We start from the raw sequence: 230,686 nt of genomic DNA on the forward strand, positions 1-230,686 counted from the left end.
AAATACTTTATTTGCTAGTTGATTAATAAAATATCGATCATGGGAAACAAATAAAATTGTACCTTCAAAATCTTTTAACGCTTGTTCTAACATTTCTTTAGAATCTATATCAAGATGGTTAGTAGGTTCATCGAGTATCAAAACGTTATCACGTTGTAACATAAGTAAAGCTAATTGCAAACGTGCTTTTTCGCCCCCTGATAAATCATTAATAACTTTTTTGACGTCATCTTGAACGAATAAAAATCGTCCTAAAATAGCGCGGACATCTTTTTCATTCATCATAGGATATTGATCCCAAACATAATCTAATATTGTTTTATTAGATTTGAATTCTGCTTGTTTTTGATCATAATATCCTATGTTTAAGTTAGCACCATAAGTAATTTCTCCACCTAATGCTTTTTGACGATTTGCAATTGTTTTGATAAGTGTAGTCTTTCCAACTCCATTAGGTCCAATAATAGCAATATGGTCTCCTTTTGTAACTTCAATATTAATAGGAGCAGTGATAGGGGATTGATAACCTACTTCTAGATTACGGATATGCATCACATCATTGCCAGTATTTCTATCAAATCCAAACTGGATATTAGCACTTTTAGCATCCATCATTGGCTTATCGATACGTTCCATTTTTTCTAATGTTTTTCGACGACTTTTAGCCATACCGCTTGTTGAAGCTCGAGTAATATTTTTTTCCACGAAAGTTTCAAGGCGTTTAATTTCTTCTTGTTGTTTTTCATATTCTTGCATTCTTAATTCATAGTATTTATCACGTTGAGTAATAAATTGCTCATAATTACCTACATAACGCTTCACATCTCCTAAAGCAACGTCATATATTTGAGTTACAATTTTATCTAAGAAGTATCTGTCATGACTAATAATAATGATGGCACCTTTAAAATATTTTAAATAATCTTCTAACCACTTAGTTGTTTCCAAGTCAAGATGGTTTGTAGGTTCATCTAATAGTAATAAATCGGGTTCACTTAAAAGCATCTGTGCTAAAGATAAACGTGTTTTTTGTCCGCCACTAAAATCATTAATGGGTTTATCAAATTCTTCTTCAGTAAAGTTTAAACCATGCAATACTGTTTTAATTTTACTTTCATATTGATAACCTTCAAGTTGTTCAAATTGATTAGATAATGATTCATAACGCTCCATATGTTGTTTATAATCTTCTGAATCATAACTATCAACGTGAGCGGCTAACCAATCAGTTTCATCATTAATAAGCGTTTCCATATGCTTAATATGTTCAAATGGTTTTGACATTTCTTCAATTACAGTCAGAGAAGAATCAAGTGTCATTTGTTGAGTTAAATAACCAATGCGTAAATTCTTGATTTTTGAAATATGGCCACTATCATAATCTTCAACACCTGCAATAATCTTCATTAACGTTGATTTTCCAGCGCCATTTCTTCCTACTACGCCAATACGTTCTCCAGTTTTAACTTCAAAATTAACATGATTAAATATATCTTCACCATCAAACGATTTTGAAATATCATTTAATTGTAAAAGTATCATTCAAGTTTCACCTTTCTATCTATGTAACAATCACATTTATTTAACTTTAAATTTGACATTATTATATCATTTTACAATATAAGGTATGCTTAGGAAACTAAGATATTTATTTTTGAAATAGGTTACGGTATAATATTGCAGTATCCATAATAGGCATTATATATATTTCACTAAAATAACTAATTGCACTCTAGTTAGTTTGAATATATAGATTAAAAAGTTCAAACAAAAGGGGGACATTGCATATGCCTCAAAATCAATCAAAAATACCTCGCGCTACATTAAAACGTTTACCTTTATATTATCGATTTGTTAATTCATTGAAAATCAAAGGTATTGATCGTGTGAGTTCTAAAACAATTAGTGAGGCTTTAGATATTGAATCAGCTACGATAAGAAGAGATTTTTCTTATTTTGGTGAGTTAGGTAAGAAAGGATATGGCTATAACGTTGAGAGTCTTTTAGAATTCTTTAAAACGGAGATTAGCGATAGTAATAATATTCATATTGCTATTGTTGGCGTAGGGAATTTAGGACGTGCATTACTTACTTACAATTTTTCAATACATGATGAAATGACAATTACAGCTGCATTTGATATTGATAAAGATATTGTTGGTACAAAAGTTGGAAAAGTGACAGTAAAGCATATTGATGATATTTCATCTGAACTTCAAAAACAAAATATTAATGTAGTGATTCTTACTACACCAGGAAGTGTGGCACAATCTGTTTCAGATCGACTTATTAAGGCTGATGTAAAAGGTATCTTAAACTTTACTCCTGCTAGAATTGATGTGCCAAATGATGTTCAAGTTCATCATATCGATTTAGGTATCGAATTACAATCACTATTATTCTTTATGAAAAACTCTTCAAATTAATATTAAATTATTTTTTAAAGCTAAAATGCATTTGCATTATAGCTTTTTTTATAAATATATTAATTCAATGGAAAATATTGAAATAGGTTAGTTAATCAATTATAATACCTTAGTAAATCAATCGGGAAAGGGTGTTTTATTTGATTTGGATGATTATTAGTGGATTAATCGTTGGCCTATTATTAGGTTTTGTTATGCAACGTACACGTTTTTGTCTTACTGGCGGATTTAGAGATATGTATGTCCAAAAAAATAATAAAATGTTTTATGCTTTGTTAGTGGCAATTACAGTACAAAGTATAGGCTTACTAGTTTTAACTGGTTTTGATGTATTAACAGTTTCTTATCAAACATTTCCGGTAATAGGTACGATTATTGGTTCATTTGTGTTTGGTATTGGTATAGTATTAGCTGGCGGATGTGCAACTGGCACATGGTATCGAGCTGGGGAAGGATTAATTGGTAGTTGGGTTGCTTTAATTATGTATGCTTTATCAGCAACAATTACCAAAGCTGGAATTCTATTACCTTTAATGAATAAAATTAATAAACCAACGAATGTAAATGCTAGTATGTCACAAACGACAGGCATACCAAGTTGGATATTAGTTATTATATTAACAGCAGTAACATTATTCTTAGTTATCCGTACATTACGTAAACCAAAACCCAAAATTGCTGTGCCCAAATTAAAGCAAAGATATTCAGGAATACGACATTATTTATTTGAAAAGCGCTATCATCCATTTGTAGCTGGAATTATTGTAGGATTGATTGCTTTATTAGCATGGCCTATGAGTTATTCTACTGGACGTGAAGATGGATTAGGTATCACTACTCCATCAGCACATATTGTTCAATTCTTAATGAGTGGAGATTTAAAATTTATCGATTGGGGCGTTTTTTTAGTATTAGGTATATTTATTGGATCATATATTGCTGCTAGAGGAGCAAAAGAATTTAAATGGCGTTTACCAGATAAAATTACTATTAGAAATAGTGCTATTGGTGGTATATGCATGGGATTTGGTGCTTCAGTTGCTGGCGGTTGTTCCATTGGTAATGGATTAGTGGCGACTGCAACACTAAGTTGGCAAGGTTGGATTGCTTTAGCATCGATGATATTAGGTACATGGTTTATGAGTTACTTTATTTTCGTAAGACCAATGAAACAAATTCAAAAACAAACAGCTCAATCTACTCAAATATCTAAACAAACTCAAACAACTTAATTATTGGAGGACTGAATATGTTATACGAATTAGGAACTGTTGGAATGGTATGTCCATTTCCACTTATTGAAGCACAAAAGAAAATGGAAACATTAAAAAATGGTGACGAATTAAAAATAGACTTTGATTGCACTCAAGCAACTGAAGCCATTCCAAACTGGGCAGCTGAACAAGGGTATCCTGTAACAAACTATGAACAACTTGATGATGCTTCATGGACAATCACAGTTCAAAAAGCTTAAGTTTTTCTTTATAAATGTAATGTAATATGACAAATTGTGTCATTTAATCTTACGTGTTTTTGCTATTCTTAAAAACTATTAATATGATGTTTTTAAGGAAGTGGTAAAAATGAAGATGGATGACACAATTTTTTTATTTCTATGTATTTTATTAGTTTGGTTAATGACACCAGGATTGAGTTTATTTTATGGAGGCTTAGTTCAATCTAAAAATGTTTTAAATACTGTGATGCAAAGTATGGCTGCTATAATTATTGTTACGTTTACATGGGTGGTCATTGGATTTTCTTTGAGTTTTGGTCATGGAAATGATTGGATAGGTAATTTTGATTTTATTGGTTTGCAACATGTAGGATTTAATACGAATGTTCAATTTAGTCCACATATTCCGTTTGCCTTATTTATGTTATTTCAGATGATGTTTTGTACTATTGCGGTTTCCATTTTATCAGGTTCAATTGCTGAGCGAATGAGATTTATTCCTTTTACTATTTTTATATTTATATGGGTAATTATGATTTACAGTCCTGTAGCTCATTGGGTATGGGGCGGTGGTTGGATTCAACAACTTGATGCTTTAGATTATGCTGGAGGTACCGTAGTACATATTACATCGGGAGTATCAGGATTAGTATTAGCAATAATGATAGGTCACGGAAAAAAAGTAGAGAAACTACAGCCGAATAATTTACTTATTACACTTATAGGTGGTATTTTTGTTTGGATAGGATGGTACGGTTTTAATACAGGAAGTGCGTTTACTTTAAATGATATAGCAGTGATATCGTTTGTAAATACTATCATTGCTGCGAGTGGAGGAGCATTTAGTTGGTTGATTCTTGAATACTTTTCTAATAAAAAGTTAAGCTTACTTGGTTTATTATCAGGTGTACTGTCAGGACTCGTAACCATTACACCAGCAGCTGGATTTGTAAACTACTTAAGTGCATACATTATCTCTATGATTGGTGGTATAGCATGTTATTTTGTGGTCAATTCTATAAAAGAAAAATTAAGATATAATGATACACTTGATGCCTTTGGTATTCATGGTGTTGGAGGTGTGATTGGTGCAATATTGACTGGTGTATTTCAATCACATAAAGTTAATAAAGATATATTAGATGGATTAATCTATACTGGTCATTTACATACTATATGGATACAATGTATTGCAGTTATAGTAGTAGTACTTTACTCGATTATTATAACTTTTATTATTGGAAAGACATTATCAATTTTTATGTCCCTTGCTACGACTGTTGAAGAAGATAAGACAGGTTTAGATCAACTTGTGCATGGTGAAAAGGCATATTTTTATGGAGAATTAAATAAATTACATAAAAGGTATTGATATATATTTAAAATGTTGAAGTTTCATTAGTAAAACAGTACTTGAAGATAATCACGATATGATAAAATTAATATTATGTTGATATTAATTTAGATGATTAGTCTATTAAAAAAATATATCAGATATTGCAAAGTTTGCGGGAGTATTGTAAATACAATTTCCCGCTTTTTAAATCATGGATTGTAAAGTCTTAAGACTAATTACCGTTACGATATTAAATGATAAAATTAATACTAATGATTTAGGAGGCCTAATATGACTGAGTGGTCAAGAGAACAACGCTATCGTCGTATTGAAGATGTGAACAAAGATGAATTAGAAGCGTTAAAGCATCGAATAGAACAATCAAGCTATCGTCAACACTTTCATATTCAACCTGAAACAGGTTTATTAAACGATCCTAATGGATTAATGTTTTATAACGGAACATACTATGTATCTCACCAGTGGTTTCCATTGGGTGCCGTGCATGGACTGAAATATTGGTTTAATTATACTAGTAAAGATTTAGTGACATTTGAACCAAATGGTCCCATATTAAAACCTGATACGATTTATGATAGTCATGGGGTATACAGTGGAAGTGCTTTTGAATTTGAAGGAAACTTATATTATATGTATACAGGTAATCATCGAGATGAAGAATGGAAAAGATATGCGAGTCAAATGATTGCAAAAGTAAAACAAGATGGTTCAATCGAAAAATTAAATAAGCCTGTGATTGCTCATCAACCTGAAGGATATACAAGTCATTTTAGAGATCCAAAAGTATTTAAACATCATGAAGAATATTATGCAATATTAGGTGTCCAAACCCAACAAGAATTAGGACGTTTACTTTTGTACAAAATGATACATCGACAGATTGATCAATGGGAATATATTGGAGAAATTACAACCGAACTAGAAGATTTTGGCTATATGTGGGAATGTCCAGACTATTTTAGTTTAAATGGACAAGATGTAATTATTTTTAGTCCTCAAGGTATTGAAGCAAAAGATGAAAAATATAGAAATATTTATCAATCTGGATATCTAATCGGTCATTTAAATTTCGATACATTAGAATTCAAACATGATACATTTATGGAACTTGATAATGGTTTTGATTTTTATGCGCCACAAACATTTATAGATGAATATGGTAAGCGTATTTTAATTGGGTGGATGGGATTACCAGATACTCAATATCCTACAGATGAAGAAGGTTGGGCACATTGTTTAACGATACCTAGAGAGTTAACAATCGAAGAAGGACGGTTACGCCAACGTCCTTTGAAAGCGTTAGAGACGTTACGTCAAAATAAAGAAACAGCATTAGGTTATGCTAACAAATATAATACAACACTTCATCCTTATGAAGGTACGCAATATGAGCTTATTATTGATATTTTAGAAAATGAAGCAACAGAAATATATTTTGAATTAAGAGCATCTAAGTTAAATTCAACATTAATTTCTTATAATACTAGGGAGCAAAAGATTACATTAGATCGATCAGAAAGTGGTGCATTACCTAGTAATGTTGAAGGTGTGACAAGATCTACATATTTAGATTCGCCATTAAAGCAATTACACATTTTTGTGGATACTTCAAGTATTGAAATTTTTTGTAATGATGGAGAGCGTGTCTTGACGTCAAGAATTTTTCCTGATGAAAATGCTACAGCAATTCGCACATCTACAGAAACAGGTCAAGTTTATTTGAAATTTACTAAATATGACTTAGGGAGAGATAAATAAATGAGAAAGTTATACGCTATTGGTGAAGCATTAATCGATTTTATTCCAAATAGAACAAATATTGAACTTAAAGATGTAACGCAATTTAGTCGACAAGTTGGCGGGGCACCTGCTAATGTGGCAAGTGTGGCTAAAAAATTAGGTAGTAGTACAGAAATGGTTACACAACTAGGTAATGACGCTTTTGGAGATATTATTGTAGAGACGTTAGAAAAAATAGGCGTTGGTACAACATATATTAAACGAACAAATACAGCTAATACTGCACTCGCTTTCGTTAGTTTAAAAGAAAATGGAGAACGAGATTTTTCTTTTTATCGTAAACCATCAGCTGACATGCTTTATCATGCTTCGAATTTAGATGAAATCAATGTTTCTAATCAAGATGTTCTACATTTTTGTTCTGTCGATTTAATTGAATGTGATATGAAAAATGCACATCTTGCTATGATTGAAAAATTTGAAGCGGCTCATGGGATGATAGTATTTGATCCAAATGTTAGATTACCACTATGGGATAGCGCAGAAGCATGTAAAGTGACTATTCAATCATTTCTTCCCAAAGCAAATATTATTAAAATTTCAGATGAAGAAATTGAATTTGTTACTGGAATAAGTGATGAACATAAAGCGATTCAATCTTTATTTAAAGGAAATGTTGAAGTAGTTATCTATACACAAGGAGACAAAGGAGCAACAGCTTATTTAAAAGATGGGACAATTATTCATCATCAAGGGTATAAAGTTGAAGCTGTTGACACTACTGGTGCTGGAGACGCGTTTATTGGTGCAGTCATTAATAGAATTTTAAATACAGAATTAACAGACATTACTTCTCTATTTAAAGGAAAAGGAGAAGAAATTTTAAAATTTAGTAATTTAGTAGCTGCAAAAGTAACTACTAAGTATGGCGCTATCGAAAGTATTCCAAGTTTAGAAGAAGTTATTGAAGAACTTTAAAAAAGAGATTAAGAAACCCCTTCAGATATTAAAATGAAGGGGTTTTAATATTATATCTTTTTAACATTACGTACAGAGGCATAGCAATGCTCACCGTTTCTGAAAGTTACAATTCGTTCTTTAGAATCGACTGAATCGATATTATGGCGATTTACAACAAAACTATTGTGACATCTGAAAAAACGATCATCGAGTTGTGCTAATTCTTTAAGATTTCCGTAGAATTCAATCTGACGGTTATCAAGATGCGCAATTAAACGATGGGATTTTGTAGACGATTCAAAGAACATGACATCATCATATTGTACATATATTGAATTGCTACCACGCTTTAATTCAATTGTCTCAACATTACTTTCTTTTGAAAGTAATTTTAAACGTGTATGAGCAGTTTCAATACAATCTATTATTCGCGTTTTCAGTTGATTAGGATCATCTTTAAAAATAAAATCCATTGCAGATACCTTATAGACAAATGTTAGGTAAGTGAGTTCACTATGACTTGTAACAAAGATGATATTCCCAATAGGATCATACTTTCGAATTTCACTTCCAAGTTTAATACCGTTAATATCAGCTTCCAATTGTATATCTAAAAAATAACATCCAACATCATTCATTTCTTTTGACTGTTCAATAATTTCATAAGGATCATCTGTCGCTAACGCTATTTCCATCGGTTTTTCTTCAATCATTATATAGTTGTTAATAATTGAAACCATATTTTCACGTTGTTTCACATCGTCTTCACAAATGAATATTTTCATTTTCTCACATCCTTATGGCATATTATTTATAATTTCTACTTTTTGAACGAAGTAGCCATTTTCTATAGTCGTATCAAGTAACACGTTTTCAGTAGTATCAGTAATTTCTTTTAAAGTCGTTAGACCAAGTCCTCTGTTATCTCCTTTAGTTGAAAAGGAGTCTTGAAATAATTCATGGATTTTCGGCATATCTTCTTTACATTTATTCATAACAATAAACATGACTGACGTTTCGACATTGATAAATGCAATTCTAATTAAGGCATCTTCTAATTCTTCTGAAGCCTCAATAGCGTTATCAATGATAATCCCAATGATACGACTTAAATCAACCGTATTCATCTCAATATGATCAATTAACTCTGGCACCTCAATACTAATAGGTATATTTTTTTCTTGAGCTTGTAAAATTTTAGTTGTTATCAATCCTTTAATAGCACGCACTTTTAAATTATCCGTACCATTAATTTTGATTGAGTTCATTTGAAGGTTATCTTTCATAGGAACAATATTATCATTAAAATATGTCTTTAAACCATCCATATCATTTTCTCTTATGTATTCTGACATTGTAGTAAGAATATTGACATAATCATGTCTAAACTTACGCATTTCATTATTAATCGATTCTATTTGTAGTGTGTATTCATAATACGTTTCAATTTCTTCCATATTACGTCTGTATCGAAGTTCACGTAATGTATATCTAGAAATTATAATGATTAAGGTGATGAAAAATATAATTATTCCAATAAAAATTAGCCCATAAATTTTTAAAGAAGCATTATTAACTTTAGGTACTTGAGAATAAATATATAAAATTATAAATGAAAGAATTAAAACAATTGAAATAATAGTTAAGTAAGTTTTATTAATAGATAAATAAGACATTTTTAATTTTTTAAGTAGAGATTTAAATGTAAAAGATATAAGTATAGAAACTAAAGTAAATATACTTATATACGATAAATCTAAATAGGTATTATTATTAATAAATTTTTGAAAAATTATTACAAGTATAAAAGCAATGAAATTACTTAAAAACATTAAAATAGCACTACTTAAAACTGTAATAATCGAGTACCACTTAACTTTACAATATAGGAAAATTCCACAACCAATTAATAAATATAAAACAGAAATACTTCCTAAATAATAATAAAAAAAAGCAGAAGGGATTATAATCGTTAAAATGATTAAATAATCCCTTAAAGTATATTTAATATCTAAAATTATTTTTGAAATTAAAAATAATAAAAATCCTTGAAAAAGTGCTAAAGGTACATTTGATAATAAATCCATACGTCACACACTTTCTAAATTTTATCTATTAAGATCAGTTAATTCTTTAGGAACTTCAGGTTCATCGAAATAACCACCACATACATTATATGAAGCAAGTGTACCAACAGTTTCTAAGATTAATGAGAATAGTTTAATGAATAAATCTGTAATAAATGTCATAATTAATAATCCTCCTTAGGAAAAAAGAATGGTAATAGTGTTGTACTTTCAAGTATCATACCTAATAAAATTAATTGTTTATATGGCTCTGGTACTATAATAGAAATAATGATTAAAACCACTACTAAAATAATAGACTTTATTTTTTTGCGAGGTTTTAGTCGTTCGGGTATGGGTTGTTTCTTAGTGGCAGCTGGTGCATAAATAATAATCAGTAATAATGCAAGGCCACTAACACTATACATGATACCCATATTAATATGATAGTAAGCAATGAGCCATGGTAAACCAACAAATAAGATTAAATTTTGAATATGGCATAGCAAAGTAGACTTTGCATGCGCCCCGTGTGCATTGTGTCGAATTAAAAAATAACTAATGTGTGTGATTAAAGTATACAAAAATGTATGGAATATGAGCGCAGCACCATATGTCACAATTGTTTTAGCAATATTACTAACAACCACTTGCATGCCTAATCGTACTTTTAAGAATTGGATATGATCAAGGTTGTTTTTCTTCTGTAAATAAGATGCAAAGTGCTCAATTTTATCATCAATTGCTTTCAATATTGTGCCACTCTCCTTGACTATATTATACAATTTTGTGCAATTAGTCTGTAAAATAATGCTTAACTGTTAAAATTTAATACTTAACTGTTAAAGTAATTCGATAACTCATATTTTACCATATAAAAATAAACAGTTTAGTAGAAAAAGTTGCAAGTTAAGAAATTTTTAATTACTTAAATGAATGTTATGTTTTAATATACTCATATCACATTAAAGTGATATCAACTTAATAATCTTAGTCTTTAAATTGTTAGTCTTTGTTTTATTCGAATAAATCTTTTTTTGATTTTGTTAGTAGTTGCGAAATTAAAAGTTGATTTATCGATGAGTTGTAAGGAATGTTTGTGTAATTTGACTATGTATTTGTGATGATCGAGACCAATGGGTTATTCGATAATATCGATTTTCATAGTAAAATATTTCATTTATTTATTTCTTCGTGTAGTTCCATTCATTAATAAGCTATCCCAACTTATTGATGAGAAATGCATAAGACTCGCTGAAGTGTTAACTCAGTAGAAAATAATTAACTTAGCTATTCTGAATAGAAGGTAATTATTTTCAATATGCAAGCTATCATAACATTGTTATGCAATGTAATTTTTCATAATTAATAACATCCCCAAAAGATTGAAAAATAACTGTAAAACATTCCCTTAATTAAAAGTCGTGAGTCTCTCCCAAGCTCACGACTTTTTTTATTTATATAAATGAGGTTTTAAATTTCTAAAGATTGGAATAGCATCTCTTTGACGTGATACTTCTTGAATGTTGATATCAACTGAAATAGTATCTTCTTCTCTGTTTAACTCAACAAGAATATCTCCATTAGGATTGATAACCATTGAATGTCCAGCGTATTCAGTATTTCCATCATGACCTGTGCCATTACATGCGACGATAAAAATATCATTTTCTATAGCTCTAGCTTGAAGTAAGTTTCTCCAATGATTAAGTCGAGATGTTGGCCATTCAGCGACATAAAATGCGATTTGAGCACCTTCTCTAGATGGATATCTTAGCAATTCAGGGAATCTTAAGTCATAGCATATAATTTGAGTGGCGAGAGCACCTGATGATAAAGCAAATGGTTCTGGAACTGTTTTTCCATCCTCTAAAAATTCTGGTTCATTTAGCATTGGAACTAAATGAACTTTATCATATTTGTTAATACGACGACCTTTTTTAGAGACAGTAAAAGCAGTATTATAAACTTTATTATTTTGTTTATTTGAAACAGATCCTGCGACGATGTCAACTTGATATGTTTGAGCAAGATTCGAAATAAAAGGAAAACTACGTGATAATGCTTGATCTGCTTTTTCATTTAATTCTTCTAAAGCATAGCCATTGTTCCACATTTCTGGTAACACAACAACTTCAGTATCATCATCTAATTGAGTATTAAACCATTCTGAAATTTTTTGTTCATTTTTCTCAACATTTCCATATTCGACATGAAATTGGAATATTTGTATTTTCACTTTAACCACTCCTCAACCTGCTTAATAATTTCAATTTACTAAATTTGGCTAGGAAAAGCAAAATGAAGCACATTACAATTAAAGTAAAATAACTTAATTGTAATGTACTTCATTGATAAGTTTAAATTTATTATTTTTTAATAATAAATCGTTGATCAGTAGGGTGAATTTCTTTTTCACCAGCTTGTTCTTCAATATCACCAAATGGCATTTGTGCTACAAGTTTCCATGATGCTGGAATATCAAATGTTTGTGTTGTAACTTGATCAACTAGTGGATTATAGTGTTGTAACGATGCACCGATACCTTTTGAACTTAGTGCAGTCCAAATTGCGTATTGATGCATAGCATTTGTTTGAACAGCCCAGTTAGCAAAATTATCAGCATATGATGGCATTTGTTCTTGTAATGATTTTATAACATCTTCATCTTCAAAATATAAAATAGTTCCGTAGGCATGCTCGAAACCATTAATTCTTTGATTTGTAGGTTCAAAGTCACGATCTGGTCCCATTACATCTTTAAGTACAGTTTTAGCATTTTCCCAGAATTTAATATGTTGATCATTAAGTAACAAAACAACACGTGTTGATTGTGAATTAAAAGCTGAAGGCATGTATTTTACAATATGTTCAATCATTTCCTCTAATTCTTTATCACTAATAGAAATAGATGTTTTAGTTTTATAAATTGTACGTCTATTTTCAATTTCAGTTAGAAATGGTTTTGTGTTTTCTTTATCAAATAATTCCATCTTATAATCTCCTTTTTTTAATATATTTCTTGTATAAAATTTATACTAGAATAAGTAAATTATTATATAACAAAAATTTCATAAATATTAATGTTTTTTATCAATTTGTTTATATACATGCATGATATTTTTTATTTCTTTATACTAAAATTGTTAAAAATAAGAGGAGGTCTCAGAATGATAAAACAAAAAGTTATTCGAACAAGTCTTATTTTTGCTATAAGTGCAACTATATTCAGTCACTATAGTTATGCTGAAACCTCTTCTAATATAGAGAGTGAAGGCGTAGATCAGAAAGTAAACTCACAAATAAATTCTGATACTCAGCAATCTAAAATTAAACTAAGTAAGGAAAACATAAAAAAATTTAATTATACTAGTGATGAAACTAGCAACACAGAAGAACCAAAAATAGAAAATATACATCAAGAAAGCGACGAGACTAACAGTAAAGAAAAATCAGCAGTAGAAGAGTCCCAACAAGAAAGTGACGAGACTAACAGTAAAGAAAAATCAGCAGTAGAAGAGTCCCAACAAGAAAGTGACGAGACTAACAGTAAAGAAAAATCAGCAGCAGAAGAGTCCCAACAAGAAAGTGACGAGACTAACAGTAAAGAAAAATCAACAGTAGAAGAGTCACAACAAGAAAGCAACGAGACTAACAGTAAAGAAAAATCAGCAGTAGAAGAATCACAACAAGAAAGTGACGAGACTAACAGTAAAGAAAAATCAACAGTAGAAGAGTCACGAAAAGAAAGCGACGAGACTAATAGCACAGAAAAATCAGCAGCAGAAGAGTCCCAACAAGAAAGTGACGAGACTAACAGTAAAGAAAAATCAACAGTAGAAGAGTCCCAACAAGAAAGCGACGAGACTAATAGCACAGAAAAATCAACAGCAGAAGAATCACGAAAAGAAAGCGACGAAACTAATAGCCTTGAAGAACTAAAAAAAGAAAAAGTTAATGATAAGAATCAACAAAAGAGTGGAATAGAACATATTCATAAAAATAACACGTCATCTTCTGAAGAAAAAAATCATAATAAATATAAAACAGCACAAAAAAGTAAAAATTATAAAAATGAGGATTCAACTATTTTTAAGCAAGAAGAACATCAAAATGTAATGTCTAAATCAATGAAGTCGAAACAAAATCAAATCATACAACCATATAACGATAATACTTCATCCAATGTTTACTCAAACACTAATTATCAAAAGGGTAAGTCTCAAAATAATGTTTCAAAAACAATGTTTAACCAATTATTTTCACGACAACTAGTTGAAAACAATCATAATAACTTTGAACCAACACATTTAAAGCAAAATAATCTATATTTTCAAAGTGATAGAAGAAAAGAATCCACTTATTCAAATATATATCAAATAGAGTCAAGATTTTCAGAAAATATCTTAAATAGGTTTAATCAATATGCAAAAGGTGCTTATAAGTACAACCCTTATATTATTAATAAGGTTAATCATTTAGATGATAATGGTGAAAAAATAACAAATAAAGATTTTAATCGTTTAATTACGAAACAAAAATTTGATAATCAAAATCTAAATATATTACAAGAGGATTCTCAATACTTTAGATTTCAATATTTTAATCCACTTAATGCTAAAGAATATTATAAAAATTTAGATGAGCAAGTTTTATCATTAATTACAAGTGACATTGGCTCTATGCCTGATTTAAAAAAGCCAAAAACAATTCATAAGTATGAAGTAGAAGAACATACAAAAGTCATTACTTCTCCTCATAAAAAAACAGAATCAAAATCATATATAAAAACTTTGAATATGATACTGATTCCTACTTTAATTTTAATATCTTCCACTGTAATGATAATTTATGTATATCAAAAGTTAAAAACGAAAAAAAAGTAAAAGCATCAAATGTCTAGAGCATTCGATGCTTTTATTTATTAAGATAAATTATGTGCTAATTACACAAGTGAATAATAAATTGAGTTTGTTGGTTTAAATGATTTAATGAATCGCTAAGGAAAAATTGCATTACTACAACGAAGCCATTTTGAAACATATGAATAAGTATCGGAACAGAAATTCGTTTTGTTAAAGTATAAGCTAATGAAAGTATCATCCCCATACCAAAATAAATAAGAATAAATTTAATATCATTATGCGCTAATGCAAAAAGTAAAGAACTTACGGTAGAAGCAATTAAGAAGGCAATGATTCTATTTCCTTTAATTCGATCATATAGTTCACCAAAGAACACTTTTCTAAATACATATTCTTCTAAAATAGGGCCTATAACAGAAATTAATATAATAAAAACAGGAAGTTGTTTTGCTAGAGCCATTATTCGTTGAGTATTTGGACTTTGTTGTGGTTGACCGAAAATCCATATGTTAATCACACCTACAATAACTTGATATAACATAACTATGAAAAAGCCAAGTACAGCCCATGGGATAATATAACGTTTTGATTCTTTATGTTCTTGCTCTAAGTTTGTAGGATTCTTAATTTTGAAATGAAGAAAGATGATTAAAATTGCTGCAAGTATAAATAAGATAACTTGAGTATACACCCCAGCCCTAGCTAAAGCCATACCTGATAAACGACTAAATATAGGCGTCTGTGCTAGAACTAAGGGTAAAAATTGTGCTAAAGCGTATATAAATAATGTTAGTATTGCCACCCAAATTCTTGCCATTTGAAACCTCCAGATTAAATATCAATAATTCTTATTTTATCGTAAAAAACTCAGATGTACAAAAGTAAGAGAATGTTTTTACTTGAAATATTGACCAAATTTGATTATTATAAAAATTAGGTTAGCACTCATTATATTAAAGTGCTAAATAGACCCTGCTAAGGAGGAACAATCATGCTTAAACCATTAGGAAACCGTGTGATTATCGAAAGAAAAGAACAAGAAGAAACAACTAAAAGTGGAATCGTTTTAACTGATAGCGCAAAAGAAAAATCTAACGAAGGTGTTGTAGTTGCGGTAGGCAGCGGACGTCTTCTTGATAATGGTGAGACAGTTGCTCCCGAAGTAAAAGAAGGTGATTCAGTAGTATTTCAAGAATATGCTGGATCAGAGATTAAACGTGGAGAAGAAACTTATTTAATTTTAAATGTAGAAGATATATTAGCAATTATAGAAAAGTAAAAATAACTATATAAAAATTGTCAAAAAAATGATTAATATTAATGGAGGTCGTATAGATGGCTAAAGATCTTAAATTTTCAGAAGATGCTCGACAAGCGATGTTACGTGGTGTGGATAAACTAGCAAACGCTGTTAAAGTAACAATTGGTCCTAAAGGTCGAAATGTTGTATTAGATAAAGAATATGTTGCACCTTTAATTACAAACGATGGTGTAACAATTGCCAAAGAAATTGAATTAGAAGATCCATATGAAAATATGGGTGCTAAATTAGTTCAAGAAGTAGCAAATAAAACAAATGAAATTGCTGGTGATGGTACTACAACTGCTACAGTATTAGCACAAGCAATGATTCAAGAAGGTTTGAAAAACGTAACAAGTGGTGCAAATCCAGTTGGTTTACGTGAAGGCATTGATAAAGCAGTCAGAGTAGCAGTTGAAGCATTACATGATATTTCTCAAAAAGTTGAAAATAAAAATGAAATCGCACAAGTAGGTGCAATTTCTGCTGCTGATGAAGAAATTGGTAAATATATTTCTGAAGCAATGGACAAAGTAGGTAATGATGGTGTTATTACAATTGAAGAATCTAATGGACTTGATACGGAACTAGAAGTTGTAGAAGGTATGCAATTTGATAGAGGTTATCAATCTCCATATATGGTAACAGATTCTGATAAAATGATTGCGGAATTAGAAAGACCATATATTTTAGTTACAGATAAGAAAATTTCATCATTCCAAGATATACTACCTTTATTAGAACAAGTTGTTCAATCAAGTCGACCAATCTTAATTGTGGCAGATGAAGTCGAAGGTGATGCATTAACAAATATTGTATTAAACCGCATGAGAGGAACATTCACTGCTGTAGCTGTTAAAGCACCTGGCTTTGGTGATCGTCGTAAAGCAATGTTAGAAGATTTAGCAATATTGACTGGCGCAACAGTGATTACAGATGATTTAGGATTAGAATTAAAAGATGCTTCTATTGATATGTTAGGTACTGCAAATAAAGTAGAAGTAACAAAAGATAATACAACTGTTGTTGATGGTGATGGAGACGATAACAGTATTGATGCACGTGTAAGTCAAATCAAAGCACAAATTGAAGAAACTGATTCAGACTTTGATAGAGAAAAATTACAAGAACGTCTTGCTAAATTAGCTGGTGGCGTAGCAGTGATAAAAGTAGGAGCTGCTTCTGAAACAGAATTAAAAGAACGTAAATTACGTATTGAAGATGCATTAAATTCTACACGCGCTGCAGTTGAAGAAGGTATTGTTGCAGGTGGCGGTACAGCATTAGTTAATATCTATAATAAAGTTGAAAAAATAGAAGCGGAAGGCGATGTTGCGACAGGTGTTAATATTGTACTTAAAGCTTTATCAGCACCAGTACGTCAAATTGCTGAAAATGCTGGATTAGAAGGTTCAGTTATTGTTGAAAGACTTAAACATGCTGATGCAGGTGTCGGATTCAATGCTGCTACAAACGAGTGGGTGAATATGCTTGAAGAAGGTATTGTAGATCCTACTAAGGTAACACGTTCAGCTTTACAACACGCTGCAAGTGTTGCTGCAATGTTCTTAACTACTGAAGCGGTAGTTGCAAATATCCCAGAGCCTGAAAGTAATGATAATGCTGCAATGGGCGGTATGCCAGGTATGATGTAAAAACGCCTATAAATGTTGATATATCAATGTTTTGTGTTTTTACTGGTCATAATTTAGTTATAGAAATTTAGGAAATATAATAAAAAGACTGATAAGTTCATTTTGAAGTGTGCTTTGTCAAATAGACAAGTAAATAATTAAAAGATATGGTTGGTTTTGTTTTATGCAAAATCAGCCATTTTTAATGTTAGTTTTTTATATTAAAAAAATGGACATATTCTTTAATTATTTGTTTAGCTTCACTGATATCTTTAAATATAATTTAAATATTTTTTACATAAAACTTGTCGAAATTTTACATCTTTTGATTTTCAACAATTTTATTTAATATACAAATTGAAAAAAAGAAAAAGATAATAAATAAAAATGCTAAATTTAATAATCAAAATAATAATATAGATTAATATAGTGATAAAAGAATTCTTGCTTTTTATATTTATGTTGTTATTTAATTTTCTGACGGTTTTGATTATAGAGTGAATCTGTACTGAAATATTGATTAGTTAATTCAAAATGATCCAGTTAAAGGTGATGTGTGGGCTAAATAGTATGCAAATTTATTAAATGTTAATCCTAATATGAATATTGAACTAGCGTCTTCATTTGAACGTGGTGCTAGTAATGAAAAATTCAAAAAACAAGGTGGAACACTGATTTATACTACATGGAAAGATGGAATGAACCCTATTAAATACTATAGTGACTTAATAGGAAATAGAAAAGTATGAGTTTTATATTGGAGTCTATGGCAAAAAATGATTGTCTTAGATTCTTTATATATATTGGATTGCTTATAAAAGTTTTTAAATATAAAAATTATATAATTTTTATGATATTTATTTTAAGTGTTTCGAAGTATAATGATATCAAAGATATAAATAAACATTGACTTTTAAAGGAGAATCAACAATGAGGATTAATATTTTACAACATACCCCTAATGAAGGTCCTGGAGTTATCAGAGATTGGGCTACCGAGCATCACCATGAATTATATATTTATCATCCTTATTTTAATGGCGGTATCATTCCCAATGTTAAAGAAACAGATTTACTTATTATTTTAGGAGGACCCATGAGTCCTAATAATGAGGATAAATGGATTTTTGAAGAAAGAGAATTAATTCGCAATTTAATACAGCAAAATAAGCCAATATTTGGTATATGTTTTGGAGCTCAACAAATTACTAAAGCACTAGGATATACTGTAGGAAAATCTCCAGTAAAAGAAGTCGGTTGGGATAAAGTTTATCTTGAGTCACCGATCATTCCTAATATTCCAAAAGTATTGATGGCATTACATTGGCATGAAGAAACATTTTATATACCTAAAAATGCACAATTATTATTTTCAAGTCAATATTTAAAAAATCAAGGATTTATTTTGAATAATAATATTATTGGACTACAATTTCATTTTGAACCAGATGCTCATGATATAAAAGAGATTGTCATGAATGATGCTTCATACGCGGTTGATTCCGTATTAAATCAAACGTCAGAACAGATTCTTAACCAAGAAGTACCAAAAGAGAATAAAGAAGTAATGTTTAAATTATTAGATTTTATTACAAGTCATTAAAAAATAGCGAGAGCCTTCCTGGTTAGGTCTCTCGCTATTATACTTTTATGTTATTTTAAGTCATCAATTGCTTTAGCAATAGAATCAAAAACATGTGGAATATCGTTTTTTTCAACACAACTAAAAGCAATACGAATATCTGTATCATTAAGTGCAATAATACCAATTGAGTATTTATCGATTAAATGAACACGAAGTTCTTCAGGGTTAACACCGATTACTTTAAGTGCCATAAAATATCCAGAGTTAAAATCATATGCTTGCCAATGTTGTTTATATTTTTCATCATAAACTACTACTTTTGTTACTTCATAACGCTCTTGTAGTGTTTTTACATTAGCTTGTATTTCTTTATCAAATTGTTCATGGTTCTCTAGTATATATTTAATTGCACTTTGAGAAGGCATTGCTCCACTTGAAATATTACTTCTAATTAATCCTTTAACTTTAGCCTCTAATACGTCTTTAGCTTTTTGATTATTTAATCCAAATGTAAGGAAGCCAACACGTAAACCCCAAGCAAAAAATTCTTTAGTTGCACCGTCAAGGCGTATCGGTAGAATGTTTTTTGAATCTAATTGAGTAATTGCAGTAAAAATAGATTGTGTATAGACATCTTCATAAAATAAACCATAGTATGCATCATCTACGACTGTAATCACCTTAGTTCCTTTTTCTGCTAAGCGTTCAATTGCTGAGACAATTGTATGAACTTCTTCTTGAGTAGGTGTATAGCCTGTTGGATTATTAGGATAATTTAAGATAATAATTGCTTTATCTTGTTTAAAATTATCTAAAGTAGATACAAGTGAATTTGTTGTATAATGTCCATCTTGATCGAAAATAGCATAAGTTTCAATATTTGCATTATGTCTTGTATTAAAAATAAGTTTATAGTTTCCCCAGTTATGTGTTGGTAATAAAATTGTATCTTCATCATTTACAAATAAGTCAGCAACTAAAGATAAACCATGGGTTAATGCATTCGTCACGATCGGACGGCTTATAGATGAAGCTTTTAAACTAGGATTTTCTTTTAACATTTTTTGTTGCCATAAATCTCTTAAAGTTTCAATTCCTTGTGGCGGAGCATATGGGAAAATCTCATCAGGCGAAAGATGATTGTAGACATCAAATAATGTGTCTGCATACATTTTTCCTTTATCATTAGTTGCCATACCAATTGTTGCATTGTATTTTGTTGATTTAGCTTCTGCAGACTGAGACAGAATACCTTTGGGATAAAACATAGATTGACCTAATGTCGATAACATGCTTAATATTTCAGGACGGTCATCGCCTAGTTGATCGTTTAAATGTTGTGCTAAAGGATTCATTTTCATAACCTCGCTTTAAATTGTTATTCACATTATATATTATCTTGAATTAAACAAAATATAAAGTTTTCTAATAAAAATAAAGCAGAGAAGTGTTTTTATTAGAAAACGGAACGTATGTTCTGTTTGTGTGTTAAAATATATATAGGTCATCATGAGATATGACACTTTACTTTGTGGAGGTGTAGTGTAATGTCGTGGTTATTAGAAGGTTTAGTCACACTTATAACAGGGAGTATGCTAATTATATTTCGAGTTTGGTTAGAAACTAAGTGGAAAAATAAATAAGATGACCTTACACAAAAACCCCTTAACTTGATGTGGCAAGTTAGGGGGTGTAATGCAATTTGTGGATATAACACTATCTTAACATAGAACATATACAATTCAATTTTAATTAAATAAATGATTAATGCATATAAAATAAAAAATTTGATATAATTATTATAATGAGGTGACTAAAAATGATGAAACACCTAACAAAAATTTTTGTAGGTTTAGCTATTGTTTTGTTTGTAATTGGATATTATCTACAAGCCACTGGACATGAAAGTCAAGGTATAAAGTTATTATTGGCTGCCATTATGTTTATGATATGTGCATTTATTAATCGTAGCAATGACAGACGTAAAAATAAAAAGTAACATATGAAAACTATGATGCAATTACCACTGTAATACTGTATCATAGTTTTTTTGTTTAACTATGTTTATAGTGTATATACAACTTATGTCTTAAGAATACTGATTTTATCTTATTTTTATTATTTCACTTTACAAATCTGTATATACTGTATATATTATTTATATACAGTTGTAAAGGGGGACATAAATGAAAGTTATTCTAAAAAACACCAGTGAACAGCCCATTTATGAACAAATTAAACAACAAATTAAAGAAAATATATTAAAAGGTTACGTTGAAGCTGGAAGTCACTTACCATCTATGAGGGAACTGGCGAAAGATTTGCAAGTCAGTTTAATTACAACAAAGCGTGCCTATGAAGATTTGGAAAAAGAAGGGTTTGTCACAACAATAAGAGGTAAAGGAACATTCGTAAAAGAACAAGACAGTTCAATTTTAAAAGAAAAACAATTTTTTGTAATTGAACATCTTGCACGTTCCATGGTAAAAGAAGCAAAAACAATTGGTATGCCTCTAAAAGAATTAAATGAAGTTTTATCTTTAATTTACGAGGAGGAAGATGAATGAAAGCGATTGAAGTTAAACACGTAAGTTATAACACTAAAACTTTCCAAATCAAAGATCTTTCATTCAGTATTCCTCAAGGGTTTGTTACGGGCTTTATTGGGAGTAATGGTGCTGGCAAGACAACAATGATTCGATTAATGATGGATTTACTTGAACCTAATACTGGAGAAATTAAAATCTTAGGACGACAAATGAAAGAATCAGCAAAATGGATTAAAAATAAAATTGGTTTTGTTTACTCAGAAATGTATTTCAACCAACAATGGAATATAAAAAAACTAGAAAATATGATTTCTCCTTTTTATTCTAAGTGGGATAGTCATATATTCCATCAGTATTTAGAGCGATTCAATATACCAAGTCATCTTAAAATTAAGCATTTCTCTAGTGGAATGAAAATGAAGTTATCTTTAGCCATTGCTTTAAGTCATCACGCTGAGTTATTTATATTAGATGAACCAACAGCAGGTTTAGATCCAATTGTAAGAAATGAAGTTCTAGAAATATTGCAACAAGAATTAATAGATGAAAATAAAACGGTTTTTATTTCGACTCATATTATTTCAGACTTAGAAAAAATAGCAGATTATCTTGTATATATAAAAACAGGCAATCTTGTACTTGAAGGCTATTGTGATGATATAAAAGAGAAATATTTTATCGTAAAAGGTGATAACAAAGATTTAGATGATGAATTAAATCAACTCCTTTTATATAAAGAAGAAAAGCAGACAGGTTATGTTGGTTTTACAAAACATGGTCAAACATTTAAGGAACTATTTGGAAAACAAGTTGAAATAAAACATCCAACGATTGAAGAATTAATGATTTACCTTGAGAAAATGAAAGAAACTAATGATGTTGAAACTCAAAATAGAAACGGGTTGATGACATGAAGCAACTAATAATAAGAAATTTTAAGTTAAGACGTTGGACACTTATCATTTATTTAGTGCTTATTGTTATTAATCCTATTTATACACTATTTTTTTCAAAAACAAGCTATGGTTTCGTTGTATATATTCCACTTGCCATTACATTAATGATTATAAGCATTTTAGATTCAGGACAATTATTTAGAGTACATAGACGGTTAGGTGGAAAAGAGTCGTATCTTTTTTATGAAAGTTTACCAATAACTAAGAAAGAATTGCTTAATGCAAATTATCTGACATGTATTATATTAACGATTTTAGGAACATTGATTATTGGATTATATAATTTTCAATCAACAAATATTCAGGTAAATGAGTTGCGTTATTCAACAGCACTTTCATTTTTAAGTGTAAATTTATTTAGCATTCCTATTGCCTTTAGTAAAAGTACAGAAAGAAAAAGAGAATATATTTCTTACACTGTTTATATTATTTTAATGGTACTTGCTATACCGATGGCAATTGCATTTATCTTTTTGACTATTAATTTATTTATCTTTCATAATGCACTTGATCCAAATGTATTTAATAAATATTTAAGTATTGGATTAGTTATTATAAGTGTGATTTGGCTAGTTATAAATTATTTTATTCAAATAGCACGTATTAATCGTCGCTAGAAAAAAGGAGGACTTTTATGAAATTAGAAAATATTACTAAAACATACGGTAATCATAATGTTTTAGACAATATAGATTTTGATTTTGGAGATAGCAAAATTGTAGGACTCATTGGTAAAAACGGTGTAGGTAAAACTACACTGATGAAAGTGATGAATGGAAATATTATTAATTACAAAGGTAAAGTTAATTTAAAAGATGATGAAAATATTGGCTATCTCATTGAACATCCAAAACTTTATGATAATAAAACGGGGCTTTATAATTTAAGACTCTTTGCTCAGGTGCTTGGTCAAGGATTTGATAAAGCCTATTCAGATAAAATTATAGATGCTTTTGGTATGCGTCCTTATATTAAGAAAAAAGTTAAAAAATATTCAATGGGTATGAAACAAAAATTAGCGATTGCCGTATCATTAATGAACAAACCAAAATATCTTATTTTGGATGAACCTACGAATGGTATGGATCCAGATGGCTCAATCGATGTTCTAGAAACGATACAATCTTTAGTAAATGAATTAAATATGAAAATTCTTATTTCAAGTCATAAATTAGAAGACATCGAATTGATTTGTGATAGAGCTGTCTTTTTAAGAGATGGACATTTCGTTCAAGATGTCAATATGAAAGATGGTAGTGCAGAAGAAAGTACCTCTATTACGTTGGACAATGATGATTTTGATCAAGCGCTAAATTATTTACAAGAACATTTTAATGTTATTCATTCTTATAAACAAAATGGAGAAATTCTTATTAAAGCAGAACGAGATTATCGAACATTGCTTAAAGCGCTCGCACATATTAATGTGTATCCTAAATATATTGAAACACGTAAAAATTCGCTTCGAGATACGTACTTTAATATTAATCAAAGAGGTGACCATTAGATGAAGAGTTTACAATTAGTTAAATATGATATATTAAGTTTTTTTAAAAGTTATTTAACATATATCGCGCTTATATGTATCTGGGGTATCATCACAGCAATGACTGTACTATTAGCAAAAAATAATGATAAAGTCGATTATTCAATGATATTACCAATGGCAAATTGGATGTTTCTATTCTTTGGTTTACTCGTTGTTATTAAAACAATTACACGTGACTACTCTCAAGGAACGATTCAACTTTATATGAATAAAGTGAAAAATAGAGTAGGTTATGTGATAGCGAAAACGATTTCGATTATTATTTTTTCGTTCATATTTACACTTATCACGTATGTTACACTTTTAGTTATTCAGACTTTTACAGATGGTAAAAATTTAAATGGAGATAAATTCCTAACGAATATTTGGTTCTATCTTATCTTCTTACTATTTTTTGGACTATTATTATTCTTAATTACTTTAATTGTCCAAAAACCAGCAGTCATTTTTACATTAGGTATCTTTTTAGTGTTTATCGTACCATTTTTACAACCATTTTTAGGTTTAATCCCTGAATGGGGCGATAATATTCAAAAATCACTCAAATATATACCTTTTAGTTACTTAACAGAAAAATCATCATCAGGTAGTATTAAATTTACGAATTGGCAATGGTTCATTTCTATTGCATCTATTGTTATTTTATTTATCGCTGATGTACTTTATGCTGCTAAACGAGACATTTAAATTAATAACTTTTTAATAAAACTGGCGACGATACGTTCAATTTTTGTCGCCAGTTTTATTTGCATTGAAAGGTACTTTAATATTTTTTGAATATAATCATAGTTATGATATATTAAAAAAAATAAGTATATAAGTGGTGGTCCTATTGCATATTCAAAATAGATGGGTTATCTCAATTTTATTTATTGTCATTTCTTTATTAGTTGTACTAGGATTGACAATTTATAAAAATGAAAAAACGGTTGATTTAAGTGATGTAGAAATTAATCATTTAAAGCTTAATGAAACGTTTGATAACTCAGAATATAGTTTAAATAAGCATGTGAAATTAGATAGGTATGTTTTTTATAATCATAATAAATATAAAAATTTAACAATAAAAGTCAAGAAAAAACATCACAAAATTAAAGGAATTATCTTAGTTAAAGATACTTTTGTTAACACAAATTTTGATGTTCATATAGGTGACCAAATCGATGCTGTTATAGATAATCTAGGTTATAACTATGACAAAGATAAGGTAGGTAAAGGTTATGATGCTTTAGTGTATCTTGATAAAGATCATCACATGAAATTATCAATTTTATATAAAGATAATATTGTTAAGCGAATTGAATTCTTTAGTCGTTGATAGTTAATAAAAATAAATTTATGTTTTAAGAAAGTATGTGAAAGAGAAATGGATAAAATTACTTTTTTGAATGAACTGGAAACGGAACTTGATGATTTACCACGTAAAGAAAAAGATAAAGTTATGAATGAATATGAAGATATCTTTTATAATCAAGAAACAAAAGGCAAGACAGATGCTCAAATATTAGATGATTTGAAAAATCCTTATACTATTGGAAAAGAAATAAAAGCTAAAGAAGCAATTTCACATGCTAAAGTTACACCTAACTTTCGTAATATTGTAAAAGCTATTATGGCATCATTAAGTTTGGGTGTTATTTCTTTTTTCTTAATTGTTATCCCAATGATAATATTCTTAATATTTCTAGCCTTTGTTTTCGTCATTTCAATTGTGCTTATTTGTTTACCTATCTTATTAATTATTATTAGTATCCTTAAAAGCACTCCTGACTCTTTTAGTAATTTTCTTTATAGTATTTCTTATGCTGGAATAGGTATATTAGCGTTCGTTGCAATAATAAAAATTGTTCAGAATTTATATAAACTTGTTTTAAAATATTTATCATGGTATATAAAAATAATTAAAGGAAGAATCCAGTGATGAAAAAATTAACAATAAGTGGATTAGTTATATTTGTTGTTTTTTTTCTAGCAGCCACGTTAGTATGGTTTGTTCATGATAAAGATATCTATAAACGACTGAAATATAATGAAACGTTTCATCAATCATCTATCTCTAAATTGAATATAGATAGTTATAGTTCTGATATCACTATTACTCAAGGTTCTTCATTTAGAGTGAAATATTATGGGGACAATAGTATAAAAGTGAACACTCAAAAAGACAGCTTAAATGTAAAAGAATCACGTTCTTCTAAAAGAGGATATAGCTTTAATTTAAACCCTTTTAAAAGAAGCAAGTTCAACATACATATAACCATTCCACCTGATAAATTAAAACAATTAAATATTGATGCTAAATTAGGAAAATTAAATATTAATAACATAGATATCAAAAAAGCTAGAATTAGAAAAGACGGAGAAAATTTAAATATCAAAGAAGCTAAACTTGATCGTATTGATTATTATAGTGATCATGGCACAATTAATATAAAAAATAGTGATATAAAAAATAGTCAATTTAAAGTAATAAATTCTAATATTGTGGTTAATCATTGTACCTTGAAAAATGGATTGTTCATTACAAATGAAGGAAAGCTTGACTTTAAAAACATGCCAAGTCAAATTGATATGAAGAGCTCAAGTAAAAAAGGTGATATAAACATTGATTATAAAACCAAGCCTAAAGACACCTTGTTAAAACTACATCCAGGAATGGGTGACAATAACATTAAGAATCCTTATTTTAAAGATAGCAAAGTAGGTAATAGTTATAATATTATAGAGTGTTATAACGTTAAAGGTGATATAAATATTAAATAGGATGAAAAAGATTAGACAAAACGTTGATTAATTAAATTTTAAAACGTTTATCTAATCTTTTTTTATTAATACGTAGCAAATGTTAAATCAGTATCTAGCTTTCCAGTAAATTCTATTAAATCAAGTTCATGACCCTCTAACCATGATTGAAAGTCGATAGATAGAGGGGGTCTATTCTCACCTAATGTCATCCAAGCTTTTAAATGCTTAGGTTCATACATTGATGTATGAATCGTTCCTGACCAACTTTTAAATAACTTACTATAAATATTATATTTAGGATCATTAAAAAGTTTAAACGCAGTATATTTATCTATATCTTCTGAAGTTTGACTAATTGTGCGAGCAAGACGTTCTTTAGATTCTTTGGTATAGTTACGATTTTCATGTGTTAATATTTCAAAGTGATTAGTACAAACTTTATCATATCTAACATCAAATGAGCGTGGCGTAATTTCAACAATTGCATGATTTAAATGCTTATCCATTAAAATATAACTAAATGAACTTCTATGGGGTAACTCTTTTAGAAATTGAATTGCTTCTTTTACATCTTTACAATATTCTAAGACAAGTCGTCCTACCATATAACATACAAATCCATTTGCAGGATGCTTACGGTGCATAAAATTATATCCCATCACAAGACCTGCTTCATTCATACCATCCATACGACCAGTTACTCTAGAGGTTGGTCCTATTTGCGCGAGTCCACCATCATTTGGTTGATAAAGAAGATATCTGCCATCATATGTAGCAGGATGATAGTCATAATTACGAACCATATAATCTTTACCTTGAAAAACTGTACATCCACTTTCATTTAAATCAGTAAAACGATAGTGACCGAAATTTAAAATCATTTGTTTAGTCGGTAAATTTAATATCTCTTGCATTCCTAATAATTCTTCCCAGATTTCTGGTGCATACGTTTGGAAAATGCTATATGTTTCATTAACATCAATGTCAAAACGAGGTATACGCTTCTTCCATTCACGTTCTCTATTGTCTAGTAAGGGCGTCTGTTTTAACCACTGAGCAGTTTTGATACCTAAATCAAAATGTGATCCGCGAAAGGTCATAATATCTGACTTAACTTCTTGCATGAAAAATCCTCCTATCATTTGTTTTATTATTTATATTGAACAATAATTTATATTAAATTTAAAGTCTTATAATGTTTATTTATATATGATAGTAATTCACTGTGTAAATAAGACAAATGTCATTCATTATAAATAAAGAAAAAATATTTGATTTTTTAAAAATCTTTAATTTTAGGTTTGAAATAATATATAAAAAGGTATGTATTTAATCATAACGTTAACTATGTTAAAATGATTTAATGTAAACGTATTTATTTTAAGTACAGGGGTGAAATATAAATGTGGGATTTCATTAAAGGTTTATTTAAATTCTTATTAAGCTTTACAGCTATTACAACACTAGTTGTTGGTGTAGTAGTAGTAGTATTTGGCTTTATTTTCAAAAAAGACTTTGAAGATATCGAAAGAAAAACAAAAGAAATCGTATCTGATATTGAAAGCAATAATGCTTAATGCAACGATGTACCATATACCAGTAATTTCATTTGAAGTTACTGGTTTTTTTTATTACTCTTAAATAAATACAATTGGCTAGTATAAATGTTAATAATATTGAATATAATGGAGGTATTAAAATGACAACCAAAGGTTATGTGGGGTCTTATACAAAAAAAGAAGGTAAGGGTATTTATATATTCGAACTTAATGAAGATAATGGAGAAATACAATCAGTAGATACAGGATATGATATCGAAGCATCGACTTATCTTGCTCAAACTGAACAATTTTTGTATGCAATTACTAAAGAGAATGAAGCATGTGGTGTGGCTGCATTTAAAAAAGACGAGAATGGACAGCTTACACTCATTAATCAATGTTTAGCTTCAGAGAATGGAACAGGGTGTTATATTTCTGTTTCTAGTGATCATAACTTCTTATTCGAAGCGGTTTATACTGCTGGAATAGCACGTATATATCAACTTAATCCAGAGACAGGCGAAGTGGTAAAATTAATTGAAGAGTTAGAACATAGTTATCCAACTGGAACACATGAGCGTCAAGATTATAATCATATTCATTTTATTAGAGAAACCCCTGACCATAAATATGTAGCTGTGACTGATTTAGGTGCAGATAAAATTGTAACATATACATTCGGAGTTGAAGGGTTTAAAGAACATGCAGTATCAAAATTCCATGCTGAAGATGGACCGCGTCATATTGAATTCCATAATAATGGGACATACGCGTATGTTGTTCATGAGTTATCTAATAGAGTAAGCGTTGTACAATATCATGATGGAAAATTTGAAGAAATTGAACGTCATTTAACGATTCCTGAAGATTTCACTGGAGAAACTAAATTAGCAGCTGTGAGACTATCTCATGATCAACAAAATCTATATATTAGTAATCGCGGACATGATAGTATAGCGATATTTACAGTAGTTGATGATGGAAAAGGAATTAACCCGGTTGAAATAGTAAAAAGCGGGGGAGAATTTCCAAGAGATTTTAATATTACTGAGTCAGATGAATACCTTGTATGTGCACATCAAGAAGGAAATTACGCGCTAACAGTATTTAGACGTGATACAAATAGTGGTATGTTGATTGCTACTGACAATCAGTATACCGCACCTGAAGGTGTATTTGTTGATTTCTTGAATTCATCGTTATAGATAAAAAATACCCTATAATGTAAACACTTGTAAAGTGAGCCATTATAGGGATTTTTTTATAAGTTTTTGAAAAATGTTCTAATATATTTGAATTTACCTTTATAAGGGGGATAGATAATACTCGAATCTAGTCGAGTAGATTTAAAAATATATGATTTCATATGACTAAATGTATCAAATGAATATTTGCCATGATATTCGCCAATTCCTGAAGCACCTACGCCACCAAAGGGTAAATTTGGGTTAGCTAAATGCATTAAAGTGTCATTGATTGCACCGCCACCAAATGACAATTCTTCTAGCACACAGTTCGTTGTATTTTCATCTTCACTAAATAAATATAAGCTTAGAGGTTTAGATTTACTTTGAATAATATCTATCGCTTCATTAAAATCATCGTAGACGATGATGGGTAATAATGGACCAAAAATTTCTTCTTCCATAATTTTAGATTGTGGAGTAATACCGTCTAAAATTGTAGGTTCGATATATTGTTCATTTTCATCAGTATGCCCACCAAAAATCACTTCATTACGATGTATTGCTAATAATTCAGAAAGTCGATTGAAATGTTTTGTATTAACAATACGTCCAAAATCAGGGCTATTTTGAATATTTTTGCCATAGAATTCTTCAATAGATTGTTTAAATGCTTGAATTAATTCATTTTTAACTTTTCTATTCACTAAAATATAATCTGGTGCTACACAAGTTTGACCAGCATTGGTGAATTTACCGAAGCTAATGCGATCACTTGCTACTTTAATATTAGCAGTTTCATCTACAATCACTGGTGATTTACCACCAAGTTCAAGTGTGACAGGAACTAAATTTTTACTTGCTGCTTCGTAAACAATTCGACCTACATTTTCACTACCAGTAAAGAATATATAATCAAATGGAAGATTGATTAATGTTTGAGTTTCTTCAACGCCACCTTCAACGACAGCTACAAAATCGCTTGTAAATACATCCTCAATCACTTTTCGCACTACTTGTGCAACATGAGGAGTAAGTTCAGAAGGTTTAATGATGGCGTTATTACCAGCTGCTATAGCACCAATAAGAGGTTCGAATAAAAGTTGTACGGGATAATTAAAGGGACCGATAATTAATATTGTTCCATAGGGCTCAGGCTTAATATAACTCTTTGATGGAAACATAAATAGGGGTGTATCTACTTGCTTAGTTTTAGCCCAGTTTTTTAATTCTTTACGAGCTGTTTTTATACTTTTTAAAAGTATACCAATTTCAGTAGCATACGCTTCTACTGAACCTTTCCCTAAGTCTATTTTTAACGACTCTAATAATTCTGTTTCATGGTCTTTAATACTTTTACTTAATAGTTTTAATTGTTGTTTACGAAATTTGATATCTTTAGTTTGATGTGTTTTAAAAAACTGTTTACTTTCTTGAAATTGTTTTTCTATTAAATTCAATTGTAGTACCTCCTGTACAGTCAATCCCAATACCGTTATAGGTGTGATTGACTATATGATTTTAGTTAAATGTATCCAAGGTTAAAACATTTGAATGAATGATTAAAATAAATTAAAAAAAGGCTGAGAGTTAAGTAACCTACTATCTCAGCCTTATTATATATGAATTAAAATATGAATTATTTAGTTAAAATTTCAGTGATTTGAGGTACAACTTGTTTTTTACGAGAAACTACACCTGATAAGAAAGCCATACCATCATCTAATTGAACATTGAAGGCTTGACCAACTTTATCCTTTTCAGCCCCGACAACTAAAATTTTAGAATCACTGTTAATAATATCAGTGACAACTAATACAAATAAATCATATTTTTCGTTTGCACTTGTTTCTAACATTGCTTTTTCCAATTCATCTTTACGATTTAAGACTTCATCAATATCTACAGTATTGACTTGAGCAATACGAGTAACATAATCTCCCATATTAAATGATTTAGCATCCATATTTAATAACTCTTCAGCAGATTTATCAGTTGTTGAAGCACCTGCTTTCAACATTTCTAAACCATATTCATCTAAATCGACATTAGCAATGTCTTTTAATGCTTTAGCAGCATTTACATCTTCTTCAGTACATGTTGGAGATTTAAATAATAAACTATCTGAAATAATAGCTGAAATCATTAATCCAGCAATTTCAGGTTTAATCTTAAAGTTACGTTCTTTATACATTTTATAAAGAATTGTAGCAGTACAACCTACAGGTTCTGCACGATAGTATAAAGGACCTGCTGTTTCAAAGTTCGCAATTCTATGATGATCTACGACATTCACAATATTCGCTTTAGCAATAGTTTCAGCACTTTGTTGGAATTCATTGTGGTCAACTAAGATAACGTCTTGACCTTCTAAATCATCATTTAATAAAGTTGGTGCATCAACTTTAAAATGATCTAATGCATATTTTGTTTCAGCACTCACTTCACCTAAGCGATAAGGAGTTGCTTCAGAATTTCCAGTTTGTTGTTCAAAATCAGCCATGATAATAGCTGAAGATATTGCATCTGTATCCGGATTTTGATGTCCAAAAATATAAGTTTTTGCCATTGATTTATTCACCCTTAATTTTTAAATTTATCCTTATTTTAGCATGTTTTAATTGATAACTTCTACCTTTGCACCTAATGAGTTTTTAAAATGAGCTAAAGCGAACTGATGACCCTCTTCATTAAATGAGGCAACACCTTGTTCAGGGATAATAATATGATAGCCTAAATTATAAGCAGAAATTGCTGTATGGAGTACACATATATCAGTACATACACCTACAATTTCAACAGTATCAATATGTCTTTCTCTTAATAAACTATCTAAAGCAGTACCATAAAAAGAATCATAACGTCGCTTATCTAAATAATGTACAGTATCTTCATTTTTATATTTATCAAAAAATGATTTTACCTTACCATATAATTGACGACCTGAAGTGCCTTCAATGTTATGTGGTGGGAATAATTTAGTTTCAGGATGATACGGGTCTTCTTCAAAATGTAAATCCATCATGAAAAAGATATTATCATGTTGATGTTGATATTGATTGAGTCTTTCTACAATAAACTGTTCAATATCTTGGCCTGGTTTACCACAAGTTAATCGGCCGTCATCAGCGATAAAATCATAAGAATAATCTACAACAATCAATGCTTTGTTAGTCATAATAAACATCCCTTTCTTAATAAATGTTTGAATACCTTAAAAAATGTATAATATTAAATTATAAATATAGTATAGCTATACACCATTATGGTTACAAATATATTTAATAACAACATAAGATAGGGGATAAAAAATATTGATCAATGCACAGGATTTTGGTTTAAAAGGAAAACATAAACGAAGAGATACTAAAGCTATACAAAAAGCACTTAATGCCGCAAGATATGGAGAACATACAGTTTATATACCATCTGGGACTTATTATATTAGTAAAGCATTAGTGATATATGATCATACCACTTTAATATTAGAAGATGATACCATCTTGCAGCGTCACTCGAGAGATGCATTGTTAAAAAATGGTAAAAAATTTGGTTTCTATCATGGATATCAAGGAAATGGGCATATTAAAATAAAAGGTGGTATATTTGATATGAACGGTTCAAAGTACCCCTACAATAATACCGCAATGTCTATAGGTCATGCTGAAGATATCGAGTTAATAGATATTACAGTACTTGATGTTGTAGGTGGACATGCACTAGATGCTTGTGGAATCAATGGTTTATATATTAAGAACTGTAAGTTTAAAGGCTTTTTTGATGTAAATGGTGATCGCTCATTTTCTGAAGCAATTCAATTAGACATTCAAGTGCCTGGGTCATTTCCTAAATTTGGTACGACTGATGGCACGATTACCAAAAATGTTGTCATTGAAGATTGCTATTTTGGAAATTCAAACCAACCTAAAATGCAAGCTTGGAATAGAGCGATAGGCTCTCATGCCAGTCGTTATAATCGCTTTTACGAAAATATTCATATAAGGAATAATGTGTTTAACGGAATGAATGAATATGCATTAACTCCGTTAAAATCAAAGACAATGTTTATCTCAAATAATACCTTTATAAATTGTAATGGTGGTATTCGTTTTCTTGGAGTTAAAGATGGAAAAAATGCGGCTGATGTTTCTACAGGACAAGTTCAAAAGACTCAAGCTGGAGATAATTTGACTGTAACCGGTAATCATTTCGAAGGAGAAATGAAAAGAGATGCTATACACGTGAGAAGTTATAATAATGTAAAACATACTAATGTTTTTATTGCAGGTAATTCGTTTAATCATTCGACACAAAGATTACATTTAGAAGATATTTCTAATTTGACATTTAATCAAAATGATAAAGTTAAAGTTAAAAAAATTAATATTGATTAGTATTTAATTTAAAAAGGTATAATTATAGATGAAAAATAAATGATACGCGCTTTATTATGATATATAATAAAGCGTTTTCTTTTATGTTATAATATCATTATATATTTTCAAAAAAGTCAGATTTCTATGAGGCTTGTTTGCAATATAATAGGTATCAAATCAACTTTGTTGAGATGATGCCATATTTCTAAAAATAGAATATATTAAGTTAAGTTTCTAATTTTAAAGGGGGAGAATTAGATGACTAAGCAATCAGGTTTTCGAAGAAATGCACAATACTTAACATTTTTTTCTAAAAAAGATCATACAAATCAATCTTATTCTATGGGGCAATTATTGGGGCTCATTTTAGGACCGTTATTGTTTGTTCTTATCTTATCATTCTTTCATCCAGTAGAACTTCCTTTCAAAGGGGTATATGTTTTAGGAATTACGGTGTGGATAGCTATTTGGTGGATTACAGAAGCGATACCAATTGCTGCAACGAGTTTTTTACCACTCATACTTTTGCCTTTAGGACATGTACTTTCGCCTGAACAAGTCTCTTCTGAATATGGTAATGATATTATCTTTTTATTTTTAGGTGGTTTTATTCTTGCAATTGCTATGGAAAGGTGGAATTTACATACACGTGTAGCTTTAACTATTATTAGATATATTGGGGCAAGCACGAGTAAAATATTATTAGGATTCATGATTGCTACAGGATTCCTATCAATGTTTGTATCAAATACAGCGGCTGTTATGATAATGATACCTATTGGTTTAGCAATTATTAAAGAAGCGAATGAGTTGAAAGATGATGACGTTAAATCAGATAGTATTTCGAAATTTGAAAAATCACTTGTTTTAGCAATTGGTTATTCTGGGACCATCGGAGGATTAGGTACACTTATTGGAACACCGCCACTCATTATACTAAAAGGACAATTTGAACAACATTTTGGACAAGAAATTAGCTTTGCTAAATGGATGATTGTTGGTATTCCTACAGTCATTATTTTAATAGCACTAGCATGGGCTTATTTAAGATTTATCGCATTTAGACATGATCTGAAGTATTTACCGGGTGGTCAAACATTGATTGAAGATAAACTCAATCGTCTTGGTAAAATGTCTTATGAAGAAAAAGTAGTTCAAGCTATTTTTATTCTTGCCAGCTTACTATGGATAACAAGAGAATTTATTTTAAAAAATTTTTCAATAACATCTGAAGTTGCAGACGGTACAATTGCAATATTTATTTCTATTTTACTTTTTATATTTCCGGCTAAAAGTAAAGAAAAGCATAAGCGAATTATTGATTGGGAAGTGGCAAAAGAATTACCATGGGGTGTACTTATATTATTTGGTGGAGGCTTAGCTTTAGCAAAAGGAATTTCAGAAAGTGGTTTAGCAAAATGGCTAGGTGAGCAACTGAAAATGTTAGATGGGGTGCATCCACTAGTAATCGTTATTGTCATTACAATATTTGTGTTATTTTTAACAGAAGTGACTTCGAATACAGCAACTGCTACAATGATTTTACCTATTCTTGCTGCGCTATCTGTAGCAGTAGGTGTACATCCATTGTTATTAATGGTACCTGCAGCTATGGCAGCAAACTGTGCTTACATGTTACCAGTAGGAACACCCCCAAATGCTATTATATTTGGATCAGGTAAGTTGAGTATTAAAGAAATGGCTAAAGTAGGAGTTTGGGTTAATTTAATTTCTGCAGTGATTATTATAGTAGTTGTTTATTTCTTAATGCCACATATTTTAGGATTTGATATTTCTGACACATTAAATTTAAAATAAAATTAAATATCTTGAAATCATATATTCATTATGTATGTTTTATCTTAATACTTTAAATAAATACATAAAAAGAGCCTGGGACATCATGAGTTCATGAGTGATCCTAGGCATTTTTAATATGATGCGGTTAGATTTTCAGAATGAGAGGATAACTTCAACACAAATATTGTCCACTCTATTTTATTGACGATGAAAAGCGCCAATAATTTTTACTGAAAAATCTAATGTTTCTAATATCGAGATAACTTTATTCAAATTATCTGATAGACCGGTATCTGCTTGTACAAAGAAACGATACATACCCAGTTGAGTTTTCAGTGGTCTTGATTCAATCCATGATAAATTAATATCAAATAATGCAAATGTAGTCAGTATACTTGCCAGTAATCCAGCTTTGTCATACTTAGGGGTAATTAATAGCATTGTGTTATTCGTTTTAGACTCAAAGTTATTATCATTTTTTATGACTAAAAAACGTGTAACATTATGCGGATAATCTTGAATATTACTCTCTATAGCAGTATATCCGTACATTTCACCACTACCCACAGGAACAATGGCAGCTACATCTGAGGAAATTTTTTCTAATCCTTGAATCGTACTGTCAACATAATCGTAAGAAAATTGATGTTTTTGAATGTATTGGCTTGTTTGACTGATGGCTGGTGCGATAGAGTATACCTTTTTTATATTTTCTACCTTTGAATCACTTGTCGCATATAAACCAAAATTAATATCTAAATGTATTTCCCCATGTGCAAAAACATGTTGTTGAGCCAGTGCATCTGCCACAATGTTTATAGTTCCTTCAATTGAATTTTCTATTGGTACAATTGCTACAGATTGAGCGTCACTATTTACTGCCTTAATGACTTCGTATAAATTAGACTTTGGTATGAAATTAAAGTTATCTTTTGAAAAATATTTTTTAGCAGCTAAATATGAAAATGTACCTTCGGGACCTAAATAATATAAATGCATGATGAATTGTCACCTCATGAATCTTGTACACTAGTGGAATGGACATTTCATCGGTATCGCTTTTTTATAATGGAAATTAGGATCTTTAATAATATTTTTGTATCCATGATGATAATTAGCAGTTAACGTTGGCGATAACGGTGGGGCTAACCATGACCATTTTCCAGTAACATCACGATGATGCTGTTCCTCTTTTTCTTCAAATAATTCAAATTGTTTAGCAGCAGTTAAGTGGTCAACAATAGAAACACCCTGTGATTTAAAAGAGTGATAAACTGCATAATTTAATTCTACTAATGTACGATCTTTATTAAATGAATTATTTTTAAGTGTACCAAATTCAAATGTTTCTGCAACTTTTTCAAGCAAATTATAGCGGTAAGTATCAGTAAAATTACGAACTGCAATTTCAGTGACCATGTACCAACCATTAAAAGGAGCAGTTGGATATGTAATTCCACCTATTTTCAAATCCATATTAGAAATAATAGGAACACCATACCATTTTAAATGTAAATCTTTCAGCTTTGGAAATTGATCATGTTCTATATCAACTTCTTTAATCAATGAAGCTGGAAATTCATGATATTTTATAGGTGAATTTGGTAATTGATAAATAAGAGGAAGCACGTCAAAGTCTGAACCTTTGCCTTTCCATCCCAAATGATTAGCTAATTGCGTTATCTCGCGTTCTGATGGATCGCCTTTATCTTCATATCCTGCGTAACGTATTAATTGATTGTTATATATTTTAGGTGCATCAGTTGAAGAAAATATAGTGATATATGGTTTGATTTTACCGCCATTTGTTGCTTTGCTTAAATGATTATGAAGCGCATCTAAGAAATGTTGTTCTGTATAAATATCTCGTGCATCCACAACGTTTAATGATTCCCAAAATAAGCGGCCGACACATCGATTGGAATTACGCCATGCCATTTTAGCACCATAATTTAGTTCTTCATAAGTATGTGTATAAGTACCTGTTTGATTGATTTCTTTCTCTATCTCAGTGATACGTTTAGAAATAATATGATTTGAGTAATTTAATTCACCATACATAGTTTGGATAAAATTTTTAGCTTCTTCTAATAGCATATAATCACCTCAATAGTATTATAAGCGAGTAACTGATATAACACATACAATAAATACTTATGTCATGAATTTGTCGAATTAAAAAAATTTAATTTTTAAATTAAAGACTATTATCGAAAATACTCACTATTACTGAATTGTGATAAAATATACAAAAAGGTTGTTAGGAGAGATGAGGGTGTATCGTTACGAAGATGATAGTTTAATGTTACATAATGACTTATATCAAATAAATATGGCAGAAAGTTACTGGAATGACGGTATTCATGAAAGAAATGCAGTGTTTGATTTGTATTTTAGAAATATGCCATTTGGAAGTGGATATGCTGTTTTTAATGGGTTAAAAAGGATGATTCAATTTATAGAAAACTTCCATTTTAGTGATTCTGATATCGAATATTTACAATCAATAGGATATAAAAATGATTTTTTAAAATATCTTAAAAATTTGAAATTTACAGGGAATATTCGCGCTATGCAAGAAGGGGAATTGTGTTTTGGGAATGAACCATTATTACGAGTAGAAGCGCCATTAATTCAAGCTCAACTTATTGAAACGATTTTACTTAATATTGTAAATTTTCATACGCTTATTACAACGAAAGCTAGTAGAATTCGTCAAGTTGCACCACAAGATACGTTAATGGAATTTGGTACACGACGTGCACAAGAAATTGATGCCGCAGTTTGGGGAGCACGTGCAGCATATATTGGTGGGTTTGATTCAACAAGTAATGTCCGAGCAGGCAAATTATTTGGTATTCCAGTTTCCGGAACTCATGCTCATGCACTAGTTCAAACATATGGTGATGAGTATAAAGCATTTAAGATTTATGCAGAACGACATAAAAATTGTGTGTTTTTAGTAGATACGTTCCACACTTTAAAATCAGGGGTACCAACTGCAATTAAAGTTGCAAAAGAATTAGGAGATTCCATTAATTTTATAGGTATAAGATTAGATTCTGGTGACATTGCATATTTATCGAAAAAAGCTCGTCGTATGCTTGATGATGCAGGCTTTAAAGACGCAAAAATCATTGCTTCAAATGATTTAGATGAGCAAACAATTACCAGTTTAAAGGCACAGGGTGCAAAAGTAGATTCTTGGGGTGTAGGGACTAAATTGATCACGGGTTATGATCAACCAGCCTTAGGAGCAGTTTATAAGCTTGTCGCTGTTGAAAATAATGAAGGTGAATATGTAGATCGTATCAAGCTATCAAATAATGCGGAAAAAGTTACTACGCCTGGTAAGAAAAAAGTATATCGTATTATTAATACTAAAACTGGCAAGGCTGAAGGTGACTATATCACGCTTGAACATGAAAATCCTAATAAAGAAAAACCATTAAAGATGTTCCATCCAGTTCATACTTATAAAATGAAACATGTTAAGCATTTTGAAGCAATTGATTTACATCATTCAATTTTCGAAAATGGTAAGTTAGTTTATGACTTACCAAGTGAAAAAGAAACTCAAGATTATTTAAAACAATCATTATCACAATTGTGGGAAGAAAATAAACGTTATTTAAATCCACAAGAATATCCAGTAGATTTAAGCACAAGTTGTTGGAATAATAAACAAAAGCGCATTCTTGAAGTGACAGAACATGTTAAGGAAATGGAGGAAGACAATGACTAATTTACAAGATATCGTAGTAAAAGAAATGAAAGTAAAGAAACATATTGATAGTCAACAAGAAATTCGTGAGATTATCCAATTCATTAAAAATTATGTTCAATCACATACATTTATTAAGTCATTAGTACTTGGCATATCTGGTGGTCAAGATTCTACACTCACTGGTAAATTAGTGCAATTAGCAGTTGAAGAACTCCGTAAAGAAGGAAGAGAATGCCAATTTATAGCAGTTAAACTTCCTTATGGTAAACAAAAGGATGCTGATGAAGTAGAAGATGCACTTCATTTTATTCAACCTGATGAAGTGATTACAGTTAATATTAAACCGGCAGTAGATCAAAGTGTAGCATCATTGAAAGAAGCGGGTATTGAACTTACAGATTTCCAAAGAGGAAATGAAAAAGCAAGAGAGCGCATGAAAGTACAATTTTCTATTGCTTCAAATCGTAGTGGTATTGTTATAGGAACGGACCATTCAGCTGAAAATATCACAGGTTTTTATACTAAATATGGTGATGGTGCTGCTGACATTGCACCTATCTTTGGACTAGATAAACGCCAAGGTAGACAGCTTTTAGAATATTTAGAAGCGCCAACACATTTATATGAAAAAGTGCCTACTGCTGATTTAGAAGATGATAAACCTCAATTACCTGATGAGGAAGCATTAGGGGTAACTTATAATCAAATTGATGACTACTTAGAGGGCAAAGAAGTACCAAGTGATGCAAAAACAACGATAGAGAATCATTATGTTAAAAATGCACATAAAAGAGAATTGGCATATACTCGCTATACTTGGCCTAAACATTCACATACAAAAGAATAAATGAATACTCTAATAATTAAATGATTTAATTACTATTAGTTTTTAGTGACAAAATTATTTGTGACTGATAAAATTATTTCGAATTTTAGTTAAATGAAATGAGGAATAATATGTCAGTAATTACGTCAAATCCATGGATAATGGTATTAGCGATATTCATCATTAACGTTTTTTATGTTACATTTCTTACAATGCGTACGATTTTAACGTTAAAAGGATATCGTTATATGGCAGCAGTAGTAAGTTTTCTTGAAGTTTTAATATATGTTGTTGGATTAGGGCTAGTGATGTCTAGTTTAGATCAAATTCAAAATATTATTGCATATGCCTTTGGATTCTCAATAGGTATCATTGTTGGAATGAAAATTGAAGAAAAGCTTGCATTAGGCTATACAGTTGTAAACGTAACATCTGCAGAATACGAGCTTGATTTACCTAAAGAGTTACGAAATTTAGGTTATGGTGTTACTCACTATGAAGCACATGGTAGAGATGGAAGTCGAATGGTAATGCAAATTTTAACACCTAGACGTTATGAACGAAAATTAATGGAAACTGTTCGTAGTTTAGATGAAAAAGCATTTATCATTGCGTATGAACCTAGAGCCATTCACGGTGGATTCTGGACTAAAGGTGTTCGAACTAAGAAAGTAAAAGCATATGAAGTAGAAGAAATAGAAAGTGTTGTGGAACATAGTGAAGTTCAAGGTAAATGAAAATGAAACTATTTCAGATTGTATTGCACGTATGAGAAAAGAAGGATACATGCCAGTCAGACGTATTGAAAAACCTGTGTACTTTGAAGATAAACAAGGAAATATAAAGATATTACGACAAGATATTCAATTTGTTGGTAAGAAAATCGAAAACGACATTTAATAACTGCTCATATATAGGTCTTTGACAATTTAGAAGTCAGAGACCTTTTAATATTTTTATAAAGTTCGTAAACCTATATTCAATTAGAATAAAAAATCTTTATACTTTTAGTATAGAATCTGTTAAACTATAAATATAGAGTTAAATACGAACTATTTTACTTAAAATCGATTTAATGTACAGCTTTTTATAAAAATAATTACATAAGATAGGAGTTTAATAATGATTGAACGTTATTCAAGAGAAGAAATGTCTAGTATTTGGACAGACCAAAATAGATATGAAGCATGGTTAGAAGTTGAGATTCTTGCTTGTGAAGCCTGGAGCGAATTAGGGTATATTCCTAAGGACGACGTAAAAAAAATTCGTGAAAATGCTAAAGTTGATGTCAATCGTGCAAAAGAAATTGAACAAGAAACACGTCATGATGTAGTAGCATTTACAAGACAAGTATCTGAAACACTTGGAGAAGAACGTAAATGGGTTCATTATGGATTAACTTCTACAGATGTTGTAGATACTGCATTAAGTTATGTAATTAAACAAGCTAATGAAATTATTGAAAAAGATATTGAACGCTTTATTAAAGTACTTGAAGAAAAAGCTAAAAAATACAAATATACATTAATGATGGGTCGTACACACGGTGTTCATGCTGAGCCAACTACTTTTGGCGTAAAAATGGCATTATGGTATACAGAAATGAAACGTAATTTAAAACGTTTTAAAGAGGTACGTAAAGAAATTGAAGTTGGGAAAATGAGTGGTGCAGTAGGAACATTTGCCAATATCCCTCCTGAAATTGAAAGTTACGTTTGTAAACATCTCGGAATTGACACAGCCCCTGTATCAACTCAAACACTTCAACGTGATCGTCATGCTTATTACATTGCAACTTTAGCGTTAATTGCGACATCATTAGAAAAATTTGCTGTAGAAGTTCGTAATTTACAAAAAACTGAAACGAGAGAAGTTGAAGAAGCATTTGCAAAAGGTCAAAAAGGATCATCAGCAATGCCGCATAAACGTAATCCAATCGGTTCAGAAAATATTACAGGTATTTCAAGAGTGATTCGTGGTTATATTACGACTGCTTATGAAAATGTCCCATTATGGCATGAACGAGACATTTCTCATTCTTCTGCAGAGCGAATTATGTTACCAGATGTAACAATTGCTTTAGACTATGCTTTAAACAGATTTACTAATATTATCGACCGTTTAACAGTATTTGAAGATAATATGAGAAATAATATCAATAAAACATTTGGTCTTATTTTCTCACAACGCGTTTTACTTGCATTGATTAATAAAGGTATGGTTCGTGAAGAAGCATACGATAGAGTACAACCTAAAGCAATGAAATCTTGGGAAACTAAAACACCTTTCCGTGAACTTATAGAACAAGATTCAACCATTACAAATGTTTTATCTAAAGAAGAATTAGACGAGTGTTTTGATCCAAAACATCATTTGAACCAAGTTGATACCATTTTTAAACGTGCTAATTTAGAATAGTTTACTAATATAGTTTTAGTATTTTCAATTGAAATAACTACACTTTAATTAATTAATGCGTTAAAATATAGTTATATTTAATTTGAAAATAGGGGTTGCTTGAGATGCAAATTGAAAAATTAAGAGGAGAAGCATTGGATGAATTATTTGATGCTATCTTAACACTTAAAGATAGAGAAGAATGTTATCAATTCTTTGATGATTTATGTACAGTCAATGAAATTCAATCTTTATCTCAAAGACTTCAAGTTGCTAAAATGATAAAGCAAGGTTTTACTTATGCAACTATAGAAAAGAAATCTGGTGCATCAACAGCTACGATATCTAGAGTTAAACGCTCACTGCAATGGGGTAATGATGCGTATACAATGATTTTAGATAGATTAAATGTTGAAACAAAAGAATAAATAAAGAGAGACAATTGCTTAGCTAAAAATAGCAATTGTCTCTTTTTTGTGAATATAATTTTTACAATTTATACTAGTATAAACTTAGTGTATTGATTTAGAATTGCAAAGGTAAAAATGCTATAATTTAGTGTATGTTAAAAGAAGGAGTTATGGATAATGTATGACATTAGAAAGTGGCAGCATGTATTTAAACTTGATCCTGCCAAAGAGATTAGCGACGAAAATTTAGAAGCCTTATGTATGTCAGATACTGATGCCATCATGATTGGTGGGACAGACGATGTAACTGAAGATAATGTCATTCATCTTATGAGTAGAGTTAGAAGATATCCATTACCTTTAGTACTAGAGGTTTCAAATTTAGATAGCGTAATGCCTGGCTTTGACTTTTATTTTATACCTTCAATATTAAATAGTAATGATGTGACGTATCATAATGGTTTGCTTCATAAAGCATTAAAACAATATGGTCATATGATTAATTTTGAAGAAGTGATGCTTGAAGGGTATGTCGTTCTTAATCCAGATAGTAAAGTAGCCAAACTGACACAATCAAATACTCAGTTAGATGTTGAAGATATTGAAGCTTATGCTCAACTCGTTGAAGAAATGTATAAGTTGCCAATTTTGTATTTAGAATATAGTGGTACATATGGAGATAAAGATATTGTAAAAGCCGCTTCCCAAATGTTAACCCATACACAATTATTTTATGGTGGCGGTATTAGTTCTTTAACTGAAGCTAAAGAAATGAAAAACTATGCCGATACAATTATTGTAGGTAATATTATATACTCAGATATTAAAAAAGCTTTAAAAACTGTAAAAATAAAGAAGGAGTCGAAATAATGAATGCTCTAGTAAGTAATATGAATAAAGAACAAAGTGAAGCAGTTAGAACGACAGAAGGTCCTCTGCTTATCATGGCTGGCGCAGGTTCAGGTAAAACAAGGGTGTTAACACATCGCATAGCCTACTTATTAGATGAAAAAGATGTGTCTCCGTATAACATTTTAGCTATTACCTTTACTAATAAAGCTGCAAAAGAAATGAAAGAGCGTGTGGAACACTTGGTTGGTGAAGAAGCTCAAGTGATTTGGATGTCAACGTTCCATTCAATGTGTGTAAAGATTTTAAGAAGAGATGCAGATCGTATTGGAATTGAACGCAACTTTACCATTATTGATCCAACTGATCAAAAATCTGTAATTAAAGATGTACTTAAAAATGAAAATATTGATAGTAAACGTTTTGAACCGAGAATGTTTATTGGTGCCATCAGTAATTTAAAAAATGAATTGAAAACGCCCGAAGATGCGATGAAAGAAGCAAATGATTTTCATTCACAAATGGTTGCAACAGTATATAGTGGATATCAACGTCAACTGTCTAGAAATGAAGCATTGGATTTTGATGATTTAATCATGAAAACGATTCGTTTATTTGAACGTGTACCAGATGCATTAGAATACTATCAAAATAAATTTCAATACATCCATGTAGATGAGTATCAAGATACAAATAAAGCACAATATACACTTGTTAAATTACTTGCAAGTAAATTTAAAAATTTATGTGTTGTAGGTGATTCTGATCAATCAATATATGGATGGCGTGGTGCAGATATTCAAAATATATTATCTTTCGAGGAAGACTATCCTGAAGCAAAGACCATTTTCCTAGAACAAAATTATCGATCAACAAAAACCATTTTAACAGCTGCAAATGAAGTGATTAAACATAATACTGAACGGAAGCCTAAAGGGTTATGGACTGCAAATAATGGTGGAGAAAAGATTAAATATTATGAAGCGATGACTGAACGTGACGAAGCAGAATATGTAGTTCGTGAAATTATTAAACATCGTAAGTCTGGAAAAGACTATAATGATATGGCAATTTTGTATCGAACAAATGCACAATCACGTGTGTTAGAAGAAACATTTATGAAATCAAATATTCCTTATACGATGGTTGGAGGCCAAAAGTTCTATGATCGTAAAGAAATCAAAGATCTATTAAGTTATTTAAGAATAGTAGCAAATAGTAATGATGATATTAGTCTTCAAAGAATTATTAATGTTCCTAAAAGAGGGATAGGACCATCATCAGTTGATAAAATTCAACGATATGCACTAGATAACAATATTAGTATGTTTGATGCATTAGGAGAAGTGGATTTTATAGGGCTCTCTAAAAAAGTAACTCAAGAATGTATACAATTTTATGAAATGGTTCAAAACTTAATTAAAGAACAAGAATTTTTAGAAATTAGTGAGATTGTTGAGGAAATACTTGAAAAATCAGGATATCGTCAAATGTTAGAACATGAACAAACAATTGAATCACGTAGTCGTCTTGAAAATATTGATGAATTTATGTCTGTACCTAAAGACTATGAAAAAGATACACCTTTAGAAGAACAATCATTGATTAACTTTTTAACTGATTTATCACTTGTCGCAGATATTGATGAAGCACAAATTGATAGTGGTGTAACGTTAATGACCATGCATTCTGCAAAGGGATTAGAGTTCCCAATTGTATTCTTAATGGGTATGGAAGAATCACTTTTCCCTCATATTAGAGCAATTAAAAGTGATGACGAACATGAGATGGAAGAAGAAAGACGAATTTGTTATGTAGCCATCACACGTGCAGAAGAAGTGTTATATATTACACATGCAACTTCTCGTATGTTATTTGGACGTTCACAAGCAAATCTACCATCACGCTTCTTAAAAGAAATTCCTGAAGAATTATTAGAAACACCAGCAAAATCAAAACGACAAACAATCACTTCTAAGTCAACTACATCGTCAAAACGTGGTTTTAGTAAACGTACGACTTCTACTAAAAAACAAGTATCTGCTTCAGATTGGAAGGTAGGAGATAAAGTGACACATAAATCATGGGGCGAAGGTATGGTGAGTAATGTAAGTGAAAAAAATGGCTCTGTTGAATTAGATATTATATTTAAATCTGAAGGTCCTAAGCGTTTATTAGCTCAATTTGCGCCTATCGAAAAAAAGGAGGATTAGTAAATGGATAACATTCAAAATCGTGTCAATGAACTGCATGATTTATTAAATCAATATAGTTACGAATATTATATAAAAGATAATCCTTCTGTACCTGATAGTGAATATGACAAATTATTACGTGAATTAATTGACATTGAAAATGCACATCCTGAACTAAAAACTGACGATTCTCCAACAGTTAGGGTTGGTGGAGAAGCTCAATCATCATTTGAAAAAGTAAATCACGAAACACCTATGCTTAGTTTAGGTAATGCTTTTAATGAAGAAGAACTAAGACGTTTTGATGAACGTATTCGAGAACATATTGGTAAAGTGGAATATATGTGTGAGCTAAAAATTGATGGTTTAGCAGTTTCTTTAAAGTATGAAGATGGACGATTTGTGCAGGGATTAACGCGAGGAGATGGTACCACAGGAGAAGATATTACAGAAAATCTACGTACTATTCATGCGATTCCTCTTAAAATTAAAGAACCTTTAAATGTCGAAGTTCGTGGAGAAGCATATATGCCACGTCGTTCCTTTATGAGATTGAATGATGAGAGAGAAAAAAATGAAGAACAACCATTTGCTAATCCACGTAATGCAGCAGCAGGTTCTTTAAGACAATTAGATCCTAAATTAGCTGCTAAACGTAAACTAAGTGTCTTTTTATATAGTGTAAATGATTTTACAGATTTTAACGCTACTACTCAAAGTGATGCATTAGATGAATTAGATCGTTTAGGTTTTAAAACTAATCATGAACGTGCACGCGTAGAAGATATAGAGGGTGTACTAGAATATATTAAAAAGTGGACTAAACAACGTGAACAGTTATCTTATGATATTGATGGAATTGTTATTAAAGTGAATGATCTTGATCAACAAGACGAAATGGGATTTACTCAAAAATCTCCACGTTGGGCAATAGCTTATAAGTTTCCAGCCGAAGAAGTTGTCACAGAACTTAAAGATATTGAATTAAGTATAGGACGTACTGGCGTCGTTACACCGACAGCCATTTTAGAACCTATTCGTGTTGCGGGTACTACAGTTTCAAGAGCATCGCTTCATAATGAAGATTTAATTAAAGAACGTGATATTAGAATCGGTGATAGCGTTATAGTGAAAAAAGCTGGAGATATTATTCCTGAAGTCGTAAGAAGTATTATTGACCGTCGTCCAAATGATGCAAAACCATACCGTATGCCAACGCATTGTCCAAGTTGTGGTCATGAATTAGTGCGTATTGAAGGAGAGGTTGCGCTTAGATGTATCAATCCAAAATGCCAAGCTCAACTTGTGGAAGGATTGATTCATTTTGTTTCTCGACAAGCGATGAATATAGACGGACTAGGAAATAAAATTATTCAGCAACTGTATCATCATCAACTTATTAAAGATGTAGGTGATATTTTCTATTTAACTAAAGAAGATTTATTGCCTTTAGAACGAATGGGTACAAAAAAAGTAGAAAACTTATTAAGCGCTATTGAACATGCAAAACAAAATTCTTTAGAACATTTATTATTTGGTTTAGGTATACGACATCTTGGCGCCAAAGCAAGTCAAATTTTAGCAGAGAAATTTGAAACCATGGATCGTTTACTTAAAGTAACAGAAGAAGAACTGATAGCGATTCATGATATTGGAGATAAATTAGCACAATCTGTAGTAACGTATCTAGATAATGAGGATATTAAAGCACTTATTGAAAAATTAAAAGATAAAAATGTCAACATGACATATAAAGGTGTTAAATCCTCTGAAATTGAAGGACATCCAGAATTTCAAAATAAGACTATTGTTCTTACTGGAAAATTACAACAAATGACACGTAAAGAAGCAACAACATGGTTAGAAATGCAAGGTGCTAAAGTAACAAGTAGTGTAACTAAAAGTACAGATTTAGTAATAGCTGGTGAAGATGCTGGCTCAAAATTGTCTAAAGCTGAACAATTTGGTACAGAAATATGGTCCGAATCACAATTTATTGAAAAACAAAATGAAATATCAGAATAGAGGAGAACGTAATGAAGCGGTTATTATTATTAGTTATAACGTCGCTTATGATATTGACAGCGTGTGGCAATGGGAATGATAAAAATAGTCAGTCAAATAATAAGCAACAAGAACAAAATTCAAATAATGTAAAAACAGTTGCCACTGATCAAGAAGTTCAAGGAGATAATTATCGTACAATCTTACCATTTAAAGAAAACCAAGCTCGTGGAGTATTACAAGATAATATGGCTAATAGCTATAACGGTGAAGATTTCGAAAATGGTTTATTACATCTAAGTAAGTCTGTATTTCCAACTGATAATTTTTTATATCAAGATGGGCAGTATTTAGACAAAAATACAGTTAACGCATATTTAAATCCCAAGTATTCTAAAGACGAAATTGATAATATGAGTGAAAGTGAAAAGGAATCAAAAAAAGCTACTGAAAATTTAGGTCTTAATCCATCACATGATGGAGAAACTAAACCAGAAAAAATAGCAGAAAGTTCTCCTGCTTATTTATCTAATATCTTAGAACAAGATTTTTATGATACAAATGATACAAAAGGAAAAACAATTAAAGGCATAACAATTGGTCTTGCTATGAATAGTGTCTATTATTATCAAAAAGAAAAAGATGGAGAAACATATAGCAAATCGCTAGATAATAAAGAAATTGAAAAACAAGGTAAAGCAATGGCTCAAGAGTTACTTACACGCCTTAGAGCAAATAAAGATTTGAAAAATATTCCAATTCACTTTGCAATATATGTTCAATCGAGTCAAGATGCAATTACGCCAGGACACTTTATTGCTAATACTACTGTTGATGACAAACAAACTAAAATTAATAAATGGAATAAAATTGATGAGATTTCAGCACTTTTACCTTCAACAGAAGCAGAAAAATATGACAAAAATCTAAATAATAATTTTAAGCAATTTAATGATGATCTTCAATCTTATTTCTCTAATTTTACTCAAGCAATTGGAAAAGTGAAATTTGTAGATAAGAAACCTAATAAACTAGTGATTGATTTGCCAATCGATTACTATGGTCAAGCTGAAACAATAGGAATTACACAATATGTAACAGAACAAGCTAAGAAATATTTTGATAATATAGATAGTTACGAAATTCGTATAAAAGATGGTAACAATTCAAGAGCACTTATTAGTAAAACAAAAGATGACAAAGACCCACAAGTCCATATTTATAGTAATTAATCAAAAAGAGGTTGTGACACGTCGTGTCACAGCCTCTTTTTGATATTCAATAAATTAATTTATTTTTCGCGAACAATGGTTTTAACTTGATTTAACTGTTGTTCAATAGAATAGTTTGATTTATAGGTGAAGATGCTAACAAGGTATGTAACGATTACACTACTAATAAAACCAGGTATAATTTCATACATACCAAATAGTTCATTAATATTAGCAAGTGGTTTAACCCAGACAATCCAAATAATGACTACGAGAGCTCCAGCAATCATACCACTTATCGCACCCGCACGTGTTAGTTTTTTCCAATATAAAGAAAAAAGAACAAGTGGACTAAACGCTGCACCAAAACCAGCCCAAGCATTTCCGACTAGGTTTAATATAGTGTCATTAGGAGACCAAGCAATAGCAAGAGCTACAATGGCCACAGCTAACACAGATAATCTGCCTACAAGTACAAATTCTTTTTGATGTGACTGAGCATGTTCTTCACCGCGAATGAGCTTATAGAAATCTTCTGTAAGTGAGCTTGAAGTCACTAATAATTGTGAAGAAATTGTACTCATAATAGCAGCTAGAATGGCAGCAAGTAAGAATCCACCTACTAAAGGATGGAAAAGAACTTGGCTCATTATAATAAATAATGTTTCTGGATCGTCCATTTTAATATGATTTTTCGAAATAAAAGCAATTCCAGTTAACCCTACACCCACAGCTCCAAGTAAACCTACAATCATCCAACTTATTCCTAAGCGTCGTGCTTTAGGTAAAAGTTTGTGAGATTTAATAGACATAAATCGTACAATAATATGAGGCTGACCAAAATAACCTAATCCCCATGCAAATAATGAAATCATACCTAAAAAAGTAGTGCCTCTAAATAAATCCATATTAGTTGGTTTCATTTCAGCTACTTGATGGAATGTATCCCATCCACTAAGTTGTATCAAAGCAACTATTGGTACCATTACCATTGCGATAAGCATGATAACCCCTTGGAAAAAGTCAGTAATAGAAACAGCTAAATATCCTCCGAAAAAGGTATATAAAATGACAATAATTGCGACTGAAATAAGTCCCCAATGATAATTTAATCCAAATGCGCTTTCGAATAATTTACCTCCAGAAACGAAGCCAGAGTGCGTATATAAAGTGAAAAAAATAACAATAATAAGACCAGAAATAATTTTAATGATATTATGTTTATCATTAAGACGATTTTTGAAAAAATCAGGGAGCGTAATTGCATCTCCAGCAACTTCTGTATATACTCTAAGCCTTGGTGCAACAACTAGATAGTTAACATAGGCACCAATAGTTAAACCAATCGTAATCCATATTGCCGATAAACCTGTGCTATAAACTGACCCTGGAAGTCCCATAATCATCCAACCACTCATATCTGAAGCACCGGCTGATAAAGCAGTAATATATGGGCCTATATTTCTCCCACCTAACATATACTCACTTAAATTGCCGGTTGCCTGTTTATAACCATAGTAACCAATCACTAGCAGAATAATAAAATAGATTGCAATCATAATATAAGTCTGCCAGCTTGTGTTAGCATGAGTACCTAAATTTGCACCTAATACAAACATTGTAATTACCCCCTTTAAAACTTTTAAATTTATATTTTTCAACAACATTGTACTGAAAAAAGAAATGACGATTTTTAAATTAGTTACATGTAATATTATACAATGATATTTATAGATTAGAGAAGTAAAATTTTATCTATAAATAACAGTTTATTTCAATATAATGATAAGCGTTAACAAGAATTATAGTATAGATAAAAAATAATTCATTTTATTATATAACGTTAATATTAATAAATTATTAATAGAAATTAATGTATATTTATAGATAACTATATAAATGAGTTACATAAGAAAGTTATTTTAATACTTAACTTTGCTAAGAATAGTTAATACACTGAGTATAATAAATATTTAGATTTTTAACTGAAAATTTGATACAATTTTATGATGAATGAGTAATAAGGAGGCTTTTTTAATAATGACTAAAGTTACACGCGAAGAAGTTGAACATATAGCACATTTAGCAAGACTTCAAATTTCTCCTGAAGAAACTGAAGAAATGGCTAATACACTTGAAAGTATCTTAGATTTTGCAAAGCAAAATGATTCAGCAGATACTGAAGGTGTGGAACCAACATATCATGTCTTAGATTTACAAAATGTGTTACGTGATGATAAAGCAATCGAGGGTATTCCTCAAGAACTTGCATTAAAAAATGCGAAAGAAACAGAAGACGGTCAATTTAAAGTACCAGCTATCATGAATGAGGAGGACGCTTAAGATGAGTATTCGTTATGAATCTGTTGAAACACTTTCAGAAATGATTAAGAGTAAAAAAATTAAACCTTCTGAAGTAGTTAAAGATATTTATGATGCTATTGAAGAAACAGATCCAACAATTAAATCATTTTTAGCTTTGGATAAAGAAAATGCAATTAAAAAAGCTAAAGAATTAGATGAGTTACAAGCTAAAGATCAATTTGAAGGTAAATTATTTGGAATCCCAATGGGAATTAAAGATAATATTATCACTAAAGATGTCGAAACAACTTGTGCAAGTAAAATGTTAGAAGGTTTTGTACCGATTTATGAATCAACAGTGATGAATAAATTACATCAAGAAAATGCAGTGTTAATCGGCAAATTAAATATGGATGAATTTGCAATGGGTGGTTCTACAGAAACATCTTATTTCAAAAAAACTGTCAATCCATTTGATCATCAAGCAGTTCCAGGAGGATCTTCTGGAGGTTCAGCTGCAGCAGTAGCAGCAGGACTAGTACCATTTAGTTTAGGGTCTGATACTGGTGGATCAATCAGACAACCAGCTGCATATTGTGGTGTAGTAGGTATGAAACCTACATATGGCCGTGTATCACGTTTTGGTTTAGTTGCTTTTGCATCTTCATTAGATCAAATTGGGCCAATCACTCGTAATGTTAAAGATAATGCGATGGTATTAGAAGCAATTGCAGGTGCAGACAAAAATGACTCTACAAGTGCACCGGTTGAAGACGTTGATTTTACTTCAGAAATTGGTAAAGATATCAAAGGTCTTAAAATTGCACTTCCTAAAGAATACTTAGGAGAAGGTGTTAGTGAGGAAGTAAAAATCTCTGTAAAACAAGCAGTAGAAACATTAAAGTCACTTGGTGCAGAAGTTGATGAAGTATCATTACCAAACACTAAATATGGTATTCCTTCTTATTATGTAATTGCATCATCTGAAGCATCTGCAAACTTAGCACGTTTCGATGGTATTCGTTATGGCTACCATTCAAAAGAAGCGCAAACATTAGAAGAATTATACAAAATGTCTCGTTCTGAAGGCTTTGGAGACGAAGTTAAACGTCGTATCTTCTTAGGTACATTCGCATTAAGTTCTGGTTATTATGATGCATTTTATAATAAATCTCAAAAAGTTAGAACATTAATTAAAAATGACTTCGATAAAGTATTCGAAAATTATGATGTTGTTGTAGGACCTACAGCTCCAACAACAGCGTTTAATTTAGGCGAAGAAATTGATGATCCTTTAACAATGTATGCAAATGACTTATTAACTACGCCTGTTAACTTAGCTGGTTTACCTGGCATTTCTGTGCCATGTGGCCAATCAAACGGACGTCCAATCGGTTTACAATTTATTGGTAAACCATTTGATGAGAAAACATTATATCGTGTGGCATATCAATATGAAACACAATTTAACTTACACGACGCATACGAAAAATTATAAGGAGTGGAAATAATGCATTTTGAAACAGTTATCGGACTTGAAGTTCACGTTGAATTAAAAACAGACTCAAAAATGTTCTCTCCATCACCAGCGCATTTTGGGGCTGAACCTAACTCAAACACTAATGTTATTGATTTAGCTTATCCGGGTGTCTTACCTGTTGTAAATAGAAGAGCAGTAGATTGGGCGATGCGTGCGTCAATGGCTCTAAACATGGACATTGCTACAAATTCTAAATTTGATCGCAAAAACTATTTTTATCCAGATAATCCGAAAGCATATCAAATTTCTCAATTTGATCAACCAATCGGTGAAAATGGATATATTGATATTGAAGTTGATGGTGAAACGAAACGTATTGGTATTACTCGTCTTCATATGGAAGAAGATGCTGGTAAATCAACTCATAAAGATGGTTACTCTTTAGTAGACTTAAACCGTCAAGGTACACCATTAATAGAGATTGTATCTGAACCAGATATTCGTTCTCCTAAAGAAGCATATGCTTATTTAGAAAAATTACGTTCAATTATCCAATATACTGGTGTATCTGATTGTAAAATGGAAGAAGGTTCACTACGTTGTGACGCTAATATTTCATTACGTCCTTACGGTCAAAAAGAATTCGGTACTAAAACTGAATTGAAAAATCTAAACTCATTTAACTATGTTAGAAAAGGTTTAGAATACGAAGAAAAACGTCAAGAAGAAGAATTATTAAACGGTGGTACGATTGGTCAAGAAACACGTCGTTTTGATGAATCTACTGGTAAAACTATTTTAATGCGAGTTAAAGAAGGTTCTGATGATTATCGTTACTTCCCAGAACCAGATATTGTACCTTTATATGTCGATGATGAGTGGAAAGAACGTGTGCGACAAACCATTCCAGAATTGCCTGACGAACGTAAAGCTAAATATGTTAATGAACTAGGCTTACCTGAATATGATGCACATGTATTAACCCTTACTAAAGAAATGTCTGATTTCTTTGAAGGTGCGATTGAACATGGCGCAGATGTTAAACTAACATCTAACTGGTTGATGGGTGGCGTTAATGAATATCTTAATAAAAATCAAGTAGATTTAGAAGATACAAAATTAACTCCTGAAAATCTTGCTGGAATGATTAAGCTTATTGAAGATGGAACAATGAGTAGTAAAATTGCCAAAAAAGTATTCCCAGAATTAGCTGAAAATGGTGGAGATGCTAAACAAATTATGGAAGATAAAGGTTTAGTTCAAATCTCAGATGAAGCTACACTATTAAAATTTGTTAATGAAGCTTTAGATAATAATCCACAATCTGTTGAAGATTATAAAAATGGTAAAGGCAAAGCTATGGGCTTCTTAGTGGGTCAAATTATGAAAGCTTCAAAAGGTCAAGCTAATCCTCAAAAAGTCAATCAATTATTAAAACAAGAATTGGATAAAAGATAATAGCTCATCTCATATGAGGTATTAAATATAAGTTTAAGATAAACTGTTCACAAAGTGTTTGAGATTGTGAACAGTTTTTTATTCATATTTCTAAAGAAAAGGATATTGGATTTCAATAGGATAGATAAGCAAAGTATTTAGTTTGTTCCTAGTGTCAAAAGAATGAGATATTCTTTACTTCGGTTAGTTTATTACAACAATTGTACAACAAAATGATACCTACAAAAATTTAAAAGAATGGGTATAAATACTTTTAACTCATTCATAAATCATTTAATATAGTGTTATGTAATAAAAAGTAGAGGGATAACTTATGAGAAAACGAGCAAGAATCATTTATAATCCAACTTCTGGAAAGGAGCTATTTAAACGCACTTTACCAGATGTTTTAATAAAATTAGAACGTGCAGGTTATGAAACAAGTGCTTATGCAACTGAACGAGAAGGAGATGCTACACTTGAAGCGGAACGTGCACTTGAACAAAACTATGATATTATTATAGCCGCTGGCGGTGATGGCACTTTAAATGAAGTTGTAAATGGAATTGCTGAACAACCCAATAGACCTAAATTAGGTATTATACCTATGGGTACAGTGAATGATTTTGGACGAGCTTTACATTTACCAAATGATATTATGGGTGCAGTAGATGTTATTATTAAAGGTCATACGACAAAAGTAGATATTGGAAAAATGAATAACCGATATTTTATAAATTTAGCTGCTGGAGGTAAGCTCACGCAAGTATCCTATGAAACACCTAGTCGCTTAAAATCTATTGTTGGACCTTTTGCATATTATATAAAAGGTTTCGAAATGTTGCCGCAAATGAAGGCAGTCGATTTGAGAATTGAATATGATAATGAGGTATTCCAAGGGGAAGCACTATTATTCTTACTAGGGCTTACCAATTCAATGGCAGGCTTTGAAAAACTTGTACCTGATGCTAAGTTAGATGATGGGTATTATACTTTAATTATCGTTGAGAAAGCAAACTTAGCTGAATTAGGCCATATCATGACATTAGCTTCTAGAGGTGAACATACCAAACATCCTAAAGTAATATATAAAAAAGCAAAATCAATTAATATTTCATCATTTACAGATATGCAATTAAATGTAGATGGAGAATATGGTGGTAAATTACCTGCAAACTTTTTAAATTTAAAACAGCATATTGAAGTTTGTACTCCTAAAGATATTTATAATGATGAGATATCTGAAAATCATTAAAGTATTTAAGAATTAAACGAATTAGGGAAAATGAAATAAGAAGTTAAAAAGAGGTTATCTATAATTTCTAGTTTGAAAAGGTAAGAAGTTATACGTACCTCTTTTTCATATGGAGTGAAAAATAATAGTGATGATTAATAAAAATGATGTAATAAAAGGAAAAGTGATAGATTTAACGCATGAAGGACATGGTGTGATTAAATTAGATCGTTATCCTATTTTTGTTCCTAATGTGTTAATTGATGAAGAAGTAGAGTTTAAGGTAATTAAAGTAAAGAAAAACTTTGCTATTGGTAAACTATTAAAAGTACTAAAACAAAGTGAGCAAAGAGTAACACCTCCTTGTATATATTATGAGAAATGTGGAGGATGCCAGTTACAACATATGTCTTATGAATCTCAGCTAAAAATGAAAAAACAACAAGTTGTTAATTTATTTCATAAAAAGGCGAAATTAGAGGAAACAGTGATTCACGATACTATTGGTATGAATCATCCATGGCGGTATAGAAATAAATCCCAGCTTCCTGTAGGTAAAGATAAAAATAATAAAACGATAATGGGATATTATCGTCAAAGAAGTCATGACATCATTGATATGGATAGTTGCTTAATTCAAGATGAAAAACAACAAGAACTAATGAATGATATAAAACAGTGGTTAAATGAATTGAATGTAAGCATTTATAATGAAAAAAATAAAAAAGGGTTATTACGTCATGTAGTCATTCGAACAAGTCATTATACAAATGAAGTTATGATTATATTTGTAACAAATGGTTCTAAATTTAAAGAAGCTGAAACGCTAGTACATAGACTAACAGAGGTATATCCTGACATAACAAGTATTAAACAAAATATTAATAATTCACATTCAAATGTCATAATGGGTAAGCAATCGATGACTTTATATGGAAAAGATAAAATTACAGATAAGTTAAGTGAAACTATTTTTGAAATTAGTGATCAATCGTTTTATCAAATTAATTCTGTTCAAACAGAAAAATTATATCAGAAAGCTATTGACTATGCTCAATTAAGTGGAAATGAAATTGTTTTAGATACATATTGTGGTATAGGAACGATTGGGCTTTACATGGCATCAGTGGCTAAACATGTATATGGTGTCGAAATTGTGCCATCAGCTATTGAAGATGCCAAGCAAAATGCTTTAATTAATCATTTTGATAATACAACGTTCGAATGTGGTAAAGCAGAAGAAGTGATAATTGAATGGAAACAAAAAGGAATAGAACCTGATGTTATCATGGTCGATCCTCCACGAAAAGGATGCGATCAAGTCTTTATAGAAACATTATTAGAGTTAGCCCCTAAGCGCATTATCTATATTTCATGTAATCCTTCAACACAACAAAGAGATGCTCAACTTTTAGCTAATCTATATCATTTAAAAGAAATAACACCAGTCGATATGTTTCCACATACAACACATATTGAAACTGTGGCCTTATTCGAAAGAAAAACAGTGTAATTAAATTAAAGTAAATGAGGAGAAGTTTATTAAAATAAGATTACAAAGGGTTTAAGTTATTTATAATCGCTTTCATTCTAACACTTCTACATGTATACTATGAAAGAGTTTTAGTGAAATGAGTGGAGGTTGACAGATGCACAAAATTGATTTATCACACAATCGAATCAAAATATCAAAATTACTTACCATTCAAGTTGTTATGATGTTATTTGCAATTTTATTTACATATAAGTGGGCAGTTAATTATGTTGATATTATTGAACAACGTTTTTTGACAAATGTCATTTATGGAATACTTGGTTTTATTGGAGTATTAATTATTCACGAATTAATACATAAATGTTTATTTTTTATTTTTTCTAAAGGACAGAAACCACAATTTAAATATAAAAATGGAATTTTGCTCATTTATTTGTCATCTAAATACTTTAATAAATGGCAATTTTGTGCAGTCATGCTTGCACCATTAGTAATCATTACAATAGGGTTAATGATTTCATTTTACCACTTTGCTTACTCTTCTATTATATTTATATCAAGCATACACATCGGATATTGTTTGATTGATATATATCTAGCAGGTATAACAATTATTAACAAATTTAAATATATTCGTTCTACTGATGAAGGTATCTTTATGTATCATCATTTGCCTATATCTATAAATAATGATTATGAATAAACATCTGCATAAGTCTTAATATTATTATAAATGCATTTATAAAGTGTTTTCTTTTAGGGTGCAGTATAATAGTATTGAGGCTTATTTTATTTAAAAAGGAGTGAGACAATGACAGAAAGGAGAATCGTTCATATTGATATGGATTGTTTCTACGCTCAGGTAGAAATGAGAGATAATCCTAAATTACAAGGAAAACCTGTCATTGTAGGTGGAAAAGCAAGTCATCGAGGAGTCGTTTCAACCGCTTCATATGAAGCACGTAAATATGGTGTTCATTCAGCAATGCCTATGTCGCAAGCACATAAACTATGTCCAAATGGGTACTATGTTAGAGCAAGATTTGATGTATATCGTGAAGTTTCAAGTAAGATAATGGAAATTTTTAAACAGTATACTGAAATTGTAGAACCTTTAGCACTAGATGAAGCGTATTTAGATATTACTCATTTAGTTAAACCTCATCGATCAGCATCAAAAATTGCTTCAAACATACGTAAAGATATCTTCAATAAAACAGGTTTAACGTCTTCTGCTGGTGTTTCTTATAATAAATATTTAGCTAAATTAGCTAGTGGAATGAATAAGCCTAATGGAATGATGGTTATTCATTATCAGAATGTGCATGACATACTAATGAACTTAGATATAGGTGATTTTCCAGGCGTTGGAAAAGCTTCTAAAAAAATCATGCATGAACATGATATTTATACTGGTAAAGATTTATATAGCAAATCGGAATTTGAATTGATTCGCTGGTTTGGAAAAAAAGGACGAGGACTTTATCAAAAAGCAAGAGGCATTGATGATAGTGAAGTAAAAGCAAGTAGGATTCGTAAGTCAGTAGGAACCGAACGTACTTTTTCAACAGATATTAATGATGATAAAGAGATTCTACAAAAAATATGGGAACTTTCTCGTAAAACATCTGAACGATTAACTCAATTGCAAAAGTCTGGCACAACAGTTACTGTCAAAATTAAAACGCATCGCTTTGAAACTTATTCTAAACAAAGAAGTTTGAGAGAAGCGGTAAGTAAAGACATTGATATTTATAATATAGCTTATGATTTATATCATGAATTAAAAGACCCTGATGTACCTATCAGATTAATTGGTGTTACAGTAGGTCATCTAGAGCAATCAACATATCAAAATATGACCATTTATGATTTCATTTAAAGATAGAAATAGATAAGATGTTTTAAATTATCTATTTCTATCTTTTAAATTTTTACCATGAAATTGAAGCACACTTTGTAAGCTATCATAGTGTTTTAATAATCTATAAGTAATCATTGCGCAAGCTTTTGCGTCATTCAGGGCATCATGATGGCCATGAAAATTTAAGTTGTAATGGTTCATTAGATGTTTTAATCCATATCGATAAGCTTTGATCGTACGTCTAGCAAGTTGATATGAGCAGAAATAGGTAAGTGAGGGAACAGCTATGTTTAAATGTTTTAAGCTTTGATGTAATACACCCATATCAAAAGCAGCATTATGTGCCACTACGGGTAATTGATTTATAAATTGCAACATATATGGAAAGACTTCTTTAAAATCTGGCGCACCTTTAACATCCTCAGGATGAATACCATGAACATGAATATTTGTTTCCGAAAAATAGTCATGAGGATTAACAAGCGTGTAAAACGTTTCGACTATTTCGTTATCTACTACTTTTACCATGCCAACAGAACAAATACTTGTTCTTTTTTTATTTGCAGTTTCAAAATCCAAAGCTATAAATGAATTTTTAAGCATTCTATATTCCTTTCTAAATATTTAAAATGAATTATTCACAGTTTAACAGAAAGTACGATTTAAATATAAATAATTGCTTTTTTCATAATCTATAGATAACAGAGTAAAAAATAGATACGGAATTTAAAGGGAAAAAGTTATAATTAGAAGTGTATTTTGTTACTTTTAATTGAGAATATTTTTTGTTACTTTAGATACATGATATAATTACTCGAGTGAATTATGCGAGGAGGAAAGACATGAGACAATGGACAGCAACACACTTGGCTAAACTAGCACGCAAGATAAGTATCGCAGCAGGAAAAAAAGGAACTGATTTACCAGGTCAAATTGCTCGCAAAGTAGATCAAAATATTTTACGAAAGTTAGCTTCACAAGTTGATGATATTGTTTTTATCAGTGGAACAAATGGTAAAACAACAACTTCCAATTTGATTGGGCACACTTTAAAAGCAAATAATATTGAAATTATACATAATAATGAAGGTGCTAACATGGCTGCTGGAATTACTTCGGCATTCATCATGAAAAATGTAAAAGATATTAAAGTAGCGGTCATTGAAATTGATGAGGGTTCAATTCCAAAAGTATTAAAAGAAGTTACACCTTCAATGATGGTATTTACTAATTTCTTTCGTGACCAAATGGATCGATTTGGTGAAATTGATATTATGGTTAATAATATTGCAAAATCAATTAGTAATAAAGGGATTAAATTAATTTTAAATGCCGATGATCCATTTGTAAGTCGTTTGAAAATAGCGAGTGATACAATTGTATATTACGGAATGAAAGCCCATGCACATGAATTTGAACAAAGTACTATGAATGAAAGTAAATATTGTCCGAATTGTGGTAGATTATTAACTTATGATTATACCCATTATAATCAATTAGGACATTATCATTGTGAATGTGGATTTAAGCGTGAAACACCTAAATATGAAGTTTCACAATTTGAGGTGCAACCATTTATTGATATGGATGTGAACGATGCGCACTTTGAAATGAAAATTGCTGGTGATTTTAATGCTTTTAATGCACTTGCTGCATATTCAGTATTAAAAGAGTTAGGCTTAAATAATGATGCAATTCGTAAAGGATTTAAAACATACACTTCAAATAATGGTCGAATGCAATACTTTAAGCGTGGTCAAAAAGAAGCAATGATTAATTTAGCTAAAAATCCTGCTGGCATGAATGTGAGTCTATCAGTCGGAGATCAACTTAAAGAAAAAAAAGTATATGTTATCAGTCTGAATGATAATGCTGCTGATGGCAGAGATACATCTTGGATTTACGATGCGGATTTTGAAAAGTTACGTAATCAAAATATAGAAAAAATTATTGTAACGGGTACAAGAGCAGAAGAATTACAACTTAGACTGAAATTAGCTGAAGTAGATGTTCCAATTATTTTAGAGAAAGATATTTATAAAGCTACAGCTTTAACTATGAATTATGCAGGCTTTACAGTAGCGATTCCAAATTATACATCACTTTCACCTATGTTAGAACAACTTAATCGCTCATTTGCAGGAGGACGTCAGATATGTACGAATTAACAGTTTTTCATTTTATGTCGGACAAATTAAATTTATATAGTGATATAGGAAATATTATTGCTTTAAAACAGAGAGCAAAAAAACGCAATATTAATTTAAAAGTTATCGAAATTAATGAAACTGAGGGAGTTACATTAGAAAATTGCGATATTTTCTTTATTGGTGGGGGTAGTGATAGAGAACAAAGTATCGCTACTAAAGAGTTAAGTAAAATTAAAACTATATTAAAAGATGCAATAGAAGATGGAATGCCAGGTTTAACCATTTGTGGTGGATATCAATTTTTAGGTACTAAATATATTACTCCTGATGGTACAGAGTTAGAAGGACTTGGAATTTTAGACTTTTATACAAAGTCAAAAACAGATCGTTTAACAGGAGATATCGTAATTAAAAGTGATACATTTGGAACAATAGTAGGTTTTGAAAATCACGGTGGTCGTACATATCATAACTTTGATACATTAGGTCATGTAGTAACCGGGTATGGTAATAATGATGATGATAAAAAAGAAGGTATACATTATAAAAACTTATTAGGAACTTACCTACATGGGCCTATATTACCGAAAAATCATGAACTTACTGATTATTTATTAGAGAAGGCATGTGAACGTAAAGGAATTCCATTTACACCAAAACAATTAGATAACACTGAAGAAGAAGCGGCGAAATATGTTATTATTGAACGTTCAGAAAAAGAATAAAAACGTTGGATGACTTGAATTATTTCAATTCATCCAACGTTTTTTTATGCTTTAACAAATCGATTATCTAGTAAATTGTAGATAAGTAAAATTTCATAAATAACGTGACTCTTAATTTGATTCTTATCGAATTCTTCTAGTATTTTGACTGAAGATTTTAAAGTAGATATAGATTTAGATTCTCTTTTAAAAACTCCATCTAAAGGGATATTGTTGATACTATTACTAATTTTTATAATTGCCATTTTTTCCTCAGTAGTAAAACAAATATTTACGTTTTTTGGTAAATAAATAATATTTGATAAATGTGTAGCAAGAAGTCTATCAATATATGCTCTATTTGACATATCTTTTAATTGTTTCCATTTATCTTCGTTATTTTTATGATAGCGTAATTCATCTCGTTGATAATTCATTAAAGTATCTGTTTTTTTATTCATATCAGATAAGGTTGCTAATGATGTATTACTATTATCTGAATCAAATTTTCCTAATAATAATTCATGACATCTAGAAGCGAATAGTTCATACAAATTATTTTCTGAATGAATTAAGTTCTCTTCGATTTGATGATAATATTTAGGCGGTAATACGAAAAAATTTACTAATCCAGCAGTTACTAGACCAATTAAAGCTGTTAAGAGTCTTGAGAAAAAATTAAAAAGATAGGCTTCATGAATACCAGGTATCATAGCAACTGAAGTTAATACTGCAACAGTTGTACCAACTTGGAGATTTAATTTTGTACACGCTAAAATAGTAAAAATAGCACTAAAGGTGTAAGTAAATGGAGATTGATCGCCGAAGATATAAGTAAAAATAACTGCAAACAATGCACCTATGACGGTAGCAGGAAGTCGACGATAACCTTTTCGTAAAGAAGCTTTAGCAGTTGGTTCAATCGAAACAATTGCTGTTAAAATAGCAAATATAGGAGTTAAGTTTAATAGTAAACAAAATAAAGTTGTTAGAAAAGTAGCTAGACCCGTTTTTATTGTTCTAGCGCCTATAATATGTTTATACCATTGATTCATATTGTTAAATCCTCTCAAAGAACGAACGTGATGATTATAATGTTAGAATAAGTTTAATATCAAGTTTGATGTAGTGAGACATCAAGTCAGTAGATATTACATTTCTTATTTAGTATATCAAAAAATTTTTGGTATAATAAGGTGGAATATTTTTTAAAAAGGAACGGGATAATATGATTGTAAAAACAGATGAAGAATTACAAGCGTTAAAAGAAATAGGATATATATGTGCAAAAGTGCGAGATACAATGCAAGAAGCAACTAAACCTGGTATTACTACAAAAGAATTAGACAATATCGCTAAAGAATTATTTGAAGAACATGGTGCAATCTCAGCACCTATTCATGATGAAAAATTCCCAGGTCAAACTTGTATTAGTGTTAATGAAGAAGTCGCTCATGGAATACCTGGTAAACGTGTTATTCGTGAAGGGGACTTAGTTAATATAGATGTTTCAGCATTAAAAAATGGATATTATGCAGATACTGGCATTTCTTTTGTAGTAGGAGAAGCGGATAACCCTTTAAAACAAAAAGTATGTGATGTAGCACTTGAAGCATTTGATGCAGCAATGGCTAAAGTAAAACCAGGTACAAAACTAAGTAATATTGGTAAAGCGGTACATGCTACAGCACGTAAAAATGATTTAACTGTTATTAAAAATTTAACAGGTCATGGTGTAGGACAATCTTTACATGAAGCGCCAAGTCATGTTATGAATTATTATGATCCTAAAGATAAGACGCTTTTAAAAGAAGGCGTAGTCATTGCAGTAGAACCTTTTATTTCATCTAAAGCAACATTTGTTACTGAAGGCAAAAATGACTGGGCATTTGAAACTAAAGATAAAAGCTTTGTGGCCCAAATTGAGCATACTGTCATTGTTACGAAAGATGGTCCGATGTTAACAACAAAAATTGATTAAGAAAAATGAAGTTGAAAAGAAGTCATTTTGATGTCGTCGTCCCATACTGATAATGATTCCACAACATAGAGATGTTCCATAAAGAACGTCTCTATGTTGGGATTCAGCGTCTCTGATGATGTTGAAAAAACTTGTGATAAAATGTATTTTCAAGAATTATTAGTATATTAAAAAGAGTCCGGAACATAAAGTTTCTGGATAAGTGAAAAAAGACAATTTCTATGCCTAAGACAACAATGATGTCTTAGGCTTTTTTATGACCAACGTTGTTCTACTTTGCCAAATTTCCAAATAAGAGTGGACATAAAACATGTAATCAAAAATAAAGCTACCAAAAAATAGCTTAATTAGTCAAAGCGAATCGACTGAACAATATTACAAAATACACATTTTACTGAAACACCTAAAAGAATAGACTTTAAAAACACAACACCAAATAATAAATAGTTAGTATCAGCGATAAATGAAAAACTAAATTTGAACATGTGAAGTAAAAAATGTTTAAGATATATGGATACCACCTTAAATCACTCTTTTCAATAGTATTCAACTCATATCCTTATTTTTAAATTAAAATTAATCGTACTTAAGTATGAGAAGAAAATGGTTCCTAGGACTATATTAAGTAAGATTCCACTCATTTATAATAAAGTTTAGTAAACAACGAGGTGGTTCTATGAATTATTTAGATTTATATTTACAACACTTTTTAAAAATAATTATAAAAAATAATATTAATGATTATCGTTCATTATTAGATGATAAGCTTCAGAGTATGGAACGATATATAAAATATTTAAAAAATAAAAAAGAAAAAATCAATACTTTAATTGACAGTTTATCTGCTACACTAGAGAATAAGTATATTGATATGATAAATATGTACAATATAAAGAATGCTCAGGAAGTTCATAATAATGAAATAGATTTATTAAAACAACGATTAGATAAATTTGAAGCATATTATGCCAAAATTGAAGCTAGTATTCATCGTTGTACGAAAGAACGTATTGCTGCAGAAGAACAATATGCAATAATTGAACAAATGAGTTATGTAGCTTAATTAAAATCAGGAGGCGACACATTGACACGTAAATATATATCTACTGAATTATTAATTATTTTTACAGCGCTAATGATTATCGCTAACTTTTATTACATCTTTTTTGAAAAAATTGGATATTTATTTATTTTATTATTAGGATGTATATTAATTTATGTAGGGTACCTTTACTTTCATAAAGTAAGAGGGTTATTGGCGTTTTGGATAGGAGCACTACTCATAGCGTTTACCTTGTTATCCAACAAATATACGATTATTATTTTATTTATATTTTTAGTAATAATCATTATTAGATACTTAGTTTTTAAATTTAAACCTTTGAAGATTGTGGCCTCGGAAGAAGAAGTGACCTCTCCTCAATTTATTAAACAACGTTGGCTAGGTGAACAACGTACTCCAGTATATGTATATAAATGGGAAGATGTGCAAATTCAACATGGGGTTGGAGATATTCATATTGATATGACAAAAGCAGCAAACATCAAAGAAAATAATACGATTGTAGTTAGACATATTTTAGGTAAAGTACAACTGATTGTTCCAGTTAATTATAATATTAATCTTCACATGGCATCATTTTATGGTACCGCTTATATAAATGGAGAAGCATATAAAGTAGAAAATAATCATGTCCAAGTAGAAGAAAAACCGAAAGAAGAAAATTATAGTGTAAATATATATGTATCAACATTTATTGGTGATGTTGAGGTGATTTATCGATGAATCACTATTTAAGAGCAATAGGATCCATGCTTATTTTAGTGTATAGCATGCTAACTGCGTTTTTATTTATAGATAAAGTTTTTGTAAATATTATATATTTTCAAGGAATGTTCTATACTCAAATATTTGGTATACCTGTGTTTCTATTTCTTAATTTAGTGATTATTTTACTTTGTATTATCGTTGGCTCTGTATTAGCTTATAAAATAAATCAGCAAAATGATTGGATAAAGAATCAAATTGAACACGCCATTGAAGGTGAAACGGTAGGTATTAATGATAAAAACATAGAACTATATAATGAAACAATTGATATTTATCAAATGTTAGTGCCTTTAAATCAAGAATTACAGCGATTAAGAATCAAAACTCAAAATTTAACAAATGAAAACTACAATATGAATGACATTAAAGTAAAAAAAATTATAGAAGATGAGCGTCAGCGTTTAGCAAGGGAATTACACGATTCAGTAAGTCAACAACTTTTCGCAGCAAGTATGATGTTATCAGCGATAAAAGAAACAGAACTAGAACCACCCCTTAACCAACAAATTCCAGTACTTGAGAAAATGATACAAGAATCTCAATTAGAGATGCGAGCGCTGTTACTACATTTGCGACCTTTAGGACTCAAGGATAAATCATTAGGGGAAGGTATTAAAGATTTAGTCATTGATTTACAAAAGAAAGTACCTATGAAAGTCATTTATGATATACAAGATTTTAAAGTGCCTAAAGGAATTGAAGATCATCTATTTCGAATTACACAAGAGGCAATTTCAAATACATTAAGACATTCTGATGGAACTAAAGTGACAGTCGAATTATTTAATCATCAAGATTATTTATTATTAAGAATTCAAGATAATGGTAAAGGCTTTAACGTAGATGAAAAAGTAGAACAAAGTTATGGATTGAAAAATATGAGAGAACGTGCATTAGAAATAGGTGCAACGTTTCATATCGTATCTCTACCAGATTCAGGAACTAGAATAGAGGTAAAAGCACCTTTAACGAAAGAGGAGGGTTAATATGACGATTAAAGTATTATTTGTAGACGATCATGAAATGGTTAGAATTGGTATTTCAAGTTATTTATCTACTCAATCTGATATTGAAGTAGTAGGAGAAGGATCATCAGGAAAAGAGGCAATTGAAAAAGCACATACGTTAAATCCTGATTTAATTTTAATGGATTTGTTAATGAATGATATGGACGGTGTAGAAGCGACGACACAAATAAAAAAAGATTTGCCTCATATCAAAGTAGTCATGTTAACAAGTTTTATAGAAGATAAAGAAGTATATAGAGCACTTGATGCAGGGGTTGATAGTTATATATTAAAAACGACAAGTGCCAGTGATATTGCAGAAGCAGTTAGAAAAACATATCGTGGAGAATCTGTATTCGAGCCAGAAGTTTTAGTAAAAATGAGAAATAGAATGAAGAAGAAAGCAGAATTATATGAAATGCTCACTGAACGTGAAATGGAAATATTGTTATTAATTGCTAAAGGCTATTCTAATCAAGAAATTGCCAGTGCTTCACATATTACAATTAAAACAGTAAAAACACATGTGAGTAATATTTTAAGTAAACTAGAGGTACAAGATAGAACACAAGCGGTTATTTATGCATTCCAACATAATTTAATTCAATAATAAAAAGCTCCTTATAAAGAAGTCAAAAAATGACTATCTCATAAGGAGGTTTTTCGTTAAAAGTTTTCTTTTCTATAGCTATTTATCTTTATCAAATTTATCTTTAATTTTATCAACAAAAGAGTCTTGTTCACTATGTTTATCATTGGGTGTAGGATCCACATCATAATTTTTTTCATATTTAGATGATGCTGTAGAATCGTATTCATATTTTGTATTCTCATTGTAATGATTTTCATTATTATCATCATGTTTTAAGGCAGCTTCTTCAGGTGTAGAACCTTTAATGACATGTCTTTGATGAATAATTGCATTAATTTCAGCACCAATAATGATAATGAAACATGTAATGTAAATCCATAGTAATAAAATGATGATTCCAGCAAGACTACCATATGTTTTAGAATAGTTGCCAAAGTTAGATAAATACCAACCAAATGCAAATGATCCTAATAACCATACAATAGAAGTAAAGATTGCACCAGGATATACAGATTTAAACTTAGTTTTAACGTTAGGTGCTACTGAATATAATGTTAAGAATAAAATAATAATAACAATAAGTGGTAACAATATACGCACTAAATCAAATATCCAAGCGACTTGTTGATCTAAACCTAACGGACCAAATAGATGATCTTTAATAAAATTACCAAATGTAGGTAATGTTAGAGCTATAGCTAATACAATAGCCATAACAATTGTAAACAAAATGCTTAATAATTTAAGAACAATAGGATTACGAGCATCTTCAACATCATAAGCAACATTAAATGAATTCATAATTGCTGTCATACCATTTGATGCTGACCAAATAGCTAAAATCAAACCAACTGATAATAAGCTACCACTAGAGTTACTTGTAATATCTTTAAAAATTTTAGTAACAACGTCAGCAGTCTCAGCAGGAGCATTTTGACTAACTAAGTCTTTAATTTGCTGAGGATCAATTTGGAATAATGGTAATAAAGTTAATAAAAAGATTAACATTGGGAATAAAGCTAATACAAAGTGATACGTCATTTGAGCCGCTAAACCTGAAGCATCATCTTTACCAATACGATAAACAAGATAAGATAAAAAATTAGAATTTTTAGTATATTTTGCAGGTTTATTTAATCTAGAAACGAAAAAAACTTGTTTATCTTTTTTAGGCTTTTTTGATTGAAATTCCTGAGGTTCTACGTATGTACGATCAACCTTTATTTTCTCTTTATTTTCTGTCTCTTTTTCCTTAATAGAGTTAAGGTACTTAGAGTTTGATTGATTTTTTTTTGACATAGGCGTCTCCTTAAAAATTAATTCTAAAATAAAGGCAAAACTACCTAAGTAAAAAGGAATTTTGCCTTTATTTTCTGTCAATTATATTTGATTAGCTAAGACGATTGTTTTTACGATTTACAAATGTATCTTTAGCATCTTTAATTGATTTTTCTAATTCTGGATTATTACGACGAATTTCTTCGATCGTATCTTTCCAATACAATACTTCATTTTTAATTGAAGTAATTTTAGAAGGTTTACGAGAACGATTACCTTCTTTAATGTCTTTGAATGATTGTACTAATGCATTACGTGTTGATTTATCTGCTAAAGTAGCAGCTCCACCAACGATAGCACCAATAATAATACCTGGAACAAATTTGTTTTCCATTTTAGTTACCCCTCTTTCAAATTAGTATCTTTAACGATGAAATCTATTAAATTGTCACAAGATGATTGTACCATGTCATATACACCTTCAAAATTATTTGTGTAATAAGGATCAGGCACATCAGTCTCTTCCATGTTACTAAATTCTAGCAATTTGAACAATTGACCTTTAAGATTGGGATTAATTGATTTAATATTATCCACATTACTTTGGTCCATAGCGATAATATAATCAAAATCATCATCAGGTTCAAATAATTCACTAACAATACCATCAAAAGGTATATGGTGTTGTTTCAGAATTTTTTGAGTACCTTGATGAGGAGGTTCACCTAAATTCCAACGTCCAGTACCCCTAGAATGTACAATAACATCAGAAATACCGCGTTCTTTTAATCGTTGACGCATGATTGCTTCAGCCATTGTAGAACGACAAATATTTCCAAGACATACAAAAGCTACATCTACCATCTTGTACTCCTCCAAACTTTAATATATAAACTATTTTATAGTTATTTTTAACATTTATAAAGCCATAATTTTACTAATTTCTATAAAAGTTTAATAAATTTTTATACTTTGATAAAATATGATAATAAAGAGGTGAAACAAATGGCACAGAATAATGAACAAATGATTAAAAATATTCGAAAAAAATTAAATATTGTAAATCAATCTTTAATTAATCCAGAAAAATTTAAAGATACAGATACAAAGGATATTAAAGACATTCATGATTTTGTTATGTCTAAAGATTCATTTTCACCAAGTGAAATTACAGCAATTGCTGATGAATTAGGTAATTTACGTCACGAGTAAGGAGAATTTAAATGGCCAATCAAGATTATCAAGACAAATTAAAACAATATGCAGAATTATTAGTAAAGGTAGGTATGAACGTTCAACAAAATCAACCTGTGTTTATAAGAACTTCTGTAGAAACTATAGAATTAACGCGCTTAATTGTCGAAGTAGCCTATAAAGAAGGCGCTTCAGATGTAAGAGTGGTATATACAGATCCTATTTTAGAACGCTTAAAATATGAAAATGAAGCTGTTGATTATTTTGAAAATCATGCTGTTAAAGCTTATGATGTTGAAGAGCGTATGGATTATGCTCGTAGAGGAGCAGCGAATTTAGCACTTATTTCCGGTGATCCAGATTTATTAAATGGCATTGATGCAGAAAAATTAAAAGCGTCTCAGTTTAATTATGGACAAGCATTCAAAGGGTATATGGAAGGTAGCCAAAAAAATGCATTTCCATGGGTAGTAGCTGCATTTCCATCTAAAGCATGGGCAAAACGTGTATATCCTAATTTGCCTGAAGAAGAAGCATACAGTCAATTTATCGATGAAGTATTCGAAATTGTACGTGTGGATGGAAATGACCCAATAACAAATTGGGAGCAACATGTGAAATCTCTAAGTGTACATGCAAATAAACTTCAAGAAAAAAATTATAAGGCATTACATTATATGTCTGAAGGCACTGATTTAACAGTAGGACTACCAAAAGGACATATTTGGGAAGATGCAACAAGCTATGTAAATGGAAATCAACAACCATTTATTGCTAACATCCCAACGGAAGAAGTATTTACTGCACCAGATAGAAATCATGTAGATGGCTATGTAACTAATAAATTACCATTAAGTTATAATGGTAATATTATTGATGGATTCACTTTAACATTTAAAAATGGTGAAATTATCGATGTTAAAGCAGAAAAAGGTGAAGAAGTTTTAAAAGATTTAATTAGCACAGATGAAGGCTCTAAGCGATTAGGAGAAGTTGCTCTAGTTCCAGATGATTCGCCAATTTCAAATCGTAATACTATCTTTTATAATACTCTATTTGATGAAAATGCATCTTGTCATCTTGCTATTGGTTCAGCCTACGGGTTTAATATTAAAGGTGGCACAGAAATGTCTACTGAAGAAAAAATAGCAAGTGGGTTAAATGATTCTAATGTTCATGTGGATTTTATGATTGGAAGTTCAGATCTAACGATATATGGTATTTTACAAGACGGCTCTAAAGAATTAGTTTTCGAAAATGGGAATTGGGCACAATAACTCATTTAAATTAGGAATAGGAGAAATAAAGTATGTCAAATTCTCAAGTTAATAAAAAATCTATGTCTGAATCAAAAAGTATTAAAACACGACAAGTATTTCCTCAAGATACCAATCATCACCATACAATGTTTGGTGGATCATTGATGGCTAATATTGATGAAATAGCTGCAATTACAGCTATGAAACATGCGAATGCACAAGTGGTTACTGCTTCTACTGACTCGGTGGATTTTTTAAGACCTATAAAAACAGGGGATATTACGTCTTATGAAGCAATGGTAAGTTACGCAGGATCAAGTTCAATGGAAATTTGTGTGCAAATTATTATTGAAGATGTGCTAAATAAGGAAAGACATTTAGCAGCATTGAGCTTTTTAACATTTGTTGCCCTAGATGAAAATGGAAAACCAACACGTATTCCTAAAGTGTACCCTGAAACTAAAATAGAAAAGTGGTTCTATGAAGGAGCACCAAAACGTGTTCAACGAAGAAAAGAACGACGTGAAGAAAGTAAAAAAACCATTGAATTTTTATCTGAAGCACAGCACATAGAAGATATTTAAGATTTATAATAAAAGTCAATACATATGATATAAATTATATGTATTGACTTTAAATTATACGAAAGGGTTTTAGGGCCTTGTTTTTTAAAAATAATTCAATGTAAAATTACATATAAATACAAAGTGTTTTGGTGAGACTCTTGAGGCAATAGGATATGCTAAAGACTACAGGCTGAAGTTGTGCCCTAAGAAAGCGAGTCAACAATACGCAGTATTGTAAATAAAATAGCCAGTAAATGAGTTTACAATAAACTCATTTACTGGCTATTTTGCTAGGAATTATGTCCCAGTTTCTTTTAATTTTATTGAAAACTATGTTCAGTGTGCATTGTGATTTCATTTTCTCTAAAGTTTGTATTTGGATAATACATATTTTTAACTAATACATTTGGTCCTAAACATTGGAAAGCTTCACAATGACAATTTAAAGATTTTGCTAAATCTGTTGATAACCAAGCATCAAATACATCTGTGAGCTTATCATTTTTAATATTAGAAATTGTTCCGTTTTCATCACCAAAATCTGTTACAATAACGTCCCCACTAAATACATTTACATTTAAGCGACTACGGCCATCTGGGTCATTTCGAACAGTAACATTTTTTTCATTTCTTAATCGTTCAAGTAAAAGTTGGTCATTTTCATCGTTTATGCAAGGATAGATTGGGAGAGTACCAAATAACATCCAAGTATTTTTATCACGAATGTCTAATAAATGATGAATAGCTTGCTTCATGTCTTTTAATGATAATACATTGAGTTGACTTGCAAAATCTGCTGGATACATAGGATGAACTTCATGACGACTACACTTCATATCATTAACAATTTCTTTATGTATGTTTTCTAAATGTGGTAGGGTATTTTGATTTAACATTGTTTCTGCTGAAACAAACATCCCTTGGTCAGATAATGTACTAGCATTATCTAGCATTTGTTCATATAATTTTAACTTTGCTTTTAAAGGAGGTTGTTTTTTCATTGCGCCAAAGCCCACCTCTGCAAATTCTTGGATGGTACCCCAATTATGAGAAATGTGCATGACATCAATATACTCAGCAATTTCTAGATATCGATCTTGAGGTAACGTTAAATTAGAATTCATTTGCACATATATGCCTCTTTGATGCGCATATTTTAATAATGGTTTAACAACATTATTTATAGATTTCTTTGAAAACATAGGTTCTCCACCTGTAATCGACATAGTACGTAAATTGGGAATTTCATCTAAACGTTGATAAATAAGATTCATAGGTAATGGATCAGGATCTTTTGTTTGTAATGTATAACCAACTGCACAGTGACTACATCTCATATTACATAAATTTGTTGTGGTAAATTCTACATTACTCAAAGTGAGTTGATCGAATTGTTTAATATCATTATAAGCTTCCCACGGATCATTATAAATTGAGATTGCTTGTTTAATTTTTGATGTTGTCATTATAAAAACTCCTAAACTTTTAAAACATTCTTCTTTATAAAATTACAATAAATATTATTAGAATTATATCTCTTTTTGTCAAATTTTGTTAGGATAGTTATGAATAAAAGCTAAAAATATTATATATAAGGAGTTAAATTCCGATGGATGAAAAACAAACTATTGAACAAATTAAAACAAGATTGTCTAAATTTTTAGAAGATATTGACCACGTTAATCCTGATGAAGTAAGTGTAAAAGATATTGATGAATGGATTGGATTATTAGATCAATTAGAAGAAAAAGTTAAGTTAGTTTCTAAGTAATTGTGGAGTATGAAAAAGTTTTTAACTAAATTTAATATTTATGTTTAAACCATCTTAAATTTGTCTATAATTAAATATAATAAAACGAAAGAAAAGGTGATTTTGGTTATGACTAAAAAAGTAGCAATTATTTTAGCTGATGAATTTGAAGATATAGAATTAACAAGTCCTAAAGAAGCATTAGAAGAAGCAGGATTTGAAACTGAAGTTATTGGAGATACTGCGAACGCTGAAGTTGTTGGGAAACATGGCGAAAAAGTTACAGTAAATGTAAGTATTGCTGATGCTAAACCAGAAAATTATGATGCAATATTAATTCCTGGTGGTTTCTCTCCAGATAATTTACGTGGAGATGCAGAAGGACGTTATGGAACATTTGCAAAATACTTTACTAAAAATGATGTTCCAACATTTGCTATTTGTCACGGACCTCAAGTTTTAATTGATACTGATGATTTAAATGGTCGCACTTTAACTGCAGTATTAAATGTTCGTAAAGATTTATCAAATGCAGGTGCCAATGTTGTTGATGAATCAGTAGTAGTTGATAATAATATTGTAACAAGTCGTGTACCTGATGATTTAGATGATTTCAATAGAGAAATCGTTAAAAAATTAAATGATTAATTTAAAATAACTTTTTGAAAGTTATATTTGAGCCTGAGACATGTGTAATTGTCTCAGGCATTTTTAATGTGTTGATAGTCGATGATTGAATTACAATGTAACTGTATTCTGGATAGGCTCCAATGAAACTGAGAATGTATCATTACAAGTCGTGTCAATTCATAAGCGTCTGATTGATTTGTTTTCCTTGTTTTCTAGAAATGGAGAAAATACGTTTTAAATGTTACTTTTAAAAATTCATATATTTATGAACTTAATATCGTTTTTTAAATCCGCTTATCCATCTTTAAAAAATCCTTCTCTATCTTCTTCAAAGTAACTTGAAAATTTGAGCGATATAAAAACCAATGATACACCTTGAGACTGATTTTTGATTGTTTATATAGATAAAAATAATACTTACTGTTAAACTCTCAATTATAGAGTGACCTTTAAGTAAAGGAGCAATCCCATGAAAAGAAGACAAAGAGATAACTATCCAAAAGAGAAAACAACTTATTATCAAAATGAGCCTTATTATAATACCTATTATCAACCTGTGGGTTCACCACCGAAAAAGAAGAAAAGTAAACGGCTCTTTCTAAGAATGTTTATTATATTTCTGATTATATTTGCTTTGTTTACTGGATTAATGTATTTTTTATCATCTAGAGCGAATGTCGATGATTTACAAACGATTGAAAATAAGAGTAATTTTGTATCATCAGACAATATGCCGAATTATGTTAAGGGCGCATTTATATCTATGGAAGATGAACGTTTTTCTAAACATCATGGATTCGATATCAAAGGGACAACACGTGCATTATTTTCAACGATTGGTGAACGTGAGGTACAAGGCGGGAGCACCATTACTCAACAAACTGTAAAAAATTATTATTACAATAATGAACGTTCATTTACACGTAAACTAAAAGAATTATTTGTCGCGCATAAAGTTGAACAGCAATACAGTAAAAATCAGATATTAAGTTTTTATTTGAATAATATTTACTATGGTAATAATCAATATGATATTGAAAGTGCAGCAAATTACTATTTTGGTGCAACTACAAATCAAAATAATAGTAGTTATCCGATTATTACTGTATTACAAAGTGCAATGCTAGCAAGTAAAGTTAATGCCCCAAGTGTATATGATATTAATAACGTATCAAATAATTTCAAGAATCGAATTAAAGTGAATTTAGAAAAAATGAGACAACAGAATTATATTTCTGACAGTCAATATCAAGAAGCCTTATCGCAACTTAATAATTATTAATATAGTAATATAACAATTTAATTAAATATAAACTAAGAGTGAGAATGAGAATAAATAAACTTCCATTTCGCTCTTTTTTAATATCAAATACTATATGTGTTAGATTTTCTGTTATAAAATAAATATATTATTAAAATACAATTTTTAATTAGTATGAGGAGAATAATGATGCCGAAAATTACTAAAATAGAAGTTCAAAAAAATAATAAAGAACGATTTAATCTCTTTCTTGACGAAGCATTTGAAATGGGAATTGATATAGATACACTCGTTAAATTCAATTTGAAAAAGAATCAAATGATAGATGCTGCAGAAATGGAAAAAATTCAAAAATACGAACACTATCGTCTAGGAGTTAATATGGCAATACAATATTTATCATATAAAAAACGAACTGAAAAAGAAGTTAGTGATTATTTGAAAAAGAATGATATTAATGAAATGGCAGTAGAAAAAGTGATTGAATATTGTTATAAAGAGCAATATATTAATCATGAAGATTATGCTGAAAGTTTAAAAAATACAATGATCAACACAACAGATAAAGGACCTGAAGTATTTAAACAAAAACTATACCAAGTTGGAGTAGAACCTAATATTATAGATAGATATGTTAAACGATATGAAGAAGAGCAACCTATAGAATCTATCATTCATGTTGCTAAAAAAATAATGAAAACTAAAAAAGGTCCTGTTGTTAAAGTAAAGCAAAAAGTAATGCATAGCTTAATCCAAAAAGGATATACAATAGAAACTGCACAATATGTACTTAATGAGTTAGACTTTGCTCAAGACGAAGAAGTGCTAGATGACTTATTACAAAAGGATTTAGAAAAAGTTTATAATAAACAATGTCGTAAATATGATGGTAATACATTAAAAATGAAAACAATAGAAGCACTTATGAGAAAAGGATATAATTATGATAAAATAAAAATTAAATTAGCAGAAAGTGGTATTTTAGATGAGTGACAAAAGATTAAGTGAAATGTCTGAACAGGAATTGAGACATGAAATACAATTATGTAAAGAAAAAATGCGTAAAGCTGAAATGAATGGCATAATGAATGAATATGATGTTTATGAAAGTAAAGTCATTGTAGCTGAGAGTTATTTAGTCGATCGTTCTAAAATTAATATAGGCAGAATGTATAAATTAAATGATGGTAGTGAACAATACTTTAAAGTTGAACGTTTAAAAGGGGTTTTTGCTTGGGGTTATAGAATAAATAGTACGAATCCTGAAGAGGGTTTACCCATTGCATTATTAAAAATTTAGAAGGATGTAACACAAATGGGAAGTTCAATCGTTTTAAAATTATTAAATGTTACACAATACTATAGAAACCAAAAGAATAGAAAGTGGTATTTGCCGTTTGGATATGGCGCGGAAGACATAGAATTAAATAAAATAACTTTACACATTTATCAAGGAGAAGCTCTTGCACTCATAGGAGAACCTGGTTCATCCAAAACATTGATTGGAAGAATTATGGCACAAGATATTGCACCTGATAGAGGGAAAGTTGTACAATCAGCAAGTATTTATTATGGAGATATAAAAAACAAACATTTATTAAATATGTCTGTTAAAAGTTATATTGAAGAAACACAATGCTTATTTAATTACGAGACGTCTTCACATATTGTCGATCAAATTATTAAATATGCGCATTTAGATGATAAATCTTCGATTCAAGTGAATAAACTTAGTCACTCTGAGTATGCGCAATTGATTTTAAGTGTTGCAAGAGTTTGTAAAACAGAAATTATTATTTTAAGTCATATTCTCGAATATCTTGATGAAGCTTTTTTAAATAAGGCGAAACAACTTTCAAAAGACTATGTGTCTAATGACTTATCAATTATATTTGTAGACGATGATATTTCTAAAATATCTCAAGTAAGTAACTATGTTACATGGATTTCTCACGGACAAGTGCGTATGGAAGGGTCTTTAAATGACGTTTTACCAGTATTTAATGATCATGAAAGAGATAGATTAAGTATCGAAGATGAAGAAACACTTAAGAATTTTGATTTGGATTGGAAGAAAAGTAGAAGTAGATTGCCGGAAATGAGTTATAACTTTAAAAGAGTCGAACGATACAAACATGTTAAAGTTCCGGATTTTATAGTTAAATTTTGGACGCTTTTAGTTTCAACGTTAATCGTCTTAGTGTTACTTGGCGCACTGGTAGTGAATAATATAGGGAAAATTGAAATTCCTATCAACGAATCTCAGAAGAAAGTTCAAAATCAAGACACGGATTCTTTTGAAAATAAATTGTCTTATGGAATTGTTCTACATGATGAAGTGACATTATCAAATCATCAAGATATTGAAATGCCAAAATATTCTTTTGTGACGATTACTGGAGAAAGTGCTTCAAAATACCGCTTAATTGTCGATGATGATACATATGAAGTAGGTAAGAACAAAATTTATTATTTTAATCCTGCTGCATTATATGAAACGCATAAATTTAGTACTTTAGCGCCTTATATGAAGTCAAACTACAGTAAGTATGTTGATTATTTTAATACTCAATTACATAAACCACATAAGCAAGTGAAAAAGACGCTTGTTCCTGAAAAAGATCAACGATTTGTGGTGCCTATTACACAACAACCTATTAAAATGTTATTTAATGATGAGGATAAGTTAACTGGTTTTGTATTTCCTATAGTAGATAAATCAAAATTAGAGCGTAAATTTAATATTAAAAGTAATGTATGGATTTCAAAATTAAATAATGGATATTTAATTGCAGATATGAAAAATAGTAAATGGATTTATATCGAATTGTAGGTGTAAACATGATAGATAAGTTAATATTATATTTTAAACATTTTCCATCTCTTTTACATTTGGCTAAAGCAAAAGTAAAAGAGACTTGGAAATATGATGTGATTTTATTTTTAATACAATTAATTATCATTAGTATCATAATTGGAGTGATGTATTTATTTAATACAGAAGAAATTGAAAAGGCCCAATGGATATATCGAATGATTGCGTTCTATACTTTTGTAACCATTGCTTATATTATATATAAATCATTCAAATTATATAAGTATGATTATCTTATTGCTAAATCATTTCAACTCACACCTATTATTACGCCCATCCTTAATGCACTGATAGGGGCTATCATCATCTGTGTTTTATCATTGATTACATCAATCTTTAAGCCAGTAAACCTTGAAACATCGGTGATATCTTTTGTTTATTTTATACTAATGTCGATTATATTTATTGTTTTTATATCAATAACATTAAGTTTATTGACTTTAATAAGTAAAAAAGTATTTAAATTTTATGTGGTAGCAACAATTGTGTTATTCTTTTTAGTACCTATCATTTTTATACCTAACAATAAGGCAAATATGATTGATCAAATATTAAAAATTAATCCATTATATTATTTGATTGACGGATTATCATCTTCAATTGTTTTTGGAGCTGTAAATATGTACAATATTGTGTATCATATTTATTTTATTGCTTTTTTAGTATTAATTGGAGTTATCAATTTTATTTTAACTCGACTTGTTGCCCATAAGAAATATGAATATATTTAATATATGAGTGAATCGTTATAAATAACATATATTTTTTATAATTTTATAATAATAACCCCTAAATGACTGTCAATAAGTCATCTAGGGGTTGTTTAAATTATAGTTAAAGTTAATAGATTAATGAGAGTACAATTTTTTTTGAAGTTTTTCTTCTGTAAATACCCATCCAATATAGGAATGGTCAATTTTTTGATCTTGAGTAAGATGTGCAATTGCTGCAAAAGAATAATGTCCTTTATTTAGATAACGTAAATCTATCAATCTTATCTCAGTTGTTTGATCATCAAGTTTACGTATTTGCCAACGATAGATAGAAGAGAATTTTAAAAACGTTCTTATTTCAGGATTACTTTTTATTTGCCATAAAAGTGTATCAGATGAGAATTGTTGACGTTTTACTTTATCACTAAACGTTATATTACGACCATAAGCTCTACCTACATAATCATAGCTTTCAGTTTGAATAGCTACACGCCATTCCATAAATTTCATAGTAGGTGCAACAAAAATTTTCACAGGATGATGTTCATCATGAATGAGTTTCAACGCTTGAGATTTGATTATTGATTGCATTTTAAATCTAACGATATAATAAATAATTAAAACGCCAATAATTGGAAAGAACACTAGATATGGATGAATGCCTAATAACCATAGCGTGATTCCAATACATAATATTAAAAAAATAATTGGATCGAATGTATTGATTACACCGAGTTGTATCCACTTATTTGATATAGGTCTAAGTGCTTGTGTACCATATGAATTAAAGATATCTACAAAAACATGTAAAAAGACCGCTAACTGAGCCCACATCCATATATGAGTCACATCTACATGTGGAAAGATAACGTATATTATAAAAGCAAGTAATATTGGCCATAAAATCGTAAAGGGTATGGAATGTGTAATACCACGATGATGTGAAATATAAGTTGCATTATTTTTTAATTTTAAAACCGTATCGCCATCAGGTATTAAAGAACCCGCAATTAAAGTTGTTGCAGTAGCTGTCATAGAATGTGACATTGCTGGGTCTTGTGTAGCTAAAGCAGTTAGTCCAATGCCGATAGCAATATGAGTGGCTGTATCCATAAAAGTTCACTCTTTTCATCTTGATTTAATATATATTATAATCTAAAAATTAGAATAACAAAATTAAGATACTTATCAAATATTAGAAAGTATTATAACTTATAAATTTTTTTATGTAAGAGAAAGGATAATTTAATGTTAAATGAAACGACATTTAAAAATAATATTGTGACATGGTTTGAGAAAAATCAACGAGAAATGCCTTGGAGAGAAACAACTAATCCATATTATATATGGCTAAGTGAAGTTATGCTTCAACAAACACAAGTTAAAACGGTCATTGATTATTACAATAAATTTATTCATCGATTTCCTACAGTTAAAGCGTTAAGTGAAGCAGAAGAAGATGAAGTATTAAAGTATTGGGAAGGTCTTGGATATTATAGCCGTGCCCGCAATTTTCATACAGCAATTAAAGAAGTACATCATAATTATAATGGTGAAGTGCCATCATCCCCTAAAGTTTTTGGTGAATTAAAGGGAGTAGGTCCATATACTCAAGCAGCTGTAATGAGTATTGCTTTTAATCGCCCTTTAGCTACTGTAGATGGAAATGTGTTTAGAGTATGGACTCGACTTAATAATGACTATCGTGATATCAAATTACAATCTACTAGAAAATCATTTGAAAAAGAGCTTCAACCTTTTGTACAAGAAGAAGCGGGTACGTTTAATCAATCAATGATGGAATTAGGTGCAACAATATGTACACCTAAGAATCCGTTATGCCTATTTTGTCCAGTGCAGGAAAATTGTGAAGCATTTCGAAAAGGAACTACGTTAGAGTTACCTATCAAGACTAAAAAGCAAGCTAAGAAAATAATTAATCAGGAGGTTTTTTTAGTCAGAAATCAGAAAGGTCAATATCTGATTGAAAAACGTCAAGAAAAGCTACTTAATGGTATGTGGCAATTTCCGATGTTTGAAAGTCCTAATGGGATTCAAAAACTAGAATATAAGTTAAACCAGTCATTAACTTTAGCTGAGAACGCAATATTTCAATTAAAGCATCAATTTACACATAAAACTTGGAATTTAAATGTTTATAGTGTGATTGAAGATATAAATATTGACTCAGCACAATTACCAGACTTTATGGAATGGTTTGATTTAGAAAATCGAGACGATTATTCTTTCCCAGTATCAATGAGTAAAATATATGAGTTTATTGTTGGTAAATAGAAAAACATATTATCTCTCTATATCTCTTTAAAGAAGTTTAAAAAAATATGGTATAATTCGAATTGTAAAAACTTTAAAAGGTGGTGTGGAGTATGGTTAAAGAATCCATACCTAAAGAAGGCGAAAATATAAAAATCCAAAGCTATAAACATGATGGAAATATTCATAGAGTATGGTCTGAAACAACGATTTTAAAAGGAACAGATCACGTCATCATTGGTGGGAATGATCATACCTTAGTAACTGAAAGTGATGGACGTACATGGATTACTAGAGAGCCTGCAATCGTGTACTTTCATTCTGAGTATTGGTTTAATGTAATTTGCATGTTTAGAGAAGATGGTATTTACTATTACTGTAATTTATCTTCGCCTTTTGTATGTGATGAAGAAGCTTTAAAATATATTGATTATGATTTAGATATTAAAGTTTATCCAAATGGTAAATATCATTTATTAGATGAGGATGAATATGAACAACATATGAAACAAATGAATTATCCTCATGAAATAGACGTAATACTCAGAAGAAATGTAGACATTTTACAACAATGGATAGAACAGAAAAAAGGTCCTTTCGCTCCTGACTTTATAAAAGTTTGGAAACAAAGATATAAAAAAATTCGTAATTACTAAGCATAATTGAGGCAAATAGTAATTAATTAGTTTATAGTACTTGAGTAATAAATAAGAGGTTGAAACTACTTGCCTATTCTTAAATAAATGAGTTTATGAATAGAGGGTTCAACCTCTATTCATTTTTTGATAATAAAATTAAGGAGGAGTCAGTGTGATTCGACGATATTTAGAATTTGTTAAACCATATAAATATCGTATTTTCGCAACGATTATTATTGGAATTATAAAATTTGGTATTCCAATGTTAATTCCATTATTAATTAAATATGCGATTGATGGTGTCATTAATAATGGTACATTAACTACCAATGAAAAATTCCATCATCTTGCTATAGCGATAGGTATTACTCTATTTATATTTTTAATTGTGCGCCCGCCAATTGAATACCTTCGACAATATTTAGCACAATGGACGAGTAATAAAATTTTATATGATATTCGTAAGCAATTGTATGACCATTTACAAGCTTTAAGTGCTCGATTTTATGCAAATAATCAAGTGGGACAAGTTATATCGAGAGTAATTAATGACGTAGAACAAACGAAAGACTTTATTTTAACTGGGTTAATGAATATTTGGTTAGACTGTGTAACGATTATTATTGCGCTTTCTATTATGTTCTTCTTAGATATTAAATTAACACTTGCAGCAATTATTATTTTTCCTTTTTATATCTTTACAGTATATTTTTTCTTTGGACGTTTAAGAAAATTAACACGTAAACGTTCACAAGCATTAGCGGAAGTACAAGGATTTTTACATGAACGTGTTCAAGGTATGTCTGTAATAAAAAGCTTTGCAATTGAAGATAATGAAGCGAAAAACTTTGATAAAAAAAATAAAAACTTTTTAAGTAGAGCGTTTCAACATACTTCATGGAATGCCTATTCATTTGCAGCTATTAATACAGTCACAGATTTAGGTCCTATCATTGTTATTGGAGTAGGGTCATATTTAGCAATCACTGGTTCAATTACAGTAGGTACCTTAGCAGCTTTTGTAGGATATTTAGAACAATTATTCGGACCATTAAGACGTTTAGTTTCTTCATTCACAACTTTAACGCAAAGTTTCGCCTCTATGGATCGTATTTTTCAATTAATGGATGAAGACTATGACATTAAAAATAAAAAAGGTGCACAACCTATTGAAATAAAAGAAGGACATATTGAATTAAAAAATGTAAGCTTTAAATATAATGAAGATGAATCTTTAGTTTTAAAAAATATAAATTTAAATATAAACAAAGGTGAAACAGTAGCATTCGTCGGTATGAGCGGGGGAGGTAAATCTACGCTTATTAATCTTATTCCACGTTTTTATGATGTAAGTGAAGGTGAAATTTTGATCGATAGTCATAATATTAAAGATTATTTAACAGGAAGCTTGAAAAATCAAATTGGACTTGTTCAACAAGACAATATTTTATTTTCTGATACTGTAAGAGAGAATATTTTATTAGGACGTCCTGATGCTACTGAAGAAGAAATAATCGAAGCAGCTAAAATGGCAAATGCGCACGACTTTATTATGAATTTACCGAATGGCTATGATACTGAAGTTGGAGAACGTGGCGTAAAATTATCTGGTGGCCAAAAGCAACGTTTATCTATTGCGCGTATTTTCTTAAATAATCCACCTATATTAATTTTAGATGAAGCGACAAGTGCACTTGATTTAGAAAGTGAAGCAATTATTCAAGACGCATTAGATGTTTTAAGTAAAGATAGAACTACACTTATTGTAGCTCATAGATTATCAACAATCACACACGCAGATAAAATTATTGTTATGCAGCATGGCCAAATCGTTGAAACGGGTACACATAAAGAGCTGATTGCTAAAAAAGGTGAATATGAACATTTGTATAGCATTCAAGATTTATAACTAAATAATGAATACTAAAAAAGACAAACTCAACTTTGATAGTTAAGTTTGTCTTTTTTAGTATTGATATTTAATTTTTATAAATCAAAGTCTTCATCTTGAATTTCAATATCCGTGTCATTACGATGATACGTAAAGAAACTTAATCTTAGTCTATCTAAATGCTCTAAATAATATCGATATTCTTCAATAGCTGCGATAATTTGCATGATATTCGAATATGAATATTCTACTTGATATGGATTTTGAATTAATTGATATTGAAAAGCATCCATAAGATTTTTCTTTTGAGGATTTAAAATTTGATTATCAAAATCATCTACATTATAACGCGCCTTTTTTGATAAACTTTTTAAAATTTGTTCATGATACGCTGTTAATGAATCTAACTCTAATTTAATTTGAAATAATAAATTATGATTCGTATTATGCAAATCATTTTGATATCTAGCCATACGATTTAATACTTCGTAAGCTTGTCGAGTTGTTCCAACGACCTCTTTAAATAATATCTTTTTACGATTTTGTTGGAAAGCAGCTTTTCTTGTAAACGTACGTTCTTCGTGATAATAGTTATAGATTTGTTCTAATTTTATGATGCGAGATTCTAACTGTTCACCATCTTCTTTTATCTGATGATATTCAGAAGTATCATTAATCACAAGTTTAAACCATATAAATATGTCGGAAGAAATATTAACCGCATTATGATAAATTTTAGTTTCGAATTTTGGAGGTAAGAATACTAGGTTTACAAGTGAAGCACTTAAAACTCCAATCATTACTAAAATAAATCTAAATGTAGCTGCAAGATAAAACGATCCTGTATGTTGCCCCATAATGATTAACGCAGTGACACCTGCTAATGTTGCTACATGCGCCAAGTTTAATTTGTATAAAATGGCGATTAATAGAATGACTGTGATACCCATAATCACAATGTTTTTACCAAAAATGGTTACCATAATCACTGCTAATATAGCACCGATTAAATTACCTGTAGCTTGTTCAGATATCGTTTTCATTGAACGATATATATTAGGTTGCATTGCAAAAATAGCACTTATTCCTGCTACAGATTTCAAACCAACATTATCAGGTAAAAAAGAAGCGATAAAAAGGGCGAGAATGATAGCAATTCCAGTTTTAAGTATACGTGCGCCTAATTTCAAATACAACGCTCCTTTAAATAACAAGTTTATAGTTTAATGTATTTTTAAATTAGTATACACTCAACAAATAAAACTATACAAGTATACGCATATATAAAAACCCAAGAATGTATATTTACGATATGACATTCTTAGGTCCGTTAAATTTTAAATATTATTTCATTTGACTGAAGGCATAGTCAGCCGCTTCTAATGTTCGATCAATATCTTCTTCAGTGTGTTCAGTAGTTAAGAACCATGCTTCAAATTTAGAAGGTGCTAAATTAATACCTTGGTTAAGCATAAGTTTAAAGAATTTTGCAAATGCCTCACCATCAGAATTTTCTACTTGTTCGTAGTGTGTTACTTTTTCATCTGTAAAATAGAGTGTTAGCGATCCATAAATACGATTAATTGTTGCAGTAATATGATGTTTTTCGATAAGTTTATTTAAACCATCTTCTAAACGTTTACCCAAATTATCTAATTTCTCATATACACCATCTTGCTCTAAAACTTCAAGTAATGCAATACCTGCTCTCATTGAAAGTGGGTTACCTGCCATTGTTCCTGCTTGGTATGCTGGGCCTAATGGAGCAACATGTTCCATGATATCTTGACGGCCACCGTAGCCACCGATTGGTAATCCACCACCAACAATTTTACCAAATGCTGTTAAATCTGGATAAACATTTAATAAATCTTGTGCAGCGCCATAATGGAAGCGGAAAGCAGTGATGACTTCATCGTAAATCACTAAAGCCCCATGTTCATGAGTGATGTTGTTAACTTCTTCTAAAAAGCCTGGTTGAGGTTTTACCATACCAAAATTACCTACAATAGGTTCTACTAATACAGCTGCTACTTCATCTCCCCAATGTGACATGGCTTCTTTATAAGATTCAATGTCATTGAAAGGTACAGTAATGACTTCTCTAGCGACACTTTCAGGTACACCAGCTGAATCTGGAGAACCTAATTGAGAAGGTCCGCTTCCTGCAGCAACTAATACTAAATCAGAATGGCCATGATAAGACCCCGCAAATTTAATAATCTTATTTCTTTTAGTATAAGCTCTAGCAACTCGAATTGTAGTCATTACTGCTTCTGTTCCAGAATTAACAAAACGAATTTTTTCTAATGAAGGAATAGCTGCTCGTAATTTTTTACTAAAATCAATTTCAAGTTCAGTCGGTGTACCATATAACACACCTTTAGCCGCTTGATCTTGGATAGCTTCAGTAATATGAGGATGAGCATGACCAGTGATTATAGGACCATATGCTTGTAAATAATCAATGTACTTATTTCCATCGACATCGTAAAGATAAGCGCCATGACCTTCACGCATAACTACGGGAGCACCTCCGCCAACAGCTTTATAAGAGCGTGAAGGAGAATTAACTCCACCTAAAATATATTCATTTGATAACTTTTGAAGACGTTCACTTTCAGTGAAATTCATAGAGTATCAACCTTTCTTATTTAATAATATTCATTACTATCGTAACATAATAATTATAATATGAAGAAATGAGTGATACGATGTTAAAAATAGGAGATCTTTTTCCAAAATTTGAATTAGAGAATCAAAATGGTGAATTAATTACTAATGAAAAAATTATGGGAGAAAAAACAATATTATATTTCTACCCACGAGATAACACACCAACGTGTACAACAGAAGCATGTGACTTTAGAGATAATATACAATACTTTAATGATATGAAAGTTAAAGTTTATGGTATTAGCGGGGATTCTAGAAAAAAACACGAAAACTTTATTAATAAGCATCATTTGAATTTTGATTTGTTAGTTGATGATGAATTTAAGTTATCGAAGGCAGTAGGAATATATCGTTTGAAGAAAAGTTTTGGAAAAGAAAATATGGGAATAGTGAGAACAACGTTTGTAATAGATGAAGCGGGATATATTACAAATATCATTGAAAAAGTAAAAGTTAAAACACAAATAGATGAATTAAAACAAATGCTGGAGTGAGATAAATGAAAATCGTAAGCTTGAAACGTTTAGGTAATATAGAAAATGAATTAATAGAAAAGTATCCTGATATTTCATTTTTGTTTTATGATAAAGCAGATAATATTCCAGATAATGAAAAAAAAGAACTCGAGGTATTGATAGGGTATGACGGGGAGATTAATGAAAGATTTATAAAGTCTTGCCCGAATTTAAAGTGGATTGCATGGTATGCAACAGGCGTAAACAATCTACCATTAGAGTATATTAAGAATAAAGGAATTATTTTAACCAATACTAGAGGAATACAATCAAAGCAACTTTCAGAATATATACTAACTTTTATATTAGATGATCATAAAAAAATGAAAACATCATTTATTAATCAACAAAAGCATATTTATGATAGTACTTTGACAGGTAAACGTTTAAAGGATGAAACAATTTTATTTTTAGGTACTGGAGCTATTGCTCAAGATACTGTAAAGTTATTGACACCTTTCGAATTGAAAATAATAGGTGTAAGTAAAACAGGAAAACAAAAAGAAGGATTTAATCAAACATATGAGATAAATGAATTAGACGAACTATTAGGAGAAGCGGATATAATAATTAATACGTTACCAGAAACCAAAGAAACATATCATTTATTAAACAAACATCACTTCCAATTAATGAAGGAAGATACCTTATTTATTAATGTAGGAAGAGGAACTATAGTAGAAGAAGACGATTTAATTGAAATACTTAAAGAAAAATTAATACGTCATGCTTACTTGGATGTATTCGAAAATGAACCACTAGAATCAGAACATCCACTTTATGATTTAGATAACGTGACAATTACTGCACATATAACTGGTAATGATAAAGAAAATAAAAAGGAAGCAACGAAAATATTTGAAAGAAATCTATCTCATTTTCTCAATAAAGAAGAAATAAGTGAGAACGTAGTAGACTTAAAAGATGGCTATTAATATAAAACTTATGGAATAATTGACAATGCCGTATGAAAGTAGTTATATTATTAATAAGATAATAATAATTATAAAGTAGAAAGATGGTGAAAATGATGAGTGCAGAAATAGAATCAATTGAACATGAGCTTGAACAAGCTATAATAGCATTAAGAAAGTCAGGCGTTCGTATCACGCCTCAAAGACAAGCTATTGTTAGATTTTTAATTAGCTCACATACACATCCTACAGCGGATGAAATTTATCAAGCACTTTCACCTGATTTTCCTAATATAAGTGTTGCGACAATTTACAACAATTTAAGAGTATTTAAGAAGATAGGTATTGTAAAAGAATTGACTTATGGAGATGCATCAAGTAGGTTCGACTTTAATACTCATAATCATTATCATGTTATTTGTGAACGATGCGGTAAAATAGTAGATTTCCATTATCCTCAATTGGATGAAATTGAACAATTAGCTCAACACGTTACAAACTTTGACGTAACACATCATCGAATGGAAATTTATGGATTGTGTGAAGAATGTAAAAATAAAGAATAAAGTTAGGCAATGACTTTAATGTCATTGCTTTTTTGTTTATAAGTAATCAAAGAATTTAAAAGATAAATATTAAATAAAAAAATACCATAGAGTTTTAGTATAAAAAACACTCATTAAAGATAATGAATACATTTAGTGTGAAATATTAAACGATTTTATATTATAAAATTCATTGACGTTCAATAATAAACTTGCTATTATATAAAAGTCGTCAAAAACAAAAGATATTGTTTGAAAACGCAAAGTAAATTAGTTTAAAACAATGTTAAGAAAGTGTAATTTTGACTATTGATTATAAAAACAATTTATTATAAGATATTATTTGTTGAAATATTAATTAACTTTAAAATATTAATTAACTTCAAGAAAAGAAAAATTAAAAAAGTTCTTGACAAAAATAATTAGTATTTGATATAATTAATAAATGTAATTGTTAAAACGAACATTGAAAACTGAATGACAATATGTCAACGTTAATTCCAATAAAGTAACTTAAATGTTACAAACACTATTTAGTATTATGAGCTAATCAAACATCATAAATTTTTATGGAGAGTTTGATCCTGGCTCAGGATGAACGCTGGCGGCGTGCCTAATACATGCAAGTCGAGCGAACAGACGAGGAGCTTGCTCCTTTGATGTTAGCGGCGGACGGGTGAGTAACACGTAGGTAACCTACCTATAAGACTGGGATAACTTCGGGAAACCGGAGCTAATACCGGATAATATTTCGAACCGCATGGTTCGATAGTGAAAGATGGCTTTGCTATCACTTATAGATGGACCTGCGCCGTATTAGCTAGTTGGTAAGGTAACGGCTTACCAAGGCAACGATACGTAGCCGACCTGAGAGGGTGATCGGCCACACTGGAACTGAGACACGGTCCAGACTCCTACGGGAGGCAGCAGTAGGGAATCTTCCGCAATGGGCGAAAGCCTGACGGAGCAACGCCGCGTGAGTGATGAAGGTCTTCGGATCGTAAAACTCTGTTATTAGGGAAGAACAAACGTGTAAGTAACTGTGCACGTCTTGACGGTACCTAATCAGAAAGCCACGGCTAACTACGTGCCAGCAGCCGCGGTAATACGTAGGTGGCAAGCGTTATCCGGAATTATTGGGCGTAAAGCGCGCGTAGGCGGTTTTTTAAGTCTGATGTGAAAGCCCACGGCTCAACCGTGGAGGGTCATTGGAAACTGGAAAACTTGAGTGCAGAAGAGGAAAGTGGAATTCCATGTGTAGCGGTGAAATGCGCAGAGATATGGAGGAACACCAGTGGCGAAGGCGACTTTCTGGTCTGTAACTGACGCTGATGTGCGAAAGCGTGGGGATCAAACAGGATTAGATACCCTGGTAGTCCACGCCGTAAACGATGAGTGCTAAGTGTTAGGGGGTTTCCGCCCCTTAGTGCTGCAGCTAACGCATTAAGCACTCCGCCTGGGGAGTACGACCGCAAGGTTGAAACTCAAAGGAATTGACGGGGACCCGCACAAGCGGTGGAGCATGTGGTTTAATTCGAAGCAACGCGAAGAACCTTACCAAATCTTGACATCCTTTGACCCTTCTAGAGATAGAAGTTTCCCCTTCGGGGGACAAAGTGACAGGTGGTGCATGGTTGTCGTCAGCTCGTGTCGTGAGATGTTGGGTTAAGTCCCGCAACGAGCGCAACCCTTAAGCTTAGTTGCCATCATTAAGTTGGGCACTCTAAGTTGACTGCCGGTGACAAACCGGAGGAAGGTGGGGATGACGTCAAATCATCATGCCCCTTATGATTTGGGCTACACACGTGCTACAATGGACAATACAAAGGGCAGCGAAACCGCGAGGTCAAGCAAATCCCATAAAGTTGTTCTCAGTTCGGATTGTAGTCTGCAACTCGACTACATGAAGCTGGAATCGCTAGTAATCGTAGATCAGCATGCTACGGTGAATACGTTCCCGGGTCTTGTACACACCGCCCGTCACACCACGAGAGTTTGTAACACCCGAAGCCGGTGGAGTAACCATTTGGAGCTAGCCGTCGAAGGTGGGACAAATGATTGGGGTGAAGTCGTAACAAGGTAGCCGTATCGGAAGGTGCGGCTGGATCACCTCCTTTCTAAGGATATATTCGGAACATCTCGTAGAGATGATATGGAATAACGTGACATATTGTATTCAGTTTTGAATGTTTATTTTAAACATTTAAATATTTAATGGGCCTGTAGCTCAGCTGGTTAGAGCGCACGCCTGATAAGCGTGAGGTCGGTGGTTCGAGTCCACTCAGGCCCACCATTAAGTATTAATAATTTGGGGGCTTAGCTCAGCTGGGAGAGCGCCTGCTTTGCACGCAGGAGGTCAGCGGTTCGATCCCGCTAGTCTCCACCATTAAATTTGTACATTGAAAACTAGATAAGTAAGTAAATAGATTTTACCAAGCAAAACCGAGTGAATAGAGTTTTAAAAAAGCTTGAATTCATAAAAAATAATCGCTAGTGTTCGAAAGAACACTCACAGATTAATAACTATATTAGATTAAGTTATTAAGGGCGCACGGTGGATGCCTTGGCACTAGAAGCCGATGAAGGACGTTACTAACGACGATATGCTTTGGGTAGCTGTAAGTAAGCGTTGATCCAGAGATTTCCGAATGGGGGAACCCAGCACAAGTTATGTTGTGTTATCGACAAGTGAATTCATAGCTTGTCAGAAGGCAGACCCGGAGAACTGAAACATCTTAGTACCCGGAGGAAGAGAAAGAAAATTCGATTCCCTGAGTAGCGGCGAGCGAAACGGGAAGAGCCCAAACCAATAAGCTTGCTTATTGGGGTTGTAGGACACTCTATACGGAGTTACAAAGGAATATATTAAACGAATCATCTGGAAAGTTGAATCAAAGAAGGTAATAATCCTGTAGTTGAAAATATATTCTCTCTTGAGTGGATCCTGAGTACGACGGAGCACGTGAAATTCCGTCGGAATCTGGGAGGACCATCTCCTAAGGCTAAATACTCTCTAGTGACCGATAGTGAACCAGTACCGTGAGGGAAAGGTGAAAAGTACCCCGGAAGGGGAGTGAAAGAGAACTTGAAACCGTGTGCTTACAAGTAGTCAGAGCCCGTTAATGGGTGATGGCGTGCCTTTTGTAGAATGAACCGGCGAGTTACGATCTGATGCAAGGTTAAGCAGAAAATGTGGAGCCGTAGCGAAAGCGAGTCTGAATAGGGCGTATAGTATTTGGTCGTAGACCCGAAACCAGGTGATCTACCCATGGTCAGGTTGAAGTTCAGGTAACACTGAATGGAGGACCGAACCGACTTACGTTGAAAAGTGAGCGGATGAACTGTGGGTAGCGGAGAAATTCCAATCGAACTTGGAGATAGCTGGTTCTCTCCGAAATAGCTTTAGGGCTAGCCTCAAGTGATGATTATTGGAGGTAGAGCACTGTTTGGACGAGGGGCCCCTCTCGGGTTACCGAATTCAGACAAACTCCGAATGCCAATTAATTTAACTTGGGAGTCAGAACATGGGTGATAAGGTCCGTGTTCGAAAGGGAAACAGCCCAGACCACCAGCTAAGGTCCCAAAATATATGTTAAGTGGAAAAGGATGTGGCGTTGCCCAGACAACTAGGATGTTGGCTTAGAAGCAGCCATCATTTAAAGAGTGCGTAATAGCTCACTAGTCGAGTGACACTGCGCCGAAAATGTACCGGGGCTAAACATATTACCGAAGCTGTGGATTGTCCTTTGGACAATGGTAGGAGAGCGTTCTAAGGGCGTTGAAGCATGATCGCAAGGACATGTGGAGCGCTTAGAAGTGAGAATGCCGGTGTGAGTAGCGAAAGACGGGTGAGAATCCCGTCCACCGATTGACTAAGGTTTCCAGAGGAAGGCTCGTCCGCTCTGGGTTAGTCGGGTCCTAAGCTGAGGCCGACAGGCGTAGGCGATGGATAACAGGTTGATATTCCTGTACCACCTATAATCGTTTTAATCGATGGGGGGACGCAGTAGGATAGGCGAAGCGTACGATTGGATTGTACGTCTAAGCAGTGAGATTGAGTGTTAGGCAAATCCGGCACTCTTAAGATTGAGCTGTGATGGGGAGAGGAAATTGTTTCCTCGAGTCGTTGATTTCACACTGCCGAGAAAAGCCTCTAGATAGAGATTAGGTGCCCGTACCGCAAACCGACACAGGTAGTCAAGATGAGAATTCTAAGGTGAGCGAGCGAACTCTCGTTAAGGAACTCGGCAAAATGACCCCGTAACTTCGGGAGAAGGGGTGCTCTTTAGGGTGCAAGCCCAGAAGAGCCGCAGTGAATAGGCCCAAGCGACTGTTTATCAAAAACACAGGTCTCTGCTAAACCGTAAGGTGATGTATAGGGGCTGACGCCTGCCCGGTGCTGGAAGGTTAAGAGGAGTGGTTAGCTTCTGCGAAGCTACGAATCGAAGCCCCAGTAAACGGCGGCCGTAACTATAACGGTCCTAAGGTAGCGAAATTCCTTGTCGGGTAAGTTCCGACCCGCACGAAAGGCGTAACGATTTGGGCACTGTCTCAACGAGAGACTCGGTGAAATCATAGTACCTGTGAAGATGCAGGTTACCCGCGACAGGACGGAAAGACCCCGTGGAGCTTTACTGTAGCCTGATATTGAAATTCGGCACAGCTTGTACAGGATAGGTAGGAGCCTTTGAAACGTGAGCGCTAGCTTACGTGGAGGCGTTGGTGGGATACTACCCTAGCTGTGTTGGCTTTCTAACCCGCACCACTTATCGTGGTGGGAGACAGTGTCAGGCGGGCAGTTTGACTGGGGCGGTCGCCTCCTAAAAGGTAACGGAGGCGCTCAAAGGTTCCCTCAGAATGGTTGGAAATCATTCATAGAGTGTAAAGGCATAAGGGAGCTTGACTGCGAGACCTACAAGTCGAGCAGGGTCGAAAGACGGACTTAGTGATCCGGTGGTTCCGCATGGAAGGGCCATCGCTCAACGGATAAAAGCTACCCCGGGGATAACAGGCTTATCTCCCCCAAGAGTTCACATCGACGGGGAGGTTTGGCACCTCGATGTCGGCTCATCGCATCCTGGGGCTGTAGTCGGTCCCAAGGGTTGGGCTGTTCGCCCATTAAAGCGGTACGCGAGCTGGGTTCAGAACGTCGTGAGACAGTTCGGTCCCTATCCGTCGTGGGCGTAGGAAATTTGAGAGGAGCTGTCCTTAGTACGAGAGGACCGGGATGGACATACCTCTGGTGTACCAGTTGTCGTGCCAACGGCATAGCTGGGTAGCTATGTATGGACGGGATAAGTGCTGAAAGCATCTAAGCATGAAGCCCCCCTCAAGATGAGATTTCCCAACTTCGGTTATAAGATCCCTCAGAGATGATGAGGTTAATAGGTTCGAGGTGGAAGCGTGGTGACACGTGGAGCTGACGAATACTAATCGATCGAAGACTTAATCAATTTTTTCAAGTTTTGCGACGCAAATCTTTACTTACTATCTAGTTTTGAATGTATAATCATTCATTTGTCTGGTGACAATGGCAAGGAGGTCACACCTGTTCCCATGCCGAACACAGAAGTTAAGCTCCTTAGCGCCGATGGTAGTTGGACTGACGTTCCGCTAGAGTAGGACGTTGCCAGACATATATATTGGAGAATTAGCTCAGCTGGGAGAGCATCTGCCTTACAAGCAGAGGGTCGGCGGTTCGATCCCGTCATTCTCCACCATTCAATTTAATAGCCGGCCTAGCTCAATTGGTAGAGCAACTGACTTGTAATCAGTAGGTTGGGGGTTCAAGTCCTCTGGCCGGCACCATCTAAGAGCCATTAGCTCAGTTGGTAGAGCATCTGACTTTTAATCAGAGGGTCAGAGGTTCGAATCCTCTATGGCTCACATGTATACGCGGGTGTGGCGGAATTGGCAGACGCACTAGACTTAGGATCTAGCGCCTTACGGCGTGGGGGTTCGACTCCCTTCACCCGCATATGCGGAAGTAGTTCAGTGGTAGAACACCACCTTGCCAAGGTGGGGGTCGCGGGTTCGAATCCCGTCTTCCGCTCCATTATTTTGCCGGGGTGGCGGAACTGGCAGACGCACAGGACTTAAAATCCTGCGGTGAGAGATCACCGTACCGGTTCGATTCCGGTCCTCGGCATTATTATTTTGCGCCCGTAGCTCAATTGGATAGAGCGTTTGACTACGGATCAAAAGGTTATGGGTTCGACTCCTATCGGGCGCGTTCTCTTACGGGAAGTAGCTCAGCTTGGTAGAGCACTTGGTTTGGGACCAAGGGGTCGCAGGTTCGAATCCTGTCTTCCCGATAGGAAATTTAAAATTTATTATGGGGGCTTAGCTCAGCTGGGAGAGCGCCTGCTTTGCACGCAGGAGGTCAGCGGTTCGATCCCGCTAGTCTCCACCATTTAAATCATTTACAAACTATATAACGGCGGTGTAGCTCAGCTGGCTAGAGCGTACGGTTCATACCCGTGAGGTCGGGGGTTCGATCCCCTCCACCGCCACTAATTATTAGTTGTAGAATTAAAATTTGGACCTTTAGCTCAGTTGGTTAGAGCTAACGGCTCATAACCGTTCGGTCGCAGGTTCGAGTCCTGCAAGGTCCATATAATTTTGGAGGAATACCCAAGTCCGGCTGAAGGGATCGGTCTTGAAAACCGACAGGAGCTTAACGGCTCGCGGGGGTTCGAATCCCTCTTCCTCCGTATTTGGTCTCGTAGTGTAGCGGTTAACACGCCTGCCTGTCACGCAGGAGATCGCGGGTTCGATTCCCGTCGAGACCGCCATCTAATAATTTAATAGCAATTTACCTATAAAATGTGGAGGAATACCCAAGTCCGGCTGAAGGGATCGGTCTTGAAAACCGACAGGGCCTTAACGGGCCGCGGGGGTTCGAATCCCTCTTCCTCCGCCATTTTTATTATCGCGGGATGGAGCAGTTCGGTAGCTCGTCGGGCTCATAACCCGAAGGTCGGTGGTTCAAATCCGCCTCCCGCAATTTGTTTTGGTCTCGTAGTGTAGCGGTTAACACGCCTGCCTGTCACGCAGGAGATCGCGGGTTCGATTCCCGTCGAGACCGCCATTTAATCATTTTAATATATATGGTTCAGTAGCTCAGTTGGTAGAGCAATGGATTGAAGCTCCATGTGTCGGCAGTTCGACTCTGTCCTGAACCATTTCTTGCCGGCCTAGCTCAATTGGTAGAGCAACTGACTTGTAATCAGTAGGTTGGGGGTTCAAGTCCTCTGGCCGGCACCATCTTAACGGAGGGGTAGCGAAGTGGCTAAACGCGGCGGACTGTAAATCCGCTCCTTCGGGTTCGGCAGTTCGAATCTGCCCCCCTCCACCATCATAAATAGGGACATAGTTCAACGGTAGAATAGAGGTCTCCAAAACCTTTGATGTGGGTTCGATTCCTACTGTCCCTGCCATGGCGGTTGTGGCGAAGTGGTTAACGCATCGGATTGTGGTTCCGACACTCGTGGGTTCGATTCCCATCAACCGCCCTTTATTATTAATGGGCTATAGCCAAGCGGTAAGGCAACGGACTTTGACTCCGTCACGCGCTGGTTCGAATCCAGCTAGCCCAGTTTTTTTTGGCGGCATAGCCAAGTGGTAAGGCAGAGGTCTGCAAAACCTTTATCACCGGTTCAAATCCGGTTGCCGCCTCCATGTGCTATGCGGGAGTAGTTCAATTTTAGAACACATTCCTTCCCGGAATGAGATATAGGTGTAAGTCCTATCTTCCGCTCCATAATTTGATACAATGCGGGAGTATTTCAACTTTTAGAATATGTTCCTTCCCGGAACAAGGTATAGGTGCAAGTCCTATCTTCCGCTCCATAATTTGATATAATGCGGGAGTATTTCAATTTTTAGAATATGTTCCTTCCCGGAACAAGATATAGGTGCAAGTCCTATCTTCCGCTCCATAATTGCTTCCATAGGGAAGTTTTTTATTTATATATATTAAGCCGGCGTGGCGGAATTGGCAGACGCGCGGGACTCAAAATCCCGTTCCTTTATTGGAGTGTCGGTTCGACCCCGACCGCCGGTATGTAATGGATTTAAAAGGATTAAGTAGAACACTCTACTTAATCCTTTTTTATTTGATATTTTTTTAACTACTTATTTTATATTGTATAAAATGAGATAATATAATATTATATAGCTAATATTTAAAAATGGAGGCTATTATGAGTAGAACTAGAATAAACTTAAAATATTTTTTTAGTAATATTCTTAATGCAGTTGGTGCAGGAGTAGTTATTGCATTACTTCCAAATGCACTTTTAGGAGAACTACTAAAATTATTTAAAGATCAACATCCAATATTAGAGCTTGTTTTTCAATTAGTGACAATTATTCAATCATTTATGGCATTTATTATTGGAATACTGGCAGCACATCAATTCAAATTTAGTGGTGCGGGTGCTAGTATGATAGGTATATCAGCAATGTTGGGCTCTGGAGCTATACAAATGAATGCCAATGGTATTGCATTAAAAGGAATTGGCGATATTATAAACGTAATTTTAGTTATTATTATCGCATGTGCTTTATATTTATTATTACAAGGAAAATTTGGTTCTTTAGAAATGATTATTTTACCTGTATTTATTCCAGTAGTCAGCGGATTAATTGGATTAACGACTTTGCCATATATACAAATTATCACAAAAAGTTTAGGACATGTGATTAATTCATTTACTGAATTTAATCCTTTAATCATGTCTATCTTAATAAGTGTGACATTTTCACTACTAATGGTTACGCCAATTTCTCTAGTTGCTATTGCTACAGCTATTAGTTTAAATGGGTTAGGTAGTGGTGCTGCTAACATGGGAATTGTTGCTGCATGCGTTACTTTTTTCTTTGGTTCTTTACGTGTCAATTCAGTTGGTGTCAATTTAGTTTTGTTTATTGGCGCTGCGAAGATGATGATTCCTGTTTATTTAAAACATTTAATCATTGCAATACCATTAACCATTAATGGTATTATTTCCGGTTTGTTAACATACTTCATTGGAATAAAAGGAACACCATTATCAGCTGGATTTGGTTATACAGGATTAGTTGGTCCAATTAATGCGTTTAATAGAATGCCGGGTGATTCAACATTTAATATTCTTCTATTAGCATTAGGTTATTTTATTGTTCCATTCATTAGTGCTTTTATTATTCATGAATTATGCAAAAAGTTTATACCATCATATAATGATAATATTTATAGATTTGAAATCACTCACCAATAATATTATTTTAAAGGTATTTAAGCATCTATAGTAATGTAGATGCTTTTTTTATTCGAATTTTTTATTGCATATTAATACTTTATTGTGTATAATAATTAAAAAGTTATAGGAGGTTGCTATATGAAATATATTTTTAAAACAATGATCATAGCAATCTTAATTGGTTTGACCTTTATAAATATAGAACCTATGGCTCACGCTGATCAAGATGCAAAATGGGAAAAAATTAAGGAAAGTGGAGAATTAAGGGTAGGATTATCAGCTGATTATGCACCATTTGAATTTGAAAAGACTGTAAAAGGTAAGAGTGAATACGCAGGTATAGATATCGATTTAGCTAAAAAAATTGCTAAAGATAATCACTTAAAATTAAAAATTGTGAATATGCAATTTGATAGTTTACTCGGTGCATTAAAAACGGGAAAAATTGATGTTATTATTTCTGGTATGACTTCAACACCAGAAAGAAAGAAAGAAGTTGATTTCTCAGATTCTTATACTAAAACGGGCAATGTAATGCTTATTAGAAAAAGCGATAAAAATAAATTTCATACATTAAAAGACTTTTCTAATAAAAAAGTTGCAGCACAAAAAGGGACTGAACAAGAAAAAATTGCGCAACAAGAAATAGAGAATGCAGACATTAGTTCATTAAATCGTCTACCAGATGCTATTCTTGCAGTTAAAAGTAATAAGGTAGAAGGGTTGGTAATAGAAAAACCTGTTGCTGAAGCATATGTAAAACAAAATAACAGCTTAATGATAGCTAATGTGAATTTTAATGAAGAAAAGAAAGATAATGTCATAGCTGTGCCAAAAAATTCACCTATTCTTTTAGCGAATGTTAATAAATCTATTAAGGAAGTCAATGACCAACATTTAATTAGCAAATACATGGACAAAGCTTCTAAAGATATGCAAGACGATAGTAGTTTTTTTGATAAGTATGGTGCATTTTTTATCAAAGGACTTAAAAATACAATTTTAATATCAATGATTGGTGTAGTATTAGGAGCAGTATTAGGAGCTTTAATTGCTTTAGCTAAATTGAGTAAGTTTAAATTGCTTTCATGGATTGCCTCTATTTACATAGAATTTTTAAGAGGAACACCGATGTTAGTTCAAGTATTTTTAGTTTTCTTTGGAACGACAGCTGTTCTAGGTTTAGACGTTTCAGCATTAGTATGTGGTACTATCGCACTAGTTATTAATTCTTCTGCTTATATTGCAGAAATATTTAGAGCTGGAATTAATGCTGTTGATAAAGGGCAAACAGAGGCAGCGCAATGTTTAGGATTAAATTATTCTAAAACAATGAGATATATCATTTTACCCCAAGCAATTAAAAATATTTTACCAGCGTTAGGTAATGAATTTGTAACACTAATTAAAGAATCATCTATTGTTTCTACTATAGGAGTAGGAGAAATTATGTTTAACGCTCAGGTTGTACAAGGTATTTCATTTGATCCTTTTACACCGTTAATTATCGCTGCGATAATGTACTTTGTTTTAACATTTACATTATCTAGAGGTATGAGTTTAATCGAAGGGAGAATGAAAGCCAGTGATTAAAGTTCAAAATTTAAATAAGTCATTTAATAAAAATGAAGTACTCAAAGATATAAATTTAGAAATTAATAAAGGAGAAGTTGTAGCAATTATAGGACCATCAGGAAGTGGTAAAAGTACATTATTAAGATGTATGAATTTATTAGAAACACCATCAAATGGAAAAGTGATTTTTGAAGGAAAAGAATTAACACATAAAAATATAAATTTAAGTGAATTACGTCAAAAAATGGGAATGGTATTTCAAAATTTCAATTTATTTCCTCACAAAACAGTATTAGAAAATGTCATTTTAGCACCTAAGTTGTTAAAAAAAGTTGATTTAAAAAAACTAGAAATTGAAGGTAAAGCACTTCTAAAAAAAGTAGGACTTGAAGAGAAAGCTAACGCATATCCTTCTCAACTCTCTGGCGGACAAAAACAAAGGGTAGCAATAGCAAGAGCTTTAGCTATGCATCCTGATGTCATATTATTTGATGAGCCAACATCAGCACTTGATCCTGAAGTTGTTTATGAAGTACTTAAAGTTATGAAAGATTTAGCTAAAGAGGGTATGACAATGGTGGTTGTAACTCATGAAATGGGTTTTGCTAAAGATGTTGGTGATAAAGTAATATTTATGGCAGATGGATATGTCGTTGAAAGTGAAACACCTGATCAATTATTTAATCATCCCAAACATGAAAGAACTAAAAACTTTTTGGCGAAAGTATTATAGCATGTTGTATATGAAGACTGATAAAACATTTATAAGGTTTTATATCTAAAAAGTAATAAAAGTTAATTAAGAAAAGAAGATAGAATTTATTCTGAATTATAAATATAGACTTTCTTTATAACATTCTCAAAGTTAAAGAATCTGAGATACTTTAAAGTATATCTCAGATTCTTTTTTATTTATAAAAATATTTAATATCATAAAAAATTAAGATTATGTTAAAATGTTCTATGGACTTTTTTATAGGAGGCAAGAGTGTTGATGAACCATCAACTTAAACAGGAAATCATTGACTATGCGTATTCCATTGGTATAGATAGTATTGGTTTTACTACTGCTGATCCTTTCGATGAACTGAAACAAAAGTTAGTAGATTATCATGAAAAAGGTTATGCATCAGGTTTTGAAGAATCAGATATTGCGTTACGAACAGAACCTAAATTATCTTTACCCACAGCGCGTTCTATTATAGCTATTGCTGTTGGTTATCCAAATAAGCTAAAGGGAGCGCCAAAAAGTGTAAAAGGCGATAGAAGAGGAATGTTTGCGAGAGCCTCTTGGGGTCAAGATTATCATTCAATTATGAAAAAAAGATTAGACAAATTAAGTGAATTTATTCAATCTAAGGTTCCTGATGTCGAAATAAAAAGCATGGTTGACACTGGAGTACTTTCAGATCGCGCTGTAGCTGAAAGAGCAGGATTAGGATTCGTTGGTAGAAATGGATTTGTTATTAATCCAAAACTAGGAACTTGGACATATTTAGGAGAAATGTTAGTTAGTATTCCTTTTGAACCGGATGATCCTATATTAGACAGTTGTGGAGATTGTACAATTTGTGTAGATAGATGTCCAACGGGTGCTTTAGTAGGGAATGGTCAACTGAATTCTCAAAAATGTATCAGCTTTTTAACTCAAACTAAAGGATATTTAAAAGATGAGTATCGATATAAAATTGGTAATCGTCTTTATGGTTGTGATACTTGTCAACAAGTTTGTCCGAAAAATAGAGGCATTAATACAACTCACGAAGATATTATTTTAGAACCAGAAATATTAAAGCCACGTTTAGTTCCATTGTTACAAATGAGTAATAAAGAATTTAAAAATACTTATGGTCATTTGGCAGGAGCATGGAGAGGTAAGAAACCTATACAGCGGAATGCAATTATTGCACTTGCACATTTTGGTGAAGAAGCGGCTATTCCTGAATTAAAGGAAGTGGCATTGAATGATCCAAGACCCATGATAAGAGGAACAGCATATTGGGCTATTGGCCAAATACTAGGCGATGATGCAAGAACATTTATTTATGAGCATTTTGATAATGAGATTGAAGAAGTTCAAGTTGAAATGAGAAAAGGACTAGAAATGAGGAAATAAAAATGACAAACCATATTGTGTTATTCCAACCAGAAATACCTGCAAACACTGGGAATATTGCACGTACATGCGCAGGTACCAATACACACTTGCATTTAATTAAACCATTAGGCTTTAGTACAGATGACAAGATGCTAAAACGAGCTGGATTAGATTATTGGGAACATGTTAATATCACTTATCATGAAAACATTGAATCATTTTTCGAAGTGACAAATGGTAAATATTATTTACTTACTAAATTTGGTAAACAAACTTATAGTGATTTTGATTTTTCAAATACTGAAGTAGAAAATTATTTTATCTTTGGTAGAGAAACTACAGGTTTACCAGATTGGGTAAAAGAGAAATATGCAGATACTGCTTTAAGAATTCCTATGAGTGATCATATTCGTTCTTTAAATTTATCTAATACTGCTGCTTTATTGATTTATGAAGCATTACGACAACAAAACTTCCCAGGATTAAAGTAGAATTTAAAATTAATTACTATAATAGAATAAAAAATGTTATATTTATTAATGAATTATTATAAAAATTTTAAAATAGTTTGATATCCCCTTAAATAGGGTAATTTAGTAAATAAATGAATTATTTTAGTTGAACTTTACATTTAGAGGAGTGTAATTATTATGGCAATGAATTTTAAAGTATTCGAAGATAAACAACATGCAGCAGACTATGCTGGAGATATTATTAGAAAACAATTTAACAATAACCCAACTACCATTGCTGGTTTCCATTTAAACAAGGATTCTGCACCTGTATTAGATGAATTAAAAAAATCAGTTGATCGTAACGCTGTAGATTTTAGTCAAATTAATATTCTTGACTATGACGATAATCATTCGTTCTATGAAGCTTTAGGTGTACCTTCTGAGCAAGTATATTCTATTAGTCTTGATGATGATGCTGAATCATTAATCAATGATAGAATTAAAACAAAAGAAAATAAAGGAAAACTTACTTTACAAGTTGTTTCAATTGATAACTCTGGACATTTAGATGTTAATATTCGTCAAGGTTTGATGAAGGCACGCGAAATTATCTTAGTTGTAACTGGTGCTGAAAAAAGTGAAGTTATCAAACGATTATATGAAGAAAATGGTAAATCAAACTTTTTACCTGCTGATTTAAAAGTACATCGTATGGTAACAGTTGTTTTAGACAGAGCTGCTGCTGATGGATTACCAGAAGACGTTAAAGAATACTTCACAGCGAGATTTGCATAATATTTAATTTTATTGTGAGGTTATTTTTATGAGTAAAGATAGTAAACGTAATTATCATGAAGACGAAAATGCAATGGTTCAAAATATGGATGATTTAGAAGCATTAGGAAAAGAAATGGAACAGATTTCTGAAGAAAATGATGAAGATAAATATAATCAAACACATGATTCAGAAGCGCGTTCAGATTTAAATTAATATATTTTAGCATTTTAATTAATTGTTTCGATAGATTAATTAAAATGCTTTTTTTATGAAATACAACTTATGATACAATATATTTTAATGAAAATGAAGGAGATAAAAATATGTTACATAAGTATTGGCTACCTTTAACAATTATTACAATCATTGTTAGTTTAATTTCTATTAAAGGTTTTCCCATTGCTCTAGGAGCACTCTATCTACCAGTGTTATTTAAAGTGATTCAATTACAATTGAATTTATCAAAGGATTTAATAGATAATGCAACTGCTCATCCATTCATTAAGAGTAATCAAAAAGGAATTATGATTAGTGTTATATGTATATTAATTGTAACAGGAATCTTGGCATATACACTTAATGATTTTTATCGAAGTTTAGGTGGGGTTTTAGGTATGTTAGTAAAGATAAGTCCTGTTACGCTTGTCATAAGCGCTATTTTGTATATAATAAGTGCTATTTCAGTTGTAAAAGCAGTAAAATATAAATATGAATAAGATTTATTCTTAAACACGTGAAGTAATACAACTTCATGTGTTTTATTTTTTATAAATGAAACCGCTTTATATTCGAATTGCTACATTAATTTTATTAATGATATACTATTACTAAATCATAAATAAGGGGGATTATTGAATGTCTGTAAGAATTGAACATGATACGTTTGGTGAAATTGAAGTACCATCTGATAAATATTGGGGCGCACAAACTGAAAGAAGTAAGCGTAACTTTCCAGTAGGTAAAGAACATATGCCTATTGAGGTGATTTATGGTTTTGCTCAGTTAAAAAGAGGTGCCGCGCTTGCTAATCATGAATTAGGAAAATTAAGTGATACTAAGAAAGATGCTATCATTTATGCTTGTGATTTAATTTTAAAAGGAGAACTTGATGGTCATTTTCCTTTAGTTGTATGGCAAACGGGAAGCGGTACTCAAAGTAATATGAATGTGAATGAAGTCGTAAGTTATGTAGCTAATGAGTACTTAAAAGAACATAATAGCGATGAATCGATTCATCCCAATGATGATGTTAATAAATCTCAAAGTTCGAATGATACATTCCCTACAGCTATGCATGTTGCTTTATACCATGAAATTGAAACGAAATTAGAACCTGCTTTAAAACATTTACGAGACACATTTAAAGAAAAAGAAAACCAATATCAATCAATTATTAAAATTGGTAGAACTCACTTACAAGATGCTACTCCAATTCGATTAGGACAAGAAATTAGTGGATGGCGTTATATGCTAGATAAATGTGAACAATTATTAGCTGAATCTAAACAACATATTTTAAATTTAGCTATTGGTGGAACAGCAGTTGGAACAGGAATTAATGCACATCCAGAATTTGGAGATAAAGTAGCTAAATATATCTCAGAACATACAGGCTATGCATTTGTTTCATCTGAAAATAAATTTCATGCTTTAACCTCACATGATGAAGTGGTGCAACTTCATGGAACACTAAAAGCATTGGCAGCAGACTTAATGAAAATAGCAAATGATATAAGATGGCTTGCTTCAGGACCTAGAGCCGGACTTGCGGAAATCTCAATTCCAGAAAATGAACCAGGTTCATCAATTATGCCAGGTAAAGTTAATCCAACACAATGTGAAATGCTAACAATGGTTGCAGTACAAGTGATAGGAAATGATACGACAGTAGGTATAGCGAGTTCTCAAGGTAATTTTGAACTTAATGTATTTAAACCTGTGATTCTTCATAATACATTGCAATCTATTTACTTATTAGCTGATGGAATGGAAACATTTAACAAAAATTGTGCTATAGGTATTGAACCAATTGAAGAAAATATCAATCATTATTTAAATCAATCATTAATGCTTGTAACTGCACTAAATCCTCATATTGGATATGAAAAAGCAGCTCAAATAGCTAAAAAAGCTCATAATGAAGGTTTAACACTTAAAGAATCAGCAATTAATTCTGGCTACGTTACAGAAGAACAATTCGAGGAATGGATTAAACCAGAAGATATGGTCGATCCTCATTAAAATAACATTATCAATTGAAATGCTCCTTTTAAAGATAATGCTTTGATCTGCGTTATCTAAAAGGAGCATTTTAAAAATTTATTCATCATCTAAACTTACAGAAATCAATTCTTGAGTAAGTGGGTGAGTGAATTCAATCTTATAACTATTCAATTCTAATTGACGTAAGGTAGCATCTCCATATAATGGATCACCTATGACAGGATGACCAATTTCTGCTAAATGTACACGTATTTGATGGGTACGTCCTGTATCTAATTTTATTTCCAATTGACAAATGCCTTCTTTAATCATTTTTGATGTTAAGATATGAGTGATAGCTCGTTGTCCGGTATTAGAAATACGACGCTTATTGGGATGAAATTTATCTTTACCGATTGGCATATCAATTGTTTGTGGTTTTAGAGGTAGTAATGCTTTTACATTGGCACGATAAATACGTGTAATTTGATTCTCTTCAAGCATTCTATCTAGTATTTTTTTCATTAAAGGATTTTTAGCAACAATTAATAATCCCACAGTTTCTTGGTCTAGACGATGAATCGGTTCAACGTAGTCGCTATCCATAGTATAGATAACATGGTTCATTAGTGTATTGCTTTCTTTTAAATCATTTGGATGAGTTTTAACCCCTTTAGGTTTCATTACAATAGCTAAATCGTTATCTTCATATGTAATCTGTGCGTAACGATAACTTGGTAAATAATTACTTTTTTCTTCAGGGATAGGAATATAAACAACATCATTTGTGACAACTTTATCTGTCAATTTACTAGGTTGTTGATTAATCGTGATATCTTTAGACATATTTAATTGGTGTAAGTCTTTTTTTGGTAGTTTTAACTTTTGAAAAATTTCACGTAACGTATAATTATTGAAAGTTTCAGGTACATTGAATTTCATAATATCCTCCTATAATATTCTGTTTAATCATATCATAATTTACAATGATAATTATAATTGTTTTCATTAGTCTATTTTTAAATTTTAAAAATAAACGATATAATAATAAACGCAAAATAACAAAATGGGGCGAAAATATGGAAAAACCGACACGTTTAGCATTATTAAAAGAAATTGCAGAATATCTTAATGAAGAAACTGAATTATATAATATGATGAATAAAGTATTAGATTATTTAATCAATGGTAGCAGTTTTACAACAGGTTGGATTTTTTTAATCAATAAAAAAGGTGAACAAGAACTTGTAGCTAGCACTGATTTACCTCATTCATTAAAAAATAATAATTGTAAGTATTTAAATAATGGTACGTGTTGGTGTGTCAATGCTTATCATCATAAAAATTTAACAAAAGCATCTAATATTATAAATTGTTCAAGAATCAATTTAGCTAATCAAGAAAGTGAAAAAGATGATTATCTTATTACGCATCATGCGACAGTACCACTTAGATCAGGAGATGAACAGTATGGATTATTAAATGTCGCGACACCTCATACTGTAGTATATAGTCAAGACGATTTAGAGTTACTAGAATCAGTAGCTTTACAAATAGGTTCTGCAATTAAACGTATATACTTAACAGACCAAGAAAAAGAAGCAGCACGAATAAGTGAACGAAATCGACTAGCGCGTGATTTACATGATTCAGTTAACCAAATGCTTTTTTCATTAAAACTAACAGCTCATGCTGCACATGATATCACAGAGGATAAAACAGCTAAAAAAGCATTTAAGATGATTGAAGATACAAGTCAAAACGCAGTAAATGAAATGCGTGCGTTAATTTGGCAACTTAAGCCAATTGGTTTAGAACATGGGTTAGTGAATGCGATTCAACATTATGCGAATATGTTAGATTTAAAATTAAACATCGAAGTAAGAGGATTGATTAAATTATCCAATTTAGTTGAAGAAAATGTGTACCGAATGCTTCAAGAAGCTTTAAATAATACGAAGAAACATGCACAAACGAATCAAGTATCTATTAACATGCAACAAAATGAACATCAATTATATATTAAAATTTATGATGATGGAAAAGGATTTAATGTGAGTGATGACTTAAATCAAACGACGCATGGTCTAAAAAATATCAAGCAACGTATTCATAGTTTAGACGGAGAATTTAACATACAATCAGATAAACAAATGGGGACAACTATTTATCTTAATATTCCAATTTAAAGTAGGTGATAAATTTGGCAAGTATCGTTTTAATCGATGATCATCACATTGTTAGACAAGGACTAGAATTTCTAATTTCAACAGTTGAGGGTTTAGATATACAAGCAAGTTTTTCTGATGGTGACGCATTTATTAAATATTTAAATGAGAATAATATGCCTGATTTAGTATTATTAGATTTAGTTATGCCTAAAATGAATGGTATCGAAGTGACGCATTATATAAAAAAATATTACCCATACATAAAAGTGTTAGTGCTTACAAGTTATGTGGATGATGAATATGTTATGTCTGCCATTAATGAAGGTGCTGATGGTTATGAAATTAAAGATGTTGAACCACAAAAGCTGATTGCTACTATTACTAAAGTATTAAATAATGAGAAAATAATACATCCAAAAGCTAAAAATGTAATTGATGCAATGCATGAAAAACCACACTTTAATAATAAATTATCTAAAAGAGAGATGGAAGTATTAAAAGAGATGGTGAAAGGTAAGACAAATAAAGACATTGCAAAAAGTTTATTTGTATCTGAGAAAACAGTTAAAACACATGTCAGTCATATATTTAATAAATTACAAGTTTCAGATCGAACACAAGCTGCTATATATGCTATTGAAAATAAATTAATATAAATTGAATAGATCTATTAAAAATAAAAACGGTAATTTTAAAATATGATAATGATAGACAAATGACTTGTTTTATTAGTTTAATTATTTTGATAATTTTGCCATTTATAAAATTATACGTAAAAACAAAAATTTCTCTTTTCATTTTATTGAAAATATATTAAGATGTAATTTGTGTTTCAAGAAATGTGTATTATTGCAATTTCTTGCGTCCGGATAAAATAACTCCTATTAGAAAGGTAGAGAAGAGTAATGGATAGACAGAGTTTTACAGATTTAATTCAAACAAAATTTAAAATGGTGCGTATTGAAGCAGGATACACACAAGATACTATGGCACAAACAATAGGTCTTTCTAAAAAAACACTTGTTCAAATCGAAAAAGAACGTGTATTACCAAATTGGACAACTTGTGTATCAATTTGTGCTTTATTTAGAGATTCAGATGTTTTAAATAACACATTTGGTTGCGATCCATTAGAAATTGTACAAACAATTTCAAGAAACCATTGTGCATATCCTAATCATTCTACAACAAGTGATATTTATTGGAATACAATGGAAACGCGTAATGGATTTATTTTACAAAGTAATAAAGTAAGTAATATCTACAGAGTGCTTAATCCTGAAAAACAACCTATTTTTGGAACATCTAAATTAAGAGAAGCAGAAACTTACTTTAATAGAAATGCTAAAGAAGAATTAATGCACGTTTAATTTTAATATAAATAAGATATAGTGATAGAAGAGTTGACCTTCAACTGAATCACTATTTTCAATTAATAATGAATTCACTGTAATTTTGCGATGAATTCATTATTTTTTTATTTCAAAAATTTGTAAATATAAATGTACGTTGAACTATTAAGTTATGCAGTTTACATTTGTCATGGTATAATTTTGCTATTGCTTATATAAAAATTAAGGAGTTATTTAAATGCAAGCAGTATTAGTAGTCATCTTTATGATAGTAATAGGAGCAATCATTGGTGGTGTCACGAATGTTATAGCTATTAGAATGTTGTTTCATCCCTATAAAGCTCATTATATATTTAATATGCGAATTCCATTTACACCTGGTTTAATACCTAAAAGAAGAGATGAAATAGCTACAAAGATAGGGCAAGTGATTGAAGAACATCTCATTACAGAAACTTTGATTCACAACAAACTAAATGAAACGAAAACTAAAGAAACAATTAATGAATTAGTTAAGGAGCAAATAGCGAAATTAAAAAGTGATCAAGCTACAATTCGTTACTTTGCTGAGAAGTTTGATGTTAAAATAGATTACTTAGTCAATGAGAAATTAGAAGATACAATTTCACAAAAGCTATTAGCTTTTTATAATGAACATCGAAATGAAGAAGTGATTAAGTTACTACCAAAAGAAACTAAGCGAATGATTGATAAGAAAGTCGAGCCATTAGGAGATTTATTATGCGAAAGAGCTCGTGTTTATCTGTCATCTGATAAAGGCGCTCGTGATATTTATGACATGCTCGATACATTTTTTAATGAAAAAGGTAAAATCGTTGGATTACTACAAATGTTTATGACAAAAGAAAGTATTGCAGATAGAATCCAACATGAATTGATTCGTTTAACCAATCATCCTAAAGCAAAACGTATTGTAAACCAAGTGATTGATAATGAATATGAGACGCTGAAACGACAATCACTTAAGAAAATCATTGATGAGGCTCAATTTTCAAAACTATCAGACTCAGTTACATTACTTATTACTTCATATTTAAATTTAAATGAAAAAATAGATAAACCACTTAATCAACTATCACCAAGATTAATGCAATATTTAGAGACAACGTTATCAGATAAAGTTACACAACTTATTATTAGTCAAGCATCCAAACATCTCTCAACGATAATGCAAAAAATTAATCTACGTAAACTAGTAGAAGATCAAATCAATACATTTGATTTAGATTACATTGAAAAGTTGATTATTGAAATTGCTAATAAAGAATTAAAATTAATTACCTTATTAGGATTTATTTTAGGTGGTATGATTGGTCTTTTCCAAGGTTTAATCGCAATTTTTGTATAACTAATCATAATATGTTATGGTATTAAAGAGTTGTCAAAATATCATTATTACACGAAGGAGTGCAATTTAAAATGGCAGTAAATTTATATGATTATGCAAATCAACTAGAACAAGCATTAAGAGATAGTGATGAATACAAAGCTATTAAAGATGCTTTTGCTAAAGTTAAAGAAAATGAAGAATCTAAAAAATTATTCGATGAGTTCCGTGAAACTCAAATGAATTTCCAACAAAAACAAATGCAAGGTCAAGAAATTCCTGAAGAAGAATTAGCTAAAGCTCAAGAACAAGCTCAAGCTATTGAAAAAGATGAAAATATTTCACAATTAATGCAAGCAGAACAAAAAATGAGTCAAGTTTTCCAAGAAATTAATCAAATTATTGTAAAACCTTTAGACGAAATTTACGTTGACTAATTAATAATTTAAGTAATGGACACTACGCGATTTTTTCATAAAATCGCGTAGTTTTTTTATGTCAAAGTTCATCGACCCATATTCATAAGATATGGTAAAATATAGTAATACATAAAGATACCTTATCAAACAATTAAGGAGCTTAAATTAATGGTTAAATTTATTCACTGTGCAGATTTGCATCTTGATAGCCCTTTTAAATCTAAACAACAATTATCGACAAGTATTTTCAAAGATGTACAAAAAAGTGCCTATGAGAGCTTTAAAAAAATTGTAGATGTAGCATTAAAAGAAGATGTTGATTTTATGTTGATTGTAGGAGATTTATTTGATAGTGAAAATCGCACATTACGTGCTGAAATTTTTTTAAAAGAGCAATTTAAACGTCTAGAAAAAGAACAAATATTTGTATACATATGTCATGGGAATCATGATCCTTTAACAACTAGAATTACAGATAATTGGCCTAATAATGTATCAGTATTTTCAAATCGTGTTGAAACCTATCAAGCGATTACCAAAGCTGGAGAACAAATTTATATTCATGGTTTTAGTTATCAAAACAATACAAGTTATGAAAATAAAATTGATGAATATCCATCTAGTCAAGGAAGTAATGGTATACATATAGGAATGCTTCATGGAACTTATAGTAAATCTAACATAAAACAGCGTTATACTGAATTTATGTTAGAAGATCTTAATCATAAACTGTATCATTATTGGGCACTCGGTCACATTCATCAACGTCAAGAACTAAGTGATATGCCGCCTATTCACTATTCAGGTAACATTCAAGGTCGTCACTTTGGTGAATTAGGAACTAAAGGTTGTTTGCTTGTAGAAGGGGATCATCTACATCTTGAAACAACTTTTATCCCAACTCAGTTTATACGTTTTGAAGAAGCTACAATTAAGACTGATAAAATTTCAAAACAAGGTATCTATGAGGAAATTCAAAAGTTTAAGAAACAAGTTCGTGAACAAGGTAAAGCATTTTATAGATTGACGATTAATATAGATAATGACAAAATTTTATCAACACAAGATATTCTTCAAATAAGAGAAATGATTAGTGAATATGAAGAAAATGAACATGATTTTATTGTCATTGAAGATATGATTCTTAATTATATACAGAATGAAGAAACACCTCTTATAAATGAATTTTCTAATGAACTCATAAACGATGACAAAGTGTTTGAAGAGGCAATGACAGATTTATATTTAAATCCAAGAGCTTCAAAATATTTAGAAGACTACACCACTTTCAATAAGGCAAAACTCATTCATCGAGCTGAGAAAATATTGAAAGCAGATATGAGAGGTGAAGAAATTGATTATTAAATCACTTGAAATATACGGTTATGGTCAATTCGTACAACGTAAGATTGAATTAAATCAGACTTTTACCGAAATTTATGGGGAAAATGAAGCAGGTAAATCAACCATACAATCATTTATTCATTCAATTTTATTTGGTTTTCCCACAAAGAAAGAAAAAGAACCGCGTTTAGAACCTAGATTGGGAAATCAGTATGGGGGCAAGCTAACGCTTATTTTAGATGACAAATCAGAAATTGAAGTTGAGCGTGTAAAAGGTAGTGCTCAAGGTGACGTAAAAGTTTATTTAGAAAATGGATTGATAAGAGATGAAGCATGGCTTAAGAAGAAATTAAACTATATTTCAAAAAAGACATATCAAGGAATATTTTCATTTAATGTACTTGGTTTACAAGATATACATCGAAATTTAGATGAACAACAATTACAAAGCTATTTATTAGAAGCTGGTGCTTTAGGATCTTCTGAATTTACATCTATGGGGCAAATTGTTAATCAGAAAAAAACTACGCTTTATAAAAAAGCTGGAAAGAACCCAATTCTAAATCAACAAATTGAAGAACTAAAACAATTAGAAGCACAAATAAGAGATGAAGAAACCAAATTAGACGAATATCAACGTCTTATAGATGAAAAAGATAAATCAGAACGCCATCTTTCTCATTTAAAAGAAAATCTTAAGCAATTATCAAAAATGCATGAAAATAAGCAAAAGCAGTTAGGACTTCATGCTCATGCGCAAGAATGGAAATCGCTTGAGCATCATTTAAATATCGAACCGTTGAAATTCCCAGAGCAAGGTATTGAACGATATGAAACTGCATTAAAATATAAACAATCACTTGATCGAGATATAGGATTAAGGGATGAGAAGATAAGACAACTAGAAAATGAATTTAATTTAATTCAGATGCCTGATGATAGAACTGTGAGTGATATGTATCATCTTTATCAACAAGAGAGTGATATCAAGCAATCTGAATTAAAAGCTAAGGCTTTAAAAAAGGAAATAGAAACTTTCGAACGTTCTCAGCAAACATTAAAAGATGATATCGGTTGGAATGAAGTTTATCATGAAGCGGATACTTCTGAAACAATGAAAGATTATATAAGTGAAAAAATTAAAAATCATAATCACCAATTAAATCAAAAGCAACAAGTTGAACGTATGATTGGTGAGCATAATATTGAAAAAAAGGAAATTGAAAAGGAAATTAAGTTATTAGAAAGTGAACTAGTTTCTGAAACAGCACTTGAAAAGAAAAAAGAATATAATCAGCAAAAAATAGAATTACATGAAAAAGAAAGTTTATACTCAAAATTAAAAGCTTCCTTTGAATCAGAAAAAGAAAGAAAACAAAAGCAATATCAATGGTTGAAAATCAGCTTTATCATTTTGGCTTTGATGAGTGCTGGTTTGACTATTTTTGCATTTATTACAACTAGTATCACTTTTAGTATTATTTTTGCAATTCTCACTGTGATATTTTTAGTAGGTTTATTCTTTAGTAAAAATAAAGATATTGATTATAGTGAAACAATTAGTGAGGAAATTAGTGATTTAGAACAACAACTTAAAGCACTCGAAGATAAATACGATTTAGATTTTAATCTAGATGATCAGTACCAATTGCGTGAACGTTGGAATAATGCTAATAATACTAAATCAGTACTTTCTAATAAACTTAATCATCAACATTCGATTTTATCAGATATTCAGTCTTCAATTGATGCATTAGCACAGGATATTTCTGAAATCAAACAAGACATTAAAGTATCTGATAAAATGTCAGATGAACGTTTAGTAGATAGTTTGAAAACAATGAATCAACTTAAAGTTAATGATAAACAACTTAATAAATTATTATTAGAGAACATAGAGTTAAATCAAAATTTAATTAACTTCTATGAGCATGCTCAAGATGTTACTAAAGATAGTTTCGACGAGTTTAATAAAATTTCATTATTTAATGATTTGAAAGGTTGGATTTCTCAGTATGAAAGTAAAAAAGAAAAGAAATCTCAATTGCAAAATCAATTAACCCTATTAAGTAAAGAATTAAAACAGTTAGAAAGTCGTTTGGATGAAAATAAAACGACTATAAACGAGTTGTTTAAATATATTGAAGTTCAAAATGAAGAGCAGTATTATCAACATTACGAAGCTTATCAACGTTATCAACAACAACTATCACGATTCAATGATTTATCTACTTATTTGAGTAATCACGAATTCTCTTATGAAGATAGTTCTGTTTTAAGTGAAAAAACAACTGCTCAATTAGAAGAAGAAGATCAAATGTTAGCTCAACAAGTTGATGATTATAATGATAAATATTTGGAGAAACAAACTGAAGTGAGTGAACTTTCTGCACGTATTAATCAAATGGAAACAGATAAAACACTATCTCAATTGCGTCATCAATATTATAATTTAAAAAATAGAATGAATGATATTGCTAAAGATTGGGCGAGCTTAAGTTATCTTGAGACACTAATTAATGAGCACATTAAACAAATTAAAGATAAACGACTACCATATGTGATAGATGAAGCCATTAATATTTTCAAAACATTAACTGATGGTAAATATAATCTAATTACTTATGAAAATGATTCAATTAAAGTTAAACATCGAAATGGACAAATGTATCATCCACTTGAATTAAGTCAATCAACGAAAGAGTTGCTATATATTTCATTGAGACTTAGTTTAATTAAGGTGTTGAAACCATATTATCCATTCCCAATTATCATTGATGATGCATTCGTACATTTTGATAAACAAAGAAAATCAATGATGTTAAACTATTTAAGAGAATTATCTCAAGAACATCAAGTATTGTACTTTACTTGTACAAAAGATACTACGATTCCTTCTCGAGAAATGCTGATATTAAATAAAAAAGAGGAAGGCGGGAAACGATGAGAAACGTAGAAAAATTAAATCCTGGTGATTCGGTGGAGAATTTTTTCTTAATCCACAGAGCGACACAAGGTGTAACAGCACAAGGTAAAGACTATATGACATTATATCTTCAAGATAAAAGTGGAGATATTGAAGCTAAACTATGGACTGTCACAAAAGATGATATGAAAATCCTTAAACCAGAAATAATTGTATGGGTAAAAGGGGATGTTATTAACTATCGTGGCCGTAAACAAATGAAAGTCAATCAATTTCGATTAGCAACAGCAGAAGATGGAGTGAAAACTCAAGACTTTGTAGATGGTGCGCCACTTTCACCTAACGAAATTCAAGATGAGTTATCACATTTTATCTTAGAAATTGAAAATGCACATTTACAACGTATTACACGTCATTTATTAAAAAAATATCAAGATAAATTCTTTACTTATCCTGCAGCAAGTTCTCATCATCATAACTTTGCAGGAGGATTAAGCTATCATGTATTAACGATGTTAAAAATTGCAAAATCATTGTGTGATATCTACCCATTATTAAATAGAAGTTTGTTATATAGCGCGATTATTTTACACGATATTGGTAAAGTAAGAGAATTAAGTGGACCAGTTGCAACAACGTATACGGTAGAAGGTAATTTGCTTGGACATATTTCAATAGCAAGTGATGAAGTTGCTGAGGCGGCAAAAGAACTTGGTATTGATAGTGAAGAAGTCATGTTATTGCGACATATGATTTTAGCACACCATGGAAAAATGGAGTTTGGTTCTCCTAAATTGCCACATCTAAAAGAAGCAGAAATTTTATTCTTTATTGACAATATTGATGCAAAAATGAATATGTTCGATAAAGCATTTAAGAAAACTGAAAAAGGACAATTTACTGAAAGAATCTTTGGTATGGATAACCGTCAATTTTATAATCCAGAGAAATTAGATTAATATTAATAGACGAAAAAAGGTCGGAACATATTGTTCCGACCTTTTTGATTTATGAAAATTATGAAGATAATCCTGATGAAGCACTACTACTTTGTTGTTCTTTTAATTTTTCTGGATTAAGTATAGTATCTTCTACAGATTTTTTAATATCGCTATCTTTATAATCTACGTTGTATTCTTTCAATAAGTCTTTATAAGCATTTGTCAATAGTTTTGGATTTTTTTGAACTTTTTGTTCAATAATTTTTGTTTTTAATTGAGATTTTTGTTTATTAAAGTCATCTTCTTTATCAGCTTTGATAATGTGATAGCCGTATTCTGTTTTAACAATGTCAGAAATTTGACCTTCTTTTAGTTTAAATAAAGCTTTATCAAATTTATCGACCATTTGTCCTTTAATAACATAACCTAATGACCCGCCTTTTTTAGCTGAAGCAGAATCCATTGATTCTTTTTTGGCAATGTCATCAAATTTATTTGGATTTTTTTCAACTTCTTTTTGAATTTTTTCAGCTTTTGCTTTTGCTTTTTTATCTGATAAACCTTCTTTATCACTATCAGATTTAACTTTAATTAAAATGTGTGATGCTTTCTTAGTATCATCTTTTATTTCTTTGTCAGACACTTTAACTTTATCATTAAGTAATTGTTTTTGGTAAGCAGATAGTCTTTTCTGTTCTTTGTAATCATCAAGGGTCATACCCTGTTGTTTTAGCATACTTTCAAATTGATCTTTACCACCATATTGTTTTTCTTCTTTTTTAATATCATCATCGATACGCTTAGTATCTACTTTGTCTTTATATTTATCAGCTAATATTTTATTTAACTCAATACTAAATGATGTGCTAGCAATTTGATCTTTACCAATTTTATCCATAACATCTTTAACGGTTACATTACCAGCTTTTGAAGAAATTAATGTATTATCTTTAGAATCTGTAGAATCAGAACTACATCCTCCAAGTAATAAAACACCTGCTGTAACAGGGACAATGAGTTTATTCATAATTTTCATAGTTGATAGCTCCTTTTTGTATGTTAACAAAGTTACTATAACATAATATAATTATTCCACCAATTAATAAAAGGTGATTTACAACTAAAGTATTAGATGAAAAATAATTTAAAAAAAGTCTACGATATCATTCAATATCATAGACTTTTTAATATATTCAAAATAACCAGTAGACTGTATTTTAATTTTGAGTGAATACGTTTATAATTACCCTTCTTTATATATTAGAACTTTGAATGGAATGGCACTTTTGTCAGTAAATTAATGCCTGTTTGGTGTTCTTCAACAAATTGTCCTTCTTTTGAAAAAAGAATAATTTTTAAATATAAAAAATCCATAACTGATAAACCAAGATTTAAGGCAAATAAGAACATAAAATAATGTCCATAACTTGGAAAATGATAAGTTAGGAAAATTAAAATGCTTGTAATTATTAAAAATGGCAAAATAAGATTAATGCAAAAATAAAACTTGCGGACAGGCGTATTCACATACGTATTAAAATAAGGAAGCCATTTTTTCTTATTTAACTTGTGCCATCTAAACGCATGAATATAAGGTAAAAAGAAGAATAAATGTATTGTTTTGTGAATAGGGTACATAAGAATGATAAATAATATTAGAAGTAAAAAGTATTTATCTGATAAAGGCGTTTTTACAAAATAATACATAATCTCATAACTAACTAAAAACGCAATAATAGTTGTTACAATACTTAAAAACGCAATTCTTGGAACACCAAATCGCGCATGGATATCTATATGACGTTTACATAAAAACATAACTCCACCTCGAAAATAGGTCGTTTAATATACGATAGGTATTATCTAACTAACTTGAGTTATCGTCAAGACAATTTTTAATAGCTATTGTAATATAGAGCAATGTTTTTATATTAGATTGTATATTTATAAAAAAAGCCATAAAGAAATCTATTAATATAAATTTCTTCATAGCCAAATTGAGCTCAATGTTAGAGTTCTATTTGTTATTATTCTTATCTTCTGAAAATGTATTACTAATTTCTTCGCCACGATTTTGAAGATTTTCAATATGAGATTTTAATTTTTCAATATTAGGATTGATATCAGATTTAAAATCTCCGATTAAAGTCTTAAATTCGTTAGCAATGTCGCTACCTTGTTGTACACCGTCATTTTTCACTTGCTTACTATAATCAATAATATTATAGAAACTACGTTTAATTGTTTCGATTTCTCGTTCTAATTCTGAGCGAGCACCAGTAGGAACTTTTTGTCCAGAGGCATTAGCATTATATCTTTGTTGATCACGATTCATCCATGATACAGCAATACCAGAAGCAAGTCCCACACCGATACCAAATAATACACGTGTAACTTTCATTTTTTATTCTCCTCACTATTATGTCGATTATAGAATAAATCATATCATTTTATGAAGTAAGTAACGATTGACTTAAGCTACTTACTATAATTATTACATTGACATATTGATTTCATTTTATATTACCCATAAATGATATTCAATATGCAGAATTATTCAAATTGAGCTTTAATTTGTTCAGCAATATCTTTTTTCTGTTCATCGCTAATTTCATTTTCATGAGTTTCCCATTGATAACCAAAACCATCGATATCATTTTTATATCGAGGTAGGAAATGGAAATGCAAATGAAATACTGACTGATCAGCATATTCACCATTATTTTGAATAATGTTTAATCCATCAGGTTGAAATGCTTTTTTAATGGCATTTGCTACTTTTGGAATAGCAGCTCCAATGTGTTTCATTGTTTCTTCATCAGTTTCAAAAATATTAGGAGAAGCTTTCTTCGGAATTAAAAGTGTGTGTCCTTTAGTAACTTGAGAAATATCTAAAAATGCATAAACATAATCGTTCTCATAAACCTTATAGCTTGGAATTTCACCAGTAAGAATTTTACCAAAAACAGTTTCTGACATAATTAAATGCACTCCTTTAACCTATTTTTACTCATTATTATAACATTGTTATTTTAAAAATTCGCTAATGAGTTATAGCAAACCTTAGTAGTTATATAATGATTTTGGTACAATATAACTCATGGAGGTGCCTTATGACAGTTAAAGTTGAACATTTAACAGGAGGATATGGTAAACGTCCTGTTATTGAAAATATAAATTTTGAATTAAAAAAAGGTGAAATAGTAGGATTAATTGGTCTCAATGGCGCTGGAAAAAGTACGACCATTAAGCACATGCTTGGATTATTAACGCCAATGGAAGGAACACTTTCTATTTCAGATACCAATATTAATGATGATATCGAAATCTACCGTCGTAAACTATCATATATTCCTGAATCACCAGTCATTTATGAAGAATTAACATTAGAAGAACATATAGTCATGACTGCTATGGCTTATCAAATAAGTAAGGAAGAAGCAATGAAACGTGCGCGTCCTCTACTAAAAACATTTAGACTTGAAAATGAACTTAATGTTTTTCCTAGCCATTTTTCAAAAGGAATGAAACAAAAAGTAATGATTATATGCGCATTTATTGTCGATCCTGAACTTTATATTATTGATGAACCATTTCTTGGTTTGGATCCATTAGGTATACAATCCATGCTTGATTTGATGGTTGAAAAGAAAAATGAAGGGCGTACAGTACTAATGAGTACCCATATTCTTGCAACTGCTGAAAGATATTGTGATCGATTCATTATTTTAGATAAAGGAAAAGTGGTTGCTTTTGGAAATTTAGAGGAACTACGAGAACAAACGGGTCTTAAAGATCAAACTCTTGATGATATTTATATCCATGTTACGCAAGGTGGTCAAACGACATGAATAATGAAGCCATAGCATTATTTAAACAACGTTATGACGCAATAAAAAAAGAAAAACATTATTATAATAAATTTATTTTTAATGGTCACTTTACTGTATTCTTAGTTATTTTATTAGGAGCCTTCATATTAGGTTATGGTCAATGGTTACAACATATTCCTAAAAATATAGATTATGCATTCTTAGCAAGTATTGTAATTGCTTTAACTTCAATCTTTCCATTTCGAACATTTTTAAAAGATGCTGACAAGTTATTTTTGCTTCCTTTTGAGAAGAATATGGAAGATTATATAAAATTAGGCCTAAGATATAGTTATTTTAACCGTATAATATTACAAATAGTGTTATTAATTGTATTATTTCCATTGTTTTATAAGCTTAATCAACAATTAGTTGTATCTTATATCGTGATGAGTGTTTTAGCGCTTATTCATCCTATTTTAGGACTACGCTTAAAATGGCAATGGTATCGTGCGAGATTGTCTCAATGGATATTAAATGTCTTAATATTTTCACTTAATTTTATAACGTATTATCTAATTTTAGGGAAACAATTATATTTTGCCATTTTATTAACAATAATTTTCTTTGGCATGGCGTACCTTATACCTAAATTTAAGAGTCTTACGTTATTTCCATGGGAACAGTTGATTTCAGTAGAAGAAAGACATCATACAAATTATTATAAATTTGTAAATATGTTTACAGATGTTAAGCATTTAAAAGAAAATGCAGCAAGACGCAAATATTTAGATTTTCTTTTACCCACACCCAAAGGACGTCGTTTTAATTCGCACAATATGTATCTTTATTTATTTGTGAGAAGTTTTGTAAGAGGAAAAGATGCATTAAGTATTATTCTTCGACTTGTTGTCATTGCACTTGTACTTATGATTTGGCTGTCTCATCCACTTGTTTCTATTATTATTGGTAGTTTATTTATGTATATTATTTTATTGCAAATGTCTCAGTTTTATACGCAGCAAGCGTATGGACTATGGCCTCAGGTTTGGCCTGTATCAGATAGTGAAGTGATCAAAGGATATGAAAAATTCTTATATCGCCTTATGATTATGATAGGTATTATTTTCGCAATCATTTTTATCATCTTTTATATAAAATACTTCTTTTTTGCAATTGTATTCTTTATTGTAGGATGGTTAACGATTAGAAGTACGATTAAAAAATTGCAATATCAGGAAACTTTATTAAGAGATTAAAAAAAGAGGGAACTTAAGATGTATTAAACACATACTTAAGCTTCCTCTTTTTATGTTAATCATTAATAGGATATAAATATCTTTCAAAATAACTTGAATGTTGACTGCTTGAGCCAAAATAATGTCTTAATGCTTCTTTAGAAAAATAATCATTAAACATATCAGATGATTTAAAATCTTCGTATGTTTGACGATTAGCGAAGCCAAAGTAAATTTTATAAGTAGTACCTTCTTCAGGTCGTAAGAAACGATAGCTTTTAAAACCAGCAAATTGACTGAAATCTAAATTCAAATTCGAAAGACGTTTTTCTAGTTGATTGACATGATCTTCTGAACTTGGAATGAAGATAGCTGAATAGAAATGTTGATGATTAAGCTCATTGATTTCATTAACAACTTCATAAGTAGTAGGGTGTTTAAGTATAGATTTATCTTCGGATTCTTCAATAATGACTGAAGAATCATTAGTTGAATAAATAAACAGATGATTTTCAGGATGATTTAAACGAATTTGATTTAAATAGTCATAAGTTCCATAAGTTGTATATATTTTCATAAGCCATACCTCCTTTATTTATGTATATTATACGATTAAATGATAAGACTAGCTATTATAAATAATTTAAATAAGAAAATAAATTGTGAATAATTTATTTAAATCAATTCACTTATAATTACAAATTTAAAATTAAAGAATAGATAGACGTGCTTTGTCATTTTTATGACATTTAATATTTAAGAAACGCGAAATCTTTTATGTTGTGATATTATGAATAAGAATGATTTTAATTTAGGAGGATAAAATGGTGCATAAAAAAAATAATACAATTTTACAAACAATTAAAGGGGAATCAACCTCACACACACCTGTGTGGTTTATGCGCCAAGCTGGCAGATCACAACCAGAATATCGCAAATTAAAAGAAAAGTATTCACTTTTTGATATTACACATCAACCAGAACTTTGTGCATATGTAACACATCTACCTGTTGATAATTACAATACTGATGCAGCTGTGTTATATAAAGATATTATGACACCACTTAAACCTATCGGAGTAGATGTTGAAATTCAATCTGGTATAGGTCCTGTAATCCACAATCCCATTAAATCTATGAAAGATGTGGAAAAATTAACTCAAATTGATCCTAAAAGAGATGTGCCTTATGTGTTAGAAACAATTAAAATTCTAACTGAAGAAAAGTTAAATGTACCTTTAATTGGATTTACGGGTGCTCCCTTTACATTAGCATCTTATATGATTGAAGGTGGACCTTCTAAAAACTACACATTTACTAAGGCAATGATGTATGGCGATGAAGAGACTTGGTTTGCTTTAATGAATCATCTTGTAGACGTTTCAATTAAATATGTAACAGCTCAAGTTGAAGCAGGTGCAGAATTGATTCAAATTTTTGATTCATGGGTAGGCGCACTTAATGTACAGGATTATCGATATTATATAAAACCATCTATGGATCGTTTAGTCCGTGGAATTAAAGAACATCATAATATTCCTGTTATATTATTTGGTGTAGGGGCTAGTCATCTCATTAATGAATGGAATGATTTGCCAATTGATGTTTTAGGTTTAGACTGGCGTACATCTATTTTGAAAGCGGATCAATTAGGTGTAAATAAAGCATTACAAGGTAATTTAGATCCTTCATTACTACTAGCACCATGGGATGTATTAGAAAAAAGAGTTAAAGCAATACTTGATGAAGGAATGCAAAGAGGTAAACATATATTTAACTTAGGTCATGGCGTTTTCCCAGAAGTTCAACCAGATACACTTAAAAAAGTAACACAACTGGTTCATGACTATACGCAAAAATAAAATTAGAATCATAAAAATTTATTTTTAAAAGGGAAGGTTTTAAGAATGACTAAAACAGTAGGTTTATTAGTAATGGCATATGGTACGCCATATAAAGAAAGTGATATTGAACCATATTACACAGATATACGACATGGTAAAAGACCAACAGAAGAAGAACTTCAAGATTTAAAAAATCGTTATGAATTTATAGGTGGTCTTTCTCCACTTGCAGGAACGACAGATCGTCAAGCTAAAGCACTTACAGATGCACTTAATAAAACATATGATGATGTAGAATTTAAATTATATTTAGGATTGAAACATATTTCTCCTTATATTGAAGAAGCAGTTGAAAAAATGCATAATGATGGTATTACAGAGGCTGTTACAGTCGTATTAGCTCCCCATTATTCAAGTTTTTCAATAGGTTCATATAATAAACGTGCTAAAGAAGAAGCGGATAAATATGGTATACAACTACATCATGTTGAACGTTATTATCAACAACCTAAATTTATTGAATACTGGACAAATAAAGTAAATGAAACATTAGCTGAAATTCCAGAAGAAGAACATGATGAAACAATTTTAATCGTGTCTGCGCACAGTTTACCTAAAGGATTAATAGAACGTAATAATGATCCTTATCCTAATGAAATTAAAGATACTATGGATCGTTTAGAAGCTTCTACAAATATTAAACATGTAGCGCAAGGTTGGCAGTCAGAGGGTAATACAGGTACGCCTTGGTTAGGACCTGATGTACAAGATTTAACAAGAGAATTATACAATGAACATCATTATAAAAACTTTATTTATACACCAGTTGGATTTGTTTGTGAACATCTTGAAGTACTTTACGATAATGATTATGAGTGTAAAGTTGTTTGCGATGACATTGGTGCTAATTACTATCGACCAGAAATGCCTAATACAAATCCATTATTTATAGGTGCGATTGTCGACGAAATTAAAACAGTTTTTTAAAAAGGAAGGGACATGTTGTGAGTAAAAAAGTTGCAATTATAGGTGCTGGCATTACAGGTCTAGCCAGTGCATATTATTTTAAACATTACAATGAAGACATAGATGTAACTATTTTTGAAGCAACTTCAAGACCTGGAGGTAAAATTCAAACTTATCGACGCGATGGTTATACTATTGAACTTGGTCCAGAATCCTACTTAGGTCGAAAAACGATCATGACAAATTTAGCAAAAGATATAGGTCTTGAAGATGATTTAATTACGAATCAAACAGGACAATCCTATATTTTTGCTAAGAACCAATTGTATCCTATTCCAGGCGGATCAATTATGGGAATTCCAACAGATATTAAACCTTTCTTAAAAACACGTTTAATTTCCCCTTTAGGAAAATTAAGAGCAGGATTAGATTTAGTTATTCCGCCTATTAAAATAGAAAATGATATTTCGGTTGGTGAATTCTTCAGAAAACGTTTAGGAAACGAAATGCTGGAAAATTTGATTGAGCCCCTTATGGGAGGAATTTATGGAACAGATATTGATCAATTAAGTTTGATGAGTACATTTCCTAATTTCAAGTATAAAGAAGAATCATATGGTAGTTTAATTAAAGGAATGAAAGATGAAAAACGCGAACGTACAAGAAAACGTCAGCTTTATCCAGGTGCTCCTAAAGGACAATTCAAACAATTTAGACATGGGCTAAGTTCATTTATTGAAGCACTAGCTAAAAATGTTGAACAAAAAGGTGTACACTTCAAATATAATACACCAGTAGAAGATATTCATATTCATAATGATAATTATGAGATTGTTACACATAATAGTCGAAAGACGTTTGATGGTTTACTTGTTACGACACCGCATCAAACGTTTATGAAATGGTTTAATCATGATTCAGCATTTAAATACTTTAATACTATGGATTCTACTACAGTTGCAACGGTTGTATTTGCATTTGATGAGAAAAATATCGAAAATACCTATAATGGTACTGGATTTGTCATTGCAAGAACCAGTCATACTGATATTACTGCATGTACTTGGACGACTAAAAAGTGGCCGTTTACTACACCAAAAGGTAAAGTATTATTACGTGCGTATGTAGGAAAACCTGGCGATACGGTTGTAGATGACCATACTGATGAAGAAATTGTAAATATCGCACGTCGAGATTTAAGTAAAATGATGACGTTTAAAGGTGATCCAGATTTTACCATAGTGAATCGATTACCAAAAAGTATGCCACAGTATCATATCGGTCATATGACTCAAATTCGCAATATACAAAATCATGTAAAACGTCAATATAACGGGTTACGCATTACCGGTGCACCTTTTGAAGCGGTAGGTTTACCTGATTGTATTCAACAAGGCAAAAATGCTGTTGAAGAATTAATAGACGAGTTATAAATAAAGCATAGTAAATAGGCACTTTTTAGAGGTTACATTTGTCTCTTTAAAGTGCTTTATTTTAAAATAAATAGTCATTATTAAGAAGAAAAGGGGAATAAAAAATGACAGATGTAATTATTGTTCATTCACAAATAGGAAATGCACAAAATCATTGGTATCAATGGTTAAAACATAACTTAGCACTCGAAGGATATAATGTACAATTGTTTAATTTAGATAAAGCGGATAACAAAAAATTAGATATGTGGCTAAAGGCTATGAAACAACAAATTAAAATCAATCATCCCGATACGTATGTTGTAACACATGGCTATGGTTCAATCGCTGCTTTGAAATTTATTGAACAATTAGATTTAAAACGTCCAATAGAAGGCTTTTTTAGTATTGCTGGATTTAAAGAAGATGCTCAAGACATCGATGAATCTGTTAATTTAGATCATATTACCATTGATTATGATGAAGTTAAGAAAAAGGTGAAACACTTTCACGGTCTCGCTTCAAAAGATGATGAACATGTATCTTATAAAGAAACTGAAAAGTTATTACAAGCTTTAGGAGGATCAATTCGAATTGTTGAAGAAGGAGGGCACTTCCTAGAAGAAGAAGGCTTTGTTTCTTTCAGTGAATTACAAGAAAAAATGCAAAAATATATGACACAATAATGTTAGAGCGGGAAAGTATCAAATAGTAATATAAAGAGTAATAATAATTATGAGATTTTATACCCAAATTATCCCATAAAATAAAATTTTTTAAGTGTAGCGTTTTTTTACACAAATTAATTTATAATTTTTATTGACTATATAGGTGTTAATATATATACTAATAAAGTATTGAAAAAAGCACTAATTAAAAAATAATTATCTCATAATTATTTAAATTTATAATTAACGTATTGTAAAAATTATTTTAAAAAAGTGTTGACATTACAGTGGCTTAAATGATATATTAATTAAGTACTCATTTGAAGTGCTAATAATATTGGCGCGGGATGGAGCAGTTCGGTAGCTCGTCGGGCTCATAACCCGAAGGTCGGTGGTTCAAATCCGCCTCCCGCAATACATAATTTTATAGGTCTCGTAGTGTAGCGGTTAACACGCCTGCCTGTCACGCAGGAGATCGCGGGTTCGATTCCCGTCGAGACCGCCATTACTTTTGACTTATGATTAAGGTTCAGTAGCTCAGTTGGTAGAGCAATGGATTGAAGCTCCATGTGTCGGCAGTTCGACTCTGTCCTGAACCATTTACACTTTGGCGGTTGTGGCGAAGTGGTTAACGCATCGGATTGTGGTTCCGACACTCGTGGGTTCGATTCCCATCAACCGCCCCATAATCGTTATTAAGCGGGTGTAGTTTAATGGCAAAACCTCAGCCTTCCAAGCTGATGTTGTGGGTTCGATTCCCATCACCCGCTCCATAATTTAATTATTCCGCAGTAGCTCAGTGGTAGAGCTATCGGCTGTTAACCGATCGGTCGTAGGTTCGAATCCTACCTGCGGAGCCATGGCTCCTTGGTCAAGCGGTTAAGACACCGCCCTTTCACGGCGGTAACACGGGTTCGAGTCCCGTAGGAGTCATATAAACAGAAGTGAAACATCGCTTCTGTTTTTTTATTTAATTGAATAGAGGAGAGTTGTCCGAGTCTGGCTGAAGGAGCACGCCTGGAAAGTGTGTAGGCGCTTTATCGCGTCTCAAGGGTTCGAATCCCTTACTCTCCGTACAGTAGCTCAGAATGGTTATTTTCCATTCTGAGTTTTTTATAGATATGATATATCAAGTATTCAACTATATTTATCTTAAAATGGATAATATCTTTTTAAAAATAAAACAATCACAAAATAAATTCAAACATGAGTCCTGTTAAGTCATTTAAAAATCGTTATAATATAGAGTGTATAACTATTGGAGGAATGAATTTTGGAATTTTGGTTAAAAGAGCAAAGTATAAAAAACAAAAACAAAATCGCGGTTATAGATGGTCAGTATACATTAACATATAATCAATTATATTCTACAGCGTATCAGCTTTCAAAAAAATTATTATCTTTAAATGAAAGTAGGGTAGGACTATATATTGGAAACGACATTGATTCTGTTATTTTAGTGCACGCATGTTGGTTAGCGCAAATTGAAATTGCAATGATCAATACACGATTAACAACAACTGAAATGACTAATCAAATGAACTCAGTGAATGTTCAACTTATTTTAACTACAAAAGAGTTCGATTTATCTTCACATCAAGTTCTCTCATTTAATCAACTCAATGATTATCCTGATACGCCTAATCATAAACAATTTGATATTCATCGTATTGCATCTATTATGTTTACATCAGGGACGACAGGACCCCAAAAAGCAGTACCTCAAACATTTAAAAATCACTATGCAAGTGCATTAGGTTGTAAAGAAAGTCTAGGATTTGATCAACAAACGACATGGTTATCGGTTCTTCCAATTTATCATATTTCAGGACTTAGCGTGATTTTACGTGCTGTGATTGAAGGATTTACTGTACGTTTATTAAATAAATATAATACTGAAGATATGTTGACTATTATTAAAAACGAATATCCTACACATGTGTCACTTGTGCCACAAACGTTAAAGTGGCTAATGGATGCTGGTTTAAATAAACCATACTCAATTGAAAAAATATTACTTGGGGGTGCTAAATTATCATCCACGCTCATACAACAGGCATTGAGTTATCAATTACCTATTTATAATTCTTTTGGAATGACAGAAACATGTTCGCAGTTCCTAACCGCTTCGCCAGATATGTTAGCTAAACGATATGATACAGTAGGTAAACCAAGTGATAATGTTGAAGTATGTATTAAACAACCTAATGAAGAGGGACATGGTGAATTACTTATCAAAGGCGACAGTGTAATGAACGGATATTTGTATCCTAAAGATTTGGATAACACATTTGAAGATGGTTTCTTTAAAACAGGAGATATTGCAGAAATAGACAGTGATGGTTTTGTAATGGTTTATGATCGACGTAAAGACCTTATTATTAGTGGTGGAGAAAATATCTATCCTTATGAAATTGAAACAGTAGCTAAAACATTCAATGGAATTATAGATGCAGTATGTGTACCTAAAGAAGATGAGACTTGGGGTCAGATTCCAGCGCTTTACTATGTCGCAAGTGAAACAATTGAGGTTAATGATCTTATAAATTTTTTACAAGAACATTTAGCAAAATATAAAGTTCCTAAGATATATCAACACGTCAATGCATTACCTTATACTTCTACTGGAAAATTACAACGTAATAAAGTTGGAACTGAGGATCATTAAATGAAAATTATTGATATACAATTTTATTACTATAAAGCGCCGTTTCATTCTCCGATTACGACGCCTAAAGTCGAAATGACACATCGTAAAGCACTCATAGTACGATTTATTTCTGATGAAGGGAAAAATTATTTTGGTGAATGTAATGCATTTGAAACGGATTGGTATGATACTGAAACAATTGAGACAGTAAAAATACGAATACAACAATGGTCAAAAAAGATTTTAAATCAATCATTCAATACATTTAGTGACTGGTTACCTTATCTTGATGTATTAGATAGTTATCCAGCTACTAGATGTACTGTTGTGATGGCGGTTTATCAGATGTTTTATTCGCAACCGTGCTTTAACGTTGAATATGGGGCAACAGTAAGTGGTTTATCTTCTTCACAATTACAAACACTTAAAGACACAAAGCCAGCACGTATTAAATTAAAATGGAGTTCTCATCTCATTAACGATATAAAAAAGCTACGCAATGAACTTCCATTTGAATTTAGTCTTGCACTCGATGCAAATGAATCACTGGATATGTCACAATTTCAATTATTAAAAGAGATTGATCAACACAACCTTCTATACGTTGAAGAACCATTTAAAGATTTAAATGATTTAAGCTATATAGATGTTACGCATTATCCTGCTATTGCTATTGATGAAAAAGCAACGGATGTACAATCAATTTTGAAAATTATTCATCAATATCCTATAACTGCGGTTGTGGTTAAACCATTTAGACTGGGAGGAATAGATAGAGCGCTAGAACTCATTCACTTATTAAAAGAGAAAGATATTAAAGTGATCGTTGGTGGGATGTATGAATATGGACTTAGTCGATATTTTACTGCTTTATTAGCAAAAGAAGGGTCTTATCCAGGAGATATTACTCCAGATAGATATTATTTTGAAACAGACTTTACACAAGGCATAGGCAAATTAAAAGAAGGATTGATATATTTCAATCCCCCTAAAGTTAATATAAATGCATTATCTGTTTATGAATGATGATGTGTATGTTTGTCTTTTTTTAAAGGTACGGGATCAAATCCACCTTCATGAAATGGATGGCATTTTAAAATACGTTTTACTCCCATATAGCCACCTTTAAATGCGCCATATACTTCTATAGCTTCTTTAGTATATTCAGAACAAGTAGGATAGAATCGACATGTTGGTGGTGTCATAGGGGAGATGAAACGCTGATAAATACGAATGATGCTTAGAAATAATTTTTTAAGCATAAATAAACCTCCTATAGACATTTGATTATTAAATAATTTTATCATATTTAAGAGGGGGATGAGTGATATGGAGTTTATCGATCAAGATGATAGACGAGTCACGATGCAATATAAAACTGATAACGATATACCGAATGGAAACCACGTTTTAGCTATTCCGATATTTCAAAATCAATTATTATTCACTAAACACTCTAAAAGAGGTATCGAGTTCCCTGGAGGTAAAGTTGAAATTAATGAAACTAGTCAACAAGCGATTGCTAGAGAACTTTATGAAGAAACAGGTGGAAAGGTAGAAGCCTTATATTATATCGCGCAATATCAAGTTCATACCTTTGATAAGTCACTTTTTAAAAAAGATGTGTACGTGATTAAAGTGAAATCAATTGAACATAAACATGATTATTTGGAAACAGAAGGTCCTATATTATTTCATCTAGTTAATGAGATTCCTGAGCACCAAAAAAGTTATTTAATTAAAGATGAAGCAATTTTAAAATGTTTAGAAAGGGTGAAAGATCTTGGGTATTACAAATATTAGAACAATGCCTGTTGAATCCAACACTCATCGATTTGAGGAAATAACTTATACAGTAGACGAATTAAATGTAAAAGCGTTACAGATGATCCCAACGTATCATAATGTTAAACGAATTGTAGTGTATTTACGTGGTGGAAAAGGGCAAGTTGGTAGAGTAAGAGCTTCAAGACTCATGCAATTTTCTGATCCGTATACATTAGTTATAGGTCCCTATTATAGAGGAAGTAATGGTAGTGAAGGAAAAGATGAATTTTGTAATGCTGATTTACATGATGTAACAGTACTTATTCGATTATTAAAAAATAAGTATCCCCAAGCTTTCGTCCATATGATTGGATTTTCAAGAGGTGGAATTCAAGGTTTATTATCATTTCAGGATGATCCAGTTGATAGTTATATTATTTGGGGTGGCGTTTCAGATGTTCATTTAATGTATGAAGAACGTGTGGATTTAAGGGGAATGCTAAGACGTATGGTAGGTCATCCGAAAAAAGATAAAGAGGCATATGAACAAAGAAATGCGATACGTACGTTGAATCAAAACAGTCCACCTATTTTAATTGTACATGGTGGTAAAGATTGGCAAGTGGGTATACATCAAGCGTATTTTCTTCAAGAACAACTAGAACGTAAAGGGGTCAAACATGATACATTTTATCAACTTGACGAAGGCCATGTCCCAAGACCGAAAGCATTGAAAGAAGTTTTAGATTATATACATCAATGGATGAATAATATAGAACAAGACTTACAAAGATGACTATAACAGTTATCATGTAAGTCTTTTGTTTAGATATATTATTAATGACTAAATCCACCATCTTTAGCAATATCTTTTACTTCATCTCCAAATGTTTTGAAGTTTTCTTCAAAACGTTGTTTTAAGTCATTAGCTTGATGACGATAAGCCTCAGGATCATTCCAAGCATGGATTGGATTTAAAATAGTCTTAGGCACATCTTCCATTTCAGTTGGTATACTTAAACCAAATATTTCATCTTTAGTAAATGTAGCTTGTTTTAGCTTGCCAGAAATAGCTTGATCTACCATATAACGTGTATAATGTAAGCTGATACGACGTCCAACACCATATTTTCCACCAGTCCATCCTGTATTTACTAGATATACATCAACATCATGGTCATCAATTAACTTACCAAGTAAATTCGCATATTTAGTAGGATGCAAAGGTAAAAATGGAGCGCCAAAGCATGTTGAAAATGATGGTTCAGGTTCTGTCACGCCACGTTCTGTGCCAGCTAATTTTGACGTAAAACCACTTAAGAAATGATACATTGCCTGAGATTTAGATAATTTAGAAATAGGTGGAAGTACACCAAATGCATCTGCAGTTAAGAAGATAATTGTATTAGGGTGTGCAGCTTTAGAAGGTAATACGATATTATCGATATGATGAATTGGATAAGCAGCACGTGTGTTTTCTGTGTTCGTATTATCATCAAAATCAACATGGCCACGTTCATTAACAATTGTATTTTCAAGAATAGTACCATATTGAATGGCATTATAAATTTGAGGTTCTTTTTCTTTAGATAAGTGGATAGCTTTTGCATAGCAACCACCTTCAATGTTAAAAATACCATTTTTATTCCAGCCATGTTCATCATCGCCAATTAATTTGCGAGTTGGCGTCGCTGATAATGTTGTTTTTCCTGTACCAGATAATCCAAAGAATAGAGCAACATCACCTTTTTCTCCAACATTGGCAGAACAATGCATACTCATAATATCTTGCATAGGTAATAAGTAGTTCATCACTGAAAAGATACCTTTTTTCATTTCTCCAGCGTATTCAGTACCACCAATTAAAATCACTTTATGTTTAAATGAAACAATAATAAATGTTTCAGAATGAGTACCGTCAACATCTGGATTGGCTTTAAAATGAGGGGCAGAAACGATAGTGAAATTTGGCTTAATATGACTTGCTTCCTCAATAGATTCAGGTCGGATAAACATGTTTTGTGCAAATAAATTATGCCATGCAAGCTCATTGATAATTTTTAATTTTAATTGTGAGTCTTTATCACTTCCGGCATAACCGTTAAAAACGTATAATTCATCTTTTTGATCTAAATAATCTAATACTTTGTTGTATAATTTTAAAAACACGTCTTCATCTATAGGTTGATTAATGTCTCCCCAATCAATATTGTCTCGATATGAAGGTTCGTTAACGATAAATTTATCTTTTGGTGAACGACCAGTATATTTACCTGTACTCATATTAATTGCGCCAAGTTCAGTAAGTTCACCTTCATTATTATTTAAAATCTTGTAATAAAGCTGAGTAGTAGAAAGTTGAAATAAAGTCGTTTCCTTCTCTAATAAGTGTTTGATTTTAGGTGTTTCACTGTATGTATCTATTGACATACAACATCCCTCCAAATATCTATTCATTTATATATGTAAGCCCTTACATTAAAAATTATAACATAATAATTTAATTATTCCATTGTAAATAAAAGAACATTTAAAAATCAAAATTGACAATTTTAAAGTATTTATGTAGTATAGGTCTTAACGGATTCTCTTATCCTGAGTGGTGGAGGGACATGGACCCAATGAAACCCAGCAACCTCTTTTTTTAAAAGAAAGGTGCCAAACCGTTTGCAGACGCAATATTTGTCTGAACGATAAGAGCGAATGGACGTTTAAGAGCCTTCTCTCTATCTAGATAGTTGAGAAGGCTCTTTTATTTTAAGCTCATTGTCAAAAGAGAATTTTCGTAAATATAGTTAAAAAAAGGAGCAAATCATGACTTATAATAAACGTTTATTTACATCAGAGTCAGTGACAGAAGGGCATCCAGATAAAATCGCCGATCAAGTATCTGATGCGATTTTAGATGAAATTTTAAAAGATGATCCTAATGCACGTGTCGCTTGTGAAACAACAGTAACAACAGGTATGGCTTTAATTTCTGGTGAAATTTCAACGTCTACATATGTAGATATTCCTAAAGTAGTACGAGAAACAATCAAAAATATTGGTTATACAAGAGCTAAATATGGTTACGATTATCAAACAATGGCTGTTTTAACAGCTATTGATGAACAATCACCTGATATTGCCCAAGGTGTAGATAAAGCACTTGAGTATCGCAATGATATATCTGAAGAAGAAATTGAAGCAACAGGTGCCGGAGACCAAGGATTAATGTTTGGTTATGCAACAAATGAAACCGAAACATATATGCCGCTTCCAATCTTTTTATCACATCAACTAGCGAAACGCTTATCAGATGTGCGTAAAGACGGTACCTTAGGTTATTTACGTCCAGATGGTAAAGTTCAAGTAACAGTAGAATACGATGAAAATGATAAACCTAAACGTATTGACACGATTGTGGTATCTTCTCAACATGCTGAAGACATTGAATTAGAACAAATCCAAAAAGATATTAAAGAGCATGTCATTTATCCGACTGTGCCTGAAGGTTTAATTGATGATGAAACTAAATTCTTTATTAATCCAACTGGTCGATTTGTTATTGGGGGTCCTCAAGGAGATGCTGGTTTAACTGGAAGAAAAATTATTGTAGATACATATGGTGGTTATGCTCGTCATGGAGGTGGCTGTTTCAGTGGTAAAGATCCTACAAAAGTAGATCGCTCTGCGGCATATGCAGCGAGATATGTTGCAAAAAATATTGTAGCAGCTGGATTAGCTGAGCAATGTGAAGTGCAATTAGCTTATGCAATTGGTGTAGCAGAACCTGTATCTATTGCTATTGATACATTTAAAACAGGTAAAGTTTCTGAAGGACAATTAGTTGAAGCGGTAAGAAAACATTTTGATTTAAGACCAGCAGGTATCATTAAAATGCTTGACTTAAAACATCCTATTTACAAACAAACAGCTGCATACGGACATTTTGGTCGTACTGATGTATTGTTACCATGGGAAAAATTAGATAAAGTGAATGTCCTAAAAGATGCCGTTCAAAAATAACATAGGATATATAGCAGTTAATTAGGTTAAACCTCGAAATTATCGTCTATTTCTATTATAATAGATAGATATTGACAGTTTAAAAGGAGCGTTATCTAATGAATTCATTTGGACCGGTTGAGATTGGTTTAATTGCAGCGATAATCATAGCGATTATATGTTTTATTCTATTTTTAGTTGCTTTGAAAAGTAAAAATAATATGAAACACAAAGCGAATGAAGAGTACAATCTCAAGGAGCAACAACTCAAATCTTCACATGAGGAAGCACTTGAAAAAGAACGTATTGAAAATAAAAAACAAGTAACGAAACAAAAAGAAGAATTTGAAGTTACAGTTAATGGAAAAGAACGTGAAATTGATGCTTTGAAATTATTTTCTAAAAATAAAAGTGAATACGTGACTGATATGAGACTCATTGGTATTAGAGACCGTTTAGTTAAAGAAAAACGTATTAGACGTGAAGATATGCATATAATGGCTAATATTTTTTTACCAAGTAATGAGTTTAATAATATTCAACGTATTAGCCATCTTGTGCTTACTAGAACTGGTTTATATATCATTGATTCACAATTATTAAAAGGTCATGTTTATAATGGAATTAGTGGCGCACAATTTCAAGAATTACCAATGCTGAAGCAAGTATTTGATACACTTGATTTAAATACACAAGCGCCTCAAACGTTAGTTCTTGATCAACATGAAGATAATCATTCGAAACTATCATTTATTAATTATTCTGATCAACTTTCTGCAATTGAGAAGTTGGCTACAGATTTACAAACAGAATTAGGACTTAAATATACGCCAACATCAATTTTATATTTTAATCCTAAACATGATAAAGACGTAACGATTTCAAACTATGCACAAAGTTCAAGTGTTAAGGTTTTAGTTGGTCCTGAACAACTTGACGAATTCTTTAACAAATTTGTATTCCATGGACGTATTCAATATAATGTCGATGAATTACAAAATATTATGGATAAAATTGAATCATTTAACTAAGAGAGGCTACCATCAAAATTTTAAATTTTGATGGTACTTTTTTTTTATAAGCGATGTTCATAAATATACTTTTAGGGTATATACAGAATAGTTATTTTTAAAGGAGGAAGTAAGATGGACTATATTGAATTCTATAATGGAAATCAAATGCCAATGTTAGGACTTGGAACATTTCGAGTAGAAAATGACGATACTTGTAAAGAAGCAGTTAAACATGCTATTGAATCTGGGTATCGTAGCATAGATACTGCTAAAGTATATGGAAATGAAGAACAAGTAGGCCAAGGTATCAAAGAAGGATTAGAATCAACAGGTTTAAATAGAGAAGATATTTTCGTAACATCAAAATTATTTTTCGAAGATTTCGGACGTAAAAATGTGGCTCAAGCCTACGAAACTAGTATCCAAAAACTTGGGTTAGATTATTTAGATTTATACTTAGTACATTGGCCAGGAACAAATGAAGCTATAATGATTGATACATGGAAAGGTATGGAAGATTTATATAAAGATAATAAAGTTAAAAACATTGGAGTTAGTAATTTTAATCCAGATCATTTTGAAGCATTATTAGCACAAGTGTCAATTAAACCAGTCATTAACCAAGTAGAATTTCATCCATACTTTACTCAAGAAAAACTTAGAAAATATTTAGAAGCTCAAAATATTTATATGGAATCTTGGTCACCATTTATGAATGCTCAAATTTTAAACGATGAAACGTTAAATGAAATTGGTAAAGAAGTTAATAAATCAGCAGCACAAGTTATTATTAAATGGAATATGCAACATAACGTCGTCGTTATTCCCAAATCAGTTACATCAAGCAGAATTGAAGAAAATATAGATGTATTTGATTTTGAATTATCAGCAGAGCAAATGAAACGAATTGATGATTTAAATAAAGATCAACGTATAGGACCTGATCCAGATACATTTGAAGGTCAATAAATTTAATTAAAAAAGAGTGAACTTGTAGGTTAATTTACTACACAGTTCACTCTTTTGTTATATTATAAAACCAATCCAACAAGCAATAAATCCTATAACAAATTGCAATAGAGAATACATCATAAATTTAAAAAGTTTAAAAGACGGTGTTAGACATTGCGCAAGCTCATAAGACATGGTTGAAAATGTCGTTAAACCTCCTAAAAATCCAGTAATAAAAAACATATGTATCCAGTTTAAGTGAATAGAGAGGCCAGTTGTTAAACCAATGAGAAAACTTCCAATCCAGTTGACGATTAAAGTAGCAATAGGTATTGAAGTAGACCATTTGGATTTAGTGACATCAGTTAGCCATGCTCTAACGACAGCGCCTAAACCACCGCCAATCATAATTAAAAGAGCTTGTATCAAGATGTAAGACCTCCTAATGTCATACCTATCCAGCACAAGATAACACCAAAGCAATAACTTATAAATGCATAAACCAAAGCTAAGATAATATGATGGCTGTAAAGTAATGTGACTAACTCAAATTGAAATGTTGAAAATGTTGTTAAAGCGCCTAAAAAACCAGTTGTAATACCTTTTTTAATTTTAGGGTGATCTTTAAATAATTTAATCATTACTACAGAAAGATAACCCATAAGAAAAGCACCTGACAGGTTAGCTATCAATGTGCCAATTGGAAAGATGCTACTCTGATTCATAAAGGAAAACAAAAATCTTAATAAAGCGCCCAACATACCACCTATAAACACGGTTATATATTGCATAACATACTCACCTTTATATATCATTTTATGCGTATTTGATTATGAAAAAATGCCAAACGTTGTAATAGAAGCAAAAATATGGAACAAAATTACTACCAATATGAGATAAGGTAATATGTTAGAAGCGGTCTTAATCCAATCTTTATTTTTATAATTTAAATGTTTAATTGCTTTATCAGAAAATATAATTGAAGCCATAAGGATGACAACATTTACAATACTACATGCAATTAATAAATTTTTTATTGATTTAAATTGAATGCTTAATAAAGGATTAAATGTATTAAAATAAAAGCTAATAATTAAAAGAATAACTGATATATAAAAATATTTTTTTGATTTAGACATAATATACCTCCGATTTATACCATTAAATAATATTACCATATTTAATTTCATTTTTAATAGTACCTTTATCATATGGTTTTAATTTTCAGAAAATTAAAAGCAAAACATTCGCATACACAAAAAAAGCATGATATAAATAACATAACGAAATAGTAAAACATCCTGTACATAAAAAAATAATCATACATATGGTGTCTTTTCATAAAGCAAGCTATATTCGTAATATAAATGAGAAGGGAAGATTTTATGACTCAATTAAATGTAGACGTATTTGCTGATGGTGCAGATATCGAACAAATGAAAGCTGCATACAAAAATAAAGAAGTAGATGGTTTTACAACAAATCCTAGCTTAATGGCAAAAGCAGGTGTAACAGATTATAAAGCTTTTGCAGAAGAAGCAGTACGTGAAATTCCTGATGCTTCTATATCATTTGAAGTATTCTCAGATGATTTAGACACAATGGAGAAAGAAGCAGAAATTTTAAAGCAATATGGAGACAATGTGTTTGTTAAAATTCCAATTGTGAACTCAAAAGGTGAGTCTACAATCGAATTAATTAAAAAGTTATCAGCTGATCATGTTCGTTTAAATGTAACTGCTGTTTATACAATTGAACAAGTTAAAGCTATTACAGAAGCAGTGACTGAAGGTGTACCTACATATATCTCTGTCTTTGCGGGACGTATTGCTGATACGGGTGTAGATCCACTTCCTTTAATGAAAGAATCTGTAAAAGTCGCACATAGTAAAAATGGTGTTAAATTATTATGGGCAAGTTGCCGTGAAGTGTTCAATGTTATCCAAGCTAATGAAATTGGCGCCGATATTATCACTTGTCCAGCAGATGTTGTCAAGAAAGTTAACAATAATCTTGGACGCGATATTAATGAATTGCCAGTGGATACAGTTCAAGGATTTGCAAAAGATATTAAAAGTTCTGGATTATCAATATTATAAAATCACTATATCTAATTATGATCAACCGAGTCTAAGACTACAAACATGTCTTAGACTCGGTTTTAGTGTTATATGAATATCAAAGAGAAGGAGTAATAAAGTATCTTGAGTTGTATCTTTCTTTTTTATTGAGTTTGTTTTAAAATCGGTGTTCAGTTAAAATTTATAAATATAATTAAATAGAAAGGAATTAAGTTATGGAAGAAACTGCTTTTAGAGAAAAAGTAAGAAAACAATTGTGGTTTTTAAATAAAAAAGAAAAGCAATTATTAGAACATACTTTTGAACAAAATAATGCTTCATTTAATAATGCAGAACAGAAATTTATGAAACCTACTCGTTTTGCTAATCAATTTTTACAGGTTCATATTTTTCGAAATAAACATTTTTCAAATGGATATTTTTTCTTATTAATTATATTATTTGTTCTCACCTACATCCTATTACTAGGATGGTTTTTAGCTGGATTTATCGCAAGTTTAGCAGTAGTCAATCAGTTTATAAATCCTAAAGCAGAATTAAGTCTAATCTATCTTGTATTAATCTTAGTTTTTGCCATTATTAGTTTGGTTGTCAGTTTGTATCTCATAAGATTTGTGACTGCTTTGTTTACTAAAAGATTACTTGAATATAAGTTTAATGAAAAGAAGTCGTCTTATTAATTAAATAGGCTAATAGAATACTTTCTTGCCATTTTTTATAAACTAAAATGTAAGGCTCATCCACTACGCATTGAGCTGAATTATCAAAGGTAATAATGGTTTTATTTTGAGAAGACGTTAATCCAATAATACGTTGCGCATTAAAATATATTTGTATGGGTGCACGTTGATGTTTGATTGGAAATAAAATGACGTCTTTAGAAATATAAATAGGAACTAGTTTATTGATAGATAATAAGCGTTTAGCTAATTTAAGTTGTTGTGTATATGATTTATTAAATTGTTCTAGATAGTATATGACAATCTTTTTAATATGAAAGGGTAGAATCATATCATATGTTTTAAAACAACATTTAGTCTGAATTGTGGAACCTTCTAAAGTTTGAATGTATAACAAATCGAAAGTATTATGAGGTAACATGCCAATCACCTTCTAAATAATATTGCTGAAGTTTGATACGGGCAGAAGATTTATATTTTTTAATTGTAGTGTCTGAGACATTCATCTTTTTAGCGATTTCATATTGTTTGTATCCACGAAGATAATATATCAGCCATTGATATTCATTTGAATTTAAAATATATTTGAAATCATTAAAAAAAGATTCATCTTTCAATGTATAAGTTAAAGAATGATTTAACGCTGTAATATCTAAGCAGTCAATCTTCAATTGCTCCTTTCTAAAAAGATCAATAAGATAAAACTTTAATCGCTGATAAATAAAAGAGGATAAAGATACAGAGGAAGATGGGTTATAAATTTTGGAGATTTCCCACAATTTTATTAATAATAATTGATAAAATTCATCATAATTATAAGTGATACGGTATTGTCTTAACAAATGATGAATCATTTTATGATATTTTATGTGTAATGAACTAAAATCTGAAATAGTTATTCTTTCTCCTTAGTTATGTACATAAACAATATTTCCGGATGTATAAATTCTACATGAGGTATCGTGAATTTTCATTTGCTTAATTTAATAAATAGGTGTTAAATAGTAAACATAGAATCGTTGGATTGGATGATATATGGCTTTAACAAGTTTGTAAGATTAATATTCGACATTTGTACAATAAAATATAGGAGGTATGAAGTTGGATTACGCACATTTAAATCTTGAGCACTTTTTTGCAAGACATGATGATTTAGACGTCATTAGAGATCGTTCTGAATTTGTAATGATAAATAATTTTACAAATGAAATGATGTATCGTGATGGTGATATTGAAGGGACAATTGATTTAAATCAATATTATTATAAGAATAGATCGCAAGCTGTCAGTTTTATTATGATGGATTATAAAAGAAATAACGAATAATTAAATATGTTAACCTTACTACAAATAACTATATTTATTTAATAGATAAAAATCATTGAGTAATGAAATGTTGAGTATTTCATTACTTTTTATTTTTTATTAAATTTCAATTTTGTTACTTTTATTTTATGAATATGTAACATTATAATTATAAAATTGTTTATGAGAATTAAAAATGTTAGAATTTATTATCATAGAAGACTTTTCTATAAATGAAATTACAACATTAACCTAAGAGGTGTGAATATGACAAAGCACAGAAAAGGTTCTATTATAGGCCTAATAGGGTTACTTATTATTTTAGTAGCAGCTGGCTTCATTTTTTTCTCAATGATTTCTGATCAGATATTTTTCAAAAAAGTAAATGAAGTAGAGAAAGTTCAACATGTGAACGTCACGCTTGATAAAGCTGCTGCAAAACAAATAGATAACTATACAAGTCAACAAGTATCGAATAAAAACAATAATGCATGGAGAGATGCATCAGCAAGTGAAATTAAAGGTGCAATGGATAGTAGTAAATTTATCGATGATGATAAACAAAAATATCAATTTTTAGATTTATCTAAATATCAAGGGATTGATAAAAATCGTATCAAACGTATGTTGTTCGATCGACCTACATTATTGAAACATACTGATGCTTTTGTAAATGCTGCAAAAGAAAAACATGTTAATGAAGTCTATTTAATTTCTCATGCATTATTAGAAACAGGTTCAGTAAAAAGTGAACTTGCGAATGGTGTAAATATTGATGGTAAAAAATATTATAATTTTTATGGCGTTGGAGCTTTAGATGAAGATCCAATCAAAACAGGTGCTGAATATGCGAAAAAACATGGTTGGGATACACCAGAGAAAGCAATTAAAGGTGGCGCAGACTTTATTCATAAACACTTCCTATCTCACGATGATCAAAATACATTATATAGCATGAGATGGAATCCTATGAATCCTGGTGAACATCAATATGCGACTGATATTAAATGGGCTGAAAGTAATGCGGAAATTATTGCTGATTTCTATAAAGAAATGAAAACAGAAGGTAAATACTTCAAGCTATATGTTTATAAAGATGATCAAAAACATCAATAATCAAAATAAAAACCAACATTATCTTTAATTAGATGATGTTGGTTTTTTTATTTATTCAGCTTTGTTTTTTCTTGAAGCCCAAGTAAATCCAATGATAAAAACAATTAATGTTTTTAATAAAAATTTCATTGTTTAGTCACCTCAATATCTAAATTTTAACATAGTTACACATGATTATTTATGTTTTGAAATGGATCATCGTGTTAATAGTGAAACATTTTGAAGTCGAGAATCGTATTGGTATAATATGATAATATTCAACATAATACAAATATATAAAAGGATGATGTTAAATATGCGAGTAGCAATTATAGGCATGGGTACAGCAGGTGTAAGTGTACTTAGACAACTCGTTAAACATAAAGACTTTAAGCAATTAAAAGTCGATGTCTACGATAATGAATTTAATATGGGACAGGGTGTTCCTTTTCAAAATGATAGTAGTCAATTATTAATTAACTTACCCACTAAAAAGATGAGTTTAAATTTAGATGATGATGAAGAGTTTTGGAAATGGTATCAAACACAATCTGATTTTACGTTTAAAAATCCAAAGTATTTACCAAGATTTGTTTTTGGCCATTATATGAAATCATACTTATCAAATTATGAGACATTATATGATAACCTTACAGTCATTAAACAACCAGTACAAGAAGTCTTCATTAATTCAAATGTAGATGAAACCACATTGAAATATTATGTCTGTACGTCTAAAGATATGAAGCATTGTCAAGTATATGATTACATATTTTTAACTATAGGTACTTTATCATATCACGATCCTTATCATTTAAAAGGTATAAAAGGTTATATTCAAACTCCTTACCCTACATATAATACTTTAGATGATGTACAAGAATCTGATGATATTGCTATTATTGGAACAGGATTAGCTAGTTTAGATGTAGTGCGTTATGTAGCGTTTCATCATCCTAAACTACCTATCACAATGACGAGTCGTTCTGCTCAATTGCCTAGCGTAAGAGGAAACATGAAAAAAATTGAGTTTCAATGTTTAACAAAATCTAAATTTAATGATATTAAAGATAAGTACTTTGGAAATGTGCCATTAGAGAAAGCATTCGATTTATTTAAAGAAGAGTGTGATTTAAATGGTATTGATTTACAGAAATTGGTTCACCGCCGAACAGGAGATACGATTAAAGATTTAAATTATGATTTAGAACATCCAGATGAGATAGGTATATTCCAAACATTAATAGAGAATGTCAAAGAAAATTTAAATTGGATTTGGAATAGTTTTAGTCGTCAAGATCAAATTGAATTCGATAAACGTTTCACTAAAATTATTCAACTTAACTCAAACCCTATGCCTCCAAGAACTGCAAAACTCATCAAGCAATTAATAAAAGATGGTTCATTAGTGATTAGAAAGGATTTAGAAAATGTGGTACATAAAAATGGACTATTTAATTTAAAATTTAAAAATGATGAACAATGGTATCCACATCATATTATTATTAATGCAACAGGTTCTAAAACACATTTAAAAGATTTAGATGAAGATGATCAATTTATCTTAAATCTTCAAAATCGACAAATTGTTCAAGCCCATCCTATGGGTGGAATACAAATTATCCCAGAAACAAATCAGGTGATTAGTCCAAGATATGGTACTTTAAATAATATGATTGCTATTGGACAAATCACTAATGGAGTAAATAAATTGCGGAATGGAGTAAAAATGATTGTTAATCAAGCGGTAAGTGCAGTGGATTATTTATATGAAATTCGAAAAGAATTTGATCATACAGTATAATGCTTTACACAATAATGAATAAATATCTCTTTAAGAGTTAAATTTAAAAATCAAATTGAAATTCTTTATTTGTAATTTTCCAAAAATAAATGTAAGATGATATATGTAGTACTAAACTACGATGACTCAAATTTAATCACAATTTCATACGTATTCTTTCGGGGCAGGGTGTAATTCCCAACCGGCAGTAATTAAGCCTGCGACCCACTTAATCTTAATTTATTAAGTGGCTGATCTAGTGAGACTCTAGAGCCGACAGTAAAAGTCTGGATGGGAGAAAGAATCAATCACATCATTACTGAATGATGTATAAGCATGCACAATATAAAAATTGTAGTACGCTTATTTAAGTATATACATGCCCTATGCCTGTGAAACAGGTATGGGGTTTTTTTAGAGGTGATAAATTGAGTGAATTTATGAAATATGCAATTCAATTAGCACAAATGGTGAAGGGACAAACTGGAGTTAATCCTCCTGTTGGCTCAGTTGTTGTGAAGGATGGGCGTATTGTGGGACTAGGTGCACATTTAAAGCAAGGAGAGAAACATGCGGAAGTTCAGGCTTTAGATATGGCACAAGATAAAGCAAAAGGCGGCACCATTTATATTTCTCTTGAACCCTGTACACATTATGGGTCAACACCACCTTGTGTGAATAAAATTATTGAACATGGGCTTAGTAAAGTGATTTATGCTGTAAAAGATACGACGTTATCTTCTGAGGGAGATATCATTCTTGAAAAGGCAGGTATTGAAGTTGAATATCAATATTCAGAAGAAGCTTTTGCTTTGTATGAAGATTTCTTCAAAGCAAAACAACATAAAATCCCTGAAATTACAGTAAAAGTCTCGACTTCGTTAGATGGGAAACAAGCGACTGATAGTGGACAAAGTCAATGGATTACGAATAAAGCTGTAAAACAAGATGTATATCGTTTAAGACATACTCATGATGCCGTATTAACTGGTAATGGAACGCTTGAAGCGGATAATCCACAATATACAACACGTATTCAAGATGGTAAACATCCAATAAGAATCATACTATCTAAGCGAGGTCAAATTGATTATTCAAAACAGATATTTCACGATCAATTAAGTGAAATTTGGATTTATACTGAAAATCATGAACTAAAAAGTCCAAGTCATCATATAAAAATAATATATTTAGAAACATGTAATTTAAAATCTATTTTATCTGATATATATCAAAGAGGTGTTGGCAGATTATTAGTAGAAGCTGGGCCTCATATAACTTCAGAATTTCTCCAATCTAATTATTTAGACCATCTTATTATTTATTATGCCCCGAAAATAATAGGCGGTATTGGAAAAAATCAATTTTATCAAACTGATAATGTCATTGATTTAGCTAACGCGCCACAATTTGAAGTGATTTCTACCGAGTCTATTCAACAAAATATTAAAATGACATTGCGAAAGAAGTGAAGATAAATGTTTACAGGTATCGTTGAAGAAATAGGTACTGTAAAGCGTATTCGCACTCAACAATCCGTAAGGACATTAGATATTTCATGTCAAAAAATTATAGAAGATATGCATATTGGTGATTCTATAAGCGTAAATGGTGCGTGTTTAACAGTCATTGATTTTAAACAAAATCAATTTTCTGTCCAAGTGATTAAAGGTACTGAAAATAAAACCTATTTAGCTAATATTAAAGAAAATGATGAAGTCAATCTTGAACGTGCAATGTCAGGTAGTGGACGTTTCGGAGGACATTTTGTATTAGGTCATGTAGATGCAAAAGGAACAATTATAAATATCAGAGAAACGCCTAATTCACGCATTGTATCTATTAAGGCATCGGACTCGGTCATCAAACAAATGGTTAAGCAAGGTTCTATTACTGTTGATGGCGTAAGTTTAACAATTTTTGACTTGCATCAACATAGTTTTGATATCCATCTTATTCCTGAAACAAGACGTTCAACGATTCTTTCTAATAAAAAAATGGGCGATGAAGTTCATCTTGAAACAGATGTATTATTTAAATATGTTGAAAGTATAGTTGGTAAAAATAAATCTGATTTATCAGTTGATAAATTAAAAGCATATGGTTTTTAGGAGGGGCTTAAATGAAATTCGATAGCATTGAAGAAGCGTTAGAAGCATTAAGAAATGGCGATAGTATTATTGTAGTAGATGATGAAGATCGTGAAAATGAAGGTGACTTAATTGCAGTCACTCAATGGATGAAAGATGATACCATTAATTATATGGCCAAAGAAGCGCGTGGATTAATTTGTGCTCCTATAAGTTCACAGATTGCTGAACGTCTAAATCTTAAAACTATGGTTGATGGTAATACAGATGAATACGGTACAAATTTCACTGTAAGTATCGATCATATCTCTACTACTACAGGAATTAGTGCATTTGATCGTACAGCAACAGCGAAAGCGTTAATTAATCCTGATTCTAAACCAGAAAGTTTCCATAAACCAGGACATTTATTTCCTTTAGTGTCTAAAGAAAAAGGTGTATTAGTTAGACCAGGACATACGGAGGCTGCTGTAGATTTAGCTAAATTAACTGGTGCTGCACCTGCTGGAGTTATATGTGAGATAATGAATGAAGATGGTACGATGGCAAAAGGTAATGAATTACAACAATTTAAAGAGCGTCATCAATTAAAAATGATTACAATTGAAAGTTTAATTAATTATCGTCGCAAACAAGAAAGCGAAGGTATTGAACTTAAAGCAACTGTAAAAATGCCAACGGATATTGGTGATTTTAAAATGTATGGTTTTCAATCTCAATATACACATGAAGATATTGTTGTACTTGGCAAAGGAGAACCACGTACAACTGAAAATGTAAGACTACATTCTGCTTGTTTAACAGGTGATATTTTCCACAGTCAACGATGTGATTGTGGCGCTCAATTAGAAGCATCAATGAAATATATAAATGATCATGGTGGATTAATTATTTATTTACCACAAGAGGGTAGAGGCATTGGTTTAATGAATAAACTAAAAGCTTATGAATTAATTGAGCAAGGACATGATACGGTTACTGCAAACTTAGCATTAGGTTTTGATGAAGACTTAAGAGATTATCATATAGCTGCTCAAATTCTTAAATATTTTAATGTTCAACAAGTTAATTTATTAAGTAATAATCCTAAGAAATTTGAAGGCTTGGAAGATTATGGTATAAAAGTTGCAGATCGTACAGAAATTATTGTGCCAGAAACGGAACATAATCATCATTATATGGAAACAAAAAAATTGAAAATGGGACATCTTATTTAGGAGGAATTTAGAATGAATTTTGAAGGTAAATTAGTCGGTACAAATTTAAAAGTTGCAATAGTAGTGAGTAGATTTAATGATTTTATTACCAACCGTTTATTAGATGGAGCGAAAGATACATTAGTAAGACATGGTGTAGATGAAGATAACATTGATGTTGCATATGTACCAGGTGCATTTGAAATTCCACTTGTTGCTAAAAAATTAGCGCAAAAAAATGATTATGATGCAGTGATTACTTTAGGCTGTGTCATTAGAGGTGCAACATCTCATTATGACTATGTTTGTAATGAAGTTGCTAAAGGCGTATCAAAAGCAAATGATGTTACAGATACACCAGTTATTTTCGGTGTTTTAACAACTGAAAGTATTGAACAAGCAGTTGAAAGAGCGGGTACGAAAGCAGGTAATAAAGGTGCAGAAGCGGCAGTAAGTGCAATTGAAATGGCAAACTTACTTAAACAGTTTTAATTAATGTAGAGCGTCTCGATAATTTTAAGGATTATCGAGACGCTCTGTATTTCAACGTTTTAGTAATTTCACAATACTAGATACTAATGTAAGTGTTCCTAAAGCTAGTCCACTAACTAAGCCAATTTTTTTTAGTGCTTCTGTTGAAATAAATTCTTGATAGGCAAGGGAAAGATTTTGAGGTCTCTCAGCCAGGCGACGCATGAAATAAGCAAACCAGTCATTGCCATATGGAACATAAACGGTAAAGTGATATCCTTGTCTAGCAATCTCTTCTGCTAATTCATTACGAAAACCATACAACATTTGAAATTCAAAAGTGCTTTTTTCAATATGATGATCTTTGACAAATTGTTTAACATGGTTAATGATTTTATCATCATGTGTTGCAATTGACGTAAAGTTTTTGGCATTAAGTAAACGTTTTTCAATAATATTTATATAATTTTTATCTATATCTTTTTTACTTTGATAAGCAATCGTATCCTTTTCTTTATAAGCGCCTTTGACCAGTCTTAATCGTAATTCTGGGTACTTATCAATTAATTTCTCTGCATCATAAAGGTATCCTTGAATAACTGTACCGACATTTCTAAATTCTCCTTTTAACCTGTCTAAAATCTGTAATGTTTGTGATAAGCTATTATATTTTTCCATATCAATATTAATATGCATATTATCATAGGTATTAGCCTTTAATAAAATGTCTCTTAAATTTTGGTAGGCTAACTCAGTATCAAATTCACCGCCTAATGAACTCACTTTCACCGACATATGTGCACTCACTTGATATTTATTAATAGCTTCCATTATCTCAAGAATTTCATTTTTAGCTTGAGTCGCTGCTGCTTTAGTATTAACAAATTCTCCAAGATTATCTACAGTAACATCAATATGTTTAGCGTTTAAACGTTCAATCGTATCAATGAGTTGTTCTATAGTATTACCCGCAACAACTCTATTAGCCCCCATGGTAGGTCCGATTTTTTTAGCCATTTCATTTAAATATGTAATATTTGATAATGTTATGAAAAAATCTCTGAATAAAGACATATCTATTCCTCCATCCCACTCGTATCTATCTCTATAACAAGTTTAGCATGAATACATCGTTTAAGAAAGCGTTTACATTTAGGAGGTAAAATACGTTTAAATTCATTAGTCATAAATTAAGAGAATCTATATACTGTTTAACAACAATTAAAGGTATAATTTGATATAATACATTTGATAAACATTCAATTAGAGAGGATTCAAAAATATGTGGAAGTGGGAAACAGAACATGACGCTAAAGGCGTAATCATCATAGTACATAATATGTTAGAACATACTGGTAGATATGCGTATGTGATTACGATGTTGAGACGTAATGGTTATCACGTAATTATGGGTGATTTACCTGGACAAGGTCAAACTTCACGAGCTAACAGAGGTCAACTACAACGTTTTGAAATTTACCATGAACAGTTAGTTGAATGGATAAAAATTGCAAACGAATATAAATTACCAACATTTGTTATGGGTGTTGGATTAGGTGGTTTAATTATTCTCAATTTACTTGAAAAGACTGAACTACCTATTGAGGGCATATTACTACTCTCTCCAATGCTTGAATTTAAGAAAAATTATAAAACACGAAAAAATATGTTTATATCTAATATTGGAAAGAGCTCAAAAGGTACACAATTTAAATTAGGAATAGATTATGAAGATTTAACTCGTAATTCAGAAGTGATTAATGAGACAAATCATGACGGATTGATGTTAAAGAAAGTATCTTACAAATGGTTTAACATTATTAATGAAACGATGAAAGACACATCACAACATATTAAAGATATCAAACCGTTACCCACTTTATTAATGTATGGTACCGAAGATAAAATTTTAGAAACATCTTCAATAGATATTTTAAAACAACAATTTCTTGCAGATGAATTTTATTTTAAAGCGTGGAAAGGGTTTTATCATGAGATTCACAATGAACCTGAACGAGATCAAGTCATGAGATATATATTAACTTTCTTGAATAATAGCGTAAATACAATGGGATTTATTGTACAAGAAGAAGATATTGAGGAAGTATAAGATAATCTTTAAAAATCTATAAAGAATAGCTCGTAGAAGACAGATATCTACGAGCCTATTCTATATCAAAATTATGGTTATAATATTATAAATGAGCTAAAATTACAATATAAGTAGAATTATAACTATCAATTACTTTTTATAAATTGTATGAATTTAGTATTAGAATTATAATATAAATATTGATTTAAAAAATATAGTTGATATATTATTAAAAAATACCAAATCGTATAAACTTAATAATAAATTGAATTATAGTTATTATACATAATATGAGAGATCAAGGGGAATGAATTATGAAATTACAAAAAAAAGAAACGGTATCTATGGTATTGAAATTAGAGAAATTATTGAAGGATATAGATTCTATATTTAGAATTATTTATGAGAAGTATCATTTAAATAAAGAAGAAGTACTTATTTTATTAACGTTATGGGAAAAGGGGCCTATGACATTAAAAGAGATGGATCAATACGTTAATATCAAGTCATATAAACGAACAAGAACGTATAATAATTTAGTTCAATCTGATTGGGTTTACAAAGAGCGTCCAATTGACGACGAACGTACGGTTATTATCCATTTTAATGAAGAAAAAAATAAATATAGAAATGAATTATTAGATTTTATTACTACTATTATTAAAAGAAAATATGAATCTTTAGAAAATAGTTTGAATTCATTGATGAGCGTTTAATATAAAAAAACCCGTAAATTAAAACTACGATTTGATGTTTTAATTTATGGGTTTTAAAATTTAACGTTTTTCAATCGCACATATAAAAGGTGCATGATTAACTTGATTGATAAATTGATATTTTAATATGTGTGCTTTACTTTGATCAAAGTTTTCGAGATATTTTAATAATTCATCTCTTTCGATTTGTCCTTCCTCATGTCCATGATAAATCACTAGTACAATAATACCTTCTGTACTTAATAGTTTAAAAATACTTTCAATAGCTTGAATAGTGGTTTCAGGTTTAGTAACAATGGATTTATCACCTTTAGGCAGATATCCCAAATTGAAAATAGCTGCATCCACGTTTCCGATGATATCACTTGGTATATCATTTAAGATATTTTCATGTCCATCATGTATCAATGTAACATGTTTAAAAGGTGCTATTTTTTCTTTTGTATGTTCAATAGCTTCTTTTTGTATATCGAAACCAAACACTTTGCCATTTGGAACCTGTTTAGCTAAAAATAGGGTATCATGGCCGTTACCACAGGTAGCATCAATAACAATACTATCTTCTTGAATATGTTGCTTAATAAGTGTTTTAGCAAAAGGAAGAATGCGTTCTAATTTCATGAATTCACCTTAGTATTAGATGTGTAAAACTTACCTTGATAAGATTCACGACGTGCTAATTCATCATCTATTTCATTGAGAACTTCCCACTTGTTAACACTCCACATTGGTCCTACCATTAAATCAATCGGTCCATCTCCAGTAATACGATGAATAATCATGTCTGGCGGAAGGATTTCAAGTTGATCACACACTAAGTTTGTATAATCTTCTTGCGTCATAAATTCAAGCATACCTTTTTCGTATTGTTTAACCATTGGTGTACCTTTAAGTAAATGTAATAAATGGATTTTAATACCTTGAACATCCATTTGTGCCACTTCTCGTGCTGTTTCCATCATCATATGATAATCTTCACCTGGTAAGCCATTAATGATGTGTGTACATACGTTAATATTATGTTTACGCAATTTAGCTACACCTTCGTAATACGTTTGCATATCGTGAGCACGATTAATTAAATCAGAGGTCTTTTGATGAACTGTTTGAAGACCAAGTTCCACCCATAAATAAGTACGTTGATTTAGTTCAGCTAAGTATTCAACCACATCATCTGGCAGACAATCTGGACGTGTAGCGATAGATAAACCAATAACTCCTTCTTCTTTTAACACAGGTTCATATTTTTCTTTTAAAACTTCTACAGGTGCATGGGTATTAGTAAATGCTTGGAAGTAAGCAATATATTTACCTTCACTCCATTTTTCATGCATTCGTTCTTTAATTTGTTGGAATTGTACTTCAATTGGATCGGCTCTATTTCCTGCAAAGTCACCACTACCAGCTGCTGAACAAAATGTACAACCGCCATGTGCGACAGTACCATCTCTATTTGGACAGTCAAATCCGCCATCTAGAGCAACTTTAAAAATTTTCTGTCCGAATTTATTTTTTAAATGGTAATTCCATGTATGATATCGTTTATTTTCAAAGGCATACGGGAAATACTTACCCATAACACATTATCCTTTCTATCTAACTTAGTTCTAAGTAAAGATTTTAACATATTTTAATGTTATAGTGTTTATTATAGTTCGATAAAAATATAAAGAGAGGACTTAAAAATTATGAATATACCTAGATCAGTATGGTGGCTAGTTATAGGAATGGCATTAAATATAACTGGCTCTAGCTTTTTATGGCCTTTAAATACGATTTATATGAAAGAAGAATTAGGAAAAAGCTTGACAGTTTCTGGGATTGTTCTAATGATTAATTCTTTTGGAATGGTAGTTGGTAACTTACTAGGTGGAACGTTGTTCGATAAGTTAGGTGGTTATAGAACAATCATGATAGGTACTATTACTTGTTTGCTTAGTACAACATTACTTAATTTCTTTCATGGATGGCCGTGGTATGCAGTTTGGTTAGTGCTACTTGGTTTTGGTGGGGGAATGATTGTTCCAGCAATCTATGCAATGGCTGGTGCCGTTTGGCCTAATGGTGGCAGAACAACTTTTAATGCTATTTACTTAGCTCAAAACATAGGTGTTGCTGCCGGAGCTGCAATGGGAGGATTCGTTGCTGAATTTAGCTTTAATTTTATCTTCTTAGCTAATTTAATCATGTACGTATTATTTGGAATTGTAGCCTTTACGCAATTTAATTTAGAATACCATGCTAAAGTGAAATCACCAGATAGTCTAGATATCCAAAGTAAAGAAAATAAAAAACGTTTTATAGCTTTAATACTATTATGTGCCATGTTTAGTATTTGTTGGATTGGATACATTCAATGGGAAACAACAATAGCTTCATTTACGCAACAAATTAATATTTCAATGTCTCAATATAGTGTATTATGGACAGTAAATGGAATTATGATTTTAGTTGCACAACCATTAATTAGACCAGTCATTCGTTTGTTAAAAGGAAACTTAAAATATCAAATGTTTGTTGGTATTTTAATTTTTATGTTGTCATTCTTTGTTACAAGTTTTGCAGAACAATTTACTGTTTTCTTAATAGGAATGATTATTCTTACTTTTGGTGAAATGTTTGTATGGCCTGCAGTACCAACGATTGCCAATTATTTAGCACCGCAAGGTAAGCAAGGTCAATATCAGGGTGTAGTAAATTCTGCATCAACTGTAGGGAAAGCATTTGGTCCTCTAATCGGGGGTATATTGGTAGATACATTCAATATGAGTGCAATGTTCATAGGAATGATCATTCTTTTATTAATAGGAATGTTTTTCTTATCTATTTTTGATAAGGGTCTACCAAAACATTCACAACATGAAAATCGTTGAAAGACAACTTGAAATTAAATATATAAAATGTGCTGAACCACTTGCAATTAGGTTACGAATCTCATAATATTAAACTGTATTGGAGTAGTAACTTAAATACTTTTCTAAAGAGAGCTAGTGGTGGTGCAAACTAGCGTTAAGAATTAAGTGAACTTACCGTTAATTAATTGAATTTAAAACATCTCTTACTATTATAAAGTGCACATGTAAAATGTGAATGAGGGTGGTACCGCGGCTAAAGAAAGTCGTCCCTGTCAAAAGTAATAGTTTGAGGTGTTTTATTTTTATTAGGAGGAAAATACTTTGGGTTATAATCACAAAGAGATTGAAAAGAAATGGCAAAATTATTGGGCTGAGAATAAAACATTCAAAGCAAACGATAATTTAGGTCAAAAAAAATTCTATGCATTAGATATGTTTCCATATCCATCTGGTGCGGGATTACACGTAGGACATCCAGAAGGATATACTGCAACGGATATTATTTCTCGTTATAAACGTATGCAAGGATATAATGTATTACATCCAATGGGTTGGGATGCCTTTGGATTACCCGCTGAGCAGTACGCGTTAGATACAGGGAATGATCCTAGAGAATTTACTAAAAAGAATGTTCAAACATTTAAACGTCAAATTCAAGAACTAGGTTTTAGTTATGATTGGGATCGAGAAGTTAATACTACAGATCCTGAATATTATAAATGGACGCAATGGATTTTTATTCAGCTTTATAATAAAGGACTCGCATATGTAGATGAGGTTGCAGTAAACTGGTGTCCAGCACTTGGTACAGTGTTATCAAATGAAGAGGTTGTAGATGGTGTATCAGAACGTGGAGGTCATCCTGTATATAGACGTCCGATGAAACAATGGGTATTAAAAATTACAGAATATGCCGATCGTTTATTAGAAGATTTAGATGAATTAGATTGGCCTGAATCAATTAAAGATATGCAAAGAAACTGGATTGGTCGTTCTGAAGGTGCACGTGTGTCATTTAATGTTGAAAATACTAATGACACTATTGATGTGTTTACAACACGTCCAGATACTATCTACGGTACAACATTCTTAGTACTTAGTCCTGAACATGCGTTAGTGAATGAAATGACTACTGATGACAAAAAAGAAGTGGTTAAACAGTATCAAGAAGAAGCATCAAAAAAATCAGACTTAGAGCGTACTGATTTAGCAAAAGATAAATCAGGTGTGTTTACTGGGGCGTATGCTATTAACCCATTATCAGGTAAGAAACTTCCAATTTGGATTGCTGATTATGTATTATCGACTTATGGTACGGGTGCAGTTATGGCAGTACCAGGACATGATGAGCGCGACCATGAATTTGCTAAGAAATTTGATTTACCTATCATTGAAGTCATCGAGGGCGGAAATGTTCAAGAAGAAGCATATACTGGAGAAGGAGCACATATCAATTCTGGCGAACTAGATGGGCTAGATAATAAAGAAGCAATTTCTAAAGCAATTACTTTACTCGAAGCCAAAGGTGCTGGCGAGAAAAAAGTGAATTACAAATTACGTGACTGGTTATTTAGTAGACAACGTTATTGGGGAGAACCAATTCCAGTGATTCATTGGGAAGATGGTACGATGACAACTGTGCCTGAAGAAGAACTTCCATTATTACTTCCTGAAACTGACCAAATCAAACCATCTGGTACGGGTGAATCACCATTAGCCAATATTGATGACTTTGTAAATGTTGTTGATGAAAAAACAGGCATGAAAGGTCGTCGCGAAACAAATACTATGCCACAATGGGCTGGTAGTTGTTGGTATTATTTACGATATATTGATCCACATAATGAGAATATGTTAGCAGATCCAGAGAAATTAAAACATTGGTTGCCGGTAGACTTATATATTGGTGGAGTAGAACATGCTGTCCTTCACTTACTGTATTCAAGATTCTGGCATAAAGTATTATATGATTTAGGTGTAGTTCCTACGAAAGAACCATTCCAAAAATTATTCAACCAAGGTATGATTCTCGGTGAAGGCAACGAAAAAATGAGTAAATCTAAGGGTAACGTTGTTAATCCTGATGATATCGTAGCATCACATGGCGCAGATACATTACGCCTATATGAAATGTTTATGGGACCATTAGATGCAGCTATAGCATGGAGTGAAAATGGATTAGATGGCTCTAGACGTTTCTTAGATCGTGTATGGAGATTATTCATTAATGAAGATGGGTCATTATCTAATAAAATTGTTGAAAATAACGATAATTCATTAGATAAAGTTTATAATCAAACGGTTAAAAAAGTGACTGAAGACTTTGATACTCTTAACTTTAATACGGCAATTAGTCAATTAATGGTATTTATCAATGATTGTTATAAAGCGAATCACATTTACAAACCTTATGTAGAAGGATTTGTTAAAATGTTAGCACCAATTGCCCCTCACATTAGTGAAGAGTTATGGCAACGTTTAGGCAATCAAGAAACTATTACGTATCAACCTTGGCCTACGTATAATGAATCATTACTTGTAGATGATGAGATTGAAATTGTAGTGCAAGTTAATGGTAAAGTAAGAGCGAAAATCAATATTCCTAAAGACTTATCTAAAGAAGATATGCAAGAGTTAGCATTACAAAATGAAAATGTTAAACTATCTATAGAAGGTAAAGAGATTAAAAAAGTTATCGCTGTACCTCAAAAATTAGTGAATATCGTTGCAAAATAATGGAAGAGGAGTTTTAAAATGGAAACAATTACAGTAGATCAATTAAAAGAGAAAATACTAGGATCTAATCCAGTAAATATTATCGATGTGCGAACAGATGAAGAAACTGCAATGGGGACAATTCCTGGTGCTAAAACTATTCCAATGGATCAAATTGCTGATAACTTAAATCAATTTAATAAAAATGAAACGTACTACATCGTTTGTGCTGCAGGTGTTCGTAGTGAAAAAGTAGCGAACTACCTTGAAAATGAAGGTATTCATGCAGTTAATGTTGAAGGTGGCATGCAAGCATGGGGTGATGAAGGTATTGAAATAGACAGTATATAATGATTTATAGATATTTAAACAATAATACAGAAAAACAGCGAAGTTATGATTCTTCGCTGTTTTTTATAATTTAACTTATTTTTAATATTTTTATATTATTTAGTTGTAGTACTTTTAATTTTATTATGATATTATATTTAAGTGTGAATATAATATTATGTAAGTGATAGTAACAACTATAGCATACATAAAACATTTTCATTATAACAATTGACATCAAGAGAGAACATCAAGGAGGAAACATAATGAATCTTTTTAAAAAACAGAAATTTAGTATTCGTAAATTTAGTGTGGGGACATTTTCAACGCTAATTGCTACATTAGTGTTTTTATCACATCCTGGTCATGCAGCAACTCATGATGCAGAAACAAATACAAGTGCGCCACAAACGAATGAAAGTGCGACGATTAATAAACAAAATACTAATATTGAACAACCACATAATGAAACAACGTCAGCAAATACATCTAATTCAAATGAAAATAATCGAAATAATGAAAGTAATACTTCAAGTGATTATTCAATTAACCGTGAACGTGAAGAAGGTACAGTGAATAATGTAATTAATAGCACTGAAAATAATACAAATCATAATGAGAAAGTAACAACTAATGACGTAGTTAGTAATGAAAATAATCATGAAACTACAAACGTTAATCAACCACATAGAAGAGGGAAACGTTCAGTAGATAACACTCCTAGTACTACAAATACAGATCCGATGGCTGTAAATGAACAAAATACTGGTCAAATCATTAATGGGACATTTACAGATAATTCACAGGGTGCGACGATACCGACTAAGAATTTAGAGTCTGCAATGAATGAAGCAAATACTGTACCGGGTTGGCATGTAAATAGTAATGATCAAACCATCATTCCATTAATTTGGGGTCCTAAATCGTTGCCCGCATACAATCCTTATATATTCGATAAAACCAATAATAAAATTGGTGTAGTACTATCAAAATATAATGGTAACTTTAATCAAGTTCCAGGTATAGCTGATCCTACAGTAGGATCAATTTACCAAGATGTTGATGTTACTCCTGGATCAGAAATCCAATTACATTATATTTCTAGTAGTATGAATAATATATGGGGGGTTAATGGTGCAAGAGTGTATATTTACGATGCGAATAATCCTTCTACACTTTTATATAAAGGAACTCCGGATATATTACAGAACCCAATTGGTAACTTTGTAGGTGTATTTCAAGTGCCAGAAACAGTCTCACGATTAAGATTAAGATTTGAATCGGCATTAAATCGTAGTACTGATTCTACTAATGGACATAGACTCCTTACTGGTCCTAATAACTTTGGAGGCGGAGTGTTAGCTGATGTTACCATTAATAGTGGCGCATATTTAACTGCGACAGTAAATAATACACACTACTTTGCACAATCTGGATCCATAAATGCTGATCGAGTTTATCAAGAAATAGGGTTTAGAATTGAAAATAGAGGACATTCTAGTTCAAATAAAACAGAATATACGATTGTTTTACCAGAAGATGTGACATATGTATCTACAAAAAATGCTACTGGAAAATTTAATGCAGCAACTAAAGAGTTAACAGTTAAAATAGATCGACTTGAAGCAGGAGCAAGTAAAAATATTTCTATAGGATTATCCTTACCAACTGATCGACCAATTGAAAAAGAATTCTTAGGACATTTGACTTATGTTACAGATGGTATAAATATGAATAGGTTAAGTGATTCTAAAGATTTTGGACGTAATAATGGCGATCATTATACAAGATACGGTGTGCATAATGAATTTGTAAGTGTTGATTCTGCTATGCGACAAGGAGATATTGTATTAGATAAACAAACTATTACAGTTAAAATGTATAAGCAACATTTGAGAGACAAAGTAACAGAAATTGAGGATGATTTAGCCAATCTTGATCAAAACGATAATTCACCAGAAGTATGGGAAGCAATGCAAGTGGTACTTAGAAAAGCTAAAGAAGTATTAGCTGAAACAGATGAGATGCCTATAAGTGAATTGAAAGATCAAGCAACGATTAATAGTATCGATTTAAATTTAGATAAAGCACATGCTAAATTATCATTAGACAAAGTTGCAAGAACTAAAAGAGCGCTCTTTATGGGTAACGATACAGCTACAATTGAAGAAAAAAATGCTGTGATTGAGCAAGTGAATCAAGCACTACAATCTAGTTATACAACTGTTGATCAATCAATGACTTCAAATGATGTAGCAACAAATAAAGACACTGGAATTAATGAAATTACAATGATTGATCTTACTCCAACAGTAAAGCAAGCAGCAATTGATGAATTAACTGAAAGAGCAAATGCTAAAAAAGTAGAGTTTGATAATAATCCTGATGCAACAGTAGAAGAAAAAGAAGCTGCAAAAGCAACGATTGATAATTTAGTGTCAGAGGCTACAACAAATATTATGAATGAAACTACAAATAATGGTGTAGCGCAACAAAAAACAAGTAGCATAGATAGTGTGAATGCTGCTACTATAACTCCAACTGTTCGAAGTAACGCTAGAACTGCAATAGATAATATAGCATCTGCAAGAAAAGTTGAAATAGATAAGGATAATAATGCAACTTTAGAAGAAAAAAATGCAGCTAAAACTGAGATAGATAATTTGGTAGCTAGAGCAAAAGCAGATATTAATAGTCTAAATCACAATAATGAAATTGAAATATTAAAAGAAAACAAAGTAAACGAAATATCACAAGTAGTAGCGCATCCAGTAAAGAAAAATGCTGCTGCACAAGCAATTGATCAAGCCGCTATAGCTAAAAAACAAGAAATTGATTTAATAGAAGATGCGACTATAGAAGAAAAAGAAGTCGCAAAGGTAAAAGTAGATAAAATAGTAACCGAAGCTAAAAATAATATTAATCAAGCAACTACTAATTCAAGTGTAGATGATGCACAAAATGAAGGAATAACTGCAATTAATGCAGTTATTCCAGAAGTGGTTAAAAAATCAGATGCAAGAGATACAATCGATGAGGTAGCCCGAATTAAAAAAGCAGCAATTGATCAAACACCTGATGCAACAGTAGAAGAAAAAGAGGCAGCAATAGCGAAAATAGATCAAGAGGTTACTAAGGCTAAGGAACAAATTCATCAAGCACTAAAAAATGAAAATGTAGATACTGCTAAAACAAATGGTACGAATTTTATTAATGCAATCCAACCAGAAATTACGAAAAAAATAAAAGCAAGAGAGGCAATTGATGAAGTAGCTAGAGCTAAGAAAGAGGCAATTGATCGAAGCCAGGATGCGACAACAGAAGAAAAAGAAGCTGCAAAAGCGAAAGTAGACCAAGCGGTAACGGAAGCCAAAGGCCATATCAATGAAGCAATAAATAATTCAGGTGTCGATGAAGCAAAAACAAATGGTACAACTACAATCAATGCAATCCAACCAGAAGTAATCAAAAAATCAGAAGCAAGACAAGCAATTGATGATGCTGCAAGAGCTAAAAAAGAAGCGATTGATCAAACACCGGGTGCAACAACAGAAGAAAAAGAGGCAGCCAAAGCGAAGGTAGACCAAGCAGTAACGGAAGCCAAAGGCCATATCAATGAAGCAATAAATAATTCAGGTGTGGATGAAGCAAAAACAAATGGTACAACTACAATCAATGCAATCCAACCAGAAGTAATCAAAAAATCAGAAGCAAGACAAGCAATCGATGATGCTGCAAGAGCCAAGAAAGAAGCAATTGATCAAACACCAGATGCGACAACAGAAGAAAAAGAAGCAGCTAAAGCGAAAGTAGACCAAGCAGTAACGGAAGCCAAAGCTCATATCAATGAAGCAATAAATAATTCAGGTGTGGATGAAGCAAAAACAAATGGTACGAATACAATCAATGCAATCCAACCAGATGTGCTTAAAAAATCAGAAGCAAGACAAGCAATTGATAATGAAGTTATTAATAAGAAGACAGAGATCGACAATAATGTTGATGCAACTATAGAAGAAAAAGAAGCCGCAAAATCAAAAGTAGACGAAGCTGCAGTAGAAGCAAAAAATAATATTAATCATACAGAAATAAATCAAGCTGTTGACAAAGCAAAAGAAGATGGTGTTACAACAGTTAGTCATATTCAACCAAATATAGTTAAGAAAATAGCAGCAAAGACTGCAATCGATGAAGTAGCTAGAATTAAAAAAGAAGCGATTGATCAAACACCGGGTGCAACAACAGAAGAAAAAGAAGCAGCGAAATCAAAAGTAGACGAAGCTGCGACAGAAGCAAGAAATAATATTAATCGTGCTTTGTCTAACAATGATGTAGATCAAGTAGTACATAATAGTACGGCATCAATAAATAATATCCAACCAGATATAGTTAAAAAAGAACAAGCAAAACGAGGTATAGATACTCAAGCAAAAATCAAAAAAGCCATCATTGATCAAACATCTGATGCAACGACAGAAGAAAAAGAAGCAGCGAAATCAAAAGTTGATGAAGAGGTAACAAAAGCAAAACATAGTATTGATCAAGCAGTAACAAATAGTGATGTAGATCAAGCAAAAGATAGAGGAACTGTTGCTATAAATAACATTCAGCCAGAAGTTGTAAAAAAAGAGACAGCTAAGACTTCTATTGATCAAATTGCATTAACTAGAAAAAACATCATTGATCAAACACCTGATGCAACAACAGAAGAAAAAGAAGCAGCGAAATCAAAAGTTGATGAAGAGGTAACAAAAGCAAAACGTAACATTAATCAAGCAGTTACAAATAATGATGTGAATCAAGTTGAGCATAATAGCACAATAGCAATTAATAATATTCAACCCAATATTATAAAAAAAATTGCAGCTAAAACGTTAATTGATCAAGTAGCAAGAGCTAAAAAAAATAATATTGATCAAACATCAAATGCGACAATAGAAGAAAAAGAAGCAGCAAAACAAAAAGTTGACGAAGAAGTTACAAAAGCAAAACATAGTATTGATCAAGCAATAACAAATAGTGATGTAGATCAAGCAAAAGATAGAGGAACTGTTGCTATAAATAACATTCAGCCAGAAGTTGTAAAAAAAGAGACAGCTAAGAATGCTATTGATCAAATTGCATTAACTAGGAAAGCCATCATTGATCAAACACCTGATGCAACTGAAGAAGAAAAAGAAGCAGCGAAATCAAAAGTTGACGAAGAAGTCATAAAAGCAAAACATGGAATTGATCAAGCAAGAACAAATAATGACGTAGATCAAGTTGAACAAAATAGCACTACAGTGATAAATAATATTCAGCCGACAGTAGTTAAAAAATCAGAAGCAAGACAAGCAATTGATGATTTAGCTAAACTTAAAAAAGCAACTATTGATTTAACGCAAGAAGCAACTGAAGAAGAAAAAGAAGCAGCGAAAAGTAAAGTGGATCAAGCGTTAACAGAAGCTAAAACTCATATCAACGAAGCAGAAAATGATGATGGAGTTGATAACGCGAAAACAAAAGGGATAAATGTTATTAATACAATCCAACTTGAAATTATAAAAAAAGTAGAGGCAAAACATGAAATTGACCAATCTGCAATTGCTAAGAAAAAAATTATAGATCAAACACCAGATGCAACTGAAGAAGAAAAAGAAGTAGCAAAACAAAAAGTAGATGAAGAAGCTACAAAAGCAAAAGATAATATTGCTCAATCTACGACTAATTCTGATGTTGAAATAGCCAAAGAAAGTGGTAAACATGCTATTGATGAAATTCAACCAGAAATAGTTAAAAAATCTGTAGCTAAACAAACTATCGACGAATTAGCTAAACAAAAGAAAGCAGAAATTGATCAAACACCAAACGCAACAAAAGAAGAAAAGGATGCAGCAAAACAAAAAGTAGAAGAGGCAGTAATGAGAGCTAAAAAACTGCTCGAAGGTGCCAATACTAACTCAGATGTCGATCAGACTACAGAGCAAGGTAAACAATCAATTAATAGTATTCAAGTTGAAGTTATTAAAAAAGCAGATGCTTTATCTAAATTAGAAGTGGAATTACAAAAATTAAAAGATAAAGTATCATCTGATCAAACATTTACAATAGATGAAAAACTATTCATAAAACAAAAACTTGATGAATCATATAAAAAAGCAGAAGAAAAAGTAAACCAAGCTCAAACTAATAAACAAGTTGATAATATAAAAATACATTATCTTCAAGAATTTAATAAAATAGTTCTAATCGACAAAGTAAAATTGAAAGCTAAATCTCAAATCTTTGATGTAGCAAATAAACGTAAAGCGTATATTAAAGGATTAACAAATATATCAGAATATAATAGAAATAAAGCTTATAAACAAATTGATGTTTATGTTATGAAAGCCTTAAATAAATTAGCTGAAAATGTGACTACTAATGATATTAATGAATTAACGAGAGTGACTATTAATGAGATTGAACATGTGAATGTTAAGCAATTTGAAAATAACTTTGGATTGGTTAATGACAACAAAGTTACATTTAATAATTTTAATAATAAATTTAATGTGAATAATAATCATTCAAAATTAAATACTCTACCTTATACAGGTGAAAATGAAAACTCATTATTATCTTTAGCTGAGTTCACATTATTAAGTGGTCTGCTATTATTATTAAAACGAAGAAAAAAAGAAGATAAATAATAAAAAATAAATTCAGTTATCTTCGTATTCAAAATATGAAATAAAAAACACTCCAAAAGTTATAATTTTACTTAACTTTTGGAGTGTTTTTTATTTTTAAGTATATATAAATTGTCTAGCTTCGCTTCCAGCGACGTGGCCGGTAACTAAAGCACTTGTAATATTGTAGCCGCCTGTATACCCATGAATGTCTAATACTTCTCCACATAAAAATAAACCAGGTTGAATTTTTGACATCATTGTTTTAGGCCATATTTCTTTAAGAGAAACGCCACCACCCGTAACAAATGCTCTTTCAATTGAAAGGGTACCATTAACAGTGAAAATGAATTGTTTGAAATGTTCTGCGAGGTGAGTCAACTGTTGATTTGAAAGATGATGAAATGTTGTATTTTCATTAATATTAGCCTGTTCTAGCATAAACAATAAATATCTTTCTTCTATTAAACCACGCAGTGCATTTTTTATATATTTGTCTGGTTCTTCGCTTAAGATTTTCTTTATTTTATTTTCTAAATCTTGTAAAGAAATCTCTGGAAATACATCTAATTGTAATTGTATGTCTTGTTTTTTCTGATTTTTTTGTTCTTTATAAACGAATTGGCTACAACGTAATGCAGCTGGTCCACTTACACCAAAGTGTGTAAAAATCATATCCATTTGATGACTAATACGTTTTTTACCATTTTTCTTTAAAACTGATAATTCTACATTTTTTAAACTTAAGCCTTTAAGTGTTTTATTTTTAATAAAAGATTCACTAGATGTAATAGGAACTTCAGTAGGGAATAATTCAGTAATAGTGTGGCCTAGATTTTTAGCAAATCTGTAGCCATCACCTGTGGATCCAGTTTGGGGGACGCTTGTTCCACCAGTCGCAATAATAACTGTTTTTGATTCAAATTCGCCATCTTGTGTTTTTACTATAAAAGATTGATCATTTTTAGAAATGTCATTAACAACAGTTTCTTCTTTAATTTCAACGTTGTTATTCTTAATTGTATTAACTAAAGTATCAACAATATCTTGTGATTTGTTTGAAACTGGAAACATTCTTCCATGATCTTCTTCTTTTAATTTTATACCACGACTTTCAAAAAATTCTATTATGGATTCGTTATCAAATTTTGAAAATGGACTATATAAAAATTTACCGTTTCCGGGTATATTTTTGATGATTTCTTCATAAGGTAGACGATTAGTCACATTACATCTACCACCACCAGAAATTTTTAATTTTCTTCCAAGACCTTTTTTCTTTTCGATTAATAGAACCTTACTACTATTTTCACTCGCAGCAACTGCTGCCATTAATCCGCTTGGTCCACCGCCAATGATTATTGTTTGATACATATATTAACCTCCGTTATCATACATTTATATTCTACATAAATACTTATTATTTTGCGAACCGAAGTAGAATTTTGCGTTAAAAAGTGTATTAAATACATAAATAAAAAACTTACAATATTTTTATTTAATAATAGTGAGAATAATTGACAAAAAAACTTAAAAAGAAACGAGAAACAATAAGTATTTTGTGATATATTTTATAGTAATGCAAGTCCTTAGTTTAGACAGATGTATAACGACATAGTTTGATTAAATTAAAGATAGGAAGATTGAATATGAGTGAAAATAAGGAAATGGTGCGCGGAACCTTTTTAATAACATTTAGTATTTTAATTACTAAAATTCTAGGTGTTTTATTTGTAATTCCTTTTTATGCGATTATGGGTGCAAATGCGGAGGAAAAGTTAGCGCCATTTAACTATGCTTATGTTCCTTATAATATTGCTATTGCTGTCGCGACAGCTGGAGTGCCTTTAGCAGCTTCAAAATTTGTAGCAAAGTATAATGCAATAGGAGCATATAGAGTTGGACAAAAACTCTATAAATCGAGTTTTATCGTAATGTCGATATCAGGTATTATAGGATTTTTAATATTGTTTTATTTAGCACCTGATATTGCAGTGATTACTTTAGGTCAAAAAGAAGGAAAAGGTGGATGGACAGTACCAGAGATTACTTGGATTATTCGTATCATCAGTATAGTAGTGGTTTTTATCCCACTATTAGCAACATGGAGAGGGGTATTCCAAGGTTATCAATCGATGGGTCCAACTGCTGTATCTGAAGTTACTGAACAATTAGCCAGAATTATATTTATATTAATAGGTAGTTATTTAGTTTTAAATGTTTTTCATGGTACATATCTACAAGCTAATGGTGTAGCTACATTCGCAGCCGCTGTGGGAGCAATTGCAGGTTTATTTACTCTTTGGTATTACTGGAAAAAACGTAAACCTCACATTCAAAAAATGGTAGAGTCTGATCGTACAGGATTAGACATTTCTTATGGAAGAATGTATAAAGAAATTATTGCATACAGTATTCCGTTTGTAATTGTTAGTTTAAACTTTCCATTATTTAACCTTGTTGATCAATTTACACATAACAATGCACTAGATGCAGCAGGATTCCATGCAAATAAAGATTATTTCTTTACGATATTAAACTTTACAACCAATAAAATTGTAATGATTCCAACATCACTTGCAGCAGGTTTTGCGGTAAGTTTAATACCATATATTACTAAAACATATGCAGAAGGTCGTTTAACTGAAATGCATCGTCAAATTAAAACATCAATCGGTGTATTAATGTATATTACAGTTCCAGCAAGTTTAGGGATAATGGCACTGGCTGCACCTTTATATACAGTTTTCTATCAATATAATCCAGATGGAAACAAAATGTTATTTATCTATGCCCCTGTAGCAATATTAATTTCTTTACTTAGTGTTACTGCTTCGATGTTACAAGGTATAGACAAACAAAAATTGACAGTGTTTGTCATTTTAGGAGCCGTTGTATTAAAGTTAGCACTTAATATTCCATTAATTATGACTTTCCATACTGCAGGAGCAATTTTAAGTACTGCTATTGCATTGAGTTTTGCGATTACAGCAAATTTCTTTATTTTAAAAATATATGCGAAATATGAATTTACAGAAACATTTGTGCAAGTAGCGAAAATTTTTATTTATAGTTTAATCATGATGATTAGTGTAGAAATTGTTTACTTAATTTTAGGTCATTTTGTCCCTGTAGAACGTAAATTTGGAGCAATGATTATATTATTTGTTGGGGTTATTATCGGTGCATTAGTGTATGGCGGTATCACAATTAAAAATCGATTAGCTGATCAATTTCTTGGTGAATTACCAGCAAAGATTAGACGTAAAGTTGGATTCTTAAGATGAGGTTAGATAAATTTTTATCGAATATGGGAGTTGGCACGCGTACTGAGGTAAAGCAGCTTTTAAAGAAAAATAGTGTCAAAGTTAATGATAAAGTGGAAAAATCGCCTAAATCCCAAGTGAATCCTGAGCAAGATGAAATTACTGTAGATGGCAAAATAATAGAGTATATTAATCATGTTTATATTATGTTAAATAAGCCCAAAGGATATGTTTCTGCTACTTATGATGATATAAATCAAACAGTGATAGATCTTATTGCTGATTACCGCCATCTTGATATATTTCCAGTAGGCAGACTAGATAAAGATACTGAAGGTTTATTACTTATTACTAATGATGGACAATTTAACCATAATTTAATGAGTCCATCTAAACATGTGTCTAAAACGTATAAAGTAACCTCTAAATATCCTATTAAAAACGAAGATATTATTGCTTTTAAAAATGGAATTGAACTATCAGATGGCAAAGTAAAACCAGCACAACTTGAAAAACTAGATCATAAATTATCTTTAGTTACTATTTATGAAGGAAAGTATCATCAAGTGAAAAGAATGTTTCATTCAATTGATAATGAGGTATTAGAATTAAAACGTCTTAAAATTTCTAATTTGACGTTAGATGAAAACTTAAAATCTGGAGAGTATCGTTTACTAACTTCAGAAGAATTAAAACTTTTATAGTAATAAAAGAGAAAAGGGGTAATATGATGGCTAAAAGTGCAGGTTTATTAAGAATTGTGGCAGGAATTGGTGCTGCAGCGGCTGCAGTAGCATTATCACGTGAAAGTAGCAGAAATAAATTAAAAGCTGAGTATAATAAATATAAAGAAAATCCAGAAGGCTATAAACAAAATGCGAAAGGGCTAGTTAATGATATTAGCTCAAAAGCAAATGAAACAATTCAAAACGTAAAGAATGACCCACAAGGTTATGCAAATCGTTTAAAAAATGATCCTAAATCTTTATTACAAGATGAAAAATCTAAATTCACTAATGTGAATACTAAAAAAAATGATACACATGAATTAGCAGAAGGTAAATTTGATGATGAAGGTGGCGCAACTGTTAATAATAATTTAAGAGTAGTCACTGAAGAAGATTTGAAAAACAATCATAATGCCTTAGACGATAGACATTAAACTTAAATTTTAAAGAAGTGAGAAAATTTTTTCTCACTTCTTTTTTTATATGTACTATGAAATTTTCTGACATCTTGTTGTCATTTAATACTAGATTTATGTAAAATAATAGATATATCTATTGAAAAGGAAGTTGATCTCTAATGTGGAAAGAAAAAGTACAAGAATATGAAAGTCAAATTATTGAAGATTTAAATGGATTACTTTCAATCAAGAGTGTGAGAGATGATAGTCAAGCTTCAGAGGAAGCACCAGTTGGTCCTGGACCTCGTGAAGCTCTTGATTATATGTATAAAATCGCTCAAAGAGATGGTTTTTCTACCCATGATGTTGATCATATTGCTGGAAGAATTGAAGCAGGTCAAGGTGAAGATGTATTGGGAATTTTATGTCATGTAGATGTCGTTCCTGCTGGAGACGGTTGGGATTCTGATCCATTTAAACCTGTTGTAACAGATGATGCTATTGTGGCAAGAGGTACACTTGATGATAAAGGTCCAACTATCGCAGCTTACTATGCAGTTAAAATTTTAAATGAAATGAATGTAGATTGGAAAAAACGTATTCATATTATTATTGGTACAGATGAAGAATCTGACTGGAAATGTACAGAAAGATATTTCAAAACAGAAGAAATGCCTGCTTTAGGTTTTGCACCAGATGCTGAATTCCCTGCTATTCATGGTGAAAAAGGAATTACAACATTTGATTTAGTCCAAAATGTAAGCTCACATCATACTGATCATTCAGAAGCAAAACTTCTTTCATTTGAATCTGGTCAACGCTATAACATGGTTCCTGATCATGCTAAAGCACATATTTTGGTTGAAAAAAATATGACAGACGTAGTTCAACATTTCGAACATTATCTAGACCAACGTCAACTAGAAGGTGAAGCGGTTGTAGATAATGGTGAATTGATATTAACTGTTGAAGGGAAAGCCGTCCATGGTATGGATCCTTCACTTGGTGTGAATGCTGGTTTATATCTTATTGACTTCCTATCAACTTTGAATCTTAATCAAGCTGCAAAAGAATTCGCTGAATTTAGTAATCGTTATTTACATGAATCTCATTTTGGTGAAAAAATGGGTATGAAGTTCCATACTGATGTTATGGGAGACGTGACAACAAACGTAGGTATCATTACGTATGATAAAGAAAAAGGTGGCAAATTTGGTATCAATTTACGTTATCCTAAAGGCTTCGAATTTGAAACTGCTTTAGAACGTTTTAAAAATGAAATCAAATCTCAAGGGTTTGAAATAGAATTAGGTAAAGTTCAACAACCTCATTTCGTAGATAAAAATGATCCATTTGTACAAAAACTTGTCACTGCTTTTAGAAATCAAACAGGTGATATGACAGAACCTTATACAATTGGTGGAGGCACTTATGCACGTAATTTAGACAAAGGTGTTGCATTTGGAGCTATGTTTGAAGATTCAGAGGATTTAATGCATCAAAAGAATGAATATATTACTAAAAAACAATTATTCAACGCAACAAGTATCTATTTAGAAGCAATTTATTCACTATGTGTGGAGGGATAAATAATGACAAAAGTATTTATTAACGGAGAATTTTTAAATCAAGAAGACGCAAAAGTGTCTTATGAAGACCGAGGTTATGTATTTGGAGATGGTATATATGAATATATTCGTGCATACAACGGTAAATTATTTACAGTAACTGAACACTTTGAAAGGTTCCTTAGAAGTGCGAGTGAAATTCAAATCGATTTAGGCTATACTGTCGAGGAGCTAACAGATATTGTAAGACAACTTTTAAAAATCAATGACATTCAAAATGGTGGAATTTATATTCAAGCGACAAGAGGTGTAGCACCAAGAAACCATTCTTTCCCAACTCCAGAAGTTAAACCTGCTATTATGGCATTTGCTAAAAGTTATGATCGTCCATATGACGACTTTGAAAATGGCATTAATGCTGTAACAGTTGAAGATATTAGATGGTTACGTTGTGACATTAAAAGTTTAAATTTATTAGGAAATGTTCTTGCTAAAGAATATGCAGTTAAATATAATGCAACAGAAGCCATTCAACATAGAGATGAAACTGTTACTGAAGGTGCGTCAAGTAATGTGTATGCGATTAAAGATGGCGAAATCTATACACATCCCGTTAATAATTACATTTTAAATGGTATTACTCGAAAAGTAATTAAATGGGTTGCTGAAGATGACAACATACCATTTAATGAAGAAACATTTACAGTTGATTTCTTAAAAAATGCAGATGAAGTCATTGTGTCTAGTACTTCTGCTGAAGTAACACCTGTCGTTAAGATTGATGGCGAAATTGTAAATGATGGTAAAGTAGGTCCAATTACTAAAAAATTACAAGAAGGATTCGAAAAGTATATTGAATCAAAAAGTATCAATTAACTTTAAATTTCTTCAACGATGATGTATATGATATGTTATAATATTTATAAAGCATTCGGGATTTTAGCTTTTTCATACTAGTAAAATGTATCATTTTGTTTCTCATTTTCAGTTGAAAAATTAAGCTAAAAATTATAAAATCATCATTGAGTGATTAAAGAGATAACGTAAAAAATTTAAATGATTTGAAGACATTTAAATAATAATTTTATCAATATAACAAAAACAAAGTTAGAAATATAATCGTTAGATAAAAAGCGATGATTAAATTAGATATATGGCTCTTGAAAAACTATATTTCTCGAGCCATTTTCTAGTTGAAAGTGAGGTGAACGAGTTGGAGCAGTTTTATCAATTAGGGTGGACGCTTGATTCTGCAGGTGGAGCATCTGGAGAGGCGTATATGGCTGAACAAGATGGACAAAAATTATTTCTTAAGCGTAACTCAAATCCATTTATTGCAGCATTATCTGCAGAAGGTATTGTGCCTAAGTTAGTTTGGACAAAACGTATTGAAACAGGCGAAGTTGTAACAGCACAACATTGGAAAAATGGTAGAGAACTTACATCATCAGAAATGTCTCAAAGAAGAGTTGCTGAACTTCTCAAAAAAATACATGGTTCAAAACCACTACTTAATATGTTAAAACGTATGGAAATGGAACCTATTACCCCAAATATTATGTTAAAGAAAATTAATGCTTCTTTATCTAGAGACGTATTAACCCATCATATTATTCGAAAAGCATTAACTTACTTGGAAGATCATATTCCTAATTTAGATTCACGTTTCTTTACAGTAGTTCATGGTGATGTTAATCATAATAACTGGTTACTTTCTGATCGTGATGAGCTATTTTTAGTAGATTGGGAAGGTGCCATGATTGCTGATCCAGCCATCGATATTGGTATGCTGCTATACAACTACGTTCCAAAACAACAATGGTCTAACTGGTTTAATACTTATGGTGTTAAAGAAAGTATGGACTTAAATAAACGTATGAAATGGTATACTGTGATTCAATCAATCGGCATGATTCAATGGTATGAAGAACAAAAAAGATTTAAAGATATGAACACATGGATCAAATTTTTAAATGAGGTAATGAATAGTAATTTATTTATTTATTTAAGGAGATTTAATACATGAGAGTCCGTTATAAACCATGGGCAGAAGATTATTTGAAAGAACATCCTGACCTAGTAGACATGGATGGTTCACATGCTGGCAAAATGAGTGATTGGTTTGATAAGAAACAGCCAATCTATATTGAAATCGGTTCAGGAATGGGACAATTTATAACTACACTTGCAGAGCAACATCCTGAAATTAATTTTGTTTCTTTAGAACGTGAAAAAAGCGTTATGTATAAAGTGCTTGATAAAGTAAAAGATAAAGGACTTACAAATTTAAAAATGATTTGCAATGATGCAATTGAACTAAATGAGTACTTTAAAGAGAATGAAGTATCTAGAATTTATTTAAATTTCTCGGATCCTTGGCCTAAAAAAAGACATGCAAAACGTCGTTTAACGTATCGAACTTTTTTAGCTTTATATGAACAAATTCTTAAAGAAGATGGAGAAATACATTTTAAAACAGATAATAGAGGTTTATTTGCTTATAGTCTTGAAAGCATGTCACAATATGGAATGTATTTTACAAAGTTAAATTTAAATCTTCATGATGAAGATGATGAAGATAATATATTAACTGAATATGAGAAAAAATTTTCTGATAAAGGTTCCCGTATTTATAGAATGGAAGCCAAATTTCATAAAAATTAATAAATAATATATTAAATCCAACACACGAGCGTAAGAAGAAAATACATTCTTACGCTCGTGTGTTGTTTTATCATTTATTGCTCTTTATGATACATATAAGTACATATGTGCTAAATACATTGTTATTTAAATTTATGGATAAGTACATATGATAAACATCCAATGCAATATGTAAGAAAAAAAGAAAAAATTTAGTCCATATTTCATCTAAAAGGATTATTGATTTTTGTATTATCATAGTAATCGTTACTTTACTGTTAAGTTCGAAAATGATAAAAAATTAATAAAAACATCAAACAAATATAATTTAAAATATGAATATGAAGTAAAAAAAGTATTAAAATGTTTTTTAAATATCAAAAAAGTAATATTAATTTTCTTCAATAGTAAGTATTTCACCTGTGTGTGCATCAGCATAGAAGGTATACTCTATATCACGGTTGTTTTTATTTTGAGTAATACCACCTTGATAAACAAAACGATTTAAATATTGCTCTTTATTTTGCAAAGGTTCATGAAGAATGTAAGAACCTTTAATATCCATAAAATATGATTTTACTTCCTCTAATATTCTATCCGGATTTTTTACTTTTTTGTTTTTCAATGTATGATAGAGTATAAAAGCCGTAGATGCTCCTATAGTTATTACGATGGGAATGGAGATATATTTTATAGTTTGACGAGTCATAATTATCGAATCTAACCTTTCTATTAATAGTTCTTATTATTAGTTTACCATAATCAAAATGATATAATAAATTTAAGGAGTGTGTTTATGTAATGGAAAACGATAAAACTTTACTTCGTATAAAAACATTAACAGAATTACATGGAGCACCAGGCTTTGAAGAAGAAGTACGTGACTACATGAAAAAAGAAATGACCCCATTTGTAGATGAAGTGATAACAACTCATTTGGGAAGTGTTTTTGGTATAAAAAAATCAAAAAAACAAAATGCAAAGCGTGTGATGGTAGCGGCTCATATGGATGAAATTGGCTTTATGATTACGAACATCACTCAAAATGGCATGTTACAGTTTACTAACTTAGGCGGTGTATCTAATGATATATGGCAAGGACAACGACTGCAGGTTAAAAATAGAAATGGTGAAAAAATTGTAGGCGTAGTTTCGAATATACCAAAACATTTTAGAACAGGTAATGAAGCGGTTCCTGAGATTAAAGATTTAATGTTAGATATAGGAGCAGAAAGTGATAAAGAAGTTCGATCACGTGGAATAGAAATAGGGGACACAATTGTTCCTTTTACACCATTCACTCAATTATCTGAACATCGATATAGTGCTAAGGCATGGGATAATCGTTACGGTTGTGTCTTAGCAATTGAAATATTAGAATTACTCAAAGATGTAGAATTAGATGTAGATTTATATGTGGGTGCAAATGTTCAAGAAGAAGTTGGATTAAGAGGTGCAAAAGCATCAACTGAATTAATACAGCCAGACATAGCATTCGTTGTAGATTGTTCTCCTGCAAATGATATTAAAGGTAAACAGCAATTATCTGGTCAATTAGGTGAAGGAACATTAATTCGAATTAAAGATGGTACAATGATTCTCTCTCCACGTTTCAGAGACTATCTACTGGAGTTAGTTGATACATTTGATATTCGTTCACAATACTATATTTCACCAGGTGGTACAGATGGGGGAGAAATCCATAAAGCAAATAAAGGTGTATCTACAGCAGTTATAGGCGTATGTGCAAGATATATTCATAGTACAGATGCGGTATTTGATATTAGAGACTATTATGCCGCGCGTGAATTATTAAAACAAGCTGTGAGTCACTTAACAAATGAAAACATTTTAACATTACAATTTCAAAGCGAGGAGAAATAATATGATTACGTTAGAAACTGAAAAACAATTTGAAGAATTGAAAAATGAACAAACGGTATTTGAATTTACAGCTGGATGGTGTCCAGATTGTAAAGTGATTGAACCAGATTTACCGAAATTAGAAAAAAAATACTCTAATTTTAAATTTGTATCAGTAGATCGAGATAAATTTATAGATTTAGCAATTGAAAATGATATCATGGGTATTCCAAGTTTTCTCGTATATAAAAATGGTGAATTAATGGGAAGTTATATTGGAAAAGAACGAAAATCAATCGAACAAATAGATTCATTTTTAAGTCAATATGTGTAAATGAGTAATTAGGACTTAAACTTCTTATTTATATGAAAGAATAGCCTAATTTTTCTGTAACTGGAGCTCTTTTTATTGTAAAATATTGTAAGGTGCGAAAATAGGAGTGTTTTAATATGAACGTCTTTCAAATGAGAGATACATTAAAACAACGTTTAAAACATTTAGACGTTGATTTTAAGTTTGATCGTGAAGAAGAAACATTACGTATATATAGACGAGATAATTTTAAAGGCGTAACTATCAAACTTAATGCAATTGTAGCGAAGTATGAAGAACAAAAAGAGAAAATCATTGATGAAATTATCTATTATGTTGAAGAGGCAATTGCACAAATGGATGATAATGGTCTATCTAAAATGAAAGATATTCAAGTTATGCCTGTAATAAGATCAACTAGTTTTGATAAAAAAACTAAAGAAGGTCATCAATTTGTTATTGAAGAACATACTGCAGAAACTAATATTTATTATGCACTTGATTTAGGAAAATCGTACCGATTAATTGATGAAAGTATGTTAAAAACACTAGGTTTAACTTCACAACAAATTAAAGAAATGTCGTTGTTTAATATACGTAAACTTGAGAATAAATATAAAACAGATGAAGTAAAAGGAAATATTTTTTATTTTATCAATTCAAATGACGGATATGATGCGAGTCGTATTTTAAATACAAAGTTTTTAAATGACATTGAAGCTCAATGTGAAGGTGAAATGTTAGTCGCTGTTCCTCATCAAGATGTATTAATTATTGCTGATATACGCAATAAAACAGGCTATGATGTTATGGCACACTTGACGATGGAATTTTTTACTAAGGGACTTGTACCTATAACGTCACTTTCATTTGGTTATAAAAAAGAACATTTAGAGCCGATTTTTATTTTAGGAAAAAATAATAAACAAAAAAGAGATCCAAACGTTATTCAACGTTTAGAAGCGAATCGTAAAAAATTTAATAAAAAATAACTAATAATACGTAAAAAGGAGAATTTAAATGAATTTATTTTATAATAAAGAAGGCGTAGGGGACGTTGCATTTTTACAAATTGAACCAACAGATGGGCCTTTTGAATATGAAATAAAAAATAATGTGGTTGCTATTAAACATGAAAATCAAATTGTTGGATTTAATATTTTCGATTTTTCAAAAGTATATTCAGTTAATAGTAAGGGTCATATTAAATTAAATGAAACGCTTGTAGAAGCTATACAACAATCAATTACAAATGCAGGTTTTGATTATCAACTTGAAGCGGATTTATCACCTAAATTTGTTGTAGGCTATGTAGAAACTAAAGAAAAGCATCCTGATGCAGATAAATTAAGTATTTTGAAAGTTGATGTTGGTAGTGAAAAACTACAAATCGTGTGCGGTGCGCCAAATGTAGAAGCAGGTCAAAAAGTTGTCGTAGCTAAAGTCGGTGCAGTTATGCCAAGTGGAATGGTAATTAAAGATGCTGAATTACGTGGTGTTGCATCAAGTGGTATGATTTGTTCAATGAGAGAATTGAACTTGCCTAATGCACCTCAAGAAAAAGGAATCATGGTATTGTCTGATGATTATAAAGTAGGCAATGCATTTTTTGATTAAAAAAACTAGGAAGGATGTGGAAGTATGAGTTGGTTTGATGAATTATTTGACAATGATAAACATTCTGATGAAGAATTACTAAGACGAAAAAATAAACGTCGACATAACTCAGAAACACAAAAGAATGGTGAGCATACCTTACTTCCTGAAAATGATGATATCTATGATCGTCCGCGTGGAAAATTTCGTTTTCCTATTGATTTAGGGCAAGATGCTGAAACATATGATGAAGCGGTTTACAGAGAAGTTGATGAAGATGAATATATGTCGCAGAAATCACCTAAAGTTGATAAAGAATTTGGTTATGGCGCTTACAGTTATGATGAAATAGATAATAATAATGACTATCCTCAAACTTATGACAGTGCAACAGATACTCGAAGACGCAGAAGAAGACAGTATACAAATCATGATGATACTGGAGTGCCTTCAATTAAAGAAAGACCTTCTAATAAACGTAATAAGTCGTTGAATAGTACACAATTAAATGATAAAAATAATAGAAAAACGACTTCTCAATATCATAAGCATACAAATAATCATTCTCATGTGAAATTACAATCGGAGCGTTTTAAAGCAAACTATAAAACGACATCGAATTCTACATATCACCATTCAAGTTTTAGAACTTCAGAAGTACCGTCTGCAGTATTTGGTACAAAAAAACGCCGACCAATTGAAAACGGTGTTATCCCTCCACTAAAAGAGAATGAGAATGACGATAATCATAATGACGAGAAACATAATTCAAAACAAGATCAAACAGCACAACGAGTATCTGATAATGATGTAAAAACAAATATAAGCAAGTCTAAAAATGAACCGTTGAGTCAAACTAAGTATGAAGATACTGATGTTTCAATTATTAATGATCAAAATTCTAATATTTATGAAACTACATCTTCAAAAAGTAACGTTCCTAATTTTTCTCAAAAAGATAATACGGTGAATATTGAGAATATTTATGCGTCACAAATAGTAGAAGAAATTAGACGTGAAAGAGAAAAAAAAGCACAACAAAAACGTAAGTTTAAAGAAGCTTTACAGAATAAGCGTCAACAATCAGCGGATAATGATAACGAAATCCAAAAAGTCATTGATGAAATGTATGCAAATCAAGCTAAGCAGTACACTGGAGAGAGTTCTCTAGATCATGAAGAAAATAATGATGAAGAGAGAACGACATATACAGAAGATAGTACTGATAAAATGGAAGACTCAAATGAGAATACGATGAATAATCATGTGATTGATGAAGGGACTCAAACTGATTCAAATACATCTAATTATGATGACGATGATGAGCAGTATCAATATGAAGAAATTGATTTGAAATCTGTCCCAAATATTCAAACTGTTAATGATAAAGATGTAGAAGTACGAGAAGTTAATGATACGACATCTACAGACGAACATAATGATGAGCCATTGTCAGACGATAATCTTAACGTATCACCTATACATTCAACTAAAGACAAACAGCATCATCTTAATAAAAATGAAGATGCTCATTTAAGTAAAGTTAATGAATTGCAAGACAATAATTATACTTCAAAAGAAGAAGTAGAGGAAGCAAAGTATCATGAGATGAACGCTTCTTCGAATGAAGAGGTAACTAAACAATCAAATCATAACGATGATGACATTGACCATTCAATTGATAATGCAATTGAGACAGATACTGAGTATGCTTCTGAACAAATTGAACATAACAATGATTCAGTTCATGACTCATCATCTAACACTGAAGATGAAAAATTAGAAGATGATAACAAACAAATCGTTGAAAATGAGGATGTTTCATCATCTATTAAATCCTCAATCATTCCGGGTAGTAAACCTTTTAACGTTGTAATGACGCCATCTGACAAAAAACGTTTGATGGATGCTAAAAAATTCAAAAAAACTAATAAAGTTAGCGTTCCAGAATTAAAACCAGAGACAAAATTGGAAAATAAATCAGTTAGTACACCAAGTTCAAGTCCATCAGTAAAAGCGACTAATAATCATGAAGAGCATATTAAAAAGAATATTAATGAACAATCACTTCAAGATAATCAAGAAGATGAAACGAGTGAACTTTCAAATGTACAAAATGAAAATACACAAGCCATATCTATGACATTAAATACTCAGAATGAAGATCAAGATGAAAACGAGCAACACGAAAGTAAAGCTGCGATTAGAAAAGGTCCTAATATTAAATTACCAAGTCTTGAATTATTAGAAGATCCGGAAATTCATCAAATTGATAACTCATGGATTGAAGAGAAAAAACAAGAATTAAATGATGCGTTTTATTACTTTAATGTTCCTGCAGAAGTTCAAAATGTGACTGTAGGTCCAAGTGTAACACGATTTGAGTTAGCTGTTGAAAAAGGTGTGAAAGTTTCGAGAATTACTGCTTTGCAAGATGATTTAAAGATGGCACTGGCCGCTAAAGATATAAGAATTGAAGCACCTATTCCAGGTACAAGCTTGGTAGGTATTGAAGTACCAAACCAAAATTCTTCAAAAGTAAGTTTAAAATCAATCTTAGAATCATCTAAGTTTAAAAATACGGAATCTAAATTAACAGTAGCTATGGGTAATCGGATTAATAATGAGCCATTATTAATGGATATTGCTAAAACGCCTCATGCTTTAATAGCTGGAGCGACAGGTTCAGGTAAATCTGTATGTATTAACAGTATATTAATGTCATTATTATATAAAAATCATCCAGAAGAGTTGAGATTATTATTGATTGATCCAAAAATGGTTGAATTAGCGCCATATAATGACTTACCACATCTTGTTTCACCAGTTATTACAGATGTTAAAGCAGCTACTCAAAGTTTAAAGTGGGCTGTTGAAGAGATGGAAAGACGTTATAAACTGTTTGCAAAATATCACGTACGCAATATTACTGCTTTCAATAAAAAAGCGTCTTACGAACAACGTATGCCTAAGATAGTCATTGTTATTGATGAATTAGCAGATTTAATGATGATGGCTCCACAAGAAGTAGAACAATCTATTGCTAGAATTGCTCAAAAAGCGAGAGCTTGTGGAATTCATATGTTAGTAGCGACACAAAGACCTTCAGTTAATGTTATTACTGGACTTATTAAAGCTAATATACCAACCCGTATTGCATTTATGGTGTCTTCAAGCGTGGACTCTAGAACTATTATTGATAGTGGAGGCGCTGAAAGACTATTAGGGTATGGTGATATGCTATATTTAGGTAGTGGTATGAATAAACCTATACGTGTACAAGGTACATTTGTATCTGATGAAGAAATTGATGATGTCGTTGATTTCATCAAAGCACAAAGAGAACCAGAATATTTATTTGAAGAAAAAGAATTGTTGAAAAAGACTCAAACTCAAGCACGAGATGAATTATTTGATGATGTTTGTAGTTTTATGGTCAAAGAAGGACATATATCTACTTCATTAATCCAACGACATTTCCAAATTGGTTATAATCGTGCAGCAAGAATCGTCGATCAATTAGAACAACTAGATTATATATCTGGAGCAAACGGCTCTAAACCAAGAGATGTATTTATTACTGAGGCAGATTTAAAGAATGATTAATTTTAAAGGAGTTTTATGGATATGACGCATTATCATTTTGTCGGAATTAAAGGTGCAGGAATGAGTTCATTAGCACAAATTATGCACGATTTAGGACATGAAGTTCAAGGTTCAGATATTGAAAAATATGTATTTACAGAAGGAGCACTTAAAAATAAAGGGATTAAAATTTTACCATTTAGTGTAGATAATATACATGAAGGAATGGTAGTTATTCAAGGTAATGCATTTCCTGATACACATGAAGAAATTGTTAAAGCACATGAATTAAAGTTGGACGTGATTAGATATCATGATTTTCTTGGTCAAGTCATTAATCAATATACATCGGTAGCAGTTACAGGTGCTCATGGTAAAACGTCTACAACTGGTTTATTATCTCACGTTATGAATGGAGACAAGAAAACATCATTCTTAATTGGCGATGGTACAGGAATGGGATTACCAGGTAGTGATTATTTTGCATTTGAAGCGTGTGAATATAGACGTCACTTTTTAAGCTATCACCCAGATTATGCAATTATGACAAATATTGATTATGACCATCCTGATTATTTTAAAAATATCGACGATGTTGCTAGTGCTTTCCAAGAAATGGCAAATAATGTAAAAAAAGCTATTATTGCTTGGGGAGATGATGAACATTTAAGAAATTTAAAAGCAGATGTACCTATTTATTATTATGGTCTTAGTAAAAACGATGATGTATATGCAGATAATATACAAATAACTGAAAATGGTACTCAGTTTGATGTGTATATTAATGGAGAATACTATGATCAATTTTTAACACCACAATATGGTAATCATAATATTCAAAATGCCTTAGCAGTCATTACAATTAGTTATCTTGAAAAAATGGATGTTAATAATATTAAAGAAGCTTTAGAAACATTTGGTGGTGTAAAACGTCGCTTTAATGAAACTTTTGTTTCAAAACAAGTATTAGTAGACGATTATGCTCACCATCCAAGAGAAATTAGTGCTACAATTGAAACAGCACGAAAAAAATATCCAAATAAAGATGTCGTTGCAGTATTCCAACCTCATACGTTTTCAAGAACTCAAGCTTTCTTAGATGAATTTGCTGATGCATTAAGTAAAGCAGACCACGTATTTTTATGTGAAATTTTTGGTTCAATACGTGAAAATACTGGAGAATTAACTATCCAAGATTTAATAAATCGTATTGACGGATCTGCGTTAATCGATGAAAATAGTATTGATGTATTAGAAAAATTTGATAATGCTGTTATTCTATTTATGGGTGCCGGAGATATTCAAAAAATTCAACGTGCTTATGAAGAAAAAATTGGTATGTCAAAAGAATTCTAATATGTTTATATATAATTATTATGGGTATTTATAATTAATGACTTTTATTTTAAAAGAATATTTAGGAGGCGTTTTTTATGCATTGGATTTTACCAATTGCTGGAATTATTGCTGCAATCGCATTCTTAATTTTATGTATTGGAATTGTCGTAGTTTTAATTTCAGTTAAGAAAAATTTAGATCATGTGGCTAAAACACTTGATGGTGTTGAAGGTCAAGTTCAAGGTATTACTCGTGAAACTACTGATTTACTTCATAAAGCTAATCGCTTAACTGAAGACATTCAAGGTAAAGTTGAACGTTTAAACTCTGTTGTTGATGGCGTTAAAGGTATTGGCGACTCAGTTCAAACTTTAAATAGCTCAGTTGATCGTGTGACTAACTCAATCACACATAATATTTCTCAAAATGAAGATAAAATTTCTCAAGTAGTTCAATGGTCAAATGTTGCAATGGAAATTGCTGACAAATGGCAAAATAGACACTACCGTAGAGGAAGTGCAAACTACAGAGCTAACTCTGTAGCTAATGATGCAAATCAAAATTACACTACAAATGTTGAGAAAAACTTTTAATATGATTCAATCAAATGCACTTAAATGAGGTTTTTACTTGTTTAAGTGCATTTCTTATAGGAGGAATAAACATGAGTAAAAAATATAATCGTGACTCATTTGAAACGAATAACACTGGCAATGACTTACATGGTCGTGGCGCAAATCAATCTAATGATGACGTGAATACAAATGCGACGAAACACTATGATAGAGATGCATTTGAAACAAATAACTCAGGTAATGACTTACATGGTCGTGGCGCAAATCAACCTAATGGTGATTTGAATACAAATGCGACAAAACATTACGATAGAGATGCATTTGAAACAAATAACTCAGGTAATGACTTACATGGTCGTGGCGCAAATCAATTAGACCAAAACAACTTTGTTAATACACCACATTATAATCGTGATGACTATGAGAGTTATAATCATCCAAAGTTCTCAAATCAAGCTACTCGTGATACTAATCAAGAGATTGATTATAAAACTTATTATAATGATCCGAGATTTAAGTCTCGTAAACGTTTTATTGTTAGCTTTATTACTGGTGCAATTATTGGCTCAACTATTGGACTTTTAACTAAAAATAAAGCAAACCAAAAAATTGATGATTTAAAAGCAAAAGAACAAGAAGTTAAAGATAATTATTATAGTATTAAACAACAAACAGAAGAAACAATTGATAATGTAAGACATAAAATTGAAGACTTAAAAAATAGAAAACATACAGGTATTTCTTCCGATGAGCTTGCAGCACAACGTCGTGCAATTCAATCAGAAACATCAAGTAACTTGGCAGATGAATCACCACAAGCGCAAGAAATACAAGAAGCCAAGGCTGAAACTATAGTAAAAGAAAATAATTATTTTAATAATGAACATAATAGTGCGGAAGAAATTGTAGCACAACAAAATGCTATTAAAGCTGAGTTGTCAAATAACTTAGCAGATGAATCACCACAAGCGCAAGAAATACAAGAAGCCAAAAAAGAAGCAGTTGCTAAAGATGAAAAACAAGAAGAAACAGATGCACTTGCAGCACAACGTCGAGCAATTCAATCAGAAACATCAAGTAATTTAGCAGACGAATCGCCACAAGCGCAAGAAGTACAAGAAGCCAAAAAAGAAGCAATTGCTAAAGATGAAAAACAAAAAGAAACAGATGCACTTGCAGCACAACGTCGAGCAATTCAATCAGAAACATCAAGTAATTTAGCAGACGAATCACCACAAGCGCAAGAAATACAAGAAGCCAAAGAAGAAGCAATTGCTAAAGATGAAAAACAAGAAGAAACAGATGCACTTGCAGCACAACGTCGAGCAATTCAATCAGAAACATCAAGTAATTTAGCAGACGAATCACCACAAGCGCAAGAAATACAAGAAGCCAAAAAAGAAGCAATCGCTAAAGATGAAAAACAAGAAGAAACAGATGCACTTGCAGCACAACATCGTGCAATTCAAAATGAATCAGCAATAAATCAATTATCTAATCCAGCAAGAAGTCATCAAACTCAAAACAGCGAAAATGAGTCACAAGCTTCTAAAATTGCATCGGCAGCTAGAACTAAGCAAACTAAGTTAAAAGATAATAAAGATGTAGCAAGTAATACTCGAAAATTATTTGAGGAGGCACCAATAACATCCTCTAAATATGATAAAGTGCCTAATTTGATAACTAAAAATCATAAGTCATTTAATAAAGATGAAGAAATAACAAAAAATAAACAAACTCACCATGATGCTAAATTTGAAAAAGGAGTTATTACTCACCAACATCAACCATCTCAATCAAATTCAACTCAAAAAAATAAAAACCATAATCAAAAACGTAAAAATCAGAATCGCAAAAATCAGAATCGCAAAAATCAAAATAAAAACAAAACGCCAAAGCAACAACAAAGAGCTGAAAAAGCAAATAGTAAAATAGAAAAACGTACATTTAATGATTAATCTTTTTAAAAGAGCAGTGTAATATTTTACATTGCTCTTTTAATTCTTTATATAGTATTATTAATTGTATTAATTTTAATAATTCAGAAATATCAGAAAATTTATTTGATTTATAGTTGAATATTTTTAATGTAATTGTTAGAATACTATCTAAATACAATTATTTTACCGCTTTAAAGTAATATAATTCAGTATAGTAAAATTTATTGAGGTGAGTATGAATGTCTACAAAGTTAGAACAATACAGGGAAGAGATAATTTCAATTAATAATCAAATTCTAGACTTATTATCAAAAAGAGGGGAATTAGCTCAAAAAATAGGAGAAGAAAAAATTAAGCAAGGTACTAAAGTTTATGACCCTCAACGAGAAAAAGAAATGATTAATGAATTAATGGATCGTAATAACGGACCATTTAATGATAATGTAATTAAACAATTGTTTAAAGAAATCTTTAAAGCGTCTACTGATTTACAAAAATCAGAAAATGAAAAGCACTTATATGTTTCAAGAAAATTAAAACCGGAAGATACAATTGTAAAATTTGATAATGGTGGAGTTATTGGTGATGGAAATAAATCATTTGTATTTGGTCCATGTTCTGTTGAATCTCAAGAACAAGTTGATGCAGTAGCTCGTGATTTACAAGCCAAAGGTGAGAAATTTATTAGAGGCGGTGCATTTAAACCAAGAACATCACCATACGATTTCCAAGGATTAGGAATTGAAGGGCTTAAAATATTGAAAAATGTTAAAGATAAATTCAATCTTAATATTGTTAGTGAAATTGTAAATCCAGCTGATTTCGAAATTGCTGATGAATACTTAGATGTCTTCCAAATTGGTGCAAGAAATATGCAAAATTTTGAATTACTTAAAGAAGCTGGACGTACAAATAAGCCAATCTTATTAAAACGTGGTTTATCAGCTACTATTGAGGAATTTACATTTGCAGCTGAATACATTGCTTCTCAAGGTAATAAAAATATTATTCTATGTGAACGTGGTATTCGTACTTATGAAAAAGCTACTCGTAATACACTTGATATTTCTGCCGTACCTATCTTAAAACAAGGTACTCACTTACCAGTAATGGTAGATGTTACACATAGTACAGGACGTAAGGATATTATGTTACCGACTGCAAAAGCAGCACTTGCAGTGGGTGCAGACGGAGTAATGGCAGAAGTACATCCAAATCCATCAGTAGCTTTAAGTGATAGTGGTCAACAAATGGATTTAAATGAGTTTGATAAATTTTATAATGAATTAAAGCCATTAGCTGACATGTACAATTCTAAACAACTTAAATAAAACATCATACTTTAATTTACTAGCTATTCATTTTACTAAAATATAGGGCAATATAGAAAGTTTTATATTTAACTTCTATATTGTTCTTTTTTAGTTAAAACGAATAGTTTTATTTTGATTTTATTAAATCTATTAACTAAAATTTGACACAATTGTGAATATAAGTCTTATATATTTGACACATAACCAATTTATGATAAACTTTGAAAATGAAATGAAAACACGTTATAATAATAAATGAAACGCTTACAAGGAGGAAATTATGACGGTAACTATATATGATGTAGCTAGAGAAGCTCGTGTATCTATGGCAACTGTATCACGAGTAGTTAATGGCAATCAAAACGTAAAACCAGAAACACGTAAAAAAGTAAATGATGTTATTCAAAGATTAAATTATAGACCAAATGCTGTTGCAAGAGGACTAGCTAGTAAACGTACAACTACAGTAGGCGTTATTATACCAGATATCTCTAATATTTATTATTCTCAACTTGCTAGAGGTATTGAAGATATTGCAACAATGTATAAGTATCACTCTATCATTTCTAATTCAGATAATGATTCAGAAAAAGAAAAAGAAATTTTTAATAATTTGTTAAGTAAACAAGTAGATGGCATTATCTTTTTAGGTGGTACAATTTCTGATGAAATCAAAGATTTAATTAATCATTCTTCAGTTCCAGTTGTAGTATCTGGCACAAATGGTAAAGATGACAATATCGCATCTGTTAATATCGATTTTGCTAAAGCTGCCAGAGAAGTTACAGAACAACTTATTAAAACAGGCGCAAAAGATTTTGTACTTGTAAGTGGAGATTATTCTAAAAAGGCTCAAGAAGATGTACTAAGTGGTTTGAAAGATGCTTTAAACAAACATCAATTAAAGTTAAATAACACTATAGAATTATCAGGTTCAGAAAGCTATAAAGACGGAGTGAATGTTTTTGAAAAATTAAAAAATAATTTACCTGATGCTATATTATCTATTAGTGATGAACAAGCAATTGGTATTTTGCATAGTGCTCTTGATGCTGGAATAAAAGTTCCAGAAGAACTACAAATCGTTAGTTTTAATAATACGCGTTTGGTAGAAATGGTTAGACCTAAACTATCTAGTGTCATTCAACCATTGTATGACATCGGAGCAGTAGGTATGCGTCTTCTTACTAAATTTATGAATGAAGAAGACATTGCAGAACCTAATGTAGTTTTGCCACATAGAATTGAATATCGAAATACTACTAAATAAAGTAATGTAGAAAAAAGGATAAAATGAATAATTTTATCCTTTTTTAATATATAAGTTACTATAATATAATTATGTAAACCTTTTAATATTACTAAATTTATTTTTAAGGAAATTAAATATTTTTGTAAACGCTATCAAGTATTCGACATATATTTGTTTGTTAGTTATTATAAAGTAGTAAGATGATTTGGTAGTTATTTCTAAATATCTTATTACATAAAATTTATTTTAAACAAGGGGTTGAAATAATTTGGCACATTTATCAGATTTAGATATTGCTAATCAATCAGAATTAAAACCAATTGGAGACATTGCAAAAAAAGCAGGAATACCTGAACATGCTTTAGAGCAATATGGACACTACAAAGCTAAAATTGATATTAATCAAGTTCAATCAAAAGAAGAAAAAGGTAAAGTTGTCTTAGTAACTGCAATGAGCCCTACACCAGCTGGTGAAGGTAAATCAACTGTAACAGTAGGCTTAGCTGATGCTTTTAATGAGTTAAATAAAAATGTAATGGTTGCTTTACGTGAACCTGCTTTAGGGCCAACTTTCGGAATTAAAGGTGGCGCCACTGGTGGGGGATATGCGCAGGTTTTACCTATGGAAGATATTAATTTACACTTTAACGGCGATTTCCATGCAATTACAACAGCGAATAATGCATTATCAGCATTTATAGACAATCACATTCATCAAGGTAATGATTTAGCAATTGATGTACGTCGTGTTGAATGGAAACGTGTACTTGATATGAATGATCGTGCATTACGTAATGTCATTGTTGGGTTAGGTGGACCAACTAACGGTGTTCCACGTGAAGATGGTTTCAATATCACTGTAGCATCTGAAATAATGGCGATTTTATGTTTAGCTCGTAATATTAATGATTTAAAAGAAAAAATCAGTCGTATTACAGTTGGTTATACTCGTGAGCGTAAACCAATTACTGTTGCAGACTTAAAAGTTGAAGGCGCTCTTGCAATGATACTTAAAGATGCAATTAAACCTAATTTAGTACAAACTATTGAAGGAACACCAGCACTTGTACATGGTGGACCATTTGCTAATATAGCTCATGGTTGTAACTCGATTTTAGCAACTGAAACTGCACGTGATTTAGCAGATATTGTTGTTACAGAAGCAGGATTTGGTTCAGATTTAGGCGCTGAAAAATTTATAGACATCAAAGCACGTGAAGCGGGCTTTGAACCTTCTGCAGTTGTCCTAGTAGCTACTGTTCGTGCATTAAAAATGCATGGAGGCGTTGGTAAAGATAATCTAAAAGAAGAAAATGTTGAAGCAGTTAAAGCTGGTATTGTTAATTTAGAGCGTCATGTTAATAATATTAGAAAATTTGGAGTAGAACCTGTGGTTGCTTTAAATGCGTTTGTACATGATACTGAAGACGAAACTGAGGCAGTTAAAGCTTGGGCTAAAGAAAATAATGTACGAATTGCCTTAATAGAAGTATGGGAAAAAGGCGGTAAAGGTGGCGTTGATCTTGCTAATCAAGTTCTTGAAGTCATCGATCAACCACAAGAATTTAAATTCTTGTATGATTTAGATCAATCATTAGAAGAAAAAATTGAAACAATTGTAAAAGAAATCTATGGTGGTTCTTCAGTAACGTTCAGTAAAAAAGCAAAAAAACAATTAAAAGAATTTACCGACAATGGATGGGGCAAATATCCAATCTGTATGGCTAAAACACAATACTCATTTAGTGATGATGCAACCGCTTTAGGTGCACCAACTGATTTTGATATAACTATCAGAGAATTAGAAGCTAAAACAGGCGCTGGATTTATTGTTGCATTAACAGGGGCAATTATGACAATGCCGGGATTACCTAAAAAACCAGCGGCATTAAACATGGATGTCACTGATGAAGGTCATGCAGTAGGATTATTCTAATTTAGATTAAAGAAAAAGCGTTTGAGACATTTACTGTCTCAGACGTTTTTTTGTTTTACCAACAAATTTCATCATTTTGTTGGTAAAACTGCATGTGAAAAAACAAGCGATTTAGCGACAAAACCAAGTAAAAAACGAATTTCAGGTAATTTAAATCATATATCGATATTTTGTGTTATTACTATCATATATTTATTTTAAAAGGTTCTTAAATTCAATACTCATAAATCATTTAAATTAATATATGTGCGATATAAGATATTGATTGATTCATTGAGGCTTAGTTAATAAATGATCATAAATAGTATATTGTTTTGCCTGTTGATATGTCTTTTTACTGATTACCCCTTCCACTAGCATTCGTTTTAATACATAATACTGACGGTCAATACTAATTTTAACTTCGTTATAAGACTTCAAATCACCATTATCTTCATACGGTGTATACGTATAAGGGCTTTGCAATAAGCCAACAAGATAAGCAGATTGTGCAACATTTAACTTGGAGGGGGGAACGTTAAATAAACTATAGGAAGCAGACGCAATTCCACTTATATTTGCACCATTATAATCGCGTCCAAACGGTACAATATTTAAATATGTATAAATAATTTCATTTTTAGATAATATTTTTTCAAGACGCATCGCTAATATAATTTCATTTGCCTTACGACTATATGTTTTTTCATTTGTTAAGACTTGATTCTTTATTAATTGTTGTGTAATTGTACTTCCGCCAGAACGAGAATTTAAACTTAAAACATCTTGGATCATTGCTCTTATTAACGCTTTTGGTAAAATTCCATCATGTTTAAAAAATAATGTGTCTTCAGAAGATATTAATGCTTTAATTACGTTTGAATTTACATGTTTTGGACCTACGATGAGAGAGTTTTGAGAATGATCATACTCAGTTAAAATATTTTTATCGTGATTCAAAATCTCATCACCTGAAAAGTGTAGTACGCGGTGTTTCAATTCAGTATCACTTATATTTGAAGCTTCTTGAGTAAGATGATGAAAATAAGTAGCAGTACCAAGAACAATAAGTATAGAACCTAAAACTATAATACTCAAAAGACCTACCATAATATGTTTTATAAACTTATAATTTTTTTCAAACGTTTTAAATTGAGCATCTTTAAATAATAATTTCATGGTAGTCCTCCTCAAATTAAATACAGTATATCATATCTAGCATATTTGACTTTTAGAAGAGGTTTTTTTATAATTATTATCAATTCAATATGTATTGAATAAGAGGAGAAGTAATATATAAATTAACTTAACAGAGAGTTAGTGGATGCTGTGAACTAACATGTGTTTATATATGAATACACCTCATACTTATTTATTCAACGTTTATTAATGAGCGTATCATTAATAGAGTAAACAATTCTATTTGAATTGTTAAGTATGGTGGTAACGTGCATAAGCGCCCTTACATTGTTGTGAGGGTGCTTTTTTATTTAATAAAAATAAATTTTATAGGAGGATATAACTATGTCAAATGCATTACTAGAAGAATTACAATGGAGAGGTTTAATTTATCAACAAACTGATGAACAAGGTATTGAAGATTTATTAAATAAAGAACAAGTAACGTTGTATTGTGGTGCAGATCCAACTGCTGATAGTTTACATATTGGTCATCTTTTACCATTTATGACATTACGTCGATTCCAAGAACATGGTCATCGTCCAATAGTACTTATTGGTGGAGGCACTGGTATGATTGGAGACCCATCTGGTAAATCTGAAGAACGTGTATTACAAACTGAAGATCAAGTAGCAAAAAATGTTGAAGGCTTAAGCGCTCAAATGCATAAACTATTTGAATTTGGCACAGATAAAGGAGCCGTACTCGTTAATAATAGAGACTGGTTAAGTCAAATTTCACTAATAAGTTTCCTACGTGATTATGGTAAACATGTAGGTGTCAATTATATGCTAGGTAAAGATTCAATTCAATCACGATTAGAAAATGGAATTTCATATACAGAATTTACCTATACTATTTTACAAGCAATTGACTTTGGCCACTTAAATCGTGAACTTAATTGTAAAATTCAAGTTGGTGGTTCTGATCAATGGGGTAATATTACAAGTGGTATTGAGTTAATGCGACGTATGTATGGTCAAACAGAAGCTTATGGTTTAACTATTCCATTAGTGACAAAGTCTGATGGTAAAAAGTTTGGGAAATCAGAATCTGGAGCTGTTTGGTTAGATGCTGAAAAAACAACACCGTATGAATTTTATCAATTCTGGATTAATCAATCGGATGAAGATGTTATTAAATTCTTAAAATACTTTACATTCTTAAGTAAAGAAGATATTAATCGCCTTGAACAATCTAGAGATGAAGCACCACATTTACGAGAAGCTCAAAAAGCACTTGCTGAAAATGTAACAGAATTTATTCATGGTAAAGAAGCACTTGATGATGCAATTAGAATTTCAGAAGCATTATTTAAAGGTGATTTAAAATCTTTATCAATTAAAGATATCAAAGCAGGGTTTAAAGAAGTACCTCAAGTTGAAGTTTCTAAAGCAACAACTAACATTATTGATGTTTTAATTGAATCTGGAATTGCTTCCTCAAAACGACAAGCAAGAGAAGATGTAAACAATGGAGCAATTTATATTAATGGTGAAAGAGAACAGTCTGTTGATTACAACTTAACTGATGAAGATAAATTTGATAATGAATTTACAATTATTCGCCGTGGTAAGAAAAAATACTTCATGGTAAATTATAAATAATCTTATCTGAGAAGAATATATTGAAAACGAGGTTAATCCATTATTTTGGATTAACCTCGTTATTTATTATCGAATAAATTGACTATTATTATCTTCAGAATTATATGATTGCGAAGATATTGATTTTTGATTTTTAAGAGTGACTGATACGTCTTTAGTTTTACCATCACGTATAACAGTCAACTTCACGGTTTCACCTGGCTTTTTATTTTGATATAAGTACGTTCTTAGATCGGTATCATCATCTACTTTTTTACTATCTACTTTAGTAATGATATCGCCAACTTTTAATTCACTAGAGTGGCTAACTTTTGCTACATACACACCAGTATCACGATCAGTTTTTAATTCTTTTTTATAAGAATCTGGAATATCACTTAAGTTAAGTAACCCTATTCCAATTGAAGGACGTTCTACTTTACCATGTTTAACGAGTTGTTCAATTGTAACTCTTACTTCATTACTTGGGATTGCAAAACCAATACCTTCAACTTGGTCAGCAGCAATTTTCATTGAATTAATACCTACTAAATTACCATTAACATCTACTAATGCACCTCCAGAGTTACCAGGATTAATTGCTGCATCTGTTTGTAGCACATTCACTTTAGTTCCACCAGAAGTGGTATTAGATTCAATTGTACGTTCATTTGCAGAAATAATACCTGATGTTACTGAGTTAGCAAATTCTAAGCCAAGTGGGTTACCCATTGCGAAAACACTATCGCCAGTTTGAACTTTAGAAGAATTTGCGAATTTCATTGCTTTAATTCCTTTTTGAGAATCAATTTTTAAAACTGCAATATCTGAAACTGCATCTGTACCTACAAGCTTTGCTTCTACTTGTTTACCATTATGTAATTGTACTTTAATTTGTGATGCACCATCAATAACATGATTATTAGTGACGATGTAAGAAGAATTGTTGTTAATTTGATAAATAACACCAGAACCGATACCAGCTTCTTGTGCTTTAGTTGATTTACCTTGTAATAAATCGTCAAAACTTGTTACCTTTTGCATATTGATGACACCTACAATAGCAGGAGAGACATCTTTGATCATGGCATTAACCGATTTATATTTATCACTTTTACCGTCTAACACATTGCCACCTTTATCATTCGTAGCCTGTTGGACTTGAGATCCACCACTATTTGAATCATCTCCATTCATAAGTCGATTAACTCCTAAAACAATTAATGCTCCTATGATACCAGCGATTAGAGCAATAATAATAATTCTAAACCATGGAAACTTCGGTTTAGGTGGACGTGAATGCTGATAATCGCTGGATTGAAAATATTGATTATATTCTGTCATATTAAACCTCCGTATATATTTTAACCATTATCTCAATTATGAAGAAAATATTTAAATATTTCTAGTAAATAGCTATCAGTCTTAAGATGTATCTTTTAAAATCTTGTTCACGTGATAAGTTAATGATAAAATCGACTAAGTGTAGAAACTTAGAAGTAGGTGACAAAATGTATAAATTTATTAGTAAATTTTTAGAATTAATAATCGTAAAAATGGCACGTTCATTACACATTGTAGGTAAAGAGAACATTCCTAAAGATAGTAAATATGTTGTGACTTGTACCCATGAAAGTTATAATGAAGTGATTTTATTAGGATTAGCTTTAATTCCAAATGAAATTCATTATATGGCTAAAAAAGAATTATTTAGTAATAAATGGGGTGGCAAATTTTTAAGATCTTTAAATGCTTTTCCAGTAGATCGAGAAAATCCGGGACCTAGTACGTTAAAACAACCTGTTAAATTATTGAAAGATCATAAAACAGTAGGTATCTTCCCAACAGGTCATAGAACTTCAGTTGAAGGCGCGCCTTTAAAACGTGGAGCTGCAACGATTGCTATGTTAGGTAAAGCACCAATCTTACCAGCTGCTTATGTTGGACCAACGAAGTTACATGGTTTAGTCACTGGTCAAGCGATGATTAAATTTGGTAAACCTATTTATCAATCTGACATACCTAAAGATTTAAAGCGTAACGAAAAAATTGATTTTCTAACTAAAGAAATAGAAAGACGTACAGCACAGTTACAACATGAACTTCATCTTATTCAAGAACGTCTTTAATAGATATTGATAGCATTATTCATCAGAAGATTTTCTAAATAGAGAATCTTCTTTTTTTATAAATAATTGATAAATGGATGATAGGAGTACCATGAGTGAAAATGACAGATTTTAAGAAATCTATTTTCCGTTAGTACCATATATTACCTAACGTATTGTTCTTGTTATTTTGTCTTTAATCATTTTTATTTAGTCAATGCGGAAAGATTATTTAATAAAAAAATAGATTTGAAGTAAAATACCAGTTAATTATCTCAATCAATAATAAAAATCATTTATAATATCTTATTAAATATATATACGTTTTAATCTTTATTGGTTAAAGCGTATCTTTTTTATTTTGTCATCACATTGTCTATTTATATAAAATAAACATATAGCGTAACCGCTTACAAATATGGTAGATTATATATTGGACTAAATACATAAAAAATATAATTTTTAATAAATAAAGGAGGATAAAAGATGTTTAAATTCTTTCAAAATCTCGGAAGATCGTTAATGCTCCCTGTAGCTGTTTTACCAGCAGGAGCAATCATAACCGGGATAGGTAACTTACTAAACGCACTTCATGTTCTTCCCACAGTAGCCATGTTCTTTTCAATTGTAGGAACAGCTATTTTAGGACAATTAGGATTAATTTTTGCTATCGGTGTAGCTATTGGTATGGCTAAAAAGAACGATGGGGCGGTTGCTTTGGCAGGTGCGTTAGGATATGCTATGGTAACGAAAGTATTAAATCCAGAAAATGTGGCTACGTTATTTAATATAAAAGAAAAAGCAGTTAACTTAGGCTTTACAAAAATGGATAATTCTAATGTATTTCTTGGTATTATTATCGGGTTAATTGCAGCATATTCTTTTAATAAATTTAGTGAAGTTGAATTACCTATGGCCTTGTCATTTTTTAGTGGTAAACGATTAGTACCTATTATGACTGTATTTTTTAGTACCATATTAGCAGTTATACTATTATTTATTTGGCCTATGGTCTTTTCAGGCATTGTTGCATTTGGAGAATGGTTAGTAGGTTTTGGTTCATTCGGGGCATTTTTATATGGTGTCTTTAATCGATTACTTATTCCTACTGGTTTACATCATGCATTGAATGCAGTATTTTGGTTCGATACAGCAGGAATTAATGATATTGGTAAATTCCAAACAGGTGTAGATGCAGTAAAAGGTATAACAGGACGTTATCAAGCAGGTTTCTTCCCAATTATGATGTTTGGTATACCAGCAGCAGCACTTGCAATGTATCACAGTGCTGAGACAAAGCAACAAAAGCAAGTATGGGGATGGTTTTTAGCAAGTGCTATTTCAGCATTTGTAGTAGGCGTTACAGAGCCAATTGAATTTGCATTTATGTTTGTTGCACCTGTACTTTTTATCATACATGCCTTATTAACAGGACTTTCATTACTTATTGCATCTCTATTTCATTGGACCGCGGGATTCTCATTTAGTGCAGGATTAATTGATTATGTTTTATCGCTAATTAATCCAATCGCTAATCACCCTTTAATGCTATTAGTTCAAGGTATTGTATTCTTTATTTTATATTATGTTATTTTTAGAATTATGATTAAAGTATTGAATTTAAATACAATAGGACGTGGTGATAACTTACTAGCTGATCCGGTAGTAGAAGAAACGACGACTACAGATAAATCAAAAAGTGGAAAATATCATCAACCAGCTACACAAATATTAGAAGGTTTAGGTGGAAAATCTAATATTGATAGTTTAACAAATTGTGCTACACGACTTCGCTTAGAACTAAAAGATAATACGATTATTGATGAACAAAAAATTAGAAATGCTGGAGCTGTTGGGGTGACGAAAAATGGCCACCATTCAACACAAGTAATTATTGGTACACATGTTCAACAAGTAGCAGATGAAATTGAAAAACAGATGAAATAATTCAACAGAAACAATAAAAGCGACATTATATGTCCAAATCATTTGTTACACTATAGTCCTATTGATAAATATTATTTATATAAAAGAGCTAATGCTAGATTTTAAGCATTGGCTCTTATTTTTATTACATTGACTTTATATAAATGTTCGTTATGATTATAAGTATCAGAATAGTCAAAAAATGGAGAGATGTCGATGAAATCAATTTTATTTGATGTAGATGGTGTGTTTTTAAGTGAAGAACGTTGCTTTGATGTATCTGCCTTAACAGTTGAAGAACTATTAAAGAGTGATGATTTTTTAGGTTTAGATAGCGCTCAAAATTTTAATCATATGAATGATGAATTAATTGAAGATATAAGAACACAAGTATTTTTAAACGATCAAATTTTAAATCAATTAAAATCTTTAGGCCTTAATTCTAACTGGGATATGTTATTTGTTGTATTTAGTATTCATTTCATCCATCTCTTGAAACAGTTGGATTCAGAAACAATTAGACAAGTGACTCATGTTGAAACGTTTTCAGTTGAGACTCTACGTGAATTACAATCTTATAATTATCAATTTAAAGTTAATTATGCAGTACCGTTAAAATTTATTCAAAATAGTCAAAGTGGTAAAGAGAATATTTATCTTGAATTAGAAGATTACGCAAAAGATCAATTAAATATTGAAAATGCTAAATTATTTAATTTAAAAAGTCCACTTTGGAATTTAGCTAGAGCAATATATCAAGAATGGTATTTAGGAACAACTTTATATGAAAAAGTAGAAAAGCTTACTCCTTTGTCTATTCCTAAGTCTGGTTTTATTTATGAAGAAAAGATCTTACGTCCTGTGGAAGAAATTAAAACATTATTAAATGATATAAAACAAGCAGGTTTTAACATTGCCATTGCAACTGGTAGACCAAGAACAGAAACAATTGTTCCATTTGAGTCCTTTGGTCTTAAATCTTTTTTTAATGAAAATCATATTGTCACAGCGAGTGAAGTATTGAAAGCTGAGTCAGTATTTCCAAAAGAAGGGCCACTAGGTAAACCTAATCCATTTAGTTATATTGCAACTCTTTATGGAAACAATGAGGGAGATTATTTGCACTATATTCAAAATCAAAAACATATTGTTAATGAGAATGATGTATTTATTGTTGGTGATTCATTAGCGGATTTATTATGTGCTAAAAAGATTGGGGCAACATTTATAGGTACTTTAACTGGTTTAAGTGGGAAAGAAGCAAAAGAAGACCTAGAGCAACACGGTGCTGACTATATTGTTAATCATATTTGTGACATTAGACATATTCTACTTAATAAATAATAAAAAGAAAGGAACGCCGAATATTATCGTCGTTCCTTTCTTATTTATTATATTGATAAAGTTGTACCGTAGATGTTATCAAAATCACCAATCTCATATAATTCTTTAATAACTTGTTGAGTAATAGGTTGATCTATTGACAGAATCATCATTGCTTGTCCACCTTCAGAACTTCTTCCTAAAGACATTGAAGCAATATTGATATCATGTTTACCGAGTAGTTGACCTGTTAAACCTACCATTCCTGGTAAGTCTTTATGATAAGAAATAAATTGATAAGTATTGGGTTTAAAATCTACTGAATAATCATTAATTCTTACAATACGTGCACCAAATCCATCTATTACAGTTGCACCAATTTTTACTTCTTCATGTTCACTTATCAAATTAATTTGAATATAATTGCTGAATGTTCCTTGTGAAGCACGATTTTCAATATGATGAGTGATACCTTGTTCGTTTAATAATGCAATAGCATTAATTAAGTTCACGCGTTCACCTAAATTTTGTTTTAAAATTGACGTGACGATTGAGCGAGTAATTAAATCAGCTTCTTTTTTAGCATGTTCTCCGTTAAAAGTCACTTTAATCTCTCTAGGCGCATCATCTAATAATTGAATTGCCAATTCACCTGAAAGCTGGCTAATACGAAGCCATTGTTGTGTTTTCTCATCAATATGGTTTAAGTTTAACTTAGGTGCATTGACTGCATTTGTAACATTACCATTTTCTAAAATATCAATGATTTCTTCAGCAACGGATACAGCTACTTTTTCTTGTGCTTCAATCGTAGATGCACCTAAATGAGGAGTTACAATAATATTTTTATGATCGAGAAGCGGTGAATCTAGGGGAGGTTCATTTTCAAATACGTCTAATGCTGCTCTAGCAATTTGATGTTGATTTAAAGCATTAAGCAAGTCGTTTTCATTAATAATTCCGCCTCTAGCTACATTAATAATTTGTAACGTTGGTTTAGCTTGATTAAAGAAATGAGCATCGATAATACCTTTTGTTTTAGGTGTTAATGGTGTGTGAACGGTAACAAAATCTGAACGTTGAGCAATTTCATCAATTGTTGCTAGTTCAATTCCAAGTTGCTCTGCTTTTTCTTTAGTCAAAAAAGGGTCATAAGCTAAAATAGTCATACCAAAACTTTTTAATCTTTTTGCTACACCTAAACCAATACGTCCTGCTCCAATGACGCCTAATACTTTTTGATATAATTCAACTCCTTTAAATGCTTTACGATTCCATTCTTTATTCTTTAGTGATGTGTAAGCTTGCGGTATATTTCGTGCCATTGCTAGAATCATAGCAACTGAGTGCTCAGTAGCAGAAATCGTATTTCCATCGGGAGCATTTACAACGAGTATACCATTTAGAGTTGCTGATTTTATATCAATATTATCCACACCTACACCGGCTCTAGCAATAACTTTTAAGTTTGAAGCATGGTTAATAATAGATTCTGTGACTTGAGTTTGACTACGTACGATTAACCCTTGATAGTTAGGAATAATATCGACAAGTTCTTTTTCAGTTAAACCAGATTTAAAATCAACCTTAAAATCAGGATGATGGATTAAACTTTGTAAACCTTCTTCTGAAATTGGATCTGAAACTAAAATATTATGCGTCATGTTGAATTACCTCCGTAAATTTTAGCGTAGCTTTGCCAATATAATTGACTTTACGATAATCTGTAAGAATGATTTCTAAAGCTGAAACAACAGATAAAATATCAAAAGGTGACACTTTTCCCATGTGACCAATTCTCAAAATGGTTCCTTTTAGTTTGCCTTGACCACCAGCAATAGTAATATTAAATCTTGATTTTAGTGTTGATTTAATATATGTTAATTCGTCTTTATCGTGAGGGATAAAAGAAGTAACAGTAGGAGAGGCATATGAGTCTTTAGTAACTAATAATTTTAAATCTAATGCTTTTAAACTTTCTCTTAAACCATCTCTAATCAAGTAATGTCTGTGAATGGTATTGTTAAATCCTTCTTTTTTAATAAGTGCAGCATAAGCGTTAACCGCTCTAAATAATCCAACATTTGGTGTGAATGGAGTAGAATTTTGTTCAATAGAATCAAAGTACTTATTTAAATTTAAATAAAAACGTGGTGTTTTAACTGCTTTAAATCGCTCTTGTGCACGATGATTATAAGCAACAAAAGATAGGCCAGGCGGTAACATTAAAGCTTTCTGGCTACCTGACACGAGTACATCAATATTGTCTCTTTCTAAATCGACATCAACGGCACCAATACAACTTACGCCATCGACAACGAAGTAAATGTCTTGATTGAATGCTTTAATCACTTTTCCTAATTTGTGTATAGGGTGAAGTACAGCAGTAGAAGTCTCGCAAAATTGGGTGAATACAGCAGTAATATCATGTTTAAGTGAATGTAAATATGTTTCAAATGCTTCAATGTCGACCGCTTTTCCCCATTCAACATCATAAACATGTACATTCTTATAATATGTTTCAGCAATTTGTTTAAAACGATTGCCAAATGCACCTGATACAATGACTACAAAATGATCCTCGGGATTGACTATATTTAACATACTAGCTTCTAAGACGCTAGTACCACTTGAAGTAAGAATCATTACTTTATTTTTAGTTCCAAAAATAGGTTTTAAATGATTAAATGCTTCTTCTGCGATAGCTTCAAAATCTGAAGAACGATGGCCTACCATTGATAAATTAAGTGCATGTGTGATTTCATCAGGTACAGGGGTTGGTCCAGGTGTTAATAATAAGGGTTCATAATAATACATCGTAAATCTTCCTCCTGATATAAGATTTTTTAATTTTACCAAATATTCTGAAAATTTAAAAGTCTAAAATAAAAAGCGGCAGTTAAATCGACCGCTTTTAGTTCTAATCTTGAATGGTTGCTTGAATTTCTATTTTAACGTTGTTTCGAATTGAGTTAGATATCATACAATGATGATCAGCAATATCTAATAGTTTAGGAAGTCGTTTATTAAGATGCGTTTTTTCTTCTTCTGTAAGAGATATTGTTGGATAATGAGTGATTTTTTCCATTTTAAATTTTCCATTTTCAAACACTGCGCTTCCAATTGACTTAATTTCTAAATGAATATTAGTAAATTTAGCTCTTTCAAGTGTAGCAGCTAAAGAGATAATATAACATGATGAGGCTGCTGCAACTAACATTTCATCGGGATTTGTCCCAGTTCCATTACCACCAAGTGAAGAGGGAATAGAAATTTGCTCAGAAATTACATCGCCATTAACTTTACCGATTTCTTCACGACCTCCACGCCATGACGTATGAACTACAAAATCGTGTTTAACCATTATTATTGACCTCCTATATCATTATGGTAATTTAAGTGTAGTTGAACATATAATTAATTTAAAGGATGGTATTTAAAAATGAAAATACAAAAGCCTAATACATCATTTCAAATCGTTGCACACCGTGGATTATCGCAGAAATATCCTGAAAATACGGTAGAAGGTTTTAAAGCAGCCCTTATGCAACATATTGATATGTTAGAAATTGATGTACATTTTACAAAAGATAAACAATTAGTAGTCATTCATGACGATTCCATTGACCGCACATCGAATCAAAAGGGTAAAGTAAAAGATTTTACTTTAGAAGAATTAAAACAATTTGATTTTGGAATCAGACATGGTGAAACTTTTAAAAATACTCGTATTTCTACTTTTAGCGAAGTACTTTCTTTATTTAAAAATTACTCTAAAACATTACTTATTGAAATAAAAAAACCAGAACAGTATCCTGGCATTGAAAAAGCGTTACTTGAGGAACTCGATAAATTTCAAATTCCCTCTCATAGAGTCATTATTCAGTCATTTGATGTGGAAAGTGTTAAAAGAATGTCTGAATACACAAAGAAATATGCACTGGGTGTTTTAATAAGTAAAAAGCAATACTGGTACAAACAACCTGATTTTGAAAATATAGCTTCTTTTGCACAATTTATAAATCCTAACTATAAATTAATAAATAAAAAATTTATCAAGCGTGCTCATGAACATCATCTTAAAGTAATACCTTATACAGTAAATAACATGAAAGATGTGAAAAAATTGATTCATTTAGGAGTAGATGGAATTATCTCAGATATACCAGATGATATATTTAAATTATAAATAAAAAACCACCCTGACCAAAATGGAAAGGGTGGTAGAATATTAATCAACTTATCTTGAGTAGTACTCAACGATTAATTGTTCATTAATTTCAGCTGGTAATTCACTACGTTCTGGTAAGCGAACGAAAGTACCTTTTAAGCTGTCAGCATCGAAATCTAAATATTCTGGTACGAAATTGTTGATTTCAACAGATTCTTTAATGATATCTAAGTTTTGTGATTTTTCACGAACTGAGATAACTTGACCAGGTTTTAAAGTGTATGATGGGATGTCAACACGTTTACCATCAACTTCAATGTGACCATGGCCAACTAATTGACGAGCTTGACGACGTGTACGTGCTAAACCTAATGAGTAAACTACTGCATCTAAACGGCTAGCTAATAAAATCATGAAGTTTTCACCGTGTACACCGTGTTGTTTACCAGCAATATCAAATGTGTTACGGAATTGTCTTTCAGTCATTCCATATAAATAACGTAATTTTTGTTTTTCACGTAATTGTAAACCATATTCTGATAATTTTTTACGTTGGTTTGGACCATGTTGTCCTGGTGCGTAAGGACGTTTTTCTAATTCTTTACCAGTACCACTTAATGAGATACCTAAACGACGAGATTTTTTCCAGTTAGAACCTCTGAAACGAGCCATAATAAGACTCCTCCTTTTTCTTTTTTGTTGGAATGAATAAACAAAAAAGAGTGTTGTATGCTCATTAAGATATATTGTTTTATGTGTCTTCACCTTATAGCTACAGTTACATGACACGTCCACATCGGGAACAACATAGAGCTTAATAATATACAACTGCTATTTTCGTTAATTCACACAAAATTCATTGTACCATTATTTTTTAAAGTGTCAAGGAATCATTTAAATTTATTATTTTGATAATTGGTGTTCTAAGATAGAAACTATCTCTTCAAGTCCTTGTTGATCGCCTTTACTAAATCGTTGTGTAATAGGCGCATCTATATCTAACACGCCGATTATTTCATTATCAACATGAATTGGAACGACAATTTCAGATTTACTATTAGCATCGCAAGCGATGTGACCAGGAAATGTATTTACATCATCGACAAGTTGTGTTTGGTTATTTGCAACAGCAGTTCCACATACACCTTTTCCTATAGAGATATGCACGCAAGCAGGATGCCCTTGGAAAGGACCTAAAATAAGTTCATTATTTTCAATTAAATAAAATCCTACCCAATTGATTTGATCTAAGTTGTCATTGAGTAAAGCTGAAGTATTACTTAAAATTGCAATTAGATTTGTTTCATCTTCAATAAGACTTGCAAGTTGTTTACCTAATAAGTTGTAATTTGTTTCTTTAGTTGTCGTCATATAAAAACCTCTCTATGTAATATTTTGATTATTAGTATAAATGTAAAAATTTTTTCAATCAATTCTTTGAATTTTATTTTAATGACGGGATAAGATACGTTATAATAATGATAATATAGGAGGAGAATGAGATGGTTTTATACATTATATTAGCAATTATTATTATTATATTGATTGCTGTCGGTATTATGTTTTATTTACGTTCTAACAAACGTAAAATGGTTGAGCAAGCAGAAGAACGTAAATTAAAAGTTCAACAGTTACCTTTTGAAGATAATTTAGAAAAGTTATCAGCTTTAAACCTTAAAGGTGAAACGAGAACAAAATACGACGCGTTAAAACAAGATACATTAGATCACACTAATAACTATTTAGCACCAGTAGAAGAAAAAATTCATGACGCTGAGCTTCAACTTGATAAATTCCAATTTGCAGGAGCTCAAACTGAAATTGATGACGCTCATGAATTAATGGATAGATATGAAGCTGGTTATCAGTCACAAGTAGATGAAGTAAATGAAATTCTTTCTCTACATAAAGATAACGAAGCAATCTATGAAAAATGTAAAATAGATTATCGTGAAATGAAAAGAGATGTTTTAGCAAATAGACATCAATTTGGAGAAGCGGCAGCTCCTCTTGAAAAACGTATTGAGGCTTTTGAACCAGAACTTGATCAGTATGACATGCTGAAAGAAGAAGGTAACTATGTACAAGCTCATAATCATATTAATGGATTAAATGACTCTATTAATGAAACAAAAGGATATATGGATGAAATTCCAGATTTAATTAGAGAAACTCAAAAAGAGTTACCAGGACAATTCCAAGATTTAAAATATGGTTGTAGAGATTTAAAAGTAAATGGTTATGACTTGGATCATGTAAAAATTGATGGAACATTACAAAGCTTAAAAACTGAATTAAATTTTGTAGAACCTATGATTAGTCGTCTTGAATTACAGGAAGCTAATGATAAATTGCAACAAATTAATGATAAGCTTGATGAAATGTATGATTTAATTGAGCATGAAGTAAAAGCTAAAAATGAAGTTGAAGAAACAAAAGAAGATATTACAAATGAATTATTCAAAGCGAGAGAAATGAACTATACGCTTAGAACAGAAATCGACTATATACGAGAAAACTATTTCATTAATGAAAGTGATGTTCATAGTATTAGACAACATGAAAATGAAATTCAAAATCTAGTTGTAGTATATGATGATATTCTAAAAGAAATGTCTAAATCTGCTGTGAGATACAGTGAAGTAAAAGATAATTTAGAATACTTAGATGAACATGTAAAAGTGATTAATGAAGAACAAGAAAAATTACAAAATCATCTGATTCAACTTAGAGAAGATGAAGCTGAGGCTGAAGATAATCTATTAAAAATTCAATCGAAAAAAGAAGAGATTTATCGTCGACTTCTTGCTTCAAACCTAACAAGTGTTCCAGAGCGATTTGTTATTATGAAAAATGAAATCGACCATGAAGTAAGAGCGGTCAGCGAACAATTTAACGAACGTCCGCTTCATGTTAAACAACTTAAAGATAAAGTTTCAAAAATTGTAATTCAAATGAATACTTTTGAAGATGAAGCGAATGATATATTAGTCAATGCAGTCTATGCAGAACGATTAATTCAATATGGAAACAGATATCGTAAAGATCATCATAGTGTAGATAAAAGTTTAAACGAAGCAGAACGTTTATTTAAAAATAACCGTTATAAGCGCTCAATTGAAGTATCAGAGCAAGCACTTGAAAGTGTAGAACCTGGTATAACAAAACATATTGAAAATGAAGTGATTAAAGGATAATACATTTTTATAGTTAGAGAATGACCTAGACATCCACATATTTCTAGGTTGTTCTCTTTTATTTTTTTAAAAAAATAGTATAATGCTTGAGTGTCTATTTTTAAGTCGAGAAATCTAAAATATGTTTTAGATATGTTATTGATGAAAGTGAGTGTTCTATATATGATTTATTTAGATAATGCTGCCACAACAAAACCGAACCAAGCGGTTTTAGATTCATTTCTAAAAGTAAGTGAGAAAGCTTATTATAATGCTAATAGTCCTCATCAAATGGGTTTACAATCAGAAAAAATATTATTACAGGCTAAGTCGCGTGTAAAAGAGATGTTAAACCTCAATAATAATACTGATGTCATTTTCACAAGTGGTGCCACTGAGTCTAATAATATTGCACTCAAAGGTATTGCATTAAGAAAAAAACAGTTTGCGAATGTAATCATTACCTCAGTATTAGAGCATCCATCAGTATTAGAAGTGATGCGTTATTTAGAAACACAAGGATTTATATTGAAATATGTGAATGTGACTCCAAATGGTCAAATAGATATTAATCATTTAGAACAATTAATGACGGATAATGTGGGCTTAGTAACATGTATGTATGTCAATAATGTTATGGGACAAATACAACCGATAAAAGAAATTGACTCATTATTAAAACAATATCCTAAGGCACATTTTCACGTAGATGGCGTTCAGGCTTTAGGGAAAATTCCAATGCAATTAGAGAATGTAAATAGTGTAAGTTTTAGTGGTCATAAATTTAATGGTTTAAAAGGTCAAGGCATATTAATTATCGATAATAAGGAAAAAATTGAACCGACAGTATTTGGCGGTGGTCAAGAATATGGAATTAGAAGTGGTACTGTAAATTTAGCAATGAATGTTTCACTTGTGAAAGCAATGGAAATTGCAATTCAAAATTTAAATGAGCTTAATCATCGTCTATCACGTTATAATAAAGTAATTAGAGAAAGTTTAAGTCAATATAAAGGAGTGTATATTAATTCTCCAGAAAATAGTGCTCCGCATATTTTAAATATTGCTTTTCCAGGAGTAAAAGGAGAAGTGCTTGTTAATGCGTTCTCAAAATTGGATATTATGGTGTCGACTACAAGTGCATGTTCGTCTAAAAGAGAAAAATTAAATGAAGTTTTGTTAGCAATGGACATCGAGGACAACAGAATAGAGGGAAGCGTTCGCTTATCCATGGGTGAAACTACAACAGAAAAAGATATCGAACAATTTAAAGATAAATTTAAATTAATCTATGCTCAAATAAAGGAGTTGTTGAAATAAATGAAATATGATCATATTTTGGTAAGATATGGAGAACTTACGTTAAAAGGAACAAATAGAAAAAGATTCACAAATGTATTAAAAGAAAATGTGATTCAGTCATTACGTTCATTAGAAGGTACACGAGTTAAATGCGAGAGAGATCGCATGTTTATCTCGCTTTTTGAGGAAGCAAATGTAAATGAAGTCATGAATCGTTTAACAAAGATATTTGGCATAAAATCTATTAGTCCAGTATTTAAAACAACACAAAATCTTGAAGATATAAAACAACTTTGTGTTTCGTTAGCTAAAGACTTTGCACATGGAGATACTTTTAAAATTGATGTAAAACGTGTAGATAAATCATTTTCATTAGATACGTATCAACTACAAAGAGAACTAGGTGGTGTCATTTTAAAATCAGTTGATCATTTAAAAGTAGATGTTAAACGTCCGACACATAATATTAAAGTGGAAGTACGTAAAGAAGGCGTATATATCTATACTAAAGTTATCGATGGTGCTGGCGGATTACCTACAGGTACAGGTGGTAAAACACTTCTTCAGTTATCAGGTGGGATTGATTCACCAGTAGCTGGTATGGAAATGATGAAACGTGGCGTAAAAATAGAAGCTATTCATTTTCACAGTCCACCATTTACAAGTGAAAAAGCGAAAGATAAAGTGATTGAATTGACACGCATACTATCTGAACGTGTAGGACCCATTAAATTACATATTGTTCCTTTCACAGCACTTCAAAAACAAATCAATAAGTCTGTGCATCCACGATATACCATGACTACTACTAGACGCATGATGTTACGAGTGACAGATATTATCTTAGAACGTATTGGAGCGAACGCTATCGTAAATGGTGAAAATTTAGGTCAAGTAGCTAGTCAAACATTAAAGAGCATGTACGCAATCAATGATGTTACATCTACTCCTATTTTAAGACCACTTATTTCTTTAGATAAAGAAGATATTATTAAAAAAGCAAAAGAAATAGGAACATTTGAAGTTTCAATACAGCCTTATGAGGATTGCTGTACGATTTTTACCCCTAAAAACCCTGTAACTGAACCAGATTTTGATAAAGTTGTTAAATATGAAAGTGTGTTTAACTTTGATGATCTTGTTCAAGAAGCAGCAGACAATGTAGAAACAATAGAGATTAATAAAGATTATAAAACTGAAAAAGATAAAAGTACTGATGCACTCATTGATGAATTATTTTAATATGAAAGTATTAAAGTAATTTAATAAGGGGTGGGCGTTATAGAACTAAGTTTTCATATTATTTTCATTATTATTAGTTTTGGTTTCTTGGCAGCATTTATAGATGCTGTTGTAGGTGGCGGTGGCTTAATATCAATTCCTGCACTCTTAGCTATAGGAATGCCGCCATCATTAGCATTAGGTACAAACAAATTAGCAAGTGCGTTTGGCTCCTTAACGAGTGCAATCAAATTTTTAAAATCTGGAAATGTTGATAAAAAAATAGTATTTAGACTATTTCCGTTTGTATTTATATTTGCAGTTGGTGGAGCAAGTTTAGCTACTTTCTTACCATCAGAGGTTTTGAAACCACTCGTTATAGTCATATTGACACTTGTTTTAATTTACACCATTTTTAAGAAAGAATGGGGTAATGTCAGAACGTTCTCTAAATTTACTATTAGTAAAGCGATTGCCTTTATATCACTCCTGCTTTTAATTGGATTTTATGACGGATTCTTAGGCGGTGGTACTGGATCATTTATGTTATTTGTATTATTAATGTTTGGATTTGATTTTTTAAGTGCAGCTGGAAATGCAAAAGTATTAAACTTTGCTTCAAACGTTGGTGCATTAACATTATTTATTATTCTTGGTCAAGTAAATATAGCATATGGATTAATTATGGCAGTCAGTATGGTGATTGGGTCGTATACTGGTGCACATTTTGCAATCAAAAAAGGTGTAGGATATGTCAAAATTTTATTTATAATAGTTACCATTTTACTCATTTTAAAAAATACCTTTGATTATATCATGCAAATCATTTCAAATTAAAATAGTAGTTAGTGTTTTAAATGATTGAAATAAGTTTAAATACTATCGTATCATTAAACTATAATTTAAATAACTAATGGGAGGTCATATAATATGACAGAAATTACTTTTAAAAATAACCCTATACATTTAGAAGGAACTGAGGTTTCAAAAGGAGATGTGGCTCCTAATTTTAAAGTTTTGGATAATAGTTTAAATGAAGTTACTTTAGATAATTTTAAAGGGCAAAAGAAATTGATTAGTGTTGTTCCTTCTATTGATACTGGCGTATGTGATCAACAAACTCGCAAATTTAATGAAGAAGCTTCTCAAGAAAATGGTGTAGTACTTACAATTTCAGCGGATTTACCTTTCGCTCAAAAAAGATGGTGTGCATCAAATGGTCTAGAAAATGTAATTACGTTAAGTGACCATAAAGATTTATCATTTGGTGAGCATTATGGTGTTGTTATGAAAGAAATGAGATTATTAGCGCGTTCTGTTTTCGTATTAGATGAAAACAATCATGTAGTTTATAAAGAGTTAGTTCAAGAAGGTACTGATTTTCCAAATTTCGAGGCTGCTTTAGAAGCTTATCGTAATATTTAAGTCACTATTAAATGATTAAATTAAAGATATAATACTAATATTGTCCATATGTATTTTAAAATGAATGATTTCGTTTTAAGACATTTGCATTATGGACATTTTTTTATTGGAAAGGAATTGAATATGGCAGAAGAACAAACTATTATGGAAAGATTATTCCGAACTTTAGATGATAAAGCTAAGTCGTTAAATGAAGAAAATGGTCAAAGCTTTATAGAAAATTTAGGTTTAGCAATGGAAGATGTATATCGTAATCAACGTACTCTATTAGAACAAGCAACGCTTCAAGATCGTCGAAAAGCATTTCAATTTGCTTACTTAAGCTTATTACAAGAAGAAAATATTCAGGCAAATCATCAAATTACACCAGATTCTATTGGCTTAATTTTAGGTTTTTTAGTACAAAAATTTATAGAAAATAATAAAGAATTACAGATTGTTGATATTGCAAGTGGAGCTGGTCATTTAAGCGCTACAGTGAATGAAGTATTAAAAGATAGCGAAGTTATGCATCACTTAATTGAAGTAGATCCTGTTTTATCGAGAGTTAGTGTGCATCTAGCGAATTTTTTAGAAATACCGTTTGATGTGTATCCTCAAGATGCGATTATGCCATTACCATTGGAGGAAGCTGATGTGGTTGTTGGAGATTTTCCTATTGGATATTATCCTTTAGATGAACGTAGTAAAGAAATGAAACTTGGATTTGAAGAAGGCCATAGTTATTCACACTTTTTACTCATCGAACAAGCCGTCTATGCTTTAAAACAAAGTGGCTATGCTTTTTTAGTAGTACCTAGTAATATTTTTGAAGATGAACATGTGAAACAGTTACAAAATTTTATTACTACAGAAACTGAAATGCAAGCATTTTTAAACCTTCCTAAAACATTGTTTAAAAATGAAAATGCACGTAAATCAATTTTAATACTACAAAAGAAAAAAGCAAATGAAACTAAGCCTGTAGAAGTGTTATTAGCTAATATTCCGGATTTTAAAAATCCTAATCAATTCCATGGTTTTATTAACGAATTAAATGAGTGGATGGACGCAAATCATTCACAAAAATAAACTGTGATATTCTTGAATTACTTCTGTATTAGTGGTTAAATAGATATGGATATTTAATATATAAATTGGAGGACAATGAATCATGTCTAAATTAGTTTTAGCGATTAATGCGGGAAGTTCTTCTTTAAAGTTCCAACTTATCAGAATGCCTGAAGAAGAATTAGTTACAAAGGGCTTAATTGAGCGTATTGGTATTAAAGATTCAATATTTACTATTGAAGTAAATGGTGAAAAAGTAAAAAGAGTTAAAGATATTAAAGATCATGAAGAGGCAATTAATATCATGTTAGATAGCTTCAAAAAACATGGTATTATTAATGATATTAATGATATTGCTGGTACAGGGCATCGTGTTGTTCATGGTGGAGAATTATTCCCTAAATCTGCTTTAGTCACTGATGAAGTAGAAGAAAAAATTGAGTCATTAAGTGAATTAGCGCCATTACATAATCCTGCAAACTTAATGGGAGTTCGTGCCTTTAGAAAGTTATTACCTAATATTCCACATGTTGTAGTTTTTGATACTTCATTCCATCAAACTATGCCAGAAAGTTCTTATTTGTATAGTTTACCATATAACTATTACGAAGATTTTGGTATTCGTAAATACGGTTTCCATGGTACAAGCCATAAATATGTATCACGTCGTGCGGCTGATATTTTAGAAAAACCTATTGAAGAATTACGTATTATTTCTTGTCATATTGGTAATGGTGCGTCAATTGCTGCAATTGATGGTGGGAAATCTATCGATACATCAATGGGCTTCACTCCATTAGCAGGTGTAACAATGGGTACACGTTCAGGAGATATTGATCCAGCTTTAATTCCATTTATTATGGAAAAAACAGGTAAAACTGCTGATGAAGTTTTAACAGTTTTAAACAAAGAATCTGGATTATTAGGTATCTCTGGTACTTCAAGTGATTTACGTGATTTATTAGGTGAAGCTGCCAATGGCGATGAACGAGCTGAACTTGCTTTAGATATTTTTGCTTCTAGAATTCACAAATACATTGGTTCTTATGCTGCTAGAATGCATGGCGTTGATGTTATTGTCTTCACAGCAGGTGTCGGTGAAAATTCATCACCAATACGTGCTAAAATTTTAGAAGGCTTAGAGTTTATGGGTGTTTATTGGGATCCTAAGAAAAATGAATCTACTCACGGTGAAGAAGCTTTCATAAATTACCCACACTCTCCAGTTAAAGTAATTGTTGTTCCAACTAATGAAGAAGTCATGATTGCAAGAGACACAGTAAAATTCGGTGAATTATAAGATATATTAAAAAAACGATGAGATTAAACTTATCTCATCGTTTTTTAGAATATAACAGGGGAATAGAACAAAAGTCATGTTGAATTTGTTGTCCCACTCTAATGTTGTATCTCTAACATATTAAAGAGGTCTGAGACATAAGGAATTGTCTCAGACCTCTTTATTTACATACATTACTTTATTAAGAAAATTGTTTTCTAAATTCAGGAGTTGCAACTTCAGGTTGGAAATCTTCTGGAATTTCTTCAGTACGCACGACAAGTACATCACATGGTGCATGACGAACGATTGCTTCTGAAACAGAACCAACGATAAATCGTTCTACTGCATTTAATCCTGAAGTACCACACATTATTAAATCGACACCTAATTCATTTGCTAACTTTTTAGGTATAATCGCTTTAGGTGATCCAAATTCTAAACGAGTTTCTACATTTGTAACACCTGCACGTGAAGCAACTTCCTTATAGCCTTTTAAAAGTTCATCAGAAAAACCTTTAGATTTTTCCGTGAATTGAGCATCGTACACTTCATAAGAAGAGTAAGTTCTTGAATCGATAATATTAACAATAGTTAATTGAGCATCATTACGTTTAGCAACGTCTACAGCTTTGTTGAAAGCCCATTCTGCTTCATGTGAACCATCAACTGCGATTAAAATGTTTTTATAAGTTAACATCTTAAGTCCCCCTTAACTTTTCTTAATTCAATTTTAACATAAATTTCTGAATATTTAATATTTATAATTCAACAATTATGTGGACATTGTGTATCTTTGGTGATTGCGCTTTCATTACTTTAGCGTTACCATAAGAAGTGGAGGTGGATGGAATGAAAATCGGTATTCCAAAAGAAATAAAAAATAATGAGAATAGAGTAGGTTTATCACCAAGTGGTATACATGCATTAGTTGAACAAGGACATACAGTACTTGTTGAAACAAACGCAGGTTCTGGTTCATATTTTGAAGACGAAGATTATAAACAGGCTGGTGCAGAAATAGTTAATGATGCAAAAACAACTTGGGATGTAGACATGGTGATTAAAGTAAAAGAACCATTAGAAGAAGAATATAAATATTTCAGAGAAGGTCTTATCTTATTCACATACTTACATCTTGCTAATGAAGAAAAACTTACTCAAGCATTAGTTGATAATAAAGTAGTAAGTATTGCCTACGAAACAGTTCAATTACCAGATCGTTCTTTACCTTTATTAACACCAATGAGTGAAGTTGCAGGACGTATGTCAGCTCAAATTGGTGCAGAATTCTTACAAAAAATTAACGGTGGAATGGGTATTTTACTTGGTGGCGTGCCAGGTGTACCAAAAGGCAAAGTTACGATTATTGGTGGCGGTCAAGCAGGTACAAATGCTGCTAAAATTGCTTTAGGATTAGGTGCAGATGTAACTATTTTAGATGTAAATCCTAAACGTTTAGCGGAATTAGAAGATTTGTTTGACGGTCGTGTTAATACAATAATGTCTAATCCACTTAATATTGAAAATGCAGTTAAAGAAAGTGACTTAGTTATTGGTGCAGTATTAATTCCTGGAGCGAAAGCACCAAGTTTAGTTACTGAAGATATGATTAAACAAATGAAAGACGGTTCAGTAGTAGTCGACATTGCTATTGACCAAGGTGGGATCTTTGAAACTACTGATAAAATCACGACACATGATGATCCAACTTATGTTAAACATGGTGTTGTACATTATGCAGTAGCGAATATGCCTGGTGCAGTTCCACGTACGTCTACTATTGCTCTTAATAATGCTACTTTACCTTATGCACAGTTACTTGCTAATAAAGGTTATAAAGAGGCATTTAAAGCAAATCAACCTCTGTCATTAGGTTTAAATACGTATAAAGGTTATGTAACTAATAAAGGTGTTGCAGAAGCTTTTGATTTAACTTATACATCTATTGAAGATGCATTAAAAGAATAATCTAAATTAATTCAATAAAAAGCGGAATAGCATTCGTTATGAGTGCCTATTCCGCTTTTTTGATATAAAAGAGAGATTTAATTTTAAATTATTTATTATAATGTGTAAGTACTTCAAACCCAGTATCAGTGACTAAAATATCATCTTCAATTCTGACGCCAGCGACATCAGGCACATAAATGCCAGGTTCAATTGTAATCACCATACCTGCTTCAAGTAAATTTGTATTTGTACTTGATACATCTTGATATTCATGTTCTTCTAAACCGAGTCCATGTCCTAATCGATGAGGGAAGAAATCACCGTAACCCGCTTCTGAAATAATGTCTCTAGCAATTTTATCAATATTTTGTAAAGGGACACCTGGTTTAATTGCTTCAATAGCACTTTGTTCAGCTTTTAATACAATATCATAAATCGTTCTTGCTTCTTTACTTGGTTCACCAAATTTTACAGTTCTTGTCATATCACTACAATAATGATTATAGACTACACCTAAATCAAATAATACATATTCATTCTTAACTAATGTTCGATCTCCAGGTGTACCATGTGGAGATGCAGCATGGTCACCAAATAGTACCATTGTATCGAAACTCATTTCACTGACGCCATATTTTTTAATTTCATTTTCAATATGATTTACAACTTCTCTTTCAGTTACGCCTTCAGATAAAAATGAAACACCAATATCTATACATTTATCTGCAAGTTCAGCAGCTTTTTTTATATTTTTAACTTCATTTTCATCTTTAATATTTCTTAGCTTTTTAATAGTTAAATCGATATCTTCATACACTTTAATGTTAAAGTTATTCGTAAGTTCTCGTTGACGTTTAACAGTGAGATGTTCACTTTCAATTAATAATTTATCAAATGTATGGGGTGCTAAATCGAAAGGACTCTCAGTATCTAAATAGCCAACAATATTTCCATTAAAAGGTGAATGCTTAACTTCTTCAACTTCCATTTTAGGACAATATAATGTGCATTCACCATTTGAAGTTATAAGTAACGCAAACAATCTTTCATGAGGTTCACTTCTATAACCTGTGAAGTAGAATATATTAAGTGGAGTAGTAATCCATGCTGCATCAGCATTTTTATCTTTTAATGTTGCAATAATTTCGTCTGTTTTAATCATAATACGTATCCTCCTATAGTTTAATCAATTTAATTTTACGTCTAAATAGAAATGAATTCAAAGTGTTTCAAGTTATAAATATAATTATCAGGGTATAATAATAATATTAAAATATAGGAGGTTCTATATATGAAACTTTCATTTCATGGACAGTCAACGATTTATTTTGAAAGTAATGACAAAAAAGTAATTGTTGATCCATTTATTTCTGGTAATGATAAAAGTGATTTAGATGAGCAGACATTAGATGTGGATTATATTATTTTAACGCATGGACATGGTGATCATTTTGGTGATGTAGTTGAATTAGCTAATCGCAATCATGCTACAGTGATTGGTTCTGCAGAAGTACAAGGCTATTTAACAACGTATCATGGAATTGAACACGCACATGGTATGAATATTGGCGGTAAATATCAATTTGATTTCGGTACAGTAAAATTTGTTCAAGCCTTCCACAGTTCAAGTTATACTAATGAAGATGGAATACCTGTTTATTTGGGTATGCCAATGGGCGTTATCATTGAAGCAGAAGGTAAAACAATTTACCATGCAGGAGATACTGGTTTATTTAGCGATATGAAATTAATTGCTGAACGTCATCCAGTAGATGTATGTTTTATTCCTATTGGTGATAATTTTACTATGGGTATTGAAGATGCAAGTTATGCAATAAATGAATTCATTAAACCTAAAATTTCAGTGCCTATTCATTACAATACATTCCCATTAATTGAACAAGATCCACAGAAATTTAAAGAAGCAGTATCTCAAGGAGAAGTACAAATTTTACAACCTGGTGATGAAGTGACATTTTAATGATATATAGAAAAGACGGTAAATATAGCATTTACCGTCTTTTTTTATAAGATTAAAATTATTTAACTATTAAAACAGGGATAGTAGCACGTTTAGCAACTTTATGACTAACACTACCTAAAACAAATTTCTTTTGTTGTTCAGCTTTACGGTTACTTAATACGACAATGTCATATTTACCACTATTTGCATGTTTCACCAATTCATCTTTTGGATTTCCACGAACGATAATTTGATCATAATTAATACCATAATCATCTAAAGTATGACGTGTGTGTTCAAGTCCTTGATCACGACGATGTGTCAATTTTTCGATGTGAGTCCCTCCTTTAATAGAGGCTTGGATGTCTTGTTCACCAATCGCATTCATGATTGTAACAACGGTACCTGGGCCAGCTAATTTTGAAATTTCTTTCAATGCTTTGTCATTTTTTAATTGAGTATCTACACCTAGTAATATGTTTTTATACATAGGTCATCCCTCCTTATATTTAATTATATAATTAGTGATTTAATATTTCCATCAAATTTATATTTTTATTATTTAAATTAACTTCATTTTTATACATTAAAAACAAAATGATACCGATATGTTAGTTTTTGATACTTTTGTCACATTCAAATCGATTTTTATAAATAAAAAAGTTATAATATATTAGACATTGTCTAAAAATGAAGAGGGTTGAAAATGACTAAACATGAACAAATTGTATCTTATATAGAATCATTAAATATAGGACAAAAAATTTCAGTTAGAAAAATAGCCAAAGTAATGAATGTTTCTGAAGGGACTGCTTATAGAGCAATTAAAGATGCTAGTCAACTTGGCTTTGTAACCACCATCGATAGAGTGGGTACAGTTCGGATAGATAAAAAGAGTCGCGAACAAATTGAACATCTTACTTTTCAAGAAATTGTGAATATTATTGAAGGTGACATCATAAGTGGGAAAAATGGTTTAAATAAAACTGTTAGTAAATTTGCAATTGGAGCTATGGAACTAAAAGATGTAGTAAAGTATATTGGAAATCAAACGTTATTGATTGTAGGTAACCGTCCTGAAGTTCAGATGGAAGCATTAAAAAGAGGAAGCGGTATACTTATTACCGGTGGATTTAGTACAGCTCAAAATATTATTGATTATGCAAATAAACAAGAGTTACCTATTATTTCTTCAAATTATGATACATTTTTAGTAGCTAATATCATTAATAGAGCCATGTATAATCAAATGATAAGAAAAGAGATACTTATTGTTGAAGATATCGTAAAACCTATCAATGATATGACGGTAGTGTTTGATGAAATGGGTTTAGAAGACTATATTTCTCGTGCAAAAGTCACAGGACATTCTCGTTTTCCAGTAGTAAATAAAGATTGGAAACTTGTGGGAATTGTAACGAGTAAAGAAATTATTCATATGAACGAAGATGATAAGATTAATAAAGTCATGACAAGACGACCTATCAATGTTGAATTAACAACTACAGTAGCGAGTTGTGCTCATATAATGATTTGGGATGGAATTGAAATTTTACCTGTCACAACAAGAAATAAAAAAGCAATAGGTGTTATTACACGAAATGATGTGTTAAAAGCAATGCAATTAATTGGAAGACAACCTCAAATTGGAGAAACCATTATCGATCAAATTGCCAAACATATCTCAATAAATCATAATGAGACTTCAGTTAAAATTTCACCAGTTTTAACCAACCAATATGGTACGTTGAGTAAAGCAATATGTGTCGCAATTATTGAAGAAACAATTAAACATGAATTGCGTAAGTATAAAAAAGTAGATGTTATGATTGAAAGCTTGAATATCATTTATATTAAAAATGTCGCAATTGAAAGTACGCTTGATGTAAAGTATAACATGTTAGATGTAGGAAGAAATTTTGCTAAATTAGAGGTCACTATGACTTGCAAAAATGAGAAAGTTGCAAATGCAATGATTATATGTCAAATGTTTGAAGGTGTTTAAAATAGTTTTTGAAATTAAAGGAGAAAAGAAATGGTAGAAATTTTTAATAAAATAATGAATGAAATTGATAAATATGAAACTGTTATTATTCATAGACACGTTCGTCCTGATCCAGATGCATATGGTTCACAGTTAGGCTTAAAATATTATTTGCAACGTAAATTTCCAGAAAAGTCTATTTATGCAGTTGGGCAACCAGAATCTTCTTTAGCATTTATAGGGGATTTAGACAGAGTTAGAGATGATATGTATCAAAACGCTCTAGTGATTGTTTGTGACACAGCAAATGCACCTCGTATCGATGATCAAAGATTTAATCAAGGCAAAGATTTAATTAAAATTGATCACCATCCTGCTACTGATCAATATGGCAGAATAAATTATGTAGATACTAATGCAAGTTCAACAAGCGAAATCATTTTTGATTTTATTACACATTTTAATGATATTAATATTATCGATGAATCTGTCGCACGTGTTCTATATTTAGGAATTGTCGGAGACACAGGTCGTTTTTTATTTAGTAATACCACACCACATACTATGAAGGTTGCTAGTCGTTTGCTAGAATTTCCATTTAATCATAATGAGATATTAAATCAATTGGGTGAGAAAGATCCAAAACTTATGCCATTCCAAGGATATATTTTACAAAATTTCCAATTAAGTGAAGATCATCAATATTGCCAAATAAAGATTACTAAAGACGTCCTAAACCAATTTCAAATTGCACCTAACGAAGCATCTCAGTTTGTTAATACCGTAGCGGATATCAAAGGTCTAAAAATATGGATGTTTGGTGTTGATGAAGGTGATCAAATTAGATGTCGATTACGTTCTAAAGGAATTACTATTAATGATATAGCTAATCAATTTGGCGGTGGAGGACATCCAAATGCATCTGGAGTCTCTGTTGAAAATTGGGAACAATTTGAGACTTTAGGTGAAGCCTTACGCCAAAAACTATAAATTACGAAAGGAAGTCATATATGTTTGTACATTTGAATATTCATTCAACATATGATTTATTATATTCAAGTTTAAAAATTAACGATGTTGTATCAAAGGCAAAAGAAAATAGATATCAAGCACTTGCAATTACTGATACGAACGTATTATATGGCTTCCCTAAGTTTTATGACGCATGTGTTAAAGAGGGAATTAAGCCAATATTTGGAATGACTGTAATGGTTTCTGATGAAATTAGCACAATTGAAACAGTATTATTCGCAAAGAATAATGAAGGTCTCCATGCTCTGTATCAACTTTCTTCTGCAATAAATATGAAACAAAAGACTACGATACCCCTAAAATGGCTACAAAAATATAGTTATCATCTTGCTATTGTTTTTAAAGATGCTCATGCGTCTCATCAATCGTTAATTCAAACACTAAAGAATAATGAGTCAGTATTCATAAATCACACAAGTCAATTAGATTTTTCAGACGATAAAATTGTCTTTCTTAATAATGCAAGATATTTAAATCCTGAAGATGCAGATACAATACCTGCATTAAAAGCAATAAAAAACAATACAAAATTGGATTTAGTAAATGATATTAAGGATGCTCATGAATATTTTCCAACTAGTGAAAATATTAAAGCATTTCAATTGTCTGAAAAAATAATAGCTAATACAAAGGCTTTAGCTGATGAGTGTAACGCAGAAATTCAATATCATCAAAATCTATTGCCTAACTTTAAAACCCCTAATCAACAAAGTACTAAATCCTATCTTTTAGAAAAGTTAAAATATAGTCTTAAAGAATTTAAATTAGATAAAGATCAGCGATATATTGACCGATTACATCATGAATATTCAATAATAACGAATATGGGATTCGAAGATTATTTTTTGATAGTGAGCGATTTAATACATTTTGCTAAAACGCATGACGTGATGGTTGGACCTGGACGTGGTTCATCTGCAGGATCTTTAGTCAGTTACTTATTAGGTATCACAACTATTGATCCAATTAAATTTGATTTATTATTCGAGCGCTTTTTAAACCCAGAACGTGTCACTATGCCAGACATTGATATCGATTTTGAGGATACAAGAAGAGAAAAAGTGATTCAGTACGTACAAGAAAAGTATGGTCAATATCACGTATCAGGTATCGTCACTTTTGGTCACCTATTAGCAAGAGCTGTAGCGAGAGATGTAGGCCGTATTATTGGTTTTGACGAAAAAACGTTAAATGAAATATCGAATTTAATCCCACATCAATTAGGTATTACACTAGAAGAAGCCTATCAAAATGAAAAATTTAAAGCATTTGTTCATAAAAGTTATCGTCATGAAAAATGGTTTGAAATTAGTAAAAAACTAGAGGGCTTACCACGTCATACATCTACCCATGCTGCTGGAATAATTATTAATGATAAACCATTGTATGATTTTGCTCCTTTAACAATGGGAGATACAGGTATATTGACTCAATGGACAATGACTGAAGCAGAACGATTAGGTTTATTAAAAATTGACTTTCTTGGTCTTAGAAATTTATCAATTATTCATCAAATTATCACTCAAGTAAAAAAAGATTTAAATCTTGATATCGATATAGAACAAATCCCTTTTAATGATCAAAAAGTATTTAAATTATTATCTCTAGGAAACACTACAGGTATATTTCAATTAGAATCAGAAGGTGTTAGAAGAGTATTGATGGAATTACAGCCTGAACACTTTGAAGACATCGTTGCTGTAACATCATTGTATAGACCTGGTCCAATGCAAGAAATTCCTACATACATATCAAGAAGACATCGTCAAAGTGACATTAAATACTTACATCCTGATTTAGAGCCTATTTTAAAGAAGACGTATGGCGTCATTATTTATCAAGAACAAATCATGCAAATTGCTAGTCAATTCGCTAATTTTAGTTATGGTCAAGCAGATATATTGAGACGTGCAATGAGTAAAAAAAATAGAGCTATTCTAGAAAGTGAACGTCAACACTTTATTGAAGGGGCTGTAAGTAATAATTATGATGCATCAATTAGTGAACGTATTTTCGAACTAATATTAAAGTTTGCGGATTATGGTTTTCCTAGAGCTCATGCAGTGAGTTATTCTAAAATTGCATATATCATGGCTTATTTAAAAGTGCATTATCCTAATTATTTCTACGCGAATATTCTCAGTAATGTTATAGGTAATGAAACCAAAACGGCAATAATAATAGAAGAAGCTAAAACTCAAAGTTTAAATATTTTACCTCCAGATATTAATAAAAGTCACTGGTTTTACAAAGCGACAGAAAAAAATATTTATTTATCGTTGGGTGCAATAAAAGGTGTGGGATATCAAAGCGTCAAATCTATAGTAGACGAACGATCTGAAAATGGATTGTATAAAGACTTTTTTGATTTCACCAGAAGAATTCCTAAGAAAATTAAAACTAGAAAATTATTAGAAGCATTAATATGTGTGGGCGCATTTGATTCATTTGGTAAAACTAGATCAACACTATTATCTACAATTGATGAAGTTATTGATCAAGTTTCGAATGTTGAACAAGATGAATTTTTATTTAATATGTTAACACCGAAGCAAGCCTATGAAGATAAAGAGGAATTCAGTGATCAAATAATTAGTGCTTATGAAAAAGAATACTTAGGATTTTATATTTCTAACCATCCAGTTGAAAAATTATTTTATATCAAACAATATTTAGGTATATTTACGATTAAGAATAGCTTAGATTATCAACCTATACTTGTTCAGGTTAATCAATTTAAGCAAATAAGAACAAAAACTGGACAACATATGGCTTTCTTGGTTCTAGATGATGGTAGAACCACTATTGATGGTGTTTTGTTTCCAGATAAGTACAAACAATATGAGACAATGAGTCAACAACAAAATGATATTCTAGTCGTTCATGGCAAATTTGAAGAACGAAATCAAAAGAGACAAATTATCATTCAAAGTATGGATACAATTAACGACTTTGAAAATAACAAATTATCTCAAGCCAAACAAATAATGGTTAGAAACGTCAATCAATTAGAAGATATTAAATCATTTTTAATAGATAAAACGACACATAACGATTTAGAAGTAGTTTTATTTAATGAAATGCAACAACAAACTCAATCTTTAGGATTTTTACAAAAAGAAATGGAACAAGTCGAAAGGTTTATAAAGATGTTCAAGCCAAGTGACATCAGAATTATATAACTTTTATATGCAAAAAAATTATGATATAGTTAATTGATGGTTATAAAGAAAAATTAATAATTTTATTGATTTTTTTATCTCTTGATTTAATAACATGTAGCATATAAAAATGGTTTTTAAAATTGAACTTAATTGTTACAAAAATCCTTCTTTTCAAAAGTAATTTAATTATAAATCAATTAGAGATTGATTAAATGTCTTTAAGAGACGATGCATTACAAATGCATAAAGAGAATCAAGGTAAATTAAAAACTACACCTTATGTTAAAGTAACCAATATAGAAGAGCTAAGTTTAGCATACTCTATAGAGGCAGTAGAATCGTGTAAAGAAAGCTATGAAGAATCAAGGAAGTAGTGCTAAAGTAGTAGGAACGAGACGACCTTATTTTCGAAATCAAATTAATAAGATATTAGCTTATCTAGGTGTTTTTAGAGTTGTTTTAGATATTGAATCTACTCCTTTCGATTAAAGAGTGACACCATCAGCGACACAAGATTTAACACAATCTGCTATGGAATTAGGTGTTGCATGTATTGAAGTAGATTTCCATGACGTATATGATAAAACAATGAAGTTAACAGATTTAAAATAAAGTAAGCGAATTTAAAAGTAACTATTTAAAATAACGAAATTATTGAGTGAGTTATGCGGAGGTTTACGCATGTTTAAAGATTTTTTTAATAGAAGTAGTAAAAAAAAGAAATATTTAACGGTACCGGATTCTAAACAAAATGACGTACCAGCGGGTATCATGACTAAATGTCCTAATTGTAAAAAAATAATGTATACAAAAGAACTAACTGAAAATTTAAATGTATGCTTTAATTGTGATCATCATATCGCACTTCCTGCATACAAAAGAATAGAAGCTATTTCAGATGAAAATTCGTTCAAAGAATTCGATAAAGAAATGACATCTTCTAATCCTTTAGATTTTCCTGGTTATCAAGAAAAGGTGGAAAAAGATCAAAAGAAAACGGGTTTAAATGAAGCCATCGTAACTGGTACAGCAGAATTAGATAGCGTGAAATATGGCATTGCAGTTATGGACTCACGATTTAGAATGGGAAGTATGGGTTCAGTCGTAGGGGAAAAAATCTGTAGAATCGTTGATTATTGTACTGAACATCGGTTACCATTTGTATTATTTTCTGCAAGTGGTGGTGCCAGAATGCAAGAAGGTATTATTTCATTAATGCAAATGGGAAAAACAAGTGTATCATTAAAACGACATTCTGATGCTGGATTATTATATGTTTCTTATTTAACACATCCTACTACTGGTGGTGTATCAGCTAGTTTTGCTTCTGTGGGTGATATTAACCTAAGCGAACCTAAGGCTTTAATCGGTTTTGCTGGACGTAGAGTGATAGAACAAACAATTAACGAAAAATTGCCGGAAGATTTTCAAACTGCTGAGTTTTTATTAGAACATGGTCAATTAGATAAAGTTGTGCATAGAAAAGACATGAAAGCAACACTTTCTGAAATTTTAAAACTACATCAAGAGGTGAAGACGAATGCTTGATTTCGAGAAATCTTTATATGAGATTAAAGAAAAGATTAATTCATTGAAGGAATCTCAAGAAAAAAATGACGTCGACTTACAAGATGAAATTGATTTGTTAGAAGCCTCTTTGGAAAGAGAAAGAAAAAAAATATACACCAATTTAAAACCTTGGGATCGAGTACAAATTGCAAGACTTCAAGAAAGACCTACAACACTTGATTATATTCCATATATCTTTGATTCATTCATTGAATTACATGGAGATCGTAATTTTAGAGATGATCCTGCGATGATTGGTGGAATAGGATATCTCAACAATCAACCGGTAACTATCATAGGTCAGCAACGAGGGAAAGATACTAAAGATAATATTTATCGTAATTTTGGAATGGCTCATCCTGAAGGTTACCGTAAAGCTTTACGCTTAATGAAACAAGCTGAAAAATTTAATCGTCCTATTTTTACGTTTATTGATACAAAAGGTGCATATCCGGGAAAAGCAGCTGAAGAACGAGGGCAAAGTGAATCAATTGCGAAAAATTTAATTGAGATGGCTTCTCTTAAAGTACCTGTGATTGGTGTTGTCATCGGTGAAGGTGGAAGCGGTGGTGCGCTTGGTATTGGTATAACTAATAAATTATTAATGCTTGAAAATAGTACTTATTCTGTTATTTCTCCAGAAGGGGCGGCAGCATTACTTTGGAAAGATAGCTCTTTAGCAAAAATGGCTGCTGAAACGATGAAAATTACTGCAAAAGATTTACTGGAACTAAACGTGGTAGATGAAGTTATTAATGAACCACAAGGCGGCGCTCACAGAGACGTCGTTTTTCAAGCAAAACAAATTAAACAATCTTTTATTCATCAGCTTAATGAATTAAATAAATTAGATGGACAAGCTTTAGCGAATCATCGATTTAATAAATTTAGAAATATTGGTACCTTTATTAATTAACACAGAATGACTAGAAATTTAATTAAAATTTCTAGTCATTTTTTTATATAAATTAAATTAAAAATTTAAAACGTTTACATATATATAATCTATCAATATTAATGGAATAGATAATAAAATTATGGTAATTTATACATGAAGATTATTATAGTTAGGAAAGGGTATGTCGCTATGAAGAGAATTGCGGTATTAACAAGTGGTGGAGATTCACCAGGCATGAATGCTGCTGTTAGAGCAGTCGTACGAAAAGCAATTTATAATAATATCGAAGTTTTTGGTGTTTATCAGGGTTATCAAGGTTTACTTGATGATAATATCCACAAACTTGAATTAGGAAGTGTTGGAGATACGATTCAACGAGGAGGAACTTTTCTATATTCTGCTAGATGTCCTCAGTTTAAAGATGAGAGTGTAAGACAAAAAGGGATTGAGAACTTACACAAGCATGGTATTGAAGGACTTGTAGTAGTCGGTGGAGATGGCAGTTATAGAGGTGCTCAACGTATTAGCGAAGAAACAACCGATATAAAAACAATTGGTATCCCTGGAACAATTGATAATGATATTAATGGTACTGATTTCACTATTGGTTTCGATACAGCATTAAATACGATTATTGACTGTGTCGATAAAATCAGAGATACTGCTTCAAGTCATGCGAGAACTTTTGTTGTAGAAGTAATGGGACGTGATTGTGGTGATTTAGCACTGTGGGCTGGATTGTCAGTAGGTGCTGAAACAATCTTAGTTCCAGAAGAGCACACAGATATTAAAGATGTTGCTGAAAAAATTGAAAGTGGTATTAAACGTGGAAAAAAACATTCTATCGTTATGGTAGCAGAAGGTTGTATGAGTGGCCATGAATGTGCAGAACAATTAACTAAATATATCAATGTTGATGCACGTGTATCTGTTCTTGGTCACATCCAACGTGGTGGTAGTCCATCTGGTGTAGATCGAGTACTTGCTTCAAGATTAGGCGGTTATGCTGTAGAATTGTTAATGCAAGGTCAAACAGGATTCGGTGTAGGTATACAAAATAACCAACTTACAGCAACACCATTTGATGAAATTTTCAATAATGAAAGCCATAAATTCAACACTCGTATTTATGACTTAGCAAAAGAATTATCTATATAATTTAGGAGGCTTTTATAATGAGAAAGACTAAAATTGTATGTACTATAGGACCTGCTTCAGAGTCTGAGGAAATGTTAGAAAAATTAATGAATGCTGGAATGAACGTTGCACGTTTAAATTTCTCTCATGGTAGTCATGAAGAACATAAAACACGTATTGATTCAATTCGTAAAGTATCTAAAAAATTAGGTAAAACTATTGGTATTTTATTAGATACTAAAGGACCTGAAATTCGTACACATGATATGAAAGACGGCTTGATTGTACTTGAAAAAGGTAAAGAAGTTATTGTGAGTATGTCTCAAGTTGAAGGTACACCTGAAAAATTCTCAGTCACATATGAAGATTTAATTAATGATGTTCAAATTGGATCATACATTTTATTAGATGATGGTTTAGTAGAATTACAAGTTAAAGATATTGATAAAGATAAAGGCGAAGTTAAATGTGATATCTTAAATACTGGTGAATTAAAAAATAAAAAAGGTGTAAACTTACCTGGTGTTAAAGTAAACTTACCTGGTATCACTGATAAAGATGCTGCAGATATTAAATTTGGTATTAAAGAAGATATTGATTACATTGCAGCAAGCTTTGTACGTCGTCCTAGTGATGTATTAGATATTCGCGAAATTTTAGAACAAGAAAATAATGATAATATTACGATCTTCCCTAAAATTGAAAACCAAGAAGGTATTGACAATATCGAAGAGATTTTAGAAGTATCTGATGGTTTAATGGTTGCGCGTGGTGACATGGGTGTTGAAATTCCACCTGAATCTGTGCCAATCGTTCAAAAAGATTTAATTAGAAAATGTAATAAATTAGGAAAACCTGTCATTACTGCAACTCAAATGCTTGATTCAATGCAACGTAATCCACGTGCAACAAGAGCTGAAGCAAGTGACGTTGCTAATGCAATCTATGATGGTACAGATGCAGTTATGTTATCTGGTGAAACAGCTGCAGGACAATATCCTGAAGAAGCAGTTAAAACAATGAGAAATATCGCAATTTCAGCTGAAGCTGCTCAAGATTACAAAAAATTATTATCTGATCGTACTAAATTAGTAGAAACATCATTAGTAAATGCGATTGGTGTATCTGTAGCACATACTGCTCTAAACTTAAATGTTAAAGCAATTGTAGCTGCAACTGAAAGTGGTTCAACAGCGATTACAATTTCTAAATATCGTCCACATTCAGATATTATTGCAGTAACACCTAGTGAACATACTGCAAGACAATTAGCACTAGTATGGGGTGCATATCCAGTTGTTAAAAAAGGACGTAAAACAACAGATGATTTATTAAATAATGCAGTAGCAACAGCTGTTGCTACTGAAAAAGTTGGTAATGGTGATTTAATTATCATTACTGCTGGCGTTCCAACTGGTGAAAAAGGTACGACTAATATGATGAAATTACATTTAGTAGGTGATGAAATTGCTAAAGGTCAAGGTGTTGGTCGTGGATCAACAACTGGTAAAACAGTGATTTCTAAAACTGCTAGTGATTTAGAAGGAAAAGACCTAAGTGAATCAATTATTGTGACTAATTCAGTAGACGAAAGTTATGTTCCATATGTTGAAAAAGCTGCAGGTTTAATTACTGAAGAAAACGGTATAACATCACCAAGTGCAATCGTTGGACTTGAACAAGGTATCCCAACTATTATTGGTGTTGAAAATGCAACTAAAGAATTGAAAAATGACTTATTAATTACTGTTGATGCAAATCAAGGTAGAATTTTTGAAGGGTATGCGAATGTCCTTTAATTAAACAACTGTATAAGTATGTTTAATTAAAATGCTAGAAGAGCGAGAATAACCACATTAGTGGATAAAATTCTCGCTCTTTTTTATATTATTTAAACATATTAAAAAAGTGGAATAGAGCCGTATTCGTCGTCCCACCTTGCGTTGAACGTAGATTTTCATTAAGAAAATCTCTATGTTGGGGATAGTAGTGTTTAAAAATGCTTATTACAAGAGTATTTCAATTCAGACATCGACTGCATTAACATAAAAATGACTGGAATATTATCAATTGTTCCAGTCATTTTTTATATTGATATTTTAATGTTAATTTGCTACTTTTTTATATCTTAAATACATAATACCTAAAATAATAAACCAAATGGGTGTTAAGAAAATAGCGTTTCTTGTTGTTGCATTTACAAATAGTAAACAAAACACAAATATGAAGAATGCTAAAATAATATAGGCCATATATTTTCCACCAGGAAGTTTGAATTTTGCTTTTTTATGTAATTCAGGATTTTTTCTATGATAATTAATATAAGCCCAAATAATTAAAGCCCACACGATAATAAATAATACTGTTGAAATTGTTGTAACATATGTAAATACTAGCGTTGCATTTGGAAAAATATAGTTTAATAATGCTGTCACCAATAATAACGCAGATGATACTATAATTGCGATATGTGGTACACCTTGTTTGTTAGTACTTTTAAATATAGAAGGCGCTTGTTTTTGTTCAGATAATCCAAATAACATACGACTATTTGAGAAGATACCACTATTACAAGATGAAGCAGCAGCAGTTAAAACTACAAAGTTAATTAATCCAGCTGCAAACGGAATACCAATTAATGAGAACAATCTAACAAATGGGCTCTCATTTGGATCCACTTTGTCCCAAGGAATAATAGACATAATGACTGCTAAAGCACCTACATAGAAAATTAAAATTCTAATTGGTACTGCATCTATAGCTTTAGGTATTGTTTTTTCTGGATCTTTAGTTTCACCAGCGGTTACCCCAATCATTTCAATACCAACAAATGAGAATAAAGCCATTTGGAATGACATAAAGAAACCAGAGGTTCCATTGGTAAAAATACCATGTTTATAAAGATTAGTTAAACTTGCATGTCCAAATTGAGTTTTATAAGCAAATAAAATCATTATTGCACCAATGACGATTAAAGCTATAATAGTTATAATTTTAATAATAGCAAACCAGAATTCTAATTCTCCAAATAATTTTGCACTTAATAAGTTAAAAATCATTAATATTAATACGCAAAACAGAGCAGTAATCCAGTTTGGTATAGTTGGAAACCAGAAACTAACATATTTAGCAACTGCAGTTACTTCTGCCATTCCCGTTATAATCCAGCATAACCAATATGTCCATCCAGTAACGAATCCTGCAAACGGTCCAATATACTCGTTTGTTACATCAGCAAATGATTTAAAACGAGTATTTTGAATGATGATTTCTCCAAGACCTCTCATAAACATAAATAGCATGAATCCAATAATGATATAGGTTAATAGAATAGAAGGTCCAGTCATAGCTATAGTTTGACCTGCACCTAAGAATAATCCAGTTCCGATAGCGCCACCAAGAGCAATCAATTGTACATGACGATTACTTAATCCTCTTTGTAATTTTTCTTCTGCCATAAGACAACTCCCTTACATTTAATTAATATTAATTATGCACTTATATATTAAATTCGACAATTATTTTTCTAAATTTTTTCTAAAAATTTTATTAACATTGAGTTAATAAAAAATAATCATTGTTGATAAATAATTAAAATATTCATTATTTTCATATAAGTCAACCTTGTCTTACTATTCATAAATAGCTTTATAACGATTTTTACTATCATTATAATTAAAATTAATATATAAATAATTTACCAATGAAAATTTAAACCACATATATAATTATTCACAAAACTTATAATTTTAGATATACTATTTTATGAAAGCCATTACATTATGTAAAAGAAAAGGGGAATTACTTATGGCAGAATTACAAAAAGGTTTAGAAGGGGTTATCGCAGCAGAAACTAAAATTAGTTCAATTATTGACAGTCAATTAACTTATTCAGGATATGATATTGATGATTTAGCTGAAAATGCTCAATTTGAAGAAATCATGTTCTTATTATGGAATTATAGATTACCAACACAAGAAGAACTTGAAGAATTAAAAGAGAAACTTAAACAATATATGACATTAAATCCAAGGGTATATAAGCATTTTGAAGAATATGCTACGGATGATGTACATCCAATGACTGCATTACGTACCTCTGTTTCTTATATTGCACACTTTGATCCAGATGCTGAAGAGGAAACAGATGAAAGTCGAAAAAATCGAGCTATTCGTATCCAAGCAAAGATTGCATCATTAGTTACAGCGTTTTCACGCGTGCGAAAAGGAAAGGAACCTGTTAAGCCCAATTCTGATTTAAGCTATGCAGCAAACTTCTTGTATATGTTAAAAGGGGAATTGCCATCTGATACTGAAGTTGAAGCTTTTAATAAAGCTTTAATATTACATGCTGATCATGAACTTAATGCTTCAGCATTTACAGCAAGATGCGCAGTATCATCTTTATCTGATATGTATTCAGGTATTGTAGCAGCAATTGGTTCATTAAAAGGCCCTTTACATGGTGGAGCAAATGAACAAGTTATGAAAATGCTATCAGAAGTTAAATCACTTGATGAAGTAGATAATTATTTAGATAAGAAACTCGCTAACAAAGAAAAAATCATGGGATTCGGTCATCGTGTATATAAAGAGGGAGATCCACGTGCCAAGTACTTAAAAGAAATGAGTCGAAAAATAACTTCTGAAACTGGACATAACGAATTATATGAAATTTCTCTTGCAATTGAAAAGCGTATGCATGATGAAAAAGGTTTAATTCCAAATGTAGACTTCTTTAGTGCAACTGTTTATCATAGCATGGAAATTCCACACGATATTTTTACACCTATCTTTGCTGTAAGTCGTACTGCAGGATGGACCGCGCATATTTTAGAACAATATCGTGATAATCGAATTATTCGTCCGCGTGCAAAATATGTTGGAGAAACAAATCGTAAATATGTAGCAGTAGAAGAAAGATAAAATATTTCAAAATTTAATTTATGGAGGCTTTTATAATGGCAGCTGAAAAAATTACTAGAGCAAATGATGAATTATTAAATGTACCTAATGAACCAATTATTCCATTTATTATTGGGGATGGTATCGGTCCTGATATTTGGAAAGCAGCTAGTCGTGTTGTTGATGCGGCGGTTGAAAAAGCATATAACGGTGAAAAGCGTATTGAGTGGAAAGAGGTATTAGCTGGTCAAAAAGCGTACGATGAAACTGGTGAATGGTTACCACAAGAAACTTTAGATACCATCAAAGAATACTTAATCGCAATTAAAGGGCCATTAACTACACCAATTGGCGGAGGCATTCGTTCTTTAAATGTAGCATTAAGACAAGAATTGGATTTGTTTACTTGTCTTCGTCCAGTACGTTGGTTTAAAGGTGTACCTTCACCAGTAAAACGTCCTCAAGATGTTGATATGGTTATCTTCCGTGAAAATACTGAGGATATTTATGCTGGAATTGAATTTAAAGAAGGAACAGAAGAAGTTAAAAAAGTTATTGACTTCTTACAAAATGAAATGGGTGCTACAAATATTCGTTTTCCCGAAACTTCTGGTATTGGTATTAAACCAGTTTCTAAAGAAGGAACCGAACGTTTAGTAAGATCAGCTATTCAATATGCAATTGATAATAACCGTAAATCAGTAACATTAGTTCACAAAGGTAATATTATGAAGTTTACAGAAGGATCATTTAAACAATGGGGTTATGATTTAGCTCATAACGAATTTTCTGATAAAGTATTTACTTGGCAACAATATGATGACATTGCTGAAAAAGATGGTAAAGATGCTGCAAATGACGCACAACAACAAGCTGAAAAAGACGGTAAAATTATTATTAAAGATTCAATAGCAGATATTTTCTTACAACAAATTTTAACACGTCCAGCAGAACATGATGTAGTAGCTACAATGAACTTAAATGGCGACTATATCTCAGATGCACTTGCTGCACAAGTAGGAGGAATCGGTATTGCTCCTGGTGCTAATATTAACTATGAGACAGGGCATGCTATTTTTGAAGCAACACATGGTACAGCACCAAAGTATGCTAACTTAAATAAAGTGAATCCATCATCTGAATTATTAAGTTCTGTATTAATGTTAGAACATTTAGGATGGCAAGAAGCGGCTGATAAAATTACTGATGCTATTGAAGCTACAATTGCTTCTAAAATTGTGACATATGATTTTGCTCGCTTAATGGACAGAGCTACTGAAGTATCAACTTCAGAATTTGCCGATGAATTGATTAAAAACTTAAAATAATATTTATTTTGATAAAACAGTCTAAGATGGATTTTGATGTCTTAGACTGTTTTTGTTCATTATTAATAAATATCAAAACAAGATTAACGAAAAATATTCTTAACAAATTGAAAATAATAAGTAAATGTTAAGTTTATGTAAATTCAATATGTTGTATGTTATTTTTATTTAAATTTCAGTTATAATAAAATTGAAATTGTTAATTCTATTTAGGGAGGCAAATCATGTCACAAAAAGTATTAGTGGTTGATGACGAGCAATCAATAGTAACGTTACTAAAATATAACTTAGAAACAGCAGGTTATATTGTAGATGTAGCGTATGATGGTGAAGAAGCACTCAAAAAAGTTAAAGAGGTTAAACCTGAACTGATTGTATTAGATGTCATGTTACCTAAAAAAGATGGAATAGAAGTATGTAAAACGATTCGATCTGATAAAAATCTTGTACCTATTTTAATGTTAACGGCTAAAGATGATGAGTTTGATCGTGTTTTAGGCTTAGAATTAGGTGCTGATGATTACATGACTAAACCTTTCTCTCCAAGAGAAGTTGTAGCAAGAGTAAAAGCTATTTTAAGACGCTCTCAAATTGCTAATGAAGTCGTAAAAGATGACGTGGAGGATGAAGATATTGTAATTGATAATATTAGAATTCGTCCTGAATTCTTTGAAGTCTATAGAGATGATACCTTGCTTGAACTTACTCCTAAAGAATTTGAGTTATTACTTTATCTTATTGAACGTCAAGGACGCGTAATTACTAGAGAACATATGTTAAATTCAGTGTGGAATTACGAGTTTGCAGGAGATTCAAGAATTGTAGATGTTCATATTAGTCATTTAAGAGATAAATTAGAAGAAAATCCTAAACAACCTAAGTTGATAAAAACAGTTCGTGGATTGGGTTATAAATTAGAAAGACCTAAAGCTTAATGATTAAATTTCATCATAGATTATTACTTCTACTATGTACAATCACAATTATTAGTTTTATAGGCTTAGGTGCAATTCTTCATCATACGATTTATCAGATATTATCAGATACTCAAACTAGAGAATTAAATCATTTATCAGAAAATATCGTAAATTTAAATAAGCGAAATAAACAAGCAGACATTCAGCGTATAGCACAAAATCAAAATTTGGTTGTTAAAATTTCTGAAAATGGACATGTGTTATATCAAACTGGCAATCAACATCAAATTAATCATACTATTGATAATGCAGCTAATCCTTCGAATATTATATATCATAAAAATAAGGATAAGGTGGATTACACATTTAAAAATACTGTAAGTAATCAAACAATATACATAAGTGGTATTAATACTGAAATTTTAGATTTACAAAAAAATATGTGGAAGTACTTATCATTAATTGGAATCATTGTGTTATTTGCTATTTATTTAGCTGTAAGAAGCATTAATCGCACCTATATACGACCAATCAACGAAGTTACTTATGCGACATCTTTAATTGCAGATGGATATTATCATGTTAGAGTACCTGAAAGTAATGTGAAAGAAACAAAAGCATTATTTGTTACTACCAATGATTTAGCAAGACGATTGCAAAAATTAAATAATAAACAAAAAATGCAATCTAATCGCCTTAAAACAACATTAGAAAATATTCCTAGTTCGGTATTAATGATAGATAAACAAGGTGAAATTGTTATTGCAAACCATGCTTATTACGAGGTGTTCAAACCAGATAGTAAAGTCGAAAATAAAGATTATACTGTACATTTAGATAAAGAAATTCAACATCTTATTATTGAAAGCTTTAAAACTGAAAAACCGTTGCATGAACAAATTGAGTTATACATTAATGATGTTCATCAAAAATATTTTGATGTTTCTTGTATTCCCATTTTAAGTAAATCAAAAAAGAAACTTCAAGGTATGGTTGTAGTATTACATGATATCACTAATCTAAAAAAATTAGAGAATTTGAGACGTGAGTTTGTTGCAAATGTTTCACATGAACTTAAAACTCCAATCACTTCAATTAAAGGATTTGCAGAAACCTTAATTGAAGGTGCAAAGAATGATGAACAATCCCTTGATATGTTTTTAAATATTATTTTAAAAGAATCAAATCGTATAGAATCACTTGTCATGGATTTATTGGATTTATCTCATATTGAACAACAAACTGAGATTGAGACTACTTATGTTAATCTTTCAGATTTAGCACATAATACAATCCATAATCTACAAACTCAAGCTAAGTATAAAAATATCGCTATTAAATCTGAAATAGAAAATGATGTTATTATTAAAGCGCATGAAGGAAAATTGTCTCAAGTTATCACGAATTTACTTTCAAATGCCATTAACTATTCATATGAAAATAATAAAGTTATTGTTAGAGTTTACAGAGAAGATATAAAAGTTAATCTAGAAATCCAAGATTATGGCATTGGGATAGACAAAAAAGATCAAAAGCATATTTTTGAGAGATTTTATAGAGTAGATAAAGCAAGAAGTCGTGACTCTGGTGGAACAGGTTTAGGATTATCGATTACAAAACATATTGTAGAAGCACTTCACGGTACCATTATGGTCGAAAGTGAACTGAATAAAGGATCGCTATTTAGAGTCTCATTTATAGATAAAATCGAATAACTATTTTGTCCTATAAGTTTAGGTCATCCACACTTTAAAATACTTTTTTATGTTTTTAGGATTTTAAAGGGACCTAAACTTGTAGGATT

Annotated in this window: 207 protein-coding genes, 37 tRNA genes, 3 rRNA genes, 2 pseudogenes, 2 riboswitches and 1 other annotated feature (1 of these 252 cut by a window edge); of the genes and pseudogenes, 194 read left to right on the forward strand and 55 right to left on the reverse strand. The window is 31.1% G+C overall.

The window, feature by feature from the left end; all coding sequences use genetic code 11:
* Positions 1 to 1,542, reverse strand: partial view of an ABC-F family ATP-binding cassette domain-containing protein gene (locus tag NSU06_RS04310; RefSeq protein WP_017175285.1) — the 5' portion only. It extends 396 nt beyond the left edge of the window; only the first 1,542 of its 1,938 coding nucleotides appear in the window; it begins with the start codon at positions 1,540 to 1,542; its stop codon lies beyond the left edge, outside the window.
* Between the two features lie 245 nt (positions 1,543 to 1,787).
* Here NSU06_RS04310 and NSU06_RS04315 point away from each other — a divergent pair, with 245 nt between their 5' ends.
* From NSU06_RS04315 to NSU06_RS04340, 6 genes are all read left to right on the forward strand, one after another.
* Positions 1,788 to 2,426 (forward strand): redox-sensing transcriptional repressor Rex, encoded by a 639-nt coding sequence (locus NSU06_RS04315; protein WP_017175284.1) that lies wholly within the window; start codon positions 1,788 to 1,790, stop codon positions 2,424 to 2,426.
* Positions 2,427 to 2,569: 143 nt separating this feature from the next.
* Entirely contained in the window at positions 2,570 to 3,658 is a 1,089-nt protein-coding gene (locus tag NSU06_RS04320; protein ID WP_172952305.1) for a YeeE/YedE family protein, read from the forward strand.
* 17 nt (positions 3,659 to 3,675) lie between these two features.
* Positions 3,676 to 3,900 carry a sulfurtransferase TusA family protein gene (locus NSU06_RS04325; RefSeq protein WP_002448268.1) on the forward strand — a complete coding sequence of 75 codons (225 nt, stop codon included), beginning with the start codon at positions 3,676 to 3,678 and terminating at the stop codon, positions 3,898 to 3,900.
* A gap of 109 nt (positions 3,901 to 4,009) precedes the next feature.
* Positions 4,010 to 5,254: an ammonium transporter gene (locus tag NSU06_RS04330; RefSeq protein WP_019835521.1), complete on the forward strand. Its 1,245-nt coding sequence runs from the start codon at positions 4,010 to 4,012 to the stop codon at positions 5,252 to 5,254.
* Positions 5,255 to 5,509: 255 nt separating this feature from the next.
* Entirely contained in the window at positions 5,510 to 6,997 is a 1,488-nt protein-coding gene (locus tag NSU06_RS04335) for a sucrose-6-phosphate hydrolase (protein ID WP_049382326.1), read from the forward strand.
* Positions 6,998 to 7,957 carry a carbohydrate kinase family protein gene (locus NSU06_RS04340; RefSeq protein WP_048678788.1) on the forward strand — a complete coding sequence of 320 codons (960 nt, stop codon included), beginning with the start codon at positions 6,998 to 7,000 and terminating at the stop codon, positions 7,955 to 7,957. It abuts the gene before it with no gap.
* 50 nt (positions 7,958 to 8,007) lie between these two features.
* Here NSU06_RS04340 and agrA read toward each other — a convergent pair whose 3' ends face one another.
* From agrA to NSU06_RS04370, 6 genes are all read right to left on the reverse strand, one after another.
* The gene (gene agrA, locus NSU06_RS04345) at positions 8,008 to 8,724 is read right to left on the reverse strand and encodes a quorum-sensing response regulator AgrA (RefSeq protein ID WP_002455088.1); all 717 of its coding nucleotides are present in this window, start codon (positions 8,722 to 8,724) and stop codon (positions 8,008 to 8,010) included.
* 12 nt (positions 8,725 to 8,736) lie between these two features.
* Complete coding sequence (gene agrC / locus NSU06_RS04350) at positions 8,737 to 10,026, reverse strand: quorum-sensing sensor histidine kinase AgrC (protein ID WP_049382327.1); 1,290 nt, start codon at positions 10,024 to 10,026, stop codon at positions 8,737 to 8,739.
* Between the two features lie 21 nt (positions 10,027 to 10,047).
* Complete coding sequence (gene agrD / locus NSU06_RS04355; protein WP_002488089.1) at positions 10,048 to 10,188, reverse strand: cyclic lactone autoinducer peptide AgrD; 141 nt, start codon at positions 10,186 to 10,188, stop codon at positions 10,048 to 10,050.
* 2 nt (positions 10,189 to 10,190) lie between these two features.
* The gene (locus tag NSU06_RS04360) at positions 10,191 to 10,757 is read right to left on the reverse strand and encodes an accessory gene regulator AgrB (protein WP_002455090.1); all 567 of its coding nucleotides are present in this window, start codon (positions 10,755 to 10,757) and stop codon (positions 10,191 to 10,193) included.
* 701 nt (positions 10,758 to 11,458) lie between these two features.
* The gene (locus tag NSU06_RS04365; protein ID WP_002455091.1) at positions 11,459 to 12,244 is read right to left on the reverse strand and encodes a carbon-nitrogen family hydrolase; all 786 of its coding nucleotides are present in this window, start codon (positions 12,242 to 12,244) and stop codon (positions 11,459 to 11,461) included.
* Positions 12,245 to 12,374: 130 nt separating this feature from the next.
* A complete protein-coding gene (locus NSU06_RS04370) occupies positions 12,375 to 12,998 on the reverse strand; it encodes a nitroreductase family protein (RefSeq protein WP_340779469.1) in 624 nt (207 codons plus the stop codon).
* 177 nt (positions 12,999 to 13,175) lie between these two features.
* Between NSU06_RS04370 and NSU06_RS04375 the strand changes: the two genes are divergently transcribed.
* Complete coding sequence (locus NSU06_RS04375) at positions 13,176 to 14,891, forward strand: SdrH family protein (RefSeq protein ID WP_340779472.1); 1,716 nt, start codon at positions 13,176 to 13,178, stop codon at positions 14,889 to 14,891.
* A gap of 55 nt (positions 14,892 to 14,946) precedes the next feature.
* On the opposite strand, the gene mroQ is transcribed toward NSU06_RS04375, so the two are convergent.
* The gene (gene mroQ, locus NSU06_RS04380; protein ID WP_340779474.1) at positions 14,947 to 15,687 is read right to left on the reverse strand and encodes an intramembrane glutamic endopeptidase MroQ; all 741 of its coding nucleotides are present in this window, start codon (positions 15,685 to 15,687) and stop codon (positions 14,947 to 14,949) included.
* Between the two features lie 174 nt (positions 15,688 to 15,861).
* On the opposite strand from mroQ, the gene groES reads away from it, so the two are divergent.
* The 4 genes and pseudogenes from groES to NSU06_RS04400 all read left to right on the forward strand — a co-directional run bounded on the left by groES (position 15,862) and on the right by NSU06_RS04400 (position 19,406).
* Entirely contained in the window at positions 15,862 to 16,149 is a 288-nt protein-coding gene (groES, locus tag NSU06_RS04385) for a co-chaperone GroES (protein WP_017175272.1), read from the forward strand.
* A 56-nt stretch (positions 16,150 to 16,205) separates the two neighbouring features.
* On the forward strand, positions 16,206 to 17,825 hold the full coding sequence (gene groL / locus NSU06_RS04390; RefSeq protein ID WP_017175271.1) for a chaperonin GroEL: 1,620 nt from the start codon (positions 16,206 to 16,208) through the stop codon (positions 17,823 to 17,825).
* Between the two features lie 518 nt (positions 17,826 to 18,343).
* Positions 18,344 to 18,553: pseudogene (locus NSU06_RS04395) on the forward strand (hypothetical protein); the annotation flags it as partial.
* 181 nt (positions 18,554 to 18,734) lie between these two features.
* The gene (locus tag NSU06_RS04400) at positions 18,735 to 19,406 is read left to right on the forward strand and encodes a type 1 glutamine amidotransferase (protein WP_048678809.1); all 672 of its coding nucleotides are present in this window, start codon (positions 18,735 to 18,737) and stop codon (positions 19,404 to 19,406) included.
* Positions 19,407 to 19,456: 50 nt separating this feature from the next.
* Here the strand turns inward: NSU06_RS04400 and NSU06_RS04405 are convergent, their stop codons facing one another.
* Positions 19,457 to 20,743: an aminotransferase class I/II-fold pyridoxal phosphate-dependent enzyme gene (locus tag NSU06_RS04405; protein WP_340779477.1), complete on the reverse strand. Its 1,287-nt coding sequence runs from the start codon at positions 20,741 to 20,743 to the stop codon at positions 19,457 to 19,459.
* A gap of 192 nt (positions 20,744 to 20,935) precedes the next feature.
* On the opposite strand from NSU06_RS04405, the gene NSU06_RS04410 reads away from it, so the two are divergent.
* From NSU06_RS04410 to NSU06_RS04455, 10 genes are all read left to right on the forward strand, one after another.
* The gene (locus NSU06_RS04410) at positions 20,936 to 21,031 is read left to right on the forward strand and encodes a Trp-rich small protein (RefSeq protein WP_017175266.1); all 96 of its coding nucleotides are present in this window, start codon (positions 20,936 to 20,938) and stop codon (positions 21,029 to 21,031) included.
* Positions 21,032 to 21,210: 179 nt separating this feature from the next.
* Entirely contained in the window at positions 21,211 to 21,387 is a 177-nt protein-coding gene (locus NSU06_RS04415) for an SE1626 family protein (RefSeq protein ID WP_002455099.1), read from the forward strand.
* 187 nt (positions 21,388 to 21,574) lie between these two features.
* Positions 21,575 to 21,955 carry a PSM export ABC transporter transcriptional regulator PmtR gene (gene pmtR, locus NSU06_RS04420; protein ID WP_070647643.1) on the forward strand — a complete coding sequence of 127 codons (381 nt, stop codon included), beginning with the start codon at positions 21,575 to 21,577 and terminating at the stop codon, positions 21,953 to 21,955.
* Complete coding sequence (gene pmtA, locus NSU06_RS04425) at positions 21,952 to 22,851, forward strand: phenol-soluble modulin export ABC transporter ATP-binding protein PmtA (protein ID WP_019835507.1); 900 nt, start codon at positions 21,952 to 21,954, stop codon at positions 22,849 to 22,851. Before pmtR ends, pmtA begins: the two co-directional genes overlap by 4 nt.
* Positions 22,848 to 23,510 (forward strand): phenol-soluble modulin export ABC transporter permease subunit PmtB, encoded by a 663-nt coding sequence (gene pmtB, locus NSU06_RS04430; protein WP_093514809.1) that lies wholly within the window; start codon positions 22,848 to 22,850, stop codon positions 23,508 to 23,510. The genes pmtA and pmtB overlap by 4 nt, the downstream gene beginning before the upstream one ends.
* A 17-nt stretch (positions 23,511 to 23,527) precedes the next feature.
* Positions 23,528 to 24,400: a phenol-soluble modulin export ABC transporter ATP-binding protein PmtC gene (gene pmtC, locus NSU06_RS04435; protein WP_017175263.1), complete on the forward strand. Its 873-nt coding sequence runs from the start codon at positions 23,528 to 23,530 to the stop codon at positions 24,398 to 24,400.
* Positions 24,401 to 25,129 carry a phenol-soluble modulin export ABC transporter permease subunit PmtD gene (pmtD, locus tag NSU06_RS04440; RefSeq protein WP_017175262.1) on the forward strand — a complete coding sequence of 243 codons (729 nt, stop codon included), beginning with the start codon at positions 24,401 to 24,403 and terminating at the stop codon, positions 25,127 to 25,129.
* 145 nt (positions 25,130 to 25,274) lie between these two features.
* Positions 25,275 to 25,760 carry a hypothetical protein gene (locus NSU06_RS04445; protein WP_002450066.1) on the forward strand — a complete coding sequence of 162 codons (486 nt, stop codon included), beginning with the start codon at positions 25,275 to 25,277 and terminating at the stop codon, positions 25,758 to 25,760.
* Positions 25,761 to 25,808: 48 nt separating this feature from the next.
* On the forward strand, positions 25,809 to 26,363 hold the full coding sequence (locus tag NSU06_RS04450; protein ID WP_070647641.1) for an HAAS signaling domain-containing protein: 555 nt from the start codon (positions 25,809 to 25,811) through the stop codon (positions 26,361 to 26,363).
* On the forward strand, positions 26,363 to 27,205 hold the full coding sequence (locus NSU06_RS04455) for a DUF4097 family beta strand repeat-containing protein (RefSeq protein ID WP_019835504.1): 843 nt from the start codon (positions 26,363 to 26,365) through the stop codon (positions 27,203 to 27,205). Before NSU06_RS04450 ends, NSU06_RS04455 begins: the two co-directional genes overlap by 1 nt.
* 65 nt (positions 27,206 to 27,270) lie before the next feature.
* Here the strand turns inward: NSU06_RS04455 and NSU06_RS04460 are convergent, their stop codons facing one another.
* Positions 27,271 to 28,311: a C45 family autoproteolytic acyltransferase/hydolase gene (locus NSU06_RS04460; RefSeq protein WP_049413915.1), complete on the reverse strand. Its 1,041-nt coding sequence runs from the start codon at positions 28,309 to 28,311 to the stop codon at positions 27,271 to 27,273.
* A 279-nt stretch (positions 28,312 to 28,590) separates the two neighbouring features.
* Here NSU06_RS04460 and NSU06_RS04465 point away from each other — a divergent pair, with 279 nt between their 5' ends.
* Both NSU06_RS04465 and pglS read left to right on the forward strand, forming a co-directional pair.
* Positions 28,591 to 28,764 (forward strand): hypothetical protein, encoded by a 174-nt coding sequence (locus tag NSU06_RS04465; protein ID WP_093514810.1) that lies wholly within the window; start codon positions 28,591 to 28,593, stop codon positions 28,762 to 28,764.
* Between the two features lie 122 nt (positions 28,765 to 28,886).
* Positions 28,887 to 29,933, forward strand: coding sequence for a 6-phosphogluconolactonase (gene pglS, locus NSU06_RS04470; RefSeq protein WP_101804375.1), 1,047 nt, complete (start codon positions 28,887 to 28,889; stop codon positions 29,931 to 29,933).
* 56 nt (positions 29,934 to 29,989) lie between these two features.
* On the opposite strand, the gene NSU06_RS04475 is transcribed toward pglS, so the two are convergent.
* From NSU06_RS04475 to NSU06_RS04485, 3 genes are all read right to left on the reverse strand, one after another.
* A complete protein-coding gene (locus NSU06_RS04475) occupies positions 29,990 to 31,372 on the reverse strand; it encodes an aldehyde dehydrogenase (protein WP_019835501.1) in 1,383 nt (460 codons plus the stop codon).
* Positions 31,373 to 31,551: 179 nt separating this feature from the next.
* A complete protein-coding gene (locus tag NSU06_RS04480) occupies positions 31,552 to 32,481 on the reverse strand; it encodes a manganese-dependent inorganic pyrophosphatase (RefSeq protein WP_002450056.1) in 930 nt (309 codons plus the stop codon).
* Between the two features lie 48 nt (positions 32,482 to 32,529).
* Positions 32,530 to 33,090, reverse strand: a complete 561-nt coding sequence (locus NSU06_RS04485) for a cysteine hydrolase family protein (protein WP_002450084.1) — start codon at positions 33,088 to 33,090, stop codon at positions 32,530 to 32,532.
* A 133-nt stretch (positions 33,091 to 33,223) separates the two neighbouring features.
* Here NSU06_RS04485 and NSU06_RS04490 point away from each other — a divergent pair, with 133 nt between their 5' ends.
* Both NSU06_RS04490 and NSU06_RS04495 read left to right on the forward strand, forming a co-directional pair.
* Positions 33,224 to 34,306, forward strand: coding sequence for a glycosyl hydrolase family 28-related protein (locus tag NSU06_RS04490; protein ID WP_039984319.1), 1,083 nt, complete (start codon positions 33,224 to 33,226; stop codon positions 34,304 to 34,306).
* Positions 34,307 to 34,546: 240 nt separating this feature from the next.
* Positions 34,547 to 36,106 (forward strand): SLC13 family permease, encoded by a 1,560-nt coding sequence (locus NSU06_RS04495; protein ID WP_017175254.1) that lies wholly within the window; start codon positions 34,547 to 34,549, stop codon positions 36,104 to 36,106.
* 180 nt (positions 36,107 to 36,286) lie between these two features.
* Here NSU06_RS04495 and pheA read toward each other — a convergent pair whose 3' ends face one another.
* On the reverse strand, positions 36,287 to 37,087 hold the full coding sequence (pheA, locus tag NSU06_RS04500) for a prephenate dehydratase (RefSeq protein WP_017175253.1): 801 nt from the start codon (positions 37,085 to 37,087) through the stop codon (positions 36,287 to 36,289).
* A gap of 30 nt (positions 37,088 to 37,117) precedes the next feature.
* On the reverse strand, positions 37,118 to 38,185 hold the full coding sequence (locus NSU06_RS04505) for a nitric oxide synthase oxygenase (RefSeq protein ID WP_017175252.1): 1,068 nt from the start codon (positions 38,183 to 38,185) through the stop codon (positions 37,118 to 37,120).
* Positions 38,186 to 38,363: 178 nt separating this feature from the next.
* Here NSU06_RS04505 and NSU06_RS04510 point away from each other — a divergent pair, with 178 nt between their 5' ends.
* The 10 genes from NSU06_RS04510 (at position 38,364) to NSU06_RS04555 (ending at position 49,728) form a co-directional block, all read left to right on the forward strand.
* A complete protein-coding gene (locus NSU06_RS04510; RefSeq protein WP_079335369.1) occupies positions 38,364 to 39,833 on the forward strand; it encodes a nicotinate phosphoribosyltransferase in 1,470 nt (489 codons plus the stop codon).
* Positions 39,826 to 40,662 carry an ammonia-dependent NAD(+) synthetase gene (gene nadE, locus NSU06_RS04515; protein ID WP_061544438.1) on the forward strand — a complete coding sequence of 279 codons (837 nt, stop codon included), beginning with the start codon at positions 39,826 to 39,828 and terminating at the stop codon, positions 40,660 to 40,662. Before NSU06_RS04510 ends, nadE begins: the two co-directional genes overlap by 8 nt.
* 110 nt (positions 40,663 to 40,772) lie before the next feature.
* A complete protein-coding gene (locus NSU06_RS04520; RefSeq protein ID WP_002450021.1) occupies positions 40,773 to 41,378 on the forward strand; it encodes a DUF2179 domain-containing protein in 606 nt (201 codons plus the stop codon).
* Positions 41,359 to 41,541, forward strand: a complete 183-nt coding sequence (locus NSU06_RS04525) for an NETI motif-containing protein (protein WP_002455112.1) — start codon at positions 41,359 to 41,361, stop codon at positions 41,539 to 41,541. Before NSU06_RS04520 ends, NSU06_RS04525 begins: the two co-directional genes overlap by 20 nt.
* A gap of 222 nt (positions 41,542 to 41,763) precedes the next feature.
* Positions 41,764 to 43,059, forward strand: coding sequence for an adenylosuccinate lyase (gene purB / locus NSU06_RS04530; RefSeq protein ID WP_049379618.1), 1,296 nt, complete (start codon positions 41,764 to 41,766; stop codon positions 43,057 to 43,059).
* 104 nt (positions 43,060 to 43,163) lie between these two features.
* Positions 43,164 to 43,466 carry a YerC/YecD family TrpR-related protein gene (locus NSU06_RS04535; protein ID WP_017175247.1) on the forward strand — a complete coding sequence of 101 codons (303 nt, stop codon included), beginning with the start codon at positions 43,164 to 43,166 and terminating at the stop codon, positions 43,464 to 43,466.
* 159 nt (positions 43,467 to 43,625) lie between these two features.
* Positions 43,626 to 44,318 carry a heptaprenylglyceryl phosphate synthase gene (locus tag NSU06_RS04540; protein ID WP_017175246.1) on the forward strand — a complete coding sequence of 231 codons (693 nt, stop codon included), beginning with the start codon at positions 43,626 to 43,628 and terminating at the stop codon, positions 44,316 to 44,318.
* Positions 44,318 to 46,510, forward strand: coding sequence for a DNA helicase PcrA (gene pcrA, locus NSU06_RS04545; protein WP_037541687.1), 2,193 nt, complete (start codon positions 44,318 to 44,320; stop codon positions 46,508 to 46,510). Before NSU06_RS04540 ends, pcrA begins: the two co-directional genes overlap by 1 nt.
* 3 nt (positions 46,511 to 46,513) lie before the next feature.
* On the forward strand, positions 46,514 to 48,517 hold the full coding sequence (ligA, locus tag NSU06_RS04550; protein WP_017175244.1) for an NAD-dependent DNA ligase LigA: 2,004 nt from the start codon (positions 46,514 to 46,516) through the stop codon (positions 48,515 to 48,517).
* Positions 48,518 to 48,528: 11 nt separating this feature from the next.
* A complete protein-coding gene (locus tag NSU06_RS04555) occupies positions 48,529 to 49,728 on the forward strand; it encodes a CamS family sex pheromone protein (protein WP_079335368.1) in 1,200 nt (399 codons plus the stop codon).
* A 59-nt stretch (positions 49,729 to 49,787) separates the two neighbouring features.
* Here the strand turns inward: NSU06_RS04555 and putP are convergent, their stop codons facing one another.
* Positions 49,788 to 51,326: a sodium/proline symporter PutP gene (putP, locus tag NSU06_RS04560; RefSeq protein WP_017175242.1), complete on the reverse strand. Its 1,539-nt coding sequence runs from the start codon at positions 51,324 to 51,326 to the stop codon at positions 49,788 to 49,790.
* Positions 51,327 to 51,747: 421 nt separating this feature from the next.
* Here putP and gatC point away from each other — a divergent pair, with 421 nt between their 5' ends.
* The 7 genes from gatC to dinB all read left to right on the forward strand — a co-directional run bounded on the left by gatC (position 51,748) and on the right by dinB (position 59,539).
* Positions 51,748 to 52,050 carry an Asp-tRNA(Asn)/Glu-tRNA(Gln) amidotransferase subunit GatC gene (gene gatC / locus NSU06_RS04565; RefSeq protein ID WP_002450027.1) on the forward strand — a complete coding sequence of 101 codons (303 nt, stop codon included), beginning with the start codon at positions 51,748 to 51,750 and terminating at the stop codon, positions 52,048 to 52,050.
* Between the two features lies 1 nt (position 52,051).
* Complete coding sequence (gene gatA / locus NSU06_RS04570) at positions 52,052 to 53,509, forward strand: Asp-tRNA(Asn)/Glu-tRNA(Gln) amidotransferase subunit GatA (RefSeq protein ID WP_017175241.1); 1,458 nt, start codon at positions 52,052 to 52,054, stop codon at positions 53,507 to 53,509.
* 12 nt (positions 53,510 to 53,521) lie between these two features.
* Positions 53,522 to 54,949, forward strand: a complete 1,428-nt coding sequence (gatB, locus tag NSU06_RS04575; protein ID WP_017175240.1) for an Asp-tRNA(Asn)/Glu-tRNA(Gln) amidotransferase subunit GatB — start codon at positions 53,522 to 53,524, stop codon at positions 54,947 to 54,949.
* A gap of 313 nt (positions 54,950 to 55,262) precedes the next feature.
* A complete protein-coding gene (locus NSU06_RS04580) occupies positions 55,263 to 56,183 on the forward strand; it encodes a diacylglycerol kinase (protein WP_017175239.1) in 921 nt (306 codons plus the stop codon).
* A gap of 130 nt (positions 56,184 to 56,313) precedes the next feature.
* Positions 56,314 to 57,675: a 23S rRNA (uracil(1939)-C(5))-methyltransferase RlmD gene (gene rlmD, locus NSU06_RS04585; protein ID WP_037541699.1), complete on the forward strand. Its 1,362-nt coding sequence runs from the start codon at positions 56,314 to 56,316 to the stop codon at positions 57,673 to 57,675.
* Positions 57,676 to 57,811: 136 nt separating this feature from the next.
* Positions 57,812 to 58,360, forward strand: a complete 549-nt coding sequence (locus tag NSU06_RS04590; protein WP_017175237.1) for a DUF3267 domain-containing protein — start codon at positions 57,812 to 57,814, stop codon at positions 58,358 to 58,360.
* Between the two features lie 108 nt (positions 58,361 to 58,468).
* Positions 58,469 to 59,539 carry a DNA polymerase IV gene (dinB, locus tag NSU06_RS04595; RefSeq protein ID WP_017175236.1) on the forward strand — a complete coding sequence of 357 codons (1,071 nt, stop codon included), beginning with the start codon at positions 58,469 to 58,471 and terminating at the stop codon, positions 59,537 to 59,539.
* Between the two features lie 27 nt (positions 59,540 to 59,566).
* Here the strand turns inward: dinB and NSU06_RS04600 are convergent, their stop codons facing one another.
* Positions 59,567 to 60,124 (reverse strand): 3'-5' exonuclease, encoded by a 558-nt coding sequence (locus NSU06_RS04600; protein ID WP_017175235.1) that lies wholly within the window; start codon positions 60,122 to 60,124, stop codon positions 59,567 to 59,569.
* Positions 60,125 to 60,363: 239 nt separating this feature from the next.
* Here NSU06_RS04600 and NSU06_RS04605 point away from each other — a divergent pair, with 239 nt between their 5' ends.
* Together NSU06_RS04605 and NSU06_RS04610 are read left to right on the forward strand one after the other, a co-directional pair.
* Positions 60,364 to 61,689, forward strand: coding sequence for a Mur ligase family protein (locus NSU06_RS04605; RefSeq protein WP_017175234.1), 1,326 nt, complete (start codon positions 60,364 to 60,366; stop codon positions 61,687 to 61,689).
* The gene (locus NSU06_RS04610) at positions 61,677 to 62,396 is read left to right on the forward strand and encodes a type 1 glutamine amidotransferase (protein ID WP_017175233.1); all 720 of its coding nucleotides are present in this window, start codon (positions 61,677 to 61,679) and stop codon (positions 62,394 to 62,396) included. The genes NSU06_RS04605 and NSU06_RS04610 overlap by 13 nt, the downstream gene beginning before the upstream one ends.
* A 44-nt stretch (positions 62,397 to 62,440) precedes the next feature.
* On the opposite strand, the gene NSU06_RS04615 is transcribed toward NSU06_RS04610, so the two are convergent.
* Positions 62,441 to 63,430 carry an FUSC family protein gene (locus NSU06_RS04615; RefSeq protein ID WP_017175232.1) on the reverse strand — a complete coding sequence of 330 codons (990 nt, stop codon included), beginning with the start codon at positions 63,428 to 63,430 and terminating at the stop codon, positions 62,441 to 62,443.
* Positions 63,431 to 63,603: 173 nt separating this feature from the next.
* Here NSU06_RS04615 and map point away from each other — a divergent pair, with 173 nt between their 5' ends.
* The 5 genes from map (at position 63,604) to vraR (ending at position 67,804) form a co-directional block, all read left to right on the forward strand.
* Positions 63,604 to 64,356 (forward strand): type I methionyl aminopeptidase, encoded by a 753-nt coding sequence (map, locus tag NSU06_RS04620; RefSeq protein ID WP_017175231.1) that lies wholly within the window; start codon positions 63,604 to 63,606, stop codon positions 64,354 to 64,356.
* A gap of 676 nt (positions 64,357 to 65,032) precedes the next feature.
* The gene (locus NSU06_RS04630) at positions 65,033 to 65,419 is read left to right on the forward strand and encodes a hypothetical protein (protein WP_017175230.1); all 387 of its coding nucleotides are present in this window, start codon (positions 65,033 to 65,035) and stop codon (positions 65,417 to 65,419) included.
* 21 nt (positions 65,420 to 65,440) lie between these two features.
* Positions 65,441 to 66,142, forward strand: coding sequence for a cell wall-active antibiotics response protein VraT (gene vraT / locus NSU06_RS04635; RefSeq protein ID WP_017175229.1), 702 nt, complete (start codon positions 65,441 to 65,443; stop codon positions 66,140 to 66,142).
* Positions 66,139 to 67,173, forward strand: coding sequence for a sensor histidine kinase VraS (gene vraS / locus NSU06_RS04640; protein WP_017175228.1), 1,035 nt, complete (start codon positions 66,139 to 66,141; stop codon positions 67,171 to 67,173). The genes vraT and vraS overlap by 4 nt, the downstream gene beginning before the upstream one ends.
* Before the next feature lies 1 nt (position 67,174).
* Positions 67,175 to 67,804, forward strand: coding sequence for a response regulator transcription factor VraR (gene vraR / locus NSU06_RS04645; RefSeq protein ID WP_002450048.1), 630 nt, complete (start codon positions 67,175 to 67,177; stop codon positions 67,802 to 67,804).
* A 78-nt stretch (positions 67,805 to 67,882) separates the two neighbouring features.
* Here vraR and NSU06_RS04650 read toward each other — a convergent pair whose 3' ends face one another.
* The 3 genes from NSU06_RS04650 to NSU06_RS04660 all read right to left on the reverse strand — a co-directional run bounded on the left by NSU06_RS04650 (position 67,883) and on the right by NSU06_RS04660 (position 69,928).
* Positions 67,883 to 69,085: a YihY/virulence factor BrkB family protein gene (locus NSU06_RS04650; protein WP_061815718.1), complete on the reverse strand. Its 1,203-nt coding sequence runs from the start codon at positions 69,083 to 69,085 to the stop codon at positions 67,883 to 67,885.
* A gap of 91 nt (positions 69,086 to 69,176) precedes the next feature.
* Entirely contained in the window at positions 69,177 to 69,458 is a 282-nt protein-coding gene (locus NSU06_RS04655) for a hypothetical protein (protein WP_002450075.1), read from the reverse strand.
* Positions 69,459 to 69,463: 5 nt separating this feature from the next.
* Entirely contained in the window at positions 69,464 to 69,928 is a 465-nt protein-coding gene (locus tag NSU06_RS04660) for a low molecular weight protein-tyrosine-phosphatase (protein WP_017175226.1), read from the reverse strand.
* 141 nt (positions 69,929 to 70,069) lie between these two features.
* On the opposite strand from NSU06_RS04660, the gene NSU06_RS04665 reads away from it, so the two are divergent.
* From NSU06_RS04665 to NSU06_RS04675, 3 genes are read left to right on the forward strand one after another with little or no spacing between them, the layout of a single operon-like run.
* Entirely contained in the window at positions 70,070 to 70,276 is a 207-nt protein-coding gene (locus NSU06_RS04665) for a DUF1128 domain-containing protein (RefSeq protein ID WP_002450082.1), read from the forward strand.
* Positions 70,277 to 70,287: 11 nt separating this feature from the next.
* Entirely contained in the window at positions 70,288 to 71,535 is a 1,248-nt protein-coding gene (locus NSU06_RS04670) for an aminopeptidase (RefSeq protein ID WP_017175225.1), read from the forward strand.
* A gap of 32 nt (positions 71,536 to 71,567) precedes the next feature.
* Positions 71,568 to 72,101 (forward strand): acyl-CoA thioesterase, encoded by a 534-nt coding sequence (locus tag NSU06_RS04675; protein ID WP_017175224.1) that lies wholly within the window; start codon positions 71,568 to 71,570, stop codon positions 72,099 to 72,101.
* Between the two features lie 302 nt (positions 72,102 to 72,403).
* On the opposite strand, the gene yfkAB is transcribed toward NSU06_RS04675, so the two are convergent.
* Entirely contained in the window at positions 72,404 to 73,549 is a 1,146-nt protein-coding gene (yfkAB, locus tag NSU06_RS04680) for a radical SAM/CxCxxxxC motif protein YfkAB (protein ID WP_017175223.1), read from the reverse strand.
* A gap of 143 nt (positions 73,550 to 73,692) precedes the next feature.
* On the opposite strand from yfkAB, the gene NSU06_RS04685 reads away from it, so the two are divergent.
* The 7 genes from NSU06_RS04685 (at position 73,693) to NSU06_RS04715 (ending at position 79,330) form a co-directional block, all read left to right on the forward strand.
* A complete protein-coding gene (locus tag NSU06_RS04685) occupies positions 73,693 to 73,854 on the forward strand; it encodes an SE1561 family protein (protein WP_002450046.1) in 162 nt (53 codons plus the stop codon).
* Positions 73,855 to 73,962: 108 nt separating this feature from the next.
* Positions 73,963 to 74,481, forward strand: a complete 519-nt coding sequence (locus tag NSU06_RS04690; protein ID WP_017175222.1) for a type 1 glutamine amidotransferase domain-containing protein — start codon at positions 73,963 to 73,965, stop codon at positions 74,479 to 74,481.
* A gap of 451 nt (positions 74,482 to 74,932) precedes the next feature.
* Positions 74,933 to 75,745, forward strand: a complete 813-nt coding sequence (sgtB, locus tag NSU06_RS04695) for a monofunctional peptidoglycan glycosyltransferase SgtB (protein ID WP_017175221.1) — start codon at positions 74,933 to 74,935, stop codon at positions 75,743 to 75,745.
* A gap of 168 nt (positions 75,746 to 75,913) precedes the next feature.
* The gene (gene recX, locus NSU06_RS04700) at positions 75,914 to 76,717 is read left to right on the forward strand and encodes a recombination regulator RecX (RefSeq protein WP_017175220.1); all 804 of its coding nucleotides are present in this window, start codon (positions 75,914 to 75,916) and stop codon (positions 76,715 to 76,717) included.
* On the forward strand, positions 76,710 to 77,024 hold the full coding sequence (locus tag NSU06_RS04705; protein WP_002455132.1) for a YfhH family protein: 315 nt from the start codon (positions 76,710 to 76,712) through the stop codon (positions 77,022 to 77,024). Before recX ends, NSU06_RS04705 begins: the two co-directional genes overlap by 8 nt.
* 15 nt (positions 77,025 to 77,039) lie before the next feature.
* Positions 77,040 to 78,557 carry an ATP-binding cassette domain-containing protein gene (locus NSU06_RS04710; RefSeq protein WP_017175219.1) on the forward strand — a complete coding sequence of 506 codons (1,518 nt, stop codon included), beginning with the start codon at positions 77,040 to 77,042 and terminating at the stop codon, positions 78,555 to 78,557.
* Between the two features lie 8 nt (positions 78,558 to 78,565).
* Positions 78,566 to 79,330: a teichoic acid transporter gene (locus tag NSU06_RS04715; protein ID WP_019835724.1), complete on the forward strand. Its 765-nt coding sequence runs from the start codon at positions 78,566 to 78,568 to the stop codon at positions 79,328 to 79,330.
* Positions 79,331 to 79,447: 117 nt separating this feature from the next.
* On the opposite strand, the gene NSU06_RS04720 is transcribed toward NSU06_RS04715, so the two are convergent.
* Positions 79,448 to 80,425: a metal-dependent hydrolase gene (locus NSU06_RS04720; RefSeq protein ID WP_017175217.1), complete on the reverse strand. Its 978-nt coding sequence runs from the start codon at positions 80,423 to 80,425 to the stop codon at positions 79,448 to 79,450.
* Positions 80,426 to 80,560: 135 nt separating this feature from the next.
* On the opposite strand from NSU06_RS04720, the gene mutY reads away from it, so the two are divergent.
* The 3 genes from mutY to NSU06_RS04735 all read left to right on the forward strand — a co-directional run bounded on the left by mutY (position 80,561) and on the right by NSU06_RS04735 (position 84,133).
* Complete coding sequence (gene mutY, locus NSU06_RS04725) at positions 80,561 to 81,607, forward strand: A/G-specific adenine glycosylase (protein ID WP_017175216.1); 1,047 nt, start codon at positions 80,561 to 80,563, stop codon at positions 81,605 to 81,607.
* 92 nt (positions 81,608 to 81,699) lie between these two features.
* The gene (ntdP, locus tag NSU06_RS04730; RefSeq protein ID WP_017175215.1) at positions 81,700 to 82,242 is read left to right on the forward strand and encodes a nucleoside tri-diphosphate phosphatase; all 543 of its coding nucleotides are present in this window, start codon (positions 81,700 to 81,702) and stop codon (positions 82,240 to 82,242) included.
* Between the two features lie 154 nt (positions 82,243 to 82,396).
* Positions 82,397 to 84,133 (forward strand): ABC transporter ATP-binding protein, encoded by a 1,737-nt coding sequence (locus tag NSU06_RS04735; RefSeq protein ID WP_340779503.1) that lies wholly within the window; start codon positions 82,397 to 82,399, stop codon positions 84,131 to 84,133.
* A 77-nt stretch (positions 84,134 to 84,210) separates the two neighbouring features.
* Here NSU06_RS04735 and NSU06_RS04740 read toward each other — a convergent pair whose 3' ends face one another.
* On the reverse strand, positions 84,211 to 85,305 hold the full coding sequence (locus NSU06_RS04740; RefSeq protein ID WP_017175213.1) for an FUSC family protein: 1,095 nt from the start codon (positions 85,303 to 85,305) through the stop codon (positions 84,211 to 84,213).
* Between the two features lie 154 nt (positions 85,306 to 85,459).
* Complete coding sequence (locus tag NSU06_RS04745) at positions 85,460 to 86,749, reverse strand: glutamate-1-semialdehyde 2,1-aminomutase (RefSeq protein ID WP_017175212.1); 1,290 nt, start codon at positions 86,747 to 86,749, stop codon at positions 85,460 to 85,462.
* Between the two features lie 80 nt (positions 86,750 to 86,829).
* Here NSU06_RS04745 and NSU06_RS04750 point away from each other — a divergent pair, with 80 nt between their 5' ends.
* The 35 genes from NSU06_RS04750 (at position 86,830) to NSU06_RS04920 (ending at position 96,830) form a co-directional block, all read left to right on the forward strand.
* A complete protein-coding gene (locus NSU06_RS04750; protein ID WP_017175211.1) occupies positions 86,830 to 87,285 on the forward strand; it encodes a peroxiredoxin in 456 nt (151 codons plus the stop codon).
* A 5-nt stretch (positions 87,286 to 87,290) separates the two neighbouring features.
* Entirely contained in the window at positions 87,291 to 88,241 is a 951-nt protein-coding gene (locus tag NSU06_RS04755) for a phosphoglycerate dehydrogenase (RefSeq protein ID WP_017175210.1), read from the forward strand.
* 95 nt (positions 88,242 to 88,336) lie between these two features.
* A complete protein-coding gene (gene perR / locus NSU06_RS04760) occupies positions 88,337 to 88,786 on the forward strand; it encodes a peroxide-responsive transcriptional repressor PerR (RefSeq protein ID WP_017175209.1) in 450 nt (149 codons plus the stop codon).
* A 545-nt stretch (positions 88,787 to 89,331) separates the two neighbouring features.
* Positions 89,332 to 90,882 (forward strand): 16S ribosomal RNA (locus tag NSU06_RS04765).
* A gap of 99 nt (positions 90,883 to 90,981) precedes the next feature.
* Positions 90,982 to 91,058, forward strand: a tRNA-Ile gene (locus tag NSU06_RS04770).
* A gap of 17 nt (positions 91,059 to 91,075) precedes the next feature.
* A tRNA-Ala gene (locus NSU06_RS04775) sits at positions 91,076 to 91,151 on the forward strand.
* 145 nt (positions 91,152 to 91,296) lie between these two features.
* A 23S ribosomal RNA gene (locus NSU06_RS04780) occupies positions 91,297 to 94,218 on the forward strand.
* Positions 94,219 to 94,285: 67 nt separating this feature from the next.
* Positions 94,286 to 94,400: ribosomal RNA gene (gene rrf, locus NSU06_RS04785) — 5S ribosomal RNA — on the forward strand.
* The 16S, 23S and 5S rRNA genes sit together here with 29 tRNA genes alongside, the layout of an rRNA operon.
* Positions 94,401 to 94,409: 9 nt before the next feature.
* Positions 94,410 to 94,485, forward strand: a tRNA-Val gene (locus NSU06_RS04790).
* 12 nt (positions 94,486 to 94,497) lie between these two features.
* Positions 94,498 to 94,573, forward strand: a tRNA-Thr gene (locus tag NSU06_RS04795).
* A gap of 5 nt (positions 94,574 to 94,578) precedes the next feature.
* Positions 94,579 to 94,651, forward strand: a tRNA-Lys gene (locus NSU06_RS04800).
* Between the two features lie 9 nt (positions 94,652 to 94,660).
* Positions 94,661 to 94,742: transfer RNA gene (locus tag NSU06_RS04805), tRNA-Leu, on the forward strand.
* Between the two features lie 3 nt (positions 94,743 to 94,745).
* Positions 94,746 to 94,820, forward strand: a tRNA-Gly gene (locus tag NSU06_RS04810).
* Positions 94,821 to 94,827: 7 nt separating this feature from the next.
* Positions 94,828 to 94,913, forward strand: a tRNA-Leu gene (locus NSU06_RS04815).
* Positions 94,914 to 94,923: 10 nt separating this feature from the next.
* Positions 94,924 to 94,997, forward strand: a tRNA-Arg gene (locus NSU06_RS04820).
* Between the two features lie 8 nt (positions 94,998 to 95,005).
* Positions 95,006 to 95,079: transfer RNA gene (locus NSU06_RS04825), tRNA-Pro, on the forward strand.
* A gap of 22 nt (positions 95,080 to 95,101) precedes the next feature.
* Positions 95,102 to 95,177 (forward strand) — tRNA-Ala (locus NSU06_RS04830).
* Positions 95,178 to 95,203: 26 nt separating this feature from the next.
* Positions 95,204 to 95,277, forward strand: a tRNA-Met gene (locus NSU06_RS04835).
* 28 nt (positions 95,278 to 95,305) lie between these two features.
* A tRNA-Ile gene (locus tag NSU06_RS04840) sits at positions 95,306 to 95,379 on the forward strand.
* A 9-nt stretch (positions 95,380 to 95,388) separates the two neighbouring features.
* Positions 95,389 to 95,478 (forward strand) — tRNA-Ser (locus tag NSU06_RS04845).
* Positions 95,479 to 95,483: 5 nt separating this feature from the next.
* Positions 95,484 to 95,559, forward strand: a tRNA-Asp gene (locus tag NSU06_RS04850).
* A gap of 35 nt (positions 95,560 to 95,594) precedes the next feature.
* Positions 95,595 to 95,687 (forward strand) — tRNA-Ser (locus tag NSU06_RS04855).
* Between the two features lie 10 nt (positions 95,688 to 95,697).
* Positions 95,698 to 95,771 (forward strand) — tRNA-Met (locus NSU06_RS04860).
* An 8-nt stretch (positions 95,772 to 95,779) separates the two neighbouring features.
* Positions 95,780 to 95,855 (forward strand) — tRNA-Asp (locus NSU06_RS04865).
* Positions 95,856 to 95,876: 21 nt separating this feature from the next.
* Positions 95,877 to 95,949 (forward strand) — tRNA-Phe (locus NSU06_RS04870).
* A gap of 6 nt (positions 95,950 to 95,955) precedes the next feature.
* Positions 95,956 to 96,031, forward strand: a tRNA-Thr gene (locus tag NSU06_RS04875).
* 7 nt (positions 96,032 to 96,038) lie between these two features.
* A tRNA-Tyr gene (locus NSU06_RS04880) sits at positions 96,039 to 96,122 on the forward strand.
* 8 nt (positions 96,123 to 96,130) lie between these two features.
* Positions 96,131 to 96,204: transfer RNA gene (locus NSU06_RS04885), tRNA-Trp, on the forward strand.
* Positions 96,205 to 96,206: 2 nt separating this feature from the next.
* Positions 96,207 to 96,279, forward strand: a tRNA-His gene (locus tag NSU06_RS04890).
* A 12-nt stretch (positions 96,280 to 96,291) separates the two neighbouring features.
* Positions 96,292 to 96,363 (forward strand) — tRNA-Gln (locus NSU06_RS04895).
* A gap of 8 nt (positions 96,364 to 96,371) precedes the next feature.
* A tRNA-Cys gene (locus NSU06_RS04900) sits at positions 96,372 to 96,445 on the forward strand.
* Positions 96,446 to 96,453: 8 nt separating this feature from the next.
* Positions 96,454 to 96,527, forward strand: a tRNA-Gly gene (locus NSU06_RS04905).
* 14 nt (positions 96,528 to 96,541) lie between these two features.
* Positions 96,542 to 96,616: transfer RNA gene (locus NSU06_RS04910), tRNA-Gly, on the forward strand.
* A gap of 14 nt (positions 96,617 to 96,630) precedes the next feature.
* Positions 96,631 to 96,705 (forward strand) — tRNA-Gly (locus tag NSU06_RS04915).
* A 41-nt stretch (positions 96,706 to 96,746) separates the two neighbouring features.
* Positions 96,747 to 96,830, forward strand: a tRNA-Leu gene (locus NSU06_RS04920).
* 114 nt (positions 96,831 to 96,944) lie between these two features.
* On the opposite strand, the gene NSU06_RS11575 is transcribed toward NSU06_RS04920, so the two are convergent.
* Positions 96,945 to 97,043 carry a hypothetical protein gene (locus tag NSU06_RS11575; protein ID WP_353626971.1) on the reverse strand — a complete coding sequence of 33 codons (99 nt, stop codon included), beginning with the start codon at positions 97,041 to 97,043 and terminating at the stop codon, positions 96,945 to 96,947.
* Between NSU06_RS11575 and NSU06_RS04925 the strand changes: the two genes are divergently transcribed.
* The 9 genes from NSU06_RS04925 to fumC all read left to right on the forward strand — a co-directional run bounded on the left by NSU06_RS04925 (position 97,012) and on the right by fumC (position 105,157).
* Positions 97,012 to 98,028 carry a PTS transporter subunit IIC gene (locus NSU06_RS04925; RefSeq protein WP_353626972.1) on the forward strand — a complete coding sequence of 339 codons (1,017 nt, stop codon included), beginning with the start codon at positions 97,012 to 97,014 and terminating at the stop codon, positions 98,026 to 98,028. The genes NSU06_RS11575 and NSU06_RS04925 overlap by 32 nt on opposite strands.
* Positions 98,029 to 98,148: 120 nt before the next feature.
* Entirely contained in the window at positions 98,149 to 99,603 is a 1,455-nt protein-coding gene (locus NSU06_RS04930; protein WP_049379458.1) for an ABC transporter substrate-binding protein/permease, read from the forward strand.
* Positions 99,596 to 100,318, forward strand: coding sequence for an amino acid ABC transporter ATP-binding protein (locus NSU06_RS04935; RefSeq protein WP_019835687.1), 723 nt, complete (start codon positions 99,596 to 99,598; stop codon positions 100,316 to 100,318). Before NSU06_RS04930 ends, NSU06_RS04935 begins: the two co-directional genes overlap by 8 nt.
* A 261-nt stretch (positions 100,319 to 100,579) precedes the next feature.
* Positions 100,580 to 101,701: a tRNA epoxyqueuosine(34) reductase QueG gene (gene queG, locus NSU06_RS04940; protein WP_017176402.1), complete on the forward strand. Its 1,122-nt coding sequence runs from the start codon at positions 100,580 to 100,582 to the stop codon at positions 101,699 to 101,701.
* 2 nt (positions 101,702 to 101,703) lie between these two features.
* Complete coding sequence (trmL, locus tag NSU06_RS04945) at positions 101,704 to 102,174, forward strand: tRNA (uridine(34)/cytosine(34)/5-carboxymethylaminomethyluridine(34)-2'-O)-methyltransferase TrmL (RefSeq protein WP_017176401.1); 471 nt, start codon at positions 101,704 to 101,706, stop codon at positions 102,172 to 102,174.
* Positions 102,175 to 102,333: 159 nt separating this feature from the next.
* A complete protein-coding gene (locus tag NSU06_RS04950) occupies positions 102,334 to 102,933 on the forward strand; it encodes a 6-phosphogluconolactonase (RefSeq protein ID WP_017176400.1) in 600 nt (199 codons plus the stop codon).
* Positions 102,934 to 102,955: 22 nt separating this feature from the next.
* Positions 102,956 to 103,129: an SAS053 family DNA gyrase inhibitor gene (locus NSU06_RS04955; protein ID WP_249339582.1), complete on the forward strand. Its 174-nt coding sequence runs from the start codon at positions 102,956 to 102,958 to the stop codon at positions 103,127 to 103,129.
* A 110-nt stretch (positions 103,130 to 103,239) separates the two neighbouring features.
* Entirely contained in the window at positions 103,240 to 103,632 is a 393-nt protein-coding gene (locus NSU06_RS04960; protein ID WP_017176398.1) for a hypothetical protein, read from the forward strand.
* A gap of 139 nt (positions 103,633 to 103,771) precedes the next feature.
* Entirely contained in the window at positions 103,772 to 105,157 is a 1,386-nt protein-coding gene (gene fumC / locus NSU06_RS04965) for a class II fumarate hydratase (protein ID WP_017176397.1), read from the forward strand.
* A 78-nt stretch (positions 105,158 to 105,235) separates the two neighbouring features.
* On the opposite strand, the gene NSU06_RS04970 is transcribed toward fumC, so the two are convergent.
* Positions 105,236 to 106,060 (reverse strand): RluA family pseudouridine synthase, encoded by an 825-nt coding sequence (locus NSU06_RS04970; RefSeq protein ID WP_017176396.1) that lies wholly within the window; start codon positions 106,058 to 106,060, stop codon positions 105,236 to 105,238.
* 137 nt (positions 106,061 to 106,197) lie between these two features.
* Between NSU06_RS04970 and NSU06_RS04975 the strand changes: the two genes are divergently transcribed.
* From NSU06_RS04975 to yhaM, 8 genes are all read left to right on the forward strand, one after another.
* Positions 106,198 to 107,307, forward strand: a complete 1,110-nt coding sequence (locus NSU06_RS04975) for a GAF domain-containing sensor histidine kinase (protein WP_017176395.1) — start codon at positions 106,198 to 106,200, stop codon at positions 107,305 to 107,307.
* Between the two features lie 14 nt (positions 107,308 to 107,321).
* The gene (locus NSU06_RS04980) at positions 107,322 to 107,945 is read left to right on the forward strand and encodes a response regulator (protein ID WP_017176394.1); all 624 of its coding nucleotides are present in this window, start codon (positions 107,322 to 107,324) and stop codon (positions 107,943 to 107,945) included.
* Positions 107,946 to 108,194: 249 nt separating this feature from the next.
* Positions 108,195 to 108,659, forward strand: a complete 465-nt coding sequence (gene xdrA, locus NSU06_RS04985) for an XRE family transcriptional regulator XdrA (RefSeq protein WP_002449642.1) — start codon at positions 108,195 to 108,197, stop codon at positions 108,657 to 108,659.
* 220 nt (positions 108,660 to 108,879) lie between these two features.
* Positions 108,880 to 110,010 (forward strand): DUF445 domain-containing protein, encoded by a 1,131-nt coding sequence (locus NSU06_RS04990; protein ID WP_017176393.1) that lies wholly within the window; start codon positions 108,880 to 108,882, stop codon positions 110,008 to 110,010.
* A gap of 71 nt (positions 110,011 to 110,081) precedes the next feature.
* A complete protein-coding gene (locus tag NSU06_RS04995) occupies positions 110,082 to 110,426 on the forward strand; it encodes a YlbF/YmcA family competence regulator (protein WP_017176392.1) in 345 nt (114 codons plus the stop codon).
* A 150-nt stretch (positions 110,427 to 110,576) separates the two neighbouring features.
* A complete protein-coding gene (locus NSU06_RS05000; protein WP_017176391.1) occupies positions 110,577 to 111,773 on the forward strand; it encodes a DNA repair exonuclease in 1,197 nt (398 codons plus the stop codon).
* Positions 111,763 to 114,699, forward strand: a complete 2,937-nt coding sequence (locus tag NSU06_RS05005; RefSeq protein WP_017176390.1) for an AAA family ATPase — start codon at positions 111,763 to 111,765, stop codon at positions 114,697 to 114,699. Before NSU06_RS05000 ends, NSU06_RS05005 begins: the two co-directional genes overlap by 11 nt.
* On the forward strand, positions 114,696 to 115,637 hold the full coding sequence (yhaM, locus tag NSU06_RS05010) for a 3'-5' exoribonuclease YhaM (protein WP_017176389.1): 942 nt from the start codon (positions 114,696 to 114,698) through the stop codon (positions 115,635 to 115,637). The genes NSU06_RS05005 and yhaM overlap by 4 nt, the downstream gene beginning before the upstream one ends.
* A 58-nt stretch (positions 115,638 to 115,695) precedes the next feature.
* Here yhaM and prsA read toward each other — a convergent pair whose 3' ends face one another.
* From prsA to NSU06_RS05030, 4 genes are all read right to left on the reverse strand, one after another.
* On the reverse strand, positions 115,696 to 116,655 hold the full coding sequence (prsA, locus tag NSU06_RS05015; protein ID WP_017176388.1) for a peptidylprolyl isomerase PrsA: 960 nt from the start codon (positions 116,653 to 116,655) through the stop codon (positions 115,696 to 115,698).
* Between the two features lie 224 nt (positions 116,656 to 116,879).
* Positions 116,880 to 117,437, reverse strand: coding sequence for a DUF3267 domain-containing protein (locus NSU06_RS05020; protein ID WP_017176387.1), 558 nt, complete (start codon positions 117,435 to 117,437; stop codon positions 116,880 to 116,882).
* Between the two features lie 199 nt (positions 117,438 to 117,636).
* Positions 117,637 to 118,020 (reverse strand): YtxH domain-containing protein, encoded by a 384-nt coding sequence (locus NSU06_RS05025; protein ID WP_002449632.1) that lies wholly within the window; start codon positions 118,018 to 118,020, stop codon positions 117,637 to 117,639.
* Between the two features lie 152 nt (positions 118,021 to 118,172).
* Complete coding sequence (locus NSU06_RS05030; RefSeq protein ID WP_017176386.1) at positions 118,173 to 118,598, reverse strand: HIT family protein; 426 nt, start codon at positions 118,596 to 118,598, stop codon at positions 118,173 to 118,175.
* Between the two features lie 134 nt (positions 118,599 to 118,732).
* On the opposite strand from NSU06_RS05030, the gene ecsA reads away from it, so the two are divergent.
* Positions 118,733 to 119,470 carry an ABC transporter ATP-binding protein EcsA gene (ecsA, locus tag NSU06_RS05035; protein ID WP_017176385.1) on the forward strand — a complete coding sequence of 246 codons (738 nt, stop codon included), beginning with the start codon at positions 118,733 to 118,735 and terminating at the stop codon, positions 119,468 to 119,470.
* Positions 119,467 to 120,690, forward strand: coding sequence for an ABC transporter permease EcsB (gene ecsB, locus NSU06_RS05040; protein ID WP_017176384.1), 1,224 nt, complete (start codon positions 119,467 to 119,469; stop codon positions 120,688 to 120,690). The genes ecsA and ecsB overlap by 4 nt, the downstream gene beginning before the upstream one ends.
* A 55-nt stretch (positions 120,691 to 120,745) precedes the next feature.
* On the opposite strand, the gene NSU06_RS05045 is transcribed toward ecsB, so the two are convergent.
* Positions 120,746 to 121,246: an antibiotic biosynthesis monooxygenase gene (locus tag NSU06_RS05045; RefSeq protein ID WP_017176383.1), complete on the reverse strand. Its 501-nt coding sequence runs from the start codon at positions 121,244 to 121,246 to the stop codon at positions 120,746 to 120,748.
* Positions 121,247 to 121,493: 247 nt separating this feature from the next.
* Here NSU06_RS05045 and hemE point away from each other — a divergent pair, with 247 nt between their 5' ends.
* The 14 genes from hemE (at position 121,494) to menC (ending at position 129,235) form a co-directional block, all read left to right on the forward strand.
* Complete coding sequence (gene hemE / locus NSU06_RS05050; RefSeq protein ID WP_340779511.1) at positions 121,494 to 122,531, forward strand: uroporphyrinogen decarboxylase; 1,038 nt, start codon at positions 121,494 to 121,496, stop codon at positions 122,529 to 122,531.
* A gap of 45 nt (positions 122,532 to 122,576) precedes the next feature.
* Positions 122,577 to 123,500: a ferrochelatase gene (gene hemH / locus NSU06_RS05055; RefSeq protein ID WP_017176381.1), complete on the forward strand. Its 924-nt coding sequence runs from the start codon at positions 122,577 to 122,579 to the stop codon at positions 123,498 to 123,500.
* 17 nt (positions 123,501 to 123,517) lie between these two features.
* Positions 123,518 to 124,912 carry a protoporphyrinogen oxidase gene (gene hemY / locus NSU06_RS05060; protein WP_340779516.1) on the forward strand — a complete coding sequence of 465 codons (1,395 nt, stop codon included), beginning with the start codon at positions 123,518 to 123,520 and terminating at the stop codon, positions 124,910 to 124,912.
* Positions 124,913 to 125,016: 104 nt separating this feature from the next.
* The gene (locus tag NSU06_RS05065; RefSeq protein WP_019835695.1) at positions 125,017 to 125,577 is read left to right on the forward strand and encodes an RBBP9/YdeN family alpha/beta hydrolase; all 561 of its coding nucleotides are present in this window, start codon (positions 125,017 to 125,019) and stop codon (positions 125,575 to 125,577) included.
* Between the two features lie 323 nt (positions 125,578 to 125,900).
* Positions 125,901 to 125,974, forward strand: a tRNA-Met gene (locus NSU06_RS05070).
* Between the two features lie 14 nt (positions 125,975 to 125,988).
* Positions 125,989 to 126,064, forward strand: a tRNA-Asp gene (locus NSU06_RS05075).
* Between the two features lie 21 nt (positions 126,065 to 126,085).
* Positions 126,086 to 126,158, forward strand: a tRNA-Phe gene (locus NSU06_RS05080).
* An 11-nt stretch (positions 126,159 to 126,169) separates the two neighbouring features.
* A tRNA-His gene (locus NSU06_RS05085) sits at positions 126,170 to 126,245 on the forward strand.
* Positions 126,246 to 126,258: 13 nt separating this feature from the next.
* Positions 126,259 to 126,332, forward strand: a tRNA-Gly gene (locus tag NSU06_RS05090).
* Between the two features lie 12 nt (positions 126,333 to 126,344).
* Positions 126,345 to 126,419: transfer RNA gene (locus NSU06_RS05095), tRNA-Asn, on the forward strand.
* A gap of 1 nt (position 126,420) precedes the next feature.
* Positions 126,421 to 126,492, forward strand: a tRNA-Glu gene (locus NSU06_RS05100).
* 50 nt (positions 126,493 to 126,542) lie between these two features.
* Positions 126,543 to 126,633: transfer RNA gene (locus tag NSU06_RS05105), tRNA-Ser, on the forward strand.
* Positions 126,634 to 126,832: 199 nt separating this feature from the next.
* Positions 126,833 to 128,227, forward strand: coding sequence for an o-succinylbenzoate--CoA ligase (gene menE / locus NSU06_RS05110; protein ID WP_017176378.1), 1,395 nt, complete (start codon positions 126,833 to 126,835; stop codon positions 128,225 to 128,227).
* Positions 128,228 to 129,235: an o-succinylbenzoate synthase gene (menC, locus tag NSU06_RS05115; protein ID WP_340779519.1), complete on the forward strand. Its 1,008-nt coding sequence runs from the start codon at positions 128,228 to 128,230 to the stop codon at positions 129,233 to 129,235.
* On the opposite strand, the gene yidD is transcribed toward menC, so the two are convergent.
* Complete coding sequence (yidD, locus tag NSU06_RS05120) at positions 129,226 to 129,471, reverse strand: membrane protein insertion efficiency factor YidD (protein WP_019835282.1); 246 nt, start codon at positions 129,469 to 129,471, stop codon at positions 129,226 to 129,228. The genes menC and yidD overlap by 10 nt on opposite strands.
* Before the next feature lie 67 nt (positions 129,472 to 129,538).
* On the opposite strand from yidD, the gene ytkD reads away from it, so the two are divergent.
* Both ytkD and NSU06_RS05130 read left to right on the forward strand, forming a co-directional pair.
* Entirely contained in the window at positions 129,539 to 130,012 is a 474-nt protein-coding gene (ytkD, locus tag NSU06_RS05125; RefSeq protein ID WP_017176375.1) for an RNA deprotection pyrophosphohydrolase, read from the forward strand.
* The gene (locus NSU06_RS05130) at positions 129,993 to 130,772 is read left to right on the forward strand and encodes an alpha/beta hydrolase family protein (RefSeq protein WP_019835281.1); all 780 of its coding nucleotides are present in this window, start codon (positions 129,993 to 129,995) and stop codon (positions 130,770 to 130,772) included. The genes ytkD and NSU06_RS05130 overlap by 20 nt, the downstream gene beginning before the upstream one ends.
* A gap of 41 nt (positions 130,773 to 130,813) precedes the next feature.
* On the opposite strand, the gene pckA is transcribed toward NSU06_RS05130, so the two are convergent.
* Positions 130,814 to 132,406 carry a phosphoenolpyruvate carboxykinase (ATP) gene (pckA, locus tag NSU06_RS05135; RefSeq protein WP_017176373.1) on the reverse strand — a complete coding sequence of 531 codons (1,593 nt, stop codon included), beginning with the start codon at positions 132,404 to 132,406 and terminating at the stop codon, positions 130,814 to 130,816.
* A gap of 157 nt (positions 132,407 to 132,563) precedes the next feature.
* A riboswitch (SAM riboswitch) is annotated at positions 132,564 to 132,676 on the forward strand.
* A 114-nt stretch (positions 132,677 to 132,790) separates the two neighbouring features.
* Here pckA and metK point away from each other — a divergent pair.
* From metK to NSU06_RS05150, 3 genes are all read left to right on the forward strand, one after another.
* Positions 132,791 to 133,987 carry a methionine adenosyltransferase gene (metK, locus tag NSU06_RS05140; protein WP_017176372.1) on the forward strand — a complete coding sequence of 399 codons (1,197 nt, stop codon included), beginning with the start codon at positions 132,791 to 132,793 and terminating at the stop codon, positions 133,985 to 133,987.
* Positions 133,988 to 134,085: 98 nt separating this feature from the next.
* Positions 134,086 to 134,997: an NERD domain-containing protein gene (locus NSU06_RS05145; RefSeq protein WP_017176371.1), complete on the forward strand. Its 912-nt coding sequence runs from the start codon at positions 134,086 to 134,088 to the stop codon at positions 134,995 to 134,997.
* 114 nt (positions 134,998 to 135,111) lie between these two features.
* Entirely contained in the window at positions 135,112 to 135,948 is an 837-nt protein-coding gene (locus NSU06_RS05150) for an aldo/keto reductase (RefSeq protein ID WP_017176370.1), read from the forward strand.
* A gap of 57 nt (positions 135,949 to 136,005) precedes the next feature.
* Here the strand turns inward: NSU06_RS05150 and NSU06_RS05155 are convergent, their stop codons facing one another.
* Genes NSU06_RS05155 through NSU06_RS05165 form a run of 3 tightly spaced genes read right to left on the reverse strand, consistent with a single transcriptional unit; the run spans position 136,006 to position 137,069 of the window.
* A complete protein-coding gene (locus NSU06_RS05155; RefSeq protein WP_017176369.1) occupies positions 136,006 to 136,359 on the reverse strand; it encodes a fluoride efflux transporter FluC in 354 nt (117 codons plus the stop codon).
* Positions 136,356 to 136,721, reverse strand: a complete 366-nt coding sequence (gene crcB, locus NSU06_RS05160; RefSeq protein WP_049415177.1) for a fluoride efflux transporter CrcB — start codon at positions 136,719 to 136,721, stop codon at positions 136,356 to 136,358. Before crcB ends, NSU06_RS05155 begins: the two co-directional genes overlap by 4 nt.
* Positions 136,722 to 136,760: 39 nt before the next feature.
* Complete coding sequence (locus tag NSU06_RS05165) at positions 136,761 to 137,069, reverse strand: hypothetical protein (RefSeq protein ID WP_017176367.1); 309 nt, start codon at positions 137,067 to 137,069, stop codon at positions 136,761 to 136,763.
* A gap of 246 nt (positions 137,070 to 137,315) precedes the next feature.
* Between NSU06_RS05165 and NSU06_RS05170 the strand changes: the two genes are divergently transcribed.
* Both NSU06_RS05170 and NSU06_RS05175 read left to right on the forward strand, forming a co-directional pair.
* Entirely contained in the window at positions 137,316 to 138,029 is a 714-nt protein-coding gene (locus NSU06_RS05170) for a transaldolase (RefSeq protein ID WP_017176366.1), read from the forward strand.
* Positions 138,030 to 138,226: 197 nt separating this feature from the next.
* On the forward strand, positions 138,227 to 138,691 hold the full coding sequence (locus NSU06_RS05175) for a membrane protein (protein ID WP_017176365.1): 465 nt from the start codon (positions 138,227 to 138,229) through the stop codon (positions 138,689 to 138,691).
* On the opposite strand, the gene NSU06_RS05180 is transcribed toward NSU06_RS05175, so the two are convergent.
* Both NSU06_RS05180 and NSU06_RS05185 read right to left on the reverse strand, forming a co-directional pair.
* A complete protein-coding gene (locus NSU06_RS05180) occupies positions 138,666 to 139,112 on the reverse strand; it encodes a competence protein ComK (protein WP_017176364.1) in 447 nt (148 codons plus the stop codon). The two genes, NSU06_RS05175 and NSU06_RS05180, sit on opposite strands and share 26 nt — an antisense overlap.
* A complete protein-coding gene (locus NSU06_RS05185; protein ID WP_256277231.1) occupies positions 139,099 to 139,584 on the reverse strand; it encodes a sigma-70 family RNA polymerase sigma factor in 486 nt (161 codons plus the stop codon). The genes NSU06_RS05180 and NSU06_RS05185 overlap by 14 nt, the downstream gene beginning before the upstream one ends.
* A 208-nt stretch (positions 139,585 to 139,792) precedes the next feature.
* Between NSU06_RS05185 and NSU06_RS05190 the strand changes: the two genes are divergently transcribed.
* The 7 genes from NSU06_RS05190 to ribH all read left to right on the forward strand — a co-directional run bounded on the left by NSU06_RS05190 (position 139,793) and on the right by ribH (position 146,652).
* Entirely contained in the window at positions 139,793 to 140,017 is a 225-nt protein-coding gene (locus tag NSU06_RS05190) for a hypothetical protein (RefSeq protein WP_002449634.1), read from the forward strand.
* A 246-nt stretch (positions 140,018 to 140,263) separates the two neighbouring features.
* The gene (locus NSU06_RS05195; RefSeq protein WP_037541107.1) at positions 140,264 to 141,112 is read left to right on the forward strand and encodes an N-acetylglucosaminidase; all 849 of its coding nucleotides are present in this window, start codon (positions 140,264 to 140,266) and stop codon (positions 141,110 to 141,112) included.
* A 295-nt stretch (positions 141,113 to 141,407) separates the two neighbouring features.
* On the forward strand, positions 141,408 to 142,895 hold the full coding sequence (locus tag NSU06_RS05200; protein WP_048761776.1) for an FAD/NAD(P)-binding protein: 1,488 nt from the start codon (positions 141,408 to 141,410) through the stop codon (positions 142,893 to 142,895).
* 150 nt (positions 142,896 to 143,045) lie between these two features.
* A riboswitch (FMN riboswitch) is annotated at positions 143,046 to 143,181 on the forward strand.
* A gap of 121 nt (positions 143,182 to 143,302) precedes the next feature.
* Positions 143,303 to 144,346 (forward strand): bifunctional diaminohydroxyphosphoribosylaminopyrimidine deaminase/5-amino-6-(5-phosphoribosylamino)uracil reductase RibD, encoded by a 1,044-nt coding sequence (ribD, locus tag NSU06_RS05205; RefSeq protein WP_017176360.1) that lies wholly within the window; start codon positions 143,303 to 143,305, stop codon positions 144,344 to 144,346.
* 6 nt (positions 144,347 to 144,352) lie between these two features.
* Complete coding sequence (ribE, locus tag NSU06_RS05210) at positions 144,353 to 144,985, forward strand: riboflavin synthase (RefSeq protein ID WP_017176359.1); 633 nt, start codon at positions 144,353 to 144,355, stop codon at positions 144,983 to 144,985.
* Positions 144,986 to 144,996: 11 nt separating this feature from the next.
* Positions 144,997 to 146,181, forward strand: coding sequence for a bifunctional 3,4-dihydroxy-2-butanone-4-phosphate synthase/GTP cyclohydrolase II (locus NSU06_RS05215; RefSeq protein ID WP_048761777.1), 1,185 nt, complete (start codon positions 144,997 to 144,999; stop codon positions 146,179 to 146,181).
* Between the two features lie 12 nt (positions 146,182 to 146,193).
* Positions 146,194 to 146,652: a 6,7-dimethyl-8-ribityllumazine synthase gene (ribH, locus tag NSU06_RS05220; protein ID WP_048761778.1), complete on the forward strand. Its 459-nt coding sequence runs from the start codon at positions 146,194 to 146,196 to the stop codon at positions 146,650 to 146,652.
* Positions 146,653 to 146,703: 51 nt separating this feature from the next.
* On the opposite strand, the gene NSU06_RS05225 is transcribed toward ribH, so the two are convergent.
* Positions 146,704 to 147,705 carry a proline dehydrogenase family protein gene (locus NSU06_RS05225; protein ID WP_048761780.1) on the reverse strand — a complete coding sequence of 334 codons (1,002 nt, stop codon included), beginning with the start codon at positions 147,703 to 147,705 and terminating at the stop codon, positions 146,704 to 146,706.
* A 208-nt stretch (positions 147,706 to 147,913) separates the two neighbouring features.
* Here NSU06_RS05225 and NSU06_RS05230 point away from each other — a divergent pair, with 208 nt between their 5' ends.
* Complete coding sequence (locus NSU06_RS05230) at positions 147,914 to 148,741, forward strand: alpha/beta fold hydrolase (protein ID WP_017176356.1); 828 nt, start codon at positions 147,914 to 147,916, stop codon at positions 148,739 to 148,741.
* Between the two features lie 296 nt (positions 148,742 to 149,037).
* Positions 149,038 to 149,439 (forward strand): transcriptional regulator, SarA/Rot family, encoded by a 402-nt coding sequence (locus tag NSU06_RS05235; protein ID WP_002449620.1) that lies wholly within the window; start codon positions 149,038 to 149,040, stop codon positions 149,437 to 149,439.
* 60 nt (positions 149,440 to 149,499) lie between these two features.
* On the opposite strand, the gene NSU06_RS05240 is transcribed toward NSU06_RS05235, so the two are convergent.
* On the reverse strand, positions 149,500 to 150,060 hold the full coding sequence (locus NSU06_RS05240; RefSeq protein ID WP_017176355.1) for a class I SAM-dependent methyltransferase: 561 nt from the start codon (positions 150,058 to 150,060) through the stop codon (positions 149,500 to 149,502).
* The gene (locus NSU06_RS05245) at positions 150,057 to 151,016 is read right to left on the reverse strand and encodes a TIGR01212 family radical SAM protein (RefSeq protein WP_017176354.1); all 960 of its coding nucleotides are present in this window, start codon (positions 151,014 to 151,016) and stop codon (positions 150,057 to 150,059) included. Before NSU06_RS05245 ends, NSU06_RS05240 begins: the two co-directional genes overlap by 4 nt.
* A 111-nt stretch (positions 151,017 to 151,127) precedes the next feature.
* On the opposite strand from NSU06_RS05245, the gene NSU06_RS05250 reads away from it, so the two are divergent.
* From NSU06_RS05250 to NSU06_RS05265, 4 genes are all read left to right on the forward strand, one after another.
* Positions 151,128 to 152,312: an MDR family MFS transporter gene (locus NSU06_RS05250; RefSeq protein WP_079335418.1), complete on the forward strand. Its 1,185-nt coding sequence runs from the start codon at positions 151,128 to 151,130 to the stop codon at positions 152,310 to 152,312.
* Between the two features lie 65 nt (positions 152,313 to 152,377).
* Positions 152,378 to 152,568 (forward strand) — a binding site (T-box leader).
* 47 nt (positions 152,569 to 152,615) lie between these two features.
* Entirely contained in the window at positions 152,616 to 155,030 is a 2,415-nt protein-coding gene (leuS, locus tag NSU06_RS05255; RefSeq protein ID WP_079335417.1) for a leucine--tRNA ligase, read from the forward strand.
* Positions 155,031 to 155,048: 18 nt separating this feature from the next.
* The gene (locus NSU06_RS05260; RefSeq protein WP_017176351.1) at positions 155,049 to 155,360 is read left to right on the forward strand and encodes a rhodanese-like domain-containing protein; all 312 of its coding nucleotides are present in this window, start codon (positions 155,049 to 155,051) and stop codon (positions 155,358 to 155,360) included.
* Between the two features lie 245 nt (positions 155,361 to 155,605).
* Positions 155,606 to 162,013, forward strand: coding sequence for a SasC/FmtB family protein (locus NSU06_RS05265; RefSeq protein WP_340779536.1), 6,408 nt, complete (start codon positions 155,606 to 155,608; stop codon positions 162,011 to 162,013).
* 96 nt (positions 162,014 to 162,109) lie between these two features.
* Here the strand turns inward: NSU06_RS05265 and NSU06_RS05270 are convergent, their stop codons facing one another.
* Positions 162,110 to 163,366 carry a BaiN/RdsA family NAD(P)/FAD-dependent oxidoreductase gene (locus NSU06_RS05270; protein WP_048681699.1) on the reverse strand — a complete coding sequence of 419 codons (1,257 nt, stop codon included), beginning with the start codon at positions 163,364 to 163,366 and terminating at the stop codon, positions 162,110 to 162,112.
* A gap of 275 nt (positions 163,367 to 163,641) precedes the next feature.
* Between NSU06_RS05270 and NSU06_RS05275 the strand changes: the two genes are divergently transcribed.
* The 7 genes from NSU06_RS05275 (at position 163,642) to trmB (ending at position 170,616) form a co-directional block, all read left to right on the forward strand.
* Entirely contained in the window at positions 163,642 to 165,279 is a 1,638-nt protein-coding gene (locus NSU06_RS05275) for a putative polysaccharide biosynthesis protein (protein WP_017176348.1), read from the forward strand.
* On the forward strand, positions 165,276 to 165,962 hold the full coding sequence (locus tag NSU06_RS05280; RefSeq protein WP_019835471.1) for a pseudouridine synthase: 687 nt from the start codon (positions 165,276 to 165,278) through the stop codon (positions 165,960 to 165,962). The genes NSU06_RS05275 and NSU06_RS05280 overlap by 4 nt, the downstream gene beginning before the upstream one ends.
* A gap of 26 nt (positions 165,963 to 165,988) precedes the next feature.
* Positions 165,989 to 166,420 carry a YtxH domain-containing protein gene (locus tag NSU06_RS05285; protein WP_002488017.1) on the forward strand — a complete coding sequence of 144 codons (432 nt, stop codon included), beginning with the start codon at positions 165,989 to 165,991 and terminating at the stop codon, positions 166,418 to 166,420.
* Between the two features lie 143 nt (positions 166,421 to 166,563).
* Positions 166,564 to 167,973 (forward strand): dipeptidase PepV, encoded by a 1,410-nt coding sequence (pepV, locus tag NSU06_RS05290; protein WP_048761498.1) that lies wholly within the window; start codon positions 166,564 to 166,566, stop codon positions 167,971 to 167,973.
* Between the two features lie 3 nt (positions 167,974 to 167,976).
* Positions 167,977 to 168,828, forward strand: a complete 852-nt coding sequence (dat, locus tag NSU06_RS05295) for a D-amino-acid transaminase (RefSeq protein ID WP_002488018.1) — start codon at positions 167,977 to 167,979, stop codon at positions 168,826 to 168,828.
* Between the two features lie 337 nt (positions 168,829 to 169,165).
* The gene (locus NSU06_RS05300; protein WP_340779542.1) at positions 169,166 to 169,978 is read left to right on the forward strand and encodes a phosphotransferase family protein; all 813 of its coding nucleotides are present in this window, start codon (positions 169,166 to 169,168) and stop codon (positions 169,976 to 169,978) included.
* Positions 169,975 to 170,616, forward strand: coding sequence for a tRNA (guanosine(46)-N7)-methyltransferase TrmB (gene trmB, locus NSU06_RS05305; RefSeq protein WP_002449690.1), 642 nt, complete (start codon positions 169,975 to 169,977; stop codon positions 170,614 to 170,616). Before NSU06_RS05300 ends, trmB begins: the two co-directional genes overlap by 4 nt.
* Positions 170,617 to 170,986: 370 nt before the next feature.
* Here the strand turns inward: trmB and NSU06_RS05310 are convergent, their stop codons facing one another.
* A complete protein-coding gene (locus NSU06_RS05310) occupies positions 170,987 to 171,304 on the reverse strand; it encodes a PepSY domain-containing protein (RefSeq protein ID WP_039984215.1) in 318 nt (105 codons plus the stop codon).
* A 92-nt stretch (positions 171,305 to 171,396) separates the two neighbouring features.
* Between NSU06_RS05310 and NSU06_RS05315 the strand changes: the two genes are divergently transcribed.
* The 11 genes from NSU06_RS05315 (at position 171,397) to NSU06_RS05365 (ending at position 186,306) form a co-directional block, all read left to right on the forward strand.
* Positions 171,397 to 172,479 carry a M42 family metallopeptidase gene (locus tag NSU06_RS05315; RefSeq protein WP_340779544.1) on the forward strand — a complete coding sequence of 361 codons (1,083 nt, stop codon included), beginning with the start codon at positions 171,397 to 171,399 and terminating at the stop codon, positions 172,477 to 172,479.
* Position 172,480: 1 nt separating this feature from the next.
* Positions 172,481 to 172,792, forward strand: a complete 312-nt coding sequence (locus tag NSU06_RS05320) for a thioredoxin family protein (RefSeq protein ID WP_002449688.1) — start codon at positions 172,481 to 172,483, stop codon at positions 172,790 to 172,792.
* 116 nt (positions 172,793 to 172,908) lie between these two features.
* On the forward strand, positions 172,909 to 173,763 hold the full coding sequence (locus NSU06_RS05325) for a DUF1444 domain-containing protein (protein WP_049414904.1): 855 nt from the start codon (positions 172,909 to 172,911) through the stop codon (positions 173,761 to 173,763).
* A gap of 28 nt (positions 173,764 to 173,791) precedes the next feature.
* Positions 173,792 to 174,388 carry a YtpR family tRNA-binding protein gene (ytpR, locus tag NSU06_RS05330; RefSeq protein ID WP_017176343.1) on the forward strand — a complete coding sequence of 199 codons (597 nt, stop codon included), beginning with the start codon at positions 173,792 to 173,794 and terminating at the stop codon, positions 174,386 to 174,388.
* 24 nt (positions 174,389 to 174,412) lie between these two features.
* Complete coding sequence (locus tag NSU06_RS05335) at positions 174,413 to 177,973, forward strand: DNA translocase FtsK (protein ID WP_340779549.1); 3,561 nt, start codon at positions 174,413 to 174,415, stop codon at positions 177,971 to 177,973.
* Positions 177,974 to 177,994: 21 nt separating this feature from the next.
* Positions 177,995 to 179,308, forward strand: a complete 1,314-nt coding sequence (gene murC / locus NSU06_RS05340) for a UDP-N-acetylmuramate--L-alanine ligase (RefSeq protein WP_093514953.1) — start codon at positions 177,995 to 177,997, stop codon at positions 179,306 to 179,308.
* Between the two features lie 77 nt (positions 179,309 to 179,385).
* Complete coding sequence (locus NSU06_RS05345) at positions 179,386 to 179,883, forward strand: DUF948 domain-containing protein (RefSeq protein WP_002449680.1); 498 nt, start codon at positions 179,386 to 179,388, stop codon at positions 179,881 to 179,883.
* Between the two features lie 71 nt (positions 179,884 to 179,954).
* A complete protein-coding gene (locus tag NSU06_RS05350) occupies positions 179,955 to 181,823 on the forward strand; it encodes a hypothetical protein (RefSeq protein ID WP_340779555.1) in 1,869 nt (622 codons plus the stop codon).
* Between the two features lie 221 nt (positions 181,824 to 182,044).
* Entirely contained in the window at positions 182,045 to 183,136 is a 1,092-nt protein-coding gene (locus tag NSU06_RS05355) for a bifunctional 3-deoxy-7-phosphoheptulonate synthase/chorismate mutase (protein ID WP_019835463.1), read from the forward strand.
* A 262-nt stretch (positions 183,137 to 183,398) separates the two neighbouring features.
* Complete coding sequence (gene ccpA / locus NSU06_RS05360) at positions 183,399 to 184,388, forward strand: catabolite control protein A (protein ID WP_017176097.1); 990 nt, start codon at positions 183,399 to 183,401, stop codon at positions 184,386 to 184,388.
* Positions 184,389 to 184,638: 250 nt separating this feature from the next.
* Positions 184,639 to 186,306, forward strand: coding sequence for a formate--tetrahydrofolate ligase (locus NSU06_RS05365; protein ID WP_340779559.1), 1,668 nt, complete (start codon positions 184,639 to 184,641; stop codon positions 186,304 to 186,306).
* A 270-nt stretch (positions 186,307 to 186,576) separates the two neighbouring features.
* Here the strand turns inward: NSU06_RS05365 and NSU06_RS05370 are convergent, their stop codons facing one another.
* Positions 186,577 to 187,464 carry a transglycosylase domain-containing protein gene (locus NSU06_RS05370; RefSeq protein ID WP_019835461.1) on the reverse strand — a complete coding sequence of 296 codons (888 nt, stop codon included), beginning with the start codon at positions 187,462 to 187,464 and terminating at the stop codon, positions 186,577 to 186,579.
* A 345-nt stretch (positions 187,465 to 187,809) separates the two neighbouring features.
* Here NSU06_RS05370 and tyrS point away from each other — a divergent pair, with 345 nt between their 5' ends.
* A complete protein-coding gene (gene tyrS, locus NSU06_RS05375; protein WP_002487995.1) occupies positions 187,810 to 189,072 on the forward strand; it encodes a tyrosine--tRNA ligase in 1,263 nt (420 codons plus the stop codon).
* Positions 189,073 to 189,138: 66 nt separating this feature from the next.
* Here tyrS and NSU06_RS05380 read toward each other — a convergent pair whose 3' ends face one another.
* Positions 189,139 to 190,395 (reverse strand): S1C family serine protease, encoded by a 1,257-nt coding sequence (locus NSU06_RS05380; RefSeq protein WP_019835460.1) that lies wholly within the window; start codon positions 190,393 to 190,395, stop codon positions 189,139 to 189,141.
* Between the two features lie 167 nt (positions 190,396 to 190,562).
* Here NSU06_RS05380 and NSU06_RS05385 point away from each other — a divergent pair, with 167 nt between their 5' ends.
* The 3 genes from NSU06_RS05385 to NSU06_RS05395 all read left to right on the forward strand — a co-directional run bounded on the left by NSU06_RS05385 (position 190,563) and on the right by NSU06_RS05395 (position 194,429).
* Positions 190,563 to 191,180 (forward strand): lysophospholipid acyltransferase family protein, encoded by a 618-nt coding sequence (locus NSU06_RS05385; RefSeq protein WP_002448288.1) that lies wholly within the window; start codon positions 190,563 to 190,565, stop codon positions 191,178 to 191,180.
* Positions 191,181 to 191,645: 465 nt separating this feature from the next.
* Positions 191,646 to 193,106: an N-acetylglucosamine-specific PTS transporter subunit IIBC gene (nagE, locus tag NSU06_RS05390; RefSeq protein WP_242282526.1), complete on the forward strand. Its 1,461-nt coding sequence runs from the start codon at positions 191,646 to 191,648 to the stop codon at positions 193,104 to 193,106.
* A gap of 195 nt (positions 193,107 to 193,301) precedes the next feature.
* Complete coding sequence (locus tag NSU06_RS05395) at positions 193,302 to 194,429, forward strand: HAD family hydrolase (protein ID WP_002448292.1); 1,128 nt, start codon at positions 193,302 to 193,304, stop codon at positions 194,427 to 194,429.
* Between the two features lie 47 nt (positions 194,430 to 194,476).
* Here the strand turns inward: NSU06_RS05395 and serA are convergent, their stop codons facing one another.
* From serA to NSU06_RS05410, 3 genes are all read right to left on the reverse strand, one after another.
* Complete coding sequence (gene serA, locus NSU06_RS05400) at positions 194,477 to 196,072, reverse strand: phosphoglycerate dehydrogenase (RefSeq protein ID WP_340779563.1); 1,596 nt, start codon at positions 196,070 to 196,072, stop codon at positions 194,477 to 194,479.
* Positions 196,062 to 197,225, reverse strand: a complete 1,164-nt coding sequence (locus NSU06_RS05405) for a pyridoxal-phosphate-dependent aminotransferase family protein (protein WP_049434644.1) — start codon at positions 197,223 to 197,225, stop codon at positions 196,062 to 196,064. Before NSU06_RS05405 ends, serA begins: the two co-directional genes overlap by 11 nt.
* Positions 197,226 to 197,328: 103 nt before the next feature.
* A complete protein-coding gene (locus NSU06_RS05410) occupies positions 197,329 to 197,772 on the reverse strand; it encodes an OsmC family protein (RefSeq protein ID WP_017176107.1) in 444 nt (147 codons plus the stop codon).
* Between the two features lie 78 nt (positions 197,773 to 197,850).
* On the opposite strand from NSU06_RS05410, the gene NSU06_RS05415 reads away from it, so the two are divergent.
* Positions 197,851 to 198,597, forward strand: a complete 747-nt coding sequence (locus NSU06_RS05415) for a glycerophosphodiester phosphodiesterase (RefSeq protein ID WP_017176108.1) — start codon at positions 197,851 to 197,853, stop codon at positions 198,595 to 198,597.
* A 51-nt stretch (positions 198,598 to 198,648) separates the two neighbouring features.
* Here the strand turns inward: NSU06_RS05415 and rpsD are convergent, their stop codons facing one another.
* Together rpsD and NSU06_RS05425 are read right to left on the reverse strand one after the other, a co-directional pair.
* Complete coding sequence (gene rpsD / locus NSU06_RS05420; RefSeq protein ID WP_017176109.1) at positions 198,649 to 199,251, reverse strand: 30S ribosomal protein S4; 603 nt, start codon at positions 199,249 to 199,251, stop codon at positions 198,649 to 198,651.
* A gap of 231 nt (positions 199,252 to 199,482) precedes the next feature.
* The gene (locus NSU06_RS05425; protein WP_019835459.1) at positions 199,483 to 199,950 is read right to left on the reverse strand and encodes a GAF domain-containing protein; all 468 of its coding nucleotides are present in this window, start codon (positions 199,948 to 199,950) and stop codon (positions 199,483 to 199,485) included.
* Positions 199,951 to 200,081: 131 nt separating this feature from the next.
* On the opposite strand from NSU06_RS05425, the gene ezrA reads away from it, so the two are divergent.
* From ezrA to NSU06_RS05460, 7 genes are all read left to right on the forward strand, one after another.
* Positions 200,082 to 201,776, forward strand: coding sequence for a septation ring formation regulator EzrA (gene ezrA / locus NSU06_RS05430; protein WP_048761515.1), 1,695 nt, complete (start codon positions 200,082 to 200,084; stop codon positions 201,774 to 201,776).
* A gap of 162 nt (positions 201,777 to 201,938) precedes the next feature.
* On the forward strand, positions 201,939 to 203,075 hold the full coding sequence (locus tag NSU06_RS05435; RefSeq protein WP_070468378.1) for a cysteine desulfurase family protein: 1,137 nt from the start codon (positions 201,939 to 201,941) through the stop codon (positions 203,073 to 203,075).
* Positions 203,076 to 204,299: a tRNA uracil 4-sulfurtransferase ThiI gene (gene thiI / locus NSU06_RS05440; protein ID WP_019835456.1), complete on the forward strand. Its 1,224-nt coding sequence runs from the start codon at positions 203,076 to 203,078 to the stop codon at positions 204,297 to 204,299.
* A gap of 30 nt (positions 204,300 to 204,329) precedes the next feature.
* Positions 204,330 to 205,115, forward strand: coding sequence for a sulfite exporter TauE/SafE family protein (locus NSU06_RS05445; RefSeq protein ID WP_019835455.1), 786 nt, complete (start codon positions 204,330 to 204,332; stop codon positions 205,113 to 205,115).
* Positions 205,116 to 205,208: 93 nt separating this feature from the next.
* Complete coding sequence (gene tpx / locus NSU06_RS05450) at positions 205,209 to 205,703, forward strand: thiol peroxidase (RefSeq protein WP_002448307.1); 495 nt, start codon at positions 205,209 to 205,211, stop codon at positions 205,701 to 205,703.
* A 123-nt stretch (positions 205,704 to 205,826) separates the two neighbouring features.
* Positions 205,827 to 206,774 carry a class I SAM-dependent methyltransferase gene (locus NSU06_RS05455; RefSeq protein WP_019835454.1) on the forward strand — a complete coding sequence of 316 codons (948 nt, stop codon included), beginning with the start codon at positions 205,827 to 205,829 and terminating at the stop codon, positions 206,772 to 206,774.
* Positions 206,775 to 206,856: 82 nt separating this feature from the next.
* A complete protein-coding gene (locus NSU06_RS05460; protein WP_019835453.1) occupies positions 206,857 to 208,053 on the forward strand; it encodes an acetate kinase in 1,197 nt (398 codons plus the stop codon).
* A gap of 181 nt (positions 208,054 to 208,234) precedes the next feature.
* Here the strand turns inward: NSU06_RS05460 and NSU06_RS05465 are convergent, their stop codons facing one another.
* Positions 208,235 to 208,732: a universal stress protein gene (locus NSU06_RS05465; RefSeq protein ID WP_048761525.1), complete on the reverse strand. Its 498-nt coding sequence runs from the start codon at positions 208,730 to 208,732 to the stop codon at positions 208,235 to 208,237.
* Between the two features lie 152 nt (positions 208,733 to 208,884).
* Here NSU06_RS05465 and ald point away from each other — a divergent pair, with 152 nt between their 5' ends.
* The gene (gene ald, locus NSU06_RS05470; protein ID WP_049379582.1) at positions 208,885 to 210,003 is read left to right on the forward strand and encodes an alanine dehydrogenase; all 1,119 of its coding nucleotides are present in this window, start codon (positions 208,885 to 208,887) and stop codon (positions 210,001 to 210,003) included.
* Positions 210,004 to 210,091: 88 nt separating this feature from the next.
* Here ald and NSU06_RS05475 read toward each other — a convergent pair whose 3' ends face one another.
* A complete protein-coding gene (locus NSU06_RS05475) occupies positions 210,092 to 211,147 on the reverse strand; it encodes a M24 family metallopeptidase (protein WP_048679560.1) in 1,056 nt (351 codons plus the stop codon).
* A gap of 129 nt (positions 211,148 to 211,276) precedes the next feature.
* On the opposite strand from NSU06_RS05475, the gene NSU06_RS05480 reads away from it, so the two are divergent.
* Complete coding sequence (locus tag NSU06_RS05480) at positions 211,277 to 211,966, forward strand: metal-dependent hydrolase (RefSeq protein WP_048679563.1); 690 nt, start codon at positions 211,277 to 211,279, stop codon at positions 211,964 to 211,966.
* 58 nt (positions 211,967 to 212,024) lie between these two features.
* On the opposite strand, the gene NSU06_RS05485 is transcribed toward NSU06_RS05480, so the two are convergent.
* Positions 212,025 to 212,438 (reverse strand): universal stress protein, encoded by a 414-nt coding sequence (locus tag NSU06_RS05485; RefSeq protein ID WP_048679566.1) that lies wholly within the window; start codon positions 212,436 to 212,438, stop codon positions 212,025 to 212,027.
* 216 nt (positions 212,439 to 212,654) lie between these two features.
* On the opposite strand from NSU06_RS05485, the gene NSU06_RS05490 reads away from it, so the two are divergent.
* The 8 genes and pseudogenes from NSU06_RS05490 to pyk all read left to right on the forward strand — a co-directional run bounded on the left by NSU06_RS05490 (position 212,655) and on the right by pyk (position 223,531).
* Positions 212,655 to 213,953 (forward strand): DRTGG domain-containing protein, encoded by a 1,299-nt coding sequence (locus NSU06_RS05490; protein WP_048761531.1) that lies wholly within the window; start codon positions 212,655 to 212,657, stop codon positions 213,951 to 213,953.
* Between the two features lie 30 nt (positions 213,954 to 213,983).
* A complete protein-coding gene (locus NSU06_RS05495) occupies positions 213,984 to 214,922 on the forward strand; it encodes a DHH family phosphoesterase (protein WP_048761533.1) in 939 nt (312 codons plus the stop codon).
* A gap of 20 nt (positions 214,923 to 214,942) precedes the next feature.
* Entirely contained in the window at positions 214,943 to 218,146 is a 3,204-nt protein-coding gene (locus NSU06_RS05500) for a DNA polymerase III subunit alpha (RefSeq protein ID WP_145428816.1), read from the forward strand.
* A gap of 194 nt (positions 218,147 to 218,340) precedes the next feature.
* Positions 218,341 to 218,499 (forward strand): annotated as a pseudogene (locus tag NSU06_RS05505) (NAD-dependent malic enzyme); the annotation flags it as partial.
* Between the two features lie 310 nt (positions 218,500 to 218,809).
* Complete coding sequence (gene accD, locus NSU06_RS05510; protein ID WP_017176124.1) at positions 218,810 to 219,676, forward strand: acetyl-CoA carboxylase, carboxyltransferase subunit beta; 867 nt, start codon at positions 218,810 to 218,812, stop codon at positions 219,674 to 219,676.
* Entirely contained in the window at positions 219,669 to 220,613 is a 945-nt protein-coding gene (locus tag NSU06_RS05515; RefSeq protein ID WP_017176125.1) for an acetyl-CoA carboxylase carboxyltransferase subunit alpha, read from the forward strand. The genes accD and NSU06_RS05515 overlap by 8 nt, the downstream gene beginning before the upstream one ends.
* Before the next feature lie 171 nt (positions 220,614 to 220,784).
* Positions 220,785 to 221,753, forward strand: a complete 969-nt coding sequence (gene pfkA / locus NSU06_RS05520) for a 6-phosphofructokinase (RefSeq protein ID WP_017176126.1) — start codon at positions 220,785 to 220,787, stop codon at positions 221,751 to 221,753.
* A gap of 17 nt (positions 221,754 to 221,770) precedes the next feature.
* Positions 221,771 to 223,531, forward strand: coding sequence for a pyruvate kinase (pyk, locus tag NSU06_RS05525; protein WP_145428814.1), 1,761 nt, complete (start codon positions 221,771 to 221,773; stop codon positions 223,529 to 223,531).
* 306 nt (positions 223,532 to 223,837) lie between these two features.
* Here pyk and NSU06_RS05530 read toward each other — a convergent pair whose 3' ends face one another.
* The gene (locus NSU06_RS05530) at positions 223,838 to 225,190 is read right to left on the reverse strand and encodes an amino acid permease (RefSeq protein ID WP_150885224.1); all 1,353 of its coding nucleotides are present in this window, start codon (positions 225,188 to 225,190) and stop codon (positions 223,838 to 223,840) included.
* Between the two features lie 349 nt (positions 225,191 to 225,539).
* On the opposite strand from NSU06_RS05530, the gene NSU06_RS05535 reads away from it, so the two are divergent.
* The 4 genes from NSU06_RS05535 to pnpS all read left to right on the forward strand — a co-directional run bounded on the left by NSU06_RS05535 (position 225,540) and on the right by pnpS (position 230,597).
* Positions 225,540 to 226,658 (forward strand): citrate synthase, encoded by a 1,119-nt coding sequence (locus NSU06_RS05535; protein ID WP_145428809.1) that lies wholly within the window; start codon positions 225,540 to 225,542, stop codon positions 226,656 to 226,658.
* 35 nt (positions 226,659 to 226,693) lie between these two features.
* Positions 226,694 to 227,965: an NADP-dependent isocitrate dehydrogenase gene (icd, locus tag NSU06_RS05540; RefSeq protein WP_017176130.1), complete on the forward strand. Its 1,272-nt coding sequence runs from the start codon at positions 226,694 to 226,696 to the stop codon at positions 227,963 to 227,965.
* Between the two features lie 224 nt (positions 227,966 to 228,189).
* Positions 228,190 to 228,900, forward strand: coding sequence for a response regulator transcription factor (locus NSU06_RS05545; RefSeq protein WP_017176131.1), 711 nt, complete (start codon positions 228,190 to 228,192; stop codon positions 228,898 to 228,900).
* Positions 228,900 to 230,597 carry a two-component system histidine kinase PnpS gene (gene pnpS / locus NSU06_RS05550; RefSeq protein ID WP_019835443.1) on the forward strand — a complete coding sequence of 566 codons (1,698 nt, stop codon included), beginning with the start codon at positions 228,900 to 228,902 and terminating at the stop codon, positions 230,595 to 230,597. The genes NSU06_RS05545 and pnpS overlap by 1 nt, the downstream gene beginning before the upstream one ends.
* Positions 230,598 to 230,686: the final 89 nt, after the last annotated feature.

Origin of the sequence: Staphylococcus sp. FSL W8-1270, assembly GCF_038007165.1 — a bacterium.
Classification (GTDB): Bacteria; Bacillota; Bacilli; order Staphylococcales; family Staphylococcaceae; genus Staphylococcus; species Staphylococcus hominis.

Excerpts from the sequence above, each read along its gene's own strand:
- NSU06_RS05030 (WP_017176386.1), bottom strand. The coding sequence starts at position 118,598 with ATGTCAGAAACTGTTTTTGGTAAAATTCTTACTGGTGAAATTCCAAGC.
- perR (WP_017175209.1), top strand. The coding sequence starts at position 88,337 with ATGAGTGCAGAAATAGAATCAATTGAACATGAGCTTGAACAAGCTATA.
- NSU06_RS04455 (WP_019835504.1), top strand. The coding sequence starts at position 26,363 with ATGAAAAAATTAACAATAAGTGGATTAGTTATATTTGTTGTTTTTTTT.
- NSU06_RS04990 (WP_017176393.1), top strand. The coding sequence starts at position 108,880 with ATGCAAGCAGTATTAGTAGTCATCTTTATGATAGTAATAGGAGCAATC.
- agrA (WP_002455088.1), bottom strand. The coding sequence starts at position 8,724 with ATGAAAATATTCATTTGTGAAGACGATGTGAAACAACGTGAAAATATG.
- NSU06_RS04540 (WP_017175246.1), top strand. The coding sequence starts at position 43,626 with ATGTATGACATTAGAAAGTGGCAGCATGTATTTAAACTTGATCCTGCC.
- NSU06_RS05000 (WP_017176391.1), top strand. The coding sequence starts at position 110,577 with ATGGTTAAATTTATTCACTGTGCAGATTTGCATCTTGATAGCCCTTTT.
- NSU06_RS05530 (WP_150885224.1), bottom strand. The coding sequence starts at position 225,190 with ATGGCAGAAGAAAAATTACAAAGAGGATTAAGTAATCGTCATGTACAA.
- NSU06_RS05240 (WP_017176355.1), bottom strand. The coding sequence starts at position 150,060 with ATGAAATTAGAACGCATTCTTCCTTTTGCTAAAACACTTATTAAGCAA.
- pmtC (WP_017175263.1), top strand. The coding sequence starts at position 23,528 with ATGAAATTAGAAAATATTACTAAAACATACGGTAATCATAATGTTTTA.
- NSU06_RS04690 (WP_017175222.1), top strand. The coding sequence starts at position 73,963 with ATGACTAAAAAAGTAGCAATTATTTTAGCTGATGAATTTGAAGATATA.
- NSU06_RS05275 (WP_017176348.1), top strand. The coding sequence starts at position 163,642 with ATGAGTGAAAATAAGGAAATGGTGCGCGGAACCTTTTTAATAACATTT.
- NSU06_RS05490 (WP_048761531.1), top strand. The coding sequence starts at position 212,655 with ATGACTAAACATGAACAAATTGTATCTTATATAGAATCATTAAATATA.
- NSU06_RS05350 (WP_340779555.1), top strand. The coding sequence starts at position 179,955 with ATGAGTAAAAAATATAATCGTGACTCATTTGAAACGAATAACACTGGC.
- NSU06_RS04660 (WP_017175226.1), bottom strand. The coding sequence starts at position 69,928 with ATGGTAGATGTAGCTTTTGTATGTCTTGGAAATATTTGTCGTTCTACA.
- NSU06_RS05310 (WP_039984215.1), bottom strand. The coding sequence starts at position 171,304 with ATGACTCGTCAAACTATAAAATATATCTCCATTCCCATCGTAATAACT.
- NSU06_RS05405 (WP_049434644.1), bottom strand. The coding sequence starts at position 197,225 with ATGTATTATTATGAACCCTTATTATTAACACCTGGACCAACCCCTGTA.
- NSU06_RS04650 (WP_061815718.1), bottom strand. The coding sequence starts at position 69,085 with ATGTCAAAAAAAAATCAATCAAACTCTAAGTACCTTAACTCTATTAAG.
- NSU06_RS05260 (WP_017176351.1), top strand. The coding sequence starts at position 155,049 with ATGGAAACAATTACAGTAGATCAATTAAAAGAGAAAATACTAGGATCT.
- NSU06_RS05315 (WP_340779544.1), top strand. The coding sequence starts at position 171,397 with ATGGAAAACGATAAAACTTTACTTCGTATAAAAACATTAACAGAATTA.
- NSU06_RS05145 (WP_017176371.1), top strand. The coding sequence starts at position 134,086 with ATGAATTCATTTGGACCGGTTGAGATTGGTTTAATTGCAGCGATAATC.
- NSU06_RS05485 (WP_048679566.1), bottom strand. The coding sequence starts at position 212,438 with ATGTATAAAAACATATTACTAGGTGTAGATACTCAATTAAAAAATGAC.
- NSU06_RS04460 (WP_049413915.1), bottom strand. The coding sequence starts at position 28,311 with ATGCAAGAAGTTAAGTCAGATATTATGACCTTTCGCGGATCACATTTT.
- queG (WP_017176402.1), top strand. The coding sequence starts at position 100,580 with ATGAACCATCAACTTAAACAGGAAATCATTGACTATGCGTATTCCATT.
- pnpS (WP_019835443.1), top strand. The coding sequence starts at position 228,900 with ATGATTAAATTTCATCATAGATTATTACTTCTACTATGTACAATCACA.
- pyk (WP_145428814.1), top strand. The coding sequence starts at position 221,771 with ATGAGAAAGACTAAAATTGTATGTACTATAGGACCTGCTTCAGAGTCT.
- vraR (WP_002450048.1), top strand. The coding sequence starts at position 67,175 with ATGACGATTAAAGTATTATTTGTAGACGATCATGAAATGGTTAGAATT.
- NSU06_RS04755 (WP_017175210.1), top strand. The coding sequence starts at position 87,291 with ATGAAAATCGTAAGCTTGAAACGTTTAGGTAATATAGAAAATGAATTA.
- murC (WP_093514953.1), top strand. The coding sequence starts at position 177,995 with ATGACGCATTATCATTTTGTCGGAATTAAAGGTGCAGGAATGAGTTCA.
- accD (WP_017176124.1), top strand. The coding sequence starts at position 218,810 with ATGTTTAAAGATTTTTTTAATAGAAGTAGTAAAAAAAAGAAATATTTA.
- NSU06_RS05215 (WP_048761777.1), top strand. The coding sequence starts at position 144,997 with ATGAAATTCGATAGCATTGAAGAAGCGTTAGAAGCATTAAGAAATGGC.
- NSU06_RS04950 (WP_017176400.1), top strand. The coding sequence starts at position 102,334 with ATGGCAATGAATTTTAAAGTATTCGAAGATAAACAACATGCAGCAGAC.
- agrC (WP_049382327.1), bottom strand. The coding sequence starts at position 10,026 with ATGGATTTATTATCAAATGTACCTTTAGCACTTTTTCAAGGATTTTTA.
- NSU06_RS05460 (WP_019835453.1), top strand. The coding sequence starts at position 206,857 with ATGTCTAAATTAGTTTTAGCGATTAATGCGGGAAGTTCTTCTTTAAAG.
- gatC (WP_002450027.1), top strand. The coding sequence starts at position 51,748 with ATGACTAAAGTTACACGCGAAGAAGTTGAACATATAGCACATTTAGCA.
- NSU06_RS04465 (WP_093514810.1), top strand. The coding sequence starts at position 28,591 with ATGTGGGATTTCATTAAAGGTTTATTTAAATTCTTATTAAGCTTTACA.
- pmtD (WP_017175262.1), top strand. The coding sequence starts at position 24,401 with ATGAAGAGTTTACAATTAGTTAAATATGATATATTAAGTTTTTTTAAA.
- NSU06_RS04480 (WP_002450056.1), bottom strand. The coding sequence starts at position 32,481 with ATGGCAAAAACTTATATTTTTGGACATCAAAATCCGGATACAGATGCA.
- NSU06_RS05170 (WP_017176366.1), top strand. The coding sequence starts at position 137,316 with ATGACTCAATTAAATGTAGACGTATTTGCTGATGGTGCAGATATCGAA.
- ezrA (WP_048761515.1), top strand. The coding sequence starts at position 200,082 with ATGGTTTTATACATTATATTAGCAATTATTATTATTATATTGATTGCT.
- NSU06_RS04330 (WP_019835521.1), top strand. The coding sequence starts at position 4,010 with ATGAAGATGGATGACACAATTTTTTTATTTCTATGTATTTTATTAGTT.
- ecsB (WP_017176384.1), top strand. The coding sequence starts at position 119,467 with ATGAATAATGAAGCCATAGCATTATTTAAACAACGTTATGACGCAATA.
- thiI (WP_019835456.1), top strand. The coding sequence starts at position 203,076 with ATGAAATATGATCATATTTTGGTAAGATATGGAGAACTTACGTTAAAA.
- pmtR (WP_070647643.1), top strand. The coding sequence starts at position 21,575 with ATGAAAGTTATTCTAAAAAACACCAGTGAACAGCCCATTTATGAACAA.
- NSU06_RS05425 (WP_019835459.1), bottom strand. The coding sequence starts at position 199,950 with ATGACGACAACTAAAGAAACAAATTACAACTTATTAGGTAAACAACTT.
- menC (WP_340779519.1), top strand. The coding sequence starts at position 128,228 with ATGAAAATTATTGATATACAATTTTATTACTATAAAGCGCCGTTTCAT.
- NSU06_RS04970 (WP_017176396.1), bottom strand. The coding sequence starts at position 106,060 with ATGAAATTCAATGTACCTGAAACTTTCAATAATTATACGTTACGTGAA.
- NSU06_RS05415 (WP_017176108.1), top strand. The coding sequence starts at position 197,851 with ATGAAAATACAAAAGCCTAATACATCATTTCAAATCGTTGCACACCGT.
- NSU06_RS05535 (WP_145428809.1), top strand. The coding sequence starts at position 225,540 with ATGGCAGAATTACAAAAAGGTTTAGAAGGGGTTATCGCAGCAGAAACT.
- NSU06_RS05175 (WP_017176365.1), top strand. The coding sequence starts at position 138,227 with ATGGAAGAAACTGCTTTTAGAGAAAAAGTAAGAAAACAATTGTGGTTT.
- dinB (WP_017175236.1), top strand. The coding sequence starts at position 58,469 with ATGACAGAAAGGAGAATCGTTCATATTGATATGGATTGTTTCTACGCT.
- icd (WP_017176130.1), top strand. The coding sequence starts at position 226,694 with ATGGCAGCTGAAAAAATTACTAGAGCAAATGATGAATTATTAAATGTA.
- NSU06_RS05475 (WP_048679560.1), bottom strand. The coding sequence starts at position 211,147 with ATGATTAAAACAGACGAAATTATTGCAACATTAAAAGATAAAAATGCT.
- NSU06_RS04665 (WP_002450082.1), top strand. The coding sequence starts at position 70,070 with ATGGCACAGAATAATGAACAAATGATTAAAAATATTCGAAAAAAATTA.
- NSU06_RS05345 (WP_002449680.1), top strand. The coding sequence starts at position 179,386 with ATGCATTGGATTTTACCAATTGCTGGAATTATTGCTGCAATCGCATTC.
- pglS (WP_101804375.1), top strand. The coding sequence starts at position 28,887 with ATGACAACCAAAGGTTATGTGGGGTCTTATACAAAAAAAGAAGGTAAG.
- NSU06_RS05515 (WP_017176125.1), top strand. The coding sequence starts at position 219,669 with ATGCTTGATTTCGAGAAATCTTTATATGAGATTAAAGAAAAGATTAAT.
- NSU06_RS05250 (WP_079335418.1), top strand. The coding sequence starts at position 151,128 with ATGAATATACCTAGATCAGTATGGTGGCTAGTTATAGGAATGGCATTA.
- ntdP (WP_017175215.1), top strand. The coding sequence starts at position 81,700 with ATGGTTAAAGAATCCATACCTAAAGAAGGCGAAAATATAAAAATCCAA.
- map (WP_017175231.1), top strand. The coding sequence starts at position 63,604 with ATGATTGTAAAAACAGATGAAGAATTACAAGCGTTAAAAGAAATAGGA.
- NSU06_RS05165 (WP_017176367.1), bottom strand. The coding sequence starts at position 137,069 with ATGTCTAAATCAAAAAAATATTTTTATATATCAGTTATTCTTTTAATT.
- NSU06_RS04675 (WP_017175224.1), top strand. The coding sequence starts at position 71,568 with ATGTCAAATTCTCAAGTTAATAAAAAATCTATGTCTGAATCAAAAAGT.
- crcB (WP_049415177.1), bottom strand. The coding sequence starts at position 136,721 with ATGCAATATATAACCGTGTTTATAGGTGGTATGTTGGGCGCTTTATTA.
- mroQ (WP_340779474.1), bottom strand. The coding sequence starts at position 15,687 with ATGGCAAGAATTTGGGTGGCAATACTAACATTATTTATATACGCTTTA.
- NSU06_RS04655 (WP_002450075.1), bottom strand. The coding sequence starts at position 69,458 with ATGGAAAACAAATTTGTTCCAGGTATTATTATTGGTGCTATCGTTGGT.
- NSU06_RS05270 (WP_048681699.1), bottom strand. The coding sequence starts at position 163,366 with ATGTATCAAACAATAATCATTGGCGGTGGACCAAGCGGATTAATGGCA.
- NSU06_RS04670 (WP_017175225.1), top strand. The coding sequence starts at position 70,288 with ATGGCCAATCAAGATTATCAAGACAAATTAAAACAATATGCAGAATTA.
- NSU06_RS04630 (WP_017175230.1), top strand. The coding sequence starts at position 65,033 with ATGAATTATTTAGATTTATATTTACAACACTTTTTAAAAATAATTATA.
- groL (WP_017175271.1), top strand. The coding sequence starts at position 16,206 with ATGGCTAAAGATCTTAAATTTTCAGAAGATGCTCGACAAGCGATGTTA.
- NSU06_RS04325 (WP_002448268.1), top strand. The coding sequence starts at position 3,676 with ATGTTATACGAATTAGGAACTGTTGGAATGGTATGTCCATTTCCACTT.
- NSU06_RS04495 (WP_017175254.1), top strand. The coding sequence starts at position 34,547 with ATGACTAAGCAATCAGGTTTTCGAAGAAATGCACAATACTTAACATTT.
- NSU06_RS04580 (WP_017175239.1), top strand. The coding sequence starts at position 55,263 with ATGAGAAAACGAGCAAGAATCATTTATAATCCAACTTCTGGAAAGGAG.
- yidD (WP_019835282.1), bottom strand. The coding sequence starts at position 129,471 with ATGCTTAAAAAATTATTTCTAAGCATCATTCGTATTTATCAGCGTTTC.
- NSU06_RS04720 (WP_017175217.1), bottom strand. The coding sequence starts at position 80,425 with ATGGATACAGCCACTCATATTGCTATCGGCATTGGACTAACTGCTTTA.
- mutY (WP_017175216.1), top strand. The coding sequence starts at position 80,561 with ATGTTAAATGAAACGACATTTAAAAATAATATTGTGACATGGTTTGAG.
- trmL (WP_017176401.1), top strand. The coding sequence starts at position 101,704 with ATGACAAACCATATTGTGTTATTCCAACCAGAAATACCTGCAAACACT.
- purB (WP_049379618.1), top strand. The coding sequence starts at position 41,764 with ATGATTGAACGTTATTCAAGAGAAGAAATGTCTAGTATTTGGACAGAC.
- NSU06_RS05545 (WP_017176131.1), top strand. The coding sequence starts at position 228,190 with ATGTCACAAAAAGTATTAGTGGTTGATGACGAGCAATCAATAGTAACG.
- ald (WP_049379582.1), top strand. The coding sequence starts at position 208,885 with ATGAAAATCGGTATTCCAAAAGAAATAAAAAATAATGAGAATAGAGTA.
- NSU06_RS04705 (WP_002455132.1), top strand. The coding sequence starts at position 76,710 with ATGAGTGACAAAAGATTAAGTGAAATGTCTGAACAGGAATTGAGACAT.
- NSU06_RS05020 (WP_017176387.1), bottom strand. The coding sequence starts at position 117,437 with ATGTTTTTATGTAAACGTCATATAGATATCCATGCGCGATTTGGTGTT.
- recX (WP_017175220.1), top strand. The coding sequence starts at position 75,914 with ATGCCGAAAATTACTAAAATAGAAGTTCAAAAAAATAATAAAGAACGA.
- sgtB (WP_017175221.1), top strand. The coding sequence starts at position 74,933 with ATGAAAAGAAGACAAAGAGATAACTATCCAAAAGAGAAAACAACTTAT.
- NSU06_RS05380 (WP_019835460.1), bottom strand. The coding sequence starts at position 190,395 with ATGACAGAATATAATCAATATTTTCAATCCAGCGATTATCAGCATTCA.
- tyrS (WP_002487995.1), top strand. The coding sequence starts at position 187,810 with ATGTCAAATGCATTACTAGAAGAATTACAATGGAGAGGTTTAATTTAT.
- ytkD (WP_017176375.1), top strand. The coding sequence starts at position 129,539 with ATGGAGTTTATCGATCAAGATGATAGACGAGTCACGATGCAATATAAA.
- ribE (WP_017176359.1), top strand. The coding sequence starts at position 144,353 with ATGTTTACAGGTATCGTTGAAGAAATAGGTACTGTAAAGCGTATTCGC.
- NSU06_RS04400 (WP_048678809.1), top strand. The coding sequence starts at position 18,735 with ATGAGGATTAATATTTTACAACATACCCCTAATGAAGGTCCTGGAGTT.
- NSU06_RS05495 (WP_048761533.1), top strand. The coding sequence starts at position 213,984 with ATGGTAGAAATTTTTAATAAAATAATGAATGAAATTGATAAATATGAA.
- hemE (WP_340779511.1), top strand. The coding sequence starts at position 121,494 with ATGGTGCATAAAAAAAATAATACAATTTTACAAACAATTAAAGGGGAA.
- NSU06_RS04975 (WP_017176395.1), top strand. The coding sequence starts at position 106,198 with ATGGAAAAACCGACACGTTTAGCATTATTAAAAGAAATTGCAGAATAT.
- metK (WP_017176372.1), top strand. The coding sequence starts at position 132,791 with ATGACTTATAATAAACGTTTATTTACATCAGAGTCAGTGACAGAAGGG.
- prsA (WP_017176388.1), bottom strand. The coding sequence starts at position 116,655 with ATGAAAATTATGAATAAACTCATTGTCCCTGTTACAGCAGGTGTTTTA.
- NSU06_RS05280 (WP_019835471.1), top strand. The coding sequence starts at position 165,276 with ATGAGGTTAGATAAATTTTTATCGAATATGGGAGTTGGCACGCGTACT.
- NSU06_RS04750 (WP_017175211.1), top strand. The coding sequence starts at position 86,830 with ATGTTAAAAATAGGAGATCTTTTTCCAAAATTTGAATTAGAGAATCAA.
- NSU06_RS04340 (WP_048678788.1), top strand. The coding sequence starts at position 6,998 with ATGAGAAAGTTATACGCTATTGGTGAAGCATTAATCGATTTTATTCCA.
- NSU06_RS05045 (WP_017176383.1), bottom strand. The coding sequence starts at position 121,246 with ATGAAAATATATACAACTTATGGAACTTATGACTATTTAAATCAAATT.
- fumC (WP_017176397.1), top strand. The coding sequence starts at position 103,772 with ATGTCTGTAAGAATTGAACATGATACGTTTGGTGAAATTGAAGTACCA.
- NSU06_RS05370 (WP_019835461.1), bottom strand. The coding sequence starts at position 187,464 with ATGAAATTATTATTTAAAGATGCTCAATTTAAAACGTTTGAAAAAAAT.
- NSU06_RS04370 (WP_340779469.1), bottom strand. The coding sequence starts at position 12,998 with ATGGAATTATTTGATAAAGAAAACACAAAACCATTTCTAACTGAAATT.
- NSU06_RS05265 (WP_340779536.1), top strand. The coding sequence starts at position 155,606 with ATGAATCTTTTTAAAAAACAGAAATTTAGTATTCGTAAATTTAGTGTG.
- NSU06_RS05355 (WP_019835463.1), top strand. The coding sequence starts at position 182,045 with ATGTCTACAAAGTTAGAACAATACAGGGAAGAGATAATTTCAATTAAT.
- NSU06_RS04535 (WP_017175247.1), top strand. The coding sequence starts at position 43,164 with ATGCAAATTGAAAAATTAAGAGGAGAAGCATTGGATGAATTATTTGAT.
- NSU06_RS05385 (WP_002448288.1), top strand. The coding sequence starts at position 190,563 with ATGTATAAATTTATTAGTAAATTTTTAGAATTAATAATCGTAAAAATG.
- NSU06_RS05245 (WP_017176354.1), bottom strand. The coding sequence starts at position 151,016 with ATGGGTAAGTATTTCCCGTATGCCTTTGAAAATAAACGATATCATACA.
- ytpR (WP_017176343.1), top strand. The coding sequence starts at position 173,792 with ATGAATTTATTTTATAATAAAGAAGGCGTAGGGGACGTTGCATTTTTA.
- xdrA (WP_002449642.1), top strand. The coding sequence starts at position 108,195 with ATGGATAGACAGAGTTTTACAGATTTAATTCAAACAAAATTTAAAATG.
- NSU06_RS05410 (WP_017176107.1), bottom strand. The coding sequence starts at position 197,772 with ATGGTTAAACACGATTTTGTAGTTCATACGTCATGGCGTGGAGGTCGT.
- pmtB (WP_093514809.1), top strand. The coding sequence starts at position 22,848 with ATGAAGCAACTAATAATAAGAAATTTTAAGTTAAGACGTTGGACACTT.
- rlmD (WP_037541699.1), top strand. The coding sequence starts at position 56,314 with ATGATTAATAAAAATGATGTAATAAAAGGAAAAGTGATAGATTTAACG.
- groES (WP_017175272.1), top strand. The coding sequence starts at position 15,862 with ATGCTTAAACCATTAGGAAACCGTGTGATTATCGAAAGAAAAGAACAA.
- hemH (WP_017176381.1), top strand. The coding sequence starts at position 122,577 with ATGACTAAAACAGTAGGTTTATTAGTAATGGCATATGGTACGCCATAT.
- NSU06_RS05455 (WP_019835454.1), top strand. The coding sequence starts at position 205,827 with ATGGCAGAAGAACAAACTATTATGGAAAGATTATTCCGAACTTTAGAT.
- NSU06_RS04415 (WP_002455099.1), top strand. The coding sequence starts at position 21,211 with ATGAAACACCTAACAAAAATTTTTGTAGGTTTAGCTATTGTTTTGTTT.
- NSU06_RS05195 (WP_037541107.1), top strand. The coding sequence starts at position 140,264 with ATGACAAAGCACAGAAAAGGTTCTATTATAGGCCTAATAGGGTTACTT.
- NSU06_RS04960 (WP_017176398.1), top strand. The coding sequence starts at position 103,240 with ATGTTACATAAGTATTGGCTACCTTTAACAATTATTACAATCATTGTT.
- NSU06_RS04710 (WP_017175219.1), top strand. The coding sequence starts at position 77,040 with ATGGGAAGTTCAATCGTTTTAAAATTATTAAATGTTACACAATACTAT.
- NSU06_RS05500 (WP_145428816.1), top strand. The coding sequence starts at position 214,943 with ATGTTTGTACATTTGAATATTCATTCAACATATGATTTATTATATTCA.
- agrD (WP_002488089.1), bottom strand. The coding sequence starts at position 10,188 with ATGACATTTATTACAGATTTATTCATTAAACTATTCTCATTAATCTTA.
- ribH (WP_048761778.1), top strand. The coding sequence starts at position 146,194 with ATGAATTTTGAAGGTAAATTAGTCGGTACAAATTTAAAAGTTGCAATA.
- pepV (WP_048761498.1), top strand. The coding sequence starts at position 166,564 with ATGTGGAAAGAAAAAGTACAAGAATATGAAAGTCAAATTATTGAAGAT.
- pheA (WP_017175253.1), bottom strand. The coding sequence starts at position 37,087 with ATGCATTTATATTATTTAGGTCCCGAAGGTACATTTTCATATTTAGCT.
- NSU06_RS05395 (WP_002448292.1), top strand. The coding sequence starts at position 193,302 with ATGAAATCAATTTTATTTGATGTAGATGGTGTGTTTTTAAGTGAAGAA.
- gatB (WP_017175240.1), top strand. The coding sequence starts at position 53,522 with ATGCATTTTGAAACAGTTATCGGACTTGAAGTTCACGTTGAATTAAAA.
- NSU06_RS05150 (WP_017176370.1), top strand. The coding sequence starts at position 135,112 with ATGGACTATATTGAATTCTATAATGGAAATCAAATGCCAATGTTAGGA.
- ligA (WP_017175244.1), top strand. The coding sequence starts at position 46,514 with ATGGATAACATTCAAAATCGTGTCAATGAACTGCATGATTTATTAAAT.
- NSU06_RS05225 (WP_048761780.1), bottom strand. The coding sequence starts at position 147,705 with ATGTCTTTATTCAGAGATTTTTTCATAACATTATCAAATATTACATAT.
- NSU06_RS04685 (WP_002450046.1), top strand. The coding sequence starts at position 73,693 with ATGGATGAAAAACAAACTATTGAACAAATTAAAACAAGATTGTCTAAA.
- NSU06_RS04450 (WP_070647641.1), top strand. The coding sequence starts at position 25,809 with ATGGATAAAATTACTTTTTTGAATGAACTGGAAACGGAACTTGATGAT.
- NSU06_RS04405 (WP_340779477.1), bottom strand. The coding sequence starts at position 20,743 with ATGAATCCTTTAGCACAACATTTAAACGATCAACTAGGCGATGACCGT.
- NSU06_RS05235 (WP_002449620.1), top strand. The coding sequence starts at position 149,038 with ATGAAATTACAAAAAAAAGAAACGGTATCTATGGTATTGAAATTAGAG.
- NSU06_RS04505 (WP_017175252.1), bottom strand. The coding sequence starts at position 38,185 with ATGCTATTAGAAGAAGCTAAAAATTTTATCCAAACTATGTATGGTGAA.
- NSU06_RS05320 (WP_002449688.1), top strand. The coding sequence starts at position 172,481 with ATGATTACGTTAGAAACTGAAAAACAATTTGAAGAATTGAAAAATGAA.
- NSU06_RS04555 (WP_079335368.1), top strand. The coding sequence starts at position 48,529 with ATGAAGCGGTTATTATTATTAGTTATAACGTCGCTTATGATATTGACA.
- NSU06_RS04520 (WP_002450021.1), top strand. The coding sequence starts at position 40,773 with ATGTCAGTAATTACGTCAAATCCATGGATAATGGTATTAGCGATATTC.
- putP (WP_017175242.1), bottom strand. The coding sequence starts at position 51,326 with ATGTTTGTATTAGGTGCAAATTTAGGTACTCATGCTAACACAAGCTGG.
- vraS (WP_017175228.1), top strand. The coding sequence starts at position 66,139 with ATGAATCACTATTTAAGAGCAATAGGATCCATGCTTATTTTAGTGTAT.
- NSU06_RS05285 (WP_002488017.1), top strand. The coding sequence starts at position 165,989 with ATGGCTAAAAGTGCAGGTTTATTAAGAATTGTGGCAGGAATTGGTGCT.
- pfkA (WP_017176126.1), top strand. The coding sequence starts at position 220,785 with ATGAAGAGAATTGCGGTATTAACAAGTGGTGGAGATTCACCAGGCATG.
- NSU06_RS05230 (WP_017176356.1), top strand. The coding sequence starts at position 147,914 with ATGTGGAAGTGGGAAACAGAACATGACGCTAAAGGCGTAATCATCATA.
- NSU06_RS05335 (WP_340779549.1), top strand. The coding sequence starts at position 174,413 with ATGAGTTGGTTTGATGAATTATTTGACAATGATAAACATTCTGATGAA.
- NSU06_RS04600 (WP_017175235.1), bottom strand. The coding sequence starts at position 60,124 with ATGCTTAAAAATTCATTTATAGCTTTGGATTTTGAAACTGCAAATAAA.
- NSU06_RS05325 (WP_049414904.1), top strand. The coding sequence starts at position 172,909 with ATGAACGTCTTTCAAATGAGAGATACATTAAAACAACGTTTAAAACAT.
- NSU06_RS05180 (WP_017176364.1), bottom strand. The coding sequence starts at position 139,112 with ATGTTACCTCATAATACTTTCGATTTGTTATACATTCAAACTTTAGAA.
- NSU06_RS05465 (WP_048761525.1), bottom strand. The coding sequence starts at position 208,732 with ATGTTAACTTATAAAAACATTTTAATCGCAGTTGATGGTTCACATGAA.
- pckA (WP_017176373.1), bottom strand. The coding sequence starts at position 132,406 with ATGTCAATAGATACATACAGTGAAACACCTAAAATCAAACACTTATTA.
- serA (WP_340779563.1), bottom strand. The coding sequence starts at position 196,072 with ATGACGCATAATATTTTAGTTTCAGATCCAATTTCAGAAGAAGGTTTA.
- pmtA (WP_019835507.1), top strand. The coding sequence starts at position 21,952 with ATGAAAGCGATTGAAGTTAAACACGTAAGTTATAACACTAAAACTTTC.
- NSU06_RS05065 (WP_019835695.1), top strand. The coding sequence starts at position 125,017 with ATGACAGATGTAATTATTGTTCATTCACAAATAGGAAATGCACAAAAT.
- yhaM (WP_017176389.1), top strand. The coding sequence starts at position 114,696 with ATGAGAAACGTAGAAAAATTAAATCCTGGTGATTCGGTGGAGAATTTT.
- yfkAB (WP_017175223.1), bottom strand. The coding sequence starts at position 73,549 with ATGACAACATCAAAAATTAAACAAGCAATCTCAATTTATAATGATCCG.
- NSU06_RS04930 (WP_049379458.1), top strand. The coding sequence starts at position 98,149 with ATGAAATATATTTTTAAAACAATGATCATAGCAATCTTAATTGGTTTG.
- NSU06_RS05200 (WP_048761776.1), top strand. The coding sequence starts at position 141,408 with ATGCGAGTAGCAATTATAGGCATGGGTACAGCAGGTGTAAGTGTACTT.
- dat (WP_002488018.1), top strand. The coding sequence starts at position 167,977 with ATGACAAAAGTATTTATTAACGGAGAATTTTTAAATCAAGAAGACGCA.
- nagE (WP_242282526.1), top strand. The coding sequence starts at position 191,646 with ATGTTTAAATTCTTTCAAAATCTCGGAAGATCGTTAATGCTCCCTGTA.
- NSU06_RS04485 (WP_002450084.1), bottom strand. The coding sequence starts at position 33,090 with ATGACTAACAAAGCATTGATTGTTGTAGATTATTCTTATGATTTTATC.
- NSU06_RS04715 (WP_019835724.1), top strand. The coding sequence starts at position 78,566 with ATGATAGATAAGTTAATATTATATTTTAAACATTTTCCATCTCTTTTA.
- ccpA (WP_017176097.1), top strand. The coding sequence starts at position 183,399 with ATGACGGTAACTATATATGATGTAGCTAGAGAAGCTCGTGTATCTATG.
- trmB (WP_002449690.1), top strand. The coding sequence starts at position 169,975 with ATGAGAGTCCGTTATAAACCATGGGCAGAAGATTATTTGAAAGAACAT.
- nadE (WP_061544438.1), top strand. The coding sequence starts at position 39,826 with ATGACTAATTTACAAGATATCGTAGTAAAAGAAATGAAAGTAAAGAAA.
- rpsD (WP_017176109.1), bottom strand. The coding sequence starts at position 199,251 with ATGGCTCGTTTCAGAGGTTCTAACTGGAAAAAATCTCGTCGTTTAGGT.
- NSU06_RS04375 (WP_340779472.1), top strand. The coding sequence starts at position 13,176 with ATGATAAAACAAAAAGTTATTCGAACAAGTCTTATTTTTGCTATAAGT.
- tpx (WP_002448307.1), top strand. The coding sequence starts at position 205,209 with ATGACAGAAATTACTTTTAAAAATAACCCTATACATTTAGAAGGAACT.
- NSU06_RS04335 (WP_049382326.1), top strand. The coding sequence starts at position 5,510 with ATGACTGAGTGGTCAAGAGAACAACGCTATCGTCGTATTGAAGATGTG.
- gatA (WP_017175241.1), top strand. The coding sequence starts at position 52,052 with ATGAGTATTCGTTATGAATCTGTTGAAACACTTTCAGAAATGATTAAG.
- NSU06_RS05435 (WP_070468378.1), top strand. The coding sequence starts at position 201,939 with ATGATTTATTTAGATAATGCTGCCACAACAAAACCGAACCAAGCGGTT.
- ecsA (WP_017176385.1), top strand. The coding sequence starts at position 118,733 with ATGACAGTTAAAGTTGAACATTTAACAGGAGGATATGGTAAACGTCCT.
- NSU06_RS04590 (WP_017175237.1), top strand. The coding sequence starts at position 57,812 with ATGCACAAAATTGATTTATCACACAATCGAATCAAAATATCAAAATTA.
- NSU06_RS04995 (WP_017176392.1), top strand. The coding sequence starts at position 110,082 with ATGGCAGTAAATTTATATGATTATGCAAATCAACTAGAACAAGCATTA.
- pcrA (WP_037541687.1), top strand. The coding sequence starts at position 44,318 with ATGAATGCTCTAGTAAGTAATATGAATAAAGAACAAAGTGAAGCAGTT.
- NSU06_RS04605 (WP_017175234.1), top strand. The coding sequence starts at position 60,364 with ATGAGACAATGGACAGCAACACACTTGGCTAAACTAGCACGCAAGATA.
- NSU06_RS04410 (WP_017175266.1), top strand. The coding sequence starts at position 20,936 with ATGTCGTGGTTATTAGAAGGTTTAGTCACACTTATAACAGGGAGTATG.
- NSU06_RS04745 (WP_017175212.1), bottom strand. The coding sequence starts at position 86,749 with ATGAATTTCACTGAAAGTGAACGTCTTCAAAAGTTATCAAATGAATAT.
- NSU06_RS04615 (WP_017175232.1), bottom strand. The coding sequence starts at position 63,430 with ATGAATCAATGGTATAAACATATTATAGGCGCTAGAACAATAAAAACG.
- NSU06_RS04315 (WP_017175284.1), top strand. The coding sequence starts at position 1,788 with ATGCCTCAAAATCAATCAAAAATACCTCGCGCTACATTAAAACGTTTA.
- NSU06_RS05025 (WP_002449632.1), bottom strand. The coding sequence starts at position 118,020 with ATGAAAGTTACACGTGTATTATTTGGTATCGGTGTGGGACTTGCTTCT.
- NSU06_RS05480 (WP_048679563.1), top strand. The coding sequence starts at position 211,277 with ATGAAACTTTCATTTCATGGACAGTCAACGATTTATTTTGAAAGTAAT.
- NSU06_RS04610 (WP_017175233.1), top strand. The coding sequence starts at position 61,677 with ATGTACGAATTAACAGTTTTTCATTTTATGTCGGACAAATTAAATTTA.